This window comes from Streptomyces sp. NBC_00005, assembly GCF_045160215.1.
Lineage (GTDB): Bacteria > Actinomycetota > Actinomycetes > Streptomycetales > Streptomycetaceae > Streptomyces.
On the sequence record NZ_CP108316.1, the window covers coordinates 7,522,750 to 7,751,732 of the forward strand.

The following is a 228,983-nucleotide window of genomic DNA, read 5'->3' on the forward strand; positions in this document are numbered from 1 at the left end:
ACATGATCCGTCGTGAGAGCTTGTCCGTGGGGCGCGAGCCGAAGTACTGCCGCAGCGCCTCCCGCCCTTCGGACCGCCGCCCGTCCCCCGGAGACGGCCACTCCCAGCTGCCGTCCTCGGTGAACAACTCGGCCACGGAGGCCGGTTCACCGAGGTCGAGGCGGTGGACGAAGTCCAGGATCAGGCGCTCGCAGGCGCGTTCGGCGAGGAGTTGCCGCAAGGGGTCCATGGGACCGTTGGTATCAGTGACGGATCACGGGACGCGAGCGCTTTACCCCGGCCGAACCGCCGGCGCCGCTCACCCGGCTCACCCGGCTCACACCGCCACGTACGTCACCGGATCGCTCCCCGCCACCGCCTCCGCCCGCCCCAGCTTCACCAGCCGCCGCAGGTGCGCCTCGGCCTCCGAGACCGCGATGTTCCTTGATCCGTACGGGATCTGGGCCCAGGGCCGGTTCCACTCCATGCGCTCGGCGACCTGCCAGGGCGTGAGCGGCTCGACCAGCAGGGCCTGGAGCCCGGTGAGACGTTCCTCGTGGTGCGCGAGCAACTCCCGTACGCGGGCGGGCGCGTCGGGGAACACGTGCTGGTGGGCGGGGAGCACCTCGGCGGGGGCGAGCCGGCCGATGCGTTCGAGGGAGTCGAGGTAGTCGCCGAGGGGATCCGTGACGGTGGCGTCGTCGGGATCCTCGTACAGGCCGATGTGCGGGGTGATCCTGGGGAGCAGGTGATCGCCGGAGAACAGCCGTCCGTGGCCCGGCAGTTGGGCGGGGTGCTGTTCCTCCAGGTGGAGGCAGACGTGGCCGGGCGTGTGGCCCGGGGTCCAGATCGCGCGCAGCCGTCGGCCCGAGAGGTCGAGGAGTTCACCGGGGACGATCTCGCGGTCGGGCAGGGCGGGGGAGAAGCCCGGCAGGGTGGTGCGGGGCGCGGCGTCGCGCAGGGGCGCCACATGGTCCTCGGGGGCACCGGCGGCGGTGAGCTTGGCCGTCATGTAAGTGAACCAGCGCCCGGGCCGGGTCTCCCGGGTGCGCCGCACGATCGCGGTGTCCGCGGCGTGCATGGCGATCCAGGCGCCGGACGCCTCACGCACCCGGCCGGACAGCCCGTGGTGATCCGGATGATGATGGGTGATCACCACTCCCTCCACCTCGTCCACCGAGGTGCCGCACGCGGCGAGACCCGCGGTGAGGGTGTCCCAGGAGGCGGGGTCGTCCCAGCCGGTGTCGACCAGCACCGGGCCACGGTCGGTGTCGACGACGTAGACGAGCGTGTACCCCAGGGGATTGTCAGGGATGGGTACCTGGACGGACCGTACGCCTCCCCCGTGGTCGTGGACCTGCGGCTGGGGTGCCTCGCCCTGGCTGATCGTCATCTGCCCTCCGTCCCAAGACCATGGCCCACTATAACTAGAACCGGTTTCAATGGTCGCCCAAGTCGACCGATGGGTGGGGGTGTTGGGTTGATCAGCCCTGATGCGCCGGTTCGGAGGTCGTACTGCGCCGGGCCCTCGCTCTGTCGCGGCCGGCCGTCAGTCCGCGTCCTGCTGCTGGGACCGTTCGAGGTCGTACGCGTCCCGGTCGGACTCCTGCCGCTGACGGTTCTGCTCGTTCCAGCGGCCGGCGAGTTCGCCGAAAGCGCTGTTGAGGCGGCTGAGTTCCCAGAGCAGGTAGAGGCCGGCTCCGGCGAACGGGATCCACGCACCCCAGTAGAGGATGCGGGCCGCGAGGTACAACAGACCGACCAGGACGAGGTACTTGACGAAGATCTCGAGCATCCGGTTGTGCTCGACGATGACATGCTGGTCGCGATCGTGGACCGACTGCCGACGTGACCTCATGAGTGTCCCCCTAGGACTCCGGGTGGGCATCATGTCGCGTGCCGCTCCGTGGTGCCAGTGTGTGCGACTGGCCCAACTTGCCCCTGATCACCGGGAAATCGCTGATCAGGGGCATTCACGTCCTGTCCGTGGACTACTGCAACCAGAACTGGTATCAGTTTCTGAAACACCGTCAGAAACGGTTCGCTCTCCCCAGGAGGCAGTCGCCATGGCCGAGCTCGTGGAACACGGACAGCTGTTCATCGGCGGGGAGTTGACCGACCCGCTCGGCAAGGACGTCATCGAGGTGATCTCGCCGCACACGGAGGAGGTCATCGGGCGGGTGCCGCACGCCTCGACGGCGGATGTCGACCGGGCGGTCGCCGTCGCGCGGACGGCGTTCGACGAGGGACCCTGGCCGCGGATGTCGCTCGACGAGCGGATCGAGGTGGTCACCCGGATCAAGGACGCGATCGCCGTACGGCACGAGGAGATCGCCCGCGTGATCTCCTCCGAGAACGGATCGCCGTACTCCTGGAGCGTCCTCGCGCAGGCGCTCGGCGCGATGATGGTGTGGGACGCGGCGATCACGGTCGCGCGGAACTTCACGTACGAGGAGACGCGCGACGGTGTGCTCGGCAAGATCCTCGTGCGCCGCGAACCGGTCGGGGTCGTGGCGGCCGTAGTGCCTTGGAACGTCCCGCAGTTCGTGGCCGCCGCCAAGCTCGCGCCCGCGCTGCTCACCGGCTGCACCGTGGTGCTCAAGCCGTCGCCCGAGTCGCCGCTGGACGCGTACATCCTCGCCGACATCACGCGTGAGGCCGGGCTGCCGGAGGGCGTCCTGTCCATACTCCCGGCCGACCGCGAGGTCAGCGAGTACCTGGTCGGGCACCCGGGGATCGACAAGGTCTCCTTCACCGGATCGGTGGCGGCCGGCAAGCGCGTGATGGAGGTGGCCTCCCGCAATCTCACGCGCGTGACCCTGGAGCTGGGCGGCAAGTCCGCGGCCGTCGTCCTGCCCGACGCGGACGTCGAGACGTCCGTCGCGGGCATCGTCCCGGCCGCCTGGATGAACAACGGCCAGGCCTGCGTGGCCCAGACCCGCATCCTGGTTCCGCGCGCCCGCTACGACGAGTTCGCGGATGCCTTCGCCCGGGCGGCGGGCGCTCTCGTGGTCGGCGACCCGCTGGACCCGGCGACCCAGGTGGGCCCGCTGGTCGCACAGCGCCAGCAGCGCAGGAATCTCGACTACATCCGCATCGGCCAGGAGGAGGGCGCCAAGATTCTCACCGGCGGCGGACGCCCGCCGGGCCTGGACCGCGGCTGGTACGTCAAGCCGACGCTCTTCGGCGACGTCGACAACTCGATGCGGATCGCCCGGGAGGAGATCTTCGGCCCGGTGATCTGCCTGCTCCCGTACGGCGACGAGTCCGAGGCCCTGAAGATCGCGAACGACTCGGACTACGGTCTTTCGGGCAGCGTGTGGACGGCGGACGTGGCACACGGCATCGACGTCGCCCGGCAGGTCCGTACCGGCACGTACTCGGTGAACACGTTCAGCCTGGACATGCTCGGCCCCTTCGGCGGCTACAAGAGCTCCGGCCTGGGGCGGGAGTTCGGCCCGGAGGGCTACGGCGAGTACCTGGAGCACAAGATGATCCACCTGCCGGCCGGCTGGGAGGCGTGAGCGGCATGGGCGACCGCTGGCAGGTCGAGGTCGACCGCTCCGTCTGCATCGGCTCGGCCCAGTGCGTCCACCGTGCCACGGGTGCCTTCCGGCTCGACTCCGCCATGCAGTCCCATCCCGTCGAGCCGGAGACCGACGCGAACGAGCGGGTTCTGGGGGCGGCCGAGAACTGCCCGGTGGAGGCGATCGTGATCACGCTGCTGGGCAGCGGGGAGCCGGTGTTTCCGCCCGAGGAATAGGGTCCGAAAGAATCACTTATCAGGGGGTTTCATTCACGGGCAAGCGTTCTATTCTGGGAAGTGGCCTACGAGACGAGTGAGGGAGTCCGACCGGAGTAGCCGACTTTGGCGAGACGCAGATGCAGACGCATCCGCCGGGGCCGACGTCGACGGTCGGGCTGAGAGGCCGGAAGGCAGCTGTCGGGCCGGAAGGCGACCCCCAGAACCTGATCCGGACCATGCCGGCGAAGGGAACCCGTCTCGTAGGTCCTTCGCTGCCCGGTCCCCGGCCGCCCTCGCGTCCCGGCCCCTACTTGTGCCCTTCCGGGTCCGTCAGGTCGATCAGGCGGCACACCGTCTCGATGTCGATCTTGACCTGGGCGATGGAGGCGCGGCCCGAGAGCCAGGTGATCAGGGCCGAGTGCCAGGTGTGCTCGATGACGCGGACCGCCGAGAGCTGCTCGGGGGTCGGGTTCTCCAGGCCCATCGCGTCCAGGATGATCACCGTGGTCTGGCGGGAGACCTGGTCGACCTCGGGGGAGACGCTGCGGTCGGCGAAGGTGAGGGCGCGGACCATCGCGTCGGCGAGATGCGGCTCGCGCTGCAGCGCGCGGAAGGCCCGCATCAGGGTCTCCGCGACCCGCTCGGCCGCCGTGTCACCCGTCGGCGGCTTCTTCCGCAGCGTCCCGTGCATGTGCTCCAACTGGTCCTGCATCGTGGCGACCAGCAGATGGACCTTGGACGGGAAGTAGCGGTACAGAGTGCCCAGAGCCACCTGCGAGGACTCCGCGACCTCACGCATCTGCACCGCGTCGAAACCACCCCGGCTGGCCAGCTGCGCGCTCGCGTGCAGAATGCGCCGGCGACGGGCCTCCTGCCGCTCCGTGAGGGGCGGGGAGGCGGGGTGCGAGGTACTGGCTTCCACCTTGGCCACCTTGGCTTCCGAGGGCATGGGTCCCGCTCCGTGACAGTCGGTGAGGGCTGGTGATCGCACCGAGCATGGCAGGGCGTCCGCCGTGGCGCGAATCACCTGATCCACCGCTCACAGTGCCCCTACCTGCCGGTAGATTCAGAGCCTCCTGGACGATCAAGTCTGAAACTTGTTCTAGATTAGCGTCCCGGCGTAATCTCGCGGGACAGTGCATGCAGAAGGGGGCCCAGAGTGACCGCTGAGGCCAGTCAGGCGGGTCCCCAGGAGGACCTCGCCACCGACGGCGAGCGACCGCTCCACATCGCACTCCTCACTTATAAAGGGAACCCGTTCTGCGGCGGCCAGGGTGTCTATGTACGGCACCTCTCGCGCGAGCTGGCCCGCCTCGGCCACCGCGTCGAGGTCATCGGCTCCCAGCCGTACCCCGTCCTCGACGAGGACGAGGCGTACGAGGGCCGGCTGAGCCTGACCGAGCTGCCCAGCCTCGACCTCTACCGCTCGCCGGACCCCTTCCGCACCCCCGGGCGCGACGAGTACCGCGACTGGATCGACGCGCTCGAAGTCGCGACGATGTGGACCGGCGGCTTCCCCGAACCGCTGACCTTCTCGCTGCGGGCCCGCCGCCATCTCCGCGCCCGGCGCGGCGAGTTCGACATCGTGCACGACAACCAGACGCTCGGCTATGGGTTGTTGGGGAATGTGGGCGCGCCTCTCGTCACCACGATCCACCACCCCATCACCGTGGACCGGCAGTTGGAGCTGGACGCGGCCGAGAACTGGCAGCAGCGGATGTCCAAGCGCCGCTGGTACGCCTTCACCCGCATGCAGAAGCGCGTCGCGCGCCGCCTGCCCTCGGTCCTCACCGTCTCGGGCACCTCGCGCGACGAGATCGTCGACCACCTCGGCGTACGGGACGACCGCATCCACGTCGTCCACATCGGTGCCGACACCGACCTGTTCTCGCCGGATCCGTCCGTGCCCGTGGTGCCCGGCCGGATCGTGACGACGTCCAGCGCGGACGTACCGCTCAAGGGCCTGGTGTTCCTGGTCGAGGCCCTGGCGAAGGTCCGCACCGAGCACACCGACGCCCACCTCGTGGTCGTGGGCAAGCGGCCCACGGAGGGGCCCGTCGCCCAGGCGATGGAGCGCTACGGCCTCGAGGGCGCCGTCGAGTTCGTGAAGGGCATCTCGGACGCCGAACTGGTCGACCTGGTCCGCTCGGCGGAGGTCGCCTGCGTGCCCTCCCTGTACGAGGGCTTCTCCCTCCCGGCGGCCGAGGCGATGGCCACGGGCACGCCCCTGGTCGCGACGACCGGCGGCGCGATCCCGGAGGTCGCGGGCCGCGACGGCGAGACATGTCTCGCGGTGCCGCCGGGCGACCCGGGCGCGCTGGCCGCGGGGCTGAGCCGGCTGCTGGGCGACCCGGAACTGAGGGTGCGGCTCGGCCGCGCCGGCCGTGAGCGGGTGCTCCGCCGGTTCACCTGGGCCCGGGCCGCCGAGGGAACGGTGGCCCGATACCGCGCGGCGATCGGATGCCCCACGGCACCGGCACCGACCGACGACCCCGCCGCGGCCTCGACCGACAACTCTGCTGCCCCCGCAAGCAACTATTCCGAAAGCAGGGCCACGTGCTGACCGTCGACTTCTCCCGGTTCCCGCTCGCCCCGGGCGACCGCGTCCTGGACCTCGGATGCGGGGCCGGCCGGCACGCGTTCGAGTGCTACCGGCGCGGCGCCCAGGTCGTGGCGCTCGACCAGAACGGCGAGGAGATCCGCGAGGTCGCGAAGTGGTTCGCGGCGATGAAGGAGGCCGGCGAGGCACCGGAGGGCGCGACCGCGACGGCGATGGAGGGCGACGCCCTCGCGCTGCCCTTCCCCGACGAGTCCTTCGACGTCGTCATCATCTCCGAGGTCATGGAGCACATCCCGGACGACAAGGGCGTACTCGCCGAGATGGTCCGGGTGCTCAAGCCCGGCGGCCGCATCGCCATCACCGTCCCGCGCTACGGCCCCGAGAAGGTCTGCTGGACCCTGTCCGACGCCTACCACGAGGTCGAGGGCGGCCACATCCGCATCTACAAGGCGGACGAACTGCTCGCGAAGATCCGCGAGGCGGGCCTGAAGCCCTACGGCACCCACCACGCGCACGGGCTGCACTCGCCGTACTGGTGGCTGAAGTGCGCGTTCGGCGTCGACAACGACAAGGCGCTGCCGGTGCGGGCGTACCACAAGCTGCTGGTCTGGGACATCATGAAGAAGCCCCTCGCGACCCGGGTCGCCGAGCAGGCGCTGAACCCGCTGATCGGCAAGAGCTTCGTGGCGTACGCCACCAAGCCGCACCTGCCGTCGGTGGACGCCCGGTGACCACTCCCCGGACAGAACACCTCGTCCTGCCCGGGGTCCTCACCGCAGAGGAGGCCGCCGCCACCGTGCACGGCATCCTCGCCGTGCAGCGGGAGGACGGGGCGATCCCGTGGTTCCGGGGACACCACCTGGACCCCTGGGACCACACCGAGGCCGCGATGGCGCTGGACGCCGCGGGCGAGCACGAGGCCGCCGAGCGGGCGTACGAGTGGCTGGCCCGCCACCAGAACGAGGACGGTTCCTGGTACGCGGCGTACGCCGACGGCGACTTCGCGGACGTCACCGACCGCGGCCGCGAGACGAACTTCGTCGCGTACATCGCGGTGGGCGTCTGGCACCACTACCTGTCCACCGGGGACGACATGTTCCTGGACCGCATGTGGCCGGCCGTCTACGCGGCGGTCGAGTACGTCCTGCGACTCCAGCAGCCCGGCGGGCAGATCGGCTGGAAGGGCGAGGAGGACGGCAGCTTCACGACCGACGCGCTGCTGACGGGCTCCTCGTCCGTCCACCACGCGCTGCGCTGCGCGCTCGCCATCGCCGAGCAGCGCGAAGAGTCGCAGCCCGACTGGGAGTTGGCGGTGGGCGCACTGCGCCACGCGATCCGCCGGCACCCCGAGCGGTTCCTCGACAAGGACCGCTACTCGATGGACTGGTACTACCCGGTGCTGGGCGGCGCGTTGACGGGCGCGGAGGCCAAGTCCCGGATGGAGGAAGGCTGGGAGCGCTTCGTCGTCCCCGGCCTCGGTGTGCGCTGCGTCGTCCCCAACCCGTGGGTCACGGGCGGAGAGTCGTCCGAACTCGCCCTCACCCTCTGGGTGATGGGCGAGTCGGACCGCGCGCTGGACATCCTCCAGTCGATCCAGCACCTGCGCGACGCCGACAGTGGCCTCTACTGGACCGGCTACGTCTTCGAGGACGAGGCCATCTGGCCCCAGGAGCTGACGACTTGGACCGCCGGGTCCCTGCTCCTCGCGGTCGCCGCCCTCGGCGGCCACGAGGCCACGTGCACGGTGTTCGGCGGTGAGCAGCTGCCGAGGGGGCTGGACCCGGACTGCTGCGACTGAGACATCAACGGATCGGCACGGCTCAGTGCCGCGTCATCCGTCCGGCGATCGCGTGGCCGACGAACAGGTAGACCACCGCTGCCAGGCCGTAACCTGCGATCACGCGGGCCCAGGCCTTGTCGAAGGTGAACAGGTCACGCGACCAGCCGGCCAGCCAGTTGGCCGCGTTGTGGACGAACTGAACCAGGTCGTTGGCACGGTTGGCGTCCAACAGGTACATCAGGATCCACAGGCCCAGGATGAGGGCCATGATGTCGGCGACGATCGCTATGACCGCCCCGGCCCGATTGCCGCTGCTGTATCGAGACATACTCTGCGGATTGCCGCCGAACGCTGGATGAAACCCGAACGAGTTCCCTCGGGTTTCCGTCAGGAGTTGAGCTCGGCCAGCGCCCGCAGCGACCGTGGGTCCGGGGAGAGGGCGAGCAGATCCGTCACCGGCCCCTTCCGCCACAACTCCAGCCGCTCCGCGATCCGTTCGCGTGGCCCGACCAGGGAGATCTCGTCGGCGAAGGCGTCCGGCACGGCCATGATCGCCTCCTGGCGGCGGCCGTCCATGAACAGCTGCTGGATCCGCCGCGCCTCCTCCTCGTACCCCATGCGCGCCATCAGGTCGGCGTGGAAGTTGCGGGTCGCGTGGCCCATGCCGCCGATGTAGAAGCCGAGCATCGCCTTGACGGGGAGGAGTCCGTCGGAGACCTTCTCGCACACCCGCACCTGCGTCATGGGCGCGACCAGGAACCCCTCCGGGAGATCGCTCATCGCCTCCCCGTACACCTCGGGACGGCTCGGCGACCAGTACAACGGCAGCCACCCGTCCGCGATTCGGATCGTCTGCGCGACGTTCTTCGGCCCTTCCGCGCCGAGCAGGATCGGCAGGTCGGGGCGCAGGGGATGAATGATCGGCTTGAGCGGCTTGCCGAGTCCGGTGGAGTCCGGGCCACGGTAGGGGTGGGGGTGGAAACGCCCGTCGAGTTCCACGGGCGCCTCACGGGTGAACACCTGCCGTACGACATCCACGTACTCGCGGGTCGCGGTGAGCGGCGACTTGGGGAACGGCCGCCCGTACCAGCCCTCGACGACCTGCGGCCCCGAGAGCCCGAGGCCGAGCATCATGCGGCCGCCGGAGAGATGGTCCAGGGTGAGCGCGTGCATCGCCGTCGTCGTCGGCGACCGGGCCGCCATCTGCGCGACGGCCGTCCCCAGCTTGATCCTCGACGTCTGCGCCGCGATCCAGGCGAGCGGCGTGAACACGTCCGAACCCCACGACTCCGCCGTCCACACCGAGTGGTAGCCCAGCCGCTCCGCCTCCAGCACGTGCGACATCTGGTCCGTGTTGGGGCCGCGCCCCCAGTAACCGAGTGCGAGACCGAGCCGCATGGCGCCCCCTCCACTGAAGTCCTGACGGTACGTCAACTCGCCGGCTGGCGGCGACTGTACGGCAACGGCCCCCCACCCGGAAGGGCGAGGGGCCGCGCACGGTTCTACGACTCAGGGGGCTCAGCCGCGCTGGATCCCCGACGTGTCCTGCAGTACGCCACGACGGCCGTCCTGCGTCTGGGCGACCAGACCCGGACCGCGCTGCTCGACGGCCAGGTACCAGGTGCCGGGCGCGAGTTCGGCGATCGGCGTGGGCGAACCGTCCTCCGCGAACAGCGGCCGCTGCACCGGAACGGCGAACCAGAACGGCGAGAAGTCCCCACCGGCCGGCGCCGCCTGCTGAGGCTGCTGTGCCTGCTGCGGCTGGGCACCGTAGGGCTGCCCCGGCTGCGGCTGCCCACCGTACGGCTGCGGCTGCGCACCCGGGTAGCCGTAGCCACCGGGGGGCTGGGCGCCGTAGGGCTGGGGGGCGACGGCGGGCTTGGGGGCGGGGATCAGGGCGGCCTGGAGGGCGGGGACCAGGGGGGTGGCGATGGCGGCGGCGGCCATGACCAGGGTGGCGACGAGGGCGAGGATCAGGCCGGTGCCGGCGCTCGGTCCGTCGTTGGTGCTGCCGAGGTTGTCCCCACCGCCCGCCGGGTCGATGACGTTGCCGAGGGCGCTCCACGCGGCGAAGACCGCGAAGGCGACACCGAAGGCGCCGATTTCCAGACCCGCAACCTTGCGGGGCTGCGGCAGGGCGCGGGCCACGACGACGAGCGCGGCCGCGATGATGCCCGCGAGGACGACACTGAGCAGGACCGGTCCGCTCTCCCAGAGGTTCGGGAGGTCGATGCTGTCGGGCACGCCGTCGTACGAGTAGTTGTCGAGGAACGACGCGATGAACAGCAATACCGCTGCCCCGATCACCACGCCGTCGCCTCGAGTGAGGGAGCGGATATTCACTTCAACGTTCCTTCGTAGGTCGTCTCGTCGTCGGTAGACCCTATCGTCCGCCCGACCAGGGTGTCCGCCGGGATCTGCCCGTCGATCACGAAGTGCGCAGGAAACTCACGATTCCCTCAGAGATTCCTTGCGCGGCCTTCTGTCGCCACGCACCGCTGGTGAGCAGTGCTGCGTCCTTGCTATCGCGCATGTTGCCGCACTCGATGAACACCTTGGGAACCGTTGACAGATTGAGACCGCCCAGGTCCTTACGCGTGACGAGACCGGTGCCGTCGCCGATGTAGTTGGACGGAGCTTCGCCGGTCGCGCGGACGAAGTTGCCCGCGATGCGCTCGCCGAGTTCGGCGGAGGGGGCGACGATGCGGCGGGTGTCCGCGGCGCGTGCGTGGACCGAGCCCGGCAGGATGACGTGGAAGCCGCGGTTGCCGACCGCGGAGCCGTCCGCGTGGATGGAGATCGCGGCGTCGGCGTGGGCCTTGTTGCCGATCTCCGCACGCTCGTCCACGCACGGGCCCCAGGCCGGTGAGCCGTTGTCGTGGGTCAACTTGACGGTGGCGCCCTGCTTTTCGAGGAGCGTCTTCAGCCGGTGGGACACGTCCAGCGTGAACTGGGCTTCCGTGTAACCCGCGTTGGTGGACGTGCCCGTTGTGTCGCACTCCTTCCAGTTCGTTCCGATGTCCACCTTGCGGTTGATCTCGGACGTGTGCCGGAAGTTGCCCGGGTTGTGCCCCGGGTCGATGACGACGACCTTGCCCTTGAGGGGGCCGGAGGCTGCGGGCGCCGAAGAGGTGGGGGAGGCCAGGGAGGACGTCGGGCTCGGCTGCTTGCCGTCGTCGGCGGGAGAGGAGGCGGAGGAGGCGGGAGCACTGGACGTCGCCGACGCGGACGTCTGTACGGTCGCCTTGTCCGCGCCGCCTCCGTCGCCTGTCCCACCCACCATCTCGTAGACGAGCCACCCGAGCAGGGCGCCCGGCACGAGCGCGGCGACCGCGACGGTGAGGGGACGGCGGCGGGGGCGGCGGGGCTGGGGGGGATCGAAGTCCGGGCCTACGTACGACACGTCAGCGACTCTAACCGGGCCCTCAGATCCCTGTGCCCGTTCGCCGCAGTACGCGCAGCGAGTCGGTCACCGAGATCTCCGTGAAGGCTCCGGACTCCAGGGCCCGGAGGTAGACGCGGTACGGGGCCTGTCCGGTGAACTCGTCCTTCGGGTCCGGGAAGACGTCGTGGATCAGGAGCAGACCGCCCACGGCGACGTGGGGCGCCCAGCCCTCGTAGTCCGCGCTCGCGTGTTCGTCGGTGTGGCCGCCGTCGATGAAGACCAGGCCGAGGGGCGTGCGCCAGAACTTCGCGATCTGCGGTGAGCGGCCGACCAGCGCCACCACGTGCTCCTCGAGGCCGGCGCGGTGCAGCGTGCGCCGGAAGGTGGGCAGCGTGTCCATCAGGCCGATCTCGGGGTCGACCGTCTCCGGGTCGTGGAAGTCCCAGCCCGGCTGCTGCTCCTCGCTACCGCGGTGGTGGTCGAGGGTCAGCGCGGTGACGCCGGACTCGCGGGCCGCGTCGGCGAGCAGGATCGCGGAGCGGCCGCAGTACGTGCCGACCTCCAGCAGGGGCAGCCCGAGCGCGCCCGCCTCGACGGCGGCCGCGTACAGCGCGAGCCCCTCGTCGACGGGCATGAAGCCCTTCGCGGCCTCGAACGCGGCCAGGATCTCCGGCTTGGGTGCCGCGGGCATGGGGGTCCTTTCGGTCGTATGGGCGTATCCGGCCGCCCATGCTGCCGCACCCCCTGCCGACGGGCGACGGGGGGTGCGGGTGGCGTGGCTCTCAGTTGATCGTTGTGGCTCTCAGGCCGTGACGGTCTCGCCGGGCAGGGAGAGGTCCAGGTCCACCGGACGCTCCTCGCCGCCGTGCGTCGCCGAGGAGGCCAGCGGACCGTGGCCCGCGGCTCGCGCGGCGAGGACGTACGCGCCCTGGGACGGTACGGCGAGGACGTAGCCGCCGTCCTCGTCGGAGAGCGTCGCGCCCGCCTGCCGGCCGCGCCGGTCGATCAGCGTGACCTTGGCGCGGGCGACCGGGGTGCCCGCGGCGTCCAGGACACGGCCGCGGAAGCCGCGCAGGGCCTCCTCGGCGCGTGCGATGCCCGCTTCCTCCTCGCTGCTCGCGCGCAGCTGCGGCGCACGGTTCGCCTTCGGCAGGAACAGCGCCATCAGCAGGCCGATGGCGACCGCGCCGGTGGCGATCAGGAAGGAGACCCGGAAGCCGTGCATGGTCGGGATCTCGACGCCGCCGACGTTGTTCGCGGTGTTCGCCAGCACCATGCCGATGACGGCGCTCGACACCGACGTACCGATGGAACGCATCAGCGTGTTGAGGCCGTTGGCCGCGCCCGTCTCCGAGGCCGGGACCGCGCCGACGATCAGCGCGGGCAGCGAGGAGTAGGCGAGGCCGATGCCGGCACCGAGGACGACCGCGATGACGAGGCTCTGCCAGGCGGCGCTCATCAGGCCGAGCCCTGCGCCGTAGCCGATCGCGATGATCAGCATGCCGAGGATCAGGGTGACCTTCGGGCCGTACTTCGCGGACAGGCGGGCGTAGACCGGCGCCGTGAGCATCATCGTCAGGCCCAGCGGGGCCACGAGCAGGCCCGCTACGACCATCGACTGGCCGAGGCCGTAGCCGGTGGCCTTCGGCAGCTGGAGCAGCTGGGGAAGGACGAGGGAGACGACGTAGAAGGAGACACCGACCATGATCGACGCGAGGTTGGTGAAGAGGACGGCCGGACGGGCCGTGGTGCGCAGGTCCACCAGCGGGGCCTTGAGGCGCAGTTCCATCACGCCCCACAGGACGAGGACGACGGCCGACGCGGCGAACAGACCGAGCGTGGTGCCGGACGTCCAGCCCCAGTCGCTGCCCTTGGTGATCGGGAGGAGGAAGAGGACGAGACCGACGGACAGGCCTATCGCGCCCAGGACGTCGAAGGAGCCCTCGGCGCGCATCGGGGATTCCGGTACGACGAGGAGGGTGAGGACGATCGCGAGGGCGCCGAGGCCCGCGGCGACGTAGAAGAGCGCGTGCCAGTCCGCGTGCTGGGCGATCACGGCCGCGAGCGGCAGGGCGAGCCCGCCGCCGACGCCGATCGAGGAGCTCATCAGGGCCATGGCCGAGCCGAGCTTCTCGCGCGGCAGCATGTCGCGCATCAGGCCGATGCCGAGCGGGATGGCGCCCATCGCGAAGCCCTGGAGCGCACGGCCGGCGATCATCGTGAGCAGTTCGCTGGTGAGGGCGCTGATCAGGGCGCCGACCACCATCACGGCGAGGCTGAAGATCAGCATGCGCCGCTTTCCGTAGAGGTCACCGAGGCGGCCCATGATCGGCGTGGCCACGGCGCCCGAGAGCAGCGTCGAGGTCAGGACCCAGGTGGCGTTGCTGGGCGCGGTGCCCAGCAGCTGCGGCAGGTCCTTGATGACCGGGACGAGCAGGGTCTGCATCACCGCGACAACGATGCCCGCGAAGGCGAGCACCGGGACCACGGCCCCGCCGGCTCCCCGCGCGGGCTGGTCGGTCGTCGTGTGCGTCATTGAGTGAGGCCTCCCGTGAGATAAGTGCTCGGTAAACCTCGTATGCACAGGCAACTATTCCGTTGCTTCGGGTCTCTAATCAATTCTTGACCTGGTCATGGGAATCTGAGTCACCGTCAGGGCCTGCCCGGGCCCGTGAACCCCAGTAGCGGGGCAGTAGCGGGCCAGTGGCGGGACGGGGAGCCGGGCAGGCCCTAGGTCCCCCGGCCGAGGACGGCTGCGGCGAAATCCCGAGCGAAATCCCGATGCAAGGGGCGTAACCGGGTTGAGAGCATGACAGGCATGCTGGAAGCCACCGACGTCACCCGGAAGACGACCCGCCGCACCGTGCCGCCCACGTGGCTGGTCGTGGCGCTTGCCTGTGCCGGACAGTTCCTGGTCGTGCTCGACGTGTCGGTCGTCAACGTGGCGTTGCCGTCGATGCGGGCCGACCTGGGGCTGAGCCCGCAGGGACTGCAGTGGGTGGTGAACGCGTACGCGATCGCCTTCGCCGGTTTCATGCTGCTCGGCGGACGGGCCGGCGACCTGTACGGGCGCAAGCGGATGTTCCTGGTGGGGCTCGCCCTGTTCACGCTGGCCTCGCTCGGCGGCGGGCTGGCGCAGGAGGGCGGTCAGCTGCTGGTGGCGCGGGCCGTGCAGGGGCTGGGGGCGGCGGTGCTCGCGCCGTCGACGCTCACCATCCTGACCTCGGCCGTCCCGGAGGGCGCGGCGCGGGCGCGGGCCATAGCGACGTGGACGGCGGTGGGCGCGGGCGGCGGGGCCGCGGGCGGGCTGGTCGGCGGGGCCCTGGTGGACGGGCTGTCGTGGCGGTGGGTGCTGCTGATCAACGTGCCGGTCGGGGCGGTCGTGCTGGCCGGCGCGGCGCGGTGGCTGGCGGAGAGCCGGAACGGCGACGGGCGGCGGCTCGATCTGCCGGGTGCGGTGCTGGTGACGGCCGGGCTTGCGACCCTCGCGTACGGGATCTCGCAGACGGAGGCGGAGGGGTGGACGGCGGCTGCCACGCTCGTGCCGCTGGCCGTCGGGCTCGCGATGGTCGCGCTCTTCCTGGTCGTCGAGTCGCGCACGGCGGCTCCGCTCATGCCGCTCGGGCTGTTCCGGGTGCGGGCCGTGTCGTCGGCGAACGCGGCCATGTTCCTGTGCGGCTCCGCGATGTTCTGCATGTGGTTCTTCATGACGCTGTACGCGCAGAACGTGCTCGGCTACTCGCCGCTGGACGCCGGGCTCGCGCTGGTGCCGAGCTCGCTGGCGGTGCTCCTCGGGTCCAAGGCGGCGCCCCGCTTCATGCCGGTGCTCGGCGCGCGCAACGTGGCCGCGCTCGGGACGGTCGTGGCGGCGGTGGGCTTCGGCTGGCAGTCGATGATGACGCCGGAGGGCGACTATCTGACGGAGATCATGTTCCCGGGGATCCTGATGATGCTGGGTGCGGGCCTCACGGCAACCCCGCTCGCCGCGCTCGCCACGTCGGGGGCGGCTCCCGGGGAGGCCGGGCTGGTGTCGGGACTGGTCAACACCTCGCGCACGATGGGCGGTTCGCTGGGGCTCGCGGTGATGTCGACGATCGCGGCTTCGCGGTCGGCGGGGAGCGACACTCCGGGCGCTCTTACGGAGGGGTACGCGCTGGTGTTCCGGACGGGCACCGGGGTGCTGCTCGTGGGGGCGCTGCTGATGCTGGTGTGGCTGCCGCGGAGAACCTCCGAGAAGTGAGGCGGATGCCGCGGAGAACCTCCGCGAGGTGAGGCGGATGCCGCGGAGAGCCCCCGAGAGGTGAGGCGGAAGTGGGGCGGCGGAAAATCCCTGCGGAGTGAGGCAACGGTCTGGGCTGCCCATGGACTCCTTTAGACATCTAGGAGGTGCCCATGGGGGATCGCAAGGAGGCTCGGGACACGGAGTTCCAGAGCTTTGTCATCGGCCGCTGGCCGCGGCTGATGCGCACGGCATTTCTCCTCACGGGGGAACAGCACGCCGCGGAGGACCTGGTCCAGTCGACGCTCGAGCAGGTCTACGTGGCCTGGCGCCGGGTCGGCTCGGCGGACGACCCGGAGGCGTATGTACGGCGCGTGATGATCAACGCGCATGCGCGCAAACACCGCAGGAGGCTGCGGGAGTTCCTGGCGCCGAAGGACGACTCGGGGCTGGTGCGCGAGATCGCCGACACCGGTGACCGCATCGCCCAGGCCGACGACCGGGGTGTCTTGCTGAAGGCGCTCGCCGAACTGCCCACGCGGCAGCGGGAGGCGGTGGTCCTTCGGTACTGGGAGGACCTCACCGAGACACAGACGGCGGAGGCGATGGGCTGTTCCGTCGGCGCGGTGAAGAGCAACGCGGCCAAGGGGATCGCGAAACTCCGCGCCATACCGGGACTGGCGGACATGGTGACCAGCGGGGGAGGGCGTAAGTGATGAGCGCGGACCGGGAAGCGAGCCACGACATGACGGACAGGGACATCGCCCTCTTGCTGGCCGACGCCGCGGACGGGGTCGAGATCGGTATAGCCCCCACCCAGGCGGTGATCCGCGGAGGCCGGCGCCGCAGGGCCCGGCGCTGGGCGCTGGCGACGGCGGCGGCTGTGGCGATCGTCGGGACGACGGGCACGGTGGCTCTCGCGGGGCTGCAGGGTGGCGGGGACGGGCATCGGGGGGCGTCGGTGGCCACCCGGCCGCCGGCGACGGCGGCGGAACGGCATGTGTACGACCCGCAGGTCACCACCGTCGCCCAAGGGACCTACAAGGGCAAGGAGTGGCAGGTCACCGTCGAGGTCTGGGGCGCGCCGCGCAACCAGGCCGAGGCGGAACGGCAGTCCGCGGCCTTCGCCGGGCGAGATCGCGATCCCGTCGTCGACAAGCCCGCCGAACTGGTCGGCAAGACCTCGTTCTTCGCCGTGCGCACCTACGGCGACGAAAAGAGCCAGCCGGTCATGTTCAACACGGTCAAGCGGATCGAGCGCCTCAAGGGCACCGACATGGAGAACATCGCGACCCGCTTCTCGCCGACGACAGGCCTTGGCCATCTGGTGATCGGTGAGGTCGCCAAGACCGCAAAGGAACTCACCTGCCACTGGAAGGACGGCACGTCGACCGTGGTCCGCCTGGTCCCCGCGAACTCCACCGTCGACAGGACGGATGTGATCCGCCCGGTCGCCGGCTTCGCGGGGGGCAACTGGTTCGTGTGCGTGGCCCCGTCGGGGACCTCCTACCTGAGCGCGGAGGTGACCGGGTAGGCCCGGGGGCGGGGCGGGCGGCGACCGTGCGGGACGGTCACAGCCACCCCTGCTGACGGGCTTCCCGCATCGCCTCCATGCGGTTGCGGGTGCCCGTCTTGCCGATGGCGGACGAGAGATAGTTGCGGACCGTCGACTCGGACAGATGCAGCTTGGCGGCGATGTCGGCGACCGTCGCGCCGTCCACGGACGCCTTGAGGACGTCGCACTCCCGGGCGGTCAGCGGGCTGGGTCCGGCACTGAGCGCGGCGGCGGCGAGCGCGGGGTCGATCACCGTCTCGCCGGTCAGCACCCGGCGGATCGCGACGGCCAACTCCTCGACGGGACCGTCCTTCACGAGGAAGCCGGCGGCTCCGGCCTCCATGGCGCGGCGCAGATAGCCGGGCCGCCCGAAGGTGGTGAGGATCAGCACCCGGCAGTCCGGGGCCTGCTCGCGCAGTTCGGCCGCCGCGTCCAGGCCGCTCATGCCCGGCAGTTCGATGTCCAGCAGGGCCACGTCCGGCCGGTGGGTCAGCGCGGCGTCCACGATCTCGTCGCCCGCCCCGACCTGGGCGACAACCTCCAGGTCCGCCTCCAGACCGAGCAGCAGGGCGAGTGCGCCCCGCATCATTCCCTGGTCCTCGGCGAGCAGGACCCTCACGCACTTCGACGGCCGGTGATCCCGGGGCATCTCGTTCACGGGTCAAGGGTAGGGCGCGGGCGTGGCCTGGGCTGATGAAAAGAATCGTGCGCGAACGCCTTCGACAGCGCCACGTCCTGGACGGACGACGTGAGCCGGGTCGTCAGCTCGCCCCGGGCGCCGTGGCCAACGGCGCGTCCGACAGGTCGCTCGGCTCCACGGGGAGTTCGGCGGCGACCGTGAAACCGCCCCGCGCCGACGGGCCGGCCTGCAGGGAGCCGCCGGCCGCCGCCAGGCGTTCGGTCAGCCCCTTGAGGCCGGTGCCGCCGATGCCCGGCAAGGGCGGCGAAAACGGCGAACGCGGCTCGCCGTCCCCGTTGTCGGTGATCGTGAGGCGGGCGTGCTCGGTCGTGCTGTTGACGGTGATCTCGCAGCGCGTGGCGCCCGAGTGCCGCACGACGTTCGTGACCGCCTCCCGCACCACCCAGCCCAAAAGCGCCTCCGTCTGCGGGGCGAGGGGCGCGCCCGAGCGGACCACCACCGGGTCGACCGCCGCCGCGGAGAGGGCCGAGCTGGCCCGGTCCAGCTCGGTGGCGAGGCTGCCCTCGCGATAGCCGGTCACGGCCTCGCGGATCTCCGTGAGCGCCTGGCGGCCGACGGACTCGATGTCGGCGATCTGGGTGAGCGCGGCGTCCAGGTTCCGCGGGGCCAGCCGCCGGGCCGCCTCCGACTTCACCACGATCACCGACATGGTGTGCCCGAGCAGGTCGTGCAGGTCGCGGGAGAAGCGCAGCCGTTCCTTCTCCACGGCCTGCTGGGCCAGCTTCTCGCGGGCCGCCTGCAGTTCGCGTACCGCCTCGGACAGGGACAGGATCGCCGCCGTCACCATCGTCGAGATCCAGGTGGCGTACGCGGTGTCGAGTCCGCCCCAGCCGTCGCGGTAGACGGCGACCGCACCGGCCAGCACGGTCAGGGCCGCACCGGCCCAGCGCAGTTGGGGCATCCGCAGGGCCGCGCCCGCCGCGAGGCCCAGCAGGGGGAAGAACAGCAGCCAGTTGCCGCCGTACCCGAGGGCCAGACCGCAGGTCACCAGGCCCATCAGCGCGAGCGCCACCCGCGTTGAGGTCGCCTCTCGTGTCTGCTTCCTGAACGCGCGGAACGCCACGTAGATGAAGAGGGAGTTGAAGATGAGCAGCCCCATGGCGCCGATCCACGGGTTGGGGGTCTTGCCCTGGAGCAGGTTGGAGAAGGAGCCCATCCCCATCAGCAGCCAGGGCAGCAGGGCGAATCCGGTGGGCGGCGGGCCGGGGCGCTCGGGGAGCGTTCCGTTCTTGCGGGCGGCCTTCTGCTGCTCCTTGAAGCGCTCCATGTCTGCTTTCCACTGGACTCGTGCCGCACGCCACTCGTCCAGCTGACAGGTGATTCCTCGTGTCCGGGACATGTCCCTCGTTCCCCTGTTCAGACGGTCCGGCCGGACCGTCGGTACGACACCACAGCGTACGAACCGAAAGCCAGCAGCCAGAGGGTCATGACCAGGACCGCGCCGAGCGCCGGGGCGTTGCCGTCCGCGACCGACGTGCCGAGCTGGGCGAAGCGGTACGTGGGCGTGTATGCCGACAGGACGCGCAGCCAGTGAGGGAACAGGGTGATCGGGAACCACAGGCCGCCGAGCACCGCGAGGCCCAGGTTGCAGGCCATGTTCGCGACGCCGGTGGTCTGCCCGGTCAGCCGGTAGCCGTTGCCCAGGCCCAGCAGGGTGAAGGGCACCGAGCCCAGCCACAGCAGCGCGGCGATCGTCACCCACTGCCATGCGTCCAGCCGTACGCCGTTGACCAGGCCGCCCGCCGCCAGCACGGCGAGGATGGCCGGCAGCACCGTCACCGAGCCGGTCAGCGCCCGGCCGACGACGACCTCGCGCGGGGTCATCGGGGTCACCCTCAGCTGCCGCAGCCAGCCGATGGCCCGGTCCTCGGCGACCCCGCCGCCGGTGTTCAGGGCGGAGCCGACGGCGCCGTACCCGGCCATGCCGACCATCGCTCCGGTCTTCCAACTGCCGTCGTCCGCACCGAGGTTGGTGAACAGCAGGTACATCAGCACCGGCATCGCGACCCCACCGACGACGAAACCGACGTCACGCAGGGTCCGGCGCACCTCGAGCCGCAGGTAGTCAAGCATTGCGCTGCCTCCGTGACAGGGGGCCATCCAGCCCGTCCGGCGTGGGAGGACGAGGCCCTTCGGGCCGACCGGGGTCCGGGGCGGAGCTTCGGCAGGGTCCAGTGCGCGGGCGATTGCGCATCACGCCGCCTCCTTCACACGGGTGGTGAGGGCGAGGAACGCGTCGTCCAGCGACGCCGGGGCGACCTCGAGGCCGCGTATCGCGCCCAGGTCCGCGAGCGCGATCACCGTGGCGTCCGGGTCGTCGCTGCGCAGCCGCGCCCGGTCCCCGCGCAGCTCCACCGACCGTACGCCGGGAAGCAGCTCCAGGCCCTCGGTGCCGCGACCGGCCAGGTCGAAGGCGACCAGGCTGCCGCCCACCGACCGCTTGAGCTGCGCACTGGTGCCGTCCGCGACGATCCGGCCGTGGTCGATGACGAGGATGCGGTCGGCGTAGGCGTCCGCCTCCTCCAGGTGGTGGGTGGAGAACAGGATGGTGTGGCCGAGCCGGGCGTACGTCCGCATCGAGGCCCAGAAGGCGTGCCGCGCCTCCACGTCCAGGGCGGCGGTCGGCTCGTCCAGGACGATCACCGATGGGTTGCCCGCGAGCGCGACGGCGAACCGCACGCGCTGCGTCTGACCGCCGGAGAGCCGGTCCACGCGCCGCCCCGCCAGCTCGGCGATCCCGGCCAGCTGCAGGGCCCGCGCGACCGGCATTGGCGCCGGGTAGCGGCGGGCCACGAAGGACACCAGTTCCTGCACGGTGACCCTCGGCACCGCCCGCCCCTCCTGCAGCATGGCGCCGACCCGCCCGGCCCGCACCGACTGCTCCGGCGCGGCGCCGAAGAGCCGCACCGTGCCCTCGTCGGGCTCGTTCAGGCCGAGCAGCAGCGAGATCGTGGTCGACTTGCCGGCGCCGTTGCGGCCGAGGAGGGCCACGGTCTCGCCGGGCGCGATGTCCAGGTCCACACCGTCCACGGCGCGCACCGAGCCGAAGGTCTTGACCGCCCCCGTGAAGGACACTGCGGGCGGTGTCCCAGTCGTCTTCGTCATGGCCACGACGCTACGGAGAGGGGGCGCCCGCCCGGCAGATGCGCTTGTACGGACTCGGCCGGGACAAATGTCACGGTGCGGCGCCCCGACCCCCGCGACCTGATACTCGCGGCCCCCCACCCGCGCCCCGACACCACCCGCGCCCCGGCACCCAAGACCTGACACCCCGTCAGGAGCCTTCACAAGTGGCGGGCGCTGGGTTATACAGAGGGCGCCGGACTGGAACGCGTTCTAGATCGCCTTCTGGATCGCTTTGGAACGCCTTTGGAACGCCTTCCGGATCGGCACTCGTGACGACCTCGGTCGCGGCCGACGGTGCGGACGGCCGCGCCGAGGTCTTGAGCCACTGAGCCATCAGGAGCCGTATGCCCATCGACGCAGCGAAGGCCCTCGCCGCCGAACCCCGTTCCGGCGAGATCACCTGGGACCGCAAGGACGTCCAGCTCTACCACCTCGGCGTCGGAGCCGGAATCCCCGCCACCGACCCCGACGAGCTGCGCTACACCCTGGAGTCCCGGCTGCACGTCCTGCCGAGCTTCGCCACCGTCGCGGGCTCCGGCTCGCCCGAGGTGATCAGCGGCCTGTCCATGCCCGGCGTCGACGTCGACCTGGCCCGCGTCCTGCACGGCGGCCAGTCGCTGACCCTGCACCGCCCGATCCCCGTCGAGGGCAGGGCCACCGCCACCGGCCGTATCGCCGCCGTGTACGACAAGGGCAAGGCGGCCGTCCTCGTCATGCGCACCGAGGTCGCCGACGCCGACGGACCGCTGTGGACCAACGACGCCCAGATCTTCGTACGCGGCGAGGGCGGCTGGGGCGGCGACCGCGGCCCCTCCGCCAGGCTCGAACCGCCCACCGGTGCACCCGACCGCACCGTCGAGCGCGCGATCCGCGAGGACCAGGCCCTGCTCTACCGCCTCTCCGGCGACTGGAACCCGCTGCACGCCGACCCCGACTTCGCCAAGGTCGCCGGGTTCGAACGGCCCATCCTGCACGGGCTGTGCACCTACGGCATGACGCTCAAGGCGGTCGTGGACACGCTGCTCGGCGGCGACGTGACCCGGGTGCGGTCGTACACCACCCGGTTCGCCGGGGTCGTGTATCCCGGCGAGACCCTGCGCATCCGCATGTGGCAGCCGGACGGCAGCACCGTGCGGGTGGCCGTGAGCGCCGCCGAGCGAGGCGACGTGCCCGTCCTCGCCGACACGATCGTCGAACACTCCTGAGACGGACCGCCGTCAGCCCATCGACAGCCCAACAGCCACGGACAGTCCACCGCATGAGGGGAGCCGCACCATGCGCGCAGCCGTACTGCACGAGATCGGTCAGGACAAGCTGGAGGTCTTCGACGACGTCGAGGCGGTGGGCTTCGGGCCCGGCAGGGTGAGGATCCGGGTGCGGGCCACCGGGCTGTGCCACTCGGACCTGTCCGCGATGAGCGGGGTGCTGCCGCAGCCGGCGCCGTTCGTGCCCGGGCACGAGGGCGCGGGCGAGATCGTCGAAGTCGGCGAAGGCGTCAGCCACTTGAAGGAGGGCGACCGGGTCGTCGTGTGCTGGCTGCCGGCTTGCGGCGCCTGTCCGGCCTGCAAGCGCGGGCAGACCGAACTGTGCCTGGCCGGGTTCATGAACGCCGGCACCCCCAACTTCCGGCGCCCGGGCGGGGACGTCTTCGGCTTCGCGGGCACCGGCACCTTCACCGAGGAGGTCGTCGTCGACGCGGGCTGCGCGGTGCCGATACCCGACGACGTGCCCTTCGACATCGCCGCGCTGATCGGCTGCGGGGTCACCACGGGCCTGGGCGCCGCGCTCAACACCGCGGACCTGGAGGCCGGTTCGTCGGTAGCCGTCATCGGCTGCGGCGGCGTCGGCATCTCCGCGATCCAGGGCGCGCGGCTCAGGGGCGCGGCCGAGATCGTCGCCGTCGACCCGGTCGCCTCACGCCGCGAGTCCGCCCTCAAGTTCGGTGCCACGAAGGCGATCTCGCCGGAGGAACTGCCCGACGCCAAGCAACAGGTCACCGCCGGCGAGGGCTTCGACTACGTCTTCGAGGTCGTCGGCAAGGCGGCCACCGCCCGCACGGCGTACGAGAACACGCGGCGCGGTGGCACGCTCGTCGTCGTCGGCGCGGGCGCCATGGACGACTTCCTGCAGCTCAACATGTTCGAGCTGTTCTTCGACGAGAAGCGGATCCTGCCGTCGCTGTACGGCGGCGGCGACGTCCTGCGCTCCTACGAGCGGACCATCGCCCTGTGGCGGGCGGGCCGTATCGACCTGGAGGGCCTGATCACGCACCGGGTGCCGTTGAGCGAGATCAACGAGGCGCTGGACCAGATGCGGACCGGTACGGCCCTTCGTACCTGCATCGAGATCTGAGGGAGGTGTCCGTGTCGCTGCCGTCGCTGCCACTCGAGGGACTGTCCGCCGTCGTCACCGGTGCCGGTCGCGGCCTGGGCCGGGCCGAGGCGCTCGAACTCGCCCGGCTCGGCGCGGCCGTCGTCGTCAACGACTTCGGGCAACCGGGCCGGGACGGCTCGGGGGAGGCCTCCGCGGCCCCCGCCGAGGAGGTCGCCGCCGAGATCCGCAAGGCCGGCGGCCGCGCGGTCGCCCACACCGGGGACGTCGCCGACTTCCAACAGGCCCGGGAACTCGTCGAGTTGGCGATCACGGAGTTCGGCAAGCTGGACATCCTGGTCAACAACGCGGGCATCCTGCGCGACCGTATGGTCTTCTCCATGACCGAGGGCGAGTGGGACTCGGTGATCCGGGTCCACCTCAAGGGCCACTTCAACACGACCCACTTCGCGGCCGCGCACTGGCGCGAGCGGTCCAAGGCCACCGGCGGGCAGGTCTACGGACGGATCGTGAACACGTCGTCGGAGGCCTTCCTCGCGGGCTCGGCCGGACAGCCCAACTACGCGGCGGCGAAAGGCGGAATCGTCGGCCTGACCACCTCCACGGCCCTCGCCCTGGCCAAGTACGGCGTGACGGCCAACGCGATCTGCCCGCGCGCCCGCACCCGGATGACCGAGGACGTCTTCGCCGGCTTCGAGCAGTCGCCGCAGGGCCTCGACCCCCTCGCCCCCGAGCATGTCGCCCCGCTCGTCGGCTACTTGGCCTCACCCGCCGCCGCCCGCGTCAACGGCCAACTGCTCGTCGTGCACGGCGGCATGGTCGCGGTCGTCGAACGGCCGCGGGTGCGGGCCCGGTTCGACAGCAGGCAGGACACCTTCACGTACGACGAACTCGACGCCCTGCTCAGCCCGCACTACGCGGAGCGGCCGCCGGGTGAGACGTTCGCAGCGGCGGAGGTGCTGGGGCTCAAACGGGCCCAGACATAGGCCGACTTGGACTTACGCGGGCTCAGGCACGGGAGGGCACGGACACGCGAGGGCGCAGACATACGCGCAGACAAACCCGCAGACATACGGAAGGGGCCCGCACGTCGTCGGTGACGTGCGGGCCCCTTTCCTGTGTACCGTCAGGCAGCCACTTCGGTGTTCTCGGCCGGCTTGCGGTGCCGGCCGCGAGGGGCCGAGTCACCGTCTTGGACCGAGACCGGACCCCGGTGCCGGCCTTGGCCGGCGTCTTCCTGGGACTCGGCGGACAGCGGCTGCATGGTGCGTGCGTCGCTCATCGGAAGGATTCACCCCGTCAACATGATCTTTCTAACAGCCGGGCGAGTTTAACCGGCCACCCTCCGTGCGAATCCAGCCGGGCACGCCCATCGCCACTACTTCGTTACAAGACGTCCCAAGGGCGCTTGCTGCAAGGGCACGGGACGCGGCGCGACAGGCTCCGGAGGGTCCGGTTCCGAGACCGGACCCTCCGGGCCCGCGCCCCCTGATTCCCCCGGATCCCCCGATTCCCCCGTCTCCCCCGGGGGCGCCACCATCCGCGCCACGCCGCACGGCACCTCGGCCGTGGCGTACGGCAGTTGGAGCACCCCGTCCCTGGTCCAGAGCCCCGCGCCCGCCAACCACCCCTCGGGCGCCGGGAGATGGAGCACCTGCCGCCGGTCGGGGCGCCACAGCCCCACCCAGCTGCCGACGGACCCTTCGAAGCGCAGCGCCACCCCGCAGCTCTCCGGCATCAGCACCTGATCCGGCTGGATGGCGAAGGGGGTGACGGCACAGTCGGGCAGCCGCAGGCACTCCGGGAAACGCACCGGCAGCGTGCTGCCCAGCACCCCCCAGCCCAGCCGCTCCTCGCCCGGCGACGGCGCGTCCGAGCGGATCAGCAGCAGACCGCTGTCCGGATCGGCGAGCAGCAGCCGGTCGTCGCTGCCGTCGGCGATCTGCAGCAGGGGCGAGACCTCGCCGGCCCGCTCCAGGTCGACCACGACCGCCTTGGTCCGGCCGCCGACCTCACGGTCGAGGACCAGCATCCGCCCCGTGCGGTCCAGCCACACCCCGCCCGAGCAGCGTCCCGGGATCTCCGCCACGTGCTCGGGCCCGAAGGCGCCGCCCGCCACCAGCCACACCGTGCTGGACCGCCGGCCCACCGCGAGGGCGTACGCCTTCTCGCCGCCCGGCGCGGGCGGCAGCAGCCGCAACCGGGTGTCCTCGTCCGGGCACTCGACCGCGCCGATCAGCAGCTCGCCGGTGTCGGGCCCGGTCGGGTAGAGCAGCGAGAACACGTGCCGCCCGGCCGCCCGCCGGCAGATGAGGACCCGCCCGTCGCCCATCGGCTGCACCTCGGTGCCGGGTTCCTCGGGCTGGTTTCCGGGCAGTGGCACGGCGTACGGCTCGGGGCCGTCCAGCGTCCAGCGCTCCGGGAACCAGGAGTCGCCGTCCAGCGCGAGCCGGGCGGCGTAGGCACCGTCCGCGGTGATGGTGCAGCCCGATCGCGGGGCACCGTCCTCGGCGGCAGCCTCGGGCTCGATCGCACACGCCGTCATGGTCTGGTCACCTCCGGCGACGAAGCTAGTTTTCGCACGCACACACGTGGGACCACGAAGCTCCTGCTTCACACATAAGGGTGGCCCAGGAACGATTCGCCTGTGGAAACGGGGACGGGTGTGCTGGGCGTGGTCCGGGGTGCACCCGGCGGCGCCGGGATCGTCGTGCCCGGAATCGGGCATCGGTTCAGCGGCACAGATCAGCCAGGTAGCCTTTTGACCGTGCCCCGTCTGTCTGAAGTCATCACCGCGCTGGAGAAGCTGTGGCCCGCCGAGCGGGCCGAGTCCTGGGACGCGGTCGGCACCGTCGTGGGCGAACCCGACCAGGAGGTCACGCGGGTCCTGTTCGCGGTCGACCCCGTGCGGGAGATCGTCGACGAGGCGGTGAAGCTGGGCGCCGACCTGCTGGTCACCCACCACCCGCTCTACCTTCGCGGTACGACGACGGTCGCGGCCTCCACCTTCAAGGGCCGCGTCGTGCACACCCTCATCAAGAACGACATCGCGCTGCACGTGGCCCACACGAACGCCGACACGGCGGACCCCGGTGTCTCCGACGCCCTCGCCGGCGCCCTCGACCTGCGAGTCGTACGCCCCCTGGTGCCGGACCCGACCGACCCCTCCGGCCGCCGCGGCCTGGGCCGCATCTGCGAGCTGGACCACCCGCTGCCGCTGCGCGAGTTCGCCGCCCGCGCCGCCGAGCGGCTGCCCGCCACCGCACAGGGCATCCGCGTCGCCGGCGACCCCGAGGCGATCGTCCGCACGGTCGCCGTGAGCGGCGGCTCCGGCGACAGCCTCTTCGACGACGTACGCGCATCCGGTGTCGACGCCTTCCTCACCTCGGACCTGCGCCACCACCCGGCCTCCGAGGCCGTGTCCCACAGTCCCCTCGCGCTGCTCGACGCGGCGCACTGGGCCACCGAGTGGCCCTGGTGCGAGCTGGCCGCAACCCAGCTCGACGAGATCTCCGACCGCAACGGATGGGGCCTGCGCGTCCACGTCTCGAAGACGGTCACCGACCCCTGGACCGCCCACGCGGCGTCCAACCCGACCTCTAGCGCAATGGGAGCCCCCAACTGAACGCCGCGCCCGCCGACCAGATCCGACTCCTCGACGTCCAGGCCCTCGACGTCCGCCTGCAGCAACTCGCGCACCGGCGCAGGTCGCTGCCCGAGCACGCCGAGATCGAGTCGCTGACCAAGGACCTCACGCAGCTGCGCGACCTGCTGGTGGCCGCGCAGACCGAGGAGAGCGACACCGCCCGCGAGCAGACCAAGGCCGAGCAGGACGTGGACCAGGTGCGCCAGCGCGCCGTGCGCGACCAGCAGCGTCTGGACTCCGGTGCCGTCACCTCGCCCAAGGACCTGGAGAACCTCCAGCGCGAGATCGCCTCCCTCGCCAAGCGGCAGGGCGACCTCGAGGACGTCGTCCTGGAGGTCATGGAGCGCATCGAGTCCGTGCAGGAGCGGGTCGTCGAGCTCACCGGGCGGGTCTCCTCCGTCCAGTCGAAGATCGACGACGCGAGCGCGCGCCGGGACGCCGCGGTCGAGGAGATCGACGGCGAGGTGGCCACCGTGACGAAGGAGCGCGAGGTCATCGCGGGCACCATCCCCGCCGACCTCCTCAAGCTCTACGACAAGCTGCGCGCGCAGCAGGGCGGCATCGGCGCGGCCAAGCTGTACCAGCGCACCTGCCAGGGCTGCCGCCAGGAGCTGGCGATCACCGACATCAACGAGATCCGCTCGGCCGCCCCCGACACGGTGGTGCGCTGCGAGAACTGCCGCCGCATCCTGGTGCGTACGTCCGAGTCGGGTCTGTAAGGGTCCGCAGGGACCGGTAAGGGTCCGTAAGGACCGGTAAGGGGCTTTGCGCGTGCGGGAGTTCATCGTCGAGGCGGACGGCGGGTCGCGGGGCAACCCGGGCCCCGCGGGCTACGGATCCGTCGTGCTCGACGCGACGACGGGGGAGACCCTGGTGGAGGCGGCCGAGTACATCGGCGTCGCCACCAACAACGTCGCCGAGTACCGCGGCCTGCTCGCGGGCCTGCGCGCCGCCCACGAACTGGACCCCTCCGCCAAGGTCCACGTCCGCATGGACTCCAAGCTGGTCGTCGAGCAGATGTCGGGCCGCTGGAAGATCAAGCACCCCGACATGAAGCCCCTGGCGACGCAGGCGGCCCGCGTCCTGCCGGCGGACCAGGTGACGTACGAGTGGATCCCGCGCGAGCAGAACAAGCACGCGGACCGGCTCGCGAACGAGGCGATGGACGCCGGGAAGCGGGGCGAGCAGTGGTCGCCGTCCGCATCCACGGCGGAGCTGGACGCGCGCACCGCGCGGGCCGCGGCCCCCGAGCCGTCGGGCCCGCCGGGAGACGCGGCGGCGGGCGCGGCACGAGCACGGGCGGCTTTGGCGAACGGCCGGGCGGCGAAGGGCGATGCGGACGTGCGGGCCGCCAAGGCCGACGCTGACGTGCAGGCCGCGAAGGCCGACGCCGATGTGCGGGCCGCCACCGCTGTCGCAACCCCCGGCTGGGCTCCCGCAGACATGGGCGCACCCGCGACCTTCGTACTCCTGCGGCACGGTGAGACTCCGCTGACCCCGCAGAAGCGGTTCTCGGGCAGCGGTGGCACCAACCCCTCGCTGTCCGAGGTCGGCCGGGATCAGGCCGAGCGGGCCGGGGCCGCGCTGGCCCGGCGCGGCACGATCCAGGCGATCGTCGCGTCGCCCCTCGCCCGCACCCGCGAGACCGCAGGCATCGTCGCCGCGCACCTCGGCCTCGAGGTGAGTGTCGAGGACGGGCTGCGTGAGACGGACTTCGGCGCCTGGGAGGGGCTGACGTTCGCCGAGGTGCGCGAGCAGTATCCGGACGACCTGAACACCTGGCTGGGCAACCCGGAGGCCCAACCGACCGGCGGCGGCGAGAGTTTCGCCGCGACCGCGACCCGTATCGCAGCCACCCGGGACAAGCTGGTGGCGGCGTACGCGGGCCGCACGGTCCTCCTCGTCACCCACGTCACGCCGATCAAGACGTTCGTACAACTGGCCCTCGGAGCCCCGACCGAGTCCCTGTTCCGCATGGAACTCTCGGCCGCATCCCTCTCGGCGGTGGCCTACTACGCGGACGGCAACGCGAGCGTACGGCTGTTCAACGACACGTCTCACCTGCGCTGACCGGCACGCGGGCCGTCGACGTCATCCCCTGAGCGCCGCCGCCTCGCGCGCCAGCGCCTCGATCCGAACCCAGTCCCCGGCGGCGACGGCATCCCCGGGGATCATCCAAGTCCCGCCCACACAGCCGACGTTGGGCAGCCCGAGGTACTCGGGCGCGTTCGCGGCACCGATCCCGCCCGTCGGACAGAACCGCGCCTGCGGCAACGGCCCCGCAAGGGACTTCAGATACGCCGTCCCGCCCGCCGCCTGTGCCGGGAAGAACTTCATCTCCCGCACCCCGCGCTCCAGCAGTGCCACCACCTCCGAGGTGGTCGACACCCCCGGCAGGAACGGCACCCCGGACGCCCGCATCGCCTCCAGCAGTACGTCCGTCCAGCCCGGGCTGACCAGGAAGCGGGCCCCGGCGGCCACCGACTCCTTCACCTGCTCCGGCGTGATGACGGTCCCCGCCCCGACCACGGCGTCCGGCACCTCGGCCGCGATCGCCCGGATCGCCTCCAGCGCGACCGGCGTCCGAAGCGTCACCTCGATCGCCGGCAGCCCACCGGCGACCAACGCCCGCGCGAGCGGCACGGCGTCGGCGACGTCATCGAGGACGACGACGGGCACGACGGGGGCGAGATCGAGGAGGGAGGCGGGGAGAGGCGCGGGGAGAGGCGCGGGCAGCGGCGAGGTCATGGGGTCATCGTGCCTGCGGTGTGCAGCATGCGCAAAAGGCGTTGCGCATGCTGCAATGCGTGAGTGGTCAAGTGATCGAGTGGCCGAGTGGCCGAGTGGTGGTCAGTGCACCTCGTCCACCAGCACATCCAGCGTCCAGGCCTTCCCGGCCCCCTTCGGAACCTCCACCTCCACCACGTACCCGAGCTCCCGCAGCACCTCCACCAGCTCCGCCGGCCCCTTGGGCGCCGAGCCCACCGCCAGCAGGCTCCGGACGATCCGCCCCTTCGTCGCCTTGTTGAAGTGGCTGACGACCTTGCGGGTCGGTGCGTGCAGCACCCGTACGCTCGCCGTCCGCCCGGCGACCTCGCCCTTCGGCTTCCACGCGGACGCGTACGCGGAGGACCGCAGGTCCAGTACCAGTCCGTCCCCGGCGGCCTCGGGCAGCACGTCCGCCATCGGCGTCCGCCAGTGCGTGCCCAGCGCCCCGAGCCCGGGCAGCTTCACGCCCATCGAGCACCGGTAGGAGGGGATGCGGTCGTTGATGCGCACCGCACCCCACAACCCGGAGAAGACGAGCAGCGAACGCGCCGCACGCCTCTTCGCCGCACCGTCCAGAGAGGCCAGGTCGAGGGCGTCGTACAGCACCCCCGTGTAGATCTCCCCGGCGGGCCGGGCCCCGGCAGTCGGCAGCGCGGTGTTCTTCGCGACCTCGCCCCGCAGACCCTCGCTCAGCCCGAGCACCTCCCGCGCCTTCTCCTCGTCCCCGGCACACAGCTCGACCAGTTCGCCGAGTACGGCCTCGCGGGCGGGGGTCAGTCCCGGCAACGACAGCGACTCCAGCTTCAGCGGGGCGCTACGGCCGGAGGAGGCCTTGCCTTCGGAGGGAGGCAGCAGGACCAGCACGGAAGATCTCCTTCTGTTTGAGCTCTGCGACAGCGTACGGCGTGCCACCCGAGCGCCTCCGCCCTACGCTCGCTACATGCCCAGCCGCCACATCCGCGTGACCGGCGCCCCCGAAGCCCCCCTCCGGGCCGCCCTCAGCGCGCTGCGCACCGAACTCGGCGTCCCCGAGAGCTTCCCGCCCGAGGCCCTCACCGAGGCCGAACGGGCCGCGAAGGCCCCGACCCTCCCCTCCTACGACGCCACCGACATCCCCTTCTTCACCATCGACCCACCCACCTCCACCGACCTCGACCAGGCGATGCACCTGTCCCGCCGAGGCACCGGCCACCGAGTCCGGTACGCCATCGCCGACGCCGCCGCCTTCGTCGTACCGGGATCGGCACTGGACGCGGAGACCCACCGGCGGGTGACCACCCTGTACTTCCCGGACGAGAAGGTCCCGCTGCACCCCGTGCTGCTCAGCGAGGGCGCCGCCAGCCTGCTCCCGGACCGGGCCCGCCCCGCCGTCCTGTGGACGATCGACCTCGACGCGGACGGCCGCACCGTCGCCGTCGACGTCCGCCGCGCCCTCGTCCGCAGCCGCGCCAAGCTCGACTACGCCGACGTACAGAAGCGGATCGACGACAGGACGGCCGAGGAGCCGCTCGCGCTGCTCAAGGAGGTCGGGCAGGCGCGGGAGCGACTGGAGGTGGAGCGGGGCGGCATCTCGCTCAACGTCCCCGAGCAGGAGATCGTCGAGCGCGACCACACGTACGAACTGAACTACCGGGCCCCGCTCCCCGCCGACGGCTGGAACGCGCAGATCTCCCTGCTGACGGGGATGGCGGCCGCCGATCTGATGCTCACCCATGGGACGGGCGTCCTGCGCACCCTCCCCGCCGCCCCCGACGGCGCGGTCGGCCGCCTCCGCCGTACCGCGCAGGCGCTGCACATCGACTGGCCGCACCACGTCTCGTACGCGCAACTCGTCCGTTCCCTCGACCCGCACCGCCCCGACCACGCGGCCTTCCTCCAGGAGTGCACGACGCTGCTGCGCGGCGCCGGCTACACGGTCTTCCGGGACGGCAACCTCCCGCCCATCACCACGCACGCCGCGGTCGCCGCCCCCTACGCCCACTGCACGGCCCCCCTGCGCCGCCTGGCCGACCGGTACGCCTCGGAGATCTGCCTCGCGGCCGTCGCGGGTGAGACCCCGCCCGACTGGGTGCTCGCCGCGCTGGGCGTGCTGCCGCACGAGATGGCCGACGGCACCCGCCGCGCGGGCACGGTCGAGCGCGCATGCGTCGACATCGTGGAGGCGGCACTGCTCAAGGACCGGGTGGGTGAGGTGTTCGACGGCTATGTAGTGGACGTGGACGAACACCAACCCACCCTCGGCACCGTCCAGTTGGAGTCCCCGGCAATCATCGGCCGAGTCGAGGACGACGAGCAGCTACCGCTGGGGGAACGCCTGCGGGTACGGCTGACGCAGGCCGACCCGGGAGCGGCGAGGGTGCGCTTCGCGCCTGCGTGATCGCTCGGACGAGTACGAGCACCGCGGACTTTCTCCGAGCTCCCCGGCGTTGCACCCTGTGGACGACGGAAAGGGGGCGGCGCGTGGAGCAGGCGCTGTGGACCAGGGCGCGGCTGGGGCGTTGCGGGCCCCCGCTCGACCTCCTGACCGCCCACTTCGACAAGCACGTCTACGCCCCGCACGCCCACGACGAGTTCACGGTCGGCGTCTGCGTGGCCGGCTCCGAGGTCATCGACTACCGGGGCGGCCACATCCGTCCCGGCCCCGGCTCCATCGTCGTGCTGGCCCCCGGCGAGATGCACACCGGCGGCCCCGGCAACGCCACCGACGGCTACTCCTACCGCGCTCTCTACGCCGCCCCCGGCCTCCTCACCGACGGCACCTTCGGCGACCGCGTCCCTCACTTCCGCGAGCCGCTGATAGACGACCCCGAACTGGCCGCCGCCATCCTCCGCACCCACACCGACCTCAACACCTGCCCGGACCCCCTGGAGGCGGAATCCCGCCTCCCCTGGCTGCTCACGGCCCTGGCCCGCCGCCACTCCACGGCCCGCCCGACGACGGACGACATAGCGGGCGCCGGCCACATCGCCCACGCCGTACGAGACCGCCTGGCAGACGAACTGCTGGACCCGCCCTCCCTGTCCGCCCTGGCCGCCGACCTGGGCCTGTCCCGCTACCAACTCCTCCGCGCCTTCCGTACGACGATGGGGATACCGCCGTACGCCTGGCTGGCCCAGCACCGGGTGACCAGGGCCCGCCACCTCCTGGAGACCGGCCTGCGCCCGGCCGATGTGGCCTCCCTCGTCGGCTTCGCCGACCAGGCGCACCTGACCCGCTGGTTCCGCCGCGTGCTCGGGGTGACCCCGGCGGCGTACCGCAACAGCGTTCAAGACGTCAGGGCCTGACCCGGCCGAAACTCGCCGTATGACTGCACGCGGCTGGTTCCTGTTCTCCCTGATGGGAGTGGTCTGGGGCATCCCCTACCTGATGATCAAGGTGGCGGTGGAGGCTCCGCTCTCCCCGTCCGTGGTGGTGTTCACGCGCTGCGCCCTCGGCGCCGTACTCCTGCTCCCCTTCGCGATCCGCGGCGGCGGCCTGATCCGGACCGTCCGCACCCACTGGCTGCCCATGCTGGCCTTCGCGTGCATCGAGATCATCGGCCCGTGGTTCACGCTCACGGACGCCGAGCGCCACCTCTCCAGCTCGACGGCGGGCCTGCTCATCGCAGGTGTACCGATCGTCGGCGTCCTCCTGGCCCGCTTCTTCGGCGACACGGAACGGCTGGGAGTACGGCGGATGACGGGGCTGGCGTTGGGCCTGGCGGGCGTGGGCGTACTCACCGTTCCGCATCTCACCGGCGGCGACGCGCGCTCCCTGGCCGAGGTGTTCCTGACGGTGCTGGGGTACGCGACGGCGCCGTTGATCGCGGCACGGTGGCTGAAGGACGTACCGACGCTGCAGCTCACGGCCCCCTGCCTGGCGCTGGCGGCCCTGGTCTACGCGGCGCCCGCGGCAGCCACCTGGCCCTCCTCGATGCCCTCCGCCTCGGTTCTGACCGCCCTCATCGGCCTCGGCGTGATCTGCACGGCCCTCGCCTTCGTCGCCTTCCTGGAACTGATCAAGGAGGCGGGCCCGACCCGGGCGACGGTCTTCACCTACGTCAACCCGGCGGTGGCGGTGGCGGCCGGAGCGCTGTTCCTGGGCGAGCGCCTGACTCCGGGAATCGCCGCGGCCTTCGCCCTGATCCTGGCGGGCTCGGTCCTGGCGACGGCGGGACCGGGGCGGAAGGCGTCCACACGCCCGGTAGCATGGTCGACACGGCAGACGAGCCGGGCGGACGGCCGCGTGGAGTCCCCTTGACGGGGGGCTTCCCGAGGAACGTCCGGGCTCCACAGGGCAGGGTGATGGCTAACGGCCACCCGGGGTGACCCGCGGGACAGTGCCACAGAAAACAGACCGCCGGGGCTGTGCTCCTTTATGGAGGGCGGTCCTCGGTAAGGGTGAAACGGTGGTGTAAGAGACCACCAGTGCCCAGGGCGACCTGGGCAGCTAGGTAAACCCCACCCGGAGCAAGGTCAAAAGGGAGCGCCTCGGCGCTCCTGCGGGGACGTTCGAGGGCTGCCCGCCCGAGTCCCCGGGTAGACCGCACGAGGCCGGCGGCAACGCCGGCCCTAGATGGATGGCCGTCTCCCCGGCCGCCGCGAGGCGACCGGGCGACAGAACCCGGCGTACAGCCCGACTCGTCTGCCGTTACGGCCCCAGCCTGAACCGCTGACCGGGATAGGGCGAGGCTTCGGCTGGGTGGATGGTCAGGGGGCTTCGCCTGCGGACGGCAGGGGGTCGGCTACGAAGGTCCCCAGTCCGACTTCGCCCCGGGAACCCCCGGAGCCCGGCCAGCCGTCACCCGTCAGCGTGCGGGCCCGCTGAGAGCAACTCCACGGCAGCCCCCTCGACGTCCGCCTCCGACACCAGCACCAACTCCGCCGCCTTCCCCAGTGGGACAAAGCTGTCCACGCTCGCGACCCGTCGCACCGCCCCGCTGAACCCGGCATCGATCAGGGCGGTGATGACTCCCTCCGACACACCTCCCGTACGGCGGGTCTCGTCGACCACGAGGACGCGTCCCGTCGCGCGGGCTTCCCGCAGCAGGTCGTCGACCGGCAGGGGTGCCAGCCAGCGCAGGTCGACGACCCGGCTGGCGATGCCCTGTTGCTCCAGGCGGCGGGCGGTTCGAAGGGAGATGGGGAGGCCGTTGCCGAAGGTTACGAGGGTCAGGTCTGTGCCTGTGCCGTAGGTGCGTGCCCGGCCGATCGGTACGTGTTCCGCGGGGGGCGGGTATGCGGTCAGCCAGGCGTTGTCGCCGTCCGCGTGGAGATCTCGCGTGTGGTACAGCGCGATCGGCTCCAGGAAGGCGCTGACCGTTCCGTCCACCTTCCCCGCCGCCACACATGTGCGAAGCATCGCTGCCGCGTCATCGGGGCGCGAGGGGGAAGCGACCACCAGGCCGGGGATGTCTCGCAGGGCACCCACCGCGTTGTCGTTGTGGAAGTGGCCGCCGAATCCGCGCTGGTAGCCGTAGCCGGCGATGCGGACGACCAGGGGATTGCGGTACTGGCCCCGGGAGAAGAACTGGAGCGTGGCGGCCTCGCCGCGCAGTTGGTCCTCGGCATTGTGCAAGTAGGCGAGGTATTGGATCTCCGGCACCGGGAGCAGCCCGGACAGGCCCGCCCCCAGCGCCAGGCCCAGGATCGCCTGCTCGTCCAGCAGGGTGTCGAAGACCCGGGCCGTACCGAAGCGGCGCTGCAATCCCCGGGTCACTCCGTAGACCCCGCCCTTGCGGCCGACGTCCTCGCCGAACACCACCATCTCCGGGTGGCTGCCCAGCAGGTCGGCGAGTGTGTGGGTGATGGCCTGGGCGACGGTGACCGGTTCGCCGACGGGGGCTGTGGGCGGTTCGCCGGTACGGCGTGCCTCGGCCGCCACCAGCTCGGGGCGGCGGGGTGCGATGGGGGCGGCGATCTGCGTGGCGGTGGTCAGGGGCTCGCTCTCGAGGGCCTCCTTGGCCACAGCCAATACCTGTCCGCCTACCTCGTCGTACCGGTCGAGAACCTGCTGCCGGGTGAGGACTCCGGCCGTTGTGAGCAGCCGGGCCGTGGCCAGCAGCGGGTCGCGTTCCAGGTCCGCGGCGACCTCGGACGGCATTCGGTACGCGGCTTCGGCGTCCGACCCCGCGTGGCCGAGGAAGCGCACCATCGACAGGTGGAGGAAGGCGGGTTGACGGTTCTTGCGTACGTGGGTCACTGCCTCGTACGCGGTGTTGAAGGCAGCTTGCGGATCGCAGCCGTCCGCGGCGAAGTACGTGAGAGAAGGCCGGTTGCTGTAGGCCTGCCGTACCCAGTCGTGCGGTGTCGGCACGCTGATGCCCAGGCCGTTGTCCTCGCAGACGAACAGGATCGGCATCGGGAGACCCTGGTAGGCCGCGTGGCAGGCGCTGTTGATGGCGCCTGCCGCCGTGGAGTGGTTCACCGAGGCGTCGCCGAAGGAACAGCAGACCACGGCATCGCCGGGCCAGGCGCACTCGGTCCCGAGCCGTTTGGCGCGGGCGATGCTCCATGCCACCCCGACCGCGCGCGGCAGGTGGGAGGCGATGGTCGACGTCTGCGGGATGACGGCCAGTTCGTGACGCCCGTACACCTTGTGCCGGCCACCCGCGATCGGCTCGTCGGCCCCGGCGGCCACTCCCAGCAGCATGTCCCTGACCGCGTCGACGCCGCCGGCCTGCCGGGCGCGGGCACAGTAGAAGGCGCCGGAGCGGTAGTGCAGCAACGCCGGGTCGGTGGGGCGCAACGCGAGGGCGAGTGCGGCGTTGCCTTCGTGCCCGCTCGACCCGATGGTGTAGTAGCCGCGGCCCTGCTGCTGCATCCAGCGCGCGGCGAAGTCGGTGTGCCGGCTCTCCAGTTGGGCGTCGAACACGTCCATTGCGGTACGGGTGTCCAGTCCGCCGGCGGGCAGCTGGATCGCCTCGTCTGACGACCGGAGAGCGGCCACCGTCTCGCGGAAGTGCCGGTCCAGGTCCTCGACGGCGCTCACAGGCGGAACGACATGTCGGGTTCGAGCGTGGCCACGTCCATCTGCGCTTTCTGCAGACGGCCGGAGTGGTCCCAGTTCATCGACTGCCAGCGGGTGAACTGGTCGAGCACCCACTGGCCCGACTGGCGACTGCCGTTGCCGGACTTGCCGTTGCCGCCGAACGGCAGGTGCGCCTCGGCTCCGGAGGTGGTGTTGTTGACGCTGACCATGCCCGCGGAGATGCCGCGCCGGTACGTCCACACCTCGTGCGGATCGGTGGTGTAGATCGCGGCGGACAGCCCGTAACCGTGGGCGTTGGCCAGATCGAGCGCCTCGTCGAAGGTCTGGTAGGTCGTCACTCCCACGATGGGGCCGAAGGTCTCGGTGAGGAACAGGTCGTCGTCGCGGCGCACTCCGTCGACGATCACGGGGTGGTAGAACATGCCCGCTTCAGGGTCCCCGACGAAGCCCTTGCGCGGGTTGGCGGCTGTGATGCGTCCCATGCCGTCGGAGCCGTGCGTGCGGTGGTGGTCCTTGATCCAGCCGAGGAAGGTCTCGTAGCGCTGCGCGAACCGCTCGTCGAGCATGGGGCCGTAGAGGACGTCCTCGAACGCGTCCCCGATCCGGGCCGCGCGGCTCGCGGCGTCGAAGCGGGCGAGGAAGTCCTCGTGCACCGACTCGTGCACGATGAGCGTTCCGAGGGACGTGCAGCGCTGCCCGGCGGTGCCGAATCCGGAGAACAGTGCCCCCTCGACCGCCAGGTCGAGCTGTGCGCTGGGGGTGACCACCTGGGGGTTCTTGCCGCCCAGCTCCAGACACGGGGTCTGCAGGTGGCTTCCGCACAGGGCGCCGATCTTCCGGCCGACGGCCGTGGAACCGGTGAAGCCGACCTTGTCGATCAGTCCGGCGTCGAGAGAGGTCTCCAGACCGGTGTATGTCTGCTCCCCGTTGGCGAGTACGAGGTTGAGTACGCCGTCGGGCAGGCCGCCGCCGTGCACGAACAGCTCGAAGAGAGCCTTCGCGCTCGAGGCGGCGTACTCGGCGGGCTTCCAGACCACGGTGTTGCCGGTCACGAGGGCCGGCACGAGATACCAGGACGGTACGGCCACCGGGAAATTGCCGGCGGTGATCACCGCGGCCGCGCCCATGGGGTTGCGGAAGGTGAACAGCTGCTTGTCCGGCATCTCCGAGGGCACCGTCTGCCCGTACAGCCTGCGCCCCTCGCCCAGGAAGAAGTCGCAGGTGTCGATGATCTCCTGGACCTCGCCGAGTGCCTCTGCGAGGGGCTTGCCGATCTCTTCGGTGACGATGCGGGCGAGCCGGTCCTTGTTCGCTTCGACGAGCCGGCCGATCTTTCCGATCGCGGACCCGCGCACCGGCGCGGGAACATCCGCCCAAGATCGCTGAGCCGCCTTCGCGGCCCTGGCGGCCTCGACGAAGGTCGAGGCGTTCCCGAGCGAGACCTCACTGACCAGCTCGGCGGTACGACCGGGATTGGGGCGCCGGAGAGTCCCGCCGGGAGCGCCGGCGACCGGATGGCCGGCAACGATCGAAGCGACGGAACGGGCCATGACTTGCTCCTTGTCGGCGGGGACGGGGGCGGCCGGTAGGCGGGGGTATGGATGGGATCGGCTGGTAGGGCGTCGGCTGGTACGGACGGGTCAGTGCAGGCCGGCGAGGACCCGGTCGAGGGCCCGCAGGGCGATCTCGAGCTCGTCCTGGGTGATGGACAGGGCGGGGCGGAAGCGCACCGTACGCTCGCCACACGGCAATGCGATCACCTGCTCCTCGGTTCGCAACCGGCGCACCACCTCGTCGCGAGCGCCGCTGTCGGACAGATCGATGGCGCACATCAGTCCGCGTCCTCGCGCGTTGGCCGCCACCGGTGTGTGCCGGACTTCGAGATCACGCAGTTCGGTCAGGAACCACGCTCCTACGGCAGCTGCAAAGGCCACCAGGTCGTCCCTTTCGATGATCTCCAGGATGCGGCGAGAGCGGACCATGTCGACCAGCCCGCCGCCCCAGGTGGAGTTGATCCGACCGGATACCCGCAGGACGTTGTCGGGTACCTGGTCGACCCGGCGGCCGGCCATGATGCCACCGAGCTGGACCTTCTTGGCGAAGGCGACGATATCCGGCTCGAGACCGAGTTGCTGGTAGGCCCAGGTGGTGCCGGTGATCCCCACCCCGGTCTGCACCTCGTCGAGCACGAACAGCGCGTCGTACTCGTGACAGAGCGCCTGCATCGCCTGCAGGAACTCCGGGCGCATGTGGTTGTCGCCCCCCTCACCCTGGATCGGCTCGGCGAGGAAGCAGGCGATGTCGTGCGGGTTGTCCTCGAACGCTCGCCGCGCCTGATCGAGGGCCCCTCGCTCGGCCTCCTCGACCTCGGCAAGGTGGCGTTCGAGGGGGAACCGCACAGCGGGCACGTCGATGCGCGGCCAGTCGAACTTCGGGAAACGGGCCGTCTTGTTGGGCTCGGTGTTGGTCAGCGAGAGCGTGTAACCGCTGCGGCCGTGGAATGCCTGCCTGAGGTGGAGCACCTTGGTGCCGAGCTCCGGTGAGCGGCCTGCGGCCTCGTTGCGGCGGCTCTTCCAGTCGAACGCCGTCTTGAGCGCGTTTTCGACGGCGAGCGCGCCGCCCTCGACGAAGAACAGTCTCGGCAGGTCCGGATCACCCAGCACCCGGGCGAACGTCTCGACGAACTCGGCGTAGTGCGTGGTGTAGATGTCGGGGTTGGCGGGCTTGTTCGCCGCCACCTGTGCAAGCAGGGCCATGAAGTCCGGATCGTCCACGATGCCTCGCGCGTTGAGCCCCAGCGGGGCGGACGCGAAGAACGAGTACAGGTCGAGGAACCTCTCACCGGTGCGCGCGTCCACGATCCACGAGCCCTGGCTGGCGAGCGGGTCGAGCACAAGTTTGAAACCGTCGGTCAGCACATGGCGACCGAGCCTCTCGTGCACCTCGTCGGGGTGGACCGTCGACGCAGCGGCAACCGTCATGGAGGTACCTACTCTCGATAGCCGTTTACCGAAGAAATTTCGTCGCACGTGAGAATTGGCAGCAATATTTTAGATATGACACGCCAGAGGCCGCAAGGCTTCGTGCGGCGGTAGGTGCCTTGGGCGATGGATGATCCGGCTGTGGCTCCGGCGGAGAGGCGGGCATTGAGCTGTGCATGCCAGATTTGCCCGCGTACAGCCCGACTCCTCTGCCCGCTCCCCGCTCTGCTCTGACCTGGGCCGACGGCCCGCCGGTGGGGAGTCCGGCGGGCCGTCGGCGACCTGGTGGTTCGGTCAGCCGGCGATGTCCCACTGCTGGCATGTGTTGTCGAGCTGCTGCCACTGCCGGACCACAGCGCCGTTGGCGGTGCCGCAGTTCGTCACGTCGACGGCCATGCCGTTGCCGACGTTGGTGATGGTGTAGTGGCTGCCGACGTGGGTGACGTCCCACTCCTGGCACAGATTGCCCAGCGCGGCCCACAGGTCCAGGGACGTGCCGTTGCTCTGTCCGCAGTTCACGGAGTCGAGGACCTTGCCGCTGTTGACGTTGGTGATCGTGTAGTGGCCGTTGCCCGCACTGGCGAACTTCCATTGCTGGCAGGTGTTGCCTAGCGAGGCCCACTGGTCGATCGAAGTTCCGTTGGCCGTACCGCAGTTGACCGCGTCGAGGACCTTGCCGCTGTTGACGTTGGTCAGGCGGTAGGCGGTGCCGGTCACCGGGAAGGTGGCGGTCGGGGTGGTGTAGCCGACGGAGGTGACGTTGGCCTGTACGGCGTTGTCGGCCGCGTCGGTCGGGTAGCCGGAGGTCATGACTCCTTCGAAGAAGGAACCGTCGGACCCGTTGCTGTTGTCACCGCCGGTGCCGAGGACGATGGCGCCCTCCTTGTGCATCGGGCGGTATCCGCTGGTGGTGGGCAGGGCCCCGTTGTAGAAGGTGGTCAGGGAGCCCGACTGGGCGTTGCCGCCCTTGATCGCGTACGTACTCGTGCCGTTGTTCTTCTCCATCGCGGTGACGTACTCGCTGGAGACGCCGGTGTTGCCCGAGTAGGCGCCGTTCGCTCCGAAGAACAGCCCGTTCTCCAGGTCGGCCTCGACCCAGGGGCCGGATCCGGAACACGTGAACCAGCACTCCGTACCGAAGTTGAGCGCGTCCATGTGGCCGTTGCCGGTGTCGTTGCCGGACGTCTCGGCGTTGCCGTAGTCGAAGCAGCAGCGGTTGTTCACGTGGTGGCCGCTGGTCACCATGTACGTGCCCTCGGGGGAGCTGCCGGTGGCGATGCCCGTGGTGCTGTTGTCGCGGTAGCCGACGCCGGCGGACACGAAGATGCCGTAGGCCGCGTGGCCGGCGACCTTGACCGGAAGGGCGTTGGCGATCGCGCCGACGTCCTGGCCGCCGTTGCCGCCCGGACCCTCGATGGTCAGGTCGTTGTGGTTCGAACTCTGGTCGTAGATCTTGGTGATGATGCAGGTCGTGCCGGAGCAGAAGGTGTCCTGGGCCGCGGCGTTGGCGTAGCCGCCGGCCGAGAGCACGCCGATGTTGGTGGTGGCGGAGTCCGAGGCGCGCTTGACCTGGTAGAGAGAGCCGCTGTACGAGGCGTAGAGCGCCCGGGTGGTGCTGTGCGCGGCGGCGCAGGGTGTCCCCGCGGCGGCGTAGACGTCGCACGGCAGGGACGAGGCGGCCTGGGCCGTGCCCGCGGTGCCGACTGCCCCGACCAGGATGCCGGCGAGCAGCGCGAGCACCGCGCCCACCGTCCTCAGTCGGAACCCTCTCAGGTGGCTGGCTATCACTGTGAACCTCTTCCGTCTTGCGTTCTTCGCCGGCCCGGCGCCGCAGGCGCAGGGTGCAGGGGGACGTCCGGTGCGCGGTGTGGCAGGCACCGGGGAAGTGCCGCGGGGACACGGAGTCGGCGTTGGACGCGACTTCGCGATCCATGCGGCGGACAGATTGTGAGCGCTAACAATGGAGCCGCTCGGATGGAGTCACTCATCCGAGCTCGATGGGGATGGGGGGACGGTCGGCCTGCAAATCCGCTCTCTGGAACGGCTGTTGCCTGTGGTCGACCGGTCTTGCGACTCCGTCTTTTTACGCCGGGGTGAACGGCCGGTCAACACTGACGCACAGTCAAGAGTGTGGAAACAAACGGCAAGTGCTCCGTTTGCTTAATTGCGCAACCGTGCTGGGGCGGGCCTGTCGTCGGTGACGGATTCCCAGGTCAGGAGGGCAAGGGTAGGTCTGACAACGGTGTCTCAATGGTCCGAATGTGAGCGGTTGGAGAGCCTTGACCCCTCCGGAATGTGTGCGCTAACAATGCTCCACGGACGCTGCCTCCCACCGGAGAAGCACCCGATGGAAAGATGACGGCTGTGAGGAGGTGGACCATGGACGCGGATCGTGCACCGGTGATGGCGGACGTGGCCCGGATCGCGGGCGTCTCGCACCAGACCGTCTCGCGGGTCCTCAACGACCACCCGAACGTGCGGCCCGCCACCCGGGACCGGGTGCTCGCCGCCGTCCGCGAACTCGGTTACCGCCCCAACGCGGCAGCCCGCACCCTGGCGACCCGCCGCACCCGCACCCTGGGCGTGATCAGCTTCAACACCACGCTGTACGGCCCCGCTTGCATGCTCTACGGCATCGAGCAGGCGGCCCGGCAGCACGAGTACTTCGTCACCGTGGCCGCCGTCGGCGCGCTCGACCGGCGCTCGGTGCTGGACGCCGTCGACCGTCTTCGGGACCAGGGTGTGGAGGGGATCATCGTCATCGCGCCGCAGACCTCCGCGGTCGGCGCACTGGCGAACGTGCCGCCGGACGTGGCCCTGGTCGCGGTCGGCTGCGGCACCCACACCGCGCTGGCCTCGGTCGCCGTGGACAACGAGGCGGGTGCCGAACTCGCCACCAACTACCTGCTCGACCTGGGGCATCGCACGGTGCACCACCTGGTCGGGCCGCGTTCCTGGCTCGATGCGCAGGAGCGCGAGGCCGGCTGGCGCACCGCCCTGGAGAAGCGGGGCGCCCCGGTGGTCGAACCGCTGGTCGGCGGTGACTGGACGGCCCGTACCGGTTTCGAGCACGGCCGGCGGATTGCCGCCGACCCCGAGGTCACCGCGGTCTTCTGCGCCAACGACCACATGGCCCTCGGTCTGCTGCGGGCGCTGCAACAGGCCGGGCACCGGGTGCCGGAGGACATCAGCGTCATCGGCTTCGACGACATGCCGGAGACCGAGTACTTCGGCCCGTCACTGACCACCGTCCGCCAGGACTTCGACGAACTCGGCCGACGCGCCCTGCGCGCGCTGATCGAGATCGTCGGTGATCCCGATGCCGGGATCCCGGCGGCCGGTGAGACACCCCACATCGTCATCCCGCCCAGTCTGGTGGTGCGAACCTCGGCGACCCGCCCCCGGCGCTGACCGACGCCGGGCCGTACCACCGGCCTGCCCAGAGACAAGGAAGTCCGACATGAGCCGCTCGTAGTCGGCGCGTTCGCCGACGATCCGGTTGCCGCACCGCGCCCCGGTCCTGACGGGTCGTCGCCGATGTGTGCCGTACAACCAACTACCGCTTTTCTTCGGCCAGTTGGGTCGTGAGACCGGCGAAGTGACTCGCCTCCCGACCCAATGCCCCCAGTCCTGACTCACCGTCAGGCACTCCGTCAAGGCCGCACCTTTCGCCCCGCCGTGGTCACACGGCCGGCTTCTTTCGGCTCGACGACAGCCGACCACTCCTCACGCCGGCACCCCGAGCGGACCACCACCCAACCGTCCCCGCCCGACTCCCCGGCACCGGTGTGTCCCTCACAGGCACCGGTGTGCCCGTCGGCCGGGCAAGACGGACGGACGGCAGCCGATTCGTCCTGGTCTGCATCTATCCGTACCCGGGCATGGGCTCGACCCACCCCGGACCCACCCCGACAAGCCACCGACCTCGACAAGCCACCGACCCCCACAAGTCGTAGACCCCACAAGTCATAGACCCGCCAAGCCAAAGACCCGCCAAGCCATAGACCCGCCAAGCCATAGACCCGCTGAGCCAAAGACCCTCCAAGCCAAAGACCCGACACGCCATAGAAGGGCGCTGATCAACCATGATGCGTAGCAGGAGCTCCCGCACGGTGGCCGCCGCGACCGCGGTGCTCATCTCGCTCACCGCCGTCGGCTGTTCCAAGAGCTCCGGCTCCTCCTCGGCCGGTTCGGGCTCGAGTTCGGGCTCCAGCGCGGCCCCGGTCGCTTTGGCCGGTTCGGTCACCTTCAACCAGACGAACCTCGCCAAGCTCGACGCGGCGCTGAAGTCCGCGCTGGCCGGCAAGGACCTGTCCAAGGTCGACATCGCGATGGTCGTGAACGTGGCCGCCGACTACTGGAAGGCCGGGCAGGTCGGCTTCAGCAAGGGCTGCTCCGACCTCGGCCTGGCGAAGAGCAAGTGCACCTACTTCGCCCCGCCGAACGGCAAGTTGACCGAGCAGAACTCGGAGCTGGAGACCCTGCGCTCGCAGGGCGTCACCGGCTACTCGATCTCCGCCATCGACCCGACCTCGGCCGCGGGGACCATCCACACCGATGTCCACAAGGGCATCGGCGTGCTGGCGATCGACTCGCCGCTGCCGGGCACCGATGCCGCCTCGCTCTACCTGGGCACGCCGAACTACACCGCCGGCTTCCAGGCGGGCACCGCGATGAAGCAGGTGCTGGGCGGCAAGGGCAAGGTGGCCATCCTGGTCGGCTCGCTCACCGCGTCGAACGCCACCCAGCGCATCGCCGGCTTCGAGGCCGCGCTCAAGGGAACCAAGATCACGGTCGCCCAGAAGGTCAACGACAACCTCCAGGCCAGCACCGCGACCTCCGACGCCGAGACCATCCTGGCCAACAACCCCGACGTCACCGGCCTCTACGGCGTCTACTCCTACGACGGCCCCGCGCTGGCGCAGGCGGTGACCTCGGCGGGCAAGACCTCGTCGGTGCACATCGTGTCGGACGACTCCGACGCCCAGACCCTGAAGTTCATCAAGTCCGGTGTCATCTCGGGCACCGTGGTGCAGATGCCGTACCAGCAGGGCTACACCGGTGCGTATCTCCTGGCCGCGGAGAAGGTGTTGGGCAAGGCCAAGACGATGGCGCTCGTCAAGCCCTACCTGGAGAAGGACGGTTCGACCCTGAGCTCCGGCGTGGGTCTGGTCACCAAGTCCGACCTGGGCGCGTACCAGTCCCTCGAGACGAAGCTCGGGATCGGCTGAGCATGACGGACACGGAGAACACCCCGGGCCGCGCGGTCACCGCGCGGCTGCGGGGGGTGCACAAGTCCTACGGACCGGTGCGCGTCCTCGACCTGCCGGAACTCGACCTCTACGCCGGCCAGGTGGTCGGCGTGGTCGGCGAGAACGGCGCCGGGAAGTCCACGCTGATGGGCACCCTGGCCGGATCGGTCCACCGGGACGGCGGCGAGATCCTGATCGGCGGCGAGCCCCTCGCCGAGGGTTCCACCGAGGCGGCGGGACAGCTCGGTATCGCCATGGTCTCCCAGGAGTTCCCGCTCGTCGGACAGCTCTCGGTGGCGGAGAACCTGCTGCTGGGCCGCCGCCCGCGCAAGTCGAAGCGGCGGTTCCTGGTGGACGGCGCCGCGCAACGGGCCGAGGCGAAGGCGATGCTGGCGGAGATCGGCCTGTCCGCCGAGACGATCGCGGTGGGCCGGGAGGTGCGCACTCTTCCGGTGCCGACCCGGCAGATGATCGAGATCGCCAAGGCCTGGGGCCGCGAGCCCAAGCTGCTGATCCTGGACGAGCCCACCTCCTCCCTGGGCCCGGTCGAGGCCGAGATGGTGCTCGGCCTGGCCCGGCAACTGGCCGAACGCGGCGGCACGGTGCTGTTCATCGGGCACCGTCTGGACGAGGTGCGGGAGATCAGCGACCGCGTCCTGGTCCTGCGCAACGGCAGGCTGGTCGCCGACCTCGAACCGGCCGAGGCCACCGAGGAGCGGCTGATCCGGGAGATGGTCGGCGGCGAGGTCGCGCAGGGCGAGCCGAAGGCGCCGCCGGCGACGAGCCCGGTCCTCCTGCAGGTCGAGGGCCTGACCGCGGACGGTCTCGGCCCCGTCGACCTGGAGGTGCGCGAGGGCGAGATCCTGGGCGTGGCCGGGCTGATGGGCTCGGGCCGCAGCCGCCTGGTCCATACGATCGCGGGCGCACAGCCCTCGACGGGCGGCCGGATGCGGCTGGGCGGTGAGGCCTATCAGCCGCGGGGCGCGGGGGACGGCGTAGCGGCCGGGATCGCGCTGATCCCCGAGGACCGCAAGGAACAGTCGCTGGTGCTGTTCGCCTCGATCCGGTCCAACGTCGTCGTCTCGGTGCTCAGGCGGATCAGCACCCGGGGTCTGCTCGGCCCGGGCCGGGAACGCGCCGAGGCGCGGACGATCACCGAGAACGTCAACGTACGGATGCAGTCGGTGGAGCAGCCGATCGGCTCGCTGTCCGGCGGCAACCAGCAACGCGCCATCTTCGGCCGCGCGTTCGCCGCCGAGCCGCGCCTGCTGCTGCTCGACGAGCCGACCCGCGGCGTGGACGTGGGGGCGAAGGCGGAGATCTACAAGCTGATCGACCGGGCGGCGGAGCAGGGCATGGCGCTGGTGGTCGCCTCCTCCGAACTGGAGGAGCTGCTGTGGATCTGCCACCGCGTCGCGGTGATGAACCACGGGCGGGTGGCCACGGTCCTCGACCGGGCCGACGCCACCAAGGAACGGATCATGACGGCCGCGGCCGGCACCTCCGCCCTCGACCCGGAACAACCGGGCCAGGGGCGGCCCGATGAGGGGCAGCCGGGCCCCGAACAGCCCGCCGACGGGCAACCAGCCTCCGAACAGCCCGCCCAGGGACAACCAACCCCGGAACATCCCGACCCGGAACATCCCGACCCGGAACATCCCGACCCGGAACACCTCACGAACGGAGCCACAGCATGAGCGCGCAGAGCACGCTCGCGCCCGAAGAGGCCGCGCCGCGTTCCCGCCCGGCCGTGTCGAGTCTCGCCCGCAAGCTCGCCGCCTCCCCGGAGGCCGGCGTGATCATCGCCTGCGTGCTGGTGTTCGTCGGGATCGCGGCCAACGCGGACACGTACACCGCGGTGGGCAATCTCCAGGTGATGGGCCGTGACCTGTCGCAGGTCGGCATCCTGGCGATCGGCGAGTCGCTGGTCATCCTGACCGGTGGCATCGACCTGTCGGTGGGCGCGCTGGCCGGACTGGCCGGCATCCTGGCCGCCTGGATGAACGTGAACGAGGGCATGCCCGCGCCTCTCGCGATCCTGTTCACGCTGGTGATCTGCGGGGGCGTCGGCCTCTGGCACGGCTTCATGGTCACCCGCCTGAACGTGCCGCCCTTCGTGATCACCCTGGTCACCTACACCGTCGCGCAGGGCCTGGCGCTCGCGATCACCAGCGGCTCGCCCATCAACAACCTCGACCCGCTGTTCAGCAACCTGAGCCAGTACTACATCGGCGAAGTGCCGGTCCCCGCACTGTTCTTCGTGGGCGCGGCCGTCATCGCCTGGTTCGTGCTGGAGCGCACCTACGTGGGCCGCCAGATCTACGCGGTCGGCGGCAACAAGGAGGCCGCCCGGCTCGCCGGCATCCCCACCGCGCGCCGCATCACCTCCACCTACGTCGCCAGCGCCGCGCTGGCCGGTGTGGTCGGCATCATGGTGATCGGCCGTATGAACGTGGCGGACCCCTCGGTCGGCGCCGGCTGGGAACTGACCGCGATCGCCGCGGCGGTGGTCGGCGGGATGTCGCTCTCCGGCGGCGAGGGCCGTATCGCCGGCATCGCGGCCGGCGCGATCCTGCTGGAGTTCATCACCAACGGTCTGCTCGCGCTCAAGGTCAGCCCGTACGACCAGCAGGTGGTGCAGGGAGCGGTCCTCGGCGTCGCCATCCTGCTCGACCGGGCGCGCGCCCGCTACTTCGGCCGAGCGCTCCGCTAGGAGTGCGGTTCGACCCCTGTGGGCCGGTCGCGCAGTTTTCCGCGCCCATCAACGGCGCCGTGTCGCACCGGCGTCCGGAAGATCTCGAACGATGATCGATATGCCGAACATCCGCATGAAGGAGGCTGATGGTGAACGCCGGACACGAGACAGCCGGGAACCCGGAACTCTGCGTCGTAGGAGTCGACTTCGGGACGCTCTCGGGGCGGGCCGTGGTGGTCCGCGTGCGGGACGGCGCGGAGTTGGGGACGGCCGAGCACGCGTACCGGCACGCCGTCCTGGACCGCGAACTGCCGGACGGCACCCGGCTGCCCCCGGACTGGGCCCTTCAGGTCCCTTCGGACTACGTCGACGTGCTGCGCCACGCGGTGCCGGCGGCGCTCGCGGCCGCCGGTGTGCCGCCGGACCAAGTGATCGGCATCGGCACGGACTTCACCGCGTGCACGGTGCTGCCCGTGCTCGCCGACGGCACGCCGCTGTGCGAACTGCCGGAACTCGCGGCCCGCCCCCACGCCTACGTCAAGCTGTGGCGCCACCACGCGGCCCAGGAGCAGGCCGACCGGATCACCGAACTGGCCGCCGAACGCAAGGAGATGTGGCTCCAGCGCTACGGCGGGAAGATCTCCTCGGAGTGGGAGTTCGCCAAGGCGCTGCAGGTCCTGGAGGAGGACCCGGAGATCTACCGCCGTACCGAGCGATGGGTGGAGGCGGCGGACTGGATCGTGTGGCGGCTGACCGGCACCTACGTCCGCAACGCCTGCACCGCCGGCTACAAGGGCCAACTCCAGGACGGCGCCTACCCGTCCCGCGCCTACCTGGAAGCACTCAATCCCGGTTTCGCCGACTTCGTGACGGAGAAACTGGAGCACCCGATCGGCCAACTGGGCGCGAAGGCCGGAGAGTTGACGGCCGAGGCGGCGGCGTGGACGGGGCTGCCCGAGGGCATCGCGGTCTGCGTGGGCAACGTCGACGCACATGTGACGGCGCCCGCGGCGGGAGCGGTGGAGCCCGGACAGATGGTGGCCATCATGGGCACGTCGACCTGCCACGTCATGAGCTCCGACCAGCGGGGCACGGTGCCGGGCATGTGCGGCGTCGTCGACGGCGGCATCCTGCCGGGCCTGTGGGGTTACGAAGCCGGGCAGAGCGGCGTCGGTGACATCTTCGGCTGGTTCGTACGCACCGGGTTGCCGGCCTCGTACGCCGAAGAGGCCGCCGCACTCGGCCGCGACCCGCACGAGCACCTGACGGCGCTCGCGGCCGGACAACGGGTCGGCGAACACGGCCTGATCGCGCTGGACTGGCACAGCGGCAACCGTTCCGTGCTGGTCGACCACGACCTGAGCGGCGTGATCGTGGGACTGACCCTCTCGACGCGGCCGGAGGACGTCTACCGGGCGCTGCTGGAGGCCACCGCGTTCGGCACCCGGACCATCATCGAGGCGTTCGAGACGTCCGGAGTGCCGGTCGAGGAACTGATCGTCGCGGGCGGCCTGACGAAGAACGCGCTGCTCATGCAGATCTACGCCGATGTCACCCGCCGCCCCCTGGGAGTCATCGGCTCGGCCCAGGGCCCCGCTCTCGGCGCCGCCCTGCACGCCGCCGTGGCGGCCGGGGCGTACTCCGACATCCAGGCCGCCGCCGATTCCATGGGCAAGGCCGACCGGGGCATGTACCGGCCGGACCCGGAACGCGCCGCGGCCTACGACCGGCTCTACGCCGAATACCGGCTCCTGCACGACTACTTCGGCCGCGGCACCAACGACGTCATGCACCGCCTGCGCCGTATCCGCGCCGAGGGATCCGCCTGAGCGGCTTTTGCTCCTCCTGCACGCCCGTCGCCCCACTCGAAAGGAACCCCGTCATGACCCTCCCCGAAACATCGTCCTCCGGCCAGGAGATCTGGTTTCTCACCGGCAGCCAGCACCTGTACGGCGAGGACGTGCTGGGCCAAGTCGCCCACCAGGCCCGGCAGATCGCCGAGCGGCTCGACGCGGCCGCCCCGATCCCGCTGCCCGTCGTGTTCAAACCGGTCCTCACCGACGCCGAGTCGATCCGCCGGCTGTGCCAGGAGGCCACCGCCTCCGACAACTGTGTCGGCGTCGTCGTGTGGATGCACACCTTCTCCCCGGCGAAGATGTGGATCGCCGGGCTCAGCGCCCTGGACCGGCCCGTACTGCACCTGCACACCCAGTACAACCTGTCGCTGCCCTGGTCGAGCATCGACATGGACTTCATGAACCTCAACCAAGCCGCCCACGGCGACCGGGAGTTCGCCCACATCGAGGCCCGGCTCGGCGTCGACCGCAAGATCGTCGCCGGGCACGCGACGGAGCCGCGCGTGATCCGCCGGATCGCCGCCTGGACTCGGGCCGCCGCCGGCCGCCAGGCCGCTCGCACCCTCCGCCTGGCGCGTTTCGGCGACAACATGCGGGACGTGGCCGTGACCGAGGGCGACAAGGTCGAGGCCCAACTCCGGTTCGGCTTCTCCGTGAACACCTACGGCGTGAACGACCTGGTGGCCGTGGTCGACGAGGTGGAGGAGAAGGCGGCCGCCGAACTCGCCGCCGAATACGTCGAGTCGTACCACGTCGTCCCGGCCCTGCGCCCCGGCGGCATCCGCCACGACTCCCTGCTCTACGCCGCCCGCCAGGAACTCGGTCTGCGCGCCTTCCTCACCGAGGGCGGCTTCACCGCCTTCACCACCAACTTCGAGGACCTGGGCGGCCTGCGCCAACTCCCCGGCCTGGCCGTGCAACGGCTGATGGCGGACGGCTACGGCTTCGGCGGCGAGGGCGACTGGAAGACCTCCGCCCTGCTGCGCACGATGAAGGTCATGGGCCAGGGACAGCCCGGCGGCACCACCTTCATGGAGGACTACACCTACCACCTGGGCCCGGGCACGCCCCGCATCCTCGGCGCACACATGCTGGAGGTCTGCCCCTCGGTGGCCGCCGACCGCCCCAGCTGCGAGATCCACCCCCTGTCCATCGGCGGCCGCGAGGACCCCGTACGCCTGGTCTTCGACGCCGCCCCCGGCCCCGCCGTCGTCGTCGGCCTGGCCGACCTCGGCGACCGCTTCCGGCTGACCGCCAACGAGATCGACGTCGTCGCCCCCAGCGAACCCCTGCCCCACCTCCCCGTGGCCCGGGCCGTGTGGAAGCCGCGCCCCTCGCTGGCCGAGTCCGCCGAGAGCTGGCTGCTCGCCGGCGCCCCGCACCACACCGTGCTCAGCTCCGCGGTCGACGCCGAGACCCTGACCGACTTCGCCAACATGACCGGCGTCGAACTGCTCACCATCGGCGCGGACACCAACGTCGAGCAACTCGCCAAGGAGATCCGCTGGAACGCCGCCTACCACCGACTCGCCCAGGCCCTGTGACACACGACCGGCACGAAGGAGACCGACCCATGACCACCACGGTCCGTGACGGCCTGCGGCAGGAGGTCCTGGAGGCGAACCTCGCCATCCCCCAGGTCGGCCTGGCAACCCTGACCTGGGGCAACGTCAGCGGCATCGACCGGGAGGCGGGCGTGTTCGTCATCAAGCCCTCCGGCGTGCCCTACGCCGACCTCACCCTCGACCACCTGGTGACGGTACGGCTGTCCGACGGCGCGGTGGTCGAAGGCGACCTACGCCCCTCCACCGACACCGAAACCCACCGCTGCCTCTACCTGGCGTTCCCCTCCATCGGCGGCGTCACCCACACCCACTCCACCCACGCGGTCGCCTTCGCCCAGGCCCGCCGCGACATCCCCGTCCTCGGCACCACGCACGCCGACACCTTCAACGGCCCGATCCCCTGTACCCCCGACCTGACCGCGGAACAGTGCGCGAAGGACTACGAGTACAACACCGGCCGCGTCATCGTGGACATGCTGAAGGAGGACGACGAGAAGGCGGTGGAGGTCCCGGCCGCCCTCGTCGCCAACCACGGCCCCTTCACCTGGGGCGCGACCGCCCGCAAGTCCCTGGAACACGCCATCATCTGCGAGGCGGTCGCCGACATGGCCATCCAGACCTTGGCCTTGATCCCGGGGGGCCCACCACCCCGCCACCTGCTGGACCGGCACTACACCCGCAAGCATGGGAGCGACGCGTACTACGGGAATCCGGATGTGACGCCGGTGGCCCGGTGACCGGGTTCACCCGGCCGGATCCCAGGCCTCGATCAGCCGCTCGGGACCGTACGTCGCCGCCAGACCGTCCACCGTGACCCCGGAGCGGGACACCGCGATCAGCGGTGTGTCCTCCTCGGCGCCGGGGACGGCCTGGGCGTCGCGGGCCAGTGCCGCCAGGGCGCGGTGGTCGAAGGGGGCGTGCTCGCGCCATTTGATGGAGCCGACGAAACCGATCCGGCGGGCCGGCGAGCGGTCCGCGCCGACCAGGTCCACCTCGGGATTGTTCGTACGGGGCCACCAGCCGCCGACCTCCCGCACCTGCGGCCAGGTGTCGTCGGGGAGCAGCCGGGCCAGCGACTCCCGTACGACGGGTTCGATCGCCCGCCCGCGCCACGAGGTCCACCCGCGTTCGACCGCGTCGACCACGACCCGGCTGCGCCCGCGCTCGATCTCCGGGATGCCCTGCTCCAGGAAGGCGAGCCAGAAACGGAGGTAGGGGTCGGCGATGCGGTAGCGGCGGTCCCGGTCGCTCGGCCGGGTCGACAGGGGAGAGTCGACGGCGATCAGTCGCTTGTCCGCGAGGGTGCGCAGAGCCGGGTTGAGCGAGCCGGGCGGGAGCGGCCGGTCGGCGGCCCCGGCGTTCGCGGCGATCGTGCCGAAGGTCCGCTCACCGCTGCCGATCACGGAGAGCACGTGCCTGGCCTGCAGCGAGGTGGGGAACTCGGCGGCCAGGATCCGTTCGCCGGAGACGAGGAGGGGGGAGGTGGGGTCGCCGAGCGTGCGGGTGAGGAAGTCGACCCGGCTCTCGCCGTCCTGCCATTCCTGGCAGATGAGCGGAAGGCCGCCGGTGATCAGGTGCGCGTCGAAGGCGTCCGCGGCCGGGAGCCCGGTCATCGCCATGACCTCGGCGGGGGAGAGGGGCGGCAGCACCATCTCGACCCCGCGCTGGTGGAAGGGGCGGCCGTAGGCGGAGAGCTGCTCCATCATCGCCAGGTCGCTGCCGATGAGGACGAGCAGTACGGGTTTGCGGCTCAGCACCCGGTCCCAGACGGTCTGCAGGGTGCCCTCCAGCACCGGGTCGCCTTCGAGCATCCAGGGCAGTTCGTCGAGTACGACGATGCTGGGGGTGTCGTCCGGGAGCACCGCGGCGAGCTGGCGCAGGGCTGTGTCCCAGTCGGCGACCGTCGTGACACCGGTCAGGAGAGCGGTGTCGGGCAGCGCCGAGTGCCGGACCTCGCCGAGGAAGCGGGCCCGCTCCCGGTGCGCGTCTTCACCCCGGGTGGCCTGGTGGACGACGTACGGCACCTGGGCGCGCTCGCAGAAGAGGTCCACGAGGCGCGATTTCCCGACCCGGCGCCGACCGCGGAGCAGCAGGGCCCTGCCGCGCTGGTCGCCGCGGCCTTCGCGCACCCAGGAGAGGTGGCGGTCCAGCGCGGCCAGTTCGGATGTGCGGCCGACGAAGCCCGGCATGGCTCACCTCCGGAGTTTGCTCATATCGAACATACTCAAGTGAACCATAGTATGGAGAATGCGAGTAGCGGCCGGTGGCTGCGCTAGCCACCACCGCGCCCCCTACTTTGCGTGACCGGGTGGTGCCCGGGCTCGCACAGCAGGGGACCGCTACTCGGGACGCCGCGTGGTCGACCCCAGCGATCGCTCCCTCACCCGGGTCAGGTGCCGCGTGAACACCTCGCGGGTGTCGGGGGTGAGGGTGCGCAGTGCCACCAGGGCCGTGATGACGACGTCGCACAGTTCGGACTCGACGTCGTCCCAGGTGTGGGTGGTGCCCTTGCGCGGGTTCTGGCCGGTCGCGCCGATCACCGCCTCGGCCACCTCGCCGACCTCCTCCGACAGCTTGAGCATGCGCAGGAGCAGGCCCTCCCGGCCGTCGTGCGTGCGGTTCCCGTCCAGCCAGGTCCACAGATCGTCGATGGAGGCCCAGAGGTCGGGGGCGGTCGAGGTCTCGCAAGGAGTGGCCTGATCAGTCATGGGCGCAGCCTGTCACGACGGCTGCGCCCTGAACATCGCCTCCTCCTCCGCGAACAGGGCCTCCTGCTCGTCCTGTTCGTCCTTCCGCAGCCGCTTGTTCCGCGCACCGACGACCAGCGCCGTCGCCGCCGCCGTCACGCCGAGTGCCGTCGGGACCATCCAGCCGCGGTCGAAGACATGGCCGAGGGCGTGGTCGAGGGAGAGACGGCCGGGGCCCGCGACCGCGAGGCCGGTCGCGGCCAGGCCCAGGGTTGCGGCGTACTCGTAGCCGCCTTCCGCGTTGAAGAAGCCGTTCGGGGCGTGCACCGCGGACGCACCGGCCATCGCACCGGCCGCCGCCGCGCCCGCCGCCGGGGTCGCCAGGCCCAGTGCCAGCAGCGCGCCGCCGCCCGCCTCCGCGAGGCCCGCCGCCGTCGCGTTCGCCCGGCCCGGCGCGTAGCCGACCGACTCCATGAACTGGCCGGTCCCCTCGATGCCGTGTCCGCCGAACCAGCCGAACAGCTTCTGCGTGCCGTGCGCCGCCAGCACGCCACCGGCACCCAGCCGGAGCAGCAGCAGACCCAGATCACGCCGGTCGTAAGAGGTCATGGTTTCTCCCGGAACAGGCAGCAGGAAACGTCCCCTCCGTGTTTCCACCGTCCCACTCCTCGCGCCCGGCGGGGCTGTCCGCGCCGCCGTACGGGTGGCGGGTCGCGACGGGCGGTGTGAATCTGGCTGGCATGACGATTCAGCCCGCCAAACTCAGCGACCCGGCCGTCCGCGCGTTCGTCACCGCAGTCAACGCCCATGACCGCGACGGCTTCCTGGCCCTCCTCACCGAGGACGCGACGATGTCGGACGACGGCTCCGACCGCGACCTCACCGACTGGATCGACCGGGAGATCTTCCTCTCCAACGGCCACCTGGACGTCGACAACGAGTCCCAGAGCGGCCGCGCCCTCGTCGCCCACTACCGCAACGACGCCTGGGGCGAGATGCGCACCCGGTGGAACTTCCGGATCGAGGACGACGGCAGGATCTCCCGCTTCGAGACCGGGCAGGCGTAAAGCCCCACGTACGACTTCCCGCCACTTCCTGTTCCCGCCACCTCTTGCCTTGGTGTGCGCTCCAACTCCTAGCCTTCCTGGTCATGGAGACGAACAGGACTCTCGGACGCAGCGGTATCGGGGTAAGCGCTCTTGGCTTCGGTTGCTGGGCCATCGGCGGTGAGTGGCAGAACACCGAAGGGCAGCCGCTCGGCTGGGGCAAGGTGGACGACGAGGAGTCCGTACGGGCGATCCACCGCGCCCTCGACCTCGGCGTGACCTTCTTCGACACCGCGGACACCTACGGCGCCGGGCACAGCGAGCGGGTCCTCGGGCGCGCGCTCGGCAAGCGCCGTGACGACGTCGTGGTCGCCACCAAGTGGGGCAACGTCTTCGACGAGGAGACCCGCACCCTCACCGGCAGCGACGACAGCCCGGAGTACGCCCGCCGCGCGCTGACCGCGTCGCTCGCGCGCCTGGGCACCGATCACGTCGACCTCTACCAGCTGCACCTCAGCGATCTCGACCTCGAGCAGGCCGCCCAACTCCGCGACGCCTGCGAGGAGTTCGTGCGCGAGGGGCTGATCCGGGCGTACGCGTGGAGCACCGACGACCCGGCGCGCGCCGCCGTGTTCGCCGAAGGGGAGCACTGTGCCGCCGTACAGCACTCGGTGAACGTCCTCGAGGACACCCCCGAGATGTTCGCCCTGTGCGAGGAGTTGGGGCTCGCGAGCATCAACCGCAGCCCGCTGGCGATGGGGTTGCTCGGCGGCAGGCGCAGGCCGGGGCAGGCGCTCGAAGCGGGGGACGTGCGCAGCAGGCCGCCCGCGTGGCTCGGCGGCTTCGTCGGCGGGACGGGCGCCGACGAGGAGTGGTTCGCCCGGGTCGAGTCGCTCCGCGAGATCCTCACCTCCGACGGACGCACGCTCGCCCAGGGCGCCCTGGGCTGGCTGTGGGCGCGCAGCCCGCGCACCGTTCCGATTCCGGGGTTCCGTTCGGTCGAGCAGGCCGAGCAGAACGCGGGCGCGATCGCGAAGGGGCCGCTCACCGCCGCGCAGTTGGCCGAGGTCGACCGGGTACTGGGGAGGTGAGCGGCCCCGGGCCGCACCGGGCCGGTGCTCAGTAGGCCTGGTTGCCGTACTGCGCGTACTGCTGCGGGCCGTCCTGCGCCCGGCCGCCGTTCGACTGCTGCTCCGTCAGCGTCAGCCGGCCCGCCTTGATGGTGGCCACGCGCGGGGCGCGGCGGGCGATGGACGAGTCGTGGGTGACCATGACGAAGGTCAGTCCGTGCTCGCGCCACAGGCCTTCGAGCAGGGCCATGATGTCGTCGCGGGTGTCCTCGTCGAGGTTGCCGGTCGGCTCGTCGGCGAGCAGCACCTTCGGCTTCTTGACCAGCGCGCGGGCGATGGCGACGCGCTGCTGCTGGCCGCCGGACAGCTCGGTCGGGACATGGGCGAGGCGCTCGCCGAGGCCGACCGAGTGCAGGGCCTCGGCCGCGCGCTCCCGGCGTTCGGCGGGCTTCACACCGAGGGGGACCAGGGCCGTCTCGACGTTCTCCTGGGCGGTCAGGGTCGGGATGAGGTTGAACGCCTGGAAGATGATGCCGATGTTCTCGGCGCGCACCCGGGTCAGCTTGGCCTCGCTGATCGTGGCGAGGTCGACGCCGTCCAGCTCGACACTGCCTTCGGAGGGGCGGTCCAGGCCGCCGATCATCTGCAGGAGGGTGGACTTGCCGCCGCCGGTGGGCCCCTGGATGACGAGCTGGTCGCCGTCCTCGAGGGTGAGGTCGATGCCGCGCAGCGCCTCCACCGTCTCCTTGCCCCGCGTGTAGCGCTTGGTGACGCCGGTGAGTCTGTACATGGGATCTCCGTCAGTGAATCCGTCGGTGAAGAAGAGGGGTGGGGCGCCGCCGCCCGGGGGGAGTGGAGGCGGCGCCCCAGCACAGGGGGTCGGGTTCGGCCCGTGCCTACGAGACGCTGCGCAGGGCGTCCGCCGGGCGCATCCGGGAGGCGCGCCAGCCGCCCATGGCGCCGGCGATCAGACCGCCGGTGACCGCCAGGCCCACCGCGAGCGCGATGGTCGTGAGGGAGACCGGGGCGGAGAGCGCGATCTCCATGGTGTTGGACGTGGCCTGCTGGCCCGGACCGCCGCCTCCGGGGCCGCCGCCCATACCGCCGCCACCGCCACCGCCGCCGGTGTTGCCGAGCTGCGCGGTCAGCTTCGGGCTGATCGCGGTGACCGCGTAGGCGGCCGCGAGGCCCAGGCCGATGCCGAGGGCGCCGCCGAGCAGACCGTTGACCATGGACTCGCCGACGACCTGCCGGGTCACCCGGCGGCTCGGCCAGCCGAGCGCCTTCAGGGTGCCGAACTCACGCACCCGGCGGGAGACCGCGGAGGAGGTCAGCAGCGCGGCCACCAGGAAGGCCGCGACCAGCACCGCGATGGACAGCCACTTGCCGACGCTGGTCGCCAGGTTGGAGGCGGTGGACAGTGAGCCGGACACGGTGGACGCGAGGTCGGCGGAGGTGGTGACCGTCGTACCCGAGATGTTCTTCTGGATTGTCTTCTTGACGGTGGCGATCTGCTGGGAGTCGGTCGCCTTGACGTAGATCGTGGTGACCTTGTTCTTCGAGTCGCCGAGCGTCTGCGCCTGCTTCAGCGGCAGGTAGACGTCGGTGGTGGACTCGCTGCTGTCGGGCGTCGCGATGCCGATGACCGTGTACTTGGTGCCGGAGATCTTGAAGGTCGAACCGACCTTGTACTTCTTCGACTTGGCATACGACTTGCTGACCACGGCGGCCTTCGCGTTGGTCTGCGAGGCCGTGAAGGTCTTGCCCGAGGTGATCTTCGAGGTGGCCAGCGGGCCGAGGTTCTGGTGGGTGACGTCGATGCCGGCCACCGAGAAGGAGTTGACGTCGAAGGATGCGCCGCCGCCCTGGACCTGCGGCTGACCACCGCCGCTGTTGCTGTTGTTGCTCCCGCCGGGGCCGCCCTGCTGCTGGGAGTTGGAGGACCCGGAGGACGTCGAGGACTTCGCCTTGCCCTGGGTGAAGGAACCGTCGACCTTCGTGACGTTGAGGGTGATCGCGCCGACCGCGCTGTCCACGCCCTGCTGCGAGGAGACCTTGGTGACCAGCGAGGACGACAGGACCTGACCACCCTGCGTCATCACCCGGTCCGAGCTCTGCTTGGTGCTGCTGCTCTTCTTGGCGTCGAACTTGAAGTTCGGGCCCTGCGAGCTGCCCGCCTTGGGAGCCGACTGCGCCTTGGTCACCGTCATGTCGGTGCCGAGGCCGTAGAGAGACTTGAGGACCTTGTCCTGAGCCTGAGACATTCCGGCCGACACCGAGTTGACGGTGATGACCAGAGCGATTCCGAGCGCCAGACCCAGTGCGATGACCAGAGCCGCTTTCTTTCTCCGGCCCAGCTCGCGCTTGAGATAGATGCCAAACATCCCGTTCCTCGAAGGTTCTTGGCGCCCGCTGTGGGCGCTGCCACAAGCTAGGGAGAAACCTTTGAGTACGACTGAGTAAAGGATGTGTCAGGGCTGAGAAAGTGAGGTCCCAAGTCAGAATTTCTTAAGACAGCCCATTCCTATGCTGTTGAGGGCGTACTGCCAGGAAACCCCAGTTGGGTGGGTGTTACCGTCCCGGGATGCACGGTTCCTCTCCGCTCACCAGGCGTGCCGCTCTCGGCCTGACCGCGGCCGCCATTCCGGTCGCCGCGGCCACTCCCGCTTCCGCCGCCACCGCCATTGGCGGTGCGCGACTTGCCCGCCACGGAATTCAGGTGAGCGGCGTCACAGGACTGCCGAAGAAGCTCACTGCGGGTGCCTGGCTCGTCGCGGATTACGACACCGGAGAGGTGCTCGCCTCCTACGCCGCGCACCGGCGCCTGCCCCCCGCCTCCACGCTGAAGATGCTGTTCGCCGACACGGTGCTGAAGAAGTTCGACCGCACCGATCGGCACAAGGTGACCGACACCGACCTCGCCGGCATTCCGGCGGGCTCCAGCCTCGTCGGGGTCAAGCCCGGGATCACGTACACCGTCGAGCAGTTGTGGCAGGGCGTCTTCCTGCGCTCCGGCAACGACGCCGTGCACGTGCTCGCCCACATGAACGGCGGCGTGGCGAAGACGGTCGCCGAGATGCAGGCCAAGGCGGAGGACCTGCAGGCCCTGGACACCCATGTCGTCAGCCCCGACGGCTTCGACCACAAGGGCCAGCTGTCCTCGGCCTACGACCTCACCCTCTTCGCCCGGCACGGACTGAAGAACGCCGACTTCCGCGGCTACTGCGCCACGAAGACCGCCGACTTCCCGGCGGGCGGCAAGAAGACCTTCCAGATCCAGAACACCGACCGTCTGCTCACGGGCGCCTGGGGTCTGCGGACGTACGACGGGCTGATCGGCGTCAAGAACGGCTACACCAGCAACGCCGGTAACACCTTCACCGGTGCGGCCACCCGCGACGGCCGGACCCTGCTGGTCACGGTGATGCATCCCAAGAGCGGCACCAACGCCGTCTACGAGGAGACGGCCGCACTGCTCGACTGGGGCTTCACGAAGGGGAGTTCGGCCCGGGCGGTGGGTGCGCTGGTCGAGCCGTTGAGCGAGGGCGGGGCGAAGGTGACGCCGAGCCCGAGGGCGGCCCGGGCGGCGGCCGGGGCTCCGGGCACACCGTCCGGCGGCCCCTCGGCCTGGCGGCTGCTGGAGGGCGCGGGCGGCACGGTCGTCGTGCTGGCGGGCGGGGTGTGGGCGCTGCGCAGGCGGCTGAAGGGCAGCCGGTCCGCGAACTGACGAGGCCGCCGGCACACCGACCGACGTACGCGGCAGCCGTTCCACGCACCGGTGCGTATCCCGCGGTCCCTCGCGAGATCCACCCCCACCCGATGCGGTGGAACGACTGCCGCCTCCCCCCTCGGTTTTGGTCTACGGAACTGCGCTCCTCCAAGTGTGAAGCTCTTGTGGAGGAGATTTGAGCATAGGCCCGCGACCGGCCGTAATGGTGCGGAGGTTCAAATTCCGCTTGTGCAAGTTGGGGAGTTGAGGGGCTGCCGGTGCGGTCAGCCGCGCCCCACGTACGGCATGGCGGTCGCCATGACCGTCGCGAACTGCACGTTCGCCTCCAACGGCAGCCCGGCCATGTGCCGCACCGTGCGCGCGATGTCGGCGACGTCCATCACGGGTTCCACCACGACCTCACCGTTGGCCTGCAGCGCTCCCGTCTGCATCCGCGCCGTCATGTCGGTGGCCGCGTTGCCGATGTCGATCTGCCCGACCGCGATGCCGTACGGCCGCCCGTCCAGCGACAGCGACTTGGTCAGGCCGGTCAGCGCGTGCTTGGTCGCCGTGTAGGCGACGGACTGCGGACGCGGTGTATGAGCCGAGATCGACCCGTTGTTGATGATCCGCCCGCCCTGCGGGTCCTGTTCCTTCATCTGCCGGTAGGCCGCCTGCGCGCACAGGAACGCCCCGTTGAGGTTGGTGTCCACCACGTGCCGCCAGGCGTCGTACGGCAGCTCCTCGACCGGCACCCCGCCGGGACCGAACGTCCCCGCGTTGTTGAACAGCAGGTCGACCCGTCCGAAGCGGTCGACGGTGGCGGCGAACAGTGCGGCCACGTCGTCCGGCTGCGACACGTCCGTGCGTACGGCGAGACTGGCGCCCGCGGGTGCGAGCGCCGCCGTCCCCTCCAGCGTCCCGGAGCGCCGGCCGGCCAGCGCCACGGACCAGCCGGCGTTCAGCAGCTCCACGGCGACGGCCCGCCCGATACCCGAGCCTGCCCCGGTCACCACGGCGATCTTCGATTGCTTGGCATCCATGGGGCGCAGGGTAGGCACGAGTCCGTCATGCGGGACAAGACCGTCCGCCATCCGAGTGCTGTGTACCCGACAAAGGTGTGTCCTCCCGGGCCTCCCGCCCGGCCCTCCCTCAACTGGGCAGGATGACAATCACACCGACCCGGTCCCCGTGGCATGCCCCCGAACTCCTCACCGCCGCCCGCCACATCGGCCGCCGCCGCTTTCTGACCCTGACCGCCGCGGCCACCGTGCTCGCCTTCGCCGTGGACCTGCCCACGGCCGGCGCGGCGGCCGCCGCCCACCTCGACGCGGCACGCATCACCGACTTTCCCTTCACCCTCGGCGTCGCCTCGGGCGATCCTCTGCCCGGCTCGGTGGTGCTGTGGACTCGGCTCGCGCCCGCGCCGTACGAGCCCGACGGCGGGATGCCCGCCGAACGCGTCGACGTCGACTGGGAGATGGCCACGGACGAGGCGTTCGGCTCGGTCGTCGCCAAGGGCACCGCCACCGCGCACCCGGAGTTCCACCACACCGTGCACGTCGAGGCGGAGGGCCTCGAGCCCGGCCGTGTCCACTACTACCGCTTCCGCACCGGAACCTGGCTCAGCGAGACGGGCCGCACCCGCACCGCGCCCGCCGCCGACAGCCCCGCCCCCGCGCTCACCTTCGCCGCCGTCTCCTGCCAGGCCTACACGGACGGCTACTTCACCCCGTACCGCCACCTCGCCGAGGAGGATGTCGACCTGGTCTTCCATCTCGGTGACTACATGTACGAGTTCGCCGTCGACGCGGCGGGCGGCGCCCGGAAGTACACCGACCGTGTGCTCCCGGCGCTCTTCGACCACGAGTCCGCGTCGCTGGAGGACTACCGCCTGCGCTACGCCCTCTACAAGACCGACGCCGACCTGCGGGCCGCGCACGCCATGCACCCCTTCGTGGTCACCTTCGACGACCACGAGACCGAGAACAACTACGCCGGCTCCCACCCGGAGAACGCCGTACCGACGGAGCAGTTCCTGCTGCGCCGGGCGGCCGCCTACCGCGCGTACTGGGAGAACCAGCCGCTGCGCCTGCCGCAGCTGCCCGTCGGCCCGGACATGCAGCTCTACCGGCGGCTGCACTGGGGGCTGCGCGCCCAGTTCGACGTGCTCGACACCCGCCAGTACCGCTCCGACCAGGCCTACGGCGACACGAAGCACGTCCCGGGGCCGGAGTCCGAGGACCCCACGCGCACGATGACCGGCTCGGCGCAGGAACGCTGGCTGCTCGACGGCTGGAGCGCCTCCGAGGCGCTGTGGAACGTCGTGCCGCAGCAGGTGTGCTTCTCCCAGCGGAAGTTGGACCTCAACCCCGTCGCCGCGGTCTCGATGGACGCCTGGGACGGCTACCCGGCCTCACGCCGCCGCATCCTGGACGGCGCCAAGGCGGCCGGCGTGGAGAACCTGATGGTGCTCAGCGGTGACGTGCACGTCGGCTACGGCTTCGACATCAAGGACGACTTCGACGACCCGGCCTCCCGCACGCTCGGCACGGAGATCGTGGCCACGTCCATCGCCAGCGGCATGGACGGCGCGCAGAAGCCCGCGAACTGGAACACGTACATGACCGCCAACCCGCACCTGAAGTTCTACGACGGACGGCGGGGCTACGTACGGGTCGCCCTGGGGCAGACGCAGGCGCGGGCCGACTTCAGGACGGTGCCGTACGTGACCACGCCGGGGGCCGGGATCTCGACGGCCGCGTCCTTCGTGACCGAGGTGGGGGAGCAGGGGCTCAAGCCGGCGTGACGGCCTCTCCCGGGTAGCGGACGCCGATGCGGTCCCGGATCGCGTCGAGCGTCCGCATCACCGCGAGGGTGCCGTCGAGCGGGACCAGCGGGGACTCGGTCTCGCCGGCCCGCAGGGCGCGCATGACCTCGCTCGCCTCGTGCCGCAGGCTGTTGCGCGGCCCGTCCGCCGGATCCGCCGTGAACTCCTCGGGGTCCCGGCCGTCCCGGTGCAGCACGAAGCGGTCCGGGAAGAAGAAGCCGTACGGGATGTCGATGCGGCCCTGCGAGCCGGTGACCGACGCCGACGTCGCCGTACCGCCGACGATCGAGCAGTGCACGGAGGCGAGCGCGCCGCTGTCGAAGGAGAGCAGGGCGCCCGTCTGCAGGTCGACGCCCTCGTCGGAGAGCGTGGCCCGGGCCGCCACGTCCGCGGGCTCCCCGAGCAGCAGCTGAGCGAACGACACCGGGTACACGCCGAGGTCGAGCAGCGAGCCCCCGCCCTGCGCGGGATCGCGGAGCCGGTGCGAGGGCGGGAAGGGTCCAGCGAGCCCGAAGTCGGCCTGCACGCTGCGGACTTCACCGATCGCCCCGTCGTCGATCAGGGCCTTGAGCCGCCGTACGAGGGGGTTGCAGTACATCCACATCGCTTCCATCAGGAAGCTGCCGCGCTCCCGCGCCAGCGCGACCAGTTCCCCGGCCTCGTGCGCGTTGAGCGTGAACGCCTTCTCGCACAGCACGTTGCGCCCGGCCGTGAGGCACAGGCCCGCGGCCGCCCGGTGCGCCGAGTGCGGGGTGGCGATGTACACGACATCGATGTCCGCGTCCTCGGCGAGCGCGGCCCAGTCGCCGTACGCCCGCTCGATCCCGAACCGGTCCGCGAACGCCTTCGCCGACGCCTCGGTCCGCGAGGCCACCGCGACGACCTCCGCGTCCGGCAGATCGACCAGATCCGCCGTGAAGGCGGCGGCGATCCCACCGGTCGCCAGGATCCCCCACCGCACGTTCTCCGCCGTCATCCCGGACCCACCCTCGCTCATGTGACCTTCGGCAGTGTGTACGAGCTGAGAGCATAGGTGGCGCATCACTCGGAAAGGGAGGGGAACATGCCCGAGCAGAGGGCGTCCACACCACACCTGGAGCAGGCGGCCGTACCGGAAGCGGAACCGGCCGCCCGTTCCGTGCGCCGTGCCGGTCTGCTCGTCACGCTGATCCTCGGCGGCCTCACGGCCACACCCCCGCTGGCGATGGACATGTACCTCCCCTCGCTCCCGGAGGTCACCGACTCCCTGCACGCACCCGCGGCGACCGTCCAGCTCACGCTGACCGCCTGCCTGCTCGGGATGGCGCTGGGACAGCTGGTGGCCGGCCCGATGAGCGACAGGTGGGGCCGCCGGCGCCCGCTGCTGATCGGCCTCGTCGCCTACGTCGTCTCGACCGCCCTGTGCGCGTTCGCGCCCACCGTCGAGTTCCTGGTCGCCTTCCGGCTCGCGCAGGGCCTGGCGGGCGCGGCGGGGATCGTCATCGCCCGAGCCGTCGTCCGCGACCTGTACGACGGTGTGGCGATGGCCCGCTTCTTCTCGACCCTCATGCTGATCGGCGGGGTCGCCCCGATCATCGCGCCGCTGATCGGCGGACAGATCCTGCGGGTGACGGACTGGCGCGGCGTCTTCGTGGTGCTCACCGTCGTCGGGACGGTGCTGACCGGGTTCGTGTGGACGAAGCTGCCCGAAACCCTCCCCGTGGGCGAGCGGCACCGCGGGGGAGTCGGCGAGGCCCTGCACTCCATGCGCCGCCTCCTCGCCGACCTGCCCTTCACCGGCTTCATGCTCACGGGCGGCTTCGCGTTCGCGGCGCTGTTCGCCTACATATCGGCCTCGCCCTTCGTGATCCAGGAGATCTACGGCGCCTCCCCGCAGACGTTCAGCCTGCTGTTCGGCCTGAACTCGGTCGGGCTGGTCGCCGTGGGCCAGATCAACGGAAAGGTGCTGGTCCAAAGGGTCCGCTTGGACCGGGCACTGGGCGTGGCACTGATCGTCGTGATCGCCGCGGCGACCGCCCTCCTGCTGATGTCGACCGGCGTCTTCGGCGAGGTCGGCCTCGCGCCCGTGGCCGCCGCCCTGTTCGTCCTGATGTCCGCGATGGGTGTGGTCCTGCCCAACGCCCAGACACTCGCCCTGATGCGCACCAAGCACTCCGCCGGCTCCGCGTCCGCGCTGCTCGGCACGTCCTCGTTCCTCATCGGCGCGGTCGCCTCCCCGCTCGTCGGGATCGCCGGGGAGCACACCGCCGTCCCGATGGCCGTCGTCCAACTGGCCGCAGCACTGGTGGCACTGGCCTGCTTCGTGGGAATGTGCCGTCCCGGGAACCGGCGTGCGGGTGTGGAAGGAGCGGGGAGCTGAGCGCACCGAGACTGCGCAGGGACAGCCCGGAACGGGCCGGACTCGACTCCGGGGAACTCCGCCACCTCGCCCAGGAGGTCCATGACCTCACGACCGGGGAGCACCCCTGGGCCGCGGGCGTCGTCGTGGTCGCCGGACGCGGCCCGGTGATCGCCGTCGAGGAGGCGGCGGGCTGGGCCGTGCGGTACGCGGCCCACGACCCCGAGACGGGCCGTGTCGTCGAACTGCCGGCCGAGTCCCGTGTCCCGATGACCGTCGACACACCCTTCGACCTGGCCTCCCTCACCAAGCTGTTCACCGCGGTCGCCGCCGTGCAGCAGATGGAGCGCGGCACGCTCGGCATCGACGCCCGGGTCGGCGCGTACCTCCCGGAGTTCCGCGCGGCCGCCCGCCACGGCATCACCGTCCGCGAACTGCTCACGCACACCTCCGGGCTGCGCCCCGAACTCCCGCTGTACGACTGCGCCGACGACACCGAACGGCTGGCGATGCTGCGCGCGGAGGCACCGCTGGGCGTGCCCGGCACGTACACCTACTCCGACCTCAACCTCCTTCTGCTCCAGTACGTCCTGGAACGGATCACCGGCCGCACCCTGGACGTCCTGATCCACGACGGGATCACCCGCCCGCTGGGCATGCTGTCGACCGACTTCGGCCCCTGCCCCGGCGCGGCGGCCACGGAGGACCAGCGCCGGCCGTGGGCCAAGGTCGACCGGGGCATGGTGCGGGGCGTCGTCCACGACGAGAACGCGTGGGCGCTCGGCGGCATCGCGGGCCACGCGGGCATGTTCTCGACGGGACGGGACCTGGCCGTGTTCTGCCGCACCCTGCTGGCGGGCGGCTCCTACGGCCCCGCCCGCATCCTCGGCGCCGACTTCGTGGAACTCCTCCTGACCCCACCGGGCCTGGGCTTCGCCGTCAACCAGCCATGGTTCATGGGGGAGTTGGCGGGCCGGGGAGCGGCGGGGCACACGGGGTTCACGGGGACGTCGCTGGTCCTGGACCCGGCGACTGACACGTTTTTGGTGCTGCTGGCGAACACGGTCCATCCGAGGAGACAGCCGGCGGACAGCAGCCCGAGGGCAGCGGCGGCGACGCGGCTGGCACGGTCGGTCATCCCCAGCCCTTCCACCACGTGAGGACGCCGGACGCCCATCCAGCCCGTCTGGGGGCACCCCCTCTGGGGGAGTTCGAGGACGAGGCCGTTCGGGCCGACAGCGGGGGTCCGGGGGCGCAGCCCCCAGGGACGGGAAGGGCAGGGGCGGCGGGGGCGAAACCAGCGAGGCCCGCACCACCCGGGGCCGCCCATAGAATCACCGGGTGAACGACCCCGCATCCCCGGCAGACGCCCTGCGCAGCAGCCTCGCCGCCCTCCTCGACGGCCTCCCGCCCAAGCAGGCAGCACAGGCCGTCGACCGGCTCATCGCCAACTACCGCGGGGCCACCCCGACCGACGCCCCCATCCTCCGCGACCGCGCGGACGTCGCCGCGTACGCCGCCTACCGGATGCCCGCGACCTTCGAGGCGGTGCGCTCCGCGCTGGAGGCGTTCGCCGATGCCGTGCCCGAGTGGACGCCCGGCAGCCATGTGGACGTCGGCGGCGGCACCGGCGCGGCGACCTGGGCCGTCACCGCCACCTGGTCCGGCACCCGCCCCGTCACCGTCCTCGACTGGGCCGAACCCGCCCTCGCCCTCGGCAAGGAGCTGGCAGTCGCCAACCCGGCACTGCGGGACGCCAGTTGGCGGCGCTCCCGGATCGGCACGGCCCTCACCCTCGACGACACCGACCTCCTCACCGTCTCCTACGTCCTCAACGAGCTGACCGCCCCCGACCGCGCCTCGCTCGTCGACGCCGCCGCGGCCGCCGCACGGGCCGTCGTGATCGTCGAGGCCGGCACCCCCGCCGGCTACGCCCGCGTCATCGAGGCCCGCGACCGCCTGATCGCCGCCGGCTTCCACATCGCCGCGCCCTGCCCGCACAGCGCCGCCTGCCCAATCGTCCCCGGCGAGGACTGGTGCCACTTCTCGGCCCGAGTCAGCCGTTCCTCCCTGCACCGCCAGGTCAAGGGCGGCTCACTGCCGTACGAGGACGAGAAGTTCAGTTACGTCGCCGCCGCCCGCTTCCCGGTCGCACCCGCCCCCTCCCGCGTGGTCCGGCGCCCGCAGATCCGCAAGGGCCAGGTCCTCCTCGACCTGTGCGAGACCGACGAACAACTACGCCGCACGACCGTCACCAAACGCCACGGCGATCTGTACAAGGCGGCCCGCGACGTGGACTGGGGCGACCCCTGGCCGCCGTACACCTCACCGTCGTAGAACCACGCGGAACCACGGCGAGACGCTCCGTCTCACGCCTTGGTACGGTCGACCCATGGTCAAGAAGCCCGCCCCCGACTCCGCCCGCCGCAGCCAGAGGTCCCGTCGCGCGATCTACGACGCGGCCCTCGCGCTGGTCAGCGAGGTCGGCTACCCGAAGACGACCATCGAGGGCATCGCCGCACGCGCCGGCGTGGGCAAGCAGACGATCTACCGGTGGTGGGAATCCAAGGCGGACGTCCTGCTGGAAGCTTTCCTCGACCTCAGCGCGCAGGCGGCGCGGGAGACGGGCCAGGAGCCCTACGTCATCCCGGACACAGGCGACCTCGCCGCCGACATCAAGGGCGTGCTGCGAGCCACCGTCGACCAGCTGCAGGACCCCAGGTTCGAGGCGCCCTCCCGGGCCCTGGCCGCCGAGGGCGTGGTCAACGAACAGGTCGGCCGGGAGTTCATGACCGCGCTGATGGAACCGGCCCTCCAGCTGTACGTGGACCGGCTGCGCTCCGCCCAGGAGGCCGGCCAGGTCCGCCCCGAGATCGACCCGCGCATCGCCCTGGAGTTCTTCATCTCCCCGCTCGCCCAGCGCTGGCTCCAGTACACCGGCCCGATCTCGTACGAATACACCGACACCCTCGTCGACTACGCACTCCACGGTCTTGCCCCACGTACCCCGGATGTCCCTTCTGGCACCCCGGAGCGCGGGTTGGTGGGACCATAGGGCATGCTGTTCCGCACGACAGCGAGGCGAGGCGACAGATGAGCTCGGAGTGGGGCGGCCGGACCGGCCGGCAGGGCAGACTCTCCCAGTGGCTGCGCGGACGCCGCCCCAAGGAGGCCGGCGCCGACAACGCCGGCCGTGAGGCCCTGCTGCTCGCCGCCGCCGCAGCAGGCCTGCCGCTCGCGCCCGCCGCCCATCCCGCCCCCGGCTACCGGTGCTCCTGCGACCGCGTCGGCTGTCCCACCCCGGCCCGGCACCCCGTGTCGTTCGCCTGGCAGACGCAGTCCACGACCGACCGCGCGCAGATCGAGCGCTGGGCCCGCAACCAGCCGCAGGCCAACTTCATCACCGCGACCGGCATGGTGCACGACGTCCTCGACCTGCCCCTGGAGGCGGGCCGCGAGGCACTGGAGCGCCTGCTCGCCTCCGGTATCGAGGTCGGCCCGGTCGCCGAGAGCGACGACGGCCGGCTCCTCTTCTTCACCCTCACCCGCGGCACCCCCGAGGACGAGGACGAGTGGTGGCCCTGCGAGCTGGACTGCCACCCCGAGACGGCGGACGAACATCCCGGACTGCGCTGGCACTGCCGCGGCTCCTACGTCCTCGTACCGCCCGCCCGGCTGCCCGGTGACGAGGGCCAGGCCGTGCACTGGGTACGCGGCCTCGAGCACCCCCTGCCGGACCCGCTGAGCCTGCTCGAGATCCTCACGGACGCCTGCGCCCGCTACGTCGGCGAGGAGTCCGACCACGCCGGCTCGGCCTGGCCGCTGCGCCGCTGAGAGCCCGCAGCCGGCTCCCGGCGTCCGACATTCAGGACCCCTGGGCGGAGGTCACGCCTTCGAGCCGGGCCAGGACCGACACCTGCCCGCTCCCCGAACCCTGCTCCGGGTCCAGGGCCACTCCGTTGGAGACGAACTCCGTCGTCAGCGACTGCTTGATCTCGCCGCTCGTCAGCGCCTGCACACTCGCGTTGGGCGTGCGGATCGAGGTGCCCGGGGCCGCGGTCTGCTTCTCGTAGCGGCGGGTGGTGAAGAACACCAGCGCGCCGCCGTCCGCGGTGCGCAGCGCCAGCGGGGCGTAGTCGCCGCTGATCAGCGGCTCGTCGATGTACTGCGTGACAAGACCCGGCTTCTTGGCCGTCTTCGCGCGCTGCGCGCGCCACTTGTCGGTGTGCGGGCCCGCGGCGAAGGTCTTCCCGCCGTTCTTCAGGTACGTCGTGTAGTCCCTGCTCAAGTCCTGGGGCGCGACGGCGAGTTCGGTGGAGTTCGCGGGCACGGCCTCGGCCCAGCCGGCCGCGTTCTTCTTGAACTTCGGCAGCGTGCCGGGGGAGATGAGCGTCAGATACGCCACCTGCCACGTCTCGCCCAGGCCGTCGCGGGTGAACACCAGCAGCCAGTGCAGGTTGCCGCCCTTGTTGCCCTGCGCCTCGGCGACGAACCAGCGCGGCCAGCCCGCCTTCTTGGGGATCGTGTACGTCACGTCGGTCAGCTTCAGCGGCGTGTACGCCGGATTGCCGTCCGGGTTGTTCACATGACCGGCCTTGAGGCGGGCCGCGTCGATGTCGCCCAGCGCGCCGGTGACATGGTCGGCGTCGAGTGAACTGTCGTACGCCTTGTCCGCCTTGTTGTATGCGGTGGTGAACTGCTGGAGCGCCTTCGCGGCCTCGGCGCGGGTGGAGGAGGGGAGCACCTCGCGCTCCCCGTGCACCACCACGCAACCGCTCGCCGTCAACGACAAAGCGGTCACCGAGGCCGCAATCAGTACACGCCGGTCAAGCCTGCGGAGCCTTCGAGGGCCGCGATCCCTGCTCATCAGGTGTCTTCACCTTCCCCTTCCCGGAGGTGAACCCTACCGGGGCGAGGAACAGCGCGAGCGTCGGGATCAAGTACAGCAGCCACACCGTGACCTGGAGAACGGTCGGGTCCGGCTGGAAGTTGAAGACACCCTTGAGGAGGGTGCCGTACCAACTGGACGGGTCGATGGTGTTGCTGATGTCGAAGGCCAGGTTCGTCAGGCCGGGGATCCAGTCCGCCTCCTGCAAGTCGTGGAAGCCGTACGCCAGTACGCCCGCCGCGACCACGACCAGCATGCCGCCGGTCCAGGTGAAGAACTTAGCCAGGTTGATCTTCAGGGCGCCGCGGTAGAACAGCCAGCCCAGGAGGACCGCGCTGGCCAGGCCCAGCGCCACACCGATCAGGGGGCGCGGGGTGCCGTCGCCGGCCGCGTGCACCGACGCCCACACGAACAGGGCCGTCTCCAGGCCCTCACGGCCGACGGCGAGGAAGGCGGTGGCGACCAGGGCGCCGGTGCCCATCGCGAGGGCCGCGTCCAGCTTGCCGTGCAGCTCGGTCTTCAGGTGCCGCGCGGTGCGTCGCATCCAGAACACCATCCAGGTCACCAGACCGACCGCGATGATCGACAGCGAGCCGCCGAGCGCCTCCTGCGCCTGGAACGTCAGCTCCTGGGAGCCGAATTCGAGGGCGCAGCCGAAGCCGAGCGCGAGGGTGATCGCGACGCCGATGCCGATCCAGATCGGCTTCAGGGCGTCCCTGCGGTCCGTCTTGACCAGGTAGGCGATCAGGATGCAGACGACCAGGCTGGCTTCCAGGCCCTCGCGCAGACCGATCAGGTAGTTGGAGAACACGGGCTACGCCTCCTTGGAGAACAGCGTGCTGCCCCACCAGTCGTCCTTGTCGCGGACGCCCGGCGGAACGGCGAAGAGCGCCGAACCCACGTGCTGGATGTACTCGTTGAGCGCGTCCTTCGCCGACAGGTTGCGCTGCAGCGGGATGAACCCCTTGCGCACGTCGCGCTGGTACGCGAGGAAGAACAGGCCCGCCTCCAGACGGCCCAGACCGTCGGTGCCGTCGGTGAAGGAGTAGCCGCGGCGCAGGATCGTGACGCCGTGGTTGGAGTCGGGGTGCGCGAGCCGGACGTGCGCGTCGGGCTTCATCGCCTTCAGGAACGGCGCGTCGTGCTCCTTGGCCTTGCCGACCGCAGCGCCCTCGCCCTTGTCGCGGCCGAAGATGTCCTCCTGCTCCTGCAGCGAGGTGCGGTCCCAGGGCTCGATGTGCATCCGGATGCGCCGGGCGACCAGGTACGACCCGCCGGTCATCCAGGCCGAGTTCTCGTCGACGTCCTTGTCGTCGACCCATACGAACTTCTTCAGCCGGTCCGTCTCCGTGCCGGCGATGTTGCGGGTGCCGTCCTTGAACCCCATCAGGTTGCGCGGGGTCTGCGCCTCCGGCGTCGTCGACGAGGTCTTGCCGAAGCCGAGCTGCGACCAGCGGATGGCGACGGTGCCGAAGCCGATGCGGGCCAGGTTGCGGATCGCGTGCACGGCGACCTGCGGGTCGTCCGCGCAGGCCTGGATGCACAGGTCGCCGCCGGTGCGGGTCTTGTCGAGGTTCTCGCCGGGGAACTGCGGCAGGTCCACCAGGGCCTCGGGCCGGCTGTCCTTCAGCCCGAACTTCTCGAACAGCGACGGACCGAAGCCGATCGTCAGCGTCAGCCGCGAGGGCTTGAGGCCCAGCGCCTCACCGGTGTCGTCCGGCGGGGCCTCCGCGAGACCGCCGTACGCGCCGTCGCCGACCGCCTTGCCGGCGCTCATCCGGCGCGCGGCCGCGGTCCAGTCCTTCAGCATCTGCACGAACTCGGCGCGGTCGTCGGTCTGCACGTCGAACGCGGCGAAGTGCAGCCTGTCCTGCACCGGTGTGGCGATGCCGGCCTGGTTGGCGCCGTGGAAGGCGACGGCGGCGCCGGTCTCGGCGGCGGTCGGGTCCACGTCGTTGCCGACGCGGGTCATCGCGACCGCGCCGCCGGCCGCGGCGGCACCGAGCGCGAGCCCGGCACCGCCCCAGCCGATCAGCGAACGCCGGGACGGAGCCTTCTCGTTGCCGGCTTCCGCGGTGGTGGCTTCCTGGGTGTCCGTCATCGTCAGTCGTCCCCTACTTCACGACGGTTGCGGCGAGCTTGGACAGCGGCTCGGCGAGCGCGTTGACCGCGTCCGAGAGCTCCTTGCGCTGGGCCTCGGTGACCGTGTCGTAGGACACGAAGCCGTCCGAGGTCTTCTCGGTGCGGTACTTGTCCAGCAGCGTGTTCAGCGCGGCGAAGCGCTTGTCGAGCTCGGTGGTCAGCGCCTTGTCGTTCTTCTGCGCCACCGGCTTGAGCAGCTCGTACGCCTTCTGCGCGCCCTCGACGTTGGCCTTGAAGTCGCTGAGGTCCGTGTGCGAGTAACGGTCCTCCTCGCCGGTGACCTTGCCGGTGGCGACCTCGTCGAGCAGCTCCTTGGCGCCGTTGGCCATGGAGGTCGGGGTGATCTCGGCCTTGCCGACCCGCTTCTGCCAGTCCTTCAGGTCGGTGACCAGCTGGTCGGCGAGGGTCTTCTGCGCGGCGCCTATCTTCTTGTCCTGCCACAGCGCCTTCTCCAGCGCGTGCCAGCCGGTCCACTTCTGGCCCTTCTCCAGGCCGTCGGCGCGGGTGTCGGTCTTCGGGTCGATGTCCCCGAAGGACTCGGCGATCGGCTCGGTGCGCTCCCAGCCGACGCGGGAGGGGGCGTAGGCCTCCTTGGCGGCGTCGATGTCACCGGCCTTGACGGCCTTGGCGAAGGTCTCGACCTTGGGCAGCGTCTGGTCGGCCTGCTCCTGCGCGTACTCGCGGTAGGCGGCGACGGCCTTGTCCAGCTTGGGGTCGCGCTTGGCGACCGCGCCGGAACCGGTGACCGTGAGCTTCTGCCGGACGCCGTGGCCCTTCATGCCCGGGCGGCAGGCGATCTCGTACGAGCCCGCCTTCACCTCGGCGGTCAGCGTGTACTTGGTGCCCGGCCCGATGTTCTCCTTCTCCGACACGATCCGGTCGTCCGGGAAGAGGATCTCGACCTCGGTCGCCTTGGAGCCCGTGTTCTCGATCTTCAGCGTGACCTGTCCGGCCGGCACCGACTTGCTGGAGGTGTCGCACTTCGAGTCGGCGGCGGTCACCTGGATCGCGGCGTCACCGTCGCCCTTGCTCTTCTCCGTGCAACCCGTGACGGCGGTCAGGGCTGCCGCGGTGGCGACAGCGGTGACGACGGAGAGTCTGGCGGCTCGCATCCGGGCTCCAAGAGGCTCAAGTGGTGGCGAAAAATCGCGTGTCGGGACTCACACAGGGATGGTGAGGCTCGCCTAACTTATCTAAGGCTTGCCTGCGTGATACCCACCCATGCGGTGATTCAGCTCTCATGGACGGCGTATGGGCACGGACCGATCACGGTGGCCAAAAACGCACCCCAAGGGATGGTCAAAGGAACTTCAAAGATTTCGCTTCGGGACGATCAGGGGAGCGCCCGTGCCGGGGTGCGCGAGCACCTCCACCGGCTGGTCGTAGACCTCGGAGAGCCGCGGTCCGGTGAAGACCTCGGCCGGTGGCCCGTCGGCCGCGACACGACCGGCGCACAGGATCGCGACCCGGTGCGCGTAGGCGGCGGCGAGTCCCAGATCGTGCAACACGACCACGACGGCGTCCCCTTGACGCGCCCTCTCCCGGCACAGCCGCAGCACCGACTCCTGGTGTTTGAGGTCGAGGGCGGCGGTGGGTTCGTCGAGCAGCAGCAGCGGCGCACGCTGAGCCAGCACCCGGGCGAGCGCGACCCGTGCCCGCTCACCGCCGCTGAGCGCCGAGAAGGGACGGCCGGCGAAGCCGGTGACTTCGGTGGCGGCCATGGCTTCCACGACGACGAGGTCGCCCTCGGCGGGGGAGGCGGCGTGGGGCGCGCGGCCCATCCGTACGACGTCCTCGACCATGAAGGGAAAGGACAGGCGAGCCGAATGGGGAAGCACGGCCCGCCGCAGGGCGAGTTCGGCCGCGGACCACTGCGCGGTGGGCCGCTCGACCTCACGCCCGCCGGCCTGAAGGCGAAGTCGTCCGACCTGACCGCGAAGAACGACGTCATCACGGTGAACGAAGTCACCGCGACCCTCACGGCGGCGGGCGCCGGGGTGGTTCTCGCGATGCGGAGGCGACGCACGGAGGCATAAGACTGTCCCCATGGACCGGGGACACCGTGAACTGCTGGGGCCGGGACGGCTGGTGCTGAACGTACAGGGCCGTCCCGGCCCGCCGCCGTTGCGTTTCGAGACGGCGGGCGAGGGCCGGATACTGCTGCGGCAGGGGGAGCGGCCCCTGCTGCTGGGCCGGTCGGTGGGCGACGGCTGTTGCCCGGAGCTGTATCTGCACGGCCTCGACGGCTACCGCTCACCGCTGCCGCCGCTGCGCTCGACGGCCATGCGCTCGTCCGTCAACTGGCCGCACCAGTACGCGCGTTGGCTGGAAGAAGCGGCCGGGACCCCGTTGCAGGACGGGCGTTGGGAGCTGACCCTGCGGACCGACTTCGGGCCAGACGTACGGCTCGAGAACTTTCTACGGGACTGGCCGACCGACCGGCTGGAGCTGTCCTGCGGGGGCGGCCGGCCCGGAGCTCTCCCCCTGCGTCGGCTCTCGCCGCCGGATGCCCCGCGGGTGAAGGCGTACCGCAAGCACGCCCGCGAGGGCACGCTCGCGCCCGTCCTGGTGTGGTGGGTGACCTTCCTCGGCGGCTGGGTGATCCTCGACGGGCACGACCGGGCCGTGGCGGCGCTGGCGGAGGGGCGGACGCCGGAGTGCCTGGACCTGTGCGAGGTGCCCGCCGAGGACGAATGGCGCCGGGCGGCGGAAGTGGTGACCGAGGAGCACGAGCACCGCCTGGAACGGCTGGCCGGCCGCCCCGCCGACTCGGGCACCGAACGCCAACGGGCCACCCTGGAAGGGGTGCACGCCGACATGATCGCCTCGCTGCCGTACGGCGTGGGCCCCACCCGCTTCCTGCCCCTCCCCGGCGGTCCCGCCACCTGGGACGACCTCGCGGCCCGCTCGATGTTTGAATGCCCCCGTGACTGACTACGACGTGCTCCGCGTCTTCTGCGGACCGAACGGCGGCTACGGCAACGAGCTGGGCGTCGTCCGCGAGGGCTCGGTGCTGCCCGACCCGGCGGAGCGGCAGGCGTTCGCCGGGAAACTCGGCTTCAGCGAGACCGTGTTCGTCGACGATCCCGAGCGCGGAGTCATCGACATCTACACCCCGACCCTGCGGCTGCCCTTCGCCGGCCACCCCTGCGTCGGCACGGGCTGGCTCCTCGACGTCCCCGAACTGGTCACGCAGGCCGGGGTGGTCGGGGCACGCCAGGACGGCGAGTTCAGCTGGATCGAGGCCCGCGCGGAGTGGGCCCCGCCGCGCACGCTCCGCCAGTACGCCACGGCCGCCGAGGTCGACGACCTGCCCGTGCCGCCGAAGGGCGAGTGGATCTACGCCTGGGCCTGGGAGGACGAGCCCGCGGGCCGCGTCCGCGCCCGCGGCTTCCCCGGCCGCGACGACGGCATCGACGAGGACGAGGCGACGGGCGCGGCAGCGCTACTCCTGACCGACCGGCTCGGCCGCGCCCTCAACATCACGCAGGGCGCGGGCTCACAGATCCTCACGGCGCCGCAGCCGTACGGGTGGGTGGAGATCGGCGGCAGGGTGTTCCTGGAACGCCAGCCGGAGCACTGAGCGCAGCTGATGAAGTCCGGTGCGGTACAGCGCCCCGTGAGGGGCGCGGGGCCGTGACATCTGCGGCTCCGCCGCGGGGCGCGACCAGCCCCCACCGGCCCGCGGTAAATGAACCGCATATCCAGCGGAGCGCTAGGCGCTCAGCGGGAACTCCTCCCCCAACGCCCGGAAGACCGCCGTGTTCAACGCGAACGCCCGCTTGCACTCCGCCACGATCCGCTGCTTCTCCAGGTCGTCCGCGCGGACGGCGTCCAGCAGTTCCCGGTAACCCCGCTTGAACGCCGCCGGGTTGGCGATGCCCTCGAAGACGTAGAAGCGGACCCCGTCGCCCTTGCGGTCGAAGCCCCAGGTCTTCTCCGCCTTGCCGCGGATGATCTGGCCGCCGGAGAGGTCGCCGAGGTAGCGCGTGTAGTGGTGTGCGATGTAGCCGCCGGGCCACCGCTCGGCGCACTCGCGCACCCGCGCCGCGTACGCCTGGGTCGCCGGCAGCGCGGTCAGCCCCGCCTGCCAGTCGGTACCCCGCAGATGCGCCAGGTCCCGCTCCAGGGCCGGCAGCCGATACAGCTCCGGCTGGATGAAGGGCCCCGCCACCGGGTCGGACGCCAGCCGCTCGGCGCCGGCCTCCAACGCCTTGTACACGAACCACAGTTGCTCGGTGTAGCGCGCGTACGCGTCCACGCCCAGCCGGCCGCCCAGCAGGTCACTCATGAACGTCGAGGTCTCCGCCTCCATGTGCTGCTCGTGGGAGGCGGTGCGGATGACGGTCGAGAAGGAGTCCATACGGCACATCCTGTAAGGTAAGGCTTACCTAAGTCAATAGGTTCGCCGACACTTGCCGACATGGTGTCGGTAAAAGCCTACAAGAAAAAACCCGCCCCAGCAGGAGGGCGGGTCTTCCGGTGCACTGCGCCGACGCTACGGCAGGGTCAGAATCTCCGCCCCCGTCTCCGTCACCACCAGCGTGTGCTCGAACTGGGCCGTCCGCTTGCGGTCCTTCGTGACGACCGTCCACCCGTCGTCCCACATGTCGTACTCGTGCGTCCCGAGCGTCAGCATCGGCTCGATCGTGAACGTCATCCCGGGCTGGATGACCGACGTCGCGTGCGGGCTGTCGTAGTGCGGGATGATCAGGCCCGAGTGGAAGGACGAGTTGATGCCGTGGCCGGTGAAGTCGCGGACCACCCCGTAGCCGAAGCGCTTGGCGTACGACTCGATGACCCGGCCGATGATGTTGATCTGGCGGCCCGGCTTGACCGCCTTGATCGCGCGGGAGAGGGACTCGCGGGTCCGCTCCACCAGCAGCCGCGACTCCTCGTCGACGTCCCCGACCAGGTACGTCGCGTTGTTGTCGCCGTGCACTCCGCCGATGTACGCCGTCACGTCGAGGTTGATGATGTCGCCGTCGCGCAGCACCGTGGAGTCCGGAATGCCGTGGCAGATCACCTCGTTGAGCGAGGTGCACAGGGACTTGGGGAAGCCGCGGTAGCCGAGCGTCGACGGGTAGGCGCCGTGGTCGCACATGTAGTCGTGCGCCACCTTGTCCAGTTCGTCGGTGGTGACACCCGGCGCGATCAGCTTCGCGGCCTGAGCCATCGCCTGTGCGGCGATCCGGCCGGCGATGCGCATCGCCTCGATCGTCTCGGGCGTCTGCACCTCCGGACCGGTGTACGGCGCCGGGGCGGGCTTGCCGACGTACCCGGGACGGCGGATGTTTCCGGGTACGGAACGGGTGGGGGACAGCTCCCCTGGTACGAGCAGCGACTGGCCAGACATGCCAGCGAGTCTAACCAGCGGGCATGGGGGAACATGTCCCTGGTGAAAGGAGCCGGTGATGGCCCTGTTCAAGAAGCGGACGGTCGGGAAACCGGGCGAGTGGTACTACTGCCTGGAGCACAAGAAGGTCGAGGAGGGACCGGAGTGTCCCGCCAAGGACCGGTTCGGGCCGTACGCCTCCCGTCGCGAGGCCGAGCACGCGATGGAGACGGCGCGCGAGCGCAACCTCGAGTGGGAGAACGACCCCAAGTGGCACGACGCCCCGGCCGCAAGCGCTGACGACGACTGATCAGGTCTGTGCCTGAGTCGGTGCCGGTGCCGGTGCCGGTGCCGGTGCCTGCGTCTGTGCCTGCACCTGGGCGGGTGCGGCTGCCGTCGCCGTCCGCTGGTCGCGCAGCCGTACCGCGTGCTCGTTCGTGCGCACGTCGTACGTCATCAGCTTCGGCAGGCACAGTGCCAGCAGCCCCACCGCGCCCGCGCACAGCAGCCCGCCCGACCAGACGGACGCCCGCACCCCCCACCAGGCGGCGAAACCGCCGGACCTGACCTGGCCGATGGTCGGCCCGACCGAGTACGACAGCAGCTCGATCCCGGCGAGCCGGCCGCGCAGCTCGTCCGGGATCGTCTGGTTCCACATGGCCGCGCGGAAGATCCCGCTGACCATGTCGCAGCCGCCGGCCACGGTCAGGAACAGCAGCACCAGCCATACGTTGCCGACGACGCCGGCGGCCGCGATCGCCAGGCCCCACAGCGCGGCCGACAGCACCACCATCCGCCCGTGCCGGTGCACCCGTGAGGTCCAGCCGCCGGTCAGGCCCACCAGCATCGAGCCGAGCGGGACGGTCGCGTACATCAGGCCCAGGGACCAGTTCGCGTTCAGCTCGTCCGCGAGGAACGGCAGTACGGCGAGGGGCATCGCCAGGAACATCGCGGCGAGGTCGACGGCGTAGGTGCCGAGCAGTTCCTTGCGGCTCCAGGCGTACCGGGCGCCCTCCGCGATCGCCTGGAGCGACGGCTTCGCGGCCTCGTGGGCGGCGGGGGAGGCGGCGATGCGGACGACGAGGACGACCGAGACGACGAAGGTCAGCAGATCCGCGCCGTACGCCCAGCCGAGCCCCGCGTACGCCACGACCACGCCCGCCAGGGCCGGGCCCGCGACGCCGCCGACCGTCCAGCGCAGGGAGTTGAGCGAGGCCGCGGCCGGCAGGTGCTCGTGCGCCACGATCCGGGGCCAGAGGGAGTCCAGGGCCGGCCGCTGTACGGAGACCAGCGCGGAGGACAGGGCGGCGACGACGTACAGCGGCCAGACGGCGGGGTGCGGGAGCAGGGCGTTGGCCAGCAGCGCCGCGCTGAGCAGCCCCTGCCCGGCCTCCGTCCACACGATCAGCTTCCGCTTGTCCATGGCATCGGCGAGCGCGCCGCCGTACAGCCCGAAGACGAGCAGCGGCAGCAGCTCCACGGCCCCGATCGCGCCGACCGCCGCCGCCGACCCGGTGAGCTCCTTCAACTGCACCGGCAGCGCGACGAAGGTCAGAAAGCTCCCGAAGTTCGAGATCGTCCCCGACACCCACAGCCGCCGGAAGTCGACGGAGGCCCGCCAGGGGGCGAGGTCGGGGAGGAGGGAGCGAAGACGGGAGGGGGTCGCGTCTTCGGCGGAGTCAACGGGGGCGTCGTCGGGGGCGTCGTCGGTCACGAAGGGTCATGGTCGGCCGGGGTGACTGCCGTGGGCAACCGCATTTTCGGCGGGCGGCTTGTTGACCCTCAGCCTGCCGGATCTCCTTCGGCGGACCGGAGAACTACCAGCGGGCCGGTGGCGGTGCCGTCAGCTGGTCGGCCAGGCGGGACAGGCGGTCTCTCAGTCGCCGGTTTCCCCTCGGTGTCGGCAGCGAGTTCTCGCCGGCTGCCGCGCTGACCAGGTGTTGCACGGTGTCCAGGTCCAGTTCGGAGCCCTGCGGTACGGCGAGCGACTCGTGCGCCATCGCTGTCAGCTCGCCCGCGTCGGGGCCCAGCGTCAGGACCGTCGCCCCGGCGCGCCGTGCGTCGTGCACCCGTTCCAGCAGGGGCCCGCCCGGCCCGCCCGGCGACACCACGAGCAGCGTCTCGCCCCGCCGCGCCGCCGCCAACCGGCCGAGACCGACCGCCAGATGCGCCGGATCCGACGGACACGCACCATGCCGTACGAGAGTCGGGGCCAGCTCCGGCGTCCCCGACCACGCGGCCTCGTCCACCAGGTGGGCGGCCAGATGCCACGGCTCGTACTCCTGCGTGCCGACCAGCAGCAGCCCCCCGCCGTGCGACACCGCCGCCCCGCGCAGCGCGCCCGCGAACCGCCGCGTGGCCCCCAACCACTCGGTCCCGGCGAGCACTTCGCGCAGCAGCGCGACCCGTACGGCGTCCATGCCTGCGCATCCTGCACCAATCGGTCACCCGTGACCGGGAGTTCACCACGAATTCGCCCGACCTGGGGACAGTGCGCGCATGAACGAAGCCACCGTCCCCTTCCGCGCCGGCCGCGAGGGGTACGCGAGTTACCGCATCCCCGCGGTGGTCGCCACGACCAAGGGAACCCTCCTCGCCTTCTGCGAGGGCCGCGTCAAGTCCGCGAGCGACCACGGCCACATCGACATCGTGCTGAAACGGTCGACCGACGGCGGCCGCACCTGGGGCCCGCTCCAGGTCGCAGCGAACAACGGCACCGACCTCGCCGGCAACCCCGCCCCCGTCGTCCTGGACACCGGCCGCATCCTCCTGGTCCACGTCCGCGCGGCCGCCTCGGCCACGGAGGACCTGATCAGACGCGGCCAGGTGAAGGACGCCGCCGGGCGCCGGGTGTGGGTACAGCACAGCGACGACGACGGGATCACCTGGTCGAGCCCGGCCGAGATCACCAAGTCGGTGAAGCAGGAGGGCTGGCGCTGGTACGCCACCGCACCCGGCCACGCGATCCGACTGAGCACCGGCCGGGTCGTCGTCCCCGCCAACCACTCCGTGCCGCCCACCGGCACCGACCTCGGCAACGAGGCCCAGTACAACGCCGGCCACTGCCTGCTCAGCGACGACCACGGCGCGACCTGGTCCATCGGCTACGTCGACGACAACACCGACGGCTACATCAACGCCAACGAGACCACCGCCGCCGAACTCCCCGACGGCCGCGTCTACTTCAACACCCGCAACCACTCCCCGTCCCCCGGCAACCGCGCCGACGCCCACTCCGAGGACGGCGGCAAGACCCTGCACACCCCCTTCCGCCCACAGGCCGGCCTCGACGGCCCCGTCTGCGAGGGCAGCCTCCTGCAGCTCCGCGACCCGGACGTCCTCCTCTTCTCCGGCCCCGCCTACGCGTCCGCCCGCGCCCTGATGACCATCCGCGCCTCGGCCGACAGCGGCAGGACCTGGCGTCCGGTCCACACGGTCGACGGCCTGCCCGCCGCCTACTCCGACCTCGTCCGCATCGACGCGTCCACCGTCGGCCTGCTCTACGAGACCGGCGACTTCGGGGCGTACGAGCGGATCGTCTTGCGGCGGGTGCCCGTGACACGGCTCACCTGACCCTCGGTCGGGGCGGACGTAAAGTCGGCCCATGACCTCTACCGACAGTGCTGCACAGACCCCCGCCAAGGCGCCCGCCAAGGACCCCTGGGACCTCCCCGACGTCTCCGGACTCGTTGTCGGCGTCCTCGGCGGGACCGGGCCGCAGGGCAAGGGCCTCGCCTACCGGCTGGCCAGGGCCGGCCAGAAGGTGATCATCGGCTCGCGTGCCGCAGAGCGCGCCCAGGCCGCCGCCGACGAGCTCGGGCATGGCGTCGAGGGCTTCGACAACGCCGAGACCGCGCGCCGCAGCGACGTCGTGATCGTCGCCGTGCCGTGGGACGGACACGGCAAGACGCTGGAGTCCCTGCGCGAGGAGCTGGCCGGCAAGCTCGTCGTCGACTGCGTCAACCCGCTCGGCTTCGACAAGCAGGGCGCGTACGCGATCAAGCCGGAGGAGGGCAGCGCCGCCGAGCAGGCCGCCGCCCTGCTGCCGGACTCGCGGGTCGCCGCCGCCTTCCACCATCTGTCGGCGGTCCTGCTCCAGGACCCGGAGATCGAGGAGATCGACACCGACGTGATGGTGCTGGGGGAGGTGCGGGGCGACGTCGAGATCGTGCAGGCCCTTGCGGGGCGCATCCCCGGCATGCGCGGCATCTTCGCCGGCCGCCTGCGCAACGCCCACCAGGTCGAGTCCCTGGTCGCCAACCTGATCTCCGTGAACCGGCGGTACAAGGCGCACGCCGGGCTCCGTGTCACGGACGTATGAGTGCGTGGGGGACACTGGAGGTCGTAGCAGTGTCCCCCCGAGCCCGCTCGGTCCGGCCCGTCCCCCCGAGTCCGCCGAGTCCGCCAGCCCCCCGACAGGAGTCGACCGAAATGCCCCGCCTTGGCGTCTATGCCCTGATCGTCTGCCTCCTCGCCGTGGCCGCCGCCGTGGTCTCCTTCGCGCAGGGCAGCTGGCTGGGGATCGTATGGGTGCTGCTGGCGGGGCTGTCCAGCAACATGTGCTGGTACTACGTGAAGCGCGGCAGGGCCGAGCGCCGGTCCGTCACGGGCTGACCGAGCAGAACTCGTTCGAACCCTGCCAGAAGCGGTAGAGATCCTGGCCGCAGTACGTGTCGAAGTCGCCGATCCCGAGACTGCGCAGGATCGAGTCGATCACGTCGAAGAACACGCTGTTGACGGACGGCACCCACAGCAGGGCGAAGACGAAGAGCAGGCCGAAGGGTGCGAAGGGCTCCACCTGGCGCTTGACGCTGTGCGACAGCCAGGGCTCGATCACGCCGTAGCCGTCCAGGCCGGGCACCGGCAGGAAGTTCAGGAGGGCGGCCGTGACCTGGAGCAGGGCGAGGAAGGCCAGCGCGAACTGGAAGTCCCGCGGCACACCGTCCAGCGCGTGCAGCCAGAACGGGGCGGTGCACACGGCCGCGAACAGCACGTTCGTCAGCGGCCCCGCGGCCGAGATGAGACTGTGCCGCCAGCGCCCCTTGATCCGCCCGCGCTCGATGAACACGGCACCGCCGGGCAGGCCGATGCCGCCCATGATCACGAAGAGCACCGGGAGCACGATGCTCAGCAGCGCGTGTGTATAGGCGAGAGGATTGAGGCTCAGATAGCCCTTCGCGCCGACCGAGATGTCGCCGCTGTGCAGGGCGGTACGCGCGTGTGCGTACTCGTGCAGACACAGGGAGACGATCCAGGCCGCCGTCACGAACAGGAACACGGCTACGCCCGGCTGCTCGGCGAACCCGGTCCAGGTGGCCCATCCCGTGACCGCCGTGACGGCCAGGATCCCGACGAAGACGGGGCTGATCCGCCGCTCGCTGCGGCTGGTGGTGGCGGTGGTCATGGGGCTCCCTGGACTGTGCGTGCACGCGATGGGACTGCCCGACGGTACCGGGCGTACGGGGAAAACGTCTCGCGGTGGCCCGGGGGTTCCGTGGAAGGGTGGGGACATGGGGCTTTGGCATGTGTTCTACGCGGGTTGGCAGATGGAATGCTGCGGTACGCCGCTCGCGGTCGGGGACGAGGTGAGCCGGCCGCTGCTGCCGGCGGACGCGGACGAGATGCTCGGCGGGGGCCCGCACGACCAGCCGACCAAGCTCGTGGGGTCGGTCGGCCGGTCTTCCGGCACTGGCGGATCCGGCGGACCGGCGGCGCCGACTACCGTCGCCCCGGCGGTCTGGCAGCACTGACCACCACCCCGACACGGCGGTTTTACGGGCCCGACCACCGCCCCCCGGCCTCTGCCCCCGCCCCACGCCGCACCGCCGACCCGAACCCCGTGACCGGCACCGACCTCTACGGAGACAATGGACCCCGTGCGCTATCGCATCCTCGGCACCACTCAGGCGCTTCGCCCCGACGGAACCCCCGTTGCGGTCGGCGGGGCGCGGCTGCGTGCTCTGCTGACCGTGCTTGCTCTGCGCGCCGGTCGTACCGTGCCGGCGGGCCTTCTGGTCGACGAGGTGTGGGGCGGCGAGCCGCCCGCTGACGCGCCGGGCGCGCTGCAGGCGCTGGTCGGGCGTCTGCGCCGGGCGCTCGGTGCGGACGCCGTCGCCTCGACCGAGGGCGGCTACCGCCTCGCCGCCCAGCCCGACGACGTCGACCTGCACCGTTTCGAGCGGCTGGCCGGTGAGGGCACGCGCGCGTTGGCCGACGGCGACCCCGCCAAGGCGGCCGTGGTCCTCGACGACGCCCTCGCCCTGTGGCGCGGCCCCGCCCTCGCCGACCTGCCCGACCGCAGCGCCGAGGCGGCCCGCTGGGACACCCGCCGCCTCGATTCGCTGCGCGCCCGTCACGCCGCCGCCCTCGCCCTGGGCCACGCCGAGCAGTCCCTGCCCGAACTGACCGCCCTCTGCGACACCCACCCCCTCGACGAGCCCCTCCAGGCGCTGCGTCTGCGCGCCCTGCGCGACGCGGGCCGCACGGCCCAGGCGCTGGCCGCCTACGAGGACGTACGACAACTGCTGGCCGACCGCCTGGGCTCCGACCCGGGGGCGGAACTGCGGTCGCTGCACGGGGAGTTGCTGAGTTCGGGCCCCGGCACCGCTGCCACGGGAGCCGGCCCGGCGACCAACGGTGTCGCCGGTCCGACCGCCGCGCAGGCCCCCGATGCCCAGGTTGCCTCGTCACCACCCCCCGGCAACCTCCGCGCCCGTCTGACCTCCTTCGTCGGACGCGAGGCCGACATAGAGACCATCCGGGGTGACCTGGCGGCGGCCCGGCTCGTCACGTTGCTCGGGCCCGGTGGGGCAGGGAAGACGCGGCTTTCGCAGGAGGCCGCCGAGACCGTGCGGTACGCGGCCCGGGACGGGGTGTGGCTGGCCGAGCTCGCGCCCGTCGACGACCCGGACGCCGTACCGGAAGCCGTACTCACCGCTGTGGGAGCCCGCGAGACCGTGCTGTACGGCGCCGGGGCCGAAGCGATGCGGGCCGGGAGCGAGCGGAACGACGCTCCCGTCGACCGGCTCGCCGAGCACTGCGGCAGGCGCCGCATGGTGATCGTCCTCGACAACTGCGAGCACGTCGTCGACGCCGCCGCCCGGCTGGTGGAGGAGTTGCTGGAGCGCTGCCCGGAGCTGACGGTGCTCGCCACCAGTCGTGAACCCCTCGGCGTACCGGGGGAGTTGCTGCGGCCCGTGGAGCCGCTGCCGGAACCGGTGGCGCTGCGGCTGCTCGCCGACCGGGGGGCTGCCGCCCGGCCCGGGTTCCGGGTCGACGAGGACCCCGCCGCGTGCGCGGAGATCTGCCGGCGGCTGGACGGGCTCCCCCTCGCCATCGAGCTCGCGGCCGCCCGGCTCCGCATGTTGACGCCCCGTCAGATCGCCGACCGGCTCGACGACCGCTTCCGGCTGCTCACCTCCGGAAGCCGTACCGTCCTGCCCCGTCAGCAGACGCTGCGCGCCGTCGTCGACTGGTCCTGGGACCTGCTCGACGGGGAGGAGAGGGATGCCCTGCGGCGTCTCTCCGTCTTCGCGGGCGGCTGCGATCTGGCCGCCGCCGAGGCCGTCTGCGGTCCCGCCGCCCTGGACGTGCTCGGCTCGTTGGTCGACAAGTCCCTTGTGGTGGCCGCCCCTTCGGGGGACGACGGCATGCGCTACCGGCTCCTGGAGACCGTCTCCGAGTACGCGGGCGAGCGGCTCGACGAGTCCGGGCAGCGGACGGAGACCGAGCGCGCCCACCTGACGTTCTACCGCGAACTCGCCCGCACCACCGACCCGTTGCTCCGCGGCCCCGGCCAACTCGCCGCCATCGCACTGCTGGAGCGTGAGTACGAGAACCTGCGCACCGCCCTGCGCCACGCGGTCTCCGAGCGCGACGAACAGGAAGGCCTCTGCCTCATCCTGTCGCTGGCCTGGTACTGGCAGATGCGCGACATCCGCATCGAGGCGCGCAACTGGTGCGTCGAGGTCATGGCTCTCGGCCCCGACCCCTTCACCGCCCCCGCCCGACGCGCCGCCCCGGTCTGGCAACGCTGCACCGACGTCCCGCCCCCGCTGACCGGCGAACTCCTCGCCGAGGCCCGGCGCGGTGTCCATCTCGCCCATCTCGCCTGCATGGACACCGAGTTGGACGCCTGGCAGTCCCCGCAGGCGAAGGAGAAGCTGCGCCTGATCGCCGAGGTCTACGAGCCCGGCCTCCCGCAGACCTGCCGCACCCCGGGCATGCTCTGGTTCTACGCCGTGATGCTGTCCGGCGAGGTGGACCGGCTCCCCGCGATCCTCGATGCCTGCGTCCGCACCTGCCGTGGCACCGCCGACATGGAGTGGGAGCTCGCCGCCACGCTCCAGATGCGCGCCAACCTTCTCGCCAACCGCAGCGACTGGGCGGGCGACGCGACCCGCGACGCCGACGAGGCACTGGAGATCTATGAGCGGATCGGGGACCTGTGGGGCACCGCCGAGGCGCTCTCCGCCCGCGGTGAGGCCCATGAACGGATCGGCAGGTACCGGCTCGCCGCCGACGACTACCAGGCGGCGACGGACAACGCCGAACGGCTCGGCGCGCACGCCCAGGTGGCGGTGCTGGGTGCCCGGCTCGGCAGCGCGCTCGTGGAGGCGGGCGAGACCGAGCGGGGCGAGCAGATCCTGCGCGAGGTGATCGAGATGCCGTTCGGTACGGGCAACGAGGCCATGCCCGCCGCCCGGATGTTCCTCGCGACCCGACTCGCCATGACCGACCGGGTCGCGGAGGCACGCGAGCAACTGCGGCTGCTGCGCGAGGAGTTCAGGATTTCCCACTTCGTCGTCTTCGACGCGTTCATCTGCGGCTCGGAGGCCTGGGTCGAGGCGGTCGACGGCAACTACGAGGCCTCCCTGGACAAGTCCCGGCAGGCGCTGAGCCGGGCCGCCGACCCGCTGTCCGAGGCCATCGCCCCGCACATGCGCCCGCTGTACCTGGCCCTCGCCGCGATCGGCCTTGCCGGCATCGACGGCGGCAGCCTGGCCCGCGACGCCGCCCGCTGCGTCGGGGCCGCGAAGGTGCAGCTGCCGGCGACGCATGTCGCGACGTCCATGGAGCGCGCGGTGTACGACAGGGCCGAGCAGCAGGTGCGCGCGGTGCTCGGCGACGAGGTCTACGAGGCCGCGTACGCGGAGGGCGGTGGCCTCTCCCCGGAGGAGGCCACCGCCCTCGTCTGACGCGGACCGGCTGCTGGGGTCCCCAGGCCCTCAAGGCACTGGGGGAGTCAGCTCTTCGTACGGAACTTGTGGATCGCGATCGGCGCCATCACCGCCGTGATGGCCACCGACCAGCCCAGCGTCACCCACAGGTCGTGCGCGACCGGGCCGCCCACCATCAGCCCTCGGGCGGCGTCCGCCAGCGTGGACAGCGGGTTGTAGTCGGTGAAGGCCTGCAGCCAGCCCGGCATCGAGTTGGTCGGTGCGAAGATCGACGAGCCGAACTGCAGCGGGAACAGCACCAGGAAGCCCATGGCCTGCACGGACTGCGCGTTCTTGAGGATCACGCCCAGGGTGAGGAACACCCACATGATCGACGAGGAGAACACGGTGGCCAGCCCGACGGCCGCGAACAGTCCGGGCCAGTTGTTGATGTCGAATCCGACCAGGACGGCGACGATCATCAGCACGGTCGTCGCGAACAGCATCCGCGCCACCTCGACCGAGATCTTCGCGAACAGCACCGAGCCGCGCCCGATGGGCAGGGACCGGAAGCGGTCCATGACACCGGAGTTGAAGTCCTGGCTGAAGCCGGTGCCGACGCCCTGGGACAGCGACATGCTCATCATCGCGATCATGCCCGGGATCACGTACTGCACATAGCCGTCCTGCCCGCCGCCCAGGGCCTGCCCGATGGAGCCGCCGAAGACGTAGACGAACAGCAGGGTGAAGATGACCGGCATCAGCAGCGCGTCGAACATCGACTCGGGGTCCTGCTTGATCCACAGCAGGTTGCGGCGGATCAGGGCGCCGGTGTGGCGCAGGTGCCCGCGCAGGGGGATACGGACATCGGCGTCGGTGGCCGGAGCGGTGACGGTTGCGGCACTCATACGGCGACCTCCTCAAGGGCGTCGGTGGGCACGGCGTCCTGCGGGGCACTGGCGCGGTGGCCGGTGAGGGACAGGAACACCTCGTCCAGGCTGGGCAGTTCGGTGGTGATGGAGCTGATCGTGATGGAGCGTGCGGTGACCGCGCTCACCACGGCGGTCAGCTGCTCGTCGCTGAGGATCGGGACCAGGATGGTGCCGCTCTCGCGGTCCACGGTCGTGGTCGCGAGCCCCGTGATGCCGAGGTCGTCCAACGCGCCGGCGAGCGGGCGCAGTTGCAGCGGGTCCGCGGGGCGCACGCGCAGCGTCCGTCCGCCGACCTTCGCCTTCAGCTCGTCGATGCCGCCGTTCGCGATGACCTTGCCGTGGTCCACGACGGTCAGCTCGGAGGCGAGCTGCTCGGCCTCCTCCATGTACTGCGTGGTCAGCAGGACCGTCACACCGTCGCCGACCATGGACTTGACCTCGGTCCACACCTCGTTGCGGGTGCGCGGGTCGAGTCCGGTGGTCGGCTCGTCGAGGAACAGGACCTCGGGCCGGCCGATCATCGAGGCGGCCAGGTCGAGCCGCCGCCGCATACCGCCGGAGTAGGTGCTCGCGGGCCGCTTGGCGGCGTCGGTGAGCGAGAACCGCTCCAGCAGTTCGTCGGCCCGCCTGCGTGCGTCCTTGCGCGGCAGGTCGAGCAGCCGCCCGATCATGTAGAGGTTCTCCCAGCCCGGGAGCTTCTCGTCGACGGAGGCGTACTGCCCGGTGAGACCTATCACCCGGCGCAGCTGCCGGGGCTGTCGCAGTACGTCGTAACCGGCGACGGTGGCCTGGCCCGCGTCGGGGGCGAGCAGGGTGGACAGGATGCGTACGAGGGTGGTCTTGCCGGCGCCGTTCGGCCCGAGCACACCCATCACGGTGCCCTCACGCACGTCCACGTCCACGCCGTCCAGTGCCTTGGTCTCGCCGTAGTGCTTGACCAGCCCCCGCACGGTGACGGCGGTGTTCCCGCCGCTGGGGTTCTTGTCGATTCGCGTCATGCCGAGGACGGTGTCAGGCCCGGCCGACAAACCACCGACAGGTCACCGACACCGCCGACAAGTCGCCGACATCGGTCTCGTCCGCCGACATCGGTTTCATCCAGCCGACGCCGGCAACAACCAGCCCGTCCGGCGTTCGAGGACGAGGCAGTTCAGGCCGATGGGGGTCTGGGGCGCAGCCCCGGGGACGGCCACCCCCACAAAGCAGCAGCCCGCCGACGGGGGAAGATCGGCGGGCTGCCTCTGTGCCGCTATGGCTCTAGTGGACGGAGTTCTCCTCCGACGGGAACGTCCCGCCGACGACGTCCTCCGCGAACTCCTTCACCGCGTTCCCCATGACCTCACGCAGGTCCGCGTACTTCTTGACGAACTTCGGCACCCGACCCGGGGTCAGCCCCAGCATGTCCGTCCACACCAGCACCTGTGCGTCCGTCTCCGGCCCCGCACCGATCCCGACGGTCGGAATGTGCAGCACCCGAGTCACCTCGGCCGCCAGCTCCGCGGGCACCAGCTCCAGCACCACCGCGAACGCCCCGGCGTCCTGTACGGCCTTCGCGTCCCGCAGCAGCTGCTGGGCCGCCTCCTCGCCACGGCCCTGCACGCGGTAACCCATGGCGTTGACGGACTGCGGTGTCAGACCGATGTGCGCCATGACCGGGATGCCGGCCTCGACCAGCAGGCGGATCTGCTCGTGCGAGCGCTCGCCGCCCTCCAGCTTGACCGCGCCGACACCGGCGTCCTTGACCAGCCGGGTCGCCGAGCGCAGCGCCTGCACCGGACCCTCCTGGTAGGAGCCGAAGGGGAGGTCGCCGACGATGAGGGAACGCTGGGTGCCGCGTACGACGGCCGCCGACAGCATGGTCATCTCGTCGAGGGTGACGGGCACGGTCGTCTCGTACCCGAGGTGGCAGTTGCCCGCCGAGTCGCCGACGAGGATCACCGGGATGCCGGCCTCGTCGAAGACGGACGCGGTCATCGCGTCGTAGGCGGTGAGCATGGGCCACTTCTCGCCGCGTTCCTTGGCGAGGGCGATGTCGCGAACGGTGATACGGCGTGTGCCCTTCCCCCCGTACAGCGCCTTGCTGCCGTCGGAGGGCCTGTTCTGAACAGTCTGGGCAGCCGAGAGCTGCGTCATTGCAACGGCTCCTTCAGTCATCTCGAGGCGCCCTGACGGCGTCCCCGGATCACCTCCATGGTGGCACCTCGTGCCACGCGCGACCAGACCGGTGCAGGGGACATCGGTCACGTAGTTCACGGGCGTAGGCCCTATGGCCTAGGTCCGTTTCTAAGGTCTACGTAAAGAATTCCGATACGAGACGGTGCCGTATCGGAAATCCCCTACTCTCGACCTCATGACTACTCCTGCCGACCGTGCCCCGCAGGGCTCCCGGATCCCGGAGGCGGTGCACCGGCGCCGCTGGGCCATTCTCGGCGCCCTGATGCTGAGCCTGCTGATCGTGGTGCTCGACAACTCGATCCTGAACGTCGCCATCAAGACGATCTCGACGCCGGCTCCGACCGGCCTGGGCGCCACGCAGAGCGAGCTGGAGTGGGCGATCAACGCCTACACGCTCGTCTTCGCGGGACTGCTGTTCACCGCGGGCCTGCTCGGCGACCGGCTCGGGCGCAAGAAGGTCCTGCTCGGCGGTCTCGCCGTGTTCGGCATCGGGTCGGCGCTGGCCGCCGAGTCCGGCTCGCCGGCCCAGCTCATCGCGTTCCGTGCGCTGATGGGCCTCGGCGCGGCCTTCGTCATGCCGGCCACTCTCGCGGTCCTCATGAACGTCTTCGAGCGTGAGGAGCAGCCCAAGGCCATCGGCATCTGGGCGGGCGGCGTCGGTCTCGCCATCGCCATAGGGCCCATCACCGGCGGTGTGCTCCTCGACCACTTCTGGTGGGGCTCCGTCTTCCTCATCAACGTGCCGATCGTGCTCCTCGCGCTCGCGCTGATGATCTGGCTGGTCCCGGACTCCCGCGACCCGAAGCCCGGCCGCCTCGATCCCGTCGGCGTCGTCCTGTCCGTGGTCGGTCTCGTCCTGCTCGTGTACGGCATCATCAAGGGCGGCGAGCTCGCCGACTTCACGGACGCCAAGGTGCTGTCGACCATCGGCGCCGGCGTCGTCGTCCTCGCGGCCTTCATCGTGTTCGAGAAGCGCAGCGACCACCCCTCGCTCGACGTCACGTACTTCAGGAACAAGGTCTTCTCGGCCGCCATGGCCGCCATCGCGCTGGTCTTCTTCGCGCTCATGGGCGTGACCTTCTTCTCGGTCTTCTACACCCAGAGCGTGCGCGGCTACTCGCCGCTGCAGACCGGTCTGCTGATGCTGCCGCTGGCCGCCGCCCAGATGATCTTCGCGCCGCGGGCCCGGCTGGTCGTCGACCGGTTCGGCAACCGGGCCACCACCACGGCCGGCATGGTGATCATCGCGGCGATGCTGGCCGCGTTCGCCACGCTGGACGCGGACACCCCGATCTGGCTCCTGGAGGTCATCTTCTTCCTCATGGGCACCGGCATGGCGCACATCATGACGCCCACCAGCGTCGTCATCATGCAGGCCCTGCCCCGCGAGAAGGCCGGCTCCGCCTCCGCGCTCAGCAACACCTTCCGCCAGGTCGGTGGCGCCCTCGGTATCGCGGTCCTCGGCTCGGTGCTCTCCACGGCCTACCGCAACGGCATCGAGGGCAAGCTCGGCACGCTGCCCGCCGGCCTGCGCGACACCGCCGGCGAGTCCATCGAGGCCACACTCGGCGTCGCCTCGAAGCTCGGCCCGCAGGGCAGGGCGCTGGTCACCCCGGCCAACGACGCCTTCCTGCACGCGATGCACGTCACCGCACTGTGGGGAGCGGGCGTCGCGGTCGTCGGCGCGGTGGTCGTCGCCCTGTTCCTGCCCGGGAAGCCGCCGGCCCGTCAGGAGGGCGAGGAGGCACCGGAGTTGGTGGCAGCGGCGGAATAACGCCTTCCGGCCGGCTCCCCGCTGTCGTACACGTCGTACACAAGGGAGAATCGGATCAGCACACCGAAGGGACGCAGTGAAGTGAGCCTCGCCGACAGCCAAGCCGCTCCCGAGGGGCCCACCAGGGGCCGCCCCCGCAGTGAGGCCGTCGAGCGCGCCATCGTCGAGGGCGTGATGAAGCTGCTCGAGGAGGGCGTGCCGCTGGCCGAGCTCTCCATCGAGCGCATCGCCCGTACGGCGGGGGTCGGCAAGGCCGCCATCTACCGTCGCTGGAGCGGCAAGGAGGAGCTCTTCGTCGACGTCGTACGACGCGCCGAGCCGGCGGATCCGCAGCTGCCCGGCATCTCGATGCGCGACGACCTGGTGGCGATGCTGGAACAGCTGCGCCAGCGCGGCCTGCTGACCCGCTCGTCGCTGCTGCTGCACAACGTCTTCGCCCAGATGAAGAGCAGCCCGAAGATCTGGGCGGCCTACCACGCCTCGGTCATCGAGCCGCGCCGCAGGCTCCAGGTCGACGTCCTGCGGCGAGGGCAGGCGAACGGCGAGATCCGGGCGGATGTCGACGTCGAGCTGCTGAACGACATGTTCGTCGGCCCGATGCTGCTGCGCACCGTCATGCGCCCGGACGCCGACCTGCCCGAGGATCTCTCGGAGCAGCTCGTCGACACACTGCTCGAAGGTCTACGGCCCGTCAGTTCCCCGGCCGCGTAGCGCGAGTGTGCGCCGTTCGTCACAGAGGGCGCTTTCGGTGGCCGTGTTCGGAACTCCGGACGCCGGGTTGGTCGTCCTCGTGCCCGTACGGCCGTCATGTGACGGCAGGATCGGAGCCGAACATCCCCTAGGGTCTTAGGGAGTGTCCGCCCCCCGCTGCACGGGGGGCGGACGGTATGCACGGCAGGCAGTGAGGCGACGCGGTATGGCGCAGCAGGCGTACATGACGGAGACGGACAACGGCGGCTCGGGGCCCGAGCGCCGGGGAGACCGGTTCCGGCGCCTGATGAGCCGCATGGTCTCCGGATGGCGCGGCGATCCGAGAATCTGGCGCCGCGGCCTCTTCGTCGCCGCCGTCGCGGTGCTCCTCGCCCTGGTCATGCTGCTGCACGCGCGGATCCCCAACCGCATCGGCAACCTGGGCAGCCTGGCGGAGACCTTCCTGCCCTGGCTGGGCCTCCTGGTCCCGGTGCTGTTCCTGCTCGCCCTGGTACGCAAGTCGGCGACCGCGCTGATCGCGGTGGTGCTGCCGGCGCTCGTCTGGCTGAACCTCTTCGGCGGTCTGCTCGCCGACAGGACCGGCAGCGGCGGCGACCTGACCGTCGCCACGCACAACGTCAACGCCGACAACCCCGACCCGGCCGGTACGGCCCGCGACGTGGCCGCGTCCGGCGCGGACGTGGTGGCCCTGGAGGAGCTGACCGCGTCGGCGGTTCCGGTGTACGAGAAGGCGCTCGCGTCGACGTACACGTACCACTCGGTGGAGGGCACCGTCGGCCTCTGGAGCAAGTACCCGATGACCGCGGTCAAGGCCGTCGACATCAAGCTGGGCTGGACGCGCGCCATGCGCGCGACGGTGGCCACGCCCGAGGGGCCGGTCGCGTTCTACGTCGCCCACCTCCCGTCGGTGCGGGTGAAGCTGGAGGCCGGGTTCACGGCCCGGCAGCGCGACAAGAGCGCCGACGCGCTGGGCGAGGCCATCGCCGACGAGCCGCTGAAGCGGAAGGTGCTGCTCGGCGACCTGAACGGCACCATGAACGACCGCTCCCTCAACGGCGTCACCTCCCAGATGCGCTCCACGCAGGGCGCGGCGGGCAGCGGGTTCGGGTTCAGCTGGCCGGCCTCGTTCCCGATGGCGCGGATCGACCAGATCATGGTCCAGGGCGTCGAGCCGGTGAGCTCGTGGACGCTGCCCGCGACCGGGAGCGACCACCTTCCGATCGCGGCCCGTGTGAACCTCGACACCAGCTCCTGACCGCTGGAATAGGGGGCCCGAGCGTCTTTGTTCCGTAGCTGAACTTAAACTGTCCCACGGAACACCGCTCTCCCTTTGAAAGGCACAGGCCCCTTCATGCCCCTGGCCCTGGTCGCTCTGGCCGTCGGCGCTTTCGGAATCGGCACCACCGAGTTCGTGATGATGGGCCTCCTGCCCGAAGTCGCGGACGACCTGCACGTCTCGATCCCCACCGCCGGGCACCTGGTCTCGGCGTACGCGCTGGGTGTCGTCATCGGCGCCCCGCTGCTGGCCGCGGTCACCGCGCGGATGTCCCGCCGCACCGTCCTGATCGGCCTGATGGCCCTGTTCGTGGCGGGCAACGCCCTGTCCGCGTTCGCCCCGGGCTACGACTCCCTGCTGGCCGCCCGCTTCCTGAGCGGACTGCCGCACGGTGCCTTCTTCGGCGTAGGGGCCGTCGTCGCGACGAACATGGTGGCGCCCGAGCGCAAGGCCCGCTCCGTCTCGCTGATGTTCCTCGGCCTCACGGTCGCCAACATCGCCGGCGTCCCGGTCGCCACGCTCATGGGGCAGCACCTGGGCTGGCGGGCCACGTTCCTCGGCGTCGGCGCGATCGGCGTGGCGGCCATCGCCGCGCTCGCCCTGCTGATCCCGCACGACCACACGCACGCCCCGGCCGCGGGCCTGCGCGGCGAGCTGGCGGCCCTGCGCTCCCTCCCCGTCTGGCTGGCCCTCGGTACGACGGTCGCCGGATTCGGCGCGCTGTTCGCCGCGTACAGCTACATCACGCCGATGCTCACGGACGCCGCCGGATACGCCGACGCCAGCGTCACGCTGCTCCTCGCGCTGTTCGGCGTCGGGGCCACGGCGGGCAACCTGGCCGGCGGACGCCTGGCCGACCACTCGCTGCGCGGGACGCTGTTCGGGGGCCTGTTCTCCCTGGTGGCCGTACTGGCCCTCTTCCCGCTCCTGATGTCCACACCGTGGAGCGCGGCCGTCGCGGTGGTCCTGCTCGGCGCGGCGGCCTTCATCACCGGCTCGCCCCTCCAACTGATGGTCATGGAGAAGGCGTCGGCGGCCCCGTCCCTGGCGTCGTCGGCGAACCAGGCGGCCTTCAACCTGGCGAACGCCGGGGGAGCGTGGATCGGAGGTCTGGCGCTGGCCGCCGGGTTCGGTGTGACGTCTCCGGCACTGGCGGGCGCGGCGCTTGCCGTGTTCGGGCTGGGCGTTGCGGGGGCCGCGTATGCGGTGGACCGGCGGCGGGTCGTTCCGCAGACACAGGCCGGGCGGGAACGCGTGGTCGCGTCTTACGTGCCGCAGCAGTCGGAGTCACTGCACAACTGAGGCTCACCGCTCGGTCGTTCAGCCCGTCCGGCGCTCATTCCCAGCCCGTCCGGAGTTTGAGCACGAGGCCGAAGGCCGATGGAGATCTGGGGGGCGCAGCCCCCAGGGCCGCACGCTCCCACCGACCCGCACCGGACCAACGGACCTGCACTGAACTAGTCGAACCGCCCCAGATCCCGCAACCACGCCGACGCCGAACTGTCGGACGGCGCCCGCCAATCCCCCCGCGGCGAGAGCGAACCGCCGGCCGAGACCTTCGGCCCGTTCGGCATGGCCGAGCGCTTGAACTGCGCGAACGCGAAGAAGCGGCGGCAGAAGACCTCCAGCCACTGCCGGATCTCCGGCAGGTCGTACGCCACCCGCTTGGCCTCGGGGAAGCCCGGAGGCCAGGCGCCGGCGTCCTGGTCGTGCCAGGCGTGCCAGGCCAGGAAGGCGATCTTCGAGGGCCGGAAGCCGTACCGCAGCACGTGGTAGAGCGTGAAGTCGTGCAGCGCGTACGGGCCGATCTTGGACTCGGTGGACTGCATCTCCTCGCCCGGTACGAGTTCCGGGCTGATCTCGGTGTCGAGGATCGCGGCGAGGATCTTGCCGGTCTCGTCGCCGAACTGTCCGCTGCTGATGACCCAGCGGATCAGGTGCTGGATCAGCGTCTTCGGCACGCCGGAGTTGACGTTGTAGTGGCTCATCTGGTCGCCCACGCCGTACGTGGACCAGCCGAGCGCCAGCTCGGAGAGGTCACCGGTGCCGAGCACGATGCCGCCGCGCTGGTTGGCGAGCCGGAACAGGTAGTCGGTGCGCAGACCGGCCTGCACGTTCTCGAAGGTGACGTCGTACACCGGCTCGCCGGAGGCGAACGGGTGGCCCATCTCCTTCAGCATCAGCCGTGCGGTCGGCGTGATGTCGAGCTCGGCCGCGGTGACGCCGAGCGAGTTCATCAGCTTGTGGGCGTTGTCCTTGGTGTGGTCGCTGGTCGCGAAGCCGGGCAACGTCCAGGCCAGGATGTCGCTGCGCGGGCGGCCCGCGCGGTCCATCGCGCGGGCGGCGACGATCAGCGCGTGCGTGGAGTCGAGGCCGCCGGACACCCCGATGACCACCTTCGCGCCACCGATCGCCGCCAACCGCTGCTGCAGGCCCTCGACCTGGATGTTGTACGCCTCGTAGCAGTCCAGGGCGAGGCGGTCGGCGTCGGCCGGCACGAACGGGAAGCGCTCCAGGCGACGGCGCAGCCCCAGGTCGGTCAGCGGCGGATCGAGCTCGAACCCGACCGTCCGGAAGTCACCGGTGCGCGCGCTGTGCGTACGGCGGTTGTCGTCGAACGTGCCCATCCGCTGCCGCTCCTGGCGCAGCAGGTCGAGGTCCACGTCCGCGATCGCGTACTCGTCACCCAGCGGGAACCGCTCGGTCTCGGCCAGCAGTACGCCGTTCTCGTAGACCATGGCCTGGCCGTCCCAGGACAGGTCGGTGGTCGACTCGCCGAGCCCGGCCGCCGCATAGACGTAGGCGGCGAGGCAGCGGGCGGACGCCGAGCGGCACAGCAGCTTGCGGTCCTCGGCCCGCCCGACCGTGATCGGGCTGCCGGAGAGGTTGACGAGGAGGGTCGCACCGGCGAGGGCCGCCTCCGCGCTGGGCGGCACCGGCACCCACATGTCCTCGCAGATCTCCGCGTGCAGCACGAGGGAGGGGACGTCCTCGGCCGCGAACAGCAGGTCCACGCCGAACGGCACAGTCTCGCCGCAGACCCGGATCGACCCGCCGCGCTCGTCGGCGCCGTCGGCGATCTGGCGGCGCTCGTAGAACTCCCGGTAGTTCGGCGGGTACGACTTGGGTACGACACCGAGGACGCGGCCGCGGTGCACGATCACCGCGCAGTTGTAGATCCGGTGGCGATGGCGCAGCGGGGCACCGACGACCAGCACCGGCAGCAGCTCGGCCGACCCGGCCACCACCTCCTGGAGCGCCTCCTCGACCTGATCGAGCAACGCGTCCTGCAGCAGCAGGTCCTCGATCGAGTAGCCGCACAGCACCATCTCCGGGAAGACGGCGACGGCGACGCTCTCCTCGGCGCACCGGCGCGCGTGGCGCAGGACCGCTTCGGCGTTGGCGTGGGGGTCGGCGATGACGGTGTGGCCCGTGCACGCGGCGACGCGTGCGAAGCCGTGCTGATAGATCGACCAGAAGTTCAAGGGAGGCACGGGCCCAGTGTAATCGTCAGAGCGACGCGATGGGTGGTGCGGGGTGGTGGCCGGCCCGCGCAGGGCGAGGACGGGCCAAGCGAAGACGGGCCAAGCGAAGACGGGCAAGGCGAAGGGGCGCGGGATGTGATCATCCCGCGCCCCCTCAAGGTGCCGTTGCCGGCGGTGCCTCAGTGATTCCCGTACGACTCGACGTAGCCGTTCGTGGGCGTGCCCACGCCGGTGACGTCGTCGTAGCCCTTCACGGCCGACAGCGAGCTGTCCTTGCCGAGGCTGCGGACCGAGGTGGCCAGACCGCCCGAGGCGTCAAAGCCGTTCACGAAGTCGACGCGGGCGACCGCCAGGCCGGAGCCCGTCGGGTTGTCCGTGACGTCGTGGTAGAGCTTCGACCCGAACTTGGAGTAGATCGACGGGTTGGCGAAACCGATCGCCTTGCCGCCGCGCGCCTCCTGGGCCAGGGCCTGGACGGCCGCGATCACCGGAGCGGCGAGCGAGGTGCCGCCGATGCGGTACTCGCTGTACTGCTCCGACCCGTCCGGGAAGGTCTGCGTCTGGCCGACCTTGAAACCGGTGTTGGGGTCTGCGATCGCCGAGATGTCCGGGACGACGCGGTTGCCCGCGGCATTGTTGGCCTTGGCGAGCGCGTCCGGGACGACACCCTTCTGGTAGAAGGGCTCGGCGACCGTCTTGCTCGTGCCGCCGCCCGCACCCGAGGTGAACGCGCCCGGGAAGCCGGTCCAGCTCTTGCCGTCCGCGGACAGCGTGGCCTTCTCGGTGCCCCAGCCGGTCTCCCACAGGTACTTGTCGCCCTTGCCGACCGCCAGCGAGGTACCGCCGACCGCCGTCACCCACGCCGAGTTGGCCGGGGTGTCGACCTGCTTCGTACCGGTGTTGGCGACCTCGTCGCCGTTGTCGCCGGAGGAGAAGTAGAAGCCGATGCCCTCGACCGCGCCGAACTGGAAGACCTGGTCGTAGGCGGCCGCGAGGTCCGGCGTCTGGTTGGCCTCGATGTCGCCCCACGAGTTGGAGACGATGTCGGCCAGGTGGTTGTCGACGATCTTGCTGAGCGAGTCCAGCAGGTCGTTGTCCATGCAGGACGCGGCGCCCACGTACGTGACGTTCGCGTCCGGCGCCACCGCGTGCACGGCCTCGACGTCGAGGGTCTCCTCGCCGTACCAGCCGGAGGCGTCGCACTCGTCGGCGCCCGTGTTGGTGTACTTCTTCGGCAGCACCTGGCTCAGCTGGCCGGTCTTCCAGGCCGCGTCACCGTGCTTCTTCGCATAGGTCTGCGCGTCGAAGGCGATGGTCGGCGAGGCGTACGCGTCCGTGATGGCGACGCGGACTCCCTTGCCCGTGCGGGTGCCGGCGCCGTAGGCGGCCCGCAGCTGCTTGCCGGTGTAGCCCTCGACGGCGTACGGGATCTTCTTGCCGTACGCGTCGGGCAGGGTCTTCGCGACGTTCGAGCCGTAGTACGAGGAGAACGGCCCGGCGTTCTTGAACACCGATGTAGGACCGGGCAGTTGGTCGTCGTGGCTCGCCTTGTGCGGCGCGTTGTCCAGGCCGGTGACGGTCAGGACGGCGCCGTTCAGGGCGTCGGGCGCGGAGGCCGTCTTCGCCGGCGCGCGGTACGTCTTGGAGCCCTTGGTGTAGTTGTGCAGCTGAGTGCCGAACGCCTTCTCGGCGGCGGCCACGTCACCGGTGACGGAGACGTAGTGCTGCGTGACGCCCGTGACCTTCAGGCCCGCGGACGCCAGCCACGACTTGACCGCGGCCACCTGGGCCTTGGTCGCGCCGAAGCGGGCCTGAGCCTTCTTGGCGCTCAGGTACTTGCCGTACGCCGCCGAGCTCGGGTTGGACACGGCCTTCGCGTACGCGGCGAGCCCGTTGGCGTCCTTTCCGGCGAGGTAGACACGGGCGGAGACCTGCGAGCTGTTGGAGGTAGCTCCCTTGTCCGCCTTGGCCGTCGCCCACGCGGGCTTGGTGCCCGCGAGTGCGTCCCGGCCGGGGTTGTCCGCGGCGTGCGCCGCGGGTATGCCGAGCGCCAGCGCACCGGCGATCATGGGCAGTGTCGCTGCCATGCTCACGGTGCGCAGTTTGGCGCGGTTGGATCTCATAGAACCCCCTGCGATGCGGTTCTTCGCATATGTGGTCGGTCGTCACTTGATCCGCGTAGACCCGCACCGCGGCGGAGGCGCGAACAATGGATCAAGCGATGGGGGCCACTCTTTCCCTGAACCGTTCATGCCAGGGGAATGCGAAAGCCAAGAGAAGCCCAAGGAACCGTCAGGTAAACCGATTTGAGGCTTTCGCCCCCAATGGGGTCACGCTGCGAGGGTTATGAACGCGCTTTCGCGCCACGCTCCTTGAGCATGTCGGCCATCAGCTTGATCTCCGACTGCTGCGCGTCGACCATGCCCTGCGCGAGGTCCTTCTCCACGCCGACCCTGCACTTGGCGACGCAGCCCTCGGCCATGTGGATGCCGCCCTTGTGATGGGCCGTCATCAACTGCAGATAGAAGACCTCGGCCTGCTTGCCGCTCAGCGTGCCGAGCTTCTTCATCTCCGTGTTGGTCGCCATGCCGGGCATCAGCGAGCCGTCCTTGCCGGAGGCCATGTCGCCCATGCCCATCCAGGTCATCGGCGGGTCCGCCGACACCTTCGGCAGCTCCCACAGATCCAGCCAACCCAGCAGCATGCCGCGCTGGTTGGCCTGCGTCTGCGCGATGTCGTAGGCGAGGCGCCGCACTTCCGTGTTCTTCGTGCGGTCGCGCACGATGTACGACATCTCGACGGCCTGCTGGTGATGCACCGCCATGTCCCGCGCGAACCCGGCGTCCGCGGAGCCGGCGGTGGGCGTGCTCGTGCTCGAACCGCCGTCCTCGGCGACCGCGTAGGTGATCGCGCCGGCCGCGACGAGCGCCGCCGCCGCGGCACCCACGACCAGACCGACGTGCCTCACTGCGCCAGCCCGCCCGTGCACGCGGCACCCGGCTCGGGCGTCTGCTTGCCCTGCACGAACTCCTCGAAGAACTTGTTCACGTTCGGGTCGCTCGCGCTCGTCACCGTGCGCTGCTTGCCCCACGCCGTGAGCATGATCGGGTCCTTCTGCTTGTCGTCCGGGCTCATCAGCGTGTACGGCGTCTTCTTCACCTTCGCCGCCAGCGCCGCCACGTCCGCCTTCGAGGCCTTGCCGGTGTACGTCACCCACACCGCGCCGTGCTCCAGCGAGTGCACGGCGTTCATGTTGTTGAGCGCCTTGGTATACACGTCGCCGTTGCAGTTCATCCAGACCTGGTTGTGGTCACCGCCGACCGGGGGCTCCGTCGGGTAGTGCACGGTCTTGGTGACGTGGTTGCGGGTCAGCGTGCCCTTCCACGTCTTCACGCCGTCCTTGCCGGTGACGAAGTGCCCGGAGGCGGCCTTCGCGTCGCTCGCCGTGGCGTCCGAGTCCTTCTGTGCCTTCACGACGAAGACACCGCCGACCACCAGACCGGCGACGACGACCACGCTCGCGGCGATGACGAGGACCCGGTTGCGGCGCTCGCGGGCCTGCTCGGCGCGCCGCATCTCCTCTATTCGAGCCTTGCGTGCGGAGCTGGTGCTCTTGCTGGCGGAGCCCATGGCAGTGTCCTTCTGGGGAAAGGGACGACAAGTCCGCTGATCCTAGTGGGGAAGGAGTGCCCTCTCCCGGGTGGGGCACGGCAATCACAGGGTTCCCGGAGCCGCGCATCACGTTCTGCGGGGTCTCCCATTACGGATGTCGGTCCGAGCAGGCAAGATGGGCTGTAGAGCCGTACACCTGCCGTATGTGAGGCATTCGGACCGAGATCGCCTCGTCGATCAAGGTCGGCAACGCGCATGAAATGCTGTTGTGGTGTGATGCTCAGGTGCCCGACCGCCTCCTGCGGGACACGGAGACAGGCGGCCTGACCAGCAAGGATGGGGAAGCGGAAGATGGACAAGCAGCAGGAGTTCGTGCTCCGGACGTTGGAGGAGCGCGACATCCGGTTCGTACGGCTGTGGTTCACGGACGTGCTGGGCTTCCTCAAGTCCGTCGCCGTGGCCCCGGCCGAGCTCGAGCAGGCCTTCGACGAGGGCATCGGTTTCGACGGCTCGGCGATCGAGGGCTTCGCCCGGGTCTACGAGTCCGACATGATCGCCAAGCCGGACCCGTCGACCTTCCAGATCCTGCCCTGGCGCGCCGAGGCCCCCGGCACCGCCCGCATGTTCTGCGACATCCTCATGCCGGACGGCTCCCCGTCCTTCGCGGACCCGCGCTACGTCCTCAAGCGTGCCCTGACCCGCGGCTCCGACCTGGGCTTCACGTTCTACACGCACCCGGAGATCGAGTTCTTCCTGCTGAAGGACCGCCCGCTCGACGGCACCCGCCCGACCCCGGCCGACAACTCCGGCTACTTCGACCACACGCCGCAGAACATCGGCATGGACTTCCGCCGCCAGGCGATCACCATGCTGGAGTCGATGGGCATCTCGGTCGAGTTCTCCCACCACGAGGGCGCCCCGGGCCAGCAGGAGATCGACCTCCGCTACGCGGACGCGCTCTCCACGGCGGACAACATCATGACGTTCCGCCTGGTCATGAAGCAGGTGGCGCTGGAGCAGGGCGTCCAGGCGACCTTCATGCCGAAGCCGTTCTCCGAGCACCCCGGCTCGGGCATGCACACGCACCTGTCCCTCTTCGAGGGCGACCGGAACGCGTTCTACGAGTCCGGCTCGGAGTACCAGCTCTCCAAGGTCGGCCGTTCCTTCATCGCGGGTCTGCTGAAGCACGCGGCGGAGATCTCGGCGGTCACCAACCAGTGGGTGAACTCCTACAAGCGCATCTGGGGCGGCTCGGAGCGCACCGCCGGCGCCGGCGGCGAGGCCCCCTCGTACATCTGCTGGGGCCACAACAACCGCTCGGCCCTGGTCCGCGTCCCGATGTACAAGCCCGGCAAGACCGGCTCCGCACGCGTGGAGGTCCGCTCCCTCGACTCGGGCGCGAACCCGTACCTGGCCTACGCCGTCCTGCTGGCCGCCGGCCTCAAGGGCATCGAGGAGGGCTACGAGCTCCCGCCGGGCGCCGAGGACGACGTCTGGGCCCTCTCGGACGCCGAACGCCGCGCGATGGGCATCGAGCCCCTCCCGCAGAACCTCGGCGAGTCCCTGACCCTGATGGAGCGCAGCGACCTGCTCGCCGAGACCCTGGGCGAACACGTCTTCGACTTCTTCCTGCGCAACAAGCGCCAGGAGTGGGAGGAGTACCGCTCGGAGGTCACCGCGTTCGAGCTGCGGAAGAATCTGCCGGTGCTGTAAGGACAGGTCAGGGCGGGTTTCCCGCTGACTCCACGGATTCGGCGAAGTGATTCGGCGAAAGGGGCCGACGGTCGTGGACCGTCGGCCCCTTCGTGTCTCACGCCTCCTGAGCCGTGTCCCCCGGCGGCGGCGCCCGGTGCTTCTTCCACTCTCGTCGCATCAGAGCGACCTTGTCGTGGAGGTCGGGGTCCATGGCGATGGTTCCCGAGGAGAAGGGGACGGGCAGCATGAGCGGTCGCCCGTCGGAGCGGGTGACCCGGATTCGGGTGATCGTGCCTCGGCGGCCGAGGCCCCCCAGTGCGTCGATGCTCTCGATGCGATCCCAGGGCACACGCTTGCGCCCGGTCATGCCGCGGGTGCGCAGGCCGTGGGCGTCGATCCGGGTGATGCCCGTCGACATGCCGACCAGCACCACGAACAGCACCAGCGGCAGCAGGCCCAGGAGCAGGAACAGGCCCGCGGCCCCGCCGGTCTGGTGATCGGCCAGCAGGCGGGAGGAGCGCACGCACGCGGCCCCGGCCCACACACCGAGGCCCAGCGCGAACCCCCACATGGCCCCGCGCTGCCTGCGGGTGTACCGGAAGATCGTCTTGTCCATCCGCGGAGTGTGACAGCAGCCGGTAAGAACCCTGCCCGGTTCTCTAACCCACGTACGCAGGAGAAACGGCCGCCGTGCTGATGCGCCGCGGCTTTCCCGTGCCGTCCGCGGGGACCGTGTACAGGTCCGCCCCGTAGTCGCCGGGCAGGGCGTAGACGATCGTTCCGTTGTTCCGCCAGACCGCCTGGTCGTCCACGCTTCGCGGCACCGCGAGCGGAGTCTCGCGCATCGTGCGCAGGTCGAGGACGTAGAGGCGCCACGGGGCGTCCTTCGACAGGCCCGGTACCCGTTTCTTGAAGGCGATGCGGGTGCCGTCGGGGGAGAGGGACGGGCATTCGACGTTCGTGTGGAGGGTGGTGACCGTCCGGGCGCGGAGGTCGCCCCGGACCAGATACGTGCGCCCCTTCGTCGCCAGCGTCGCGTAGAACGTGCGGTCGTCCGACGCGAACGTCACCCCCCAGAAGTTCACGTCCGCCGCGCGGTAGGTGTGGCCGTCCTTCACGATCCGGAACGCCTCCAGGGACGGGATCAGCTTCCCCGTCCTGACGTCCACGATGGCCGCCCGCGTCGAGAAGTTGGTGCCCGCGTATGAGTCGCCGCCGACGAACGCCGTCCAGGCGGCGAAGTGACCGGTGGGGGAGACGCGGGCGCGGGAGGGGATTCCGGGGACGTCGTAGCGGGACTTCACGTGAAGGTGCGCGTCGAGGACGACCGCCCGGTACGTGTCCGAGACCGTCCCGTGCACCGCCTGCAGGCACACTCCCGTGCCCGAAGCGGCGTAGAAACGAAGGCACTTGACGCCCGAGGCGATGCGCGGGCCCGACGGGTCGGATGCCGGGACCGTCGTCAGTTCGTCGCGGTGCGGGCCCCAGGCCATGTTGCGGAAGACCATGCGGCCCGGGGTGGTGAGGGTGACCGTCCCCGAGGTCACGCGGGGGCCGCCCGGCTGGGTCTGGTCGCGGCGGTCCGCGCGCGCCGACGCGTGCAGGATCGAGGCCACGGCGACCGCCGCGAGGGCGACCACGGCCGACAGCAGGATCAGGATGCGGTTGCGTACGGTCATGCGGCTGTCTCCCGGGTGGCGGGTCGTAGAAAGGCCAGGGACACGCACGCGCACAGAGCCAGCGCCGCCGTCGACACCAGCAGTGCCGTGCGGTCGCCCCACAGGGTCCATGCCGCGCCGAAGCCCAGCGAGCACACGAACCGGGCCAGCGCCTGGCCCGTCTGCACCACCGCGAGACCCGACGAGCGCAGTTCCTCCGGCACGCTGTCCGAGGCCGCCGCCATCAGCACGCCGTCGGTCGCCGCGTAGAAGGTGCCGTGCAGGAGCAGGACGGCGTAGGGGAGTGCGGGGCCGTGCCACGACGTGAGGAGGAGGGTGTACGCCGACAGCAGCGCGCCGTGACCCGCGAGGAAGACGCGCCACCGCCCCCACCGGTCCGCCAGCCGGCCCAGCGGCATCGCCAGCAGCAGGAACGCCGCCGCCGTGCCCAGCGGGAGCAGCGCGAACCAGCGGTCGGGGACGCCCAGGCGGCGTTGCAGCAGGAGGTAGACGAAGGAGTCGCTGACCGTCGCGAGGCCAAGGAGCAGGGCGCAGACCGTGATGCGGCGCAGGTCGCGCCGGCGCAGCAGGCCCACCGCGGCGCGCAGGGTGGGGCGTACGGCCTTCTCCACCGCCGGTGCCGAGGACGAACCCGGCACGAACAGCACCAGCACCAGGACCCCGACCACCGCCACGCAGAAGCTCACCGTGAACACGGCGTCGTAGCCGTCCACCGTCGCCCGCAGGATCAGGAACGCCACCAGCGGGCCGAGCAGCGCGCCCGCGGTGTCCATCGCGCGGTGCACCCCGAAGGCGCGCCCGCGCGTGGCCGGCGTGGAGGAGAGGGAGATCAGCGCGTCGCGCGGGGCCGTGCGCAGCCCCTTGCCGGTGCGGTCGGCGGCCAGGATCAGGCCGATCGGCGTCAGGGAGCCGGCGAGCAGCAGCAGCGGCTTGCAGGCCGCCGAGATGCCGTAGCCCAGCCCGGCCACCCACTTGTGGCGGCCGCCGCCCCGGTCGGCGAGATGGCCGCCCACCAGGCGTACGAGCGCCGAGAAGCCGTTGTAGATCCCGTCCAGGAGCCCGAAGCCCAGCGGGGACAGGCCGAGGCCCGCCACCAGGTACAGGGGGAGGACGGCCGTCACCATCTCCGACGACACGTCGGTGATCAGGCTGACCGTGCCGAGCGCGAGGACCGTGGGGGCGACCGCGGCGCGGCGCCGCCCGGTGAGAGGCCGGGCGGCGCCGTCCGCGGACGCCGGCGCAGTGGAGGTGCTTGCGCGGCTGTCCGCTACGTACATCTCAGGAGGCCCAGATCCCCGTGATGTCGCTCGCTGAGCCCGCGTTGCCCGCGTGGGACGTCAGGCCCTGCGAGTCCTCGAGCGTGCGGAGCAGGTTGTAGTGGTTGTACGTGGTGGAGCTGCTCGACCCCGCCGTCACGGGCTGCCCGTACAGGACCGTCGGGATGCGGTTGCCGGAGAGCTTGTTGTCCTCGTCGAAGGTGACGACGAGGAGGCTGTTGTGGGTCTTGGCCCAGGTGGCGTATGCGCCGAGGTTGTTCTGCAGCCAGGTGTCGCCGGTCGCCACCGAGCAGTCGTGCATGTCGCTGCACAGGTTGGGGGTGACGAAGGAGACGTCGGGGAGGGTGGAGTAGTCGGTCGGGAACTGCGCGAAGGTCTTCGCGGACGACGTCGGTACGTTGCTGAAGCCGAACCACGGGTTGTGCTTGCGCGCGTAGGTGCCGCTGCTGCACGTCGTCGAACCCTGGCTGGGCAGTGTCTCGTTGTAGCTGGCCCAGGTGTGGCCGGCCGCGATCAGCTCGGAGGCGAGGTTGGCGGCCGAGGAGAAGCCGGGCGTGTAGCAGCTGTCGTCCGTGATGCCCTGGGTGGAGCCGGAGAACAGGGCGAAGTAGTTGGGCTGGCTCGGGTGCGTCTCGGCGTACGTCTGGCTGAGGTTGGCGCCGCCGGTCTTGAGCGAGTTGATGTACGGGGCGCTGGAGGAGCCGATCACCTGGCTGTAGGCGTGGTTCTCGAAGACCACGACGACCACGTGGTCCGGGGCGGGCACGCCGGACGCGGCGGACGAGGAGCCGCCGAGGCCGGTCCACAGACCGACGGCGGCCGCCGTGAAGGCGAGCGCGGACGCCATGGCCGCGCGGCGGCGGGACTTCGGGATGCCGGAACTGCCGGACACATCAACCTCCGGGAGAAGGACGGGGGTGGCGGTGCGGTCAGAGCATGCTCACGCCAACGTTCCCCCGTCCCACGTCACGCGACCCGGACGGTGAAGAGCGGATGAACTACTGCCGGGTGAACCCTTGAGGCATCACCTACTGCTGCCGGGCGGCCAGGTCGGCCAGCACCTTGTGCAGAGGTTCCGTCTCGCGGCGCCGGTACTCCTGGATCGCCCAGCCGTTGCCGTCCGGGTCCTTGAAATACATGAAGGTGGCGCCGTCCTGCGGCGCGAACTGCTGCGGCTCGCTGACCTCGAGCCCGCGCGCGGTCAGTTCCTCGTACGCCGCCTTGGCGTCCGTCACACACAGCTGCATGCCGTGGTACGTCCCCGGCTGCGGCGTCCCCGTCGGCACCTCCAGCCCGTCGACGAGCGCGATCGAACACCCCGACCCGGGCGGCGTGAGCTGCACGATCCGCACCCCTTCCATCACCTCGCCGTCGAGGTCCACGTGGAAGCCGACCTTGTCCCGGTAGAACTCCTTGGCCCGGTCCACGTCCGAGACGGGCAGCAACAGCACTTCGAGGCTCATGTCCATGGAACGACTCCTTTGTCGTACGTCGGTCATGCGTCGGTCGCAGTCACGTGAACCGCCACCGCGTCTGGCTGAACGGCTCCCCCTTACCGAAGCCGAAGACCGTGCCGGGCGCCACCGAAAAGACAAACGCGTGCCCGCCACCGTGGTGGAAAGCCCCGTCGCGCACCTCGAAGTGCCAGAAACTGCCGTACTTGGCCTCCCAGGCGGCGGCCAGCTCGCGCAGCCGCTCCTCGTCGGTCACACGCACCGCCTCGCCCTCCACGACCAGGTCGTAGCCCTTGTTCCAGGTGCTGGTCCCGGTCGTCAGCACGACGTGCGGGTTGTCCGCGACGTTCTTCGCCTTGCGTTCCTCGGGTCCCGTGCAGAAGTGCAGCGCCCCGTCCGCCCAGACCGCGGGCAGCGGGGTCACATGGGGCCGCCCGTCGGGCCGTACGGTCGAGATCCAGAACAGCTCGGCCCCGGTGAGCCGGGCCTCGGCCTCGGACCAGTCGGTCGCGGTGGCCTCCGCGGCGCTGTAGCGGGCGTCGAGACGGGTCTGCGGGTTCTTGTCCGCCATGGGCTGTCCTCCTCGTACCGAGGAGTCCGTGCAGGACTCCGTACAGGACTCCGTACGAAGGGGGGACCGCGCCCGCCGGGGGAACTCATCGGTCGCCCGGTCAGAGCACCTCCGCCTCCGGGAACACCCGGGCCACCGCCGCCGTACGGCTGGAGACGCCCAGGCGGCCGAAGGCGTTCTCGAGGTGCTTGCGGACGGTACTGGTGGAGACGACGAGCTGTGCGGCGATCTGCGGGGTGCTCATGCCGCGGGCGACGCAGCGCAGGACGTCCAGTTCCCGGAGGGTCAGGCGCACCGGGGTCCGGTGTCGGCGGGTGCCCTCCTTGTAGATCTCGTACAGATGCGGCGCCAGCAGCCGCAGCGTGGTCATCTCGTGGTCCTTGAACGGCTGCCCTTCCTTGCGGAAGAGCTGGAAGACGCGGGTGCGGCCCGGCGCGGTGGGCAGGGCGATGTCGGCGATGGTCGGGGTGGGGCGGAGGAACTCGGTGTAGATCGGCAGGTTCCGCAGCTCGCGCACCGACAGGAAGTCCGCCATCTGCGTCGTCTCGGGGCTGTCGTGCGGCTGGGCGACCTGCTCGCACTGCAGGTGCTGATGGCGCCAGCGCCAGTACGCCTCCATCGGTGCGTCGTCCTCCTCGTCCACTGTGTCGCGGTCGTTGAACCCGACCCGCGCCGGGACGTCCAGCTCGGAGAAGCTCACGCACTCGCAGGGGACGAGCCGTTGCAGGCCGTACAACAGGGACATCGGCGGGACGTCCGGCGACGGATCCTGCCGGGCCTCGTCCAGGACGTCCGCCATGCGCCGCAGATGGGCCTCGGCCGTGATGCGGGGTGGGGTCATCTCGGCCTCCCGGGGCCGTCTTCTCGCCTGCGACCACGCTACGCGCCGCCCGCCCGCGGAGGCCGGGATTCGCCAAATGCCGAATGGGCTTCGGCCGTCGACGCGCGCACTGTCGACTCGTACGACCGCTTCGGCCGCTCGTACGACTGCTTCGGCCGTCGCTGCGACGACCGGGCCGAACGGAGGCACCCCATGCGCACCGACCCGACCCCGGAGCCGCATCCACACCCGCACCACGCCGCGGCCCTCGCGACGGGCGCCGTGGCCCTGACCACCGCTCTTCTCACCACCGGCTGCGACGGCATGTCCGCCTCCGCCGCGGCGGACGGGGCGGCCTTCTCGACCGTGAGTTTCGCCCTCGGCGCCCGCGGTGACGTCCAGCTCTCCGGAGGCTCCAGTGCTGCGGTCGAGCCTGCCGGGAGCTATTCGGTGACCGCCGGTCGCGCGCACCGGTTCGACCGGCCCGGCGACCGTCTGCTGGTCGTGCTGAGGCACTGGCCGGCGTCGCGCACGGAACGGGCCTCCCGCGGGCGCGTGCCCCGGACGTGGCCGCCCGCGGAGGCCGCGGTCGAGACCGGGTTCCTCGTCGACACCGCGAGCTGGGTGCGGGCCGACCTCGACGGGCATGCGCTGCGGTGGCTGCGCCGCGACACGATCCGGATCGACGCCACGAACGCCACCGCCGTGGACGTCACGCAGCTCACGCTGTCCGGACCGCACGGGGGTCGGTCCGGCCGGCCCGTACCGCCGCCCGCCACGCGCGCGTGCGCGCACCTCGACGGCGAGACCCCGCGCCGGGCCGTGCTGCCGGACGTCGAGGAGGGCACGGACGTCCCCGACGCACTCGCCCGGCTGAACGGGCTGTGCCTCGACGTCCAGTACGCCACCCGGCCCGGCGCCGGTCGGCCCGGCACGGTGCGGCAGGTCCTCGTGCCGCTCGCCGGGCGGCCCGTCGCGTCGGCCGTACTGCCCGCGGACGGCGGCGCGGTCCCGGGCCGGGGCCCCGGCGACCGGGTGCTGTTCGACCCGTCCCGCCCGGCCACGGTGGTGGTCACCCGCTGAAAGCGCCGTCCCGCCCCGGCGCTTGTGTCAGTGTCTCCGGTTAGGCTCGGGGCCAGTAACGACCTTGATCCGAGCGGAGGACGGGGATGACGCTGCCGGGGCGCAGGAGCAGTACCTTCACGCGGCTGCTGCGGCACGGTTTCACCGATCCCTCGGCCGCCGAGCGGCTCCTGGACAGCGCGGAGCTCATGCCCGTGCGCGACGACCCGGTGCTGCTCGACGCGCTGGGCGCGACCGCCGACCCGGACCTGGCCCTGCTCGGTCTCGTACGGCTCCTGGAGGCCCAGCCCCCCTCCGCCGCGCGCCGCGAGCTGCTCGACACGCTGATAGCGGCCAAACCGCTGCGCGACCGGCTGCTCGGCGTGCTCGGCTCCTCCGCCGCGCTCGCCGACCACCTGGTCCGGCACCCGCACGACTGGCAGGCGCTGGTCACGTACGAGCCGCGGGACCTGCACCCGGGGGTGGAGGAGTTCGAGCGGGGTCTGGCCGAGGCGACCGACCCCGTCTCCCTGCGCGTCGCCTACCGCCGCTGCCTGCTGTCCATCGCCGCCCGCGACGTCTGCGGCACCACCGACCTCGCCGAGACCGCCGCGGAGCTCGCCGACCTCGCCACCGCCACGCTGCGCGCCGCACTCGCCATCGCCCGCACCGCCGCGCCCGAGGACGCCGCGCTGTGCCGGCTCGCGGTCATCGCGATGGGAAAGTGCGGGGGCCACGAGCTCAACTACGTGTCCGACGTCGACGTGATCTTCGTCGGCGAGGCCGTCGAAGGGGCCGACGAGGGCAAGGCCCTGCGGTCCGCCACCAAGCTCGCCTCGCACATGATGCGGATCTGCTCGGAGACGACCGTCGAGGGTTCCATCTGGCCCGTCGACGCCAACCTGCGGCCCGAGGGCAGGAACGGCCCGCTGGTGCGCACCCTCTCCAGCCACCTCGCCTACTACCAGCGCTGGGCCAAGACCTGGGAGTTCCAGGCGCTGCTCAAGGCCCGCCCGGTGGCCGGCGACATCGAGCTCGGCGAGGAGTACGTCGCCGCCCTCGAACCCCTCGTCTGGAAGGCCGCCGAGCGCGAGAACTTCGTCGCCGACGTCCAGAAGATGCGCCGCCGGGTCGTCGAGAACATCCCCGCCGCCGAGGTCGACCGCGAGCTGAAGCTCGGCCCGGGCGGTCTCAGGGACGTCGAATTCGCCGTACAGCTGCTGCAGTTGGTGCACGGACGGGCGGACGCGGGGCTGCGCAGCGGGACGACGCTGGACGCGCTGCAGGCGCTGGCGGAGGGCGGGTACGTGGGGCGCGCGGACGCCGTGCAGCTCGACGACGCCTACCGCTTCCTGCGCTCCATGGAGCACCGGATCCAGCTCTACCGGCTGCGGCGCACGCATCTGGTGCCGGAGGGCGAGGCCGACCAGCGCCGTATCGGGCGCTCGCTCGGCCTGCGCGTCGACCCGGTCGCCGAGCTGAACCGCGAGTGGCGGCGGCACGCGGCCGTCGTACGCCGCCTGCACGAGAAGCTGTTCTACCGCCCGCTGCTCGACGCGGTCGCCCAACTCGCCCCCGGCGAGACCCGGTTGAGCCCGGAGGCGGCCCGGGAGCGGCTGGTCGCGCTCGGGTACGGCGACCCGGCCGCCGCCATGCGTCACCTGGAGGCGCTGGCCTCCGGGGTCACGAGGAAGGCCGCCATCCAGCGGACCCTGCTGCCGGTGCTCCTCGGCTGGTTCGCGGACTCCGCCGACCCGGACGCGGGCCTGCTCAACTTCCGCAAGGTGTCGGACGCGTTGGGCAAGACCCCCTGGTATCTGCGGCTGCTGCGGGACGAGGGCGCGGCGGCCGAGAACCTCGCGCGCGTGCTGTCCGCCGGGCGGCTCGCCCCCGACCTGCTGATGCGCGCCCCGGAGGCGGTGGCGCTGCTCGGCGACGGGGACGGCGGCGGCCTCGAGCCACGAGACCGGGACCAGCTGGAGCAGGAGATCCTCGCCGGGGTCCGCCGCGCCGAGAACGCGCAACAGGCGGTCACCGCGGCCCGAGGCGTCCGCCGTCGCGAACTCTTCCGTACGGCCGCCGCCGACATCGTCGGCTCCTACGGCACCGAGACGCAGCCCGCCGAGGCCGACCAGGGCGCGCTGGTGGACATGGTCGGCGGCGCGGTGTCCGACCTGACGGCGGCGACGCTGGCGGGCACGCTGCGCGCGGTGGTGCGCGAGGGCTGGGGCGACACACTGCCGACCCGGTTCGCGGTGATCGGCATGGGACGTTTCGGGGGGCACGAACTGGGCTACGGCTCCGACGCGGACGTGCTCTTCGTGCACGAACCGTGGGAGGGCACGGCGGAGCGGGAGGCCTCCGAGGCGGCCAACCGGGTCGTCTCCGAGATGCGGCGACTGCTGCAGATCCCCAGCGCGGACCCACCGCTGCTGATCGACGCGGACCTGCGACCGGAGGGCAAGTCGGGCCCGCTCGTACGGACACTGAACTCGTACGAGGCCTACTATCGCCGCTGGTCCCTGGTCTGGGAGTCGCAGGCCCTGCTGCGGGCCGAACCCGTCGCCGGGGACGAGGATCTGGGCCGCCGCTTCGTCGAGCTGATCGCTCCGCTGCGTTACCCGGCGGAGGGGCTCGGGGACGAGGCCGTACGGGAGATCCGGCGGCTGAAGGCGCGCATGGAGTCCGAGCGGCTGCCGCGCGGAGCCGACCCGAAGCTGCACACCAAGCTCGGGCCCGGCGGTCTGTCCGACGTCGAGTGGACCGTGCAGCTGATGCAGTTGCGGCACGGCTGGGCCGAGCCGGGCCTGCGGACGACCCGTACCCGGGAGGCACTGGCGGCGGCGTGCGCGGCCGAGCTGATCTCGGGTGAGGACGCGGAGATCCTGGACGAGGCGTGGGTGCTGGCGACCCGGGTGCGCAACGCCGTGATGCTGGTGCGAGGGCGGGCCGGGGACACGTTCCCGTCGGACGGGCGGGAACTGGCCGCGGTGGGGCGGTATCTGGGGTACGGCGACGGGCACGTGGGCGACATGCTCGACGCGTATCGGCGCACCACGCGCCGGGCTCGGGCCGTGGTGGAGGTGCTGTTCTACGGCGCGTAGACCTCCGGCGGTCGGGCCGAGGAGGGTGCGCGTCGGCCGGGGTGACCGTCAACTGGGGGCTGCGCCCCTGTAGGGGCGCGGGGCTGTGTCGACATGCGGCTCCGCCGCGGCGCGCGACCAGCCACAACGACGCCGCAGTGAAACGACGACCTATCGTGGCACTCCCAGCGGAGCGCCCCGTGGCACTCTCAGCGGAGCGCCCCGTGGCAGCGCGTACGGCAGTGCCCCGTACCAGACCCGCGCCACCGTGAACCCGAACGCGAGGCACAGCAGGCCGCCCACCGCGTCGAGCCAGAAGTGGTTGGCCGTGGCGACGATCACCGTCAGTGTCACCACCGGGTAGACAAGCCCCAGGACCCGCACCCACGGCACCTTGGCCAGCGCGAAGATCGTCAGGCCGCACCACACGGACCAGCCGATGTGCATGGACGGCATCGCGGCGTACTGGTTCGACATGTGTTTGAGGTCGCCGGAGGCCATCGACCCCCAGGTCTGGTGGACCATGACCGTGTCGACGAAATGGCTGCCGTTCATGAGGCGCGGCGGCGCCAGCGGATACAGGTAGTAACCGACCAGGGCCACACCCGTCGTCGCGAACAGCACCAGACGCGTCGCCGCATAGCGGCCCGGATGACTGCGGTACAGCCACACCAGCACACCCAGCGTCACCACGAAGTGGAGCGTCGCGTAGTAGTAGTTCATGCCGACGATCAGCCAAGTCACCGAGTTCACGGCGTGGTTGACGGACTCCTCGACGGCGATGCCCAGATGGTGCTCCATCCGCCACAGCCAGTCCGCGTTGCGCAGTGCCTTGCCGCGCTGTTCCGGAACCGCGTTGCGGATCAGTGAGTACGTCCAGTAACTCACCGCGATCAGAACGATCTCGAACCAGAGGCGGGGCCGGCGCGGGGTGCGCAGCCGGTGCAGGAAGCCAGGCCTCTTTTCGGCCGTGAGGGAGTCAGGAGCGGCCGTCTGCTCACGGTCTTCCAGACTGGTCACGGTCGAGTCACCCATAGACACCAAGTCTGCCAGAAACGCCTTCCGCCACCGATCATCCCTCGGTCGGGTTCGGTTCGCATGTCCTACGGCGGTAAGACGTCACCGCCTCCTACCAGCGCACTGTACGAAAGTACGGATTCTCCGCCCTACGGACGATTCCGGTCCCCAGGGGCCGAAGCGGTCGAACCGCGCACCACCAGCTCCGGCATGAACACGAACTCACTGTGCGGCGCGGGCGTTCCGCCGATCTCCTCCAGCAACGTACGCACCGCTGCCTGCCCCATCGCCGGGACCGGCTTGCGGACCGTGGTCAGGGGCGGATCCGTGAAGGCGATCAAGGGGGAGTCGTCGAAGCCGACCACCGAGATGTCCCGCGGGACGTCCAGGCCGAGCTGCCGGGCCGCTCGTATCGCGCCGAGCGCCATCATGTCGCTCGCGCACACCACCGCCGTACAGTCACGGCCGATCAGTGCGGTGGCGGCGGCCTGGCCGCCCTCCAGGGTGTAGAGCGAGTGCTGGACGAGCTCCGTCTCGACCGCCTCGGCGCCCATCCCCGTCCGGTCCTGCATCGCGCGCACGAAGCCCTCGATCTTGCGCTGCACCGGCACGAACCGCTTCGGGCCGAGAGCGAGACCGATCCGGGTGTGGCCCAGGGACGCCAGGTGGGTCACCGCCAGCGTCATCGCGGCCCGGTCGTCGGGGGAGATGAACGGTGCCTGCACCTTCGGCGAGAACCCGTCCACCAGAACGAACGGCACACCCTGCGCGCGCAGCCGCTCGTAGCGCTGCATGTCGGCGGTGGTGTCCGCGTGCAGGCCGGAGACGTAGATGATGCCCGCGACCCCGCGGTCGACGAGCATCTCCGTCAGCTCGTCCTCGGTCGAGCCGCCCGGGGTCTGGGTGGCGAGGACCGGGGTGTAGCCCTGGCGCGTCAGGGCCTGGCCGATCACCTGGGCCAGCGCCGGGAATATCGGGTTCTCCAACTCCGGGGTTATCAGGCCCACCAGGCCCGCGCTGCGCTGCCGCAGACGGACCGGGCGCTCGTAACCCAGGACGTCGAGGGCGGCCAGTACGGACTCGCGGGTGGTGGCGGCGACGCCCGGCTTCCCGTTGAGGACGCGGCTGACAGTCGCTTCGCTCACCCCCGCCTGAGCAGCGATGTCGGCAAGCCGTGTGGTCACAGGGGTGGACTGTACCGGCCGACTGTCACTTTGCACACCAATCGGGCGCCGGGCACGAGCGGTTGCACGGCCTCGTGCGGGTTGCTGCGTCATCGCGGCCCCTCGGGTTCTGGTCGGCATCTCATTCGGCAAGAGCTTGCAGAGTCTTGCACAAGACTCCCACCACCTGCTCAACGGCTTCAATACACGGCTGCGCGGGGGTCGAGGAGAGGTCACGGGCGGGTAACTCTCGGTCCGTCTTGCAATTTTTTGCTGCAAGGTCTTTCGGTGTCGCTTACATCGCTGTTACGTTCACGTCGCCCGGCGGCCGCAACGGCGCAGTCGGCAAGTCGGCAGGGACGGCAGACGGGGCTGTTCCTTGCACCACACGGGCTTTCACCCTCAAGGAGAACTCATGCGGCGTGGCATAGCGGCCACCGCGCTGGTGGCGTCCCTCGCCCTCGCGGCGACGGCCTGCGGCAGCAGTGACAGCGGCAGCGACAAGTCGGACGGTCCGGTCACCATCACCTGGTGGGACACCTCCAACGCCACCAATGAGGCGCCGACGTACAAGGCCCTGGTCAAGCAGTTCGAGGCCGCCAACAAGAACATCAAGGTCAACTACGTCAACGTCCCCTTCGACCAGGCGCAGAACAAGTTCGACACCGCCGCCGGCTCCAAGGGCGCCCCGGACGTGCTGCGTTCCGAGGTCGGCTGGACCCCCGCCTTCGCCAAGAAGGGCTACTTCCTGCCGCTGGACGGCACCGAGGCCCTCAAGGACCAGGGCAAGTTCCGGTCCAACCTGATCGAGCAGGCCAAGTACGACGGCAAGACCTACGGTGTCCCGCTGGTCACCGACACCCTCGCCCTCGTCTACAACAAGGCCCTGTTCAAGAAGGCCGGCATCACCGAGGCCCCCAAGACCTGGGACGAGCTGAAGGCCGACGCCTCCAAGATCGACGCCAAGGAGAACGTCTACGGCTACTGGGGCTCCACCCAGTCCTACTACGCGCAGACCTTCCTCTACGGCGAGGGCACCGACACGGTCGACGCCTCCGCCAAGAAGATCACCGTGAACTCCGCCGCCGCGAAGAAGGCCTACGGCACCTGGCTGAGCCTCTTCAAGGGCCAGGGCCTGCACAAGGCCGACGTCACCGCCGACGCCTATGCCCACATCCAGGACGCGTTCGTCAACGGCAAGGTCGCCTCGATCATCCAGGGCCCGTGGGAGATCACGAACTTCTACAAGGGCTCGGCCTTCAAGGACAAGTCCAACCTCGGCATCGCCACCGTCCCGGCCGGTTCCACCGGCAAGGCGGGCGCCCCGACCGGCGGCCACAACCTGGCGGTGTACGCCGGCTCGGACAAGTCCCACCAGGCGGCCGCGCTGAAGTTCGTCAACTTCATGACCTCCGCGAAGTCCCAGACGGAGATCGCCCTGAAGAACTCCACCCTGCCGACCCGCGACGACGCCTACACCGCCGAGGTCAAGGCGGACCCGGGCATCGCCGGCTTCCAGACGGTCCTGCCCGCCGCCCAGCCGCGCCCCGCGCTGCCCGAGTACAGCTCCCTGTGGACCCCGCTGGACACCGAGCTGACCTCGATCGCAGGTGGCAAGGAGTCCCTCGACAAGGGCCTGAGCAACGCTGAACTCGCCATCGCCAAGCTGGTGCCGGACTTCAGCAAGTAAGCCCCGTGTGGCCGTCGCATCCGCCTGAGCATGGGGGGACGGATGCGGCGGTCACCGGCCTGTGCCCAGCCACTTCACAGAGCCGCAGAACTTCCAGAAGGTGTCGAACATGACAGTCGCCATCGACCGCGCCACCGGCAAGCGCCACGGTGACCGCGCGCCGCGGCCCGGGCTGGGCCAACGCCTCAAGCACGGCTACCAGAGGCACTGGTACGCCTACGCGATGATCGCCCCGGTGATCGTCGTACTCGGCGTCCTCGTGCTGTACCCGTTGGTGTACGGCCTCTACCTGACGCTGACGGACGCCAACAGCCTCAACACCGCGCGCACGATCGGCGTCAACCACATCGACGCCACCTACAAGTTCATCGGGCTCGACAACTACAAGGACATCCTGTGGGGCCCGACGGCGTACGACCGCTTCTGGTCGCACTTCATCTGGACGATCGTGTGGACGGCGCTCTGCGTCACCCTGCACTACACGATCGGTCTCGGCCTCGCGCTGCTCCTCAACCTGAAGCTGCGCGGGCGGACGCTGTACCGGCTGATCCTCATCCTGCCGTGGGCCGTGCCGACCTTCGTCACCGTCTTCGGCTGGCGCTTCATGCTCGCCGACGGCGGCATCATCAACCTGGCCCTGGACGCGCTGCACCTGCCGTCACCGGACTGGCTGGAGGACACCTTCTGGCAGCGGTTCGCCGCGATCATGGTCAACACCTGGTGCGGTGTGCCGTTCATGATGCTCTCGCTGCTCGGCGGCCTGCAGTCCATCGACACCTCGCTGTACGAGGCCGCCGAGATGGACGGCGCGACAGCCTGGCAACGCTTCCGGTACGTCACACTGCCGGGCTTGAGGTCCGTCAGCTCCACCGTCGTACTGCTCGGCATCATCTGGACCTTCAACCAGTTCGCCATCATCTTCCTGCTGTTCGGCAACACCGCCCCGGACGCGCAGATCCTGGTGACGTGGGCCTACTACCTCGGTTTCGGACAGCAGCCGCGCGACTTCGCACAGTCGGCCGCCTACGGCATCCTGCTGCTGGCCATCCTGATCGTCTTCACCTCCTTCTACCGCCGCTGGCTGAACCGCAATGACCAGCAGCTCGCGATCTGAGGCAGGAGTCACCATGAGCACCGCAACACCTCCCGAAACCAAGCCCGGCCGCCCGGTGACCCCGCAGGTTCGCGCCAACTCAAGGCTCCGCCCGGTCCGCCGGGGCGACAGCAGCCCCGCCGCGCGCCTCGTCTCCCACGGCATCCTGATCGTCGCGAGCCTGATCGCGCTCTTCCCCGTCGCCTGGCTGATCTACCTGTCCCTCGGCCCGGACAAGGACGACTACCTTCACCCCGGCGGCATCTGGGGCAAGATGTCATTCGCCAACTACACGTTCGTGCTGCAGCACACGCAGTTCTTCGACTGGCTGCTGACCACGATGATCGTCACGCTCGGCACCACGGCCATCGGCGTGATCATCTCCTCCACCACCGGCTACGCCGTATCGCGCATGCGTTTTCCGGGCTACAAGAAGTTCATGTGGGTGCTACTGCTCACGCAGATGTTCCCGGTAGCCGTACTCATGGTGCCGATGTACCAGATCCTGTCGGACCTGCAGCTCATCGACACGTACCTTGGGCTCATCCTCGTCTACTGCTCGACCGTCGTCCCGTACTGCGCGTGGCTGATGAAGGGCTACTTCGACACCATCCCGTTCGAGATCGACGAGGCGGGACGCGTCGACGGGCTGACCCCCTTCGGCACGTTCGCGCGACTGATCCTGCCGCTCGCCAAGCCGGGCCTCGCGGTCGCGGCCTTCTACAGCTTCCTCACGGCCTTCGGCGAGGTCGCGTTCGCGTCGACGTTCATGCTGTCCGACACCAAGTACACCTTCGCCGTCGGCCTGCAGACCTTCGTCAGCGAGCACGACGCCCAGCGCAACCTGATGGCCGCCACCGCGGTGCTGATCGCGATACCCGTCTCCGCGTTCTTCTACCTCGTGCAGAAGAACCTGGTGACCGGCCTCACTGCGGGCGGCACGAAGGGCTGAACCCTCCGGGGGCTTGAGACCCGAGGCGGCCGCGGTGTCCATCCGACCCCGCTGTCACTGCGGCCGCCTCGTCACCAGTCGCCGTACGCACATCTGACCAATGACTCCGTTACATCAAGGACGCCATGAGCCAGCAGCACTCCGCCATCGCCCCGGCCCCCACCCCCGCCAAAGCCAAGCGCGGCGACTGGTGGCGGGATGCGGTGATCTACCAGGTCTATCCACGCAGCTTCGCCGACAGCAACGGCGACGGCATGGGTGATCTGGAGGGCGTACGTTCCCGACTCCCGTACCTGCGCGACCTGGGCGTGGACGCCGTGTGGCTCAGCCCCTTCTACGCCTCCCCGCAGGCCGACGCCGGCTACGACGTCGCCGACTACCGGGAGGTGGACGCCATGTTCGGCAACCTCCTGGACGCCGACGCGCTGATCCGCGACGCCCGCGAGCTGGGGCTCAGGATCATCGTCGACCTCGTGCCCAACCACTCCTCCGACCAGTACGAGTGGTTCAAGCGGGCGCTGCGCGAAGGCCCGGGCTCGTCCCTGCGCGACCGCTACCACTTCCGCCCCGGCAAGGGCGCGAGCGGCGAACTCCCGCCCAACGACTGGGAGTCGATCTTCGGCGGCCCGGCCTGGACGCGGGTCACCGAACCGGACGGCACCCCCGGGGAGTGGTACCTCCACCTCTTCGCCCCCGAGCAGCCCGACTTCAACTGGGAACACCCGGCCGTCGGCGACGAGTTCCGCTCGATCCTGCGCTTCTGGCTGGACATGGGCGTCGACGGTTTCCGCATCGACGTGGCCCACGGCCTGGTCAAGGCGGAGGGTCTGCCCGACCTCGGCTCCCACGAGCAACTGAAGCTGCTGGGCAACGATGTCATGCCGTTCTTCGACCAGGACGGCGTGCACGAGATCTACCGCCAGTGGCGCCGCATCCTCGACGAGTACAGCGGCGAGCGCATCTTCGTCGCCGAGGCCTGGACCCCGACGGTCGAGCGCACCGCCAACTACGTCCGCCCCGACGAACTGCACCAGGCCTTCAACTTCCAGTACCTGAGCACGGAATGGGACGCGGAGGAGCTCCGCAAGGTCGTCGACCGCACGCTGGACGCCATGCGCCCGGTCGGTGCCCCCGCCACCTGGGTCCTGTCCAACCACGACGTCACCCGCCACGCCACCCGCTTCGCCAACCCGCCCGGCCTCGGCACCCAGATCCGTCTGGCCGGCGACCGCGAACTCGGCCTGCGCCGGGCCCGCGCCGCCACCCTCCTCATGCTCGCGCTGCCCGGATCGGCCTATGTCTACCAGGGCGAGGAACTCGGCCTCCCGGACGTCGTCGACCTCCCGGACGAGGTGCGCCAGGACCCGGCCTACTTCCGCGGCGCCGGCCAGGACGGCTTCCGCGACGGCTGCCGGGTGCCGATCCCGTGGACGCGCGAGGGATCGTCGTACGGCTTCGGCAGCGGCGGCAGCTGGCTGCCGCAGCCCGCGGGCTGGGGCGAGTTGAGCGTCGAGGCGCAGCAGGGCGTGCCGGGCTCGACGCTCGAGCTGTACCGCTCCGCCTTCGCCGTCCGCCGCGAGCAGCCCGACCTGGGCGCGGGCGACGCGGTGGAGTGGCTGCGCGCCCCCGAGGGCGTACTCGCCTTCCGGCGCGGGGAGTTCGTGTGCGTCGCGAACACCAGCGGCGAGTCCGTGACGACTCAGGCGTACGGCCGCGTCCTGCTCACCAGCGGCGAGGTGACCGAGGCGGACGGCGAGGCGAAGGTGCCGGCGGACACGACGGTGTGGTTCACGACGGCGTGACCGGCCGCAGGGCCTGACGGCCTTTCTGAAAGTTCTTGCATCAACTTCACACGGCCCGCTGCCTTTTCAGGCAGCGGGCCTTTAACATCTCCGACACCGCAAGTTTGCGGGAAAGTTGCAGCAAGAACCTTCAACGGTGAAGGAGCCCCCACATGGCACGCAGAACCCTGTCGGTGACCGTCGCCCTCACAGCGGCCGCCTTTGTCATGAACCCGACCTACGCGCACGCCTCCCCGCCCGGCACCAAGGACGTCACCGCCGTCCTCTTCGAGTGGAACTTCGCCTCCGTCGCCAAGGAGTGCACCAACACCCTCGGCCCCGCCGGCTACGGATACGTCCAGGTCTCCCCGCCCGCCGAGCACATACAGGGCTCGCAGTGGTGGACGTCGTACCAACCGGTGAGCTACAAGATCGCGGGCCGGCTCGGTGACGCGACGGCTTTCCAGAACATGGTGAACACCTGTCACACGGCGGGCGTGAAGGTCGTCGTCGACACCGTCATCAACCACATGTCGGCGGGCAGCGGCACCGGCACGGGCGGCTCGTCGTACACGAAGTACAACTACCCCGGCCTGTACTCCTCGGCCGACATGGACGACTGCACGTCCACGGTCAGCGACTACACCAACCGCGCCAACGTCCAGAACTGCGAACTCGTCGGTCTCGCCGACCTGGACACGGGGGAGGAGTACGTCCGCGCCACCATCGCCGGCTACATGAACACCCTGCTCGGCTACGGAGCCGACGGCTTCCGCATCGACGCCGCCAAGCACATCCCGGCGACCGACCTCGCGAACATCAAGTCCCGCCTGAGCAACCCGTCGGTGTACTGGAAGCAGGAGGTCATCTACGGCAGCGGAGAGGCCGTCCAGCCCACCGAGTACACGGGCAACGGCGATGTCCAGGAGTTCCGCTACGCCTACGACCTCAAGCGTGTCTTCAACAACGAGAACCTCGCCTACCTCAAGAACTACGGCGAGGGCTGGGGCTACATGAGCAGCTCGGTCGCCGGCGTCTTCGTCGACAACCACGACACCGAGCGCAACGGCAGCACCCTCAACTACAAGGACGGTGCGAACTACACGCTGGCCAATGTCTTCATGCTGGCCTACCCGTACGGCGCCCCGGACATCAACTCCGGCTACGAGTGGTCCGACGCGGACGCCGGACCGCCCAACAACGGTTCCGTCACCGCCTGTTGGCAGGACGGCTGGAAGTGCCAGCACGCCTGGCCGGAGATCAAGTCGATGGTCGCCTTCCGCAACGCCACGCGCGGTGAGTCGATGACCAACTGGTGGGACGACGGCGCCGACGCCATCGCCTTCGGCCGGGGCAGCAAGGGCTACGTCGTCATCAACCACGAGACGAGCTCGCTGACCCAGACGTTCCAGACGTCGCTGGCGGCGGGGACGTACTGCAACGTGCAGAACAACACGTCGGTGACGGTGAACAGTTCGGGCCAGTTCACGGCCACCCTGGGTTCGAACACGGCCCTGGCGATCTACACCGGCAAGACGAGCTGCTGAGCAACTGAAGGGGAACGTGGGATTGACGCTCGCAGAGTGTCGTCCTACGTTCCCTGCTGTCTATGGGAGCGCTCCCATGCGTTCCTGTGAAGGGAGCACCATGCAGCGCAGACAAGGAAAATGGGCGTTGACGTCGTTGGCGGCTCTGCTGACAGCCACCGGCGCCACCGCTGCAACCCTGCCGGAGGCGCCCGCCGCCACCACGGCCACCATCAACGGCTCGACCAGGTACCAGCCGATCGACGGCTTCGGCATCTCCGAGCACTTCGGGCGAGCCGCCATCATGAACGGCTCGCAGGGCTTATCGGCCCAGCATCAGCGCGAGATCCTGGACGCGCTGTTCAACCGCACCAGCGGCGCCGGCCTCAGCATCCTGCGCCTCGGCATCGACTCCGGCATCCAGCCCACCGACCCCGGCGGCCCGAATGCGACCCCCAAGTACACGTGGGACGGCTACGACAAGGGCCAGGTATGGCTGGCCAAGCAGGCCAAGGCCTACGGCGTGAACCGCTTCTACGCCGACGCCTGGACGGCCCCCGGCTACATGAAGACCAACGGTACGGACGCAAACGGCGGCACGCTCTGCGGCCTGTCCGGAGCCGCCTGCGCGAGTGGCGACTGGAGGAAGGCGTATGCCGACTTCCTCGTCCAGTACGCCAGGTTCTACGGCCAGGAGGGCATCGGCATCAACGACATCGGGTTCACCAACGAACCCGACTGGACGGCGACGTACGACTCCATGCGGCTCACCCCTGCCCAGGCGGTCGAGTTCACGAAGACCTTCGGCCCCATCGCCAACGCGGCCGGATACAAGGTCACTTGCTGCGACTCCTTCGGCTGGACCCAGCAGAAGGCCTACAGCAGCGCGATCGAGGCCGACGCGACGGCGCGGGGTTACGTGAGCACCCACACCGGCCACTCCTACGCGAGCGCGGTCGACGGCCCCCTGCCGACGCAGAAGCGCACCTGGATGTCGGAGTGGTCGCCCAACGGCACCACCTGGAACGAGAACTGGGACGACGGCAGCGGCTACGACGGCCTCACCGTCGCCTCCGCGATCCACGACGCCCTCACCAAGGGCAACACCAGCGGCTATGTGTACTGGTACGGCGCCTCGACCGGCGCCACCCGAGGCCTGATCCAGATGGACGGCGACAGCTATCACGTCTCCAAGCGGCTGTGGGCGATGGCGAACTACAGCCGCTTCATCCGCCCCGGAGCCACCCGCATCGGCGCCACGACCGGCGACTCGAACCTCAAGCTGTCGGCGTTCCGCAACACCGACGGCACGGTGACGGTCGTGGCCCTGAACGCGTCCACCAGCGCCAACCCGGTCACCTTCAGCCTGCGGAACACCGGGATCACCAACGGGACGGCGACCCCGTACCTGACCGACAACACCCACAGCACGGCGCAGCAGCAGACCGTGACGGTCAGCGGGAGTTCACTGACTGTCACGGTCCCGGCCCGGTCTCTGGTCACCTACACCGTCAGGCGATGGAGCCGGCTCGCTCTGAGGGCGACCGCAAACAGGCGGAGGTGACAGAGGGTGAGCCGCCCCCGGCGCTCAGCCGGTGCCGGAGGGATGACAGCGGCCACAAGCCGTTCGAGCGTCCGTGAACCTCAACCCACCCGGGTTGGAATCCCCCTCTAGAGGCAATGCCGTTGCGTTAGCTTGCGGGCGTACGCTGAAGTTCAGTGGTCCCGGGGGTGGTTCGGGTGGCTGCAAGCGTCTCTGAGTTATCGGGTTTAGGCCTGCTGACCTGGGTCTATCCGCCAGGTCTGGTGGATCGGGTGGTGGCTGCCTGTGGTCGTGTGGAGCAACGCAAGCGCCTGCTCCCGGCCCGGCTGGTGGTGTATTTCGTGCTGGGGCTGGCCCTGTTCTCGCCCGCTCCGTATCTGGACGTGATGCGGCATCTGGTCGAGGGACTGCGCGGCCTGCGCCTGCTGGGCACCTGGCATGTCCCGGCGAAGTCGTCGCTGTTTCGGGCCCGGCAGCGGCTGGGCCCGGAACCACTGCGGGTGCTGTTCACCACGACCGCGAAACCGATGGGCACCGAAGCCACCCCGGGCGCCTTCTGGCGCGGACTGCGGCTGCTGGCGGTGGACGGGACCTGCTGGGACGTCGCCGACAGCCCGGCCAATGAGGCTGCCTTCGCACGCCCCGGAAACACCCGCGGCCACGACAAAAGCGCCTTTCCCCAGGTGCGGATGGCCTGCCTGGTGGAGGTCGGCACGCACCTCGTACTGGACGCCGAACTCGCCGGCTGCCGCACCGGGGAAGTGACCTTGGTGAGCCGTCTGCCCCGTTCCTGCGGCCCCGGGCAACTGGTCCTGGCCGACCGCGAGTTCCTCGGTGTGCCGTTGTGGCGGTCCTTCACCGCCACCGGCGCTCAGCTGCTGTGGCGGGTGCCCGCCAACCGGGTCCTGCCTGTCGAGCGGCAGTTGCGGGACGGGTCCTGGCTTTCGCGCATCCACGCCCACACCGATCCGGCCCACACCGACCCGGTCACCGTGCGGGTAATGGCCTACCGGCTGAACGGCACCGGCCATGCTGCCGAGGGCTACCGGCTGGTGACCAGCCTGCTCGACGCCCGCCGCTATCCCGCCCGCCAGCTGGCCGCGCTCTACCAGGAGCGCTGGGAAGTAGAGAGCGTCTTCGCCGAGATCAAGACCCATCAACGCGGAGCCCACGTCGTCCTCAGCAGCAAAACCCCCGACGGCGCCCTGCAGCAGATCTGGGCACACCTGCTGGTCCACCACGCCCTGCGCGAACTGATGGTGAGAACGGCCGCGACCCGGGGCCTGGACCCCGACCGGATTTCCTTCACCGAAACTCTGCGCTCCGCCCGACGCAGTGTGACCGTCACGCCGGGCAGTTTTTCCCCCTGACCTCCTGGTCAGAACGCTCGTCCTGCTCCAGCACGACCTACTCGAACGACTCCTGCCGGCCAGACGCCTGCGCAGCCAGCCCCGCGTCATCAAACGCAAGATGTCCAACTACCGGCTCAAACGGGCCGAACACCACACCTGGCCCCAACCCACCCGAACCGGCACCCGAGCAATCACCATTCAACGACCCCAACCGGCAAACCCGTAACGCAACGGCATTGCCTCTAGAGGGGGAGGCAGCGCTACGGCTCCCGGGAGTGCCAGCGCGCCGGCAGCCACTGCGCTGGCCGTGCGCCGGAAGACGCCCGGGGGTCGGTGTCTGGTCATGTGCGGCTCCGATGACAGGTGTTTGGGTTTCAACCAGTGGTGAGAGTGGGGCCGTTGGGAAGGCTCATCAAGAATGCTCGTGAAAGTTCTTGCTATGAGTTTCAAGTCTCTTGCTGTAAACCTTGCGTTAGCGATACGGTCGCGCGGGGTCGGACCCAGAGAGCCGTGATCGCAAGGAGTTCCCGCCTGTGATATCGAGATGGCCGGCGCCGCCGAAGCGCCGTATCGCCCGTGTCAGACGGGTCGTGGCGGTCACCGTCGCCGCGCTCGCCGCAGCCCTGGTGCAGCCGCTCGCGGCGCACGCCGACAGCCCGCCCGCGCCGCCGTCCGATGCGAAGCTCGCCGCCGAGCCCGCCCGGCACGACGACACCCGTGATCAGTTCTACTTCGTCATGCCGGACCGTTTCGCCAACGGCGACACGTCCAACGACGAGGGCGGGCTGACGGGTTCGCGCCTGAGCACCGGCTACGACCCCACCGACAAGGGCTTCTACCAGGGCGGCGATCTCAAGGGCCTGACCAAGAAGCTCGACTACATCAAGGGCCTGGGCACGACATCGATCTGGATGGCCCCGATCTTCAAGAACCGGCCCGTGCAGGGCACGGGCGCCAACGCCTCGGCCGGCTACCACGGTTACTGGATCACCGACTTCACCCAGGTCGACCCGCACTTCGGGACCAACAAGGACCTGGCGACCCTCATCTCCAAGGCGCACGCCAAGGGCATGAAGGTCTTCTTCGACGTCATCACCAACCACACGGCGGATGTCGTCGACTATGAGGAGAAGTCCTACGACTACCTCTCCAAGGGCGCCTTCCCGTACCTGACCAAGGACGGCGAGCCCTTCGACGACGCCGACTACGCGGACGGCAGCAGGAAGTTCCCCGCCGTCGACGCCGGCTCCTTCCCGCGTACGCCGACCGTCGCGGCCGCGGACAAGAACGCCAAGGTGCCCTCCTGGCTGAACGACCCGACGATGTACCACAACCGCGGTGACTCGACCTACACGGGCGAGTCGACCACGTACGGCGACTTCTCCGGCCTCGACGACCTGTGGACCGAGCGTCCCGAGGTCGTCAGCGGCATGGAGAAGATCTACGAGCGCTGGGTGCGCGACTTCGACATCGACGGCTTCCGGATCGACACCGTGAAGCACGTCGACATGGACTTCTGGACGCAGTGGGCGACCGCCCTCGACGCGTACGCGGCCAAGCAGGGGCGCAAGAACTTCTTCATGTTCGGCGAGGTCTACTCCGCCGACACGTCGGTCACTTCGCCGTACGTCACCCAGGGCCGACTCGACGCCACTCTCGACTTCCCCTTCCAGGACGCGGCCCGCACCTACGCCTCGCAGGGCGGCAGTGCGCAGAAGCTGGCGTCGGTCTTCGGCGACGACTACAAGTACACGACCGACAAGGCCAACGCGTACGAGCAGGTCACCTTCCTCGGCAACCACGACATGGGCCGTATCGGGTACTTCCTCGACCAGGACAACCCGAAGGCCACCGATGCCGAACTCCTGGCCAAGGACAAGCTCGCCAACGAGCTGATGTTCCTCAGCCGCGGCAACCCGGTCGTCTACTACGGCGACGAGCAGGGCTTCACCGGCTCCGGCGGGGACAAGGACGCCCGGCAGACGATGTTCGCCTCGAAGGTCGCCGACTATCTCGACGACGACGAGATCGGCACCGACCGCACGCACGCGAGCGATGCCTACGACACGAGTGCGCCGCTGTACCAGCAGATCGCGGAGCTCTCCAAGCTCCGCACGGACAACCCGGCGCTTACGGACGGGGTGCAGACGCAGCGGTACGCGGCCGACGGGGCCGGGGTCTACGCCTTCTCGCGTACGGATGCCAAGACGGGTACCGAGTACGTCGTCGCGTTCAACAACGCCGGTGAGGCGAAGACGGCGACGTTCGCGACCGGCTCGGCGGGCATGAAGTTCCGTGGGATCTACGGGACTTCGGACCAGGTGACGTCCGACGCCGACAAGAAGGTCACCGTCACGGTCCCGGCCGGCTCGGCGATCGTCCTGAAGGCGGCGGGCAGGCCGGCCAAGCCGTCCACTGCACCGACCCTGACCCTCAAGGCCCCCGACGCGGGCGCCACCGGCACGGTCGAGTTGTCGGCGGACGTGGACGGCGGGCAGCTCAACCGGGTCGTGTTCGCCGCCCAGGTCGGAGGCGGCAAGTGGCGGACTCTGGGCTCCGCCGACCATGCCCCGTACAAGGTCACCCAGGCCATCGGCAAGGACGTACCGTCAGGAACTGCCTTGCGCTACAAGGCGGTTGTCATCGACTCGGCCGGACACACGGCGAGTGCCACGGCGGCCTCCACCACCGGCACCCCGCCCGCCGAGGAGATCCCCACCGCCTCCTCCCGCGACTACGCGATCGTCCACTACAAGCGCACCGACGGCGACTACGACAAGTGGGGTCTGTACGCCTGGGGCGACCTGGCCGACGGTGAGTCGACCACCTGGCCGGCCGGCCATCCCTTCGTCGGACGTGACGCGTACGGCGCCTTCGCCTACGTCAAGCTGAAGCCGGGCGCCTCCAGTGTCGGCTTCCTGGTCGTCGACAAGGATGGCAACAAGGACGTCTCCGCCGACCGCACGATCGACGTCACCAAGACCGGTGAGGTGTGGATCGAGCAGGGCAAGGAGGCCGTACAGACCGAACGGCCCGACTACCCACCACAGGACAAGACCAAGGCCGTCATCCACTACCACCGCGCCGATGGCGACTACGACGGCTGGGGTCTGCATGTGTGGACCGGTGCCGCCAACCCCACGGACTGGTCGAGCCCGCTGAAGCCGGTGAAGACCGACGCCTATGGGGCGGTCTTCGAGGTGCCGCTCAACGACGGTGCCACCAGCCTCAGTTACATCATCCACAAGGGCGACGAGAAGGACCTCTCCGCCGACCAGTCGCTGGACCTCAAGGCGGGCGGCTACGAGGTGTGGCTCCTGAACGGCCAGGAGAAGTACCTGCTGCCGCAGCCCGCGGGGTCGGCCGCCGCGCTCGACCTGACCACCTCCAAGGCGGTCTGGATCGACAAGAACACCGTCGCCTTCAACGGTTCCGACGCCGCCGCCTCCACCCAGCTGCTCTATTCCCATGACGGCTCGATCGCCGTGAAGGACGGGGCTCTGACGAGCGACGACGAGCGCTGGCTGCGGCTGAGCAAGACCACGCTCACCGACGCCCAGAAGGCGAAGTTCCCGTATCTGAAGGACTACACGGCCTGGTCGGTCGACCCGCGCGATGGCGACCGGGTGCGTGAGGCGCTCGACGGGCAGATCGTCGCCTCGCAGCGGGCCGCGAACGGAGCCGTGCTGGCGGCGACCGGCGTCCAGATCGCCGGCGTACTCGACGACGTCTACGCAAGCGCCACCAAGGCCGAGTTGGGGCCGACGTTCCACAACGGCCGTCCCACGCTTGCCGTTTGGGCGCCCACCGCGCAGTCGGTGAAGCTCGAACTCGACGGCTCCACCGTGGCCATGAAGCGCAACGACTCCACGGGCGTCTGGTCCGTCACCGGCCCCAAGTCCTGGAAGGGCAAGGCGTATCGGTACGTCGTGAAGGTGTGGGCGCCGACCGTGCGGAAGGTCGTCACCAACAAGGTCACCGACCCCTACTCCCTCGCCCTCACCGCCAACTCCGAGCGCAGCCTCGTCACCGACCTGGACGACAAGTCCCTTGCGCCCAGCGGCTGGTCGAGCCTCGCCAAGCCCAAGGCCGTACCGCTGAAGGACGCCCAGATCCAGGAGCTGCACATCCGGGACTTCTCCGTCGCGGACAAGACAGTGCCGGCCAAGGACCAGGGCACCTATCTCGCCTTCACCGACAAGGACAGCGACGGCTCGAAGCATCTGCGCGAGCTTGCCAAGTCCGGGACGTCGTACGTCCATCTGCTGCCCGCCTTCGACATCGCCACCATCCCCGAGAAGAAGGCGGACCAGGCGAGCACCGACTGCGACCTCGCCTCCTACGCGGCCGACTCCGACAAGCAGCAGGAGTGCGTCGCGAAGAGTGCCGCGAAGGACGCTTACAACTGGGGCTACGACCCGTACCACTACACGGTCCCCGAGGGCTCGTACGCGACCGACCCGGACGGGACGGGCCGCACCGTCGAGTTCCGCAAGATGGTCAAGTCGCTGAACCAGGACGGTCTGCGGGTCGTCATGGACGTCGTCTACAACCACACGGCGGCCAGCGGTGAGGCGGACACATCCGTCCTCGACCAGGTCGTGCCCGGCTACTACCAGCGCCTCCTCGCGGACGGCTCGGTGGCGAACAGCACCTGCTGCGCGAACACCGCCACCGAGAACGCCATGATGGGCAAGCTGGTCGTCGACTCGGTCGTCACCTGGGCCAAGGAGTACAAGGTCGACGGTTTCCGCTTCGACCTGATGGGACACCAGCCCAAGGCCAACATCCTCGCGGTCCGCACGGCGCTCGACGCGCTGACCCTCGCGAAGGACGGCGTCGACGGCAAGAAGATCATCATGTACGGGGAGGGCTGGAACTTCGGTGAGGTCGCCGATGACGCCCGCTTCGTCCAGGCCACCCAGAAGAACATGGCCGGAACCGGCATTGCGACCTTCTCCGACCGGGCCCGGGACGCCGTGCGCGGCGGCAGCCCCTTCGACGCCGACCCCGGGGTCCAGGGCTTCGCCTCCGGCTTGTACACCGACCCCAACTCATCGACGGCCAACGGCACGTCCGCCGAGCAGAAGGCCCGTCTGCTGCACTACCAGGACCTGATCAAGATCGGTCTGACCGGCAACCTCGCCAAGTACCGCTTCACCGACACCGACGGCAAGGAGGTCACCGGCGCCGAGGTCGACTACAACGGCCAGAGCGCCGGCTACGCGGACGCACCCGGCGACGCCGTCGCCTACGCCGACGCCCACGACAACGAGTCGCTCTTCGACGCCCTCACCTACAAACTGCCCAAGGACACCTCCGCGGCCGACCGGGCCCGGATGCAGGTCCTCGCGATGGCGACGGCCACCCTCTCGCAGGGGCCGTCCCTCTCGCAGGCGGGCTCCGACCTGCTGCGTTCCAAGTCCCTGGACCGCAACTCCTTCGACAGCGGCGACTGGTTCAACGCCATCCACTTCAACTGCACCGACGGCAACGGCTTCGGGCGCGGACTGCCGATGGCGCCCGACAACGCCGACAAGTGGCCATACGCGAAACCGCTGTTGACCTCCGTCAAGGTCGGCTGCCCGCAGATCGACGGCGCCTCGGCGTCGTATCAGGACCTGCTGAAGATCCGCTCCACCGAGAAGGCGTTCTCCCTGGACACCGCCGGTCAGGTGCAGTCGAAGCTGTCCTTCCCGCTGTCCGGCAAGGACGAGACCCCCGGCGTCATCACCATGGAACTCGGCGATCTCGTCGTCGTGTTCAACGCGACGCCGAGCAAGCAGGAGCAGCGCGTCGAGGCCCTGGCAGGCACCGGCTACCGACTGCATCCGGTGCAGGCGACCGGCGCGGACCCTATCGTCAAGTCCGCTTTCTATGAGCGGGAATCGGGCACGTTCGCCGTTCCGGGGCGTAGTGTCGCCATATTCTCCCGGATCTCCTGATAGGGGCATTACTTTGGTGGGGCAGGCCGCGAACCGCGGTCTGCCCCACCGGTGTTGTCCAAGGGCTGAAAGATGGACGTCAACGGCAAGCTGACAGACACGACCGTGCTGGTCGTGGACGACGTGGCGGCCAGCCGGTACGCCATGGGCACCGTGCTGCGCCGGGCCGGGCACCAGGTCGTGCCGGTCGCCAGCGGTCAGGAGGCGCTGGTCGAGCTCGACGTACGGCTGCGCAAGGGAATCATGCCCGACGTGGCCCTCGTCGACGTGGACCTGCCGGACATGAGCGGCTTCGAACTGTGCCGTCGGCTCAAGGAACGGCCGCACATGGCGGGCCTGCCCGTCGTGCACTTCTCGGCCGCCGCCGTGCCGCCGGGCGACCGCTGCCCGGGGCTGGACGCGGGCGCCGAGACCTATCTGACGGTGCCCGCCGAGCCCGAGGAGATCGAGGCGGTGGTCCGGGCCGCGGTGCGTACCGCACGGCAGCGGGCCGACGACCAGGCGCTGGTACGGCGGCTGACGCAGCTGTCGCAGGCGATCGTGACCATCCAGTCCGCGCGCTCCCTGCAGGAACTCGCCGACGCCGCCGCCGACGGGACAGGGCGGCTCATCGGCTGCCCCGCCGCCGTCTTCGTCCTCGGTCCGGACGACGAGCTGTACCGCGGCCTGTCCCGGGACCGCACCTCCCTCGCGCTGCCGGACGCGGGCGCCCACCGGGCCGTGGCCGCCCTGCTCAGGCGGCTCACCCGCGGGCAGTCCGGCGTACAGATCACCACGGTGCCCGCGCCGCTGTGGCCCACCGGGTTCTTCCGGCCCGGAGTGCAGCACGACGCGCGCCTGGCGCTGGTCCTCACCCAGGACGGCAGGGCGCCCGTGTGCCTGGCCACGCCCACGCGCGGTCTGCGCCGGGTCAGCCCGGAGGGCGAGGCACTGCTCGCCCAGCTGGCACAGGCCACCGCGTTCGCCGCCGAGCCGCTGCTCATGTACCAGGTCGAGCGGCATGTCGCCCTCACCCTCCAGCACAGCTTCCTGCCCCAGCCGCACAAGCTGCCGGACCTGCCCGGCGTCGACCTCGCCGTCCGGTACGTGCCCGCGTCCCAGGAGACCGAGATCGGCGGCGACTTCTACGCGGCCCTGCGCACCGGCGAGGGTGTGCTCACTGCGGTCGGCGACGTCGTCGGGCACTCGCTGGAGGCGGCCACCGTCATGGTCGAGATCCGGCACGCGCTGCGCGCCCACTGCGTCGAGGAGAGCGACCCGGCCGTGCTCGCCGAGCGCCTCGACCGGATGCTCCAGCACTACCACCCCGATGTCACGGCCACGCTCTGCCTGGTCCTGATCGATCCCGCCACCGGGCGCACCCGGATCGCCAACGCGGGCCACATCCCGCCGCTGATCCTCGGGGACCACGGCAGCGCCGAGTACTCCAAGGCCACCGGCCCGCTGCTCGGCCTCGGCCTGCCCCACCCGCCGCCCACCGAGCTGTTCCTCGAACCCTCCGACCGGCTCCTCATGGTCACCGACGGCCTGATCGAGACCCGGGGCACGGACCTCACGGTCTCGATGGAGCACCTCCGCTCGGCGGCCGTCGGTGCCCTGCCCGGCCTGGAAGCCCTGTGCGACACGCTCCTGGCCTGCTTCGGCCACGACCGCGAGGACGACATCGCGATGCTGGCGCTTCAGCTGAGGAATTAGGGTTGTCCTGTCACTGCCGTAGAACAGGAGTGCCCATGCCGCAGATCACCGTCGACTACTCCCGCACGATCCCCTTCGACCGGGACGGTTTCGCCCGGGCCCTGCACGAGGCGACGGTCGAGATCGCGGCCGCGAAGCCGGAGGCGTGCAAGACGCAGTTCCGCCCGAGCGAGTTCACGGCCTTCGGGTACGAGGACCCCGACGAGGGCGGGCATGCCATCGTCCACGTCACCCTCGGCCTGCTCGCCGGGCGCACCGAGGAGACCAAGGCCAAGCTGACCGAAGCGGTCCTGGAACTCCTCCGCGAACACATCGAGGACGACGGTTTCGTGCTGCACGCCTCCGCGGAGGTGCGCGACCTCGACCCGTCGTACCGGAAGTTCGAGCGCTGAGCCCTTTCGTCAGGAAGCGAGTGCGATCAGCCGGGTCACCAGGTCCGCGAAGGGCCCTTCCGGCGGTTCGTCCTTGAGCATGCGGCGCAGCAGTGCGCCCATCTCCTCGTCGTAGGCGGCGCTCACGGCGGCCAGCGCGGCGAAGTCGTGCACGAGCTGGGCCTCCAGCTCGGCGCGCGGGATGCGCCGGCCGTCCAGCCACAGCAGCGCGGTCGACTCGGCGAGCGAGATCCAGGAGCGTACGACCATTTCCAGTCGCGCGGGCGGATCCTCGACGCCCAGATGCGAAACGATCTGGACATACGCCGCCTGCCGCACGGAGTCGATGAGCGCGTTGGTCGCCGACGAGCCCACGGCCGGGCCGCCGCGCATCAGCGCCGCGAAGCCGGGCCCGTGGTCGTCGACGAAGTCGAAGAAGCGGCGCATCACACGCCGCAGCCGGTCTCCGAGCGGACCCTCCTGCGGTTCGTCGAACCGGCCCGCCAGATCCTGCGCGGCACGCCTCAACGCGGCCTCGTACAGGCTGAGTTTGCCGGGGAAGTAGTGGTAGACGAGCGGGCGCGAGATGCCCGCGGCGGCTGCTATCTCGTCGATGGAGACGTCGTCGGGAGAGCGTTGGCTGAACAGTTCGAGGGCGACGCCGATCAACTGCTGCCGCCGCTCCTCGACTCCCATTCTGCGGCGTACCCCGGTAGTCATGCGAACACCTTACCGATCGGATCCGGCCCCGAACGGACCGGATCGACCAAGGGTGTTCACAGATCCAGCACGAGACGCTCACTTCGCGCGCGCGAGACGCAGATCAGCATCGAGTCGGCACGCTCGGCGTCCGTCAGCAACTCGTCCCGATGCTCCACTTCGCCTTCCAGGACCCGCTGTTGGCAGGTTCCGCAGAAGCCCTGCTCGCAGGAGTAGGCGGTGTCCGGCAACTCGGCGCGCACGGCGGCCAGCACGGTCGAGTCGGCCGGCACCGTCAACGTCCGCCCGCTGCGCCGGAGTTCGACCTCGAAGGCGCCGTTGCCGGCGGCGGACGTACGGGGTGCGAAGCGTTCGAGGCGGACCTGCGGGCAGCGCTCCTCCACCGTGGCCATGAGCCCCTCCGGTCCGCAGCAGTACACGGCCTCGTCCCCGGACGTGTCCGCCAACAGGCCGTCGAGATCGGGCAGTCCGGCCTCGTCCTCGGCGACGACGGTCACCCGGTCGCCGCCCAGCTTCTCGATCTCCTCGAGGAACGGCATCGAGGCCCGCGTCCGCCCGCCGTACAGCAGCCGCCACGGCGTGCCGTCCGCAAGCGCCCGCAGCATCGGCAGTACGGGAGTGATCCCGATGCCGCCGACGACGAAGACGTACGAGGGAGCCTCGACGAGCGGGAAGCGGTTCCGGGGCCCGCGCACCTCCAGCTCCATCCCCTCCCGCACCTGCTCGTGCACCTCGCGCGAGCCGCCCCGCCCGTCCTCGACCAGCCGGGCCGCGACGGTGTACGACGAGGTGTCCTCCGGGGCGCCGCACAGCGAGTACTGCCGCACCAGTCCGGACGGCAGCACGAGGTCGAGATGCGCGCCGGGCTCCCAGCGCGGCAAGTCCCTTCCCTCCAGGCGCAGTTGTACGACGCCGTCGGCGACCGTCTCGCGCGAGGCGACCAGCAGCCTGAGCGCCCGCGACCGGGGCCGCCCGGAGGTCGGGTTCTCCAGCGCGGGCATCGGCCACAGCGGCGAGGCCTGGACGCGGCGCCGCAGCGCCCGCCTGACGAGCACCGCGGCACCCGCGACGACCACGACCGTGCGCAGCTTCGGCATCACGCGGCTCCCTTCTCCGCCGCGAGAGCCGCGAGAGCCGCGGGGGAGGAGGCGAGGTAGGCGACGGCCTGCTCGGTGGAACCCTCCTGGGAGGGGTGGTAGGCGTGGCTCAGGTACCGCGGGATGGACCTGACCATGTCGCCGGTGGTCGGCAGGGTGCCCCGCCGGCCGCGGACGTAGAAGTCCTTGAAGCTCGCCTTTCCGTCGGCCAGTGTCGGGTCGTTCGCCATGAAGAAGCGCGCCCCGCGCTGCCACAGGAACACCAGCGCCGTGAACGCGGTCGCCCAGGTGCGCACGCGCCGCCGGTAGCTGCCGTCGACGTGCATGAACAGGTCGAAGGCGACGGACCGGTGCTCGACCTCCTCGGCGCCGTGCCAGCGCAGCAGGTCCAGCATGGTCGGGTCGGCGCCGCGGCGGTCCAACTCCTCTGCGTTCAGTACCCAGTTGCCGAGGAACGCGGTGTAGTGCTCGATGGCCGCGATGATCGCGACCCGTTCCAGCAGCCACCACCTGCGCGCCCTGCCGGGCGATGGGGGTACCACCCACGCGTTCAGCAGTGGGGGAGTCCGGTCGCCGAGCAGCTTCTCGAAGAACCAGTCGACCTGCGCGGTGTACGGCGTCGGGTCGAGCCCGAGCTCCTTCAGGTGCGGCAGGACCTCGTCGTGGGCCTGCGAGTGCATCGCCTCCTGCCCGATGAACCCGATGACGTCCTCGCGCAGCCGGTCGTCCCGGATCAGCGGCAGCACCTGTTTGTAGACGTGCACGAACCACCGCTCACCGGCGGGCAGCAGCAGATGCAGCACATTGATGGTGTGCGTGGTGAAGGGATCTCCCGGCACCCAGTGCAGCGGTGTCTCCTCCCAGGAGAAGGACACCTTCCGGGCCTTGAGGGCGACCCGCTCAGAGGCCTGCGTGTTAGACATGGCGTCAATGTACTGACGGGTAGGGCCGAGGTGAACCCCTGTGCCCCGTCTTATTTACGCCACTGTCAGCAAGTCGCCGGTAAACCGCTCCACAGGCCCCCGCAAGCCGCTTCTAGCGGAGTCCGCTGATCACTCGCCCGTCCTCCAAGGTGCCCTTCAGCTCGGCCTGGGCACCCTGCTCGGCCCGTACGGCCAGCAGGCCGCCCCGCGCACTCGCCCGCACCCCGCCCGTCGTGCTGATCGACGAGGTGTCCCGGCTCCCGGCCGCGAGCAGGTACCAGCTGCCCGTCTCCGACTTCCACAGCACACCGGCGAGCACGTGCGGGTCCTTCGCCCCGCACGACGGTCCGTTCTCCGCCTTCGCGGCGACCGCCCCGTACGTCCCGCCCGGCGTGTGGAACTGCGCCAGAACGCGCGTCCCGCCGCCCCGCCAGGTCTCGGCCCGCGTGCACACCCAGTCCGCCGAACTGCTCGCGTCCGGCAGCGGCTGCCGGGCGTACGCCCAGGCGTTGACGCTGCGCACACCCGCCGAGCGCAGCGAGGCCAGCGAGCAGGCGTACGGCGCCCAGGTGCGCAGCGCCTGGGCACCGGACACCTCGTGGGTGGAGCCGGGCCGTCCGGTGGTGAGGTGGGCGGGGACGAGTTCGCCGAGGTCGGTCGTCAGGCGCGTACCGGTGGAGTCCGTCAGCTGCATGACGTTCCACGAGGTGCAGTTCGTCTGCGCCGCGGCACTGGCCAGCGGCGCCGTCACGCCGCCGGTCAGGGGGAGGTCCCTCGCGCCGGTGCCCGGCTTGAGCAGGTCCCGCTCGGCGGCCTTCTTGATCCAGGGTGCCGTCAGATACCGGACGTTGCCGTCGGCCCGGTCCAGGACCAGTGCGTTCGCCTCGGCCCGGCCGGCGCCGTCGACCCGCGCGAAGTCGAGTGCGGCGCCCTTCGTGCTGTTCTTCGGCTCGGCGTAGCGGGCGATGCGCAGACCGTCGTAGAGGATCACCACGCGCGCGCTGTCGACGGTTCCGGCGTACAGGAGCTGGGCCGGGCCGGAGGGGCCGCCGGACGGGGTGCCCGGGGTCGCGGAGACCTGGACGCTCTCGCCGGGGCGGGCCCAGACGGCGAGGGCGCGGCGCAGCAGGGCCTTGTCGCCGGTGAGGTCGCCGCGGGCCGGCCAGACGGAGAAGTCGGTGCGCGCCGAGGACTCCCAGGCGGTGGGCGCGACCCTGGTCAGCTTCGCCGGGTCGAGGGCGGCTTCGGCGGCCGGGTTCTGCGCGTACACGGGGGCGGCGGCGCCGTCGGGGGCCCACCCGTCGCCGGGCAGTGCGATCAGCGCCCCGCACACGGCGACGGCCGCGGCGGCGGCGAGCGCGGCCTTGGTGTGCTGCCTGCGCCGCATCAGGTCGGTGGGCCGGGCGTGCAGCGAGCAGGGGTCGAACTCGGGGGAGTCGAGCAGCGCGTACTGCTCGGGGGTGTCGTCGGCCTCCTGGAGGGCGAGGTCCGGGTCCTCGCAGCCGGCCGCGGTCAGTGCTTCGCGTACATCGCCGTCGGGGAGTTTCTCCAGGCCGCGCAGGACGTAGGCGGCGCGGGCCGGCCCGGACAGGGCGGACAGACGCTGGTCCAGGGCGAGTTCGTCGGCGCCGCCCGAGCGCGGGAAGAGGCGCAGCCCCCACACCTGGGGGAGCAGCGGCGGCAGTTGGGACCGCTTGGGCCACGCCGTGCGCTTCAGCGGCAGGCCCGCCTCCAGCGCCGTACGCAGCACCTGCAGGCGGACGAAGGCGTACCCGGGGTCGCTGCCCGGGCCGGTCGACTGGGCCGGGATCGCAGGTGCGCACGCCCGGCCCCTGGGCAGGGCGCGCTGGGTGAGGGCGTGTGCGGTCACCACGCGCCGGTTGCGGCCGAGGCTCGGCGGCAGCACCAGGTAGGCGAGCCGGACCAGCCGCGGGTAGTGCTCGACGAGCGCGGCCTCGGCCTGCTCGACGTCCACGACCGCGTCGGCGGAGGAAGGTGCGGGGGGCGGGGCGACATCCTGTGACTGCACGTTCAGCAGAACGAGCGAATCGTCGGATGGTCACCGCCACCCGGGTGGACTAGTGCCGGTCCGGCTCGACGAGCGCCCGTGCGTAGTTCGCCATCGAGCGCTGGTAGCGGGGGAGATGGGGGGCCAAGGCGCCCAGGACGAGGGAGAGTCCCTCGCGGTCCCGGCCGAGGCTGGACAGGCACAGCGCCAGACATCCCCGTACCGCGTCGTCCAACTCGTCCGACGGGCCGTCCAGTTCGGGTGTCAGCAGCTTGACGCCCTCCTCGGCCTGGCCGATGTTCCGCAGCGAACTGGACAGTTGGATCTTGGCGCGTCGCCCCTTGTAGCCGCTGACGTCGCTCAGTCCGCGCGCCAGCGCCTCCCGGTACAGCGGCGCGGCCTTGTCCGAGTGACCCGTCGAGTCCCAGGCGCAGGCCTGCTCGAAGGGGCCGAGCGGGCTGCCGTCCGGCAGCTCGGCGACGAGGGCGTCGATCACGGCCCGGAAGTCGGCCGCGCCCGCATCGAAGCTGCTGTCGGACGCGGTTTCGGCGAAGTCGTCGAAGGTGGCCCAGGCGGCGGTCACGCGATCTTCCCAGTCTTGGTTCACGGGCCACACCCTCGCACACGCGTGCCCGTGGGGACACCGGATTTCGGCTGCCCGATTTGAGTGCCCCGCGCTTCACAGCCGTATCGAAGGGGACGGGCCCCTCACCGGGGTTCGCTGCGGCATGCTTTGTGTGCACCAGGACCGGAGGAACAGATGAGGTTGACCCGACCGATGCTCGCGGTGGCCGGCGCCGCGGCCGTGCTGGCGCTGGCGGGCTGCGGAGGCGACGGCGACGCGGCCGCGAAGATACCGGCCACCGCCACCGGCAGCCTGGAGAGCCTGGCCGCCAAGGTGAAGTGCAAGCCGGACATGCAGATCGACTCCGACGAGGTCCGCCAGGCCATCTGCAAGACCTCCGCCGGCAAGTTCGTCTTCGCCACCTTCGCCACCGACCGCGGCCAGCGCGAGTGGATCAACGACGCGAAGGACTACGGCGGTTTCTACCTCGTCGGCCGCAAGTGGGTCGCCGTCGGCGAGGACGGCCTGGTCAAGAAGCTGCAGACCACGCTGGGCGGCAACGAGGAGATCGGGACCAACCACAGCGCGCACACCGGCCACAGCGGCTGAGCGCCTCGTACACGGCGCTTCGTGCACAGCACGTCGTACCCGCCTCGTACACACACAGAAGGCCGGTGGCGGGAGATCCCGCCACCGGCCTTCTTCAGTGGTTCACCGATTCACTGTGTCACTGGCACCGCTGCCCGTTGTTGATGCAGGTGGCGATCTTGTTCGCCAGGTTGTTCTTGAAGACCGCGATGAAGTCGTCGTGGTCGGTGGAGGGCTTGTGGAGCTGTTCCGGGAAGCCGTCCACCGCGTAGGCGTTCTTCACCTGACCGTTGGCGAGGGTCGGCGGGGTGATCTTGTACACCAGGCGCATCGTCAGCTGCGGGATGGCCTTGAAGCCGTTGGCGCAGTTGCCGGCGGCGTCCGCGAACGCGACGTGCGTACGGTGGTTGGCGCTGTCGATGTTCGTTCCGTCCCAGCAGGACTGGAAGGCGAACGTACGGACCACGTTGCTGCCCTGCGGGCAGATCGGGTACTGCTCCGTCAGCTGCACCTTGTTCTCGAAGCCGGTGCAGCTCCAGTGCGCGTTGGCGTTCGCCAGACCGTTGGTCGTGGTCTTGGCGTCACCGGTGATGATGCGCAGGAACTGCGGCATCGCCGTGACCTTGCTGGTCGGGCTGCCGACGTACTTGATCTGCGCCTGGACCGGCGTCAGGATCTTGCCGACGTTGCCCTCGGTGCCACCGCCGGCCGCGTTCTGGTCGAAGTCCTGCGTGCCGTCCTGGACTCGGACGACCGGCCAGTAGTACGCCGACAGGTCACCCTGGTTCTGGCAGCTGGTCTGGTCCGCGATCAACGAGTCGTTGGTGGCGAACGCGTCGACCTTCTGGTTGCCGACGTAGTCGTGCAGGTGGTGCGCGCCGTTGGTCACGCCGGGCGCCACGATCACGTTGTCGGTGTTGTGGTTCTTGTTCGCGTTCACACCGCACTTGGTGGTGAACGTGCCCTTCGAACCGTTGCCGTTGGCCTGCGGCTTCGCGGCGACGTTCGCCTGGACCTTCGTGATGTCCACGAAGTCGCCGGCCACCGGACCGTTGCCGGCCTGTCCACCGATGTTCCCGCCGGCCCCGGCACTGGCGCTGGCGCTCGGGTCGGCCGAGGCCTGCCCGTCGCCCGCCTGACCGCCTTGGTCCTGACCGCCCTGGTCCTGGCCGCCCTGGTCCTGGCCGCCCTGGTTCTGGCCGCCGGCAGTCGTCTCGTTCGCGGTCTGCGTCGTGCAGGCGGCGAAGGAACTCAGAGTGGCGGCGTTGGCCTGGCCACCGACCCGCTGGATGTCGATCCGGATCCGGTCGAGGGTCGCGGCCCGCTTCTCCTTGAGGGGACCGACGATCGCGTTCTGCACGAAGCTGGCGTCCTGCGTCTGCGCCTGCCGGGTGGAGGCGAGACGGGCGTAGGCCTCGGTGATCTGCTTGTCGAGGTTCGCAAGCTCGGTCGCCACACCCTGACGGGCCTTCTGCGGCACGTTCGTCAGCTTCTGACCGACGTCCGGGCAGGAGATCGTGGCCACCTGAGCGGCGGCGGCCTTGGTCTGGTTCTGCCCCGAGTTGTTCGACTCGTGCGCCGAGGCGTAGAAGTTCGCCCAGATCAGCCCGCCCCCACCGAGCGCTAGGGCCGCCGATGCGGCTATGGCCTTGGTGGCCAGCGGCGTACGGCGTTTTCGATTGTTGCGTCCCATGGAACTCCTCTGACTTCCTTGCGGGCTTGGCGGGGCATCAAGGCGCCCGACAGGAGTGAAGCGGCTCCCATTCATACGGACGTGGTCCCAGGGGTGTTCAGCAGCCCCACAAACAAATCAGAGGATTAATCGGCTGCTCGGCCTCAACGGCCGCCTGAGCAGCGGAGGTTACGGAAAATCAGCAAGCGTTTACCGGCCCTGGTCCAGATACGCCAGGACTGCCAGAACGCGGCGATTGTCGTCGTCCGACACCTCCAGGTCCAGTTTGGCGAAGATGTTGGAGGTGTGCTTGGCGATGGCCCGTTCTGTCACCACCAACTGCCCCGCGATGGCGGCATTCGACCGGCCCTGCGCCATAAGCTCCAGAACCTCCCGCTCACGGGGCGTCAGCCGCCCGAGCGGCCGGTCGTCGGCGGCCCGCCGCGACAGCAGCTGCTGGATCACCTGCGGATCCATCGCCGTACCCCCTCCCGCGACCCTTCGTACGGCGTCCACGAACTGCTCCGCGTCGAACACCCGGTCCTTCAGCAGGTATCCCACCCCGCCGGTGCCGTCGGCGAGCAACTCGCGCGCGTACAGCTGCTCCACGTGCTGGGACAGGACCAGCACCGGCAGCCCGGGTCTGTTCCGGCGGGCCGTGAGCGCGCACTGGAGCCCCTCGTCGGTGTGCGTCGGCGGCAGGCGTACGTCGACCACGGCGACGTCCGGCTCCAGCTCGGCCAGCGCCCGGGTGAGCTCGGGGCCGGACTCGACGGCCGCGGCGATCTCGAAGTCATGGGCCTCGAGCAGCCGGACCAGTCCGTCGCGCAGCAGGAAGAGGTCTTCGGCTAGGACAACACGCAAGGGATCTCCATGGTCACCATGGTGGGACCGCCCGCGGGGCTGCTGACGGCCAGGACGCCGTCGAATGTACCCAGTCGCCGTTCGACTCCGGCGAGGCCCGAACCGGCCCCGATCGCCGCACCGCCCTTGCCGTTGTCGGTGACGGTGATGTGCAGCAGCTCCTCGCCGTGATGCAGGTCGATCCAGATCCGGTCGGCACCGGAGTGCTTGACCGCGTTGGTGAGCACCTCGCTGACCGCGAAGTAGGCGGCGGACTCGACCGGCGCGTCCGCGCGTCCGCTCAACTCGACGTTCACCTCGGTGGCGAGGGGCAGCCGGAGCGCCAACGCCCTTACCGCGTCACCGAGTCCGCGTTCGGCCAGCACCGGCGGATGAATGCCGCGGACCAGGTCGCGCAGTTCGCCGAGGGCGTCCACGGAGGACTGCCGGGCCTGGCCGAGGAGCTGCTTGGCCTTCGCCGGGTCCTTGTCGAGGAGCATCTCGATGGTGCTCAGGTCCATGCCCATGGCGACCAGCCGGGCCTGCGCCCCGTCGTGCAGGTCCCGCTCGATACGGCGCAGTTCGGCGGCGGAGGTGTCCACGGCGTCGCGGCGGGTCTCGGTCAGGACCCGGACCCGCTCGGCCAACTCGCCCTGGTTCGCGCCGAGAACGGTCCCGGTGAGCCGGAAGTGGGCGTTCAGCAGGGACGGGGTGTAGCGGTAGGCAAGGACCAGGAGCGCGGCGCCCAGACCAGCCGCGGCGAACGCGGTCCCCTGTCCACTGACCGGCACGAAGCCGTACCAGTACGGACCGTACTTCCCGTACGGACCGCCCGTCATGGTCCGCCACAGGCCGGCGGCCAGCGCGAACCCTTCGAAGGGGTAGATGACCAGCACGGCGGGCAGCAGCGCGGTCACGTACCCCGCCGTCATGTCGACCGGCAGCCACCGCAGATCCCGCCAGGTCGCCGGGTCCCGCAGCATCGCGTACGTCCGCGTCCAGGGGTTGGCGGTCTCGGGGACCGGCCGGTACGCCGACGGGATCCGCACCCCGCCCCACTCCGCCGCGAGCACCCGCCGCCAGTCGGCGAAGGCCCGCACCCCCGTCAGTACCCACGGCGTCGTGACGATCCCGACGCCGATCGGGATGAGCGCGAGGGACACGAGGGAGAGCGTGAAGCACAGGATCGCTCCGGGAAGTGTCACCAGGGCCAGCACGAACCCCCGCCCCGCCGCCAGGGCGACGGCCCGCGCCCTCGTGGAAAGAGAGCCGCTTTTCGTGTTGGTGTTCATGGCCTCAGTCTGGTCGCGCGGACGGCGGGGGTCACGGGGCCGAGGGCCCCGGTCAGGAGGTGGTGCCAGGTACACCCTCGGGAGCAACGCGCCCCGGAAGGAGCGCGGGGCCGTATCGATTGGCGGCTCCGTCGCGAGGGCGCGATCAACTCCCACCGGCCCGCGGGTTCGTCACACCCCTTCCGGCGAAGCGCCGAGCACCTTTGCCTCCACCGCCGGATCCAGCCCCACCGGCGGCCGGTCGGGCCGCTGCGGCGCACTGCCACCGATGTTCCGCAGCCACCTCCACGTGTCGGCCACGGTCTCCTCGACGGGCCGGCAGACCAGGCCCGTCGCCACCGCCCGCGAGACGTCCCCGGAGTGCAGGGAGTCGTGCATGTCGGTGCCGGGCGGCACCCACACGGGCAGCTGCGTCCACGGCTCGATGCCCGCGGCGAGGATCAACTCCGGGTCCGTCCACCGCAGTTCGGCCGTCGCACCCGTCGCCCGTAGGCACGCGTCGAGCAGTTCGCCCATCGTCGCGATCCCCTGCGGGCCGACCAGGTTGTACGGCCCGCTCAGCTCCCGCTCCGCCGCCCCGAGGATCCATTCGGCCATGTCCCGTACGTCCACGTACTGGAGCGGGAGGTCCCGCGGCCCCGGTGCCAGCACGGGCCCGCCGCGCGCGATCCGTCCGAGCCACCACGGCAGCCGCCCGATGTTCTCGTACGGGCCGAGGATCAGCCCGGCCCGTACGAGCACGGAGCGGTCCGCGCCGAAGGCCTCGATGGCGGCGATCTCGGCGCCCCGCTTGTCGCGCGCGTAGTCGGTCTGGCCCGCCTCGGGTTCGGCGCCCTCGACCAGCGGCGCGTCCTCGGTGTACCCGGCGGGCGAGGGCCACGCGTACACCGAGCAGCTCGACACGTACACGTACCGCCCGGCGCGGCCCCGCAGCAGCCGCGCCGACTCGTGTACGGCCCGGGGCGCGGCCGACCAGGTGTCGACGACGACGTCCCACTCGCCGTCGGCGAGGGCGGCGAGCCCGTCGGGCGCGAGGCGGTCGCCGTGCAACGCCCGTACTCCTGGCGGCTGTTGATGCCGTCCCCGGTTGAGGACGGTCACGTCCCAGCCGCGCCCCAGCGCCGCCTCCACGACGGCCCGTCCCGCGAACTCCGTACCACCCAGCACCAGAAGTCTCATGATGGTGAGCTTGCCCGGTCCGGTCGCGGGACGGAACGCCGATCTGCCGTCAGCAGAGGATCAGCGGCCGGTCGGCGGGGTGTACTTGTAGCCGACCCGCCGCACCGTCTGGATCGCCCCGCGGTGCTCGACGCCCAGCTTGCGGCGCAGCCGGGCGATGTGGACGTCGACGGTGCGGCCGTCGCCCACATGGCCGTACCCCCACACCGTGGTGACCAGCTGGTCGCGGGTGTGCACCCGGTGCGGGTTGGTCACGAGGTGCGCGAGCAGCTCGAACTCCAGGTAGGTGAGGTCGAGTTCGCGCCCGTCCACCTCGGCGGTGCGCTGTACGGAGTCGATGCGCACGAGCGCGTCGTCGCCCTGAGCGGCGTGGCTCCCGGTGTCCGGGCGGTCCGGGACCGCCACCGGCAGGAACGGAGGCTGCTGGTCGGCCGGGACGAGCACCAGGTAGCCGATCATCGGCGGCTGGCCCGGCAGGGTGGGCAGGGTGTGCTGCGGTGCGGGCAGCCAGGTGGCGCCGGGCGGCAGGAAGTCGGTGACGTCCACCACCTCGTCCCGGTCGACGGCCCGCAGTCGGTGCCGTGCGCCGTTCGCCGGGGACACGGCCGGGGAGGCGAGGGTGGCGGTGGAGAAAGAACGAGTGGTCGCCATGAGAGGTCAGCTCTTTCGCGCGAGGAGTTCGTCTGGGAGGACGACGGCCGCGATTCGTGGTCGGGCTCGTCGAGGGACGTACGTCGTGTCGCGCTGGCCGAAGGCCGGGGTGTACGGCTTTAGAGGGCCGGCGCGTTCATCGCGCGGCAACACACCCGGTCGAAGTCGTGGTGCTGACGGGAAGGCCAGAACGGCTCGAGGTCATGGCGACCCGTCGCGGTGTGGTTCTGGAAGCTGGCCATGGCCCCATTGAAGCAGACACCGGCTCCGACGAGGACCCTCCTCTCACTGCTTGGACGCTTCCTTGGCATGAAATTGGCGTGGCACACCTCACCCCAACAGGCGTTTGTGCCAGGTCAGGGGTGTGACCTCGATGGCCTTGTCCGGATTGCCGTCCCACTGGGTGGACAGCCCGGCCGCGGTGAGCGCGGCGACGGCCTCCTGCCCGACGGCGGTCGTGGTCCGCGCCGATCCGTCGAAGCCGCCGTAGTGGAGCGCGAGTCCGTGGCCCTCCGCCGCCTGTTCGGTGACCTGCTGGTGGAAGAAGACGAAGCCCCGCGCGCCTTCTCGTTCGGCGCCTATCTCCGTCAGGCCGCAGCCGCGGCAGCACGTGAAGTTCTCCCGGGCCGTGATGCCGGTCTCCTCCAGGGCCCCGAAGGCGAGCGCCAGCCGCTCCGGATCGGTGACGCCCTCCCACGCCCCCTGCTGGGTCAACCTCCCCCACTCTCGACTTCGCTCGAGCGGGGGGACCCCCATCAGCCACAGCCGGTCCACGAGCTGCCTCGACTGAGCCCCGGACACCGGCCGCTCGTCCCCGTCGACCAGGTAGTCCTCGGCGATCTCCGCCAGCACCTTGCGGTCGTCGTAGCCGCAGCGCAGCCGCAGTCGCACGCGCTCCTCGACCTGCTCGCGCACCTCGTCCGGCAGCTCGGGCACCTCTTCGCGCGGCCCGAGGTCGACCGGCTCCCAGTCCACGCCCGTGTCCCAGCCGGCCTCCTGCCGTGCCCAGCCCGTCAGCAGGTCCGCCACCCGCCCCGGGTCGGTGAGGTCCGTACCGAAGAACTCGTCCTTGCCGCGCCGGTGTTCCAGCCGGAAGTCGCCGCCCCGCTCGTGCCACACCTGCGCGAACACGTCCGGCAGGTCCGGTATCCGCTGCGCCACCAGGAAGCGGTTGCCCGTGCTCCCGAGGCCGCTTACGGCCTCTCGCAGCTCCGCGGCCGAAATCCGCGGTACGTCCGGCCGTTCTCCGTCCAGGCCTTCACAGCCAGGCCCTCGTTGCTGTCCATGGCCCCACCCTGGCAGGTGCCACTGACAACGCGAGGGGCGCCCACCGTCACGGTGGGCGCCCCTCGGTGAAGCGAGACGGGATCAGACCTGGCCGGCCTTCTCCAGCGCGGAGCAGCAGGTGTCCACGATCAGGCGGGTCACCAGGTACGGGTCGACGTTGGCGTTCGGACGGCGGTCCTCGATGTAGCCCTTGCCGTCCTTCTCCACCTGCCACGGGATACGGACCGAGGCGCCACGGTTGGAGACGCCGTAGGAGTACTCGTTCCACGGGGCGGTCTCGTGCAGACCGGTGAGGCGGTCGTCGATGCCGGCGCCGTAGTGCTTGACGTGGTCGAGCGGCTTGGAGCCCTCACCGAGCGACTCGGCCGCGGTGATGATCGCGTCGTAGCCCTCGCGCATCGCCTTGGTGGAGAAGTTGGTGTGCGCACCGGCGCCGTTCCAGTCGCCCTTCACCGGCTTCGGGTCCAGCGTCGCGGCGACGCCGAAGTCCTCGGCGGTGCGGTAGAGCAGCCAACGGGCCACCCACAGGTGGTCGGAGACGTCCAGCGGGGAGACCGGACCGACCTGGAACTCCCACTGGCCGGGCATGACCTCGGCGTTGATGCCGGAGATGGCGAGACCGGCCTTGAGGCAGTTCTCCAGGTGGGCCTCGACGATGTCGCGGCCGAAGATCTCGTCCGCGCCGACACCGCAGTAGTAGCCGCCCTGCGGGGCCGGGTAGCCGCCCTTGGGGAAGCCGAGCGGGTAGCCGTCCTTGAAGAACGTGTACTCCTGCTCGATGCCGAAGATCGGCTCCTGCGCGGCGAACTTCTCGGCGACCTCGGTCAGCGCGGCACGGGTGTTGGACTCGTGCGGCGTCATGTCGATGTTGAGGACCTCGCACAGGACGAGGATGTCGTCGCCGCCGCGGATCGGGTCGGGGCAGGAGAAGACCGGCTTGAGGACACGGTCCGAGGAGTGGCCCTCGGCCTGGTTCGTGGAGGACCCGTCGAAGCCCCAGATCCCGAGCTCGGCACCCTTGGCGTCATCCGCCAGGATCTTCGTCTTGGAACGGAGCTTCGCCGTCGGCTGGGTGCCGTCGATCCAGATGTACTCAGCCTTGAAGGTCACGGGCCACTTCCTTCGGGGGTGTGTCTACACACTTGCGGGTGCTTGCGGCGCTGCGGCACTGGGGCGCCGCCGGTAACGCCCGGCAGCCTGTCAACAGGCGATTTCCCGATCATTGCTCGAATGTGAACCCCGTGTTACCTGGTGGTGTTGTGTCGCGATTCACGGTGTGAGCGGGTGTAGCGCACGGCAGGCAGGGCCCTTCGACGGCTCGTGCGCGAGGGGAACGAGTGGCCCGCGGGGGGTGCGGGCCGATCAGCCGGCCTCGGCCGCCGCCTCCCGCACCGCCTCCAGGAACCCCCGGATCGCGGCCTGCTCCCGCTCGTCGTAGCCCCCCAGCAGTTCCACGGCCTGCCCGATGAGCGGTCCGAAGAAGGACCACCCGAGCTCGACCGCCTTCGCCTCCACCTCGATCACGACCCTGCGCCGGTCCTCCGCCCCGCGCACCCGCCGCACATGCCCGGCCCGCTCCATCCGGTCCACCAGTGCGGTGGTCCCCGCCGAGTTGAGCCCCAGGGCCGTCCCGAGCCGCCCGGCCGTCATCTCCTCGCCCGCGCGCGAGGCGTCCATCAGGGCGATCAGGGCGCGTACGTCCGTCGGGTGCATGTCGTTGCGGTTCGCGAACCGGGCGCTGTGCAGGCCGAGTTCGACGGTCACGGCGCGCAGCAGATGGACGATCTCCATTTCCGGGCCCTGGGGCTTCATGTGGCGTCTCCAGTATCATCTCGTTCATCGAGTATCTCGCTCAGCGAGATAATAGAGGAGGGCGGGCCGATGAGTACCGGGTACGACATGGAAGGCTTTCTGGCCGCGTACGACAAGGTGATGGCCAAGTGGCCCGCCGAGCGGGAGGCGGTGACCGTCCCCACGCCCTACGGCACGACGTACGTCAACGTGTGCGGCCCGCGCCACGGACCCCCGGTCGTCCTCCTGCCAGGAGGCGGGGGCGCGACCTCCGCCTCCTGGTACGCCCAGGCCGCGGACCTCGCCCGCACCCACCGCGTCTTCGCCGTCGACCTCGTCGGCGCCCCGGGCCGCACCGACCAGGCCGGCGACCGTCACCCCCGTACGGTCGCCGACCTGATGGCCTGGCTGGACGCGATCCTCGACGACCTCGGCCTCGAGGAGACGGACCTGGGCGGGCACTCGTACGGTGCCTGGATCGCCCTGCACTACGCGCTGCACGCACGCGCACGCGTGCAGCGCCTTTTCCTCCTGGACCCCACCCAGTGCTTCGCCGGCTACCGGCCGGCATACCTCCTGCACGCCCTGCCGATGCTGCTGCGGCCGGCGCCCCGTCGCGTCCGTGCCTTCCTGGAGTGGGAGACCGGGGGAGCACCCCTCGACCTCGACTGGCTCCGCCTGCAGGAGGCGGCCGCCGGCTTCCCCTCCGTGTCGAAGCCGGTGACCGGCCCGCGCCCGGCGCCGGAAGCGCTGCGTGGGCTCGACATGCCGGTCCTGCTGCTCCTGGCCGGGAACAGCAGGACCCTCCCCCGCTCTCGGCTTCGCTCGAGCGGGGGGACCCCCATCACGTACGAGGTGGCGCGGAGGGCGGATGCGCTGCTGCCGCAAGTCGAGACGGCCGTACTGCCGGACGTCTCCCATCACGGACTGCCGCAGGACGCACCGGCCGAACTCGGCCGCCGCCTCACGGAGTTCCTACGTCGTTGAGCCTCACCCCACCTTCTCGATCAGTGCACGGCGGATCAGGAACTTGCCGGGCTCCCGGACCTGTTCGAAGGCCGCGTTGTTGAGCAGGGCGCAACTGCCGGACACCGAAGTGACCTTCACCGTCGTGGACTTGTTGTTGTCCAGGTTGGTGACCTTCAGCGTCGTCCCCGCCGGGAACTGGTTGCTGGACGCGGCAGGCGCGCCGCCCTCGCCGGAGAGGGTGACGGTGGAGCCGTTGCACACCTGCTGGCCGGAGGCGGCAGCGCCGCCCGCGTTTCCCGCAGGTGCGGAGGCGGTCTGAGAGGGCTGCGCGGTCTGCGCGCCCCCGGCCTGCTGTCCCGCGCCGTTGTCCGCCGGCTGCGTCGCCTGGGAGTCCTGAGCCGACTCCCCAACGGCGCAACCCGACGCCTGCTGCTGGACCTTGATCTGCGCGATGACCGCCTCGCGGTTGGCGATCCGGGCCGCCGACTGGGCGTCGGGACTGGCCTTCTGCCCGTCGATGAACTTCTGGTTGTTGCCGAGGGCGGTGGCGAGCCCCTGGCACACGTTCGAGTCCGCTGCGGACAGGGTCCTGGGCGCCGGACTCTGCGCGGCGTTCGACGTGCTCGCCATGACGAAGGCCCCGCCTCCCGCCACCGCCGCCGCGCTCACCAGCAGCGCGACCTTCTTCTTCGTACCGAGACTTCTCCTACGCGACATGCGCGCCTCCTGAGAGGTGGGGGAGCGTACGCCGCTATGTACGAGATACCGAACGAAGTTACTCAGTGGTTACAGGAGTCACCGAAGTAACGTACGTCACAAGGGAGTCAGCGCGAGAGGGCGTCCCGTACGGCCTCCTCCGTGCGCCCGACCACGGCCGTGCCGTCCTCCGCCGTGATGATCGGGCGCTGGATCAACCTGGGGTGTTCGCAGAGCGCCTTGATCCAGTGGTCGCGCGAAGTCTCGTCCCGCGCCCACTCCTTGAGGCCCAGCTCCTTGGCCGCGTCCTCCTGGGTGCGGGTGATGTCCCACGGTTCGAGGCCGAGACGGTCGAGTACGTCCCTGATCTCGTCCTCGCTCGGCACGTCCTCCAGGTAGCGGCGGACGGTGTAGTCGGCACCTTCGGCGTCGAGCAGGCTGATCGCGCTGCGGCACTTCGAACAGGCCGGGTTGATCCAGATCTCCATGCCCTCACGGTACGTGAAAACCCGTCCTCCACCTGTGCCACAGCGACCCCGAAAGCCCTTGTGGCCAGGGCCTATTGTCAGTGGCGGGCGCTAGAATAGAAGCAGTGTTCGAGGGTGTCGCCGGGGTCGCCGTAGTCCCCGGTGAGGCGCCCTGACCGCGACAGGAGGATGCCTGTGCCCGCTGCCGCACTGAAGCCGATGCCGATGCAGTCCACCGCAAAGCGCCCCGTTCTGCTCGACCTGCCGTACGACCCCGTGGAGAAGCGTCCGCTGCCGCCGGGCCGTCCGCGCGAGTGGTACGTCACGCACAACCGTCGCCTCAAGGCGATGCGGCTCGCGATCGCCCTGCTCGATTCGGGCATCTACGTGCCGAACCAGGCCCGCAACGAGACGATACGGAACACCGCCGAGCTGATCGGCGTCCATCCGCCGTCGGACACGACGTGCCACATGGTGCGGGCGTTCATGCGGTACTCGCGGTGAGTCCTGGTGCCGGGTGCCCTCCTGTTCGTGGGGCGCCCGGCACCAAGGTTGCCGTCACCAGGTTGCCGCCTCCGAGGGCTGGCGCCCCCAACCCACCGCTTCGGCCTGAACGGCCTCGTCCTCAAACTCCCCCAGAGGGGGTGCCCCCAGACGGGCCGGAAGTGGCCGCCAACTCCTTCTCCACCGGCGTCCGGAACCGCGGCGTCACCTTCGTCGTGCCCACCCATTCCTGCAACCGCTCCACCTCGGCGGCAATCGCCGTCTCCGCCTCACGCCCCACCCCGCCGGGAACCAGCACCCGCCAGGCGATCTCGCCGTCCTTGCGCTGGGCCCAAGCCCCCACCACCCGTCCGTTCCACCACACCGTCGGTCCCACGTTCCCGCTGCCGTCGAAGAGCAACGGCCGCAACTCCGGCGCCAGATACCAGTCCCGCTCCCGCCACCCCATCGCCGTCGGATCAAGGGCGGGCAGCAACGCGGCCCACGGCCGAGCGGGCCCGGCCACCGGCCCGACGTCGCCGTCGACGACGTACCCCGTGCCCTCGTCCAGCGCCACCGCCTGCGCGCCGATCGCTGCCAGCGCCCGCCGAACGTCGGTCACCTTCCAGCCCGTCCACCACTTCAGGTCCTCCTCGGTGGCCGGCCCGCACACCGCGAGCCAACGACCGAGCAGCGCCGCCTGCGCCTCGGCCACGTCGAGTTCGGGATGCGGGGGTGCCACGGCCCAGCGGAACTGGCTGGACGTCCACGACCCGAGCGGCCGCCCCCGTACGACCTTCCCCTCCACGCCCAGCACCCTCAGCAGCCGGGTCGAGACGGTGTGCACGCCCTCGTAGTTCTTCCCGGCCGCGTACACGAACTGTTCGCGCAACCGGGGCTCGTCCACGGCGAGTTCGGTCGCCGTCGCCTGCCCGCGCCGCACCAGTGCCGCCAGCGCCGACTCCTCGACGTCCTTCAGCCAGGCCGCGTCCGGCGCCCCGGCCTTCGCCATGTGCTTGAGCAGCGCGGCCCGCTCCCGGGCCGCGACCGTGAGGCCGGTCGAGGCGTGCACGACGGCGGTGAGGTCCGTCGGGAACACGAACACGGTGTGCCGCATGCCGTGCATCCGGAGCAGGGAACGGTCCCGGTACAGCGCCCGCTCGGTCTCCGGCACGGTCGACGCCGCGTCCGCGAGGCGGGCGCCCACGGCCAGATACACCGTCGCCGGATCCGTGCCGTGCAGCGCGACCAGCGAGTCGGCGACCTCCTCGGGGCTCCCCGCCCGCGCCTCCCCGGCCAGCCGCTGCCGCAGCGCGAGCCGAGCCCGCCGCTCCGCCGCCCCGATGTACCGCACTCCGTCGCCCATACCGGTCTCCCCGTCGCCTCATCCGTGACTTCATCTTGCAGGAGGGCACTGACAACGGGCCGCCCTCACGGGAAGCCCCTGTCACAGGGCCCGGTCACCCGATCGCCGTGCCCGGCATGCGCACACCCGTTCACCCGCATTCACTGCGATCAAGAGGCGGCGGAACCGGACCGTCCTGTGCGGACACGGTCGGCAGCGGGAGGCGTGATGGGCAGGCGCGGTACACGGCGTTGGACGCGATGAGCACGCCCGCCGGACACGCCGACCGCGGCAGGGCCGCCCGCAAGCGCGTCCCCCGTTCCGCGCACGCCGCGTGGATCCCGCCCGTCGACCGCCCCGACCCCGTCGCCGTACTGGAGCGGCAGGGCCGCGACCGGCTGCCGGAGCTGCTGCCGATCCGGTACGGGCGGATGGCCGCGTCGCCGTTCGCCTTCCTGCGCGGCTCGGCCGCCGTGATGGCCGCCGACCTCGCCTCCCGGCCGCACACCGGGCTGACCGTGCAACTGTGCGGCGACGCCCACCTGTTGAACTTCGGCCTGTACGCCTCACCGGAACGCGCCCTGCTCTTCGACCTGAACGACTTCGACGAGACGTTCCCCGGTCCCTTCGAGTGGGACGTCGAACGGCTCGCGGCCTCCGTCGCCGTGGCCGGCCGGGCGAACGGGCACGCCGACGCCAAGGTCCGCCGCGCGACGGTGGAGGCGGTGGCCGCGTATCGGACCACCATGCGGCGGCTGGCCCGGCACGGCGAACTCGCCGTCTGGTACGAGCGCATCGACGCCGACAGCCTGCTGCCGCTCGCCCGCTCCGCCGCCCGCCGCCGGCGCGCCGAGTCCAGCCTCACCCGGGCCCGCCGCCGCACCAGCCTGCATGCCCTCGGCAAGCTCACCGAGACCGTCGACGGGCGTCGCCGCATCATTCACGACCCGCCGCTCCTGGAACCCGCCGGTGTGCCGGACATGGCCTCCCTTCGCAAGATCTTCAGCGACTACCGCTCCACCCTCTCCGAGGAGCGCCGCCTGCTCCTGGACCGCTACCGCTTCGTGGACGCCGCCCGCAAGGTGGTCGGCGTCGGCAGCGTCGGCACCCGCTGCTTCATCGTGCTGCTCACCGGGCGGGACGCCGACGACCCACTGTTCCTGCAGATCAAGGAGGCGCGGAAGTCCGTACTGGAGGAGCATCTGCCCAGTGGGCCGTACGTCCATCCCGGGCATCGCGTCGTCGCAGGTCAGCGGCTGTTGCAGGCCGCCAGTGACATCTTCCTGGGGTGGATGTCCGGGCCGCAGGGGCGGGCCTTCTACTGGCGGCAGCTGCGCGACATGAAGGCCTCGGCGGACATCGCCGGCATGAGCCCGGCCGACCTCCTCCTGTACGCCCGGCTGTGCGGCACCGCCCTGGCCCGCGCCCACGCCCGCTCCGGCGACCGCATCGCGATCGCCGCGTATCTGGGCGGCGCCGACACCTTCGATCAGGCCGTCGCCGACTTCGCCCTCGGCTACGCCGACCAGACCACCGCGGACCACGCGGCCCTGGGCGCGGCCGTCGCCGCCGGCGTGGTCGCTTCGGCACCGGAAGTCTGACCGCTTCCACCGCTCCCGCCGTCCCGACCGTTCCGCAGGACAGGCTCCGCGGGCCTACTGTGGCCGTGTGGAACCCTCCGCGCACTCGCCCGACGACTTCGAGGTCGTCGCCGTAGCCTCTTCGGCCGGCGGTATCAACGGTCTGATCACCCTGCTCGGCGCCCTGGACGCCGACCTGCCGGTGCCGGTCCTGGTGGTGCAGCACCTGGACCCCCGCCACCGCACCGTCATCGCGGAGGTCCTCGGCCGCCGTACCCCACTGACCGTGAAGCTCGCCGAGGACCACGAGCGGACCCGGCCCGGCTGCGTCTACATCGCGCCGCCCGACCGGCACCTGCTCGTCCGCCCCGGCGGCCTGCTCGCCCTCACCGACAGCGAGCTCGTGCACTTCGTCCGGCCCTCCGCCGACCTGCTGTTCGAGTCCGTCGCGGGGGCGTACGGGCAAAAGGCCATCGCCTGCGTGCTCACCGGGACCGGGCGGGACGGCGCCATGGGCGTGGACGCGGTCAAGTCGCGCGGCGGCACCGTCATCGCCCAGGATCCGGCGACGGCGGAATTCAAGGGCATGCCGGGGGCGGCGGTGGGTACGGGCACAGTGGACTTCGTGCTACCTCTGGAGGAGATCGCCGCGGTGATCCGCGGGTTGGTCGAGGCCAAGAGGCAGTAACAGAAGAAGTGGCGGCAGTGATGGGTGACGGAAAGCCGGACCTGGATACCGACGAGGAACTGGAGGCACTCCTCGGTTTCCTCCGGGACGCCCGCGGCTTCGACTTCACCGGCTACAAGCGCTCCTCGCTGGGCCGCCGCATCCGCAAGCGGATGGCGGACGTGAGCGTGACGTCGTACGCCGACTACCGCGACCGCCTGGAGACCAACGCGGACGAGTTCAACGCACTGTTCAACACCATCCTGATCAACGTCACCTCCTACTTCCGCGACCCCGAGGCCTGGACCCTGCTGCAGCGCGAGGTGATGCCCGAGCTGCTCGCGCAGGGCAGGCCCGACGACGAGATCCGGATCTGGAGCGCGGGCTGCTCCAGCGGTGAGGAGGCCTACTCGCTGGCGATCATGTTCACCGAGGCACTGGGCCTGGACGAGACCCTGGAGCGGGTCAAGATCTACGGCACGGACGTCGACGACGAGGCGCTGCGGGAAGCCCGCTCCGGGCTGTACCCCGGCAAGTCCCTCGCCCCGCTCGCGCCCGAGCTGCGCGAGAAGTACTTCGAGCAGAACGGCTCCCGCTTCGGCTTCCGCTCCGACCTGCGCCGCCGGGTCATCTTCGGCCGGCACGACATCACCCGCGACGCCCCGATCTCCCGCCTCGACCTGCTGGTGTGCCGCAACACGCTGATGTACTTCAACGTCGAGGCACAGACGCAGATCGTCGACCGCTTCCACTTCGCGCTGCGCGAGGGCGGCTTCCTCTTCCTCGGCAAGGCCGAGATGCTGCTCAACGACGCCGAACGGTTCGAGGTCATGAGCATGCGGCAGCGGGTGTTCCGGCGACGCCCGGGCGAGGCGGCGCCGCCGTACCAGCCGGCCCCGGTGAAGATCAGGACCGGCATGAGCGGCGAACTGCACAGTGTGGCCCGCCACCGGCAGCTGCGCGACCTCATCCTCGACGCGACCCCGAGCCCCGCCGTGGCCGTCGACTGCGACGGCACCGTCCTGCTGATCAACAGCCACGCGCGCGTGCAGTTCGCCCTCACCCCGAACGACATCGGGCGCCCCTTCCAGGACCTGGAGATCTCCTACCGCCCCGTCGAACTGCGCTCCCTGATCGAACAGGCCGCACACGAGCGCCGCACCCTGCGCGTCAACGGCGTCGAGCGCCGGACCGGCGAGGACGTCCAGTACTTCGACATCCTCGTCCAGCCGCTGAACGGTCCGGACGGACTGACCGCCGCCACCAACATCATCTTCACCGACGTCACGGTCACCACCCAGCTCAAGGCGGAGATCAAGCGCGTACGTGAGGACCTCGAGACGGCGTACGAGGAACTCCAGTCAACGAACGAGGAGTTGGAGACCACGAACGAGGAACTCCAGTCGAGCATCGAGGAGCTGGAGACCACGAATGAGGAACTCCAGTCCACGAACGAGGAGTTGGAGACGACCAACGAGGAACTCCAGTCCGGCAACGAGGAACTGGAGACCATGAACGAGGAGATGCGGGTCCGCACCGACGAGCTGGACGAGACCCGGACCTTCCTGGAGGCCGTACTGACCTCCATCGCCGCCGGAGTCGTCGTCCTCGACCAGGGCATGAGGGTCAAGAGCTGGAACCGCGGCGCCGTCGACCTGTGGGGCCTACGCCCCGACGAGGTCCTCGACCAGCCCTTCTACGGCCTCGACTTCGGGCTGCCCACCGAGAAGCTGCGCGAGACCGTCCAGCGCTGCGTCGAAACCGGCAAGCGGGAGGCCTCGCTGCCCGTGCCGGCCGTAAACCGCCTGGGCCGTTCCATCACGTGCCTGGTGCAGTGCAGCCCCTTCGACGCCCACAACGGCGGGGTCGTCCTGCTCATGGAAGAAAGCCGGGCGAATGGCTCCGTGTGAGAAGCCGGGGCGTACGCTTCCGGTATGGCCAGTGGCGGCGGGTCGCCGGAGCCCATGGCTTCGGCGGAGCGGAAAGCCGCTGTGGCGCGCGCCCGTTCGGCGAACGAGTCCCGCTGTGCCGAGCGACACGAGGACCTCGCCGACAAGGCCTCCACCGACGGGGTCAGGGACATGCATCTGCGGATCGCCGCCATCCACCGGTCGACGGCCGCCTGCCACCTCACCGCGGCCCGGCTCCAGGACGACTACGCGGTCCGGCTGGCGACCTGGGCGGGTCGGCCCGGTACCCCGAAGCCCCTGTTCATGACCGGAGTCGCGGCGGCCTGCGGCACCAGCAGCGCCGCCCTCACACTGGTCGGAGCAACCCTCGACCAACTCGCCCTGGCCGCCTCGGACGAGCCGGCTCGCGCCGCACAGGAGCTGGAGTTCCTGCTCGGCGAAGGGCCCGCCCGGGACGCGACCCGCGAGATCCGCCCGGTGGCGGCCGCCGGCGCGGCACTGACCGACCGCTGGCCCGGCTACGGCCCCGCGGTCACGGAGCTCGGCATCGACGAGGTCGCCGCCCTGCCGCTCAGCCTGTCCGGCACCTGCGTCGGGGCCCTCGCGGTCTTCGACCCCGCGCCGGGCCTCGCCGGCTCGGACACCTTCACCGAGATCGCCGAAGCCCTGACCCGCTCGATGATCCTCAGCCCGAACGGCGACACCGTGCTGTACGGCGGCGCCGACCTGCGGCCCCTGGTGCACCAGGCCGCGGGCATGGTCTCCGTACAGATCGACTGTCCGGTGGCCGACGCACTGGAACTGATCAAGGCCCATGCCTTCGCGGAGGGCGTCTCCGCACACTCCGTGGCGGAGCGCGTCGTGGCGGGCCTGCTGCGCCTCGGCTGAGGCGGCGCAGACGCCGGGGCAAGGAGACGGAAGACTGCGGACGGAGACGGAAGACTGCGGACGGAGACCGGCCCGTGCTGTGGTCCGAGAGGCGGAGTCCGAAGCGCAGTCCGAAAGCGCAGTCCGAGAGCAGAGCCCGAGAGCAGAGTCCGAACGCGCAGTCCGAGAACGAAGTCCGAGAGGCGATGGGAAGCTCATGACCAGGCCCATGTCACAGCAGCGGCTGGCGAGGGCGTTCGTCGACCTCGCCGCCAGCCCCGTCACCGAACCCTCCGACACGACCGGACTCCTCGCGGCTCTCGCGGCCCACGGCACCGAGCTGCTGGGCGACTGCACCGCGATCGTGCTGTACGTGCCCGACGAGCACGCCCCGGCCGAGGTGGCCGGCATCGGCGCCGAGCTGATGCGCCTGGCCCACGACTCCGTCGGCTGGGACGAGGGGCCTGGACCGGAGGCCCGGAACACCGGCCGCCCGGTTCCGGACACCGCCCTCGACGGCGACCGGGCCCGCCGCGACTGGCCGCGCTACACGCCCCGGGCCCGGCAGCTGGGCTACGGCCGGGCCGCCGCCCTGCCCCTGCACGTGGGCGACGACACCCTGGGCGCCCTGATCCTGCTGGGCCCGGGCACCACACCGCTGCCCTCCGAACTCTTCGAGCTGGCCCAGTCACTCACCGACGCCGCCGGCTGGACCCTGGAACGGGACCGCCGCCTGCGCGAGACCCGGGCCCTGGCCGACCAGCTCGGCCAGGCCCTGACCAGCCGTATCGTCATCGAACAGGCCAAGGGCACGCTCGCGGCACGGCTCTCCATCTCGGTCGACGAGGCCTTCCACCTCCTCCGCTCCCACGCCCGCTCCCACCGCCGCCGCCTCACGGACGTGGCACGCGAGGTGGTGGAACACCGGCTGGAGCTGCACGCCGACTAGGAGCGGGCAAAAAGGAGATGCACTCTGAGTGATCGCGTCCGTACTCTGGACACACGTTGCGGAGCTGCCCGCCACCTCTTGCCGCAGGACAGGCATCACCCTGTGGACTCGGGGCTACTCTCTACGCACCGACGGACGGACGCCCTCCCCCAGCGCCCCGTCGGGACAACAGACCGTCACCGCTCGCACACCCACGCCCAACGGAGGCCCGTCATGGGCACCATCGTCATATCCGGGACCGTCGTCCTGGTCGTCTTAGGATTCGGAAACCACGTCTGGTGGCTGGCCGCGGTCGCCGTGCTCTTCCTGTACCTGCAGTACGGGCGTAGCTCGTCGTCGGCGTCCTCCTCGGGCGGCGCCGCGTCGTCCGGAGGCGGCGGCTCCTCCTCCTCCTCCTCCTCGGGAGCCGTGCCGTCGAGCTACCGCGCGTACCGCGACCGCCGTGACAAACAGGCCAAGTGGGAGCGCCGCTACCGCCGCGAGCGCCCCCTGGAGTCACGCCGCCAGGAGCGCGAGAAGAGCAAGTGAGATGACGTGAACCGCTGGTAGCCGCCGGTCACAGTCCCGGCGCGCCCCACACCGGGAACCAGCGACTCAGGTCCTGCTCCATCCGCAGGTCGTCGGCGAGTGCCGCCTTCACCTGCAGTTCCAGCGCGTTGTCGCGCCGCTGCCCCTCACCGGGCAGCGGCGCGAACGGGTAGAACGTCCCGCGTTTGTAGAGATAGACCAGCGCGAGCCGCCGGCCCCCCTCGTCCTGGAAACCGGCCAGGGAACACAGCAGCTGTGGCCCGAAGCCGTTCACCTCCATCGAGCTGTTCACCGCGTGCAGGTCGTTGACCAGCTCGGACAGCTGGTCGGGGGAGCGGTTCGAGAGCAGCCAGGAGTAGCCGTACTCGTCCTGGCGCAGCTCCACCGGAGGACCGTCCCGGTCCGCGTCCGCATCCAGCAGGGCCTGGACTTCGCGGTGCGTCTGCTCGAAGGCCGAGCCCTCGACCGTTGCGAAGCACACCGCGCCGGTGCCCGTCGGCGTGAAACCGGCCGCGGCCTCGAGGGTCACGGCCGCCGACGGCAGCGCGAAGAGCCGGTCGAGATCGGGCAGGGCCGGTTTGGTACGGCCGAGCAGAATGTCCAGAAGCCCCATGCTCACCCCTTCCCGGGGGTCGCCGCCTCGCCCAACTCGGCGGAGATCCGCCCCAGTTGGTCGAGCCGCTGCTCCAGGCTCGGGTGGGTGGAGAAGAACCGCTCGATGCCGGGCTCCTTGCCGGTCGCCGGGGTGAAGTAGAAGGCGTTGAAGGCTTGCGCGGTCCGCAGGTCCTTGGTCGGGATCCGGGCGATGTCGCCGGAGACCTTGGTCAGCGCGGAGGCCAGCGCCGAGGGCCGTCCCGTGAGCAGCGCGGCCGCCCGGTCCGCCGCCAGCTCCCGGTACCGCGACAGGGCCCTGATCAGCAGGAAGCTGATCGCGTACACGGCCGCCGACACACCCATGATGGCGGCGAAGACGGCAGCGGTGTTCTGATCCCTGCGCCCTCCGCCGAACAGCTGAGAGTAGAAGGCGAACCGCACGATCAGTCCCGCGATCACGCCCAGGAAGGACGCGATCGTGATCACGGCGACGTCCTTGTGCGCCACGTGCGACAGCTCGTGCGCGAGCACGCCCTCCAGCTCGGCGGGCTCCAGCCGGCGCAGCAGCCCCGTGGTCACACAGACCACGGCATGATCGGCGTTGCGCCCGGTCGCGAACGCGTTGGGCATGTCCATCTCGGACACGGCGACCACCGGCTTCGGCATGTCGGCGATCGCGCACAAGCGGTCGATCACCGCGTGCAGCTCGGGATACTCCTCGCGCTCCACGACCCGCCCGCGCATGGCGAACATCGCGATCCGGTCGGAGAACCAGAACTGCGCGACGAACATCGCCGCCATCAGTACGACGACCAGCAGCCACGACTTCAACAACACGATCAACGCGACGACGAACGCCACGTACAGCAACCCGAGCAGGAACATCGTGACCGTCATCCGCACGGTCAGCCGCCGGTCGCTCCGGAAGCGACTCTGCATCTGCATCACCCCGCAGTCAGGCACTCGTCCCACTGCCAGTGTGCACCCGGCCACGCCCATGAAGTGGTCCCGATCAGCCCTAGGGGCTGCAAAAGGTCCCTGTGGATCGCCGCAGCTCAGTCCTAGTACGGCGCCCGGAACTGCGCGTACCCCAGCAGCAGGATGATCGCGGCGACGCAGCCGAGCACGATGGTCGTCGACACCCACGAGGACCGGCGGGGTGCCACCGGGTCGGAGTCGGCGCGGAAGGGCTGCGGCTCGGGCGGTTTCTCCTTCCACCGCGCGGCCAGCATCCGCGCGCGCGCCGAGGGCTCCTTGTGCTCCGCGTTGTCCGCCCAGCGGAGGTCGAACTCCCGCTCTGCGTCGTCCTGTTCGGACCGTTCGGACATCCCCGTATCTCCCCGTTGCCGCTGGCGAAGCCATCTGCGTCGCCTGTGTCGAACAGCAGTGCCAGAGCATACGACGACGCCCCCGTCCTGTGAAACAGGAACGGGGGCGTCCGACGGCTCACGCGTGATGCACGCGCGGTCCGATCACACGTCGAAGTAGAGCTCGAACTCGTGCGGGTGCGGACGCAGCTGCAGCGGGGCGATCTCGTTCGCGCGCTTGAAGTCGATCCAGGTCTCGATCAGGTCGGACGTGAAGACGTCGCCCGCGAGCAGGAACTCGTGGTCGCGCTCGAGGGAGTCGAGAACGGCCGGGAGCGAGGTCGGGACCTGCGCGACGTTCGCGTGCTCCTCGGGAGCCAGCTCGTAGAGGTCCTTGTCGATCGGCTCGGCCGGCTCGATCTTGTTCTTGATGCCGTCCAGGCCCGCGAGCAGCAGCGCGGAGAAGGCCAGGTACGGGTTGCCGGAGGAGTCGGGCGCACGGAACTCGACGCGCTTGGCCTTCGGGTTCGAGCCCGTGATCGGGATACGCATGGCCGCGGAGCGGTTGCGCTGCGAGTACACCAGGTTGATCGGCGCCTCGAAGCCCGGGACCAGACGGTGGTAGGAGTTCACCGTCGGGTTGGTGAAGGCGAGCAGCGACGGGGCGTGCTTGAGGATGCCGCCGATGTAGTAGCGGGCGGTGTCCGACAGGCCCGCGTAGCCGGCCTCGTCGTAGAAGAGCGGCTGGCCGCCGGTCCACAGCGACTGGTGGACGTGCATGCCCGAGCCGTTGTCACCGAAGATCGGCTTCGGCATGAAGGTCGCGGTCTTGCCGTTGCGCCAGGCCACGTTCTTCACGATGTACTTGAAGAGCTGGAGGTCGTCGGCCGCGGCGAGCAGCGTGTTGAACTTGTAGTTGATCTCGGCCTGGCCGGCGGTGCCCACCTCGTGGTGCTGGCGCTCGACCTGGAGGCCGGACGCGGCCAGCTCCAGGGAGATCTCCGCACGCAGGTCGGCGAAGTGGTCGACCGGCGGGGTCGGGAAGTAACCGCCCTTGTAGCGGACCTTGTAACCACGGTTGTTCTCGAGGGCGCCGGTGTTCCAGGCGCCGGCCTCGGAGTCGATGTGGTAGAAGCTCTCGTTCGCACCGGTCGCGAAGCGGACCGAGTCGAAGACGTAGAACTCGGCCTCGGGACCGAAGTACGCGGTGTCGGCGATACCGGTCGACGCGAGGTAGGCCTCGGCCTTCTTCGCCACGTTGCGCGGGTCGCGGGAGTACTGCTCGCCCGTGATCGGGTCGTGGATGAAGAAGTTGATGTTGACCGTCTTGTCGCGGCGGAAGGAGTCGACGCGCGCGGTGGACAGGTCGGCGCGGAGCGCCATGTCGGACTCGTGGATGGCCTGGAAGCCGCGGATCGAGGAGCCGTCGAAGGCCAGCTCCTCGGCCGGGTCGAAGGCCTCTGCCGGAATGGTGAAGTGCTGCATCACACCCGGCAGGTCGCAGAAGCGGACGTCGACGAACTTGACGTCCTCGTCCGCGATGAACTTCTTGGCCTCGTCGGCGTTCTGGAACATCCAGCTCCTCCTACTCCCGACGTCCTGCCGGGGTGGTAGTTCGTTCGTGCGGCCAGTGCGGTGGCACACGTTGTCTCCGACACTAGGGACGCGTGGTTTCTCGGGCGTGACCCATTTGTTTCGCACAAGTTAACCGGACCCAGTCCGGTGTACCCCACCTGTCCGTATCCCGAAACAGGCGCAGTACCTTGGACGGGTGGACAACAGGGATGCAATCGGCTCGTGGCTCTCGGGCCCGCGCGAAGCCGCAGAGAGAGCCGGTGTCGACTTCGGATACCGGGGCGAGCAGCTCGGTCTGCCGGAGGAGGGACCCGGCTCGATCGCCCGCCCGGGCCGCCGGTTCGGCGCCCTGATCGTCGACTGGGGCCTGTGCCTCTTGATCGCATACGGTCTGATCACGCATGGCTACGACCAGGCGACCGGCAACTGGGCCCTGCTCGTCTTCTTCCTGCTCGGCGTCCTGACGGTCGGCACACTCGGCTTCACCCCGGGCAAGCGCCTCTTCGGCCTGCGTGTGATCGCCCTGGACGCCGGCCGCCCCAACCCCCTCCGCGCCCTGCTGCGCACGGCCCTGCTCTGCGTCGCCGTCCCGGCCCTGATCTGGGACCGCGACGGCAGGGGCCTGCACGACCGCCTGGCCCGCACGGCCGAGGTGCGCATCTAGGGCCCTAGCGTTCGTACGACGAAGGGGGCGCCCGGAGCCACGCGGCGGTAGCCGCATATTGACTCGGCGGGCGCCCCCTTTCTCGTACGAGGGAGTCGGCGGGCCTTCGGAAGGCGCTCAGCGGGCCTTGGGCCCGCCCTTCGGGAGCTTCATGCCCTTCGGCATCGGCCCCTTCGGCAGCGGCATGTTGCTCATCAGGTCGCCCATGGCGCGCAGCCGGTCGTTGGTGGCCGTCACCTGGGGACCGGTCAGCACGCGCGGCAGCTTGAGCATCGTGGTCCGCACCTTCTTCAGCTCGACCTGGCCCTCGCCCGTGCCGACGAGGATGTCGTGCACCGGCACGTCCGCCACGATGCGGTTCATCTTCTTCTTCTCGGCGGCCAGCAGGCTCTTCACCCGGTTCGGGTTGCCCTCGGCGACCAGGACGATGCCGGCCTTGCCGACGGCCCGGTGCACCACGTCCTGGCTGCGGTTCATGGCCACCGCCGGAGTGGTGGTCCACCCCCGGCCGATGTTGTCGAGCACGGCCGCGGCCGCGCCCGGCTGGCCCTCCATCTGCCCGAAGGCCGCCCGCTCGGCCCGGCGCCCGAAGATGATCGCCGTTCCGAGGAAGGCGAGCAACAGGCCCAGGATCCCGACATAGATGGGGTGACCGAGCAAGAAACCGATCGCGAGGAAAACACCGAAGATGCCGATGCCTACAGCCGCGAGTACAAGGCCGATCTTCTTGTCGGCCTTGCGGGTCATCTTGTAGGTCAGAGCGATCTGCTTCAGTCGCCCGGGGTTCGCAGCGTCCGCTGCAGGTTCCTTCCTCGCCATGCCACGAAGTCTACGTGGCCCCGGGAGCGCCTTAGAACGGCAGTGCCCGGAGTGCGGGATTCAGGGGTGGGTGACGAGGGTCTGGTCCAGGACGCGCTGGGCCTCGACGCGGTCCTTGGCGCGGCGGCGGTCCTCCAGGACGGAGGTCCACGCGTTGCGACGGGCGGTGCGCTGGCCGCTGCTCATGAGCAGTGACTCGACTGCACGCAGTGCATCGGTGAACGACGGGATTGCGGTGGCGCGAACGGGCGCGGCCTGCATGGTGGAGGTCCCCCCTCGGGTACGGGCACTGGGTGGCGGTGTACGTGGCGTGAGTCCAGCGTCACTGATTGGTGTTACCAGGGCGTGACCGACCGGTCAAACACCAATGAAGCCTTGATGCGGCGGGCGAAAACGTTGACGCGGCCCTGGCGTACGCCCTCAGCTGCGAGGACGCCCAGGACCGCGTCGAATCGGTCGCTACTGGCGGGTAGTTTCTTGTGCGCGACTTCACACGCTCGTCTCGCGCCCGTACGGGGCAAGGGAGTTGATGTTGTGTCGGCCAGGTCACACGGCCTGCGAGGCGATGTACGCGCCGCGCTTCTCGATGGCCATCTGGTAGAGGCGTCCCGCGCGGTACGAGGAACGCACCAGCGGCCCGGACATGACGCCCGAGAAACCGATCTGCTCGGCCTCGTCCTTCAGCTCCACGAACTCGTGCGGCTTGACCCAGCGCTCGACGGGGTGGTGGCGCACGGACGGGCGCAGGTACTGCGTGATGGTGACCAGCTCGCAGCCGGCCTCGTGCAGCTGCCGGAGCGCGTCGCTGACCTCCTCGCGGGTCTCGCCCATGCCGAGGATGAGGTTCGACTTGGTGACCAGGCCGTAGTCGCGGGCGGCCGTGATGACCTTCAGCGAGCGGTCGTAGCGGAAGCCGGGGCGGATGCGCTTGAAGATCCGCGGCACGGTCTCCACGTTGTGTGCGAACACCTCGGGGCGGGAGGAGAAGACTTCCGCCAGCTGCTCGGGTACCGCGTTGAAGTCGGGAGCGAGGAGCTCGACCTTCGTACGGCCGGCCTCGCGCTCGGCGGTCTGCTGGTGGATCTGACGGACCGTCTCCGCGTACAGCCAGGCGCCGCCGTCCTCCAGGTCGTCGCGGGCGACGCCGGTGATGGTGGCGTAGTTCAGGTCCATGGTGACCACGGACTCGCCCACGCGGCGTGGCTCGTCGCGGTCCAGCGCCTCGGGCTTGCCGGTGTCGATCTGGCAGAAGTCACAGCGCCGGGTGCACTGGTCGCCGCCGATGAGGAAGGTCGCCTCGCGGTCCTCCCAGCACTCGTAGATGTTGGGGCAGCCGGCTTCCTGGCAGACCGTGTGCAGGCCCTCGCTCTTCACGAGGTTCTGCATCTTCGTGTACTCGGGGCCCATTTTCGCCCGCGTCTTGATCCACTCGGGCTTGCGCTCGATGGGGGTCTGGGCGTTCCGGACCTCCAGGCGCAGCATCTTGCGTCCGTCGGGTGTGACTGCGGACACATCGGCTCCCTGTAGCTTCGATTCTTCGGCGTACACCAGGGTACGCCCGTGTTTACTGAGCCCCGCTGTCAGGCCAACCCCTGAGCCGCGGGGCTCATTCCCGGCGTCAGGCCGTCGCCTTCTCGATCTCGCGCGGCTTGAGTTCCGCGTTCTCCAGTACGTCCTTCAGATGCCGCTCGGCGACCGGCAGCACCTCTTCGATCGTCACGTCGCGGCCCAGCTCGTCGGCCAGGGAGGCCACGCCCGCGTCCCGGATGCCGCACGGGATGATGCGGTCGAACCACTTGTTGTCCGGGTTCACGTTCAGTGCGAAGCCGTGCATCGTGACGCCCTTGGCCACGCGGATGCCGATCGCCGCGATCTTGCGGTCCTCGCGGCGCTGGCCGGCGTTGGAGGGGGCGTACTCCGGGCCGTTCATGCGGGGGTCGAACTCCTCGTCGTGCAGACGGGGGTCGAAGTCGAGGGACAGGCCGCCGATCGACGGCCGCTGCTCGACCGGGTCGCCGAGGATCCACACGCCGCTGCGGCCCTCGACCCGGCTGGTCTCCACCCCGAACTCCGCGCACGTGCGGATCAGGGCGTCCTCCAGGCGCCGGACATGGGCCACCACGTCCACCGGGCGCGGGAGCTTCTGGATGGGGTAGCCCACCAGCTGGCCCGGGCCGTGCCAGGTGATCTTGCCGCCGCGGTCCACGTCGATGACGGGGGTGCCGTCGAGGGGGCGTTCGTTGTCCGCCGTGCGCCGGCCCGCCGTATACACCGGCGGGTGCTCCAGGAGCAGCACGGTGTCGGGGAGTTCGTCGGTGAAGCGTGCCGCGTGCACCCGGCGTTGCTCGTCCCATGCCGCCTGGTAGTCGACGGCCTCGGCACCGAATCCCATGCGGACGAACCGCAACTCACTCACGGCAAGCGCCTCCCTCGAAGGTCGTAAGGCACGAAACGCGCCTACGCCACTGTACGACCGACCGTCTCGCGTCAGCCCTGCGGGCAATCCTCACACGATCGGATGAACGAACGGCGAAATGTGCGACCGTCTGCTCACTCTCCGCTACATTCGCGCCGTTCACAGAGGCCATAAGGGCTGCTCACAGGCAATCCGGGCACAGCAGGGCCGCAGCGGCCCCTGGAGGCCCGAAAGGCAGGAGACCGCACCGCAGATGACGGAACGACCCGCGCAGCGCACTCCCAACCGTCAGCTCGCCGCGCTCATCGCAGAAGCCGGGTTCTCCAACGCGGGTCTCGCCCGTCGAGTCGACCAGCTCGGTCTCGAACACGGGCTGGATCTCAGATACGACAAGACGTCGGTCACCCGCTGGCTGCGCGGACAGCAGCCCCGCGGCACCACCCCCGCCCTCATCGCCGAGGTCTTCACCCGCCGCCTCGGCCGCCGTCTCACCGCCCAGGACCTCGGCCTCGACGCCTGTGCGCCGGTGTACGCCGGGCTCGAGTTCGCCGCCACCCCCGAGGAGGCCATCGACATCGTCGGCGGGCTGTGGCGCAAGGACTCCGGCTCGCACGCCGAGCTGCGCAAGATCGCGTTCACACCGGCCGGTCTGGTCGTGCCCAGCCGGGACTGGCTGATCGGCCGCGCCGACGACAAGGTCGCCCGCGGCGAACAGGCCCCCCGCGTCCCCGCCCAGGGCCGCCCGGTGGTGCCCCAGCAGCGCGGCCGGACCGAGCGCGGCCCCGGCCAGAAGGTCACCGGCGGCGACATCGCCGCGCTCCGCTCGGTCGGCGAGCTGTTCCGCACCCTCGACAACATGTACGGCGGCGGCCACGCCCGCCAGGCACTGGTGCGCTACCTGGAGCACGAGTGCGAGCCGATGCTGCGCGGCACCTACGGCGAGCAGACGGGCCGCCGGCTGTTCGGCGCGGCCGCCGACCTGACGCGGCTGGCCGGCTGGACGTCGTACGACATCGCCGCGCACGGGCTCGCCCAGCGCTACTTCGTGCAGGCGCTGCGGCTCGCGCAGGCGGCGGGGGACCGGGCGTACGGCTCGTATGTGCTGGTCACCATGAGCCGTCAGGCCGTCTACCTCGGCCACGGGCGGGAGGCCGTGCAGCTCGCGCGCGTGGCCCAGCAGGGCGTGGGTACGAACGCCCCGCCCGTCGTACAGGCCCTGCTGCACTCCGCCGAGGCGCGCGGGCACGGTGTGCTCGGCGAGGTCCGCAACTGCACCGCCTCGCTCGTGCGCGCGGAGCGGGCCCTCGAAGCGGCCCGCACGGGTGATGAAGTGCCGTACTGGGCACGGTTCTTCGACGAGGCGCAGCTCGCGGACGAGTTCGGGCATGCCCATCGGGATCTGCAGCAGTTCCGTGCGGCGGCGCAGCATGCGGAGCGCTCGCTGCAGTTGCGTGCGCCTTCGTTTGCGCGGAGTCGGTTGTTCTGCCGGGTCGTTCTTGCCTCCGCCCGGCTCGGGCTCGGTGAGCTCGATCAGGCCTGTGCGTTGGGGGCGGAGGCGGCGGGGGCCGCTGCGGAGATGCGGTCGGTGCGGGCGATCGAGTATGTGCGGGACTTCGAGCGGCGGTTGGAGCCTTACAAGGATGCGGCGCCGGTGCGGGGGTATCGCGACAAGGTCGCGGCACTGGGCTGAAGAAGGAGGGGCTTCAGGCAGCCGTTGCTGTTGCGGGGAGTGGGTCTGCCCTGTGTATGGAGCCCGCCGCTCCCAGGTCCGTCAGGATGGCTGTCGCGGCCCTGTGGGCCGAGTGCAGGGCTCCCTGGACCGTGCTGGTGTCGCGGTGGTCGCCGCAGACGTACAGGCCCGCCAGGAGGCGGACCGGGCGGCGTAGGTCGTGGGGTGGGCGCATCGCGGGGACGGCCTCGGGGGTGTGGTGGACGGCGAGGGTCTCCCAGCGGGCGGTCGAGGTGCCGTAGAGGCGGGACAGGTGCATGCGTACGGCGGTGTCGAGTTCCGGTGGGGGCGGGCCGAGGACGGTCGAGGTGATGAGCGTGCGGCCCGCGGGGGCGCGGGCCGGGTCGACCCGGCTCATGACCGCCGTGTGCGCGACCGGGCCGCCGCGGTCGGCGTCCAGGAGCAGGGACGCGTCCGTCGTCGGGGGCTCGTCCGTCGTGTGGTGCAGCACCGTCAGCGGGTGGAAGTCGGGTATGCGCAGGCCGGGCAGGAGTTCGGCGGCCGCCCGTGCGTCCGTGGCCAGCAGCACGGCACGGCAGCGGATCTCGCCGTGCTCGGCCGTCGTCACCGCGCTCGTGGAGACGGAGGTGACGCGCACGCCCGTGTGCACGGTGCCCGGCGGCAGCGCCCGCGCGAGCAGTTCCGGCAGCATCTCGGCGCCGCCCTCCGGCAGGCACAGCCGCCCGCGCGCGAAGGAGTGCAGCGCGAGGTCGGCGCACCGGCTGGACGACGTCAGCTCCGGGTCGCACAACAGGGCGGCGAGCAGCGGACGTAGGAAGCCGTCGATGGTGCGGGCGGGGACACCGCGGGCTGCGAGGGCCTGCTCCGCGGGCAACTCCGGGCGGGACAGCAGCCGTTCGACGGGCGTCGCCGCGAGCCGGGAGAGGAAGGTGCCGAGGCGGGCCTGGTCCACGGCGGTGCCCAGCGGGGCGCCGGACCGGGGGGCGCTCTTGGTGGGGGCGCTCGCCAGGGCGCGTACGGCATGGAGTGCGCCCCTTGCGCCCCCCGTGCTCGCCTGAGCGCCCGCGCGGTGGTGGCGCCCGTCGCTGTGCAGCAGGACGCCCGGCGCGAAGGGGCGCAGAACGAGCGCGTCGAGCCCGGGAGTCAGCCGTAGCTCGGGATACGCCGTGGACAGCAGTTGTCCGATCCGGTCGAGCCGGAAACCGTCGACCTTCTCCGTCGACATGCGACCCCCCGCGCAAGGGGCGGCCTCCAGGACCGCGGTCGTCACTCCTGCGCTGGTCAGCCGATGCGCCGCCGAGAGCCCGGCGACCCCGGCTCCCACGATCACGACGTCCGCCTGGTACGCGGGCTCAAGCACGTGCCCCTCCTCGAGGTTGCGCGGCCGGTGGAGACGTCATGCCCCCAACAGGCCCTGGGGATACCCGAGTTCGGGTCGAGGTTAGGGCTGTGATCGGTCAAGGACAGTCGCGCATGAACAGAGCACGGTCGCACAGCGGTCGCATACGGTCGCGGGTGCTCACCGCGCCGCCGCCGCAGTCCTGGCTATGCCGCCCGGATCGCCGACTCGATGTCAGGGAACGCGAACGTGAAGCCGGACTCCAGCAGCCGCTTCGGCAGCACCCGAGCGCTGCCCAGCACATCCCCGGCCATCTCGCCGAGCACGGTCCGCAGCACGGGCGCGGGCACCGTGAACAGCGTCGGCCGGTGCAGCACGCGCCCCATGGCCGCGGTGATCTCACGGTTCGTCAGCGGGTTCGGGGTGGTGAGGTTGAACGGCCCGGACAGCCCGTCGGTGTCGATGAGATGCCGGATCGCGGCGATTTCGTCGTGCAGGGAGATGTACGACCAGTACTGGCGCCCGTCGCCCATCCGCCCCCCGAGTCCGGCCTTGAACAGCGGGAACAGCCGTCCCCAGGCCCCGCCTCCGCGGGCCACCACCAGTCCCGTCCGCGTGAACACGGTCCGTACGCCCGCCTCCCGCGCGGGCGCCGCGGCGCCCTCCCACTCCACGCACAGCTCGGGCAGGAACCCGGTCCCGGGCGGCGCGCTCTCGTCGACCGCGCGGTCGCCGGTCTCGCCGTAGTAGCCCATCGCGCTGCCGTTCACGAACACCCGCGGCTTCTCGTCCAGTGCGGCGATCGCCTCGGCCAGCGCCGTCGTGCCGAGTACCCGGCTGCACCGGATCCGCGTCTTGTACGCGTCCGTCCAGCGGCGGTCGCCCACGCCCGCGCCCGCGACGTTGACCACGGCGTCGCACCCGGTGAGCCCGGCCGGGTCCACGCTCTTGCCCTCCGGGTCCCAGCGGACCTCGTCCTTCGCCCGGGGCGCCCGGCGCACCAGCCGCACCACTTCGTGCCCGTCGGCGGTCAGCGACCGCACCAGGGCGCCACCGATGAGCCCGGACGCACCGGCCACCACGATTCGAGAACGTTCCATGGCCCCCATTCTGCGCGGCCGGGGCGCGAATCCCCCGTCGGGTTTCCGACACCTCCGCCGTATGGTGGCGGTCATGCGGGTTCCGTACATACGCCACGCCACCCTCGACGACGAGGACGTGCTCGGCCTCCTCGACCGGCTCACCTGGTCCACCCTGCACGCCGTCGCACCACGACCCGAGCCGCCCTACGAACCCTTCTTCAACGAGCGGTTCGGGCCCCGGGACCACCTGGTCGCCGAACTCGACGGCGCGGTCGTCGGCTACATCCGGCTCGGCTATCCCACGCCCCTCGCGTGCAACTCCCACGTCCGCCAGATCCAGGGGCTCGCGGTCGCCGAGGAGGCGCGCGGCACCGGAGTCGGGCGGGCGCTGCTGCGCGCCGTGCGGGACGAGGCCAAGCGGCACGGGGCGCGCCGCCTGACCCTGCGCGTGCTCGGCCACAACACCCCGGCACGCAAGCTCTACGAGGCCGAGGGGTTCGTCGTCGAGGGGATCCTGCCCGGCGAGTTCCTGCTGCAGGGCGAGTACGTGGACGACGTGCTCATGGGGCGCAGTCTCTGACCCGCCGAGTGCTGCCGAGCCCTAGGACGTGACCAGGTCGCCCGTGTCCACCGCCGCCGTCGCGGTCGCCGCGCGCTCGGCGTCGGAGGCGACCTCGTCCGCCGTCAGGACGTAACCCGTCTCGTTGTCGGACGTCGAGCGGGCGAAGACGACGCCGTAGACCCGGCCGTCGGTCGTCAGCAGCGGGCCGCCGGAATTGCCGGGCCGCACGGTCGAGCGGATCGAGTAGATCTCGCGCGTCACCATGCGGTCGCTGTAGATGTTCTGCCCGGTCGCCCGCACCCGGTTGGCGACCGTCGCCGCCTGGAGATTGAGGTCGCCGTCCTGCGGATAGCCCGCGACGACCGCCGAGTCCCCGCGCGCGGCGCTGTCGTCGAAGCGCAGGACCGGGGCGCTCAGCCCGGGCACGTACAGCACCGCCACGTCCCGGTCGGGGTCGAAGAGCACCACCCGCGACTCGTACGACCGCCCGACCCCGCCGATCCGCACGCTCGGGTCGTCGATGCCGGCCACCACGTGCGCGTTGGTCATCACGTGGTCGCGCGCGTACACGAACCCGCTGCCCTCGCGGCCCTGGGTGCCGGCGACGCCCTCGATCTTCACCGTGCTGAGCTTGGCCGCGTTGGTGGCGCTCGCCGTGACGCTGTCGCCGGTGGGCTTGGCGACCTCGGCCGTCGACTCGTTCTCGAACGGGTTGAAGACCTGCGGGAAGCCCGCCTGGGTGAGCGCGGACGTGGCCCGTGAGAACCAGGTCGGCGTGGTGTCCGGCATGGCGTCCTGCACCGTGCCGAGCAGTGCCGAGTCCCGGATCGCCGTGGTGAGCAGCGGCGAGGAGGAAGCGCCCAGGACGCTCGCGGCGACCCACGCCACGATCAGCACCGCCACCGAGTTGGCCGCTGCCCCGCCGACCCCGTCGGCCACCCTGAGCGGACCGAGACTGGCACGGCCCAACTCTCGGCGCAGCCGCAGCGCGAGCCGCCCCGCCAGCTCGTGCCCCACCACGGCCGGGACCAGCACGGTCAGAACCGCGGTCACGGTCGCGCGGGTCGTCCCCGCCGACACCAGGTCCATCGTCCACGGCAGTATCCACACGCCGAGGACCGCGCCACCGACGAACCCGGCGAGCGAGACGCATCCGGCCACCAGTCCGCGCCGGTAGCCGGATGCCGCGTAGGCCACAACCACCAGCAACAGCAGGATGTCGAGCAGGTCCACGGAGCCGCCTTTCTCTCAGATCCCCTAATACGCGCGGGACGGGCCCAGTGATCAGCCACGCGCGCGTGGCGCCCGGAACAGGCCACGCGTGCGTGCATCAGGAAAAACGCCCCGGACCAGGACGATGGTTCCACCGGGTGGCACACCACACATCGCGGACGGAGCGGATCGGGCCGAGAGTGAAGGCATGCGTGTCCGGAGATCGCTAGGACCACGGCAAGCACGCGCAGCGCGCATACCCCGCACCGCGCGCCTGCTGCTCTCCTGGCTGCCCGGACTGGCCGCCGCCCTCGGCCTCGTCCTGTGCGCGGACGGGATCGGACACACGGGCGTGAAGCACGGGCCGCCGGTCGCGGCCCGCGCCGCCGCCCCGCACGCCGCGGCCAAGCCGCACATCGTGCCCCGAACGGCCTGGCTGGACTCCCTCGCACGGCACGCCCAGCCGCCCCCGCGCTACGACGACAAGGTCGTCGCGGTCTTCGTCCACCACACCGACTCGCCGAACGGCTACGACTGCGCCGACGTGCCCCGCATCATCCGCTACCTCTACGCGGGCCAGACCGGCGCCCGCGACTGGGACGACATCGGCTACAACTTCCTCGTCGACCGCTGCGGCACCATCTACGAGGGCCGCGCCGGCGGCGTCGACCGCCCCGTCACCGGCGCCCACACCCAGGGCTTCAACCACCGCACGGCCGGTATCGCGGCCATCGGCACCTTCACGGCGGGCGCCGCGGTCCCGAAGGCGATGACGGACTCGATTGCCGCCCTCGCCGCCTGGAAACTGGGCCTCGCCGGCATCGACCCGCGCGCCGAGGCGCACCTGGTCTCCAGCAACAGCCACAGCCGCTACCGCTCCGGCACCACCGCCACCCTCCCCACCCTCGCCGGCCACAAGGATGCCTACATGACGAGCTGCCCCGGCGCGGCCCTCATCGCCCGCCTCCCCGGGATCAGACAACAGGCGGCGCAGCTGCAGGGCCGGACGCCGTAGCGGCACCGGGGCCGGGCACGCGTCCTCACCTGCGCCCGAGGTAGGCCCCCAACGCCCGCTGCAGCACCCTGCCCTGGCTGCCCACCGGCAGCTTCCACTCCCCTAGGTACTCCACGGCCCGCCCGCCCGCCCCGATCTTGAAGCGCAGCCGGCCCAGCAGCCGGTCCTCGGTGAGGGCGGGCGTGACGGAACGCAGGTCGTACGTCTCGGCCCCCGCCGCCCGCGCGTCGCACAGCATTCGCCACAACAGCGCACTGCTGGGCCGCAGTTCGCGCCCCCGGCGACCGGACGCGGCGTACGAGTGCCAGGCGCGGGAGCCGACGTTGACCATGAGCGCCGCGGAGAGCGCCTCGCCGTCGTACTCGGCGAGATACAGCCGCAACTGGTCGTCGTCCTCGGCGTTCAGGGCCTTCCACATGCGCCGGAAGTAGTCCAGGGGGCGGGCCTTGAAGCCGTCGTGGGCGGCGGTCGCGGCGTACAGACGGTGGAAGTCGGGCAGGTCGGCGGCCGAGCCCCAGGAGACCCGGACGCCCGCCGACTCGGCCGTACGCAAGGACTGCTCCCAGTGCGGTGCGAGGGCGTCGCGCAGATCGTCCACCGAGCGGCCCGCGAGCGGGATGTGGCAGCCGTAGCGCGGCTGGCCGAGCCCGAAGCCGCTGCCCTCGTCCTCCTCGCACCGCCGCCACCCGAGCCGCGCCAGCCGCTCCGCCGCGTCCAGCGCGTACCCGTCGAGGCCGTCCGGCGCCAGATCGTGCAGCCGGCGTACGTCGGAGTCGGCGATGCCCGCCGTCACCGTGGCCGCCTCCCAGTGGCGTACGACCAGGGGCGGTCCGATCCGGAGCGAGAACGCCCCGCGCTCCTCGACGTGGGCGACGAGCGGATCCAGCCACCGCTCCAGGCGCGGGGAGCGCCAGTCGATCGCGGGCCCGTCGGGGAGATAGGCGAGACAGCGCCGGGTCCCGGGCAACGGCCGGTACAGGACGAGCGCCACCGCGACCATCAGCTTCCCCTCGAACCAGCCGACGCTCTCCGCCCGCCAGTCGGGCTTCACGTCCCCCCACTCGGGGATCTGGAGATGGCTCGTGTGGGGGTGCACGCGCAGGTGGGCCAGATGTTCCTCGCGGGTGATCTCCCTCATGTACGGGCTGGTCATGGCCTCACAGGTTTCTCGTAGCCGCCTCACGGATGTTCCCGAGGCGCTCTGCCTATCGTCATGCACACGCACTGACTGGAGGTGGGGAAGAAGTGAACAGTCACCACAGCACCACGCACAAGACCGACGGCCGCACCCGGATCTCCCGCGGTCCCTGGGCGGCGCTCTGCGCGGCCGCCGCCGTCGTCCTGGGCCCGGCGGCCGTCACCGCGACCGCGCTCGACCAGGCCAACGCGGCCCCGATGTACCACGCGGTGAAGGCCGACCAGACGCAGGCCTACATCCCGTCGGACACCACCCGCAGGCGGACGGCCTAGGCCTCGCCGCCCTCCGCGGACTCCGCGGTCAGTCCCAGGAACTGCTCCCCGGACGGATCGACGTCCACCCCGAGCCCGTTCATGAGGCCCGCGAGCATGACGTAGTAGCCGACCGTCGTGACGATCTCGACGACCTGCCGGTCGGTGAAGCAGGCGCGCAGCGCGGCCAACGTGCCCTCGGAGAGGGTGTGCCCGGACATCAGCTCGTACGCGGCGGTCACGGCCGCCGACTCCGGGCCGTCGAACTCCGGGCCGCTGGAACGCCGTTCGGCGATCGCCGTGAGCTGCGCGGGTGTCGCCCCCGCGTGCAGCGCGATCGGGCGGTGCTGGACGGACTCGTACGCGCAGTCCGTGCCGGCCGCGACCGCCATGATGACCAGTTCACGCAGCCGGACCTCGAGCGTCGACTCACGCAGCACGGCCATGCCCAGGTCGATCGCCGTGTCCGTCAGCGGCGGCGCGTGGGAGAGCATGCGGAAGGCGTTGAGCGGTACGGGAAGCTTCGCGACGCCGTCGGCCGGTCGCTCCGGGTACGGGATACGAGCCATGATCCCCCTCGTCGAGTGTCAGTCCCTGAACCGTTCCCACAGCTTGGGATACCGCTCCGCAAGCACCCGCTCGTTCTCGAAGTCGAGCGGTGTTCCCTCCGGTTCGGAGGCCGCGGGCGCGATGCCCAGATCGGGGGCCACGGCCCCGGTGAGCTGCTCGTACGCCTCGTCCGCCGCGTAGCCCAGCTCCTCCCCGTCCCCGTCGATCTCCTCGTCGAAGTCGTCCAGGAGGTCGGCCAGTGAATCGGGCTGGTGCACGGCACCCTCGTACAGCTCGCGCCCCTGCCCGATCAGCCAGCACCGGAAGAAGTCGAACGCGTCGTCGCTCACCCCGTCCAGCAGGACCCATGCGGCGCCCCACAGGTCCCAGGTGTACGCGCGGTTGTAGCGGGCCTCGAAGTGACGGGCGAAGTCGAGGACCATGTCCGGCTCCAGCTGGAGGAGCCGGTCCACGAGGAGGTCGGCCTGCTCCTCGGGGTCGCCCTCGGCGGCCTCACGGGTGGCGTCCACCAGCTCCCAGAACTCCGTCTCGTCCATCACGGGTCCAGCATCGGCCCTGGGCGGGTGGGACGCACGTGGAGTGCGGCGGATTGTTATGTCCCGTACAGGCGGCCCAGCCGGAGCGCATCCTCGCTGAAACGCGCCCGCAGGCTTTCCGGAGCCAGCACCTCCACCTCCGGACCGAGCCCCGCGAGCTGGCTGTGGGCGACCTTCTCGGACTCCACGGGGAGCGTCACCGTCAGCCACCCGTCCTCGTCGGGGGCGCCCGCGTCCGAGAGCGCCTGGCGGGCGGAGGCGGGATCGACGGCGTACGGCAGTCTCCGCGCCCCGTCCGCGGACAGCCGCACCACGACCTCGGCCCGCAGGATCGACCTCGCGAACTGCTCGGCCTGCTCCGCCCAGAAGCCGGGAAGGTCGAACTCCTCGTCCCTTACGAAGCGATCCGCACCGGCCTCCACCGCCGTGAACCGGTCGATCCGGTAGACCCGGAAGGCCCCGCCCTCCGCGACCCGCGCGCAGACGTACCAGACCCCTGCCTTGAGCACGAGCCCGTACGGCTCCAGCTCCCGCTCCACCTCGGCCTCCCGGCTCCGGTAGCGCGCGGTGATCCGGCGGTCGTCCCACACCGCGTCGGCGACGGCGGGCAGCAGCGGGGGTGTCTTCGGCTCGGCGAACCAGTTCGGCGCGTCCAGGTGGAAGCGCTGGGCCGCCGCCTCGGAGGCGTCCTGGAGAGAGGGGAGAAGGGCCGCCGACACCTTCAGCCGGGCGGCGGAGGCGGCGTCCTCGAGGCCCATCTCGCGCAGTGCCCCCGGTACGCCGGACAGGAACAACGCCTCGGCCTCACCGCGGGCCAGCCCGGTCAGCCGGGTGCGGTAGCCGCCGATGAGGCGATATCCACCGGCCCGGCCGCGGTCCGCGTACACCGGAACCCCCGCCTCCGACAACGCCTGCGCGTCCCGCGTCACCGTCCGCTCGGACACCTCCAGCTCCCGCGCCAGCTCGGCGGCGGTCATGGAGGGGCGGGACTGGAGGAGCAGCACCATCTTGATGAGGCGGGCAGCGCGCATACGTTCATGATGCCGGGGTCCCCGCGCCCTTTGGGGAGCGGGGAACCGCGCGACCAGCCACGTCCGGGCCGCACTGTTCATACGGCCCGGACGTGGTGCTGGTGGCCTTACAACCCGTACCGCTCCCGGGCCTCCTTGACGGCAGTCGCCTTCACCTCACCGCGCCGGGCCAGCTGGGCCAGAGCCGCGACGACGATCGACTCCGCGTCGATGCCGAAGTGCCGGCGCGCCGCCTCACGGGTGTCCGAGAGGCCGAAGCCGTCGGCGCCGAGCGAGGAGTAGTCCTGCTCCACCCACTGCGCGATCTGGTCCGGGACCTGCCGCATGTAGTCGGAGACCGCGAGCACCGGACCCTCGGCGCCGTGCAGCGCCTGACGGACGTAGGGGACCCGCTCCTCGCCGCGCAGCAGCGCGTCGTCCGCCTCCAGGGCGTCGCGGCGCAGCTCCGTCCAGGACGTCGCCGACCAGACGTCCGCGGCCACGCCCCACTCCTCGGCGAGCAGCTTCTGCGCCGCCAGGGCCCAGTGGATCGCCGTACCGGAGCCGAGCAGCTGGATGCGCGGGGCGTTGGCCACCGGCGAAAGCCCCGCCGACTCGGCCGTGTTGAAGCGGTACAGGCCCTTGACGATGCCCTCGTCGACGCCCGACGGCTTGGCCGGCTGCGGCTTCGGCTCGTTGTAGACGGTGAGGTAGTAGAAGACGTTCTGGTCCTCACCGGGCGCCGCCTCGCCGTACATACGGCGCAGACCGTCCTTGACGATCGCCGCCACCTCGTACGCGAACGCCGGGTCGTACGTCAGCGCCGCCGGGTTGGTCGCCGCGATCACCGGCGAGTGACCGTCGGCGTGCTGCAGGCCCTCGCCCGTCAGGGTCGTACGGCCGGCCGTGGCGCCGACCAGGAAGCCGCGGCCGAGCTGGTCGCCGAGCTGCCACATCTGGTCGGCCGTGCGCTGCCAGCCGAACATCGAGTAGAAGATGTAGAACGGGATCATCGCTTCGCCGTGCGTGGCGTACGCGGTGGACGCGGCGATGAAGTCGGCCATCGAACCGGCCTCGGTGATCCCCTCGTTGAGGATCTGGCCGTTCTTGGCCTCCTTGTAGTACATCAGCTGGTCGCGGTCGACCGGCTCGTACGTCTGGCCCTTGGGGGAGTAGATCCCCAGGGACGGGAACAGCGACTCCATGCCGAAGGTGCGCGCCTCGTCCGGGACGATCGGCACCCAGCGCTTGCCCGACTCCTTGTCGCGGACCAGGTCCTTGATCAGGCGGACGAAGGCCATGGTCGTCGCCACGTTCTGCGTGCCGGAGCCCTTGTCGAAGGAGGCGAAGGCCTTCTCCGCGGGGGCGGGCAGCGGGGCGAGCGCGTGCGTACGGCGGGCCGGGGCCGGGCCGCCGAGGGCCGCGCGGCGCTCCTGGAGGTAGCGGACCTCGGGGGAGTCGGCGCCGGGGTGGCCGTAGGGGACCTGGCCGTCGACGAACTGCGCGTCCGAGATCGGGAGTTCGAGCAGGTCACGCATCTGCTTGAACTCGTCCACCGACAGCTTCTTCATCTGGTGGTTGGCGTTCTTCGACGCGAAGCCCTCGCCGAGCGTGAAGCCCTTGACCGTCTGCGCCAGGATGACCGTCGGGCCACCCTTGTGCTCTACGGCCGCCTTGTACGCGGCGTACACCTTGCGGGACTCGTGGCCGCCGCGGGAGAGGTGGAAGCACTCGAGGATCTTGTCGTCGCTCAGCAGCTTCGCCATCTCGACGAGCGCCGGGTCCTTGCCGAAGAAGTCCTCGCGGATGTAGGCCGCGTTGCGCGTCTGGTACGTCTGCACCTGGGCGTCCGGTACCTCGCGCAGCCGGCGTACCAGCGCGCCCGTGGTGTCGAGCTGGAACAGCTCGTCCCAGGCGGAGCCCCACAGCGACTTCACGACGTTCCAGCCGGCGCCGCGGAACTGGGCCTCCAGCTCCTGCACGATCTTGAAGTTCGCGCGGACCGGGCCGTCGAGGCGCTGCAGGTTGCAGTTGATGACGAAGGTGAGGTTGTCCAGGCCCTCGCGGGAGGCCAGGGCGAGTGCCGCCGTGGACTCCGGCTCGTCCATCTCGCCGTCGCCGAGGAAGGCCCAGACGTGCGAGTCCGAGACGTCCTTGATGCCGCGCGCCGTCAGGTAACGGTTGAAGCGGGCCTGGTAGATCGCCGACAGCGGGCCGAGGCCCATCGACACCGTCGGGAACTCCCAGAGCCAGGGCAGGCGCCGCGGGTGCGGGTACGACGGGAGGCCGTTGCCGCCCGCCTCCTGGCGGAAGTTGTCGAGGTGCTGCTCGGTCAGCCGGCCGTCCAGGAAGGCGCGGGCGTAGATGCCGGGGGAGGCGTGGCCCTGGATGTAGAGCTGGTCGCCCGACCCGTCGGCCTCCTTGCCCTTGAAGAAGTGGTTGAAGCCGGTCTCGTACAGCCAGGCCGCGGAGGCGAAGGTGGCGATGTGGCCGCCGACGCCGTGTTTGCTGCCCCGGGACACCATCGCGGCCGCGTTCCAGCGGTTCCACGCGGTGATACGGCGCTCCATCTCCTCGTCACCGGGCACGCTCGGCTCGGCGGCGGTCGGGATGGTGTTGACGTAGTCGGTCTCGAGCAGCTTGGGCAGCGCGATGCCGTTGCCCTCCGCGCGCTCCAGCGTGCGGCGCATCAGGTATGCGGCACGGTGCGGGCCCGCCGCCTTGGCGACCGCGTCCAGGGAGGCCTGCCATTCGGCGGTCTCCTCGGGGTCCCGGTCGGGGAGCTGGTCGAGCTCGCTCGGCTGGATGGCGTTGGGGTCGGTCATGTCGCCGCCTTCCTCAGTCGAAGGGGGTTCCCTCATCGGCAAGGGTTCAGGGGTGCCCTTTGTCTTTGGCAGGACAGGGCGGAGGGCCGCGGTGCTGTGACACCTTGCGACTTCCGCCGCGTGGCCCGTGGGCGACAATAACTCCCTGATCGATGATCGATCAAAGGGTTCCGGGCAAAACTTCTTGATCACGAGAAAGTAGGCACGGGGTGCCTTTCGGGCAGGCACCGGGTGCCGCGAATTTCGGAGGTTTTCGCAGGTCGGAGGCACGTTTGAGCGCTGCCTCGCTCAAGGCTCAGGCCCGTGGCGCACAGCCCAGAACGTGCGCCTTGACCATCTCGGCGATCCGGGGATCCCGCCTCCGGAACGCCGCCACCAGCTCCTCGTGCTCCTCCGCGTACGACTGCTGCACCGTGCCCAGCCAGCGGATCGACAGCGCCGTGAACACCTCGATGCCCAGGCCCTCCCAGGTGTGCAGCAGCACGGAGTTGCCCGCGGCTCGCACCAGTTCGCGGTGGAAGGCGACCGTGTGCCGTACCTGGCCGGTGCCGTCGGCGTTGCGGTCGGCCTCGTAGAGGGCGGCGACGTGCGGCTCCAGGGCCGAGCAGTCCTCCGCCAGCCGCTCCGCCGCCAGCTCGGCCGCGATCGCCTCCAGGCCGGCCCGGACCGGGTAGCTCTCCTCCAGGTCGGCCGCCGTCAGGTTCCGCACCCGCACGCCCTTGTTCGGCGCCGACTCGATCAGCCGGAGCGACTCCAGCTCGCGCAGTGCCTCCCGCACCGGCGTCTGGCTGACCTCCAGCTCGGTCGCGATACGCCGCTCCACGATCCGCTCGCCCGGCTTCCAGCGCCCGCTGACGATCCCCTCCACGATGTGCTCGCGGATCTGCTCGCGCAGCGAGTGGACGACGGGCGCGGTCATGAGGGCTCCTTAGGGAGGGGCCGCCCATCGGCCCCTGGGGCGTTTGACGTTTAGACAATAAGGCCGGACCGCCCTCGGGGAGGGGCGCACGGGGGCGCTTTCATGCAGGTGAGACGAGACTTACACGCCCTGCCACCCGGACGCGGCACCTGGCGTACGCAGCGCGTCTGACGTGCGCACCGGGCCTGCCGTACGCACCGGGCCCGGAAACGGGACGCCCCCGTCCGGAACTCCGGACGGGGGCGCCTTCGTACTGCTGGTCTTGCGCGTTACAGGCCGAGCTCGACCTCGAACTCGCCCGCCTCCAGGATCGCCTTGACCGCGGTCAGGTAGCGGGCCGCGTCGGCGCCGTCCACCAGACGGTGGTCGTAGGAGAGGGTCAGGTAGGTCATGTCGCGGACGCCGATGACCGTGCCCTCCTCGGTCTCGATGACCGCCGGGCGCTTGACCGTGGCACCGATGCCGAGGATCGCGACCTGGCCCGGCGGCACGATGATCGTGTCGAAGAGCGCACCGCGCGAACCGGTGTTGGAGATGGTGAAGGTGGCGCCGGACAGCTCGTCCGGGGTGATCTTGTTCGCCCGGACCTTGCCCGCGAGCTCGGCGGTGGCCTTGGCGATACCGGCGATGTTGAGGTCGCCCGCGTGCTTGATGACCGGGGTCATCAGGCCCTTCTCGGAGTCCACCGCGATACCGATGCTCTCGGTGTCGAAGTAGGTGATCGTGCCCTCGGCCTCGTTGATCTTGGCGTTGATGGGCGCGTGAGCCTTCAGCGCCTGGGCCGCGGCCTTGACGAAGAACGGCATCGGGGAGAGCTTGACGCCTTCGCGGGCCGCGAAGGAGTCCTTCGCCCGGGCGCGCAGCTTCATCACGCGCGTGACGTCGACCTCGACGACCGACGACAGCTGCGCCTGCTCGTGCAGCGCCTTGACCATGTTGTCGCCGATGACCTTGCGGATGCGCGGCATCTTGACGGTCTGGCCACGGAGGGGAGAGGCCTCCAGGGTCGGCGCCTTCTTGGCCGGAGCGGCAGCCGCGGCGGGAGCCGGGGCAGCAGCGGCGGCCTTCGCGGCCTCGGCGGCGGCGGTGACGTCCTGCTTGCGGATACGGCCGCCGACGCCGGTGCCCTTGACGGTGGCCAGGTCGACGCCGTTCTCGGCGGCGAGCTTGCGCACCAGCGGGGTCACGTAGGCGCCGTCGTCACCGGCGGGCGCGGCCGGAGCCGGGGCCGCCGGAGCCGGGGTGACCGGAGCCGGAGCGGCCGGCGCGGGAGCCGGAGCCGGAGGCGCGACGGGGGCCGCGGCCTGGACCGGGGCCGGAACGGCCGGAGCCGCAGGTGCCGCGGGGGCCGGAGCCGGAGCGGCGGGGGCGGGCGTGGGAGCCGGAGCGGCGGGGGCGGGCGCGGGAGCCGGGGCGGCCGGAGCCGCGGGCGCGGCAGCGGCCGGAGCGGCACCCGGGGCGCCGATGACGGCGAGCTTGGCGCCGACCTCGGCGGTCTCGTCCTCGGCGACCACGATCTCCAGCAGGACACCGGCGACCGGCGCCGGGATCTCGGTGTCGACCTTGTCCGTGGAGACCTCGAGCAGGGGCTCGTCCTCCGCGACCTCCTCGCCGACCTGCTTCAGCCAGCGGGTGACGGTGCCCTCGGTGACGGACTCGCCGAGAGCGGGGAGGACCACGTCCGTGCCGGACGCGCCACCGGCCGGCACGGCCGGGGCAGCAGCGGGGGCGGCAGGGGCGGCGGGGGCCTCGGCGACGGGCGCCGGGGCGGGCTCGGCGACCGGGGCCGGAGCCTCGGCAGCGGCGGGGGCCGGGGCGGCAGCGGGGGCACCCGTGCCGTCGTCGATGACGGCCAGCTCGGCGCCGACCTCAACGGTCTCGTCCTCGGCGACCTTGATGGACGCGAGGACACCGGCGGCGGGCGAGGGGATCTCGGTGTCGACCTTGTCGGTCGACACCTCGAGCAGCGGCTCGTCGGCCTCGACGCGCTCACCCTCGGCCTTCAGCCAGCGGGTGACAGTGCCCTCGGTGACGCTCTCGCCGAGCGCCGGAAGGGTTACGGAAACCGCCATGGTTTCGGTTGCTCCTTACGAATTGCGGAAGTCTGAGTACGTCGCTTCGTCGACCGAGGGTCAGTCGTGCGAGTGCAGCGGCTTGCCCGCCAGGGCCAGGTGGGCCTCGCCGAGCGCCTCGCTCTGCGTCGGGTGGGCGTGGATGAGCTGCGCGACCTCGGCGGGCAGCGCCTCCCAGTTGTAGATCAGCTGGGCTTCGCCGACCTGCTCGCCCATGCGGTCGCCGACCATGTGGACGCCGACCACGGCACCGTCCTTGACCTGGACGAGCTTGATCTCGCCCGAGGTGTTCAGGATCTTGCTCTTGCCGTTGCCCGCGAGGTTGTACTTCAGAGCGACGACCTTGTCCGCGCCGTAGATCTCCTTGGCCTTGGCCTCGGTGATGCCCACGGAGGCGACCTCGGGGTGGCAGTACGTCACCCGCGGAACACCGTCGTAGTCGATCGGGACGGTCTTCAGGCCGGCCAGACGCTCCGCCACCAGGATGCCCTCGGCGAAGCCGACGTGCGCGAGCTGGAGCGTCGGGACCAGGTCGCCGACGGCGGAGATGGTGGGCACGTTGGTGCGCATGTACTCGTCGGCCAGGACATAGCCGCGGTCCATGGCGACGCCCTGCTCCTCGTAGCCCAGACCGGCGGAGACGGGCCCGCGGCCCACCGCGACCAGCAGGACCTCGGCCTCGAACTCCTTGCCGTCGGCGAGGGTGACCTTGACGCCGTCGGCGGTGTACTCGGCCTTCGAGAAGAAGGTGCCCAGGTTGAACTTGATGCCGCGCTTGCGGAACGCGCGCTCAAGAAGCTTGGAGGAGTTCTCGTCCTCGACCGGGACGAGGTGCTTGAGGCCCTCGATGACGGTGACGTCCGACCCGAAGGACTTCCAGGCGGAGGCGAACTCGACGCCGATGACGCCGCCGCCCAGGATGATCGCGGACTTCGGTACGCGGTCCAGGACGAGGGCGTGGTCCGAGGAGATGATGCGGTTGCCGTCGATGTCCAGGCCGGGCAGCGACTTCGGCACGGAGCCGGTCGCCAGCAGGACGTGACGGCCCTGGATGCGCTGGCCGTTCACGTCGACGGAGGTCGGGGAGGACAGGCGGCCCTCACCCTCGATGTACGTCACCTTGCGGGAGGCGACGAGTCCCTGCAGGCCCTTGTACAGGCCCGAGATGACGCCGTCCTTGTACTTGTGGACGGCGGCCACGTCGATGCCCTCGAAGGTGGCCTTCACGCCGAACTGCTCGCTCTCGCGGGCCTGGTCGGCGATCTCGCCCGCGTGCAGCAGGGCCTTGGTGGGGATGCACCCCCGGTGCAGGCAGGTACCGCCGACCTTGTCCTTCTCGATCAGGGCGACGTCCAGGCCCAGCTGGGCCCCGCGCAGCGCCGCGGCGTAACCACCGCTACCACCGCCGAGGATCACTAGGTCGAAAACGGTGCTGGCGTCGTTCGCCACGTCACGTCCTCCATGCATGTGCGCCACGCCGGTCGTCCGTGACCGGTCGGCGGCTGGTGTCCGGCCGCTCTTCTTCGGCCCTGTGGTGGGGGCCCTGTCCTGCCGACGCCCATCTTCGCACTTGTCGGGGGTGAACGAGACGCCGGGCCGGGGTGTGAGACGTCCCACGTTCAGATGAGCGGGCATGGAAGAGGGGGCTCCGCCCTACCCGCGCGCGGAGCCCCCTCGTTCACAGCTGCGTCAGCCCAGGTCGCCCGCGGCTGTCAGCTCCGCCAGCCGGACCAGCGTCCGCACGGCGGTCCCCGTACCGCCCTTGGGGGTGTACCCGAACGGGCCGCCCTCGTTGAAGGCCGGGCCCGCGATGTCCAGGTGGGCCCAGGTGATGCCCTCGCCCACGAACTCGCGCAGGAAGAGACCGGCGACCAGGCCGCCGCCCATCCGCTCGCCCATGTTCGCGATGTCGGCGGTGGGGGAGTCCATGCCCTTGCGCAGGTGCTCCGGCAGCGGCATCGGCCACGCCGGCTCCCCGACCTCCTCCGCCGCCTCGTGCACCGCGGAGCGGAACGCGTCGTCGTTCGCCATGATGCCGAAGGTCCGGCTGCCCAGCGCCAGCATCATCGCGCCGGTCAGGGTCGCGACGTCCACGATCGCGTCCGGCTTCTCCTGGGAGGCGGCCCACAGCGCGTCCGCCAGGACCAGCCGGCCCTCGGCGTCGGTGTTGAGGACCTCGACCGTCTTGCCGCTGTACATGCGCAGCACGTCACCGGGCCGGGTCGCGGAACCCGACGGCATGTTCTCCGCCAGCGCCAGCCAGCCGGTGACGTTGACCTCGAGACCCAGGCGCGCGGCGGCGACCACGGCGGCGAAGACCGCCGCCGCACCGCTCATGTCGCACTTCATCGTCTCGTTGTGCCCGGCCGGCTTCAGCGAGATGCCGCCCGAGTCGTAGGTGATGCCCTTGCCGACGAGCGCGAGGTGCTTCTTCGCCTTGGCGGAGGTGTACGACAGCTTCACCAGGCGGGGGCCCGCCGCCGAGCCGATGCCGACGCCGAGGATGCCGCCGTAGCCGCCCTTCTCCAGCGCCTTCACGTCGAGCACCTGCACCTTGATGCCGTGCTCCTTGGCCGCGGCCTGCGCGACGGCGGCGAACGCCTCGGGGTTGAGGTCGTTCGGCGGGGTGTTGATCAGGTCGCGGGCGCGGTTGAGCTCCTCGGCGACGGCGGCGGCGCGCTCGACGGCCGCCTTGTGCTCCTTGTCGCGGGGCTTGGCGCCGAGCAGGGAGGCCTCGGCGAGCGGGTCCTTGCCGTTCTTCGCCTTGGGGTCCTTGCCGTTGTCCTTGTAGGCGTCGAAGGAGTACGCGCCGAGCAGCACGCCCTCGCCGATCGCGCCGACGTCGGCGGCGTCCCCGATCGGCAGGGCGAAGGCGGCCTTCTTGGAGCCGACGAGGGTACGGGCGGCGGCGCCGGCGGCCTTGCGCAGGGCCTCGGCGTCGAAGCCGGCGTCCTTTTCGGGCTCCGAGCCCAGGCCCACCGCCACCACGAGCGGGGCTTTGAAGCCGGAGGGCGCGGGCAGCTTCGTCACCTCGCCCTCGGCGCCGGAGGCACCGAGGGTCTCCAGGACGCCGGCGAGCCTGCCGTCGTAGGCCTTGTCCACGGCCTCGGCGCCCGGTGCGACGACCGGGCCTTTCGCGCCCTTGGCCACACCGATCACGATCGCGTCGGCCCGAAGACCGGGCGCCGCGGCGGTGCTGAGAGTGAGAGCAGTCACGGTGGTGAATTCTCGCTTCCGATGTGAAGTTTCTGTGGTCGATTGTGTGGGTCGACCGGGCCCGACAGCCGACCCTAGATCCGAGCTGAGGGTGCGGATTCAGCGGGGCCTTCCCCGGTGCGGCGAACACTCGGGATGAGCCTACGCGCGTGCGCACGATCGCTCATTCCTGCGGCTGTTCACCTTCCGGCGGCGCGGTGTCCATTTCCCGATCCCCGCCCCCCGGTGACCCGGGTCACACTCGTGGGGATCCGGTGAGCGGTCCGCTCGCCGCTTTGCATGATTTCCACGAATCCTCCTCGAATTGACCACAAGAGAGGGCCTCTGGGGGGAGGACGAACCATGGCCGCGCGTCGCTACTTGGGCGAGGCGACGTCCTTGCCGGTGCTGGGCCGCGAACGGGCCCTGCCGGCCGCCCTGTTGCCCATGGCTGCGGGCGCGGCCGGTCTCGTCCACGATCAAGACACCGTCCTCGGCGCCGAGGTGTTCGGCGGCGTAGGCGCGCACCTCGTCGCGGACCGCATCGGCGTTCCGGCGGGCGTGGCGCAGCAAACGCTGCATCGGCCCGGGCCGGGTGTGGCCCGCCTGTTCGGCCAGCTGCCAGTTGCCAGCAGTTCTTCCGTTCGACATTCGACAGCAGCCCGAGCAGGTAGAGACGCTCGGGTGTGCGAGACCGGTCCAGCGTCGTCAGCCGAGGGCGTCGAGCAACTCGCGCTCGCGCTGCGCGCTGAGGCCTGCGCGCCTTTCCCGGTCCAGCCCCTGCTCGCGTTCCCAGCGCAGCGTGTCGGCCAGCATCTCCGCCGAGGGCCGGTGACACAGCCCCGCGGCGCGCGCCGAGGACCCGTCCCGGGCCGACCACCCTTCCCAGCCCGGCTCAACCAGCCACATCGCCAGCGATTCGGACCCCATGTACTGGGCCACGCCGTTGGCGAGCAGCCACGCCGATTCGGCGGTGACCACCGGACCGGTGTGCCCGCCGGCGGCGCGGGACAGCTCGATCCACTCCTCGAACGGAACGACCGGGCCGACAGCGTTGTATGTGCCGGTGGTTCCCGTCTCCGCGGAGTCGAGCAGCCAGGCGGTGAGGTCCCGCACGTCGACCACCTGGGTGGGCATGGCCGGTGTGTCGGGGACCAGCATGGGCCCTCGCGGATCGCGTGCGGCGCGGGCGACCCAGTAGCCGGAACGCCCGCTGTGATCGCCCGGCCCGCCGATGAGCCCGGCTCGTGCGATGAGGAGGCGGTCGCCCACAGCGGCCGTCGACGCCTGTTCGCAGGCGACCTTCGCCTCGCCGTACAACTCGCGGTCGACCTCGCTCCGGTCGGTCGGGGCGAGCAGGGCCGCGGACTCGTCCGCCCCCAGCGTGGCCTGGGAGGCGTAGGCGTTGCCGGACGAGACATACACCCAGTGCCCGGCCTTGCTGCCCAGCACGTCGAGCGCTCCACGAACGAAGCCCGGCTGCCATGACACCTCGACGACCGCGTCCCATACCCGGTCGAGCAGGGGCTCGTACGCCGACGGATCGCGCCGGTCGGCGGCGACCAGTGTCGCTCCGTCCGCGACTTCTCCGCTCTCGCCACGCGCGAGGCAGGTCACCCGATGGCCGCGTTCGATCGCCTGCCGCGACAGCTCCCGAGCCACCCATGCCGTTCCGCCCAGAACCAGGATCTCCATACCGACACACAAGCACCGGGAACACCGCCCGGCCAGGCGGATTCGCTGACAGCAGATGGTCAGCCGTCAGATCGACCGCAACCCTCGGGCAATAACGTCGACCCGCCGAGGCATCCAAACACCCGATCACGAAGTCGCACTGGAGTACTGGGCCTACGCGAGGTCGCGCCCCGAGAGGGGCGCGGGTCTGTATCCGATATGCGGCTACCGCCGCGCGGGCGCGACAAGCCGCAACGTACCCACAGACGCGAGACGGCAATGGGCGCCCGTCTCACCGCCTCCCTGATCTCGTCCGGCACGCGACTGGTACGGCACCGACGGCGTCTTCCTCGACCAAGTCTCCGCCGGACGCTAGGAGTTCCCGTACGACCAACGGCTCGCGAAAGCGGCGTGGGGCGCCGGCTGCACCACCCTCGCGCTGAACCACGGCACGGTGCCGCACCCCTCCTACGCCCGCATCGCCGACGTCCTGGTGACCTTCGAGGGCACCTGGACGGCGTACCGCCGGCTGCCCCGCACGCATGGCGCGGCAGCACCGGAGTGGGCCTGTGCCATCTCGTGTACGGCGTCCCGGCGGACGTCGACCCGGCGGAACCGGCCGAACTGGCGGGTGCGCGGGGCGCCTTCGTGTACTGCGCGGTGCCGGGGGTGGGGGATCATCCTTGGGGTACGTTGCCGCACGCCCTGGAGCCCGTTCGTTGAAACGCCCCGTCCTTCTGCTCGCCCTGCTTCTGCTGGCGGCGGGCTGCACCACCGACCATGACTCCAACGCCGGGCCGTCCGGCGGGCGTTGGCAGCCGCGCCCCGGCGTGGCCTGGCAGTGGCAGCTCAGCGGCCGCCTCGACACCTCCGTGGACGTGCCGGTCTACGACATCGACGGCTTCGACCAGTCCCGGGCGACGGTCACCGCCCTGCACCGCAAGGGCCGCAAGGTCATCTGCTATCTCTCCACCGGTGCCTGGGAGGACTGGCGCCCCGACGCGAAGAAGTTCCCCAAGTCGGTGATCGGCCGCGGCAACGGCTGGAAGGGCGAGCGCTGGCTCGACATCCGCAGGACGGACGTCCTGGAGCCGCTGATGGCGGCCCGCCTCGACATGTGCCGCAAGAAGGGCTTCGACGCGGTGGAGCCCGACAACATGGACGGGTACAGGAACCGCACCGGCTTCCGCCTCGACGCGGCCGACCAGCTCCGCTACAACCGCCTCATCGCGAAGCTGACCCACGACCGGGGCATGTCCGTCGGCCTCAAGAACGACCTCGACCAAATCCCGCAGCTGGTAAGGGACTTCGACTTTGCGGTCAACGAGCAGTGCGCCCAGTACGGGGAGTGCGGGGCCATGAAGCCCTTCATCAGGGCAGGCAAGGCCGTCTTCCACGTCGAGTACGAGCTGCCGACCGGCCGCTTCTGCGCGCAGGCCCGCCGTCTGAAGCTCAGCTCTATGGCCAAGAAGTACGAGCTGGGGGCGTGGCGCCGGGCTTGCTGATGCCGAGCCCGGTGACCGCCGTGCCCGCCAGCCGGTCGGCGAGGGAGCGGCGGGTGGGGGAGAAGACCGGCAGCGCGTTGAGGAAGAAGACGCCGACGGCCAGCGCCCACACCAGCACCGACAGCACGAAGTGGCCCTCGATCAGCAGCACGCAGGCCGCGGCGAACACGGCGACGTCGGCCGCGGTGGTCACGGCCGCTCGCCGGGCGGCCCGGCGCGGCATGCTCGGGGAGACCTTCAGGCCGAGGAGACCCTTGCCGAGGGTGCGCCCGGCGAAAGCGAGACAGAGCCACTGGTAGAGGAAGGTGACGGCGACCAGCAGCCCGAAGGCCTCCTCCACGTAGAGCACCGCCTTGTCCCACAGTGAGAAGCCGAGGCTCTCCGAGGCGCCGAGGACGTCGCCGCGCGAGGTCAGCAGGTCGAAGCCGCCACGGGTGGCGAGTTCGGGCACGTCGGTGACGAGCGCGGCTATGCGGTGGAAGGTGAGCACGGCCAGCCCGGCGGCCAGTGCGAGCACCAGCGCGAAGTCGATGAACCAGGCCACGGCACGACGAAGCTTCGGCACAGACATCCCCCGATCACGATCCCTTGTCCGTACGGCGGAAGAGACTACTGCCCCAGTGACAACACGAGCAGCGAAACCGTCGCGGCCGTCTCGGCCAGCCCTCCGAACACATCGCCGGTCACCCCGCCGAAGCGGCGCGTGCAGTGGCGGAGCAGGAGTTCGGCGACGGCGAGAGAGGCGATGACCGCGGCGGCCGTACGGATCACGTCGTACGTGGAGACCAGCGCCCCCGCGCCTGCGGCCGCCCCGGTCACGACCACCGCCGCGGCCACCGCCGCCCGTACCGGCACCACGCCCGCGACCGCCGCCCCGAGCCCCTCGGGCCGCGCGGCCGGCACCCCCGCGCGCGCGGCCAGGGTGAGCGCGAGCCGGGCGGCGGTCGCCGAGACGACGGCGGCGAGCGCACCCCGGGCCCACGAGTCGCCGTACGCCTGAGCCAGCGCGGCCACCTGCGCGAGCAGCACGAGGACGAGTGTGATCACCCCGAACGGTCCGATGTCCGACTGCTTCATGATCCGCAGCGCGTCCTCGGCGGGCTTCCCGCTGCCGAGTCCGTCCGCGGTGTCCGCGAGCCCGTCGAGGTGCAGTCCGCGAGTGAGGACGGCGGGTACGGCGGCGGAAGCGACGGCGGCGAGCAGCGGGCCCGCGCCCAGCGCCAGCAGCACCACGCCGACCAGGGCCGCGCACCCGCCGACGACGAGTCCGGCGAGCGGGGCGCAGAGCATGCCGCCGCGTGCGGCGTCCCGGTCCCAGCGGGTCACCGGGACCGGCAGCACGGTCAGCGTGCCGAACGCGAAACGGAGGCCGTCCGGCCAGGGGGTCTTGGGCACCGGCGCAGGTTACCCGGCGGTCGGCAGGAGCGCCGGGGCGCCCATGGATACAGTGCGCATATGGGACATTGGTTGCAGCGGAACATCATCGAGCCCGGCAAGCTGCCGTTGCTGCTCGCCCTCACCGCGTTCGTGCTGACGTTCCTGATCACCCGGCTCATCACCCGTCTCATCCGGGCGGGCAAGGGCCCCTTCGGCAACGTCAAGGCGGGCGGGATGCACATCCATCACGTCGTGCCCGGCGTGGTCCTCACCGTCCTCGGCGGCTTCGGGGCGGTCGCCAGCAGCCGGCACGGGTTCGGATCGGCCGCCTTCGCGGTCGTCTTCGGCATGGGGGCCGGCCTGGTCCTCGACGAGTTCGCGCTGATCCTGCACCTCGACGACGTCTACTGGACCGAGGAGGGCCGCAAGAGCGTCGAGGTCGTCGTCCTCACGGCGGCCCTGGTGGGACTGATGCTCGCGGGCTTCACGCCGTTCGGGGTCAACGACATGACCCAGGACGAACTGCAGGACCGCGGCAGCGTGATCTCGACCGTCGTGGTCAACTTCCTGTTCGCGCTGGCCGTCCTGAGCAAGGGCAAGGCCCGGATGGCGATCTTCAGCGTGATCGTCCCGCTGGTCGGACTGATCGGCCTGGTCCGGCTGGCCCGCCCCGGCTCGCCCTGGGCCAAGCGCTTCTACCGCCGTCGCCCGCGCGCCCGCGCCAGATCCACCCTGCGCGCCTACCGCCACGACCGCCGCTGGGCCGGTCCCCGCCGCAGGCTTCAGGATCTTCTCGGCGGAAAGCCCGACCCCGAACCGAACCGTGCCCTCGGCCGGTGACGGTGCCGCAGCGCCGAGATCCCGCACAGCAGTACCACCGCCGCGATCGCCGCCAGGTGTTCCTTGCCGGCGAGGTTCCCCTTCAGCGTCACCTCGACCGCCATCGCCGCCGTCACCGCACCCGCGGTGACATAGGCGCCGTAGCGCCATCCGAGGAAGACGGCGAGGCCCACCACGGCCGCCGAGGGGCCGGTGTCCACGACCCGGGCGTCCGAGGCGGGCAGGCCGAGCGGGTTGTCGAAGCCGAGCTGGATGCCCACGCGCGCGTACAGCGTGCCGGCGAGGGTGGCGGCGTACGCGATGACGAGCGTGCGCCAGCGGCCGAGGCAGATCTCCGCGATGCCGAACACGAACAGGATCTGCGCGAGCGCACCCCAGACGGGGAGGTCGAGCGCCGGGACGAACAACGACAGGGGAGTGCGCACCAGCGCCAGCCACAGCGGGTCCTCGGCGCGCACCGCCCCGACGTTCTGCACGAACCGATAGCCCCACGACTGGTTCTGCACGATCTGCATGACAGCCGTCAGCGCCACCACCCCGAGCGTCATCGGGATGGCCCGCCAGCGCCGCTTGACCAGGGGCTCGCGCACCGTGATGTACAGGAGTCCCCATTCGGCACGGGCCAGGCGGGCGAGCCTGTTCATCCGGCGGTCCTCATCGGTGCGTTTCCAGATGCTTGCGGTGCACCCACTTCGGCAGCCCCGGCGCCTCCAGGAACCCCTCCGCGCGGGCCGACGCGATGCCGATGCGCGGCAGGTCGGCGCTCTTCTCGAAGAGCAGGAACCGCGGCTCCCAGATGGGCCGGTACTTGGCGTTGGCGCGGTACAGCGACTCGATCTGCCACCAGCGCGAGAAGAAGCTGAGCAGCGAGCGCCACAGCCTCAGCACCGGCCCGGCGCCGAGCCGCGCCCCGCGTTCGAAGACCGAGCGGAACATCGCGAAGTTGAGCGAGACCTGCGCGACCCCGATCTCCCGGGCGCGGCGCAGGAGTTCGAGCACCATGAACTCCATCAGTCCGTTGTCGGAGTCCCGGTCGCGTCGCATGAGGTCGAGGGAGAGCCCGTGCGGGCCCCAGGGCACGAAGGACAGCACCGCCCTCAACTCGCCCTTCCCGTCGGTGCATTCGAGCATCACGCACTGCCCGTCATCGGGGTCCCCGAGCCGTCCCAGCGCCATGCTGAACCCGCGCTCGGTGGCCCCGTCGCGCCAGTCGTCCGCCCGCTTCAGCAGATACGTCATCTCGTCGGCGGGGATGTCCTCGTGCCGCCGGATGCGCACGGTGTACCCGGCCCGCTTCACCCGGTTGTAGGCCTGCCGCACGGTCCGCATGGCACGCCCTTCGAGGGTGAACTCGGCGACCTCGACCAAGGCCTCGTCACCGAGCTCCAGCGCGTCCAGACCGTGCCGCGCGTACACGGTCCCGGCCTCCTCGCTGGCCCCCATCACGGCCGGGATCCAGCCGTGCGCCCGCGCCTCGGCGAGCCACGGCTCGATGGCGCCGGGCCAGGCCTCCGGGTCGCCGATCGGATCACCGGAGGCCAGCGAGACGCCCCCGACGACCCGGTAGGCGACGGCCGCCTTGCCGGTCGGCGACCACACGACGCTCTTCTCCCGCCGCAGCGCGAAGTATCCGAGCGAGTCCCGCTCGCCCTGCCGCTCCAGCAGCTCCCGCAGCCGCTTCTCGTCGTCCTCGGTGAGCGGGTCGACGGCGCGCCGGGAGCGGAAGGCGGCGTAGAGAACGGCGAGGACGAGGGCCGTGCTGAGCACGTTGATGGCGACGTTGACCCAGTTCGGCGCGTCGACGCCGGGGAAGTGGGACTCGTCGACGGCGATGGAGACGAGGCGGAGGGTGCCGTAGCGCCAGCGCTCCAGGAACGTCGAACGGGACGCGTCCGCCGCCTGGTTGGTGACCGTCACCAGCAGCGCGGCGAGCAGGGAGGCGACCAGGGTGCCGCCCACCGCGACGGCTGCGGCGAGCCTCGGGTTCGAGCGGTCGCCCTTGGCGTAGAACTCCCGCCGCCCGACCAGCAGGGCGACGACGAAGGCGGCGGTCAGCCCGAGCGAGATCCAGTTCTGGGCGTACTGCCGGATCTCCGGGAACGCCATGGCGAAGGCGAACAGCGCGAGGAACGGGCCCGCCACGGCGAGGTTGAGGATCCACGCGGCGCGCTTGCGGCGCCGCATGGTGATGGCGAGGAACGCCGTGAACACCCCGGAGGCGAAGCCCGCGGTCAGCAGGTACGGCGTGAAGAAGTTCTCCTGGTTGTGCCGCCGCACGTCCTGCCCCAGCGAGACCCAGGCGGCACTCAGAAAGTTGACGAACGCGACGGCCCGCAAGTACCAGACGGCGAATGCGGCGGCCCGCCGCGAGGCAATTCGGGCATCTCCCATGAGAGAGGATCATATGGGCGATGCCCTGATGAACCCCTCCATCTTTGGTCTCCGGTCCGGTCGACTTTCGGCCCGTTCTCCGGCCTACTCGGTCGCTTCCTTCTCGATCTCCTCGTCCGCGGTCTCCTTCTCGGCTTCCGCGGAGACCTGCGGCTCCTCCGGCTCGTCCGGCTTCTCCGGCAGCTCCGCGGCCAGCGCCGCCGCGGCCTGGACCAGCGGCAGCGCCAGCAGCGCCCCCGTACCCTCGCCCACGGTCACGCCGTGCGCGAGCAGCGGCTCCAGTGCCATCCGGTCCAGGGCCTTCGCCTGCCCGGGCTCCCCGCTGTCGTGCGCGGCCAGCCACCAGTCCGGCGCCCGGAACGCGATCCGCTGCCCGACCAGCGCACAGGCGGCCACCACGACCCCGTCCAGGATCACCGGCGTCTTGCGCACCGCGCTCTGCAGCAGGAAGCCCGTGATCGCGGCGAGGTCCGCCCCGCCCACGGTCGCCAGCAGCTGCAACTGGTCGCCCAGTACGGGCCGGGCCCGCCTGAGCGCGTCCCGGATCGCCCCGCACTTGCGCATCCACGCCAGGTCGTCGATGGCGAGCCCGCCCCGCCCGGTGACCACGGACGCGTCGGTCCCGCACAGCGCGGCGATCAGCACGCCGGCCGCGGTCGTCCCGCCCACGCTCACATCGCCGAGCACCACCAGATCCGTACCGGAGTCGGCCTCCTCGTCGGCCACCGCGACACCGGCGCGGAACGCGGCCTCCGCCTCCTCGGCCGTCAGTGCGTCCTCACGGTCGATGCGTCCGCTGCCGCGCCGCACCCGGTGCCCTGCGACCTCGTCGGGCAGCGTCTCGGGGTCGCAGTCTAGGGCCATGTCGACGATGCGCACCGGCACGCCGAGCCGCCGGGCCAGCACCGACACCGGACGGCCGCCCTCCAGGATGTCCCGCACCAACTGGCCGGCGCTGCCCGCGGGCCGCGCGGAGACGCCCAGTTCGGCGACTCCGTGGTCACCGGCGAAGAGAACCACCCGCGGTCGTTCGATCGGCCGCACCGGCACGGCCGACTGCGCCGCGGACAGCCACTCACCCAGGTCGTCGAGGCGGCCCAGCGACCCGGGGGGCACGATCTGACGCTCCCGGCGCGCCTCGGCGTCGCGGCGCACGCCACCGTCGGGGCGCTCGATCAGATCGGTGAAGTCGTCGAGATTAAGCGAGCTCATTCGCCGAACAGTACCGGCACCGATCGAACAGGACGGCGCCACATGGGCACCACGCGCGCGTGACGTCGTTGCTCCCAAGATCGCGATCCCATACGTTCCGTTTTGCACGGATTGTCGTACGCCTTCGGGAGCCGCCATGAATCGCCTGCGCACCCGCGTCACCGTCCTCGACCGGCAAAGACGCCACCGTTCGACGGCCCGCGCGATCCTGCGGCTGCTGCCCGAACCGGAGAGCTGGCTGGACGTGGGCACCGGCGACGCGTACTTCCCCGAGACGGCACGGGACTTCTTCCCCTACACCTCCATCGACGGCCTCGACCCCACCGCGCGCGTGGCGTACGCCCGTCATGCCGAGCGCATCGAGGAGGCCTACGCGGGGCATGTGACGGACTCGCACATCACGACGATCCTGCGCGCCCGCTACGACGTCGTCACGCTCCTCGACGACCGCTCACCCGTCCCGGACCCCCGCGCCGAACTCCACGCCGCCCTCACGCTCCTGCGCCCCGGCGGCCTCCTCCTGGTCGAGGCGCCCCCTCCGCAGTCGTACGACATCCCGGCCCAACTCGACTCCGAGGACTGCACGATCGTCGCGACGAGCCGTCATGTCCTCGACCGGTTCCCTTACACGTACCGGATCGTCGCGCGCCGCACGCCGTCAGCCCCGTAGCACCAGCGCCTGTCCCGCCACCACCAGGACCACCTGCTCGCACTCCCCGGCGAACGCCGCGTTCAGCCGCCCGAGTTCGTCGCGGTAGCGCCGTCCGGAAGCGGTGGCCGGCACGATTCCCGAACCCACCTCGTTCGATACGGCGACCACGGTCCGCCGGCTCGCCCGTACCGCCTCCGTCAGCTCCCGCACCCGCTCCCGCAGCGCCCGCTCCCCGCCGTCCGCCCACTCCGCGTCGTCCCACGCCCCGGCGGAGTCCATCGCGTCCGTCAGCCACAGGGACAGACAGTCGATGAGCAACGGCGGGCCGTCCTGCGCCAGCAACGGCACCAGATCGCAGGTCTCGTCCGTCCGCCAGGACCCCGGTCGCCGGTCCCGGTGGACGGCGACCCGCGAAGCCCACTCCACGTCCCCGTTCCGCGAGCCGCCCGTCGCCACGTACAGCACCTCGGGAAAGGCCTCCAGGCGCCGCTCGGCCTCCACCGACTTCCCGGACCGCGCCCCGCCCAGCACCAGCGTCCGCCGCGGCACATCGGGCACGTCCTCGTACACCCCCACGACCAGCGTCGCCCCGTCCGGCACGGCCCGCGCCCCCGCGGCAGCCAGCCGCCGCCACAACTCGGCGCCCGGCGGCACGTCATGGTCCAGATGGACGGCGACGACGTCCGTGGTCGGCCCCACGGCCCCCACCGCCCGCAGCTTGGCCAGGGCGTCAGGCCGCCCCACGACATCGGCGAGCACCATGTCGTACGACTCGGCGGACCCGTTCTCGAGCCCGGCCGGCGCGCCCCCGGGCGGCAGATACAGCAGGCGCTGCCCGTCCGGTCCGGTCACCGCGTACCCGGTGCCCGGCGCGTCCATCGCCACCGCCCGCACCCGGTGCCCGGTCAGCAGCGCCAACTCCCGCCCGTCCGGAACCCGCCCGGGCTGCGGCAGCCCCGCGGGCACCTCCACCGCGGGCCCGTTGTGCGGATGCGACAACAGCACCTGCCGCACCCCACCGAGCGAACGCCCGGCCCGCGCCGCGGCGAACGCCGCCCCCGGCGTCAGATCGAGCAGCACGGTCCCGTCGACGAGCACCGCGGTCGCCGCCCGGGCGTCACCGCCGAGCGCCGTCGCGCACGCGGCACAGGGACAGTCGGGGCGGGGGAGTCCCGCGGGGGCGCCGGTGCCGAGCAGAGTCACTTCCACGAAGCGATTTTCACCCGTCAGCTTTGGTCCTGCGTGGTGGGGGCGCCCTAAAGGGGCGCGGGGCTGCATCGACATACGGGTCCGCCGCGATGGGGGTCCCCCCGCTCGAGCGAGGTCGAGAGTGGGGGAGCGACAAGCCCTCACCGGCAGGCAGGCGACCAACTACCGTAGGTTGATCACGGCCCAACCAGCGGAGCGCACAAGTGCTCAGACACGGGAGGCGTACATGGCGGCATGGACGTGGCGGTTCGAGAAGGCCGACGGGACTGAGGTCCAGCCCTCGGTGCAGCCCGAGGAGTTCACCACGCAGGGGGATGCCGAGTCGTGGATCGGGGAGCACTGGAAGGCCCTGCTGGAGGGCGGCGCCGAACAGGTGCGGCTCTTCGAGGACTCCACGGAGATCTACGGGCCGATGAGCCTGCAGGCCGCGGAGTAGCGAACCGTACGGAACGGAAGGAAAGGGGCGGCCGCGAACCGGCCGCCCCTCCTCACTGCTCGCCCAGCGTCACATCCGCCTTCTTCTGACTCCCGTTCCGGGTGTACGTCACTGACGTCTTGTCACCCGGCTTGTCCGCCGCCAGCGCCTCGGACAGAGACGTGATCGTCGTGATGTCCGTGTCGCCCAGCCCGGTGATGATGTCCCCGGCCTGAATGCCGGCCTCGTCGGCCGCCCCGCCGCTCTTCACCTCGACCACGGCGACCCCGGCGGCCTGGTAGCTGTCGTCGACGACCGTACGGCCCGTGATGCCCAGCGCGGCCCGGCCCGAGTCGGTGACCTTGCCGTCCTTGATGATCTGGTCGGCGATCGTCTTCACCATCGACGAGGGGATCGCGAACCCGATGCCGGGTGCCGCGCTGTTCCCGAACTGGGGGTCGGTGGCGGCGAGCGTCGGAATGCCGATAACCTGCCCGTCGAGGTTGACCAGGGCGCCGCCGCTGTTGCCGGGGTTGATGGCCGCGGACGTCTGCACCATGTTCCCGATCGTCGCGCCCGTCCCTCCGCCCGTCCCGCCCGTCTCCCCGTCCGGACTGCCCTCGGTGACGGTCCGTCCGGTCGCCGACACGATCCCCTGCGTCACGCTGGACGACAGCCCGAGCGGCGAGCCCATCGCCAGCACGATCTGCCCGACCTGCACCTTCGAGGAGTCCGCGAAGGCCGCCGCCTTCAGCCCGCTCGGCACCTGGTCCAGCTTGATGACGGCGAGGTCCTGGTCCGGGTACGAGTAGACGAGTTCGGCGGTGTGCACGTCCTCGCTGTTGGCGGTCGTCACCTTGAAGGTCTTGTCGTTCCCGACGACGTGCGCGTTGGTGACGATGTGCCCCTGGTCGTCGTAGACGATCCCCGACCCCAGATCGTTGCCGGCCTGGATCTGTACGACCGACGGCAGAACGTCCTTGATCACCTTCTGGTAGTCGCTCTGCAGGTCGTTGCTCGCCATGGGCACGGCCACCTGGGCGGCCTGCGCGGTCGACTTCTCCTTCTCGCCCCGGGAACCGGAGTCGGAGCAGCCCGAGACGAGCACGAGAGCACAGGAGAGCGCGGCGCCGGAAACGAGCAGCCGGAGGGCGCGGGTACGGGAGACGTCCATGCCCCGAGTCTCACTTCGGGGTGAATGTCCGGCGCGTGGTGCACACCCGAACGGGCTCAGCCGCGTACCCCGCACAGGTGCAGCAACGCCGCCACCCCGCGGTACGGATCCGTCCGCCCGGCCCGCTCCTCCGCCGCGAGCAACGTCTCGACGTCGGCGGGGATCTCGGCCCCGTCCTCGGCCGTGTCCGTGAACACCCGCACCCCGTACCAGGCGTGCAGCGGCGCGGCGATCCCGGCGAGCGTCGCGGTCACCGTCTCCAGCCGGTCGGCGCGCACGTCGAGCCCCAGCCGGTTCGTGTACGACAGCGTGTCGAAGGCGCCCAGCGCGGAGGCCCAGTCGCCGGACAGCCCCGGCCGCATCGCCAGCGCGTCGCCGTTGCGCACGAGCAGCGACAGCAGCCCGCCGTGGGCGAGCATCCGCGCCAGTCCGGCCAGCAGCGGATCAGGCTCCTCGACGTACATCAGCACCCCGTGGCACAGGACCACGTCGAAGCTGCCGGGCAGGAAGTGCACCCCGGTGTCCCGGCCGTCGCCCTCGATGATCCGCACCCGCTCCCGGATGCCCTCGGGCTCGCCGGACAGGGCCTGCCGCGCGGCCGCGACCATCGCGGAGTCCTGCTCGAGCCCGGTCACCTGATGCCCGGCCCGGGCCAGCCGCAGCGCCTGCGTGCCCTGGCCCATGCCCACGTCGAGCACCCGCAGCCGCTGCCCGACCGGGAACCGGCCCGCTATCTGCTCGTCGAGCTGCCGGGCCACCAGCTCCTGTCGTACGACATCCCGCAGACCGCCCAGCCTGCTCAGCCAGGCATCCGCCGCACCCCCGGAGAACGACGTAGTGCTCAGGGCCGCTCTCCGCGCTTGACCTGCGGCTTGGGCAGCCGGAGCCGACGCATCTGGAGGGAGCGCATCAGGGCGTAGGCGACGGCGCCCTTGCGGTTGTGGTCCGGGAAGCGCTCGGGGAGCGCCTTCCTCAGCCGGAACACGGTCACGAACGAGTCGAGCACGATCAGCACGATCACGACGAGCCAGAGCAGCAGCGCGATGCTCTGCAGCGAGCCCACCCGCACCATGCTCAGCACGAGGATGACCACGGCCATGGGCAGGAAGAACTCCGCCACGTTGAACCGCGAGTCGATCCAGTCGCGCGCAAACTTGCGGACCGGGCCCTTGTCGCGGGCGGGCAGATAGCGCTCGTCACCGCCGGCCAGCGCCTGGCGCTGCCGTTCGAGCTGCGACCTGCGCTCCTCGCGCTGGCGCTTGGACGCGTCCTTGCGCGTCATCGAAGTGTTGGCGACGCTGCGGCGCTGGGACTGGGCCTCACTGCGCTTGGGCGTGGGCCGACCCTTCTTGGCCTGCGGGTCACGGGGCTGCTTGGAGTCGGTCAGCGACGCCTTGTCGGCGACTGCTGCCTTCTCTTCCTTGGCACGGCTACGGAACACAAAACCCAAGGGTACGGGGTGCCCGGGGTTGGACCACAGCCCCGCGGGGAACGATCCGGCAACACCAGTCGTCATGTAAAGGGCAGAGGGGACGTTGCGCACGCTCCGGTTCCCTTGGGGGAACACCTACTCCCTACGCCGGAGCGGGAGCGGTTGCAGTCGTCCTTGGGGATGAGCGCATCCATCCCGGAACAGTGCGTCAATGGATGCAGGGCCCGTACTGTGGGTTCTGTCGCAGAGCTGGAGCTGGAAGTCCGTCAGAAGGGGGCGCGCGAAGCCCATGAGCGGTGTCATGAAGCGTATGGGGATGATCTTCCGCGCGAAGGCGAACAAGGCCCTTGACAGGGCCGAGGACCCGCGCGAAACCCTCGATTACTCGTACCAGAAGCAGTTGGAGCTGTTGCAGAAGGTGCGCCGCGGCGTCGCGGATGTCGCGACCTCCCGCAAGCGCCTGGAGCTCCAGCTGAACCAGCTGCAGGGCCAGTCGTCCAAGCTGGAGGACCAGGGCCGCAAGGCGCTCGCGCTGGGCCGTGAGGACCTCGCCCGCGAGGCGCTGTCCCGCCGTGCCGCGCTCCAGCAGCAGGTCACCGACCTCGAGACGCAGCACGCGACGCTCCAGGGCGAGGAGGAGAAACTCACCCTGGCGGCCCAGCGGCTGCAGGCGAAGGTCGACGCCTTCCGCACCAAGAAGGAGACGATCAAGGCCACCTACACCGCGGCGCAGGCCCAGACCCGGATCGGCGAGGCCTTCTCCGGCATCTCCGAGGAGATGGGCGACGTCGGCCTGGCGATCCAGCGCGCCGAGGACAAGACGGCGCAGCTCCAGGCTCGCGCCGGCGCCATCGACGAACTGCTCGCCTCGGGCGCCCTGGACGACCAGTCCGGCATGCACAAGGACGAGATCCAGGCCGAGCTGGACCGGATCTCCGGTGGTACGGACGTGGAGCTGGAGCTGCAGCGCATGAAGGCGGAGCTGGCCGGAGGATCGCCCCAGCAGGCGATCGAGGGCGGCACGGGTCAGTCTGAGTCCCAGCAGCAGCCGCAGGACACCCCACGCTTCGACAAGCAGTGACGAGCGGCGGGGGCCACGCCTAGGAGGCCGACATGGGCGACATGATCGTGAGGATCATGGGGGAGGGGCAGGTGAGGCTGGCCGACAGCCACCTCACCGAGCTGAACAAGCTGGACGACGAGCTCCTGAGAGAAATGGAGAACGGCGACGGCCCCGGCTTCCGCCGCACCCTGGAGGCCCTCCTCGGCAAGGTCCGGGAACTGGGCGACCCGCTCCCCGACGACTCCCTGGAACCGTCCGAACTGATCCTCCCGTCCGCGGACGCCACCCTGGAGGACGTCCGCGACCTGCTCAGCGACGACGGCTTGATCCCGGGCTGATCGGCACCTTTTGACGCCGGTCCGTACACATCGGCCCGTCCGGCTTTTGAGGGCGGGGCCCCTCAAGGGCCGAAGCGGGAGCCTGGGTGCGCCGACCCTCGGCGACAGCACGCCAAGGTACGGCTACCACCAGTTCCGGCACCGACAAGCGCCCCGTACTGTTCACTCGTGAGCGGCACCCTAGAACGCGCCAGATGTCGCCTGAAGGCGCACCCCCTCGCGCTGGACGCGACCCTGGCGGCCGGCGTACTCGTCTGCATGGTGGCCGGCTCCTTCGTGGACCCGCACAGCGAGGACGGCGTCACCTGGGGCGTCCGTACCCCCGCCCCCCTCGCCCTGGTCCTCATGGCCCTCGGCGCGCTCGCCCTGGTCTTCCGACGCCGCGCCCCGAGAACGGTCCTCGCCCTCACTGGCACCGTCTCCCTGGTCGAGTGCGTGGTCGGCGACCCCCGGGCCCCCGTCGCCATGGCCGCGGTCATCGCCCTCTTCACGGTGGCCGCCACCACCGACCGCCCCACCACCTGGCGCCTCGGGCTGCTGACGATGACGGTCCTCACGGGCGCCTCCATGCTGTTCGGCCCCCTGCCCTGGTACGCCCAGGAGAACCTCGCCATCTTCGCCTGGACCGGCATCGGCGCCACCGCTGGTGACGCCGTCCGCAGCCGCCGTGCCGTCGTCCAGGCCATCCGTGAGCGCGCCGAGCGGGCGGAACGCACCCGCGAGGAGGAGGCCCGCCGCCGGGTCGCCGAGGAGCGCCTCCGCATCGCCCGCGACCTGCACGACGTCGTCGCCCACCACATCGCCCTGGTCAACGTCCAGGCCGGAGTCGCCGCGCACGTCATGGACAAGCGCCCCGACCAGGCCAAGGAGGCCCTCGCCCACGTCCGCGAGGCCAGCCGCTCCGCGCTGAACGAACTGCGCGCCACCGTCGGCCTGCTCCGCCAGTCCGGCGACCCCGAGGCCCCGACCGAACCCGCCCCGGGCCTGGTCCGCCTCGACGAACTCGTCGGCACCTTCCGCAGCGCCGGCATGCACGTCGAGGTCGCCCGCGCCGACCACGGCACCACCCTCCCCGCCGCCGTCGACCTGGCCGCCTACCGCGTCATCCAGGAAGCTCTCACCAACGTGCAGAAGCACGCCGGTACGGAGGCGAAGGCCGAGGTCAGCGTCGTACGCGTCGGCCCGAACATCGAGATCACCGTCCTCGACAACGGTGCCGGCGAGGACGACGACCCCGAGCACGGCGGCGGCCACGGCCTGCTCGGCATGCGCGAGCGCGTCACCGCCCTGCGCGGCACCCTCACCACCGGCCCCCGTTACGGCGGCGGCTTCCGCGTCCATGCGATCCTGCCGGTCAAGACCCGCTCCCGGGCCGCGGAAGACGCCGTATGACCGACGTATGACGAAACCGCGGAACTCCCGGGCACCCCGCGGAAGTTCTCGTAGGACGAAGCGCCCGATCGCACCCCTCGCGGAGGACCCCGTATGACGACCATCCGTGTCCTGCTCGCCGACGACCAGGCCCTGTTGCGCAGCGCCTTCCGGGTACTCGTCGACTCCGAGCCCGACATGGAGGTCGTCGGTGAGGCGTCCGACGGGGCGGAGGCGGTGCGGCTGGCCAAGGAGGAGCGGGCCGACGTCGTGCTGATGGACATCCGGATGCCCGGCACCGACGGCCTCGCCGCCACCCGCATGATCAGCGCCGACCCCACCCTCGCCCATGTCCGCGTGGTGATCCTGACGACCTTCGAGGTCGACGACTACGTCGTGCAGTCCCTGCGGGCCGGTGCCTCCGGCTTCCTCGGCAAGGGCAGCGAGCCGGACGAGCTGCTGAGCGCGATCCGTGTCGCGGCCGGCGGCGAGGCCCTGCTCTCCCCGGCCGCCACCAAGGGCCTGATCGCCCGCTTTCTCGCCCAGGGCGACGCCTCGGACGACGGCCGCGACCCCGCCCGCAGGGAACGGCTCGACGCCCTCACCGTCCGCGAGCGCGAGGTCCTCGTCCAGGTCGCCGGCGGCCACTCCAACGACGAGATCGCCGAACGCCTCGAGGTCAGCCCGCTCACCGTGAAGACCCACGTCAACCGGGCCATGGCCAAGCTCGGCGCCCGCGACCGGGCCCAGCTGGTGGTGATCGCGTACGAGTCCGGGCTGGTACGTCCAAGGGTGGAGTGAGGTCAACCTGCGCTACCGCGCTGCCAGTTGGGGTAAAGTACATCATACCGGGCTGGTTCCAACCCGGCTGGTGTTGATCGCGTAAGACTCGACCGTTCGCTGAGCGGCCGAGCGGCGTGAGCCAGGAATCCCCGGCTTCGGTTGGGGAGGGTTCAAAGAAGAGAGAACCCTGACGCTGTTGCGCTTCGGGCTGATGGGGTATCGCGCTCGTCTCGGGGGCGATACCCCAGCTCAAGCAGCAACTGCTGCCCTCCATCGAACTGCCCATGGTGTCCGTGCTCGCGCCGTACCAGGGGGCGTCGCCGGATGTGGTCGAGAAGCAGGTCGTCGAGCCCATCGAGGACAGCCTCGAGGCCGTCGACGGCATCTCGGGCGTCACCTCCAAGGCCAGCGAGGGCAACGCCGTGATCATGGCGTCCTTCGACTACGGCAATGACACCAAGCAGCTCGTCGCCGACGTCCAGCAGGCCGTCAACCGGGCCCGCGTCCAGCTCCCGGACGACGTCGACCCGCAGGTCGTCGCCGGTTCGACCGACGACATCCCGACCGTCGTCCTCGCGGTCACCTCGGGCAAGGACCAGCAGGCCCTCGCCGACCAGCTCGACAAGACCGTCGTACCGGACCTGAAGGACATCGACGGCGTCGGCCAGGTCACCGTCGACGGTGTACGGGACCTGCAGGTCTCCGTCACGCCGGACGACAAGAAGCTGGCGAGGGCCGGGATCACCGCGCAGGCCCTGTCCCAGGCGCTGCAGGCGGGCGGCGCGACCGTCCCCGCGGGCTCCTTCGACGAGGACGGTCACAACCGCACCGTCCAGGTGGGCGGCGGTTTCACCTCGCTCACGCAGATCGAGGACCTGATGGTCGCCGGCGAGGGCACCGCCGCCAAGAAGCCGGTCCGGCTCGGTGACGTGGCCACCGTCAAGCAGGAGCAGTCCACCGCCGACTCCATCACGCGCACCGACGGCAAGCCCTCCCTCGCCGTGATGGTCACCATGGATCACGACGGCAGCGCGGTCGCCATCTCGAACGCGGTCAAGGACAAACTGCCGGATCTGCGAAGGGACTTGGGCTCCGACTCGAAGATCACGGTCGTCAGCGACCAGGGCCCGGCGGTCTCGAAGGCCATCAGCGGTCTGACCACCGAGGGCGGGCTCGGCCTGCTCTTCGCGGTCCTCGTCATCCTGGTCTTCCTGGCGTCGGTCCGCTCGACCCTGGTCACGGCGGTGAGCATTCCGCTCTCGGTCGTCCTCGCCCTGATCGTCCTGTGGACGCGGGACCTCTCGCTCAACATGCTGACGCTCGGCGCCCTGACCATCGCCATCGGCCGGGTCGTCGACGACTCGATCGTGGTCCTGGAGAACATCAAGCGGCACCTCGGCTACGGCGAGGAGCGCCAGGAGGCCATCCTCAAGGCGGTCCGTGAGGTCTCGGGGGCGGTCACCTCCTCGACCCTCACCACGGTGGCGGTCTTCCTGCCGATCGGCCTGGTCGGCGGCATGGTGGGCGAGCTGTTCGGCTCGTTCAGCCTGACGGTGACGGCGGCCCTGCTGGCCTCCCTCGTGGTCTCGTTGACGGTCGTGCCGGTCCTGTCGTACTGGTTCCTGCGCGCCCCGAAGGGCACCCCCGCGGACGCGGACGAGGCCCGTCGCAAGGCCGAGGAGAAGGAGGCGAGGAGCAGGCTCCAGCGCTTCTACGTCCCCGTCCTGCGCTTCGCGACCCGCCGTCGGCTGACCAGCGTGCTGCTCGCGGCGGTGATCCTCATCGGCACCTTCGGCATGGCGCCGCTGCTGAAGACGAACTTCTTCGACCAGGGCGAGCAGGAAGTCCTCACCGTCAAGCAGGAGTTGAAGCCGGGCACCAGCCTGGCCGCGACCGACGACCGGGCGAAGAAGGTCGAGCAGCTGCTCGCCGGGGTCAAGGGCGTCAAGGGCTACCAGGTGACGATCGGCTCGTCCGGCTTCATGGCGGCCTTCGGCGGCGGCACGGACACCAACCAGGCGTCGTACCAGGTGATGCTGGACGACAAGGCCTCGTACGCGGACGTGCAGGACGACATCGAGTCGGGCCTCAAGAAGCTCTCCGGCATCGGTACGACCACCGTCTCGGCCGGTGACGGCTTCGGCAACCAGGACCTGAGCGTCGTCGTGAAGGCGGCCGACCCGGCCGTGCTGAACAAGGCGTCGGAGCAGGTGCGCACCGCGGTGGCCGGCCTGGACCACGTCACCGACGTCACCAGCGACCTCTCGCAGAGCGTGCCGCGCATCTCGGTCAAGGCCAACTCCCGTGCCGCGGCGGCCGGTTTCAACGACCAGACCCTCGGCGCGGCGGTCGGCCAGGCGGTGAAGGGCACCACGGCGGCCAAGGCGATCCTGGACGACACCGAGCGCGACGTCGTCATCAAGTCGGCGAAGCCGGCGACGACTGTGGCCCAGCTGAAGAAGCTGCAGCTCGGCCCGGTGAAGCTCGGTGACATCGCCACCGTGAAGCTGGTCGACGGGCCGGTCTCCATGACCCGTATCGACGGTCAGCGCGCGGCGACCATCACCGCCAAGCCGACCGGCGACAACACGGGCGCGGTGAGCACGAAGCTGCAGGCCAGGATCAAGGCCCTGAAGCTCCCGGCGGGCGCCACGGCGGAGATCGGCGGCGTCTCGTCCGACCAGGACAGCGCGTTCAAGAACCTGGGTCTGGCGATGCTGGCGGCGATCGCGATCGTCTTCATGCTGCTGGTCGCGACCTTCCGCTCCCTCGCCCAGCCGCTGATCCTGCTCGTCTCGATCCCGTTCGCGGCGACGGGCGCGATCGGCCTCCTGGTCGCCACCGGCACCCCGATGGGCGTCCCCGCGATGATCGGCATGCTGATGCTGATCGGCATCGTGGTGACCAACGCGATCGTGCTGATCGACCTGATCAATCAGTACCGGAAGCAGGGTTACGGCGTCGTCGAGGCCGTGGTCGAGGGCGGCCGCCACCGGCTGCGCCCGATCCTCATGACGGCACTGGCGACGATCTTCGCCCTGCTCCCGATGGCCCTGGGCGTCACCGGCGAGGGCGGCTTCATCGCCCAGCCGCTCGCCGTGGTCGTCGTCGGCGGTCTGATCACGTCAACTCTGCTGACCCTGCTGCTCGTTCCGACGCTCTACGCGATGCTGGAGCTCCGCAAGGAGCGCCGCGCGAAGAAGCGGGCGGCGAAGCGGGCGAAGAAGGCGGCACTGCCGTCCCAGCGGTCGGCCTCGGACGAACCGGAGCCGGAGCCCGCGGGCGTGTGACGGCTGAGACGGCCGGGGAGCGGACCATGACGGTCCGCTCCCCGGCCGTCGGCGTTTTCCGGTTATGTATCTTGTGGCTCGAACTGCTTTACGGTGAAAGGGATCCCGGCGGTGCCACTGCACAAGGACGACCCGAAATCGATCGGCGGATACAGGCTGGTCGACCGGCTCGGGGCCGGCGGCATGGGCGTCGTCTACTGGGGCCGGTCCCGCTCGGGCCGTGACGTCGCCGTCAAGGTCGTGCACGCCCAGTACGCCGAGGACCCGGTCTTCCGCGCCCGGTTCCGCCAGGAGATCGAGGCCGTCCGCAAGGTCAGCGGCGCCTTCACCGCACCGGTGGTGGACGCCGACCCGGAGGCGGTACGGCCCTGGATGGCGACCCAGTACGTTCCGGGGAGCTCCCTCGCCCAGCGGATCCGCGAGCACGGTGCGCTGAAAGGCACCGAACTGCGCCGCCTGGCCCTGGGGTTGGTCGAGGCGCTGCGGGACATCCACCGGGCCGGGGTGGTGCACCGGGATCTCAAGCCCGCCAACGTCCTGATGTCCGAGGACGGCCCCCGCGTCATCGACTTCGGCATCTCCCGCGCGGCCGAGAATCACCAGACCCTCACCGAGACCGGCCAGATGATCGGCACCCCGCCCTTCATGTCCCCGGAGCAGTTCACCGACGCCCGTACGGTCGGCCACTCCTCGGACGTCTTCTCGCTCGGGGCGCTGCTGGTGTACACCGTCACCGGGCGCGGCCCCTTCGATGCCGACAGCCCCTATCTGACGGCCTACCGGGTGGTCCACGACGAACCCGTACTGGACGGGTTGCCGCTGCCGCTGCGCGCGGTGCTGGAGCGCTGCCTGGCCAAGGAGATCAAGGACCGGCCCGAACTCGACGAGCTGGCACAGGAGTTCGCGGACGTCCTGCCCGAATCGGACCCCGACGACCCGCTCACGGTGACGCTGCGCGCGGACGTGCTGCGGACCGTGGGGGAGACCGCCGCCGGGGCCGACCCGGCGGCGGTGACGAAGCTCCCCGGACTCAGCCGCCGTACCGGCAGGCGGGGCCGCCGCATCCGCCCGCTGGTGGTGGCCGGCACGGTGGGTGCGCTGGCCCTGGGCCTGCTCGGATACATACGGTTCGGACCGGGATTCTCGGACAGCCCCCGGACGGCGACCTCCGCCGCCTCCGCGACCTCCCGGTGGGGGGCGGTGCCCACCGGCTTCGAGCCCTGGCAGACGACGGTGTTCAAGTCGGCACCGCAGGGCGAGGTCAAGGCGCTGGGGAAGGGGAGCGGCGACCCGACGGACGTCACCTGCCGCAGGTACGAGGGCGCGGTCTACTGCGCGGGCAACAACATCCTGCCCGTACGTCTGGACGGCCGTACCGGCAAGACCGTCTGGCGCTCCTCCCTCGCGTCCGCCGACGCCGACACAGGGCTGCACACCTTCACTCTCCTCGGGGTGAAGGACGGCGCGGTGCTCGTCCGGCAGGTCGTCTACCCGGACGGCGTGGGGAACGGCACGGTCAGCATGATCGCCCTCGACGCGGACAGCGGCGAGCAGCTGTGGGCCCGCAAGATGAACGACACGAGCGTCGACGTCCTGACCGGCGACCCCGCCCTGACCACCGACACCAGCGGTCGGCTGCTGACGGCCCGTTCCCCGCGCACCGGCATCGACCGCTGGACCGTGCAGCTGCCCGCCGACAACTACTGCCAGTTCCTGACGGTCGGCTCCGGCCTGTACGAGCACTGCTTCCCGAAGGACGAGAGCCGGTCCGCCGAGGTCGTGGAGCTGAACCGGACCGACGGGTCGGTGGTCCGGCGCCTGAAGACCCCGTACACGACCGGCCTGCTCGGCGCCGTCGACGGCCGGCTGGCCTTCGCGGTCGGCACCACAGGACCGACGCGCCCCGAGGAGCTGACGTTCGGCAAGATCTGGCTGGTCGACCCGGACACCGGCGCCGGCACCACGACGAAACTGTCGAAGACCTACGAGGGCGCGGTGACGCTGGCCGCCGGCACCCTGTGGATCACCGCGGCCAACGGCCAGGTGACCGCCGTGTCGCCGCTGACCGGCAAACAGCTGTGGCAGACCCGGACCGACGCCGAGGGTTCGGGCCAGCCGACGTACGACGCCCGCACCCGCACTCTGTATCTGGCCAGCACCAGCGGCCGGGTCGCGGCCCTCGACGCCCGCAAGGGCACGCTGCTGTGGGAGACGGGCGCGCACGCCGAGCAGCTCGCGAGCGGCGAAGTGATCAAGTCCGAGGTGCTGCCGTACGGCGGCGCGCTGATCGTGAACACCCCGGACGGCACCGTCTTCGGCGTTGACCCCGCTCACCCCGAACGGAACTCCTCCTCGGGGTGAGCACACCGCACAGGGGGACTACGGCAGCGCCAGCATCCGCTCCAGCGCGAGCTTCGCGAACGCCTCCGTCTCCTTGTCGACCTCGATCCGGTTGACCAGGTTCCCCTCGGCCAGCGACTCCAGGGCCCAGACCAGGTGGGGGAGGTCGATGCGGTTCATGGTCGAGCAGAAGCAGACCGTCTTGTCGAGGAAGACGATCTCCTTGCCCTCGGGCGCGAAACGGTTCGCGAGCCGTCGTACGAGATTGAGCTCCGTGCCGATGGCCCACTTGGAGCCCGCCGGGGCGGCCTCCAGCGCCTTGATGATGTACTCCGTCGAGCCGACGTAGTCCGCCGCCGCCACGACCTCGTGCCTGCACTCGGGGTGGACCAGGACGTTCACACCGGGGATGCGCTCGCGCACGTCGTTCACGGAGTCCAGCGAGAACCGGCCGTGCACCGAGCAGTGCCCCCGCCACAGGATCATCTTCGCGTCGCGCAGCTGCTGAGCCGTCAGCCCGCCGTTCGGCTTGTGCGGGTTGTAGAGGACGCAGTCCTCCAGGGACATGCCCATGTCCCGGACCGCGGTGTTGCGGCCGAGGTGCTGGTCGGGCAGGAAGAGCACCTTCTCGCCCTGCTGGAAGGCCCAATCGAGGGCCCGCTCGGCATTGGACGAGGTGCAGATCGTGCCGCCGTGCTTGCCGGTGAACGCCTTGATGTCCGCGGACGAGTTCATGTACGAGACGGGTACGACCTGCTCGGCGATGCCGGCCTCGGTCAGTACGTCCCAGCACTCGGCGACCTGCTCGGCCGTCGCCATGTCGGCCATGGAGCACCCGGCGGCGAGGTCGGGGAGGACCACCTTCTGGTCGTCGCCGGTCAGGATGTCCGCCGACTCCGCCATGAAGTGCACACCGCAGAACACGATGTACTCGGCCTCCGGACGCGCCGCCGCGTCCCGGGCCAGCTTGAAGGAGTCACCCGTGACGTCGGCGAACTGGATGACCTCGTCGCGCTGGTAGTGGTGGCCGAGCACGAAGACCTTGTCGCCGAGCTTCTCCTTGGCCGCACGGGCGCGTGCCACGAGATCGGGGTCGGACGGCGAGGGCAGGTCACCGGGACACTCGACGCCGCGCTCGCTCTTCGGGTCGGCCTCACGGCCGAGGAGCAGCAGGGCAAGAGGAGTCGGCTGTACGTCGAGCTCCGGGGTCTGGGCGGTGGTCACGACACGCACCCTTTCTGTTCTGCGGGAGTGCTTGAGGGAGTGCTTTTCGTCGATCTGACGTTATCTATCATAACCTGGTTCACGTCACTTTGACGATGGTCATAACGTCGATGTGACATGAATCCCGGTGCCGCTCCGAGGCTGCTCCCAGGGCCGCTGTTCGCTTCGCCGCACGTGTGCGAGCATGAAAGGAGAGGCGAACAGACAAGTTGCCCGGCCCGGAATGAATCCGCGGCCCCGGCGGTTGCAATCGTCGCCAAGCAGTCTCCGTACAACCCGGGAGAGATGTAGATGTCCGTATCGGACGAGACCAGCACTGCCACCGACGGCATCATCCTGTCCGAGGCCGCGGCGTCGAAGGTCAAGGCCCTGCTCGACCAGGAAGGCCGTGAGGACCTGGCGCTGCGCGTCGCCGTTCAGCCCGGCGGCTGCTCCGGCCTGCGCTACCAGCTCTTCTTCGACGAGCGCTCCCTCGACGGTGACGTGGTCAAGGACTTCGGCGGCGTCAAGGTCGTCACCGACCGCATGAGCGCCCCGTACCTGGGTGGCGCGTCCATCGACTTCGTCGACACCATCGAGAAGCAGGGCTTCACGATCGACAACCCGAACGCGACGGGCTCCTGCGCCTGCGGCGACTCCTTCAGCTAGGCCCTGACGCCGACAGCTGAACAACTGAACAAGCCGAAGGCGGCGGCCCCCTCCGACAGGGCCGCCGCCTTCGCGTCTCTCCGGGCGACTACTGCACCTCGGCCGTGGTCCGAGGCAGCCGCGCCCCCGGCTTCACCTGCGGAATCCCCTTGCCGTCCGAGCCCACGACCTTGCGGTCACCGATCGGCTCGTCCAGCTGCACGGTCTTCTGGATCTCCTTGGCGATCATGATGCAGACCTTGCCCTTCCAGGGCTTCTCGGTCACCGTGACGGTCACCTGGTCCGCGTTCTCGCTCGCCGTCGCCTCGTAGTCGGCGCACACGCCGCCCGTGAAGCTCACGGTCAGCTCCTTGCCGTCCGCCGTGTAGCCGTCCACCTTGACGTCCCGGGTGGCCGGCGCCGAGGTCGGCTCGTCGCTCGGCGCGGTCGCCGACGGGGTGGGTTCGGCGGACGGACCGGTCGAGTTCGAGGCCAGGTACTTCGGGTCGACGGCCGGATACGTCGCCGTGAAGGTGTTCTGCGCGCTCGCGCCCTTCACCTCGAACAGCCAGGACGGCACCAGCGCCTGCCGCCCGTCCACGGCCCGCGCGGCCAGTCCGAACACCGCGCCCTCGACCGTGACGGTCTCCTTCGCCGGCGTCGCGCTCGCCCCCGGCGCCGACTGCCCGCACGGCGCCTCCAGCCGGTCCTTCTGCGGTACGGGGGTGGCGCAGCCGCCGATGCCCATGCGGTGGTCGGTCGTGGGCGCCGAGTTCATCAGGTCCAGCGTCTTCTGCGCACCGAGCACGGGGTACGTGTCCCCCTTCACCGGTGCCTTCAACTGGCCGCTGCCGCCGACCACTTCACCCTGCGCGCTCACCGTCAGACCGGTCGTCCAGCCGTACGTGGGCAGCCCGCCGACCAAGGGGTTCGCGTTCACCGCCCGCTGGGCCCCGATGATCTGGCTCGCGTCCACCTTCGCGTCGTCCTGGCCGACCGCCTTCAGCACCGGCGACGCGGCCTTCTTCGCGGCGGCCTCGCCGACCGTGTCGCCGGCCGGGTTCGCGGGGTCCTTCGTGCAGGCGGTCATGCTCTGGCAGGCGTCGGTGCCGGCCGCGTACCGGTGGAACGTCCACGTGCCGGGCGCCTGCTTGTTGACGACGAGGCTCGGCCCCGACCCGTCCTTGTCGGGCCCGACCTGCCAGGCCTGCCCCTGCGCCACCGGCGTCCCGGTCAGCCCGAGCGCCTTCGCCAGCCGGGCCACCTCGTTCTTGGTGACCTCGCCGCTCACCCGGTACACCGGCGCCGAGTCCGGCCCGTCGGGCAGGCTGCCGTCGACCTTGTAGGTGACGCCGTACGGGTTGGGCTCCCCGGGCGCGATCCCGTTCGTACCGCCCTCGCTGTAGCCGTCGAGGGCGAGCGGCGGGGGAGTGCTGTCGTCGCCGGAGGCCCCGGCGTTCGTACGGCCACCGGACCCACTGGAGGCGGACGCCGCGAGGTAGGCGCCGCCACCGCCGACGAGCATGACTGCGGCGGCGACGGAAGCGATGAGCACGGGGGAACGCCGGCGGGCCGGCCGGGGGTGCTCCGCCCCGGGATCGGGGGTGGCGTCGGGAACGTCGCCGTCGTCCTCGCCGACGGCGGGAGCCTCGGCGACCTTGGACTCCTCGGCCTCGGAGCCCTCCCTGTCGGCGCCGGAACCCTCCGTGCCTGCGTCCTGCCCAGAGGCTTCCCCTTGAGAAGCTTCGCCCTCAGAAGCCCCTGCTTCGGAAGGCCCAGCTTCAGAAGTCCCGGCTTCAGAAGCCTCCGCTTCAGGAGCGTCCGCATCGCCCTCCGTGACGCCCGGAGCCGCGGCGCCCTCGGCGCCCTGCTCCTCCACGGCACCCTGCTCCGCCGCGGAGCCGGTGTCGTCCCGCTCCTCGGCGGAGTCGGCTGCGTCGTTGTCGGGTCGGTCGGTGTTCACCGCATCGCTCCTTCACGTGCTGTCCCATGACCCTGACCCGGCCCTGTCAAAACAGTCGGCGGGAGGGTCGTATCGCGCATCCCCTTTACGGGGGACGGCGATGGGACGCAGCGGGGGAGCGCGCGGTTCCCTCACCCGCGCCGACCCGTACTACCGGCCGATTTCAGTCGCCGTAGTCCGACATCGAGTCCAGCAGGCGGGCCGACTTCGACGGCACCGTCACGCCGTGGATGAGTGACGGGGAGACCGGGAGGGCAGTGATCCGGTCGGGGGCGGCCCAGTGGGGGACCATCCGGGCGCAGTCGCCGCGCAGCGACGCGAGGTCGCCTTCCAGGTCGACCGGGGCCGGGGCGTGGACCTTGAGGTTCGTCATAGCGGAACCGTAGGCACGCCGAAGCCCGCGAAGAAAGATCTACTATCGGGTAGTTTTAGCCACTTCAGAGCCGCTCTTCAGTGCCCGGCTACGACCCGGTAGCGTGAACTGTCAATCTTGTCTCCCCACAGGAGAGTCCCCGTCGTGCGCATCGCAGTCACCGGCTCCATCGCCACCGACCACCTCATGACCTTCCCGGGCCGGTTCGCCGACCAGCTCGTCGCGGACCAGTTGCACACGGTCTCGCTCTCCTTCCTGGTCGACAACCTCGACGTACGCCGGGGCGGTGTCGGCGCGAACATCGCCTTCGGCATGGGCCAGCTCGGTACGAAGCCGATCCTGGTCGGCGCCGCCGGCTCCGACTTCGACGAGTACCGCGCCTGGCTGGACCGGCACGGCGTCGACACCGGCTCGGTCCGCATCTCCGAGACCCTGCACACCGCCCGCTTCGTGTGCACCACCGACGCCGACCACAACCAGATCGGCTCCTTCTACACGGGCGCGATGAGCGAGGCCCGACTCATCGAGCTGAAGACGGTCGCGGACCGCGTCGGCGGCCTCGACCTGGTCCTGATCGGCGCCGACGACCCGGAGGGCATGCTCCGTCACACGGAGGAGTGCCGCTCCCGCTCGATCCCCTTCGCCGCCGACTTCTCCCAGCAGATCGCCCGTATGAACGGCGACGAGATCCGGATACTGCTGGAGGGCGCCACGTACCTGTTCTCGAACGAGTACGAGAAGGGCCTCATCGAGTCCAAGACCGGCTGGAGCGACGAGCAGATCCTCGCCAAGGTCGGCCACCGCGTCACCACCCTCGGCTCGCGCGGCGTCCGCGTCGAGCGCACCGGGGAGGACCCGATCGAGGTCGGCTGCGCTCAGGAGGAGCGCAAGGCCGACCCCACCGGCGTCGGCGACGCCTTCCGCGCCGGCTTCCTCTCCGGCCTCGCCTGGGGCGTCTCCCTGGAGCGCGCGGCTCAGGTCGGCTGCATGCTCGCCACGCTCGTCATCGAGACGGTCGGCACGCAGGAGTACCAGCTGCGACGCGGTCACTTCATGGACCGCTTCGCCAAGGCGTACGGCCATGAGGCGGCGTCCGAGGTCCAGAAGCACCTGGCCTAGTCAGGAGACCCGGCGGACCACGTAGGCCGAGCCCCGGTCCGCCGGCTCCTCACCCACGTACTCCTGACCCCGCATCTCGCACCACGCCGGGATGTCCAGCCGGGCCGCCTCGTCGTCGGACAGGACCCGCACCGTGCCGCCCACCGGGACGTCCCCGATGACCTTGGCGAGCTCGATGACGGGGATGGGGCAGCGCTTGCCGAGCGCGTCGACGACCAGGACGTCCTGCTGCAGGGTCGCCGCCGGAGCGGGCGCCCCCAGCTTCTCCCGCACCCCCGCCACCACTCCCGGCAGCACCTCCAGGAACCGCTCGACGTCCTCCTCCTGTGTCCCCGGCGGCAGCGAAACCCGCACATTCCCCTCACTCAGCACCCCCATCGCCCTCAGCACATGGCTGGGCGTCAGCGTGCTGCTCGTACAGGACGATCCGGACGAGACGGAGAAACCCTCCCGGTCGAGCTCGTGGAGCAGTGTCTCCCCGTCGACATAGAGACAGGAGAAGGTGACGACCCCCGGCAGTCGCCGCTCCGGATCCCCGACCACCTCCACGTCGGGCACCAGCCGCGGCACCCGCGCCCGGATCCGCTGCGTCAGCTCCCGCAGCCGTACCGCCTCTTGTGCCGCCTCGGCCCGCACCGCCCGCAGCGAGGCCGCGGCCGCCACGATGGCCGGCAGATTCTCGAACCCGGCCGCCCGCCCCGACTCCCGCTCGTCCAGCGGCCCTTGAGGCGCGAACCGCACCCCCTTGCGCACCACCAGCAGCCCGACCCCCGACGGCCCACCCCACTTGTGGGCGCTGGCGGCGAGCAAGGACCAGTCACCCTCCACCCGCCCCCAGCCCAACGACTGCGCCGCGTCCACCAGCAACGGCACCCCCGCCTCCCGGCACACGGCGGCCACTTCCGCCACCGGCTGCTCGGTGCCCACCTCGTGGTTGGCGGACTGCAGGCAGGCCAGCGCCGTATCGGGCCGCAGCGCCTCCTCGTACGCCCCCACATCCACCGCACCCGCCCGATCCACGGGCACCTGCGTCACGACCCCGCCCCCGGCCTCGAACACCTCGGCCGAATGGAGCACCGAGGAGTGTTCGACGGCTGACACGATCAGGTGACGTCCCACGCGACGCCGCCCCGCCAACGCGCCCGCGATCCCGGTGTGTAGGGCCCGGGTCCCGGAGGAGGTGAAGACCAGTTCGTCCGGACGGCAGCCCACCGACTCGGCAGCCGCCTCCCGCGCCGCGTCGAGCAGCAACCGGGCCCTGCGCCCCTCCCGGTACAGACGTGCGGGATCGGCCCACCCCTCATCGAGCGAGGCCAACAGCGCCTGCCGGGCAACGGGATGAAGAGGAGCAGCGGAAGCAGCATCGAAGTAGGCCACACGGCAACGTTAAAGCGCCGGTCACCGAAACAGGAGCGCGGGCAACTGCGCGACCGGCCAGTACGCACCCGCACACGCCAAAACACCCGAATCCCCGAGCTATTAGGCACCCCAAACGCCCTTCGGGGTGACCGGCGGCGCGTTGGGGACCCTCCCCGCGCGACCCCAAATTGCGTCGGCTAGGGTTTGGTCCGCATAAACATCCAAACCCCTGCCCGACGCAGGGCGGCGACCGACCAGCGAGAAGGCCGCAGCCATTACGCGCGGGCGAGACTCTCGGGAAGGCGCTACGTGAGTCCCAACGGCTCCGACCGCTCGCCGCGGCGCCCGATGCGGCGGAAGCTGCTGCAGGCAATGACCGCGGGCCTGGTCCTGGCGACAGCCACTGGTTGCTCGTACAACTGGGAAGACTTCCCCCGCCTTGGTATGCCCACCCCGGTCACGGATGAGGCTCCGCGGATCCTCTCCCTCTGGCAGGGCTCGTGGGCGGCCGCGCTCGCTACGGGCGTGCTGGTCTGGGGCCTGATCCTGTGGGCGACCATCTTCCACCGGCGCAGCCGCACCAAGGTCGAAGTTCCCCCGCAGACCAGGTACAACATGCCCATCGAGGCGCTGTACACGGTCGTTCCGCTTGTCATCGTCTCGGTGCTGTTCTACTTCACGGCCCGTGACGAGTCGAAGATCCTGAGCCTCGACAAGAAGCCGGACGTCACTGTGAACGTCGTGGGCTTCCAGTGGAGCTGGGGCTTCAACTACATCGAGCCCGTCGACGGTTCCACCGGTGATGCGAAGACAGACAAGAACCTGGCCGCCATTCCGGACCGGTTCAAGAACGCGTTCCCGGCGAACGCAGGCGGTGTCTACGACGTCGGTACGCCGGCCACGAAGAACCCGCAGACGGGCAACCCGGGCCCGACGCTGTGGCTCCCCAAGGGGAAGACGGTCCGGTTCGTCCTCACCTCGCGTGACGTCATCCACTCCTTCTGGGTGGTGCCGTTCCTGATGAAGATGGACGTCATCCCGGGCCACACCAACTCCTTCCAGGTGACCCCCAACAAGGAGGGCACCTTCCTGGGCAAGTGCGCCGAGCTGTGCGGCGTCGACCACTCGCGGATGCTGTTCAACGTGAAGGTCGTCTCCCCCGAGCGCTACGAGCAGCACCTCAAGGACCTCGCCAAGAAGGGGCAGACCGGTTACGTTCCCGCCGGCATCGCGCAGACGAGCCACGAGAAGAACCGGGAGACGAACAACCTGTGAGCATCCTCAACGAACCCCAGGGTGCCGCGGCAGAGTCCCACTACGCGGACGAGCTGCCGGTTCGGCGCAAGCAGCCCGGCAACGTCGTGATCAAGTGGCTGACGACCACTGACCACAAGACGATCGGAACGCTGTACCTCGTCACGTCGTTCGCGTTCTTCATGATCGGTGGCGTGATGGCGCTGCTGATGCGCGCCGAGCTGGCCCGTCCGGGCCTGCAGATCATGTCGAACGAGCAGTTCAACCAGGCGTTCACGATGCACGGCACGATCATGCTGCTGATGTTCGCGACGCCGCTGTTCGCCGGTTTCACGAACTGGATCATGCCGCTGCAGATCGGCGCGCCCGACGTGGCGTTCCCGCGGCTGAACATGTTCGCCTACTGGCTCTACCTGTTCGGCTCGACGATCGCGGTGGGCGGCTTCCTCACCCCGTCGGGCGCGGCCGACTTCGGCTGGTTCGCCTACAGCCCGCTGTCGGACGCGGTCCGCTCGCCGGGCATCGGCGCCGACCTGTGGATCATGGGTCTGGCCTTCTCCGGCTTCGGCACGATCCTCGGTGCGGTCAACTTCATCACCACCATCATCTGCATGCGCGCTCCCGGCATGACGATGTTCCGTATGCCGATCTTCGTGTGGAACGTGCTGCTGACCGCGGTGCTGGTCCTGCTCGCCTTCCCCGTCCTCGCCGCCGCGCTGTTCGCGCTGGAGGCGGATCGGAAATTCGGGGCACATGTCTTCGACGCGGCCAATGGCGGCGCCTTGTTGTGGCAACACCTCTTCTGGTTCTTCGGCCATCCAGAGGTGTACATCATCGCGCTGCCGTTCTTCGGAATCATTTCCGAGGTCATCCCGGTGTTCTCCCGCAAGCCGATGTTCGGCTACATGGGTCTCATCGGCGCGACGATCGCCATCGCGGGTCTGTCCGTGACCGTGTGGGCCCACCACATGTACGTCACCGGCGGTGTGCTCCTCCCGTTCTTCTCCTTCATGACGTTCCTCATCGCCGTGCCAACAGGCGTGAAGTTCTTCAACTGGATCGGAACGATGTGGAAGGGGTCCTTGAGTTTCGAGACCCCGATGCTCTGGGCGACCGGCTTCCTGATCACCTTCACCTTCGGCGGTCTGACCGGTGTCATCCTGGCCTCGCCGCCGATGGACTTCCACGTCTCGGACTCGTACTTCGTGGTGGCGCACTTCCACTACGTCGTGTTCGGCACCGTCGTCTTCGCGATGTTCTCCGGCTTCCACTTCTGGTGGCCGAAGATGACCGGCAAGATGCTCGACGAGCGCCTCGGCAAGATCACCTTCTGGACGCTGTTCATCGGCTTCCACGGCACCTTCCTGGTCCAGCACTGGCTGGGTGCCGAGGGCATGCCGCGTCGTTACGCTGACTACCTCGCGGCCGACGGCTTCACCGCCCTGAACACGATCTCGACGATCAGCTCGTTCCTGCTCGGCATGTCGATCCTGCCGTTCCTCTACAACGTGTGGAAGACGGCCAAGTACGGCAAGAAGGTCGAGGTCGACGACCCGTGGGGCTACGGCCGCTCGCTCGAGTGGGCGACGTCCTGCCCGCCGCCGCGGCACAACTTCCTCACCCTGCCGCGGATCCGCAGCGAATCCCCGGCGTTCGACCTGCATCACCCTGAGATCGCCGCTCTCGACCAGCTCGAGAACGCGCCTCACGGTGAGAAGGCTCTGGCTGGTGGCAAGGAGGCCGGCAAGTGAAGGTTCAGGGCAAGATGTTCATGTGGCTGAGCGTCTTCGTCCTCGCCATGGCGGTTGTCTATGGCGTGTGGTCGAAGGAGCCGGCCGGTACCACGGCGCTCTTCCTGGCCTTCGGTCTGTGCATCATGGTCGGCTTCTACCTTGGCTTCACGGCCAAGCGGGTCGACGCGGGTGCCATGGACAACAAGGAGGCCGACGTCGCGGACGACGCCGGCGAGGTCGGGTTCTTCAGCCCGCACAGCTGGCAGCCGCTGGCCCTCGGAGTCGGTGGCGCATTCGCCTTCCTGTCGGTCGCGATCGGCTGGTGGCTGCTGTACTTCTCGGTGCCGGTGATCCTGATCGGCCTGTACGGCTGGGTCTTCGAGTACTACCGCGGTGAGAACCGCACCCAGTAGCACGCGCAGAGCGCATCGGGAGCCCGGACACTCCGTCAGGAGGGTCCGGGCTCCTGCTTTTGCCGCAATCCAGATCACTCGTACGAGTTACCCGGCGCGCCGTGCTTGACGAACGTCCATAGCGTGATGGACATGAACCACACTCCGCGCACCCGCACCGTCGTCAGCTGCACCCTGCTGGTGATCGCCCTCGGCGCGGGCGGCACCGCTTGCAGCAGCGGCGGCAACCCGCTGACCGCCGAGCCGTACGACGCGACGGACCAGATCTCCTTCAACGGCCCCACAGGGGACGAGAAGAAGGCCGACCCGGACAAGCCCCTGGAAGTCACCGCCGAGGACGACGACGGCCGCATCACCGACGTCACTGCGATAGATGCCACAGGTCGCTATGTGACGGGCGAACTCTCCGCCGACGGCACCCGCTGGCACAGCACCTCCCCGCTCGCCGCCAACGCGCACTACACGGTGCGGGTGAGCACGGAGGACGAGGACGGGGCACCGGGCCGCAAGGTCCTCGCCTTCGACACCACCAAGCCCACCACCAAGAAGCGCCTGGGCGTGACGTTCGGGCCCAAGTCCGGCACATACGGCGTCGGCCAGCCCATCACCGCCAAACTGGACAAGCCCGTCAAGGACCCGGCGCAACGGGCCGTCGTCGAACGGGCTCTGCGGGTGGACTCCGTGCCCGCCGTACAGGGCGCCTGGCACTGGGTGGACGACAAGGAACTCCACTACCGTCCCAAGGACTACTGGCCCGCCCACGCCACCGTCCAGGTGCGCAGCGACCTGGACGGCGTCAAGGTCGGCGACCGCCTGTGGGGCACCAAGAGCAAGGCGCTGAAGCTCAGTATCGGCGACAGCATATTGGCCGTCACCGACGCGGGCTCGCACTCCATGACGGTCTACAAGAACGGCGAGGACATCAAGCAGCTCCCCGTCACCACGGGCAAGCCGGGCTTCGACACCCGCAACGGCGTCAAGGTGGTGCTGGGCAAGGAGTACTTCGTACGTATGCGCAGTGCCACCGTCGGCATCTCCGAGGGCTCCTCGGACTCCTACGACCTACCCGTCTACTACGCCACCCGCGTCACCTGGAGCGGCGAGTACGTCCACGCCGCCCCCTGGTCCGTCGGCTCCCAGGGCTACGCGAACGTCAGCCACGGCTGCACCGGCATGAGCACCAGCAACGCCGAGTGGTTCTTCAACACCGTCCATGAAGGCGACGTGGTGAAGGTCATCAACTCGGCCGGCGAGACCATGGAGCCTTTCGGCAACGGCTTCGGCGACTGGAACCTGACCTGGAAGAACTGGCGCACAGGCAGCGCCCTGGTGAGCGGCACCCCGGACGGCCCCCGCCCGGAGGACGCGGCAAGACTGAGGCCGCAGAGCGTGTGACATGCCCTGATGCGCAGCGGACTTCAGGGGCGCGGGGCTGTGTCGATGTGCGGCCCCGCCGCGTGGGCGCGATCAACCGCCAACGACCCGCGGCAGCAAGAGACCCGCACCCCCGAGCTCCTAGGCGCTCTGCTGAAGGGCCTTCTTCCGCAACAGCGAGGCCAACGCCGCAGCGAACTCGACGGGGTCCACAGGCAGCGTCACGGCCGCGTCAGCCCGGCTCCACGTGGCGAGCCACGCATCCTGCGGCCGTGCGATCAGCAACAGCACCGGCGGGCAGTTGAACACCTCGTCCTTGATCTGCCGGCACATCCCCATGCCGCCCATCGGCACGGCCTCGCCGTCCAGGACGCAGACGTCGATCCCGCCCCGGTCGAGCTCCTTGAGGACCGCGGCGGGTGTGGCGCACTCCAGGAACTCCACCAGGGGCACATCCGGAGCCGGCCGCTTGCCGGAGGCCAACCGCACCTGTTCGCGAGTGTTGGAGTCGTCGCTGTAGACCAGCACCGTGGCGGTCGGCTGCATTGTTCCTCCGATACGCAGTGGAGTCTGTCGTCGTACGGAAAGGCTCGTCGGGGCGGATGTTACTCCGTTCAACACCACGTCAACACCGGTATGGACGGCAGCAACACTCCGAACGGCACCCCCCGGAGTGAGGGCGGGATAAGCGACCGACATAATGTCGGTCGTGGCGACAGCAACGACAGTAGAAACCGGGCACGCGCACCCGTCGGTCAACCGGCCGAACCTCACCAGCGTCGGAACCATCATCTGGCTGAGTTCCGAGCTGATGTTCTTCGCGGCCCTCTTCGCGATGTACTTCACCCTGCGATCGGTGACCGGTCCGGATCACTGGAAGGAGATGGCGAGCCATCTCAATCTTCCGTTCTCCGCGACCAACACCACGATCCTGGTGCTCTCCTCCCTCACCTGCCAGCTCGGCGTCTTCGCCGCCGAGCGCGGGGACGTGAAGAAGCTCCGGGGGTGGTTCATCATCACGTTCGTGATGGGTGCGATCTTCATCGGCGGTCAGATCTTCGAGTACACGGAGCTGGTGAAGAAGGACGGGCTCTCCCTGTCCTCCGACCCGTACGGCTCGGTGTTCTACCTGACCACCGGCTTCCACGGCATGCACGTGACAGGCGGCCTCATCGCCTTCCTGTTCGTCCTCGGCCGCACGTACGCGGCGAAGAGGTTCACGCACGAGCAGGCGACCGCGGCCATCGTCGTGTCCTACTACTGGCACTTCGTCGATGTCGTGTGGATCGGCCTCTTCGCCACGATCTACCTGATCAAGTAGCCGGGCCCGTCCCGCGTGCGCCCGCAGGCGCACATCCCAGAAGCATCGACGCAGAAGATCCTGACACCGGGGTAATCCGTGAAAAAGCTCTCCGCACGACGACGCCATCCCATGGCGGCGCTCGTCGTCCTACTCCTCGCGCTGGCATGCACCGGGGGGCTGTACGCCGCGTTCGCACCCGCGAGCAAGGCGCAGGCCGATGAAACCGCCCAGTCTCTCGCCATCGACGAGGGCAAGAAGCTCTACTCCGTGGGCTGCGCCAGCTGCCACGGCACCGGCGGTCAGGGCACCTCCGACGGTCCGAGCCTCGTGGGCGTGGGTTCCGCGGCCGTCGACTTCCAGGTCGGCACCGGCCGTATGCCGGCCCAGCAGCCGGGCGCACAGGTCCCGAAGAAGAAGGTCATCTACACGCAGGCCGAGATCGACCAGCTTGCGGCGTACATCTCCTCCCTCGGCGCCGGCCCGACCGTCCCCACGAAGTCGCAGTACGGCCCGGACGGTGCGGACATCGCCAAGGGTGGCGAACTGTTCCGTACCAACTGCGCGCAGTGCCACAACTTCACCGGCAAGGGTGGCGCGCTGACGCACGGCAAGTTCGCGCCGGACCTCGAAGGCGTCGACCCGAAGCACATCTACGAGGCCATGCAGACCGGCCCGCAGAACATGCCGTCGTTCCCCGACACCACGCTGTCGGAGCAGAACAAGAAGGACATCATCGCGTACCTGAACGCGGTCAACGGTGACAACACCGAGAGCCCCGGCGGCCTTGAGCTGGGCGGTCTCGGCCCGGTCTCCGAGGGCCTGTTCGCCTGGATCTTCGGACTCGGCGCGCTGATCGCGGTCGCCGTCTGGGTCGCCGCTCGGACCGCAAAGGCCAAGAAGTCATGAGTAGCCAAGACATTCCAGAAGAGAACCTGCCGGCTGAGCAGTCCGCAGGACACAACGAGCACGGCGAGCACGGTGCGGTGACCGTCGCGGACGAGAAGAACCCGTTCGCGGACCCCGGTCTGCCGCCCCACGAGCACCGGGTACAGGACATCGACGAGCTGGCCGCCAGGCGGTCCGAGCGCACGGTGGCCATGCTCTTCACGGTCTCGATGCTGGCCACGGTCGGCTTCATCGCCTCGTACGTGGCGATCCCGCACGACAAGGCGATCTTCGTCTTCCCGATCGGCCACATCAACGCGCTGAACTTCGCGCTGGGCATGACCCTGGGTCTCGCCCTGTTCGCGATCGGCGCGGGCGCGGTCCACTGGGCCCGCACCCTGATGTCCGACGTGGAGGTCGCCGACGAGCGTCACCCCATCGAGGCCTCGCCCGAGGTCAAGGCGAAGGTGATGGACGACTTCCGGCAGGGTGCCAAGGAGTCCGCGCTCGGTCGTCGCAAGCTGATCCGCAACACGATGTTCGGTGCGCTGGCACTGTTCCCGCTCTCCGGCGTCATGCTGCTGCGCGACCTCGGCCCGCTGCCCGGGACCAAGCTGCGCCACACGCTGTGGTCCAAGGGCAAGCTGCTCGTCAACATGAACACGAACGAGCCGCTGCGCGCCTCCGACGTCGCCGTCGGCTCGCTCACCTTCGCCAAGCCCGAGGGCCTGGAGGAGCACGACGAGAACTTCCAGACCGAGATCGCCAAGTCGGCCCTGATGATCGTCCGGATCCAGCCGGACAACATCAAGGACAAGCGCGAGCTCGAGTGGTCGCACGAGGGCATCGTCGCGTACTCGAAGATCTGCACCCACGTCGGTTGCCCGATCTCCCTGTACGAGCAGCAGACGCACCACGTGCTGTGCCCCTGTCACCAGTCCACCTTCGACCTCTCCGACGGTGCCCGAGTGATCTTCGGCCCCGCCGGTCACGCCCTGCCGCAGCTGCGTATCGGCGTGAACGACCAGGGCTACCTCGAGGCGCTCGGCGACTTCGAAGAGCCCGTCGGTCCTGCATTCTGGGAGCGCGGATGAGCACCAACGAGACCACAGAGGCCCGGCGCGACAAAGCGCCGACAGGCGAGCGCGTCGCCGACTGGGCGGACGGCCGGCTGGGGATCTACTCCCTGGCCAAGTCCAACATGCGCAAGATCTTCCCCGACCACTGGTCGTTCATGCTGGGCGAGGTCTGCCTCTACAGCTTCATCATCATCATCCTCACGGGTGTGTACCTGACGCTGTTCTTCCACCCGTCGATGAACGAGGTGGAGTACCACGGCAGCTACATCCCGCTGCAGGGCCAGCTGATGTCGGAGGCGTTCAACTCCACCCTGCACATCTCCTTCGATGTGCGCGGTGGTCTGCTGATCCGGCAGATCCACCACTGGGCGGCGCTGATCTTCCTCGCCGGCATGTTCGTGCACATGATGCGCGTGTTCTTCACCGGCGCGTTCCGCAAGCCGCGTGAGGTCAACTGGCTGTTCGGCTTCCTGCTGTTCGTCCTGGGCATGTTCACCGGCTTCACCGGTTACTCGCTCCCGGACGACCTGCTCTCCGGCACCGGTGTCCGCTTCATGGAGGGCGCGGTCCTGTCCGTGCCGATCGTCGGCACGTACCTGTCGTTCTTCCTCTTCGGCGGAGAGTTCCCGGGCGGCGACTTCGTGGCCCGCTTCTACTCGATCCACATCCTGCTGCTGCCGGGCATCATGCTCGGCCTGGTGGTCGGCCACCTGATCCTGGTCTTCTACCACAAGCACACGCAGTACGCGGGTCCCGGAAAGACGAACAACAACGTCGTCGGCATGCCGCTGCTGCCGGTGTACATGGCCAAGGCCGGAGGCTTCTTCTTCCTGGTCTTCGGTGTCATCGCGGTGGTGGCGGCGATCGCCTCGATCAACCCGATCTGGGCGATGGGTCCCTACCGTCCGGACATGGTGTCCACGGGCGCCCAGCCCGACTGGTACATGGGCTTCTCCGAGGGCCTGATCCGTGTCATGCCGGGCTGGGAGATCAACCTGTGGGGCCACACGCTCGTCCTGGGTGTGTTCATCCCGCTGGTCATCTTCCCGCTGGTCCTGGTCTCGATCGCGGTCTACCCGTTCATCGAGTCCTGGGTCACCGGCGACAAGCGTGAGCACCACATCCTGGACCGCCCGCGCAACGCCCCGACGCGTACGGCGTTCGGTACCGCCTGGATCTCGTGGTACTTCGTCCTGCTGGTCGGTGGTGGCAACGACATCTGGGCCACGCACTTCCACCTGTCGATCAACGCGATCACCTGGTTCGTGCGGTGTGCGTTCTTCCTGGTGCCGGTGCTCGTGTTCATCGCCACCAAGCGGATCTGCCTCGGCCTCCAGCGCCGCGACAAGGACAAGGTGCTGCACGGCCGCGAGTCGGGCATCATCAAGCGTCTGCCGCACGGTGAGTTCATCGAGGTCCACGAGCCGCTCAGCCAGGACGCGCTGCACACCCTCACGGCGCACGAGCAGTACAAGCCGCTCGAGATCGGTGCGACCACCGACGAGAACGGCGTCGAGCGCAAGGTGAAGGGCTCCGAGAAGCTGCGCGCCAAGCTCAGCGAGGCGTACTACGGCGACGAGTCCCAGATTCCGAAGCCGACCGTCGAGGAGTACAAGGAGATCACGAGCGGCCACGGCCACCACTGATCGCTGCGGCTCGCCACAGCCACGGTAGAAGGGCCCCGTCCGGTGTTCGGACGGGGCCCTTCGCCTTGCCTTCCGGCTGGATAGGGTGGGGGTCGGACTTCCTAGAGGAATTCCCCCTTCTACGACACCCAGGAGCGGCCTTATGAGCGCTGTGACCCCCGCTGGAGGCGACACCGCGGCGGGCCGTTCCTGGCCCGAGGTACTGAACGCCCTGCTGTACGGCCGTGACCAGAGCGCCGACGCGACGGCCTGGGCGATGGACCAGATCATGCGCGGCGAGGCCACCGACGCGCAGATCGCCGGTTTCGTGGTGGCGCTGCGCGCCAAGGGCGAGACCGTCGAGGAGATCACCGGCGTGGTCCGGGCGATGTACGAGCACGCCAACGTGATCGAGGTGTCGGGCCGCACGGTCGACATCGTCGGTACGGGCGGCGACGGCGCGAAGACGGTGAACATCTCCACGATGTCGTCGATCGTGGTGGCCGGCACCGGCGCGAAGGTCGTCAAGCACGGCAACCGCGCGGCCTCGTCGGCATCCGGCTCCTCGGACGTCCTGGAGAAGCTGGGCGTCAACCTCGACCTCACGCCCCGGCGGGTGGCCGAGGTCGCGGAGGAGGCGGGCATCACCTTCTGCTTCGCGGTGAAGTTCCACCCGGCGCTGCGTCATGTGGCCGCCGCCCGCGGCCAGTTGGGCATCCGGACGGTCTTCAACGCGCTCGGTCCGCTGACCAACCCGGCAAAGGTGAAGGCCCAGGCGGTCGGCGTCGCCGACCCGCGGATCGCGCCGATGATCGCGGGCGTCCTGGCCGAGCGGGGCAACTCCTCCCTGGTCTTCCGCGGCGACGACGGCCTCGACGAGCTGACGACCACCGCCACCTCCCACGTCTGGGTCGTCCGCGACGGCAAGGTCACCGAGGAGAGCTTCGACCCGCGGGACGTCGGCATCGAGCTGGTGCCGGTGGAGGCGCTGCGGGGCGGTGACCCGTCGTTCAACGCGGAGGTCGCCCGCCGGCTCCTCGACGGCGAGACGGGTCCCGTACGGGACGCCGTGGTGCTGAACTCGGCCGCGGCGCTCGTGGCGCTCGACCCGGGCCCCGGGACGCTGGCCGAGCAGATCCGGGCCGGCATGGCCAAGGCGGCGGAGTCGATCGACTCGGGCGCGGCCAAGCGGGCGCTGGAGCGCTGGGTGGCCGCGAGCAACGCATAGCGGGGGAGCGCGGTCCCGTAATCCGGACAGGAGTTGCGGGACCGCGATCACTTCACGTACGTTCCTGTTCAGGTCATGAGTGACAGTCATGAGGCCCCGGCCGACTGTCCGGCAACCCTCCGTCCGTGGCGGGGTGCCCCGGGTGAAGACCAGGTCGTAGGCAGCGAGGTCTACGGCAAGCGCGGACCCCTCGAGAAACGCCAGGGGTCCTGGTCATCGAGGGAGCCTTCTGTGAGCAAGCGAATGCGATAGGGCGTAGAGCCCCGCCTCCACACACCCCTTTCACTTTCTCCGTGCTTGAGCCGTAGCTGCTCGCGCGGTGATTCTTCTTGCTTCTCACAGGAGTTCGCCATGTCTGTCTCCACCGCTGCCGCCGCCCAGACCCTTTGTGCCCAGCTGCCCGTTCTGGGACGGGATGTCACCGTCCCGCTCGTGACGGGCGGCGAGGTCACCTACGCCGCGCTCGACTATGCGGCCAGCGCCCCGGCCCTCCAGCGGGTGTGGGACGACGTGGCGGCCTACGCCCCGTACTACGGCAGTGTCCACCGCGGCGCCGGGTACCTCTCCCAGCTGTCGACCGACCTCTTCGAGAACGCCCGCAGGACGGTCGCCGAGTTCCTGGACTGCCGGGCCGACGACCAGCTGGTCTTCACCCGGTCGACGACCGACTCCCTCAACCTTCTGGCCCAGGCCCTGCCCGCCGACTGCCAGGTCTTCGTCTTCGAGACCGAGCACCACGCCAGCCTGCTGCCCTGGAAGGACGCCCGGGTCACCTATCTCAACGCCCCGCGCACCCCGCGGGCGGCCGTCGAGACCCTGGAGCGCGCCCTCGCCGACCGCGACCCGTACGGCCCGGCCCTGGTCTGCGTCACCGGCGCCTCCAACGTCACCGGCGAGCTGTGGCCCGTGCGCGAGCTGGCGGCCGCCGCCCACGCCCACGGCGCCCGCATCGTCCTGGACGCCGCCCAGCTCGCCCCGCACCACCCGGTCTCCGTACAGGACCTCGACGTCGACTGGATCGCCTTCTCCGGGCACAAGCTGTACGCGCCCTTCGGCTCCGGCGTGCTGGCCGGCCGCGCCGACTGGCTGCAGGCGGCCGACCCGTACCTCGCGGGCGGCGGCGCCAGCCGCAAGGTCACGCGGCGCGAGGACGGGGGAGTGGACGTGGAGTGGCACGACACCGCCGCCCGGCACGAGGCGGGGTCGCCCAACGTCATCGGCGCCTACTCCATCGCCTCGGCCTGCAAGGCCCTCACCGAGGCCGGCTTCGACACCCTGGTCGCCCGTGAGCAGCACCTGATCGACACCGTCCGTGCGGGCCTCGCCGAGGTGCCCGAGGTCCGGGTCCTCTCCCTCTTCGGCGCCGACGCGCCCCGCGTCGGCGTGATCTCCTTCGTCGTCGAGGGCTGGAACAGCTCGCACTTCGCCGCTGCGCTCTCCGCCGAGTACGGCATCGGCGTCCGCGACGGTCTCTTCTGCGCCCATCCGCTGGTGCGCACCCTCCTGGGCAGCGACCCGCAGACTCAGGGCGAATGCGGCGCCCCCGAGGCCGCGCCCGGCGAGAAGTCCCTCAACGCGATCCGCGTCAGCTTCGGCGCCGGCACCCCCGACGAGCACGTCGAGCGCTTCGTGACCGCCGTGAAGGAGCTCGTGCGCGATGGCGCGCAGTGGCGGTACCGCACGGAGGACGGCCGCTGCGTCCCCGCGGTCTGAGCAGTGCTACGCCCGGAGGCGGTGTTCGGCGGTCAGGAGTCCAGACCGATCGCGAACGCCGCCTCCAGGTCGTGCTGGGAGTAGGTGCGGAACGCGACGTGCGTGTCCGTGCCCTCGACGCCCGGGATCTTGCTGATGCTGCCGGGAATGACCTCGGCCAGATCCTCGTGCTGCTTCACGCGCACCATGGCGATCAGGTCGTACGTGCCGGTGACCGAGAAGACCTCGCTCACCGACTCCAGCGCGGCGATCCGCTCCGCGATCTCGGGGATCCGGTCCACGCTGGTCTTGATGAGGACGATCGCGGTGATCACGGCTGGTTCTCTCCCTCGGGGGCCGGAGCTGGGGCGGCCTTTACTCTAGTCGCCCGCCCGTCTCCCACCACCGCCCTTCCAAGGCCGCCCTTCGGGCCCTTCTTGCTTCCGAACAGCACCCAGGCGAAGACAAAGCCCAGGCCGAAGCCCACCAGGTGGGCCAGATAGGCCACCCCGGGGCCGCTGGCAGCGCGCCCCGCCGCCAGCCACTGCAGGGCAGCCCAGAAGGGCAGGACGACCCACGCGGGGAAGCGCAGCGGAAGGAAGAAGAGGAACGGCAGGAGGCTGGTCACCCTGGCGCCGGGGAACAGGTAGAGAAAAGCGCCCAGGACCGCCGAGATCGCCCCGGAGGCGCCGACCAGGGACTGCTCGGACGTGGCGTTGGCCGCCGCGTACCCCATCAGGGCGAGGTAGCCGCAGCCGACGTAGAACACGGTGAACCGGAGCGGGCCCATGCGTTCCTCTGTCATCACGCCGAAGACGTAGAGGAAGAGCATGTTGCCGAGCAGGTGCACCCAGCTGCCGTGGACGAACAGCGCCGTGGCGGGGGTCAGGGCGGCCCTGGGGGAGGCCTGGAACAGCTCGCCCGGGACCACGCCCCAGTGGTGGAAATAGGCGCGCTGGGCGGCGAGCAGTGCGTCGCCGGAGCCGTAGGCCGGATTGAGGCCCGCTGCCGGGCCGATCACGAAGACCAGGCAGCACAGGGTGATCAGCACGTATGTCACCGGCGCCGCGGGGCGGCGGGTCGCTCTGCTGACGGTCGGGCTCCAGTTGCTGATCATGAACACAGAGCATGACGTAACGGGACGCAGTCGCCCAGACCGCCTCGCCGCCGTGGACGGGCGGGCGGCGAGTCCCCGCCAGGCCGTAGGGTTACGAGCCACACGCCCCGGGAAGCCGGTGCGTCACGGACACTGGAAGACCTAGAAGGAAAGAGCACAGTCACGATGACGGTTCCCCTGCCGACGGCCTCGACGCGGTGGCGCTGCACTCTCTGCGGCAACCTCACGCGTTTCGACGTGACGCGGTCGTCGAAGGTCGTCGAGTACGTCCACCTCGATCTGGCCGGCGAGTCCAAGGTCGAGGAGCGCGAGGTGGTCAGTGAGACCATCGAGTCGGTGCGCTGCCGGTGGTGCAACGCGGTGGATCAGGTGGAACTCGTGGACAGGCCGGGCGCCGACTCCTGAGCGGAGCGGCCCCACAGGTAATGGGGTGTGACGGATGGTGGAGACCACGGGCGGGGGGCCGGACGACGGCACCGCCGAGGTGCTTGACCGTCCGCTGCCCGACGGGGTGCGCCGCAGGGTCGTCCAGATCGTCTCGGACGGGTTCGGCGGGCTGACCGTCGGTGAACTGCCCGCACAGCTCAGGCAGTACGCCCGTTTCGCACCGAATCGACGGGCCAAGTTCGCCGGCAATGCGATGGCGGCGGCGCTGGAGACGGATCCGCTGTTCAGGCAGCGCATCAGCGAGAAGCTGAGAGAGGCGCAGTCGGAACTCGCAGACGCTCTCGACTCGGGCTCACCGCCCCCGGCCGCGGATCCGCTCGACGTGGCGGCCGCGGCCTATGTTCTGCGGCCCACGGGCTGGGTGAAGCTCGTGACCGCGGCCGGCGAGGAGGCCCAGCGGGCCGACGCCGAGCGCGCCGACGAGGAGAGCCGGGCCGAGCTGGAGCGGCTGCGCGAGGAGCTCGAGAAGGCCCGTGAGCAGACCCGGGTCGACACCGAGCGGCTGCGCGCCGAGCTGGAAGCCGCCAAGAAGGAAGCCGACTCGCTGCACCGGAAGCTGCGCGCCGCCGTCAGCGACGTCAGACGGGGCGAGGCCGCCCTGCGCAAGACGCATGCCGAGATGGAGGCCGTACGCACGGAGGGGCAGGCCCAGATCTCCGCCGCCGAGAGCGAGTCCCGGCGCCTGAAGTCACGGCTCGGGGAGGCGGAGGCCGCCCTGGAGGCCACGCGTAAAGCAGCGCGCGAGGGGCGCAGTGTCGAGGACATGCGCGTCCGGCTGCTTCTGGACACCGTGCTGGACGCGGCCCAAGGGCTGCGCCGGGAGCTGGCGTTGCCGCCCGTGTCCGTACGGCCGGCCGAGACCGTCGATGCGGTCGAACCGGGGCGAATGACCCCGAAGGACATCGCCGCGCGGGCGTTGTCCGAAAACGACCCCGCGATCCTGGACCAGCTGCTCGCGCTGCCGCAGGCGCACCTGGTCGTCGACGGCTACAACGTCACCAAGACCGGCTATCCCCAAATGCCCCTGGAGAAGCAGCGGTTGAGGCTTCTCGGCCAGCTCTCGCAGCTCGCCGCGCAGACCGGCGCCGAGGTCACCTGTGTCTTCGACGGGGCCGAGCTGGCC

General features: G+C 70.5%; 202 protein-coding genes, 1 other RNA gene, 4 pseudogenes and 1 riboswitch (2 of these 208 only partly in view). Of the genes and pseudogenes, 98 read left to right on the top strand and 109 right to left on the bottom strand.

Translation table 11 applies throughout. The annotated features are described in order from the left end of the window. The 3 genes from OG303_RS34500 to OG303_RS34510 form a co-directional block, all read right to left on the bottom strand. Window positions 1-229, bottom strand: the 5' end (the start) of a protein-coding gene (locus OG303_RS34500) for a nuclear transport factor 2 family protein (RefSeq protein ID WP_405873372.1). It extends 245 nt beyond the left edge of the window; the window shows 229 of its 474 coding nt (coding positions 1-229); its start codon is at window positions 227-229; its stop codon lies beyond the left edge, outside the window. Between the two features lie 87 nt (window positions 230-316). Then, window positions 317-1,372: an MBL fold metallo-hydrolase gene (locus OG303_RS34505; protein ID WP_405873373.1), complete on the bottom strand. Its 1,056-nt coding sequence runs from the start codon at window positions 1,370-1,372 to the stop codon at window positions 317-319. Between the two features lie 156 nt (window positions 1,373-1,528). Further along, window positions 1,529-1,837, bottom strand: a complete 309-nt coding sequence (locus OG303_RS34510) for a hypothetical protein (RefSeq protein ID WP_405873374.1) — start codon at window positions 1,835-1,837, stop codon at window positions 1,529-1,531. Between the two features lie 208 nt (window positions 1,838-2,045). On the opposite strand from OG303_RS34510, the gene OG303_RS34515 reads away from it, so the two are divergent. Together OG303_RS34515 and OG303_RS34520 are read left to right on the top strand one after the other, a co-directional pair. Beyond that, entirely contained in the window at window positions 2,046-3,503 is a 1,458-nt protein-coding gene (locus tag OG303_RS34515) for an aldehyde dehydrogenase (RefSeq protein ID WP_405873375.1), read from the top strand. 5 nt (window positions 3,504-3,508) lie between these two features. Further along, window positions 3,509-3,742, top strand: a complete 234-nt coding sequence (locus OG303_RS34520) for a ferredoxin (protein ID WP_405877634.1) — start codon at window positions 3,509-3,511, stop codon at window positions 3,740-3,742. Window positions 3,743-4,031: 289 nt separating this feature from the next. On the opposite strand, the gene OG303_RS34525 is transcribed toward OG303_RS34520, so the two are convergent. Continuing rightward, entirely contained in the window at window positions 4,032-4,673 is a 642-nt protein-coding gene (locus tag OG303_RS34525) for a TetR family transcriptional regulator (RefSeq protein ID WP_405873376.1), read from the bottom strand. Between the two features lie 210 nt (window positions 4,674-4,883). On the opposite strand from OG303_RS34525, the gene OG303_RS34530 reads away from it, so the two are divergent. From OG303_RS34530 to OG303_RS34540, 3 genes are read left to right on the top strand one after another with little or no spacing between them, the layout of a single operon-like run. Further along, a complete protein-coding gene (locus OG303_RS34530) occupies window positions 4,884-6,287 on the top strand; it encodes a glycosyltransferase family 4 protein (RefSeq protein ID WP_405873377.1) in 1,404 nt (467 codons plus the stop codon). Continuing rightward, window positions 6,281-7,015, top strand: coding sequence for a class I SAM-dependent methyltransferase (locus OG303_RS34535; protein WP_405873379.1), 735 nt, complete (start codon window positions 6,281-6,283; stop codon window positions 7,013-7,015). The genes OG303_RS34530 and OG303_RS34535 overlap by 7 nt, the downstream gene beginning before the upstream one ends. Continuing rightward, window positions 7,012-8,082, top strand: coding sequence for a prenyltransferase/squalene oxidase repeat-containing protein (locus tag OG303_RS34540; RefSeq protein WP_405873380.1), 1,071 nt, complete (start codon window positions 7,012-7,014; stop codon window positions 8,080-8,082). Before OG303_RS34535 ends, OG303_RS34540 begins: the two co-directional genes overlap by 4 nt. Window positions 8,083-8,104: 22 nt before the next feature. On the opposite strand, the gene OG303_RS34545 is transcribed toward OG303_RS34540, so the two are convergent. The 6 genes from OG303_RS34545 to OG303_RS34570 all read right to left on the bottom strand — a co-directional run bounded on the left by OG303_RS34545 (window position 8,105) and on the right by OG303_RS34570 (window position 13,985). Continuing rightward, window positions 8,105-8,392 (bottom strand): hypothetical protein, encoded by a 288-nt coding sequence (locus tag OG303_RS34545; protein ID WP_405873382.1) that lies wholly within the window; start codon window positions 8,390-8,392, stop codon window positions 8,105-8,107. 59 nt (window positions 8,393-8,451) lie between these two features. Further along, the gene (locus OG303_RS34550; RefSeq protein ID WP_405873384.1) at window positions 8,452-9,462 is read right to left on the bottom strand and encodes an LLM class F420-dependent oxidoreductase; all 1,011 of its coding nucleotides are present in this window, start codon (window positions 9,460-9,462) and stop codon (window positions 8,452-8,454) included. Window positions 9,463-9,582: 120 nt separating this feature from the next. Continuing rightward, window positions 9,583-10,407, bottom strand: coding sequence for a DUF5336 domain-containing protein (locus OG303_RS34555; protein ID WP_405873385.1), 825 nt, complete (start codon window positions 10,405-10,407; stop codon window positions 9,583-9,585). Window positions 10,408-10,492: 85 nt separating this feature from the next. Further along, complete coding sequence (locus tag OG303_RS34560; RefSeq protein WP_405873387.1) at window positions 10,493-11,467, bottom strand: N-acetylmuramoyl-L-alanine amidase; 975 nt, start codon at window positions 11,465-11,467, stop codon at window positions 10,493-10,495. Between the two features lie 22 nt (window positions 11,468-11,489). After that, window positions 11,490-12,140 (bottom strand): class I SAM-dependent methyltransferase, encoded by a 651-nt coding sequence (locus OG303_RS34565; RefSeq protein WP_405873388.1) that lies wholly within the window; start codon window positions 12,138-12,140, stop codon window positions 11,490-11,492. A 111-nt stretch (window positions 12,141-12,251) separates the two neighbouring features. Then, window positions 12,252-13,985: an MFS transporter gene (locus OG303_RS34570; RefSeq protein ID WP_405873390.1), complete on the bottom strand. Its 1,734-nt coding sequence runs from the start codon at window positions 13,983-13,985 to the stop codon at window positions 12,252-12,254. Window positions 13,986-14,258: 273 nt separating this feature from the next. On the opposite strand from OG303_RS34570, the gene OG303_RS34575 reads away from it, so the two are divergent. The 3 genes from OG303_RS34575 to OG303_RS34585 all read left to right on the top strand — a co-directional run bounded on the left by OG303_RS34575 (window position 14,259) and on the right by OG303_RS34585 (window position 17,202). Beyond that, the gene (locus OG303_RS34575) at window positions 14,259-15,689 is read left to right on the top strand and encodes an MFS transporter (RefSeq protein WP_405873392.1); all 1,431 of its coding nucleotides are present in this window, start codon (window positions 14,259-14,261) and stop codon (window positions 15,687-15,689) included. Window positions 15,690-15,841: 152 nt separating this feature from the next. Further along, window positions 15,842-16,384, top strand: a complete 543-nt coding sequence (locus OG303_RS34580; RefSeq protein ID WP_405873393.1) for a SigE family RNA polymerase sigma factor — start codon at window positions 15,842-15,844, stop codon at window positions 16,382-16,384. Then, window positions 16,384-17,202 (top strand): hypothetical protein, encoded by an 819-nt coding sequence (locus OG303_RS34585; RefSeq protein ID WP_405873395.1) that lies wholly within the window; start codon window positions 16,384-16,386, stop codon window positions 17,200-17,202. Before OG303_RS34580 ends, OG303_RS34585 begins: the two co-directional genes overlap by 1 nt. 37 nt (window positions 17,203-17,239) lie before the next feature. On the opposite strand, the gene OG303_RS34590 is transcribed toward OG303_RS34585, so the two are convergent. The 4 genes from OG303_RS34590 to OG303_RS34605 form a co-directional block, all read right to left on the bottom strand. Beyond that, window positions 17,240-17,872 carry a response regulator gene (locus OG303_RS34590; RefSeq protein ID WP_405877636.1) on the bottom strand — a complete coding sequence of 211 codons (633 nt, stop codon included), beginning with the start codon at window positions 17,870-17,872 and terminating at the stop codon, window positions 17,240-17,242. 112 nt (window positions 17,873-17,984) lie between these two features. Next, window positions 17,985-19,262, bottom strand: a complete 1,278-nt coding sequence (locus OG303_RS34595) for a sensor histidine kinase (RefSeq protein WP_405873396.1) — start codon at window positions 19,260-19,262, stop codon at window positions 17,985-17,987. Window positions 19,263-19,279: 17 nt separating this feature from the next. After that, window positions 19,280-19,996 (bottom strand): ABC transporter permease, encoded by a 717-nt coding sequence (locus tag OG303_RS34600; RefSeq protein ID WP_405873397.1) that lies wholly within the window; start codon window positions 19,994-19,996, stop codon window positions 19,280-19,282. Between the two features lie 120 nt (window positions 19,997-20,116). Next, window positions 20,117-21,028: an ABC transporter ATP-binding protein gene (locus OG303_RS34605; protein ID WP_405873399.1), complete on the bottom strand. Its 912-nt coding sequence runs from the start codon at window positions 21,026-21,028 to the stop codon at window positions 20,117-20,119. A 365-nt stretch (window positions 21,029-21,393) separates the two neighbouring features. On the opposite strand from OG303_RS34605, the gene OG303_RS34610 reads away from it, so the two are divergent. The 3 genes from OG303_RS34610 (at window position 21,394) to OG303_RS34620 (ending at window position 24,366) form a co-directional block, all read left to right on the top strand. Beyond that, window positions 21,394-22,254, top strand: coding sequence for a MaoC/PaaZ C-terminal domain-containing protein (locus OG303_RS34610; RefSeq protein WP_405873401.1), 861 nt, complete (start codon window positions 21,394-21,396; stop codon window positions 22,252-22,254). A 70-nt stretch (window positions 22,255-22,324) separates the two neighbouring features. Further along, window positions 22,325-23,401 carry a Zn-dependent alcohol dehydrogenase gene (locus tag OG303_RS34615; protein ID WP_405873402.1) on the top strand — a complete coding sequence of 359 codons (1,077 nt, stop codon included), beginning with the start codon at window positions 22,325-22,327 and terminating at the stop codon, window positions 23,399-23,401. An 11-nt stretch (window positions 23,402-23,412) separates the two neighbouring features. After that, complete coding sequence (locus OG303_RS34620; protein WP_405873403.1) at window positions 23,413-24,366, top strand: 3-oxoacyl-ACP reductase; 954 nt, start codon at window positions 23,413-23,415, stop codon at window positions 24,364-24,366. A 392-nt stretch (window positions 24,367-24,758) separates the two neighbouring features. Here OG303_RS34620 and OG303_RS34625 read toward each other — a convergent pair whose 3' ends face one another. Beyond that, window positions 24,759-25,925: a hypothetical protein gene (locus OG303_RS34625; RefSeq protein ID WP_405873404.1), complete on the bottom strand. Its 1,167-nt coding sequence runs from the start codon at window positions 25,923-25,925 to the stop codon at window positions 24,759-24,761. A 222-nt stretch (window positions 25,926-26,147) separates the two neighbouring features. Between OG303_RS34625 and OG303_RS34630 the strand changes: the two genes are divergently transcribed. Genes OG303_RS34630 through OG303_RS34640 form a run of 3 tightly spaced genes read left to right on the top strand, consistent with a single transcriptional unit; the run spans window position 26,148 to window position 29,096 of the window. After that, window positions 26,148-27,005 (top strand): Nif3-like dinuclear metal center hexameric protein, encoded by an 858-nt coding sequence (locus OG303_RS34630; RefSeq protein WP_405873406.1) that lies wholly within the window; start codon window positions 26,148-26,150, stop codon window positions 27,003-27,005. After that, on the top strand, window positions 27,002-27,745 hold the full coding sequence (locus OG303_RS34635) for a zinc ribbon domain-containing protein (RefSeq protein ID WP_405877638.1): 744 nt from the start codon (window positions 27,002-27,004) through the stop codon (window positions 27,743-27,745). Before OG303_RS34630 ends, OG303_RS34635 begins: the two co-directional genes overlap by 4 nt. A gap of 52 nt (window positions 27,746-27,797) precedes the next feature. Beyond that, complete coding sequence (locus tag OG303_RS34640) at window positions 27,798-29,096, top strand: bifunctional RNase H/acid phosphatase (RefSeq protein WP_405873407.1); 1,299 nt, start codon at window positions 27,798-27,800, stop codon at window positions 29,094-29,096. Window positions 29,097-29,117: 21 nt separating this feature from the next. Here OG303_RS34640 and eda read toward each other — a convergent pair whose 3' ends face one another. Then, a complete protein-coding gene (gene eda, locus OG303_RS34645; protein WP_405873408.1) occupies window positions 29,118-29,774 on the bottom strand; it encodes a bifunctional 4-hydroxy-2-oxoglutarate aldolase/2-dehydro-3-deoxy-phosphogluconate aldolase in 657 nt (218 codons plus the stop codon). A gap of 102 nt (window positions 29,775-29,876) precedes the next feature. Then, window positions 29,877-30,659 (bottom strand): peroxide stress protein YaaA, encoded by a 783-nt coding sequence (gene yaaA / locus OG303_RS34650; RefSeq protein ID WP_405873410.1) that lies wholly within the window; start codon window positions 30,657-30,659, stop codon window positions 29,877-29,879. 76 nt (window positions 30,660-30,735) lie between these two features. Between yaaA and OG303_RS34655 the strand changes: the two genes are divergently transcribed. From OG303_RS34655 to rnpB, 4 genes and pseudogenes are all read left to right on the top strand, one after another. Next, window positions 30,736-32,172, top strand: coding sequence for an RNB domain-containing ribonuclease (locus OG303_RS34655; RefSeq protein WP_405873411.1), 1,437 nt, complete (start codon window positions 30,736-30,738; stop codon window positions 32,170-32,172). Window positions 32,173-32,255: 83 nt separating this feature from the next. Next, window positions 32,256-33,080 (top strand): helix-turn-helix domain-containing protein, encoded by an 825-nt coding sequence (locus OG303_RS34660; protein WP_405873412.1) that lies wholly within the window; start codon window positions 32,256-32,258, stop codon window positions 33,078-33,080. An 82-nt stretch (window positions 33,081-33,162) separates the two neighbouring features. Next, window positions 33,163-33,882: pseudogene (locus OG303_RS34665) on the top strand (DMT family transporter); the annotation flags it as partial. A gap of 118 nt (window positions 33,883-34,000) precedes the next feature. After that, window positions 34,001-34,422: RNase P RNA component class A (rnpB, locus tag OG303_RS34670), an RNA gene on the top strand. A gap of 153 nt (window positions 34,423-34,575) precedes the next feature. On the opposite strand, the gene OG303_RS34675 is transcribed toward rnpB, so the two are convergent. The 4 genes from OG303_RS34675 to OG303_RS34690 form a co-directional block, all read right to left on the bottom strand. Further along, on the bottom strand, window positions 34,576-36,765 hold the full coding sequence (locus tag OG303_RS34675) for a thiamine pyrophosphate-dependent enzyme (RefSeq protein WP_405873414.1): 2,190 nt from the start codon (window positions 36,763-36,765) through the stop codon (window positions 34,576-34,578). Beyond that, window positions 36,762-38,315, bottom strand: a complete 1,554-nt coding sequence (locus tag OG303_RS34680; protein ID WP_405873415.1) for an aldehyde dehydrogenase family protein — start codon at window positions 38,313-38,315, stop codon at window positions 36,762-36,764. The genes OG303_RS34675 and OG303_RS34680 overlap by 4 nt, the downstream gene beginning before the upstream one ends. Window positions 38,316-38,405: 90 nt before the next feature. Further along, entirely contained in the window at window positions 38,406-39,746 is a 1,341-nt protein-coding gene (gene lat / locus OG303_RS34685; protein WP_405873416.1) for an L-lysine 6-transaminase, read from the bottom strand. A 294-nt stretch (window positions 39,747-40,040) separates the two neighbouring features. Beyond that, complete coding sequence (locus OG303_RS34690; protein WP_405873418.1) at window positions 40,041-41,495, bottom strand: arabinofuranosidase catalytic domain-containing protein; 1,455 nt, start codon at window positions 41,493-41,495, stop codon at window positions 40,041-40,043. 630 nt (window positions 41,496-42,125) lie between these two features. On the opposite strand from OG303_RS34690, the gene OG303_RS34695 reads away from it, so the two are divergent. The 7 genes from OG303_RS34695 to araD all read left to right on the top strand — a co-directional run bounded on the left by OG303_RS34695 (window position 42,126) and on the right by araD (window position 51,851). After that, window positions 42,126-43,157, top strand: a complete 1,032-nt coding sequence (locus OG303_RS34695) for a substrate-binding domain-containing protein (RefSeq protein ID WP_405873419.1) — start codon at window positions 42,126-42,128, stop codon at window positions 43,155-43,157. A gap of 701 nt (window positions 43,158-43,858) precedes the next feature. After that, window positions 43,859-44,977: a substrate-binding domain-containing protein gene (locus tag OG303_RS34700; protein WP_405873420.1), complete on the top strand. Its 1,119-nt coding sequence runs from the start codon at window positions 43,859-43,861 to the stop codon at window positions 44,975-44,977. A 2-nt stretch (window positions 44,978-44,979) separates the two neighbouring features. Next, window positions 44,980-46,695 carry an ATP-binding cassette domain-containing protein gene (locus tag OG303_RS34705; RefSeq protein ID WP_405873422.1) on the top strand — a complete coding sequence of 572 codons (1,716 nt, stop codon included), beginning with the start codon at window positions 44,980-44,982 and terminating at the stop codon, window positions 46,693-46,695. After that, window positions 46,692-47,711 (top strand): ABC transporter permease, encoded by a 1,020-nt coding sequence (locus tag OG303_RS34710; RefSeq protein WP_405873424.1) that lies wholly within the window; start codon window positions 46,692-46,694, stop codon window positions 47,709-47,711. Before OG303_RS34705 ends, OG303_RS34710 begins: the two co-directional genes overlap by 4 nt. 128 nt (window positions 47,712-47,839) lie before the next feature. Then, the gene (araB, locus tag OG303_RS34715; RefSeq protein WP_405873426.1) at window positions 47,840-49,522 is read left to right on the top strand and encodes a ribulokinase; all 1,683 of its coding nucleotides are present in this window, start codon (window positions 47,840-47,842) and stop codon (window positions 49,520-49,522) included. Between the two features lie 53 nt (window positions 49,523-49,575). Further along, the gene (gene araA, locus OG303_RS34720) at window positions 49,576-51,093 is read left to right on the top strand and encodes an L-arabinose isomerase (protein WP_405873427.1); all 1,518 of its coding nucleotides are present in this window, start codon (window positions 49,576-49,578) and stop codon (window positions 51,091-51,093) included. 29 nt (window positions 51,094-51,122) lie between these two features. After that, a complete protein-coding gene (araD, locus tag OG303_RS34725) occupies window positions 51,123-51,851 on the top strand; it encodes an L-ribulose-5-phosphate 4-epimerase AraD (RefSeq protein WP_405873428.1) in 729 nt (242 codons plus the stop codon). A 6-nt stretch (window positions 51,852-51,857) separates the two neighbouring features. On the opposite strand, the gene OG303_RS34730 is transcribed toward araD, so the two are convergent. The 3 genes from OG303_RS34730 to OG303_RS34740 form a co-directional block, all read right to left on the bottom strand. Further along, entirely contained in the window at window positions 51,858-53,303 is a 1,446-nt protein-coding gene (locus OG303_RS34730) for an ATP-binding protein (protein WP_405873430.1), read from the bottom strand. 150 nt (window positions 53,304-53,453) lie between these two features. After that, window positions 53,454-53,822 carry a MazG-like family protein gene (locus OG303_RS34735; RefSeq protein WP_405873431.1) on the bottom strand — a complete coding sequence of 123 codons (369 nt, stop codon included), beginning with the start codon at window positions 53,820-53,822 and terminating at the stop codon, window positions 53,454-53,456. 12 nt (window positions 53,823-53,834) lie between these two features. After that, window positions 53,835-54,410, bottom strand: coding sequence for a DoxX family protein (locus tag OG303_RS34740; protein ID WP_405873433.1), 576 nt, complete (start codon window positions 54,408-54,410; stop codon window positions 53,835-53,837). 131 nt (window positions 54,411-54,541) lie between these two features. Between OG303_RS34740 and OG303_RS34745 the strand changes: the two genes are divergently transcribed. Continuing rightward, on the top strand, window positions 54,542-54,868 hold the full coding sequence (locus OG303_RS34745) for a nuclear transport factor 2 family protein (RefSeq protein WP_405873434.1): 327 nt from the start codon (window positions 54,542-54,544) through the stop codon (window positions 54,866-54,868). Window positions 54,869-54,951: 83 nt separating this feature from the next. After that, complete coding sequence (locus OG303_RS34750; protein WP_405873436.1) at window positions 54,952-55,938, top strand: aldo/keto reductase; 987 nt, start codon at window positions 54,952-54,954, stop codon at window positions 55,936-55,938. A 28-nt stretch (window positions 55,939-55,966) separates the two neighbouring features. Here the strand turns inward: OG303_RS34750 and OG303_RS34755 are convergent, their stop codons facing one another. After that, entirely contained in the window at window positions 55,967-56,707 is a 741-nt protein-coding gene (locus OG303_RS34755) for an ABC transporter ATP-binding protein (RefSeq protein WP_405873437.1), read from the bottom strand. A gap of 106 nt (window positions 56,708-56,813) precedes the next feature. Further along, entirely contained in the window at window positions 56,814-58,301 is a 1,488-nt protein-coding gene (locus OG303_RS34760) for an ABC transporter permease (RefSeq protein ID WP_405873438.1), read from the bottom strand. Between the two features lie 200 nt (window positions 58,302-58,501). Here OG303_RS34760 and OG303_RS34765 point away from each other — a divergent pair, with 200 nt between their 5' ends. Next, on the top strand, window positions 58,502-59,644 hold the full coding sequence (locus OG303_RS34765; RefSeq protein ID WP_405873440.1) for a D-alanyl-D-alanine carboxypeptidase family protein: 1,143 nt from the start codon (window positions 58,502-58,504) through the stop codon (window positions 59,642-59,644). Between the two features lie 266 nt (window positions 59,645-59,910). On the opposite strand, the gene OG303_RS34770 is transcribed toward OG303_RS34765, so the two are convergent. Beyond that, on the bottom strand, window positions 59,911-60,669 hold the full coding sequence (locus OG303_RS34770) for an SDR family oxidoreductase (protein ID WP_405873441.1): 759 nt from the start codon (window positions 60,667-60,669) through the stop codon (window positions 59,911-59,913). 122 nt (window positions 60,670-60,791) lie between these two features. On the opposite strand from OG303_RS34770, the gene OG303_RS34775 reads away from it, so the two are divergent. Next, a complete protein-coding gene (locus OG303_RS34775) occupies window positions 60,792-62,435 on the top strand; it encodes an alkaline phosphatase D family protein (RefSeq protein WP_405873442.1) in 1,644 nt (547 codons plus the stop codon). On the opposite strand, the gene OG303_RS34780 is transcribed toward OG303_RS34775, so the two are convergent. After that, a complete protein-coding gene (locus OG303_RS34780; protein WP_405873443.1) occupies window positions 62,422-63,432 on the bottom strand; it encodes a Gfo/Idh/MocA family protein in 1,011 nt (336 codons plus the stop codon). The two genes, OG303_RS34775 and OG303_RS34780, sit on opposite strands and share 14 nt — an antisense overlap. Before the next feature lie 87 nt (window positions 63,433-63,519). Between OG303_RS34780 and OG303_RS34785 the strand changes: the two genes are divergently transcribed. The 5 genes from OG303_RS34785 (at window position 63,520) to OG303_RS34805 (ending at window position 68,628) form a co-directional block, all read left to right on the top strand. Continuing rightward, window positions 63,520-64,815, top strand: coding sequence for a multidrug effflux MFS transporter (locus OG303_RS34785; protein ID WP_405873444.1), 1,296 nt, complete (start codon window positions 63,520-63,522; stop codon window positions 64,813-64,815). Next, the gene (locus tag OG303_RS34790; RefSeq protein ID WP_405873445.1) at window positions 64,767-65,954 is read left to right on the top strand and encodes a serine hydrolase domain-containing protein; all 1,188 of its coding nucleotides are present in this window, start codon (window positions 64,767-64,769) and stop codon (window positions 65,952-65,954) included. The genes OG303_RS34785 and OG303_RS34790 overlap by 49 nt, the downstream gene beginning before the upstream one ends. A gap of 181 nt (window positions 65,955-66,135) precedes the next feature. Continuing rightward, on the top strand, window positions 66,136-67,131 hold the full coding sequence (locus OG303_RS34795) for a small ribosomal subunit Rsm22 family protein (protein WP_405873447.1): 996 nt from the start codon (window positions 66,136-66,138) through the stop codon (window positions 67,129-67,131). 55 nt (window positions 67,132-67,186) lie between these two features. Further along, window positions 67,187-67,849 carry a TetR/AcrR family transcriptional regulator gene (locus OG303_RS34800; RefSeq protein WP_405873448.1) on the top strand — a complete coding sequence of 221 codons (663 nt, stop codon included), beginning with the start codon at window positions 67,187-67,189 and terminating at the stop codon, window positions 67,847-67,849. 38 nt (window positions 67,850-67,887) lie between these two features. After that, entirely contained in the window at window positions 67,888-68,628 is a 741-nt protein-coding gene (locus OG303_RS34805) for a bifunctional DNA primase/polymerase (RefSeq protein WP_405873449.1), read from the top strand. 31 nt (window positions 68,629-68,659) lie between these two features. On the opposite strand, the gene OG303_RS34810 is transcribed toward OG303_RS34805, so the two are convergent. The 5 genes and pseudogenes from OG303_RS34810 to OG303_RS34830 all read right to left on the bottom strand — a co-directional run. Continuing rightward, the gene (locus tag OG303_RS34810) at window positions 68,660-69,661 is read right to left on the bottom strand and encodes a hypothetical protein (RefSeq protein WP_405873450.1); all 1,002 of its coding nucleotides are present in this window, start codon (window positions 69,659-69,661) and stop codon (window positions 68,660-68,662) included. Next, window positions 69,621-70,493 carry an iron uptake transporter permease EfeU gene (efeU, locus tag OG303_RS34815; protein WP_405873451.1) on the bottom strand — a complete coding sequence of 291 codons (873 nt, stop codon included), beginning with the start codon at window positions 70,491-70,493 and terminating at the stop codon, window positions 69,621-69,623. Before efeU ends, OG303_RS34810 begins: the two co-directional genes overlap by 41 nt. Window positions 70,494-70,496: 3 nt before the next feature. Beyond that, the gene (gene efeB, locus OG303_RS34820) at window positions 70,497-71,783 is read right to left on the bottom strand and encodes an iron uptake transporter deferrochelatase/peroxidase subunit (protein WP_405873452.1); all 1,287 of its coding nucleotides are present in this window, start codon (window positions 71,781-71,783) and stop codon (window positions 70,497-70,499) included. 13 nt (window positions 71,784-71,796) lie between these two features. Next, window positions 71,797-72,936, bottom strand: a complete 1,140-nt coding sequence (gene efeO, locus OG303_RS34825) for an iron uptake system protein EfeO (RefSeq protein ID WP_405873453.1) — start codon at window positions 72,934-72,936, stop codon at window positions 71,797-71,799. Window positions 72,937-73,134: 198 nt separating this feature from the next. Beyond that, window positions 73,135-73,710, bottom strand: a pseudogene (locus OG303_RS34830) (ATP-binding cassette domain-containing protein); the annotation flags it as partial. Between OG303_RS34830 and OG303_RS34835 the strand changes: the two are divergent. Genes OG303_RS34835 through OG303_RS34845 form a run of 3 tightly spaced genes read left to right on the top strand, consistent with a single transcriptional unit; the run spans window position 73,651 to window position 75,407 of the window. Further along, window positions 73,651-73,860, top strand: coding sequence for a hypothetical protein (locus OG303_RS34835; RefSeq protein ID WP_405877905.1), 210 nt, complete (start codon window positions 73,651-73,653; stop codon window positions 73,858-73,860). The pseudogene OG303_RS34830 and the gene OG303_RS34835 sit on opposite strands and share 60 nt — an antisense overlap. A gap of 10 nt (window positions 73,861-73,870) precedes the next feature. Continuing rightward, on the top strand, window positions 73,871-74,758 hold the full coding sequence (locus OG303_RS34840) for a hypothetical protein (protein WP_405873455.1): 888 nt from the start codon (window positions 73,871-73,873) through the stop codon (window positions 74,756-74,758). Beyond that, a complete protein-coding gene (locus OG303_RS34845; protein ID WP_405873456.1) occupies window positions 74,751-75,407 on the top strand; it encodes a PhzF family phenazine biosynthesis protein in 657 nt (218 codons plus the stop codon). The genes OG303_RS34840 and OG303_RS34845 overlap by 8 nt, the downstream gene beginning before the upstream one ends. Window positions 75,408-75,539: 132 nt before the next feature. On the opposite strand, the gene OG303_RS34850 is transcribed toward OG303_RS34845, so the two are convergent. Next, window positions 75,540-76,187, bottom strand: a complete 648-nt coding sequence (locus tag OG303_RS34850; protein ID WP_405873457.1) for a heme oxygenase (biliverdin-producing) — start codon at window positions 76,185-76,187, stop codon at window positions 75,540-75,542. 135 nt (window positions 76,188-76,322) lie between these two features. Next, complete coding sequence (gene map / locus OG303_RS34855) at window positions 76,323-77,180, bottom strand: type I methionyl aminopeptidase (protein WP_405873459.1); 858 nt, start codon at window positions 77,178-77,180, stop codon at window positions 76,323-76,325. 58 nt (window positions 77,181-77,238) lie between these two features. On the opposite strand from map, the gene OG303_RS34860 reads away from it, so the two are divergent. Then, entirely contained in the window at window positions 77,239-77,469 is a 231-nt protein-coding gene (locus tag OG303_RS34860) for a hypothetical protein (RefSeq protein WP_405873460.1), read from the top strand. Here OG303_RS34860 and OG303_RS34865 read toward each other — a convergent pair whose 3' ends face one another. Together OG303_RS34865 and OG303_RS34870 are read right to left on the bottom strand one after the other, a co-directional pair. Further along, complete coding sequence (locus tag OG303_RS34865; protein WP_405873461.1) at window positions 77,470-78,873, bottom strand: MFS transporter; 1,404 nt, start codon at window positions 78,871-78,873, stop codon at window positions 77,470-77,472. It lies immediately after the preceding gene. A gap of 103 nt (window positions 78,874-78,976) precedes the next feature. Next, on the bottom strand, window positions 78,977-79,579 hold the full coding sequence (locus tag OG303_RS34870; RefSeq protein ID WP_405873462.1) for a hypothetical protein: 603 nt from the start codon (window positions 79,577-79,579) through the stop codon (window positions 78,977-78,979). 79 nt (window positions 79,580-79,658) lie between these two features. Here OG303_RS34870 and OG303_RS34875 point away from each other — a divergent pair, with 79 nt between their 5' ends. The 3 genes from OG303_RS34875 (at window position 79,659) to OG303_RS34885 (ending at window position 81,773) form a co-directional block, all read left to right on the top strand. Then, complete coding sequence (locus OG303_RS34875) at window positions 79,659-80,732, top strand: exo-alpha-sialidase (protein ID WP_405873464.1); 1,074 nt, start codon at window positions 79,659-79,661, stop codon at window positions 80,730-80,732. A gap of 31 nt (window positions 80,733-80,763) precedes the next feature. Continuing rightward, a complete protein-coding gene (gene npdG / locus OG303_RS34880) occupies window positions 80,764-81,480 on the top strand; it encodes an NADPH-dependent F420 reductase (protein ID WP_405873465.1) in 717 nt (238 codons plus the stop codon). 110 nt (window positions 81,481-81,590) lie between these two features. Further along, window positions 81,591-81,773 (top strand): hypothetical protein, encoded by a 183-nt coding sequence (locus OG303_RS34885; protein ID WP_405873467.1) that lies wholly within the window; start codon window positions 81,591-81,593, stop codon window positions 81,771-81,773. Here OG303_RS34885 and OG303_RS34890 read toward each other — a convergent pair. After that, the gene (locus OG303_RS34890) at window positions 81,763-82,563 is read right to left on the bottom strand and encodes a site-2 protease family protein (protein ID WP_405873468.1); all 801 of its coding nucleotides are present in this window, start codon (window positions 82,561-82,563) and stop codon (window positions 81,763-81,765) included. The two genes, OG303_RS34885 and OG303_RS34890, sit on opposite strands and share 11 nt — an antisense overlap. 106 nt (window positions 82,564-82,669) lie before the next feature. Between OG303_RS34890 and OG303_RS34895 the strand changes: the two genes are divergently transcribed. Together OG303_RS34895 and OG303_RS34900 are read left to right on the top strand one after the other, a co-directional pair. Beyond that, window positions 82,670-82,909: a DUF6578 domain-containing protein gene (locus OG303_RS34895; protein WP_405873469.1), complete on the top strand. Its 240-nt coding sequence runs from the start codon at window positions 82,670-82,672 to the stop codon at window positions 82,907-82,909. Window positions 82,910-83,026: 117 nt separating this feature from the next. Next, window positions 83,027-86,356 carry an AfsR/SARP family transcriptional regulator gene (locus tag OG303_RS34900; RefSeq protein ID WP_405873470.1) on the top strand — a complete coding sequence of 1,110 codons (3,330 nt, stop codon included), beginning with the start codon at window positions 83,027-83,029 and terminating at the stop codon, window positions 86,354-86,356. A gap of 47 nt (window positions 86,357-86,403) precedes the next feature. Here OG303_RS34900 and OG303_RS34905 read toward each other — a convergent pair whose 3' ends face one another. The 3 genes from OG303_RS34905 to panB form a co-directional block, all read right to left on the bottom strand. Further along, on the bottom strand, window positions 86,404-87,225 hold the full coding sequence (locus OG303_RS34905; RefSeq protein WP_405873471.1) for an ABC transporter permease: 822 nt from the start codon (window positions 87,223-87,225) through the stop codon (window positions 86,404-86,406). Beyond that, complete coding sequence (locus OG303_RS34910; RefSeq protein ID WP_405873472.1) at window positions 87,222-88,247, bottom strand: ATP-binding cassette domain-containing protein; 1,026 nt, start codon at window positions 88,245-88,247, stop codon at window positions 87,222-87,224. Before OG303_RS34910 ends, OG303_RS34905 begins: the two co-directional genes overlap by 4 nt. A gap of 259 nt (window positions 88,248-88,506) precedes the next feature. Beyond that, on the bottom strand, window positions 88,507-89,382 hold the full coding sequence (gene panB, locus OG303_RS34915; RefSeq protein WP_405873473.1) for a 3-methyl-2-oxobutanoate hydroxymethyltransferase: 876 nt from the start codon (window positions 89,380-89,382) through the stop codon (window positions 88,507-88,509). 217 nt (window positions 89,383-89,599) lie between these two features. Between panB and OG303_RS34920 the strand changes: the two genes are divergently transcribed. The 4 genes from OG303_RS34920 (at window position 89,600) to OG303_RS34935 (ending at window position 94,487) form a co-directional block, all read left to right on the top strand. Then, window positions 89,600-91,198, top strand: a complete 1,599-nt coding sequence (locus OG303_RS34920) for an MFS transporter (RefSeq protein WP_405873475.1) — start codon at window positions 89,600-89,602, stop codon at window positions 91,196-91,198. A gap of 81 nt (window positions 91,199-91,279) precedes the next feature. Further along, window positions 91,280-91,909, top strand: a complete 630-nt coding sequence (locus tag OG303_RS34925) for a TetR/AcrR family transcriptional regulator (protein WP_405873476.1) — start codon at window positions 91,280-91,282, stop codon at window positions 91,907-91,909. Between the two features lie 295 nt (window positions 91,910-92,204). Continuing rightward, window positions 92,205-93,164, top strand: a complete 960-nt coding sequence (locus OG303_RS34930) for an endonuclease/exonuclease/phosphatase family protein (protein ID WP_405877640.1) — start codon at window positions 92,205-92,207, stop codon at window positions 93,162-93,164. Window positions 93,165-93,260: 96 nt separating this feature from the next. Next, window positions 93,261-94,487, top strand: a complete 1,227-nt coding sequence (locus tag OG303_RS34935) for an MFS transporter (RefSeq protein WP_405873478.1) — start codon at window positions 93,261-93,263, stop codon at window positions 94,485-94,487. A gap of 155 nt (window positions 94,488-94,642) precedes the next feature. Here OG303_RS34935 and OG303_RS34940 read toward each other — a convergent pair whose 3' ends face one another. The 4 genes from OG303_RS34940 to OG303_RS34955 form a co-directional block, all read right to left on the bottom strand. Then, window positions 94,643-96,679, bottom strand: coding sequence for an NAD(+) synthase (locus tag OG303_RS34940; RefSeq protein ID WP_405873479.1), 2,037 nt, complete (start codon window positions 96,677-96,679; stop codon window positions 94,643-94,645). A 170-nt stretch (window positions 96,680-96,849) separates the two neighbouring features. After that, the gene (locus tag OG303_RS34945; RefSeq protein WP_405873480.1) at window positions 96,850-98,793 is read right to left on the bottom strand and encodes a protease pro-enzyme activation domain-containing protein; all 1,944 of its coding nucleotides are present in this window, start codon (window positions 98,791-98,793) and stop codon (window positions 96,850-96,852) included. Between the two features lie 221 nt (window positions 98,794-99,014). Next, window positions 99,015-99,638 carry a DUF305 domain-containing protein gene (locus OG303_RS34950; protein WP_405873482.1) on the bottom strand — a complete coding sequence of 208 codons (624 nt, stop codon included), beginning with the start codon at window positions 99,636-99,638 and terminating at the stop codon, window positions 99,015-99,017. Then, window positions 99,635-100,300: a DUF3105 domain-containing protein gene (locus tag OG303_RS34955; protein ID WP_405873484.1), complete on the bottom strand. Its 666-nt coding sequence runs from the start codon at window positions 100,298-100,300 to the stop codon at window positions 99,635-99,637. The genes OG303_RS34950 and OG303_RS34955 overlap by 4 nt, the downstream gene beginning before the upstream one ends. 333 nt (window positions 100,301-100,633) lie before the next feature. Here OG303_RS34955 and OG303_RS34960 point away from each other — a divergent pair, with 333 nt between their 5' ends. Further along, a complete protein-coding gene (locus OG303_RS34960) occupies window positions 100,634-101,995 on the top strand; it encodes a glutamine synthetase family protein (protein WP_405873485.1) in 1,362 nt (453 codons plus the stop codon). A 97-nt stretch (window positions 101,996-102,092) separates the two neighbouring features. Here OG303_RS34960 and OG303_RS34965 read toward each other — a convergent pair whose 3' ends face one another. From OG303_RS34965 to OG303_RS34995, 7 genes are all read right to left on the bottom strand, one after another. Further along, complete coding sequence (locus OG303_RS34965) at window positions 102,093-102,593, bottom strand: PH domain-containing protein (RefSeq protein ID WP_405873486.1); 501 nt, start codon at window positions 102,591-102,593, stop codon at window positions 102,093-102,095. A 43-nt stretch (window positions 102,594-102,636) separates the two neighbouring features. Next, window positions 102,637-103,656 carry a TolB family protein gene (locus OG303_RS34970; RefSeq protein ID WP_405873487.1) on the bottom strand — a complete coding sequence of 340 codons (1,020 nt, stop codon included), beginning with the start codon at window positions 103,654-103,656 and terminating at the stop codon, window positions 102,637-102,639. After that, complete coding sequence (locus tag OG303_RS34975; protein WP_405873488.1) at window positions 103,653-104,933, bottom strand: MFS transporter; 1,281 nt, start codon at window positions 104,931-104,933, stop codon at window positions 103,653-103,655. The genes OG303_RS34970 and OG303_RS34975 overlap by 4 nt, the downstream gene beginning before the upstream one ends. A 1-nt stretch (window position 104,934) precedes the next feature. After that, entirely contained in the window at window positions 104,935-105,780 is an 846-nt protein-coding gene (locus tag OG303_RS34980; RefSeq protein WP_405877642.1) for an alkaline phosphatase family protein, read from the bottom strand. A 181-nt stretch (window positions 105,781-105,961) separates the two neighbouring features. Beyond that, a complete protein-coding gene (locus OG303_RS34985) occupies window positions 105,962-106,402 on the bottom strand; it encodes a VOC family protein (protein ID WP_405873489.1) in 441 nt (146 codons plus the stop codon). A gap of 43 nt (window positions 106,403-106,445) precedes the next feature. Continuing rightward, window positions 106,446-106,958, bottom strand: coding sequence for a pyridoxamine 5'-phosphate oxidase family protein (locus tag OG303_RS34990; RefSeq protein ID WP_405873490.1), 513 nt, complete (start codon window positions 106,956-106,958; stop codon window positions 106,446-106,448). Between the two features lie 100 nt (window positions 106,959-107,058). Continuing rightward, a complete protein-coding gene (locus tag OG303_RS34995) occupies window positions 107,059-107,799 on the bottom strand; it encodes a LuxR C-terminal-related transcriptional regulator (protein WP_405873491.1) in 741 nt (246 codons plus the stop codon). Window positions 107,800-107,991: 192 nt separating this feature from the next. Here OG303_RS34995 and OG303_RS35000 point away from each other — a divergent pair, with 192 nt between their 5' ends. Together OG303_RS35000 and OG303_RS35005 are read left to right on the top strand one after the other, a co-directional pair. Beyond that, the gene (locus tag OG303_RS35000; protein WP_405873493.1) at window positions 107,992-108,861 is read left to right on the top strand and encodes a hypothetical protein; all 870 of its coding nucleotides are present in this window, start codon (window positions 107,992-107,994) and stop codon (window positions 108,859-108,861) included. Window positions 108,862-108,947: 86 nt separating this feature from the next. After that, on the top strand, window positions 108,948-111,944 hold the full coding sequence (locus OG303_RS35005) for a bifunctional [glutamine synthetase] adenylyltransferase/[glutamine synthetase]-adenylyl-L-tyrosine phosphorylase (RefSeq protein WP_405873495.1): 2,997 nt from the start codon (window positions 108,948-108,950) through the stop codon (window positions 111,942-111,944). Window positions 111,945-112,094: 150 nt separating this feature from the next. On the opposite strand, the gene OG303_RS35010 is transcribed toward OG303_RS35005, so the two are convergent. Further along, window positions 112,095-112,958 carry a phosphatase PAP2 family protein gene (locus tag OG303_RS35010; protein ID WP_405873496.1) on the bottom strand — a complete coding sequence of 288 codons (864 nt, stop codon included), beginning with the start codon at window positions 112,956-112,958 and terminating at the stop codon, window positions 112,095-112,097. A 131-nt stretch (window positions 112,959-113,089) separates the two neighbouring features. Beyond that, window positions 113,090-114,124 (bottom strand): LacI family DNA-binding transcriptional regulator, encoded by a 1,035-nt coding sequence (locus OG303_RS35015; RefSeq protein WP_405873497.1) that lies wholly within the window; start codon window positions 114,122-114,124, stop codon window positions 113,090-113,092. Between the two features lie 394 nt (window positions 114,125-114,518). Here OG303_RS35015 and OG303_RS35020 point away from each other — a divergent pair, with 394 nt between their 5' ends. From OG303_RS35020 to OG303_RS35065, 10 genes are all read left to right on the top strand, one after another. Then, window positions 114,519-115,793, top strand: a complete 1,275-nt coding sequence (locus tag OG303_RS35020) for an extracellular solute-binding protein (RefSeq protein WP_405873498.1) — start codon at window positions 114,519-114,521, stop codon at window positions 115,791-115,793. Window positions 115,794-115,902: 109 nt separating this feature from the next. Continuing rightward, complete coding sequence (locus OG303_RS35025) at window positions 115,903-116,907, top strand: carbohydrate ABC transporter permease (RefSeq protein WP_405873499.1); 1,005 nt, start codon at window positions 115,903-115,905, stop codon at window positions 116,905-116,907. A gap of 13 nt (window positions 116,908-116,920) precedes the next feature. Continuing rightward, on the top strand, window positions 116,921-117,838 hold the full coding sequence (locus tag OG303_RS35030; RefSeq protein ID WP_405873500.1) for a sugar ABC transporter permease: 918 nt from the start codon (window positions 116,921-116,923) through the stop codon (window positions 117,836-117,838). 125 nt (window positions 117,839-117,963) lie between these two features. After that, window positions 117,964-119,640, top strand: coding sequence for a glycoside hydrolase family 13 protein (locus OG303_RS35035; protein ID WP_405873501.1), 1,677 nt, complete (start codon window positions 117,964-117,966; stop codon window positions 119,638-119,640). 152 nt (window positions 119,641-119,792) lie between these two features. Then, window positions 119,793-121,166, top strand: a complete 1,374-nt coding sequence (locus OG303_RS35040) for an alpha-amylase family protein (protein ID WP_405873503.1) — start codon at window positions 119,793-119,795, stop codon at window positions 121,164-121,166. 100 nt (window positions 121,167-121,266) lie between these two features. Next, entirely contained in the window at window positions 121,267-122,709 is a 1,443-nt protein-coding gene (locus OG303_RS35045; RefSeq protein ID WP_405873504.1) for a glycoside hydrolase family 30 protein, read from the top strand. Window positions 122,710-122,885: 176 nt separating this feature from the next. After that, a complete protein-coding gene (locus OG303_RS35050) occupies window positions 122,886-124,058 on the top strand; it encodes an IS4 family transposase (protein ID WP_405868176.1) in 1,173 nt (390 codons plus the stop codon). Between the two features lie 515 nt (window positions 124,059-124,573). After that, entirely contained in the window at window positions 124,574-129,985 is a 5,412-nt protein-coding gene (gene pulA / locus OG303_RS35055; RefSeq protein WP_405873505.1) for a pullulanase-type alpha-1,6-glucosidase, read from the top strand. A 72-nt stretch (window positions 129,986-130,057) separates the two neighbouring features. Then, the gene (locus OG303_RS35060) at window positions 130,058-131,680 is read left to right on the top strand and encodes a SpoIIE family protein phosphatase (protein WP_405873507.1); all 1,623 of its coding nucleotides are present in this window, start codon (window positions 130,058-130,060) and stop codon (window positions 131,678-131,680) included. A gap of 35 nt (window positions 131,681-131,715) precedes the next feature. Beyond that, window positions 131,716-132,072, top strand: coding sequence for a 5-carboxymethyl-2-hydroxymuconate Delta-isomerase (locus OG303_RS35065; protein WP_405873508.1), 357 nt, complete (start codon window positions 131,716-131,718; stop codon window positions 132,070-132,072). Window positions 132,073-132,081: 9 nt separating this feature from the next. On the opposite strand, the gene OG303_RS35070 is transcribed toward OG303_RS35065, so the two are convergent. The 5 genes from OG303_RS35070 to OG303_RS35090 form a co-directional block, all read right to left on the bottom strand. Next, complete coding sequence (locus OG303_RS35070; protein WP_405873509.1) at window positions 132,082-132,771, bottom strand: TetR/AcrR family transcriptional regulator; 690 nt, start codon at window positions 132,769-132,771, stop codon at window positions 132,082-132,084. Window positions 132,772-132,827: 56 nt separating this feature from the next. After that, a complete protein-coding gene (locus tag OG303_RS35075; protein WP_405873510.1) occupies window positions 132,828-133,868 on the bottom strand; it encodes a PDR/VanB family oxidoreductase in 1,041 nt (346 codons plus the stop codon). Continuing rightward, a complete protein-coding gene (locus OG303_RS35080; RefSeq protein WP_405873512.1) occupies window positions 133,868-134,791 on the bottom strand; it encodes a metal-dependent hydrolase in 924 nt (307 codons plus the stop codon). The genes OG303_RS35075 and OG303_RS35080 overlap by 1 nt, the downstream gene beginning before the upstream one ends. 112 nt (window positions 134,792-134,903) lie before the next feature. After that, window positions 134,904-136,820, bottom strand: a complete 1,917-nt coding sequence (locus tag OG303_RS35085; protein ID WP_405873514.1) for a hypothetical protein — start codon at window positions 136,818-136,820, stop codon at window positions 134,904-134,906. A gap of 49 nt (window positions 136,821-136,869) precedes the next feature. Next, entirely contained in the window at window positions 136,870-137,406 is a 537-nt protein-coding gene (locus OG303_RS35090) for a tetratricopeptide repeat protein (protein ID WP_405873515.1), read from the bottom strand. Between the two features lie 153 nt (window positions 137,407-137,559). On the opposite strand from OG303_RS35090, the gene OG303_RS35095 reads away from it, so the two are divergent. After that, window positions 137,560-137,973 carry a hypothetical protein gene (locus tag OG303_RS35095; protein ID WP_405873516.1) on the top strand — a complete coding sequence of 138 codons (414 nt, stop codon included), beginning with the start codon at window positions 137,560-137,562 and terminating at the stop codon, window positions 137,971-137,973. Window positions 137,974-138,091: 118 nt separating this feature from the next. On the opposite strand, the gene OG303_RS35100 is transcribed toward OG303_RS35095, so the two are convergent. From OG303_RS35100 to OG303_RS35135, 8 genes and pseudogenes are all read right to left on the bottom strand, one after another. After that, window positions 138,092-139,645 (bottom strand): DUF1996 domain-containing protein, encoded by a 1,554-nt coding sequence (locus tag OG303_RS35100; RefSeq protein WP_405873517.1) that lies wholly within the window; start codon window positions 139,643-139,645, stop codon window positions 138,092-138,094. A 189-nt stretch (window positions 139,646-139,834) separates the two neighbouring features. Beyond that, window positions 139,835-140,488, bottom strand: a complete 654-nt coding sequence (locus tag OG303_RS35105; RefSeq protein ID WP_405873518.1) for a LuxR C-terminal-related transcriptional regulator — start codon at window positions 140,486-140,488, stop codon at window positions 139,835-139,837. Continuing rightward, window positions 140,473-141,759, bottom strand: coding sequence for a sensor histidine kinase (locus OG303_RS35110; protein WP_405873519.1), 1,287 nt, complete (start codon window positions 141,757-141,759; stop codon window positions 140,473-140,475). The genes OG303_RS35105 and OG303_RS35110 overlap by 16 nt, the downstream gene beginning before the upstream one ends. A 171-nt stretch (window positions 141,760-141,930) precedes the next feature. Next, entirely contained in the window at window positions 141,931-142,938 is a 1,008-nt protein-coding gene (locus OG303_RS35115; protein WP_405873521.1) for an SDR family oxidoreductase, read from the bottom strand. Window positions 142,939-142,998: 60 nt separating this feature from the next. Then, a complete protein-coding gene (locus OG303_RS35120) occupies window positions 142,999-143,589 on the bottom strand; it encodes a winged helix-turn-helix domain-containing protein (RefSeq protein WP_405873522.1) in 591 nt (196 codons plus the stop codon). Between the two features lie 330 nt (window positions 143,590-143,919). Then, window positions 143,920-144,875, bottom strand: a pseudogene (locus OG303_RS35125) (DUF6891 domain-containing protein). A gap of 82 nt (window positions 144,876-144,957) precedes the next feature. Continuing rightward, window positions 144,958-145,986: a glutamine synthetase gene (gene glnII / locus OG303_RS35130; RefSeq protein WP_405873523.1), complete on the bottom strand. Its 1,029-nt coding sequence runs from the start codon at window positions 145,984-145,986 to the stop codon at window positions 144,958-144,960. 252 nt (window positions 145,987-146,238) lie between these two features. Continuing rightward, complete coding sequence (locus tag OG303_RS35135; protein WP_405873524.1) at window positions 146,239-146,688, bottom strand: MarR family winged helix-turn-helix transcriptional regulator; 450 nt, start codon at window positions 146,686-146,688, stop codon at window positions 146,239-146,241. A gap of 69 nt (window positions 146,689-146,757) precedes the next feature. On the opposite strand from OG303_RS35135, the gene OG303_RS35140 reads away from it, so the two are divergent. Then, on the top strand, window positions 146,758-147,654 hold the full coding sequence (locus OG303_RS35140) for an alpha/beta fold hydrolase (RefSeq protein WP_405873526.1): 897 nt from the start codon (window positions 146,758-146,760) through the stop codon (window positions 147,652-147,654). Window positions 147,655-147,657: 3 nt separating this feature from the next. Here OG303_RS35140 and OG303_RS35145 read toward each other — a convergent pair whose 3' ends face one another. Together OG303_RS35145 and OG303_RS35150 are read right to left on the bottom strand one after the other, a co-directional pair. Further along, window positions 147,658-148,353: a hypothetical protein gene (locus OG303_RS35145; RefSeq protein WP_405873528.1), complete on the bottom strand. Its 696-nt coding sequence runs from the start codon at window positions 148,351-148,353 to the stop codon at window positions 147,658-147,660. Between the two features lie 107 nt (window positions 148,354-148,460). Beyond that, window positions 148,461-148,820 carry an arsenate reductase family protein gene (locus OG303_RS35150; RefSeq protein WP_405873530.1) on the bottom strand — a complete coding sequence of 120 codons (360 nt, stop codon included), beginning with the start codon at window positions 148,818-148,820 and terminating at the stop codon, window positions 148,461-148,463. A gap of 174 nt (window positions 148,821-148,994) precedes the next feature. Between OG303_RS35150 and OG303_RS35155 the strand changes: the two genes are divergently transcribed. Then, window positions 148,995-149,303 (top strand): hypothetical protein, encoded by a 309-nt coding sequence (locus tag OG303_RS35155; protein WP_405873532.1) that lies wholly within the window; start codon window positions 148,995-148,997, stop codon window positions 149,301-149,303. Window positions 149,304-149,424: 121 nt separating this feature from the next. On the opposite strand, the gene OG303_RS35160 is transcribed toward OG303_RS35155, so the two are convergent. Beyond that, on the bottom strand, window positions 149,425-150,648 hold the full coding sequence (locus OG303_RS35160; protein WP_405873533.1) for a winged helix DNA-binding domain-containing protein: 1,224 nt from the start codon (window positions 150,646-150,648) through the stop codon (window positions 149,425-149,427). Window positions 150,649-150,887: 239 nt separating this feature from the next. Here OG303_RS35160 and OG303_RS35165 point away from each other — a divergent pair, with 239 nt between their 5' ends. From OG303_RS35165 to OG303_RS35190, 6 genes are all read left to right on the top strand, one after another. Then, entirely contained in the window at window positions 150,888-152,228 is a 1,341-nt protein-coding gene (locus OG303_RS35165; RefSeq protein WP_405873535.1) for a DUF2252 domain-containing protein, read from the top strand. A gap of 67 nt (window positions 152,229-152,295) precedes the next feature. Beyond that, window positions 152,296-152,895: a chemotaxis protein CheB gene (locus OG303_RS35170; protein ID WP_405873537.1), complete on the top strand. Its 600-nt coding sequence runs from the start codon at window positions 152,296-152,298 to the stop codon at window positions 152,893-152,895. 20 nt (window positions 152,896-152,915) lie between these two features. Then, the gene (locus tag OG303_RS35175; protein WP_405873538.1) at window positions 152,916-154,784 is read left to right on the top strand and encodes a CheR family methyltransferase; all 1,869 of its coding nucleotides are present in this window, start codon (window positions 152,916-152,918) and stop codon (window positions 154,782-154,784) included. A gap of 24 nt (window positions 154,785-154,808) precedes the next feature. Then, window positions 154,809-155,672, top strand: a complete 864-nt coding sequence (locus OG303_RS35180; protein ID WP_405873540.1) for an ANTAR domain-containing protein — start codon at window positions 154,809-154,811, stop codon at window positions 155,670-155,672. Between the two features lie 196 nt (window positions 155,673-155,868). After that, entirely contained in the window at window positions 155,869-156,600 is a 732-nt protein-coding gene (locus tag OG303_RS35185) for an ANTAR domain-containing protein (protein ID WP_405873541.1), read from the top strand. A 213-nt stretch (window positions 156,601-156,813) separates the two neighbouring features. Next, complete coding sequence (locus OG303_RS35190) at window positions 156,814-157,128, top strand: hypothetical protein (protein ID WP_405873542.1); 315 nt, start codon at window positions 156,814-156,816, stop codon at window positions 157,126-157,128. A gap of 28 nt (window positions 157,129-157,156) precedes the next feature. Here the strand turns inward: OG303_RS35190 and OG303_RS35195 are convergent, their stop codons facing one another. The 4 genes from OG303_RS35195 to glnA form a co-directional block, all read right to left on the bottom strand. Next, the gene (locus OG303_RS35195) at window positions 157,157-157,741 is read right to left on the bottom strand and encodes a hypothetical protein (RefSeq protein WP_405873544.1); all 585 of its coding nucleotides are present in this window, start codon (window positions 157,739-157,741) and stop codon (window positions 157,157-157,159) included. Between the two features lie 2 nt (window positions 157,742-157,743). Further along, the gene (gene htpX / locus OG303_RS35200; RefSeq protein WP_405873545.1) at window positions 157,744-158,661 is read right to left on the bottom strand and encodes a zinc metalloprotease HtpX; all 918 of its coding nucleotides are present in this window, start codon (window positions 158,659-158,661) and stop codon (window positions 157,744-157,746) included. 122 nt (window positions 158,662-158,783) lie between these two features. Beyond that, window positions 158,784-159,050, bottom strand: a complete 267-nt coding sequence (locus OG303_RS35205; protein ID WP_405873547.1) for a hypothetical protein — start codon at window positions 159,048-159,050, stop codon at window positions 158,784-158,786. A 144-nt stretch (window positions 159,051-159,194) separates the two neighbouring features. Continuing rightward, a complete protein-coding gene (glnA, locus tag OG303_RS35210) occupies window positions 159,195-160,604 on the bottom strand; it encodes a type I glutamate--ammonia ligase (protein WP_405873549.1) in 1,410 nt (469 codons plus the stop codon). Window positions 160,605-160,800: 196 nt separating this feature from the next. Between glnA and OG303_RS35215 the strand changes: the two genes are divergently transcribed. After that, window positions 160,801-161,268 (top strand): RDD family protein, encoded by a 468-nt coding sequence (locus OG303_RS35215; RefSeq protein ID WP_405873550.1) that lies wholly within the window; start codon window positions 160,801-160,803, stop codon window positions 161,266-161,268. A 117-nt stretch (window positions 161,269-161,385) separates the two neighbouring features. Here OG303_RS35215 and OG303_RS35220 read toward each other — a convergent pair whose 3' ends face one another. The 4 genes from OG303_RS35220 to lipB all read right to left on the bottom strand — a co-directional run bounded on the left by OG303_RS35220 (window position 161,386) and on the right by lipB (window position 164,503). Beyond that, window positions 161,386-162,087: a DUF4191 domain-containing protein gene (locus OG303_RS35220; protein ID WP_405873551.1), complete on the bottom strand. Its 702-nt coding sequence runs from the start codon at window positions 162,085-162,087 to the stop codon at window positions 161,386-161,388. 60 nt (window positions 162,088-162,147) lie between these two features. Continuing rightward, on the bottom strand, window positions 162,148-162,348 hold the full coding sequence (locus tag OG303_RS35225; RefSeq protein ID WP_405873552.1) for a hypothetical protein: 201 nt from the start codon (window positions 162,346-162,348) through the stop codon (window positions 162,148-162,150). Window positions 162,349-162,633: 285 nt separating this feature from the next. Continuing rightward, window positions 162,634-163,599 (bottom strand): lipoyl synthase, encoded by a 966-nt coding sequence (lipA, locus tag OG303_RS35230; RefSeq protein ID WP_405873553.1) that lies wholly within the window; start codon window positions 163,597-163,599, stop codon window positions 162,634-162,636. 106 nt (window positions 163,600-163,705) lie between these two features. Continuing rightward, window positions 163,706-164,503, bottom strand: coding sequence for a lipoyl(octanoyl) transferase LipB (gene lipB / locus OG303_RS35235; RefSeq protein ID WP_405873554.1), 798 nt, complete (start codon window positions 164,501-164,503; stop codon window positions 163,706-163,708). Between the two features lie 253 nt (window positions 164,504-164,756). On the opposite strand from lipB, the gene OG303_RS35240 reads away from it, so the two are divergent. Next, complete coding sequence (locus tag OG303_RS35240; RefSeq protein WP_405873555.1) at window positions 164,757-166,193, top strand: regulator; 1,437 nt, start codon at window positions 164,757-164,759, stop codon at window positions 166,191-166,193. Window positions 166,194-166,206: 13 nt separating this feature from the next. Here the strand turns inward: OG303_RS35240 and OG303_RS35245 are convergent, their stop codons facing one another. Together OG303_RS35245 and OG303_RS35250 are read right to left on the bottom strand one after the other, a co-directional pair. Continuing rightward, entirely contained in the window at window positions 166,207-167,553 is a 1,347-nt protein-coding gene (locus OG303_RS35245; RefSeq protein ID WP_405873556.1) for an NAD(P)/FAD-dependent oxidoreductase, read from the bottom strand. A gap of 185 nt (window positions 167,554-167,738) precedes the next feature. Then, on the bottom strand, window positions 167,739-168,632 hold the full coding sequence (locus tag OG303_RS35250; RefSeq protein WP_405873557.1) for a TIGR01777 family oxidoreductase: 894 nt from the start codon (window positions 168,630-168,632) through the stop codon (window positions 167,739-167,741). Between the two features lie 73 nt (window positions 168,633-168,705). Here OG303_RS35250 and OG303_RS35255 point away from each other — a divergent pair, with 73 nt between their 5' ends. Beyond that, complete coding sequence (locus OG303_RS35255; RefSeq protein ID WP_405873558.1) at window positions 168,706-169,194, top strand: GNAT family N-acetyltransferase; 489 nt, start codon at window positions 168,706-168,708, stop codon at window positions 169,192-169,194. Window positions 169,195-169,215: 21 nt separating this feature from the next. Here OG303_RS35255 and OG303_RS35260 read toward each other — a convergent pair whose 3' ends face one another. After that, window positions 169,216-170,409 carry a MarP family serine protease gene (locus OG303_RS35260; protein ID WP_405873559.1) on the bottom strand — a complete coding sequence of 398 codons (1,194 nt, stop codon included), beginning with the start codon at window positions 170,407-170,409 and terminating at the stop codon, window positions 169,216-169,218. 253 nt (window positions 170,410-170,662) lie between these two features. On the opposite strand from OG303_RS35260, the gene OG303_RS35265 reads away from it, so the two are divergent. Then, entirely contained in the window at window positions 170,663-171,403 is a 741-nt protein-coding gene (locus tag OG303_RS35265; RefSeq protein WP_405877644.1) for a peptidoglycan recognition protein, read from the top strand. Between the two features lie 25 nt (window positions 171,404-171,428). Here OG303_RS35265 and OG303_RS35270 read toward each other — a convergent pair whose 3' ends face one another. After that, on the bottom strand, window positions 171,429-172,556 hold the full coding sequence (locus OG303_RS35270; protein ID WP_405873561.1) for a lipid II:glycine glycyltransferase FemX: 1,128 nt from the start codon (window positions 172,554-172,556) through the stop codon (window positions 171,429-171,431). Window positions 172,557-172,648: 92 nt separating this feature from the next. Between OG303_RS35270 and OG303_RS35275 the strand changes: the two genes are divergently transcribed. Beyond that, a complete protein-coding gene (locus OG303_RS35275) occupies window positions 172,649-172,873 on the top strand; it encodes a hypothetical protein (RefSeq protein ID WP_405873562.1) in 225 nt (74 codons plus the stop codon). Here the strand turns inward: OG303_RS35275 and OG303_RS35280 are convergent. The 11 genes and pseudogenes from OG303_RS35280 to OG303_RS35330 all read right to left on the bottom strand — a co-directional run bounded on the left by OG303_RS35280 (window position 172,870) and on the right by OG303_RS35330 (window position 186,334). Continuing rightward, window positions 172,870-173,421 (bottom strand): carboxymuconolactone decarboxylase family protein, encoded by a 552-nt coding sequence (locus OG303_RS35280; RefSeq protein WP_405873563.1) that lies wholly within the window; start codon window positions 173,419-173,421, stop codon window positions 172,870-172,872. The genes OG303_RS35275 and OG303_RS35280 overlap by 4 nt on opposite strands. Before the next feature lie 18 nt (window positions 173,422-173,439). Next, window positions 173,440-173,958 carry a DUF4240 domain-containing protein gene (locus OG303_RS35285; RefSeq protein ID WP_405877646.1) on the bottom strand — a complete coding sequence of 173 codons (519 nt, stop codon included), beginning with the start codon at window positions 173,956-173,958 and terminating at the stop codon, window positions 173,440-173,442. Window positions 173,959-174,014: 56 nt separating this feature from the next. Then, window positions 174,015-174,989 carry a helix-turn-helix transcriptional regulator gene (locus tag OG303_RS35290; RefSeq protein WP_405873565.1) on the bottom strand — a complete coding sequence of 325 codons (975 nt, stop codon included), beginning with the start codon at window positions 174,987-174,989 and terminating at the stop codon, window positions 174,015-174,017. 107 nt (window positions 174,990-175,096) lie between these two features. Next, entirely contained in the window at window positions 175,097-177,793 is a 2,697-nt protein-coding gene (aceE, locus tag OG303_RS35295; protein WP_405873567.1) for a pyruvate dehydrogenase (acetyl-transferring), homodimeric type, read from the bottom strand. A 295-nt stretch (window positions 177,794-178,088) separates the two neighbouring features. Beyond that, the gene (locus OG303_RS35300) at window positions 178,089-178,712 is read right to left on the bottom strand and encodes a GntR family transcriptional regulator (RefSeq protein ID WP_405873569.1); all 624 of its coding nucleotides are present in this window, start codon (window positions 178,710-178,712) and stop codon (window positions 178,089-178,091) included. A gap of 269 nt (window positions 178,713-178,981) precedes the next feature. Then, window positions 178,982-180,784 (bottom strand): 2-oxoglutarate dehydrogenase, E2 component, dihydrolipoamide succinyltransferase, encoded by a 1,803-nt coding sequence (sucB, locus tag OG303_RS35305; RefSeq protein WP_405873570.1) that lies wholly within the window; start codon window positions 180,782-180,784, stop codon window positions 178,982-178,984. A gap of 60 nt (window positions 180,785-180,844) precedes the next feature. Beyond that, window positions 180,845-182,233 (bottom strand): dihydrolipoyl dehydrogenase, encoded by a 1,389-nt coding sequence (lpdA, locus tag OG303_RS35310; RefSeq protein WP_405873571.1) that lies wholly within the window; start codon window positions 182,231-182,233, stop codon window positions 180,845-180,847. Between the two features lie 240 nt (window positions 182,234-182,473). Beyond that, window positions 182,474-184,000 carry a leucyl aminopeptidase gene (locus OG303_RS35315; protein WP_405873572.1) on the bottom strand — a complete coding sequence of 509 codons (1,527 nt, stop codon included), beginning with the start codon at window positions 183,998-184,000 and terminating at the stop codon, window positions 182,474-182,476. Between the two features lie 441 nt (window positions 184,001-184,441). Beyond that, window positions 184,442-184,691: pseudogene (locus OG303_RS35320) on the bottom strand (transposase); the annotation flags it as partial. Continuing rightward, entirely contained in the window at window positions 184,688-185,674 is a 987-nt protein-coding gene (locus OG303_RS35325; protein WP_405873573.1) for an NAD-dependent epimerase/dehydratase family protein, read from the bottom strand. The gene OG303_RS35325 and the pseudogene OG303_RS35320, both read right to left, overlap by 4 nt. A 447-nt stretch (window positions 185,675-186,121) precedes the next feature. Continuing rightward, window positions 186,122-186,334, bottom strand: coding sequence for a hypothetical protein (locus OG303_RS35330; protein ID WP_405873574.1), 213 nt, complete (start codon window positions 186,332-186,334; stop codon window positions 186,122-186,124). A 38-nt stretch (window positions 186,335-186,372) separates the two neighbouring features. On the opposite strand from OG303_RS35330, the gene OG303_RS35335 reads away from it, so the two are divergent. Beyond that, on the top strand, window positions 186,373-187,158 hold the full coding sequence (locus tag OG303_RS35335; protein WP_405873576.1) for an endo alpha-1,4 polygalactosaminidase: 786 nt from the start codon (window positions 186,373-186,375) through the stop codon (window positions 187,156-187,158). Here the strand turns inward: OG303_RS35335 and OG303_RS35340 are convergent. Beyond that, complete coding sequence (locus OG303_RS35340) at window positions 187,112-187,729, bottom strand: RDD family protein (protein WP_405873577.1); 618 nt, start codon at window positions 187,727-187,729, stop codon at window positions 187,112-187,114. The genes OG303_RS35335 and OG303_RS35340 overlap by 47 nt on opposite strands. A gap of 38 nt (window positions 187,730-187,767) precedes the next feature. Beyond that, entirely contained in the window at window positions 187,768-188,553 is a 786-nt protein-coding gene (locus OG303_RS35345) for an adenosylcobinamide-GDP ribazoletransferase (protein ID WP_405873578.1), read from the bottom strand. Window positions 188,554-188,613: 60 nt separating this feature from the next. Here OG303_RS35345 and OG303_RS35350 point away from each other — a divergent pair, with 60 nt between their 5' ends. Beyond that, window positions 188,614-189,375 carry a hypothetical protein gene (locus tag OG303_RS35350; protein ID WP_405873579.1) on the top strand — a complete coding sequence of 254 codons (762 nt, stop codon included), beginning with the start codon at window positions 188,614-188,616 and terminating at the stop codon, window positions 189,373-189,375. Here the strand turns inward: OG303_RS35350 and OG303_RS35355 are convergent. The 3 genes from OG303_RS35355 to cobT all read right to left on the bottom strand — a co-directional run bounded on the left by OG303_RS35355 (window position 189,318) and on the right by cobT (window position 192,978). Next, window positions 189,318-190,019, bottom strand: a complete 702-nt coding sequence (locus tag OG303_RS35355) for a hypothetical protein (RefSeq protein WP_405873580.1) — start codon at window positions 190,017-190,019, stop codon at window positions 189,318-189,320. The genes OG303_RS35350 and OG303_RS35355 overlap by 58 nt on opposite strands. 10 nt (window positions 190,020-190,029) lie before the next feature. Further along, on the bottom strand, window positions 190,030-191,766 hold the full coding sequence (locus OG303_RS35360) for a phosphatidylglycerol lysyltransferase domain-containing protein (RefSeq protein WP_405873581.1): 1,737 nt from the start codon (window positions 191,764-191,766) through the stop codon (window positions 190,030-190,032). An 84-nt stretch (window positions 191,767-191,850) separates the two neighbouring features. Further along, the gene (gene cobT, locus OG303_RS35365; protein WP_405873582.1) at window positions 191,851-192,978 is read right to left on the bottom strand and encodes a nicotinate-nucleotide--dimethylbenzimidazole phosphoribosyltransferase; all 1,128 of its coding nucleotides are present in this window, start codon (window positions 192,976-192,978) and stop codon (window positions 191,851-191,853) included. A 136-nt stretch (window positions 192,979-193,114) separates the two neighbouring features. Between cobT and OG303_RS35370 the strand changes: the two genes are divergently transcribed. Then, complete coding sequence (locus tag OG303_RS35370; protein WP_405873583.1) at window positions 193,115-193,648, top strand: class I SAM-dependent methyltransferase; 534 nt, start codon at window positions 193,115-193,117, stop codon at window positions 193,646-193,648. On the opposite strand, the gene OG303_RS35375 is transcribed toward OG303_RS35370, so the two are convergent. Continuing rightward, window positions 193,637-194,839: a bifunctional adenosylcobinamide kinase/adenosylcobinamide-phosphate guanylyltransferase gene (locus tag OG303_RS35375; protein ID WP_405873585.1), complete on the bottom strand. Its 1,203-nt coding sequence runs from the start codon at window positions 194,837-194,839 to the stop codon at window positions 193,637-193,639. The two genes, OG303_RS35370 and OG303_RS35375, sit on opposite strands and share 12 nt — an antisense overlap. 226 nt (window positions 194,840-195,065) lie before the next feature. Between OG303_RS35375 and OG303_RS35380 the strand changes: the two genes are divergently transcribed. Beyond that, window positions 195,066-195,275, top strand: a complete 210-nt coding sequence (locus OG303_RS35380) for a hypothetical protein (protein ID WP_405873587.1) — start codon at window positions 195,066-195,068, stop codon at window positions 195,273-195,275. Between the two features lie 52 nt (window positions 195,276-195,327). Here the strand turns inward: OG303_RS35380 and OG303_RS35385 are convergent, their stop codons facing one another. From OG303_RS35385 to OG303_RS35395, 3 genes are all read right to left on the bottom strand, one after another. Beyond that, on the bottom strand, window positions 195,328-196,428 hold the full coding sequence (locus OG303_RS35385; protein WP_405873588.1) for a S1C family serine protease: 1,101 nt from the start codon (window positions 196,426-196,428) through the stop codon (window positions 195,328-195,330). Window positions 196,429-196,484: 56 nt separating this feature from the next. Continuing rightward, window positions 196,485-197,186 (bottom strand): class I SAM-dependent methyltransferase, encoded by a 702-nt coding sequence (locus OG303_RS35390; protein WP_405873590.1) that lies wholly within the window; start codon window positions 197,184-197,186, stop codon window positions 196,485-196,487. A gap of 83 nt (window positions 197,187-197,269) precedes the next feature. Next, complete coding sequence (locus tag OG303_RS35395) at window positions 197,270-197,944, bottom strand: DUF3043 domain-containing protein (RefSeq protein WP_405873591.1); 675 nt, start codon at window positions 197,942-197,944, stop codon at window positions 197,270-197,272. A gap of 217 nt (window positions 197,945-198,161) precedes the next feature. Here OG303_RS35395 and OG303_RS35400 point away from each other — a divergent pair, with 217 nt between their 5' ends. From OG303_RS35400 to OG303_RS35425, 6 genes are all read left to right on the top strand, one after another. Then, on the top strand, window positions 198,162-198,941 hold the full coding sequence (locus tag OG303_RS35400; protein ID WP_405873592.1) for a PspA/IM30 family protein: 780 nt from the start codon (window positions 198,162-198,164) through the stop codon (window positions 198,939-198,941). A 41-nt stretch (window positions 198,942-198,982) separates the two neighbouring features. Beyond that, window positions 198,983-199,261, top strand: a complete 279-nt coding sequence (locus OG303_RS35405; RefSeq protein ID WP_405877648.1) for a hypothetical protein — start codon at window positions 198,983-198,985, stop codon at window positions 199,259-199,261. A gap of 168 nt (window positions 199,262-199,429) precedes the next feature. Beyond that, on the top strand, window positions 199,430-200,653 hold the full coding sequence (locus tag OG303_RS35410) for a sensor histidine kinase (protein ID WP_405873594.1): 1,224 nt from the start codon (window positions 199,430-199,432) through the stop codon (window positions 200,651-200,653). A gap of 93 nt (window positions 200,654-200,746) precedes the next feature. Then, the gene (locus OG303_RS35415) at window positions 200,747-201,433 is read left to right on the top strand and encodes a response regulator (RefSeq protein ID WP_405873596.1); all 687 of its coding nucleotides are present in this window, start codon (window positions 200,747-200,749) and stop codon (window positions 201,431-201,433) included. A gap of 200 nt (window positions 201,434-201,633) precedes the next feature. Next, a complete protein-coding gene (locus OG303_RS35420; RefSeq protein ID WP_405877650.1) occupies window positions 201,634-204,705 on the top strand; it encodes an efflux RND transporter permease subunit in 3,072 nt (1,023 codons plus the stop codon). Window positions 204,706-204,816: 111 nt separating this feature from the next. Next, window positions 204,817-207,066, top strand: a complete 2,250-nt coding sequence (locus OG303_RS35425) for a protein kinase domain-containing protein (protein ID WP_405873597.1) — start codon at window positions 204,817-204,819, stop codon at window positions 207,064-207,066. Between the two features lie 18 nt (window positions 207,067-207,084). Here OG303_RS35425 and nadA read toward each other — a convergent pair whose 3' ends face one another. Beyond that, a complete protein-coding gene (gene nadA / locus OG303_RS35430) occupies window positions 207,085-208,269 on the bottom strand; it encodes a quinolinate synthase NadA (protein WP_405873598.1) in 1,185 nt (394 codons plus the stop codon). Between the two features lie 291 nt (window positions 208,270-208,560). Between nadA and OG303_RS35435 the strand changes: the two genes are divergently transcribed. After that, complete coding sequence (locus tag OG303_RS35435; protein ID WP_405873599.1) at window positions 208,561-208,917, top strand: HesB/IscA family protein; 357 nt, start codon at window positions 208,561-208,563, stop codon at window positions 208,915-208,917. 88 nt (window positions 208,918-209,005) lie between these two features. Here OG303_RS35435 and OG303_RS35440 read toward each other — a convergent pair whose 3' ends face one another. Beyond that, entirely contained in the window at window positions 209,006-210,859 is a 1,854-nt protein-coding gene (locus tag OG303_RS35440; RefSeq protein ID WP_405873600.1) for a hypothetical protein, read from the bottom strand. Window positions 210,860-211,022: 163 nt separating this feature from the next. Beyond that, window positions 211,023-211,232, bottom strand: a complete 210-nt coding sequence (locus OG303_RS35445; RefSeq protein WP_405873601.1) for a hypothetical protein — start codon at window positions 211,230-211,232, stop codon at window positions 211,023-211,025. A 144-nt stretch (window positions 211,233-211,376) separates the two neighbouring features. Here OG303_RS35445 and OG303_RS35450 point away from each other — a divergent pair, with 144 nt between their 5' ends. Further along, window positions 211,377-212,351 carry a carbohydrate kinase family protein gene (locus tag OG303_RS35450; RefSeq protein WP_405873602.1) on the top strand — a complete coding sequence of 325 codons (975 nt, stop codon included), beginning with the start codon at window positions 211,377-211,379 and terminating at the stop codon, window positions 212,349-212,351. Here the strand turns inward: OG303_RS35450 and OG303_RS35455 are convergent, their stop codons facing one another. Continuing rightward, window positions 212,352-213,728, bottom strand: coding sequence for a cysteine desulfurase/sulfurtransferase TusA family protein (locus tag OG303_RS35455; RefSeq protein WP_405873603.1), 1,377 nt, complete (start codon window positions 213,726-213,728; stop codon window positions 212,352-212,354). It abuts the gene before it with no gap. Between the two features lie 291 nt (window positions 213,729-214,019). On the opposite strand from OG303_RS35455, the gene coxB reads away from it, so the two are divergent. The 4 genes from coxB (at window position 214,020) to OG303_RS35475 (ending at window position 218,505) form a co-directional block, all read left to right on the top strand. Next, on the top strand, window positions 214,020-214,985 hold the full coding sequence (gene coxB, locus OG303_RS35460; protein WP_405873604.1) for a cytochrome c oxidase subunit II: 966 nt from the start codon (window positions 214,020-214,022) through the stop codon (window positions 214,983-214,985). Continuing rightward, a complete protein-coding gene (ctaD, locus tag OG303_RS35465; RefSeq protein WP_405873605.1) occupies window positions 214,982-216,715 on the top strand; it encodes a cytochrome c oxidase subunit I in 1,734 nt (577 codons plus the stop codon). The genes coxB and ctaD overlap by 4 nt, the downstream gene beginning before the upstream one ends. Then, entirely contained in the window at window positions 216,712-217,110 is a 399-nt protein-coding gene (locus tag OG303_RS35470) for a cytochrome c oxidase subunit 4 (RefSeq protein ID WP_405873606.1), read from the top strand. The genes ctaD and OG303_RS35470 overlap by 4 nt, the downstream gene beginning before the upstream one ends. 132 nt (window positions 217,111-217,242) lie before the next feature. After that, on the top strand, window positions 217,243-218,505 hold the full coding sequence (locus tag OG303_RS35475; protein ID WP_405873607.1) for an Ig-like domain-containing protein: 1,263 nt from the start codon (window positions 217,243-217,245) through the stop codon (window positions 218,503-218,505). A gap of 120 nt (window positions 218,506-218,625) precedes the next feature. On the opposite strand, the gene OG303_RS35480 is transcribed toward OG303_RS35475, so the two are convergent. Next, on the bottom strand, window positions 218,626-219,030 hold the full coding sequence (locus OG303_RS35480; protein WP_405873608.1) for a hypothetical protein: 405 nt from the start codon (window positions 219,028-219,030) through the stop codon (window positions 218,626-218,628). A 154-nt stretch (window positions 219,031-219,184) separates the two neighbouring features. On the opposite strand from OG303_RS35480, the gene OG303_RS35485 reads away from it, so the two are divergent. The 6 genes from OG303_RS35485 to OG303_RS35510 all read left to right on the top strand — a co-directional run bounded on the left by OG303_RS35485 (window position 219,185) and on the right by OG303_RS35510 (window position 226,317). After that, the gene (locus OG303_RS35485) at window positions 219,185-219,805 is read left to right on the top strand and encodes a heme-copper oxidase subunit III (protein ID WP_019067823.1); all 621 of its coding nucleotides are present in this window, start codon (window positions 219,185-219,187) and stop codon (window positions 219,803-219,805) included. 78 nt (window positions 219,806-219,883) lie between these two features. Continuing rightward, a complete protein-coding gene (locus tag OG303_RS35490; RefSeq protein ID WP_405873609.1) occupies window positions 219,884-220,693 on the top strand; it encodes a c-type cytochrome in 810 nt (269 codons plus the stop codon). Continuing rightward, window positions 220,690-221,766, top strand: coding sequence for a Rieske 2Fe-2S domain-containing protein (locus OG303_RS35495; RefSeq protein ID WP_405873610.1), 1,077 nt, complete (start codon window positions 220,690-220,692; stop codon window positions 221,764-221,766). The genes OG303_RS35490 and OG303_RS35495 overlap by 4 nt, the downstream gene beginning before the upstream one ends. Continuing rightward, window positions 221,763-223,397 carry a cytochrome bc complex cytochrome b subunit gene (locus OG303_RS35500; protein ID WP_405873611.1) on the top strand — a complete coding sequence of 545 codons (1,635 nt, stop codon included), beginning with the start codon at window positions 221,763-221,765 and terminating at the stop codon, window positions 223,395-223,397. The genes OG303_RS35495 and OG303_RS35500 overlap by 4 nt, the downstream gene beginning before the upstream one ends. A gap of 142 nt (window positions 223,398-223,539) precedes the next feature. Further along, on the top strand, window positions 223,540-224,604 hold the full coding sequence (gene trpD / locus OG303_RS35505) for an anthranilate phosphoribosyltransferase (protein ID WP_405873612.1): 1,065 nt from the start codon (window positions 223,540-223,542) through the stop codon (window positions 224,602-224,604). Window positions 224,605-224,675: 71 nt separating this feature from the next. Next, a riboswitch (SAM riboswitch) is annotated at window positions 224,676-224,792 on the top strand. A gap of 163 nt (window positions 224,793-224,955) precedes the next feature. Next, window positions 224,956-226,317, top strand: a complete 1,362-nt coding sequence (locus tag OG303_RS35510) for an aminotransferase class V-fold PLP-dependent enzyme (protein ID WP_405873613.1) — start codon at window positions 224,956-224,958, stop codon at window positions 226,315-226,317. 32 nt (window positions 226,318-226,349) lie between these two features. Here OG303_RS35510 and OG303_RS35515 read toward each other — a convergent pair whose 3' ends face one another. After that, window positions 226,350-226,631 (bottom strand): Lrp/AsnC family transcriptional regulator, encoded by a 282-nt coding sequence (locus OG303_RS35515; RefSeq protein ID WP_020115829.1) that lies wholly within the window; start codon window positions 226,629-226,631, stop codon window positions 226,350-226,352. Further along, entirely contained in the window at window positions 226,628-227,413 is a 786-nt protein-coding gene (locus OG303_RS35520; protein ID WP_405873614.1) for a rhomboid family intramembrane serine protease, read from the bottom strand. The genes OG303_RS35515 and OG303_RS35520 overlap by 4 nt, the downstream gene beginning before the upstream one ends. A 165-nt stretch (window positions 227,414-227,578) precedes the next feature. On the opposite strand from OG303_RS35520, the gene OG303_RS35525 reads away from it, so the two are divergent. Next, window positions 227,579-227,818, top strand: a complete 240-nt coding sequence (locus OG303_RS35525; protein WP_405873615.1) for a hypothetical protein — start codon at window positions 227,579-227,581, stop codon at window positions 227,816-227,818. A gap of 34 nt (window positions 227,819-227,852) precedes the next feature. After that, a protein-coding gene (locus OG303_RS35530) for an NYN domain-containing protein (RefSeq protein ID WP_405873617.1) crosses the window boundary here: on the top strand, window positions 227,853-228,983 show its 5' portion. It continues 213 nt past the right edge of the window; 1,131 of the gene's 1,344 nt are visible here — the first part of the coding sequence; it begins with the start codon at window positions 227,853-227,855; its stop codon lies beyond the right edge, outside the window.

Bases quoted from the DNA above. Each gene is read 5' to 3' on its own strand.
- OG303_RS34505 (WP_405873373.1), bottom strand. From the start codon at position 1,372: ATGACGATCAGCCAGGGCGAGGCACCCCAGCCGCAGGTCCACGACCAC.
- OG303_RS34510 (WP_405873374.1), bottom strand. From the start codon at position 1,837: ATGAGGTCACGTCGGCAGTCGGTCCACGATCGCGACCAGCATGTCATC.
- OG303_RS34515 (WP_405873375.1), top strand. From the start codon at position 2,046: ATGGCCGAGCTCGTGGAACACGGACAGCTGTTCATCGGCGGGGAGTTG.
- OG303_RS34520 (WP_405877634.1), top strand. From the start codon at position 3,509: ATGGGCGACCGCTGGCAGGTCGAGGTCGACCGCTCCGTCTGCATCGGC.
- OG303_RS34525 (WP_405873376.1), bottom strand. From the start codon at position 4,673: ATGCCCTCGGAAGCCAAGGTGGCCAAGGTGGAAGCCAGTACCTCGCAC.
- OG303_RS34545 (WP_405873382.1), bottom strand. From the start codon at position 8,392: ATGTCTCGATACAGCAGCGGCAATCGGGCCGGGGCGGTCATAGCGATC.
- OG303_RS34550 (WP_405873384.1), bottom strand. From the start codon at position 9,462: ATGCGGCTCGGTCTCGCACTCGGTTACTGGGGGCGCGGCCCCAACACG.
- OG303_RS34565 (WP_405873388.1), bottom strand. From the start codon at position 12,140: ATGCCCGCGGCACCCAAGCCGGAGATCCTGGCCGCGTTCGAGGCCGCG.
- OG303_RS34570 (WP_405873390.1), bottom strand. From the start codon at position 13,985: ATGACGCACACGACGACCGACCAGCCCGCGCGGGGAGCCGGCGGGGCC.
- OG303_RS34575 (WP_405873392.1), top strand. From the start codon at position 14,259: ATGACAGGCATGCTGGAAGCCACCGACGTCACCCGGAAGACGACCCGC.
- OG303_RS34580 (WP_405873393.1), top strand. From the start codon at position 15,842: ATGGGGGATCGCAAGGAGGCTCGGGACACGGAGTTCCAGAGCTTTGTC.
- OG303_RS34585 (WP_405873395.1), top strand. From the start codon at position 16,384: ATGAGCGCGGACCGGGAAGCGAGCCACGACATGACGGACAGGGACATC.
- OG303_RS34590 (WP_405877636.1), bottom strand. From the start codon at position 17,872: ATGCCCCGGGATCACCGGCCGTCGAAGTGCGTGAGGGTCCTGCTCGCC.
- OG303_RS34595 (WP_405873396.1), bottom strand. From the start codon at position 19,262: ATGTCCCGGACACGAGGAATCACCTGTCAGCTGGACGAGTGGCGTGCG.
- OG303_RS34600 (WP_405873397.1), bottom strand. From the start codon at position 19,996: ATGCTTGACTACCTGCGGCTCGAGGTGCGCCGGACCCTGCGTGACGTC.
- OG303_RS34605 (WP_405873399.1), bottom strand. From the start codon at position 21,028: ATGACGAAGACGACTGGGACACCGCCCGCAGTGTCCTTCACGGGGGCG.
- OG303_RS34610 (WP_405873401.1), top strand. From the start codon at position 21,394: ATGCCCATCGACGCAGCGAAGGCCCTCGCCGCCGAACCCCGTTCCGGC.
- OG303_RS34615 (WP_405873402.1), top strand. From the start codon at position 22,325: ATGCGCGCAGCCGTACTGCACGAGATCGGTCAGGACAAGCTGGAGGTC.
- OG303_RS34625 (WP_405873404.1), bottom strand. From the start codon at position 25,925: ATGACGGCGTGTGCGATCGAGCCCGAGGCTGCCGCCGAGGACGGTGCC.
- eda (WP_405873408.1), bottom strand. From the start codon at position 29,774: ATGACCTCGCCGCTGCCCGCGCCTCTCCCCGCGCCTCTCCCCGCCTCC.
- OG303_RS34655 (WP_405873411.1), top strand. From the start codon at position 30,736: ATGCCCAGCCGCCACATCCGCGTGACCGGCGCCCCCGAAGCCCCCCTC.
- OG303_RS34680 (WP_405873415.1), bottom strand. From the start codon at position 38,315: ATGGCCCGTTCCGTCGCTTCGATCGTTGCCGGCCATCCGGTCGCCGGC.
- lat (WP_405873416.1), bottom strand. From the start codon at position 39,746: ATGACGGTTGCCGCTGCGTCGACGGTCCACCCCGACGAGGTGCACGAG.
- OG303_RS34695 (WP_405873419.1), top strand. From the start codon at position 42,126: ATGGACGCGGATCGTGCACCGGTGATGGCGGACGTGGCCCGGATCGCG.
- OG303_RS34705 (WP_405873422.1), top strand. From the start codon at position 44,980: ATGACGGACACGGAGAACACCCCGGGCCGCGCGGTCACCGCGCGGCTG.
- OG303_RS34710 (WP_405873424.1), top strand. From the start codon at position 46,692: ATGAGCGCGCAGAGCACGCTCGCGCCCGAAGAGGCCGCGCCGCGTTCC.
- araB (WP_405873426.1), top strand. From the start codon at position 47,840: ATGGTGAACGCCGGACACGAGACAGCCGGGAACCCGGAACTCTGCGTC.
- araA (WP_405873427.1), top strand. From the start codon at position 49,576: ATGACCCTCCCCGAAACATCGTCCTCCGGCCAGGAGATCTGGTTTCTC.
- araD (WP_405873428.1), top strand. From the start codon at position 51,123: ATGACCACCACGGTCCGTGACGGCCTGCGGCAGGAGGTCCTGGAGGCG.
- OG303_RS34730 (WP_405873430.1), bottom strand. From the start codon at position 53,303: ATGCCGGGCTTCGTCGGCCGCACATCCGAACTGGCCGCGCTGGACCGC.
- OG303_RS34735 (WP_405873431.1), bottom strand. From the start codon at position 53,822: ATGACTGATCAGGCCACTCCTTGCGAGACCTCGACCGCCCCCGACCTC.
- OG303_RS34740 (WP_405873433.1), bottom strand. From the start codon at position 54,410: ATGACCTCTTACGACCGGCGTGATCTGGGTCTGCTGCTGCTCCGGCTG.
- OG303_RS34745 (WP_405873434.1), top strand. From the start codon at position 54,542: ATGACGATTCAGCCCGCCAAACTCAGCGACCCGGCCGTCCGCGCGTTC.
- OG303_RS34750 (WP_405873436.1), top strand. From the start codon at position 54,952: ATGGAGACGAACAGGACTCTCGGACGCAGCGGTATCGGGGTAAGCGCT.
- OG303_RS34755 (WP_405873437.1), bottom strand. From the start codon at position 56,707: ATGTACAGACTCACCGGCGTCACCAAGCGCTACACGCGGGGCAAGGAG.
- OG303_RS34760 (WP_405873438.1), bottom strand. From the start codon at position 58,301: ATGTTTGGCATCTATCTCAAGCGCGAGCTGGGCCGGAGAAAGAAAGCG.
- OG303_RS34765 (WP_405873440.1), top strand. From the start codon at position 58,502: ATGCACGGTTCCTCTCCGCTCACCAGGCGTGCCGCTCTCGGCCTGACC.
- OG303_RS34770 (WP_405873441.1), bottom strand. From the start codon at position 60,669: ATGGATGCCAAGCAATCGAAGATCGCCGTGGTGACCGGGGCAGGCTCG.
- OG303_RS34775 (WP_405873442.1), top strand. From the start codon at position 60,792: ATGACAATCACACCGACCCGGTCCCCGTGGCATGCCCCCGAACTCCTC.
- OG303_RS34780 (WP_405873443.1), bottom strand. From the start codon at position 63,432: ATGACGGCGGAGAACGTGCGGTGGGGGATCCTGGCGACCGGTGGGATC.
- OG303_RS34785 (WP_405873444.1), top strand. From the start codon at position 63,520: ATGCCCGAGCAGAGGGCGTCCACACCACACCTGGAGCAGGCGGCCGTA.
- OG303_RS34800 (WP_405873448.1), top strand. From the start codon at position 67,187: ATGGTCAAGAAGCCCGCCCCCGACTCCGCCCGCCGCAGCCAGAGGTCC.
- OG303_RS34805 (WP_405873449.1), top strand. From the start codon at position 67,888: ATGAGCTCGGAGTGGGGCGGCCGGACCGGCCGGCAGGGCAGACTCTCC.
- OG303_RS34810 (WP_405873450.1), bottom strand. From the start codon at position 69,661: ATGAGCAGGGATCGCGGCCCTCGAAGGCTCCGCAGGCTTGACCGGCGT.
- efeB (WP_405873452.1), bottom strand. From the start codon at position 71,783: ATGACGGACACCCAGGAAGCCACCACCGCGGAAGCCGGCAACGAGAAG.
- efeO (WP_405873453.1), bottom strand. From the start codon at position 72,936: ATGCGAGCCGCCAGACTCTCCGTCGTCACCGCTGTCGCCACCGCGGCA.
- OG303_RS34835 (WP_405877905.1), top strand. From the start codon at position 73,651: ATGGGGAAGCACGGCCCGCCGCAGGGCGAGTTCGGCCGCGGACCACTG.
- OG303_RS34840 (WP_405873455.1), top strand. From the start codon at position 73,871: ATGGACCGGGGACACCGTGAACTGCTGGGGCCGGGACGGCTGGTGCTG.
- OG303_RS34850 (WP_405873457.1), bottom strand. From the start codon at position 76,187: ATGGACTCCTTCTCGACCGTCATCCGCACCGCCTCCCACGAGCAGCAC.
- map (WP_405873459.1), bottom strand. From the start codon at position 77,180: ATGTCTGGCCAGTCGCTGCTCGTACCAGGGGAGCTGTCCCCCACCCGT.
- OG303_RS34860 (WP_405873460.1), top strand. From the start codon at position 77,239: ATGGCCCTGTTCAAGAAGCGGACGGTCGGGAAACCGGGCGAGTGGTAC.
- OG303_RS34870 (WP_405873462.1), bottom strand. From the start codon at position 79,579: ATGGACGCCGTACGGGTCGCGCTGCTGCGCGAAGTGCTCGCCGGGACC.
- OG303_RS34875 (WP_405873464.1), top strand. From the start codon at position 79,659: ATGAACGAAGCCACCGTCCCCTTCCGCGCCGGCCGCGAGGGGTACGCG.
- npdG (WP_405873465.1), top strand. From the start codon at position 80,764: ATGACCTCTACCGACAGTGCTGCACAGACCCCCGCCAAGGCGCCCGCC.
- OG303_RS34885 (WP_405873467.1), top strand. From the start codon at position 81,591: ATGCCCCGCCTTGGCGTCTATGCCCTGATCGTCTGCCTCCTCGCCGTG.
- OG303_RS34890 (WP_405873468.1), bottom strand. From the start codon at position 82,563: ATGACCACCGCCACCACCAGCCGCAGCGAGCGGCGGATCAGCCCCGTC.
- OG303_RS34895 (WP_405873469.1), top strand. From the start codon at position 82,670: ATGGGGCTTTGGCATGTGTTCTACGCGGGTTGGCAGATGGAATGCTGC.
- OG303_RS34900 (WP_405873470.1), top strand. From the start codon at position 83,027: ATGGACCCCGTGCGCTATCGCATCCTCGGCACCACTCAGGCGCTTCGC.
- OG303_RS34905 (WP_405873471.1), bottom strand. From the start codon at position 87,225: ATGAGTGCCGCAACCGTCACCGCTCCGGCCACCGACGCCGATGTCCGT.
- OG303_RS34910 (WP_405873472.1), bottom strand. From the start codon at position 88,247: ATGACGCGAATCGACAAGAACCCCAGCGGCGGGAACACCGCCGTCACC.
- panB (WP_405873473.1), bottom strand. From the start codon at position 89,382: ATGACGCAGCTCTCGGCTGCCCAGACTGTTCAGAACAGGCCCTCCGAC.
- OG303_RS34920 (WP_405873475.1), top strand. From the start codon at position 89,600: ATGACTACTCCTGCCGACCGTGCCCCGCAGGGCTCCCGGATCCCGGAG.
- OG303_RS34930 (WP_405877640.1), top strand. From the start codon at position 92,205: ATGGTCTCCGGATGGCGCGGCGATCCGAGAATCTGGCGCCGCGGCCTC.
- OG303_RS34935 (WP_405873478.1), top strand. From the start codon at position 93,261: ATGCCCCTGGCCCTGGTCGCTCTGGCCGTCGGCGCTTTCGGAATCGGC.
- OG303_RS34945 (WP_405873480.1), bottom strand. From the start codon at position 98,793: ATGAGATCCAACCGCGCCAAACTGCGCACCGTGAGCATGGCAGCGACA.
- OG303_RS34955 (WP_405873484.1), bottom strand. From the start codon at position 100,300: ATGGGCTCCGCCAGCAAGAGCACCAGCTCCGCACGCAAGGCTCGAATA.
- OG303_RS34960 (WP_405873485.1), top strand. From the start codon at position 100,634: ATGGACAAGCAGCAGGAGTTCGTGCTCCGGACGTTGGAGGAGCGCGAC.
- OG303_RS34965 (WP_405873486.1), bottom strand. From the start codon at position 102,593: ATGGACAAGACGATCTTCCGGTACACCCGCAGGCAGCGCGGGGCCATG.
- OG303_RS34970 (WP_405873487.1), bottom strand. From the start codon at position 103,656: ATGACCGTACGCAACCGCATCCTGATCCTGCTGTCGGCCGTGGTCGCC.
- OG303_RS34975 (WP_405873488.1), bottom strand. From the start codon at position 104,933: ATGTACGTAGCGGACAGCCGCGCAAGCACCTCCACTGCGCCGGCGTCC.
- OG303_RS34980 (WP_405877642.1), bottom strand. From the start codon at position 105,780: ATGGCGTCCGCGCTCGCCTTCACGGCGGCCGCCGTCGGTCTGTGGACC.
- OG303_RS34985 (WP_405873489.1), bottom strand. From the start codon at position 106,402: ATGGACATGAGCCTCGAAGTGCTGTTGCTGCCCGTCTCGGACGTGGAC.
- OG303_RS34990 (WP_405873490.1), bottom strand. From the start codon at position 106,958: ATGGCGGACAAGAACCCGCAGACCCGTCTCGACGCCCGCTACAGCGCC.
- OG303_RS34995 (WP_405873491.1), bottom strand. From the start codon at position 107,799: ATGACCCCACCCCGCATCACGGCCGAGGCCCATCTGCGGCGCATGGCG.
- OG303_RS35000 (WP_405873493.1), top strand. From the start codon at position 107,992: ATGCGCACCGACCCGACCCCGGAGCCGCATCCACACCCGCACCACGCC.
- OG303_RS35005 (WP_405873495.1), top strand. From the start codon at position 108,948: ATGACGCTGCCGGGGCGCAGGAGCAGTACCTTCACGCGGCTGCTGCGG.
- OG303_RS35010 (WP_405873496.1), bottom strand. From the start codon at position 112,958: ATGGGTGACTCGACCGTGACCAGTCTGGAAGACCGTGAGCAGACGGCC.
- OG303_RS35020 (WP_405873498.1), top strand. From the start codon at position 114,519: ATGCGGCGTGGCATAGCGGCCACCGCGCTGGTGGCGTCCCTCGCCCTC.
- OG303_RS35025 (WP_405873499.1), top strand. From the start codon at position 115,903: ATGACAGTCGCCATCGACCGCGCCACCGGCAAGCGCCACGGTGACCGC.
- OG303_RS35030 (WP_405873500.1), top strand. From the start codon at position 116,921: ATGAGCACCGCAACACCTCCCGAAACCAAGCCCGGCCGCCCGGTGACC.
- OG303_RS35035 (WP_405873501.1), top strand. From the start codon at position 117,964: ATGAGCCAGCAGCACTCCGCCATCGCCCCGGCCCCCACCCCCGCCAAA.
- OG303_RS35040 (WP_405873503.1), top strand. From the start codon at position 119,793: ATGGCACGCAGAACCCTGTCGGTGACCGTCGCCCTCACAGCGGCCGCC.
- OG303_RS35045 (WP_405873504.1), top strand. From the start codon at position 121,267: ATGCAGCGCAGACAAGGAAAATGGGCGTTGACGTCGTTGGCGGCTCTG.
- OG303_RS35060 (WP_405873507.1), top strand. From the start codon at position 130,058: ATGGACGTCAACGGCAAGCTGACAGACACGACCGTGCTGGTCGTGGAC.
- OG303_RS35065 (WP_405873508.1), top strand. From the start codon at position 131,716: ATGCCGCAGATCACCGTCGACTACTCCCGCACGATCCCCTTCGACCGG.
- OG303_RS35070 (WP_405873509.1), bottom strand. From the start codon at position 132,771: ATGACTACCGGGGTACGCCGCAGAATGGGAGTCGAGGAGCGGCGGCAG.
- OG303_RS35075 (WP_405873510.1), bottom strand. From the start codon at position 133,868: ATGCCGAAGCTGCGCACGGTCGTGGTCGTCGCGGGTGCCGCGGTGCTC.
- OG303_RS35080 (WP_405873512.1), bottom strand. From the start codon at position 134,791: ATGTCTAACACGCAGGCCTCTGAGCGGGTCGCCCTCAAGGCCCGGAAG.
- OG303_RS35095 (WP_405873516.1), top strand. From the start codon at position 137,560: ATGAGGTTGACCCGACCGATGCTCGCGGTGGCCGGCGCCGCGGCCGTG.
- OG303_RS35100 (WP_405873517.1), bottom strand. From the start codon at position 139,645: ATGGGACGCAACAATCGAAAACGCCGTACGCCGCTGGCCACCAAGGCC.
- OG303_RS35110 (WP_405873519.1), bottom strand. From the start codon at position 141,759: ATGAACACCAACACGAAAAGCGGCTCTCTTTCCACGAGGGCGCGGGCC.
- OG303_RS35115 (WP_405873521.1), bottom strand. From the start codon at position 142,938: ATGAGACTTCTGGTGCTGGGTGGTACGGAGTTCGCGGGACGGGCCGTC.
- OG303_RS35120 (WP_405873522.1), bottom strand. From the start codon at position 143,589: ATGGCGACCACTCGTTCTTTCTCCACCGCCACCCTCGCCTCCCCGGCC.
- OG303_RS35135 (WP_405873524.1), bottom strand. From the start codon at position 146,688: ATGAAGCCCCAGGGCCCGGAAATGGAGATCGTCCATCTGCTGCGCGCC.
- OG303_RS35140 (WP_405873526.1), top strand. From the start codon at position 146,758: ATGAGTACCGGGTACGACATGGAAGGCTTTCTGGCCGCGTACGACAAG.
- OG303_RS35145 (WP_405873528.1), bottom strand. From the start codon at position 148,353: ATGTCGCGTAGGAGAAGTCTCGGTACGAAGAAGAAGGTCGCGCTGCTG.
- OG303_RS35150 (WP_405873530.1), bottom strand. From the start codon at position 148,820: ATGGAGATCTGGATCAACCCGGCCTGTTCGAAGTGCCGCAGCGCGATC.
- OG303_RS35160 (WP_405873533.1), bottom strand. From the start codon at position 150,648: ATGGGCGACGGAGTGCGGTACATCGGGGCGGCGGAGCGGCGGGCTCGG.
- OG303_RS35165 (WP_405873535.1), top strand. From the start codon at position 150,888: ATGAGCACGCCCGCCGGACACGCCGACCGCGGCAGGGCCGCCCGCAAG.
- OG303_RS35175 (WP_405873538.1), top strand. From the start codon at position 152,916: ATGGGTGACGGAAAGCCGGACCTGGATACCGACGAGGAACTGGAGGCA.
- OG303_RS35180 (WP_405873540.1), top strand. From the start codon at position 154,809: ATGGCCAGTGGCGGCGGGTCGCCGGAGCCCATGGCTTCGGCGGAGCGG.
- OG303_RS35185 (WP_405873541.1), top strand. From the start codon at position 155,869: ATGACCAGGCCCATGTCACAGCAGCGGCTGGCGAGGGCGTTCGTCGAC.
- OG303_RS35190 (WP_405873542.1), top strand. From the start codon at position 156,814: ATGGGCACCATCGTCATATCCGGGACCGTCGTCCTGGTCGTCTTAGGA.
- OG303_RS35195 (WP_405873544.1), bottom strand. From the start codon at position 157,741: ATGGGGCTTCTGGACATTCTGCTCGGCCGTACCAAACCGGCCCTGCCC.
- htpX (WP_405873545.1), bottom strand. From the start codon at position 158,661: ATGCAGAGTCGCTTCCGGAGCGACCGGCGGCTGACCGTGCGGATGACG.
- OG303_RS35205 (WP_405873547.1), bottom strand. From the start codon at position 159,050: ATGTCCGAACGGTCCGAACAGGACGACGCAGAGCGGGAGTTCGACCTC.
- glnA (WP_405873549.1), bottom strand. From the start codon at position 160,604: ATGTTCCAGAACGCCGACGAGGCCAAGAAGTTCATCGCGGACGAGGAC.
- OG303_RS35220 (WP_405873551.1), bottom strand. From the start codon at position 162,087: ATGGCGAGGAAGGAACCTGCAGCGGACGCTGCGAACCCCGGGCGACTG.
- OG303_RS35225 (WP_405873552.1), bottom strand. From the start codon at position 162,348: ATGCAGGCCGCGCCCGTTCGCGCCACCGCAATCCCGTCGTTCACCGAT.
- OG303_RS35240 (WP_405873555.1), top strand. From the start codon at position 164,757: ATGACGGAACGACCCGCGCAGCGCACTCCCAACCGTCAGCTCGCCGCG.
- OG303_RS35250 (WP_405873557.1), bottom strand. From the start codon at position 168,632: ATGGAACGTTCTCGAATCGTGGTGGCCGGTGCGTCCGGGCTCATCGGT.
- OG303_RS35255 (WP_405873558.1), top strand. From the start codon at position 168,706: ATGCGGGTTCCGTACATACGCCACGCCACCCTCGACGACGAGGACGTG.
- OG303_RS35270 (WP_405873561.1), bottom strand. From the start codon at position 172,556: ATGACCAGCCCGTACATGAGGGAGATCACCCGCGAGGAACATCTGGCC.
- OG303_RS35280 (WP_405873563.1), bottom strand. From the start codon at position 173,421: ATGGCTCGTATCCCGTACCCGGAGCGACCGGCCGACGGCGTCGCGAAG.
- OG303_RS35285 (WP_405877646.1), bottom strand. From the start codon at position 173,958: ATGGACGAGACGGAGTTCTGGGAGCTGGTGGACGCCACCCGTGAGGCC.
- OG303_RS35290 (WP_405873565.1), bottom strand. From the start codon at position 174,989: ATGCGCGCTGCCCGCCTCATCAAGATGGTGCTGCTCCTCCAGTCCCGC.
- aceE (WP_405873567.1), bottom strand. From the start codon at position 177,793: ATGACCGACCCCAACGCCATCCAGCCGAGCGAGCTCGACCAGCTCCCC.
- OG303_RS35300 (WP_405873569.1), bottom strand. From the start codon at position 178,712: ATGACCGCGCCCGTCGTCCACTCGCTGCGCGAGCAGATCCGCGAGCAC.
- sucB (WP_405873570.1), bottom strand. From the start codon at position 180,784: ATGGCGGTTTCCGTAACCCTTCCGGCGCTCGGCGAGAGCGTCACCGAG.
- OG303_RS35325 (WP_405873573.1), bottom strand. From the start codon at position 185,674: ATGGAGATCCTGGTTCTGGGCGGAACGGCATGGGTGGCTCGGGAGCTG.
- OG303_RS35330 (WP_405873574.1), bottom strand. From the start codon at position 186,334: ATGATCCCCCACCCCCGGCACCGCGCAGTACACGAAGGCGCCCCGCGC.
- OG303_RS35340 (WP_405873577.1), bottom strand. From the start codon at position 187,729: ATGTCTGTGCCGAAGCTTCGTCGTGCCGTGGCCTGGTTCATCGACTTC.
- OG303_RS35350 (WP_405873579.1), top strand. From the start codon at position 188,614: ATGGGACATTGGTTGCAGCGGAACATCATCGAGCCCGGCAAGCTGCCG.
- OG303_RS35355 (WP_405873580.1), bottom strand. From the start codon at position 190,019: ATGAACAGGCTCGCCCGCCTGGCCCGTGCCGAATGGGGACTCCTGTAC.
- OG303_RS35360 (WP_405873581.1), bottom strand. From the start codon at position 191,766: ATGGGAGATGCCCGAATTGCCTCGCGGCGGGCCGCCGCATTCGCCGTC.
- cobT (WP_405873582.1), bottom strand. From the start codon at position 192,978: ATGAGCTCGCTTAATCTCGACGACTTCACCGATCTGATCGAGCGCCCC.
- OG303_RS35370 (WP_405873583.1), top strand. From the start codon at position 193,115: ATGAATCGCCTGCGCACCCGCGTCACCGTCCTCGACCGGCAAAGACGC.
- OG303_RS35380 (WP_405873587.1), top strand. From the start codon at position 195,066: ATGGCGGCATGGACGTGGCGGTTCGAGAAGGCCGACGGGACTGAGGTC.
- OG303_RS35385 (WP_405873588.1), bottom strand. From the start codon at position 196,428: ATGGACGTCTCCCGTACCCGCGCCCTCCGGCTGCTCGTTTCCGGCGCC.
- OG303_RS35395 (WP_405873591.1), bottom strand. From the start codon at position 197,944: ATGACGACTGGTGTTGCCGGATCGTTCCCCGCGGGGCTGTGGTCCAAC.
- OG303_RS35400 (WP_405873592.1), top strand. From the start codon at position 198,162: ATGAAGCGTATGGGGATGATCTTCCGCGCGAAGGCGAACAAGGCCCTT.
- OG303_RS35405 (WP_405877648.1), top strand. From the start codon at position 198,983: ATGATCGTGAGGATCATGGGGGAGGGGCAGGTGAGGCTGGCCGACAGC.
- OG303_RS35415 (WP_405873596.1), top strand. From the start codon at position 200,747: ATGACGACCATCCGTGTCCTGCTCGCCGACGACCAGGCCCTGTTGCGC.
- OG303_RS35435 (WP_405873599.1), top strand. From the start codon at position 208,561: ATGTCCGTATCGGACGAGACCAGCACTGCCACCGACGGCATCATCCTG.
- OG303_RS35445 (WP_405873601.1), bottom strand. From the start codon at position 211,232: ATGACGAACCTCAAGGTCCACGCCCCGGCCCCGGTCGACCTGGAAGGC.
- OG303_RS35475 (WP_405873607.1), top strand. From the start codon at position 217,243: ATGAACCACACTCCGCGCACCCGCACCGTCGTCAGCTGCACCCTGCTG.
- OG303_RS35480 (WP_405873608.1), bottom strand. From the start codon at position 219,030: ATGCAGCCGACCGCCACGGTGCTGGTCTACAGCGACGACTCCAACACT.
- OG303_RS35485 (WP_019067823.1), top strand. From the start codon at position 219,185: ATGTCGGTCGTGGCGACAGCAACGACAGTAGAAACCGGGCACGCGCAC.
- OG303_RS35495 (WP_405873610.1), top strand. From the start codon at position 220,690: ATGAGTAGCCAAGACATTCCAGAAGAGAACCTGCCGGCTGAGCAGTCC.
- OG303_RS35500 (WP_405873611.1), top strand. From the start codon at position 221,763: ATGAGCACCAACGAGACCACAGAGGCCCGGCGCGACAAAGCGCCGACA.
- trpD (WP_405873612.1), top strand. From the start codon at position 223,540: ATGAGCGCTGTGACCCCCGCTGGAGGCGACACCGCGGCGGGCCGTTCC.
- OG303_RS35510 (WP_405873613.1), top strand. From the start codon at position 224,956: ATGTCTGTCTCCACCGCTGCCGCCGCCCAGACCCTTTGTGCCCAGCTG.
- OG303_RS35520 (WP_405873614.1), bottom strand. From the start codon at position 227,413: ATGATCAGCAACTGGAGCCCGACCGTCAGCAGAGCGACCCGCCGCCCC.
- OG303_RS35525 (WP_405873615.1), top strand. From the start codon at position 227,579: ATGACGGTTCCCCTGCCGACGGCCTCGACGCGGTGGCGCTGCACTCTC.